This is a genomic window from Flavobacterium sp. 90 (genome assembly GCF_004339525.1).
Classification (GTDB): domain Bacteria; phylum Bacteroidota; class Bacteroidia; order Flavobacteriales; family Flavobacteriaceae; genus Flavobacterium.
Map to the genome: position 1 here is coordinate 2,076,177 of NZ_SMGE01000001.1, position 230,686 is coordinate 2,306,862.

Consider the following 230,686-nt stretch of genomic DNA (forward strand, 5'->3'; position numbering starts at 1 on the left):
ATGATGAACTGATATTCCGGTTTCATCAGATATATCGCGAATCACTAAATCCTTTTTCAAAAAGAGTTCTTTTGAAATAAAAATACTTTCTAATTTTTCCAGATAAAGTTCTTTTTTCTCTATTGTTATTTCTTTTGAAATTGGCAAAACATTACAAGTTTCAAGTGTTTTGTCTATTACCAAATCATCTGAAGCAAAACTATAATTATCTTCCGTCTCGTTTGTATCGTAAAAAATATGAGGTCTGAAATAGAGCCAGCCAACTGTAAAAACCAATACGGCCGAAATTAAAACATAACATGATAAATCAATAGTATCTACTTTGCTAATCAAAAAATAGTGCACAAAAAGTGCTGAAAACAAAAACAAGATCATCAAATTATATACTCTGATCCAACTTAAAACCTTTCTTCGGCTAAAGTGGTTTTCTTTGATACTTTTTAAATCGTAATTTAAAATCATCATTGTCTGGCAAAACGCATAGGACAGCCAGACTGTTAAGCTTAACATCGAAAAAGGACTGTTTATTTTATCCGAAATATAATGGACTGCTTTAATACCCAGAGAGTTTCCTGCCCATACAAAAACGGTCAGACTAAAGTACACCATGAAAGGTAAAAAATGCAGCCAGTCATACCTTCGAAACATTTTGTCTGAAAACAAGATGCTCCTAACATATAAAAAAGCAGAAGGCGCCACTAAAAAAACAAATGATTTTGTGATCATGAACAGATCCGGAAAACTCTTAAAAACTGTAGCAGACAGATAAAAATTATAAATACTCACAACCGCAAGGCTAAACAAAAACATCCCCAGAAAAAAACTTTTTGAATAATTTTTTTTCGAAAACAGAACCATAAACGATGTTGCAAAACCAACTATTGTTGCTGTAAAAAAGAAAATTGAAAGTAATATATCGATCATGTGTTTTAGCTTGATTTATTAAAAATATTCCTTTTCCTTTCTAAATTAGGTTTAAAAAGAAGTCATTATCAACTTATCAAGTACTATACTTATCTGGGGATTGATAAGTATAGTATCTTATTCTTTTAAGACATTATAGTCTATTTTTTTGCCAATCCCGGAGGAAAACCTGCAAGTATTTTTTTGATTGAATTAGCAATAAATTCTTCTGGATTATCTGGTTTGCTGTCTATTTCTGCATTCCCAATTCCTTGCCACACTAATTTTTGAGTTTTTGTAGATACAATATCAATTATCAGAGAGCCATCAACATAATCATAAGTATTATATGTTGTGTTTGCTCCTCCCATCATAGCACCGCCGCCCCAATATCCGTATGGACGATACATTCCTCCATAGCCATAGAAGTCAGTGTTTGATGATACTGATGTTTTATTTTTTAAAATAGATACTGCGTTTACTTTTAAATCCGGATTATTAGTCGCTTCGGTAAAACCTTTACTAATAAGTTCCGCGCGGATTGCTTTTGTAATTCGATCAACATTTAATTGATTTACCTGACCTTCTTGCGCTTTTAAATCATAAACTGCAAAAGTTTTGTATTCGCTAAAATTAGCACTGTGGTCGTAATCATTTGTAACTTTTACGGTTGGAGCACAACTGTAAAAAAGACCCAACAACAACATTGGGATAATGCGAAGATTCTTTCTTTTAATATTCATTTTCATTGTATTTTAAATTAATGATTAAACTAGTTTAATTGGAATTATAAAATCTTGAATAAATATTATCCGAATGGCAAGTAACATTAAACAATTGTTAATTTATTGCAATCCATTAGATTACAACACCTTACCTCACACTCAAAGATAAATTATTTTATTTAATTAACATAACAAAATAAATAAAATTCTTACTTATTTGTCAGAACGATTTGTTTATCAGTAAATTAACCGTTCTTATTTTTTTACTTCTATTTTCCCTGAACAACAACATAACTGTCTTGTCCATCTTTAGAAATTGGCTGATAATACACATTATTATAAATCATGTATTTTTGACCGTCAATAGTTTTTTCTTCGGCTCCTTCAGGAAGATGCGAAACAACTGCTCCAACTGGTGCATCTACTACTTTATATTTACTGGTATCTTTTGTATAATAAGCACCTCCATAATAATAGTATTCTGTTCCTGAAACATTAATCGTCACATAACCTTTTGGCAATTCGGAAATTGTTGCTCCAAGTGGCGCAGGTACAACTTTATAACCATTGGATTCTTTTGTATAGTAAACTCCATCATCGTAGTTATACTGATTATTTTCGACTGAAATTACGATTGCAGCTGTTGTTAATGTTGCGGCAAAAAATCCTATCGGAAACCATGTTGGTCCCCAATAATAAGGCACAAACGGATGATAGATATATGGATATGGCACCGGATAAGGATGAAATGGCACCGGATAAGGTCTTGGATATGGATGTGGCGGCGGAGGTAATGGCCTTGGCGGAATTGGTCTTGGTCCTGGCGGAATTGGACGCGGCGTTGGCGGAATCGGCCTTGGTGTTGGCATTGGACGCGGAGTTGGCATTGGTCTCGGCATAGGACGCATTGGTGTAAAATGACCAAAACGCTGTGCTGTGGCATCTTCCGGAATCATAAGCAGTACTGCAAAGAATGCAATAATTATGATTGAGATTTTATTTTTGGGTTGATATAATTTCATAACTATGGAGTTTATTGGATTATTTAGTGTTTTCTCTAGGCGCTAACTTCACTATTGTAGCTTTTGGCGGCGTCGTAAATTCAAACATTGAATCCGGATAATCATTATTTATGGTCCAATCTTTATAGAGGGCTTCATATTGTGGTTTGTCTTTATCAGAGGTATAAATGATTACCATTTTTACCGGCAGAAACAAATCATCGCTTCCAATCCAGAATTGAAAACTCTTTGTTTTATCATTTCCTGCAATATGAAAACACTCACGCCCATCGACTATCGTTTTTCCTAAAAAAATCAAATTGCCTTGTTCTGAAAGAAGATCCTGCAAAAATGTGGGATAGAAAAAATCGGCACCGGGAAATTCAATTCCAAATTTTTTACTCACCTCATCAATAGTTTCGATTACAGAACCCGGAGCTGCAGTAAAACCATAGGTATTATTATCAAATGAATAATAATTTAGTTTTTTTCCGTTGTACCAAAAACCTCGATTTCCTTTATCTCCTGTAGAAGCAACCTTCATTTTATCTGGAAATTTAATCGAAACCTTGTCTGTTATTGCATGTTTTATAAGCCCCAAATTTTCATTTGGAACATCATAAGTTGTAACCGCTGTAAAACTACACGCTTTAATATCCTGCAAAGTTTCACCAGCCCGATGTAATAGAAAAACAGCCGTAGAATCTATACGCTGTGTCTGGCCATTTGTTGTGATTGTAATAATCACAAAGCCCATCAAAAACAAAAACTTTTTACCCATATATTCTATTTTAAATAATTATTGAAAGGTCAAACTTCTGTAGAAATAGGCAATCTCCCTTCTTTTATTGCTTCTAACATTCTATTATAATCTGAATCATTTTGATTGGCATACGAAATAGAAAATCTCGAAATTGCATTGGCAAATTCATTACTTTTTCCAATGTAACCAGATAACACTGATGGATCTCCTGTGCGAGCATGTGCTCTGGCAAGTGCCCATCCGCAGGCTTTTGCATAATCTGCCATATTTTTTGCCTTCATAATTTCAAGAACCGGTTTTACTTTTGCGTCCCGAAGCTGACGGATATAAAAGAACTTACCATGATCATCGTTTGTCCAGCCTAAAAACATATCCGATGCAGATTGCATCAATTTTTGTCCCATTACGATTCTTTCGCCCTGATGACTATATTTTCCTTTTATTTTTACATTAGGTTCCAACACACTCTGCCTTGCTTCTTTAAACTGTAAGAAAATAGGTTCGCCTGTTGCCGACATTAACAAACTAATGCCACATAGTGTTCCTACGCTTCCCACACCTACAACTTTTATAGCCAAATCATGCAAAGTATATCGGCTTAAAAGCACTTTTTTTTCATCAGACAAAGTTTCGAGATAACGATTATGAATGCTTTCGGCTTCTTTCAAAATTCGTTTTCCTTCTTCTCCTGAAGGATGAAAAATCAAAGGAGGATCATCTTTTATTCTCGCTTGCGAACCTTCCTGATAAGTCATTTTAGCAAACTCTTTTTCGTGAGCCGTATATTCTGCTGCTTTTTTTATCCGTTTTTGCTGAAACGATTTTATCTCTTCGTCCTCGCCTTTTTCAATCAATTCAGCAAGATCAATATCAGCATACCAAATTTGAAGCGCCGATAATTTGCTGTAATCTAACATATGTCTCTTGTAACTGTCTGCAACATGCCAGGCGAATTCTTTACAAACTTTATTCGTAAATTTTCTCCATCTTCCGGCAATTACAAAACTGGCAGCAAGTCTTTTTACATCCCATTCCCATGGTCCCGGAAATGTTTCATCAAAATCATTAATATCAAAGACCAATTTGCGCTCTGGAGTTGCAAATCCTCCAAAATTCATTAAATGACAATCACCACAAAGCTGAAGATCGATTCCTGTACTAGGCGTTTGTGCTAAATCTGCGGCCATAATTGCAGCAGCTCCTCTATAAAATGCAAAAGGCGATTCCATCATTCGACTATATCTAATAGGCAATAAATTTTCGATTCTTCCGATGCTCGTTTTGATTAAAATTTCAACGGGATCTTCACGATTTTCTGCCGGATTCCATTCCTGATGAACAGAACGAGGCGTAACTTTTCTTATCGCAACGCCCTGATCAAAACGATTTGCTTTTGATACCGCGGGATCAAATCTGTTTTCGTTGCTTTCTTTAAACTCGTCAGTCATAACTTTTAATTTTCTTTTCTTTTAAAAAGTAAATCTGTTGTATAAACTACCCAGACTGGAACATTTTATGTCATTCTCTGAACATTTTTTTAGCATTGGCAGACAGAACTGATACAATTAAAACAAACCTTTTTTAGAAACCTTGGTATTCTTCAAATACAATTCTGTTAGTTCAATTGAAGATTGTTTTTCTATACGTTTGATAATCAAAAATTCATGCTCTTTATTTCACCTCACTAACATCTCCCATTTTCCAGGTTTTATCAAAAAATCCTTTTTCTGGTCCATAAAATCGTGCGAGTAACTCAAATTTACCTTTAGGATCTGTTGGCACCCAATTTGATTCTTTTCCTGATGGAGCTTTTGCCCCAAAATAAATATCTACAGAACCATCACTGTTTTTCTGAAGTCCCGGTGTTGTAGACGCACGACTGAAATATTTCATACCTTTAATCAAAGCATGGGTTTCTCTGTCATAAGCCGTTACTGACCAATATAATTTGACAGGTACATTTGCCGGTAGATGCAATTGGTATGTCTTGGATCCATCAAATGACTGGCCTTTATCATCTTTAATAGACATTAAATAAAATTGTCCTGTACCTAGGTGTTTTGCACTGAAATAAGCCATAGAATAACTTATTGCTCTCTCGCTTACCGGATAGATATTAGGAGCCTGATAATTTGACATTATTGCTTTTACCACATCCGGAGATGCTGGCAATGCCCAGTTTGTATTATCGTAATATGGCGGTTTAAAAATATTTTCATATTGTTTATCTACCCACGTGTGAGCATCTTTTATGGCCGCATTAAGTATTTCTTTTCGTCTGGCATCTGCTTCAAATGGTTTTCCTTTTTCAATGCCAATTGTTTTTAGAAAATCAATCATAACTAAGTCTCGCGTTAACCAAGGCTCACGTTGTACAAATTCATTAAGAGTTTCGAAAAAATGAAAATTATATGGAATTGTATTGCTGAAATCTACTTCAAGTAAATCCGTAAACTTTGTGGCCGGTGGATTTGAAGCTTGAGAATATGGATAAATTTTTATCTTTTTACCATAATCTGTTGCTCTTTTTAAATCAGCAGTGCTTCCATCTGTAAGATTTGAGCGAAGTATTGCAAAACCTGTATAAGTAGACGAAGGCATTGGAATATAACCTTGTGGCACTTTATCTTTATAATCAGGTGGCAGAATAATATATTTCCCTCCTTTTCCTTTATCTACTCCCGCAGGACCAATATCTTCTATAGCTGTCTGCCATCCGTCATCGAGACTTCCTGTTAACGAAGAGACTCCTTCAGCAGGTGGAATTTCTAATACAACCGGTCCTTTTCTGGTATCATATAATGGATTTATATAAATAACATCAGGATTTGGTGTTAGAGTTTGATTTTTAGAATTAATTAATCCGGACCAAAATACAATTTGATTAAAATCGCCTTTTGCCTTTTTCAAACTCTCATTAAGCAATTCAAAATTTACCGCAGGAATTCCCCAAATTACAGCTTCAACAGCACGATTATATATAATTTGTTCTTCTAAATTTGCAGGTTTAAAAGTAGATTCTTGTTCAGCGTCAGTAGTGGTCGTTGTTTCATTGTTTGTCGTAGACTTTGTACAACTAACTAAAAAGCTAATAAATACAATTAATGCAATTTTTAATTTCATGTTTTTGTCTTTTAATGATGAAATAAACTAAAAAATGACTTTTTATGACCCGGGAAATACAAAAGCAACCACGGCTCTTAAACCCCAATCAGGTTTTATTTCGTGTGGTCCAACAATTGGTATCAGAGGCTGAACACTAAATTGTACTACCTGACTTCCAAATTTGGTTATTCCTCCAATAGATGGATTTAAAGAAACTAGTGTCGTATTTCCTTCCCAGTTTTGAGTAATCTCAGCATTTACACCTAAACTGGCTCCGCTTTTATAACTATGCGAAAGAAATATTTGAGTATAAAAACTATTGACATCGGCGCGATTTTCATTTCCTGCAACAGACCAAATTTGATTGGCTAAGAAACCAACTGAAAGTCCTTTTCCCTGATGCATGACTAATACACTGGGTCCAACTCCAAATTTTTCTGTTCCTAAAAAATTTTCTGTCGCTGTTGGAATTAAAAAAGCAGGTCCAAAACCCAGAATAATTCCTTTTGTTTTGGGTGCAAAAAAAGCAGTTACTGTTGCATCACTTAACCCAAATTGATGGGTGTTTTCACCTGTAATATCTCTTTGATCTACCACTGGAAGAATATAACGTGTAATCAGATTTAAATTATCACTAAGCTTAAACGGAACTACGGGTTGTATATTTATAGTATATTTTGTGCCATTATACGGGCCAATACCATAACTAAGATTGTTTTGCAAAGGCACACTTATTAAACTTGCCACCGGATTTGCTAATTTATCTGCCAGTTCCTGAGCACTTGCTCCTGCTTTTGAATCGTCTTCTTGTGCAAATGCCGAAAAACCAATAAAAAAACATGCCGCTGTGAATAATTTAGTGATCGTATAAAAGCTTGTATATTTCATAATTACTTTTTTTTAATCTTTTTAATTCCGTTAAAAATCAGAACAAAACAACCTTCGTCCAGTGAAGGTTGTTTGTTTTTAATTTTTATTAGCTTTTAATTATTTATCCGGAAATACTTTTTTCCAGTCGTCTTTCATACTAACTACATGATACTTGTTTTTAGCAGCTGTATTTAGTGATAAATTATCCTTTTCCTGATAACTATATTCTCTGATGGAATCATTATGGTTCACAATCAATTGAAAAGATGGATATTTACTACCCTGAGAATATTTAAGCATGGCAAGATCTCCAGCTCCTCCTTCGTTTCCGCATGCAAATACAGGTCTTTGACCAATATGCAACTGTATACCAACAGGTTTACCTTCTTTATCATTAAAATGATCTAAAGCAGGCTCTCTTTGAATGGTATTTTTATCGGCATCGTATTTATATTTGAATGAAGTTCCTACCACTTGATCCTTTGGTATACCATAAAAATCAGATGATATTGCACGAACTAATTCAATTGTTCCGCCGGTTACAATATATGTTTTGAACCCATTTGCTCTCAAATAATTTAATAATTCAAGTTGCGGTTGATATCTTATTTGTTTTAAAGGAACATCTTTGCCCGGATATTTGGCACCTGCAAAAAACTCTTTAGTATTGGCTTCAAACTCGTCTTCGGTTAAACCGGTATGAGTTGCAGCTACTAATTCTATAAGAGCTTTGTCTCCGCCTTTTTCAAAAAAGGTTTTATCTTTTTCTACTACAGCTTTAAAAGGTTGTTTTTGAGCTAAAGCAGGATTTGCTTCAACCATTTTTTTTACTCTGTAAAAAGCAAATAATTCCTGAACATAAGGCTTCTCAGCCCAAAGTGTTCCATCATTATCAAATGTGGCAATTCTATCCTCAACCGGAATAAAATCAGGAGTTCCTTCTTTTGTTACTTTAGTAACATAATCAATAATGTCTTTTTTCAATGCTCCGTCGTTCCAGCTTGGTAACGGATCACCGCTGGTTGCAACTGTTGCTGCACTATCTTTAGGATCAGTAGTTGTAGTAACGTTTTCAGATTTTTTGCACGAGATCAGCAAAAATAAAAATAGGGGCAATATATATACTCTTTTATACATGATATTGATTTTTTTAAGGGAAATAGAACTTGAATTAGGGTAAACTCAAGTTCTATTTTGGTTACTATATTTTTTTATTTTTTCTTTTTGGCTGCTTCAACCTCTTCTTTCACTTTAGGTAAAACATTTTTCTCTACAAATTTATTTGCCTTAATTTGCGCAAGTGTTTCATCCATAATAGTATAAGGAGAGAAACTTGGCGGAATAGAACGAGGAGGATAATCTTTAAAGGTTTCTGCAAAGGTCACAACATCTCCAATTACACCATAAATCTGACCTATATGGTTCAATTGCCAATCCCAAAAAGTATTTGATGTTATATCTGCTCTTTCATAAGGATCCTGATAAAGATTGAATATTTTCTGCAATCTTAATTTTGTAAAAGGCTCTGCCCAAACTCCTAACGTACCTTCTAAACGCTGTTCTGCAAAAACATATTTATAATCGCCTTCACGCAAACCAACTAAAAGTCCGTCATCATCAGAATAAAAGAATTTATCTCTTTTACTTTCTGACTTACCACGCAACAAATCAGATTGATCAAAACCATCTAAATGAACTTTATAAGTATTACCATTTGCTTTATATCCAGTTAGTAATTTTTTAGTTAAATCCGGTTCTCCTGCAATTGAAGCCAAAGTTGGCATCCAATCGTTATGAGACATTAATTCGTTTGATACTTGCCCTGGTTTGATTACACCTGGCCAACGTACTAAACAAGGAACACGGAAAGCACCTTCCCAGTTTGTGTTTTTCTCAGATCTGAAAGGTGTCATAGCAGCATCAGGCCATGTGTTCATATGAGGTCCGTTATCTGTAGAATAAACTACAATAGTATTGTCTGCAATTCCCAGATCATCTAGCGCTTTTAACAAGGTTCCAACAGTAATGTCATGTTCGATCATACCATCATTGTATTCGCTATCACCATGTTTATATTTACCACGATTTTCTGCTCTTACGTGAGTACGCAAGTGCATACGAGTTCCGTTCCACCAGCAAAAAAATGGTTTACCTGCAGCAGTTTGTCTCTTAATAAAATCTATGGCTGCTGCTGATGTTTCATCATCAACTGTTTCCATTCTTTTTTTAGTAAGCGCTCCGGTATCTTCAATTTTTTGTTTTCCAATTTTTCCAAAACGAGGATCAACAGTTGCATCATCTGTACTGGTTGCAGTACATTTTAAAACACCTCTTGGTCCATATTTAGCTAAATAAGCAGGATCTTTAGGATAATCAGGCAATTCTGGCTCCTCTTCTGCGTTTAAGTGATATAGGTTTCCAAAAAATTCATCAAAACCATTTACTGTTGGCAGGTTTTCATTTCGGTCACCAAGATGGTTTTTTCCAAATTGACCCGTAGCATAACCCAGGCTTTTCATGATTCCTCCAATAGAAGGATCTAATTGGCTCATACCCATTGGAGCACCAGGATAGCCCACTTTAGTCAAACCAGTTCTGATTCCGTGCTGTCCTGTTACTAATGCGGCGCGACCAGCTGTACAACTTTGTTCTCCATAATATTGTAAAAAACGTTCCCCTTCAGCTCCAATTCGGTCAATATTAGGAGTTGTATACCCCATTAAACCACTACTATAAGCACTAATGTTACTTATACCAATATCATCTCCCCAAATTATCAGAACATTGGGTTTTTTAGTATTTTGTGCTTGTGTGATTGAAAAACAAGCTAATGCAAATAGCATCATCGAGTTTCGAATTCCAATTTTAAATTTACTTTGTTTCATGGTACTAAAAATTTGTTATTAATTCTTATTTGCTCAAATATAGGAAAAATACTACGCATAAATTTTTGTAAAGAGAAATAAATTTGGTTCGTTCCAGATTTTTTTATTTTTTTTGAGGCTAATTTGGAACAGGAATTTTCTTAACTTTTTATTAACTATCTCAAAAATAGCTAATAAAAAAACGAACAATAGCATTTATACGGCTTGACATTGTTTCATTTTATAAAATGAAACATGAAAAATGCCTTTTTCATTTGATGACGTTTCATTTTGCAAAATGAAACATGAAATAATAAGGAAGTTATGAAGCAAGAAATAAATTCTAAAAATGGAAAAGGAGAGGAAAAAATTCTCTATAAAAAGAATCTTTTATAATGATTTATAAATTCTATTTTAAAAATTACTTTTTTGAACAACTCAAAAGAAATCGCAAATCTTAGTCTAAAATAAATTTTTGAGCATAAAAAAAGCCATTCGGTATCGAATGGCTTTTGTATAATTTTAAAAGAAAATTACTCTATTTCAGAAACTCTCATGGTGTTAACCATTCCTTTATCTTTAATTGGCATTGCTGCAAGGTTAATCAAATAATCACCTTTTACAACATATCCTTTTTCTCTTGCAATTTCGTTAACATCAGTTACAGTATCATCTGTACTTTCGTCTTTATCATAGAAGTATGATTTTACTCCCCATAATAAATTCAATTGTGTTAAGATTCTTTTGTTTGAAGTAAACACTAAAATATGTGCAGATGGTCTCCAAGCTGAAATTTGAAAAGCCGTGTAACCACTATTTGTTAAAGTACAAATTGCTTTAGCTTTGATTTCATTTGCTAATAAAGCTGCCTGATGACAAACTGTTTTAGTAATAAAACGTTTTGTTTTAATTTGTGGTGTATTTTGTGGAACGTGAATTAACTCAGAATCCTCAACAGCCTCACAAATTTGAGTCATTTTTTGAATTACTTGTACCGGATAATTTCCTGTAGCAGTTTCTCCAGATAACATTACAGCATCAGCACCATCCATTACAGAGTTTGCAACGTCGTTTACTTCAGCTCTTGTTGGAGTTAAACTAGTAATCATTGTCTCCATCATTTGTGTTGCAACGATAACAGGAATTCTAGCTGTTTTTGCTCTGCGGATCAAATCTTTTTGAACCAATGGTACTTCATGCGCAGGAAGTTCAACTCCTAAATCTCCACGAGCAACCATTAAAGCGTCACAATATGCTACAATTTTGTCCATGTTCTCAAGAGCTTCCGGCATTTCAATTTTTGCAACAATTGGAATTTTATATTCTGAATGTTTAGCGATCAATTCTTGTAGATCTTGTAAATCACGTGGTGTTTTTACAAACGAAAGTGCGATCCAGTCTACTTTTTGCTCAATTGCAAAAATTGCATCAGCAATATCTTTTTCAGTTAAAGCCGGTAAAGAAATTTTAGTATTTGGTAAGTTAACTCCTTTTTTAGATTTTAACTCTCCACCTTGAATTACTTTAGCAACAACTTCTGTTTTTTTATCTGTAGAAAGAATTTCGAAAATCAATTTACCATCATCAAGTAAAATACGCTCTCCAGGGTTAACATCATTTGGGAAATTTTGATATTTCATGAACACTTTTTGAGCTGTTCCAATAATATCTTCAGCAGTTGTAAAAGTGATAGTATCACCATCATGTACTACTGTTCCTTCTTCCATTACACCAACTCTAAGTTTTGGTCCTTGCAAATCTCCAAGGATTGCTGTTGTATAACCAAACTCTTCGTTTAGACCTCTAATAATATTAATTTTGTCCTTTACACCTTCGTAATCAGCATGCGAAAAATTGACTCTAAACACATTAACACCTGCATCGATCATATCCTTGATAATCTCTCTCGTACTACATGCAGGCCCAAGTGTAGCAACAATTTTGGTTTTCTTGTTTGTTAACATTTTTTTTAAAAAATTAGATTGTTTTTTGATTTTATTTTGTTCGTATCCACAACATAAATTGCTGCAATACTCTCTATGGTATTTAGTTGTTGTTGAATTTCTGAAAAATCAATAGTCTCTTCACTATTTTCTATTTTCAGGAAAAAATCCACTTTTTTGAATTCAGGAAGTAAATGAATTGTTGTGGAGACCTCACTTGTCTCATTGGAAAACAAATCTTGGAAATCATTCGTACTCACAGAAATGATTTCATTTTTATTCTGAATTAAATTCCATGAAATTGCCTTTTCGGAATCATAATAATAGAATCTCGAAAAATTTGCCTCACCTTCTTTTGTTTGAGCGTGGATCTCGTTCTTGCTCTTACTTAGGTTTATCGGAAGGTTTTTATTGATAAAATAAGCCAATCTATAATCTTCTAATGAAGTATGAATTGCCATTAAATAATAATCAATTTCGTCAAATTCGTCTAAATCCAATCTATGAATAGCCATATCATGAAAAATCAAGGTGTAAATATACTATTTCTATCGGAGCATCAATAGTTATGATGTGTATGTTTTTGTTAATTTATAAACGAAAACGTTATAGCATTAAGAAAGTTACAGCAATTTTGCTGTTATTTCTTATCTATTTTTTCCTGAAATGCAAAATAAGCTCTTTGTGATGCTTTCTCTTCTGCTTTCTTTTTTGAAGTTGCACGCGCTCTTGCGATTACTTTATCGTCTATACTTAATTTAACACCAAATAAGCGTTGACCATCGATACCGTTATCTTCAAAAATGTCATAGTGAAAGACTCTCTTTTCTTTCTGACACCATTCGATAACTAAACTTTTATAACTAATAACTTTCCCCTCTAGTCGTGCAATATCGACGTATGGAGTAACAACTCTTTTTTGAATAAATCTTTCGCAAAATGAGTATCCTTTGTCTAAATAAATTGCACCTATAAGTGATTCAAAAATATTACCATGAATATTTTCTCCAAAATGCTGAATTGGCACTTTGCTTTCTACAAAACGAACCAGATTTAAATCTTTACCTAACTCATTTAGATGTTCGCGACTCACAATCTTTGACCTCATTTTAGTCAAATATCCTTCGTCACCATTTGGTGCTTTATTAAATAAATGTGCTGCTATTACAGCACTTAACATAGCGTCTCCCAAAAATTCTAATCGTTCGTAATTTATTGGGTGTCCGGATTCATCTAATTTATTCGAAGATCGATGCGTAAAAGCTTTCTTATAAAAATCGATTTTTCCAGGCTCAAACCCAAGTATTTTCTGAATAGTGTCAAAAAAAATCCCGTCTTCTAGAGAACGGGATTTAGAAAATATTTTTTTGATAAAATTCATATACAGAAATTAGTCAACTAATTTTTTAAACAATACACAAGCATTGTGTCCACCAAAACCAAAAGTGTTACTCATAGCAACATTTACTTCTCTTTTTTGAGGTTTGTTTAAGGTAAGATTCAATGATGGATCAATATTTTCATCAACAACCGTATGGTTAATCGTTGGCGGAACAAGACTGTGTTGCATTGCAAGGATAGAAGCAATAGCTTCAATAGCTCCTGCAGCACCAAGTAAGTGTCCAGTCATTGATTTTGTTGAGTTGATATTGATGTTTTTTGCATGTTCACCAAAAACAGCACTAATCGCTTTTAATTCGGCTACATCTCCTAACGGAGTAGAAGTTCCGTGTGTATTGATATGATCAACATCTTCAGGATTCATTCCGGCGTCTCTCAATGTGTTTTTCATAACTGCGATAACTCCAATTCCTTCCGGATGTGGTGCAGTTAAGTGGTAAGCATCTGATGACATTCCGCCTCCACCAATTTCGCAATAAATTTTTGCTCCTCTGGCTTTAGCATGTTCGTATTCTTCAAGAACTAAAGCTCCTGCTCCTTCTCCTAATACAAAACCATCTCTGGTAGCGTCAAAAGGTCTTGAAGCCGTTTCCGGACTATCGTTTCTTGTAGATAAAGCATGCATAGAATTAAAACCTCCCATACCTGCAATTGTAATAGCTGCTTCTGAACCACCTGATACGATAACATCACACATTCCTAAACGAATGTAGTTGAAAGCATCAATTAAAGCATTTGCAGAAGATGCACATGCAGAAACAGTAGTATAATTTGGTCCCATATAACCATTACGCATCGAAATGTGAGCTGGTGCAATATCGGCAATCATTTTAGGAATAAAAAACGGATTGAATTTAGGAGTTCCGTCACCTTTAGCATAATAAATTACTTCTTCCTGAAAAGTTTCTAAACCTCCAATTCCAGCTCCCCAAATAACACCAACTCTTGTTTTGTCGATATTATCATTAGTAAGTCCGGCATCTTTGATAGCTTCATCACTTGCAGCAACAGCATATTGAGCGAATTTATCTAATCTACGAGATTCCTTACGATCCATGTAATCTTCAATGTTGAAGTTTTTTACTTCGCAGGCAAATTTCGTTTTATGCTTTTCTGTATCATAATACGTGATAGGAGCGGCTCCGCTTACTCCATTCACAAGTGCGTCCCAGTAATCCTGGATATTATTCCCAATAGGAGTAAGAGCACCTAATCCTGTTACAACAACTCGCTTTAACGTCATAAAATATGTATTTTGTACTTTAAACAAATAAAACCCACGCTTTCTTAACTGTATAGTTACTTAAGAGCCATGGGCATTACAATATAAATATATCTTTGTGATTGAAAATCAATCGAAATTTTAATTTAAAAAAATAATAACACCCGACTTATACAATATAAAAATCGGGTGCGGTATTATTATTTTTTAGCTTCCTCGATATAAGAAATAGCTTGACCAACAGTAGCAATGTTTTCTGCTTGATCGTCTGGAATTTGAATATCAAATTCTTTTTCGAATTCCATAATAAGCTCAACAGTGTCTAATGAGTCAGCTCCCAAATCATTAGTGAAGCTTGCTTCTGTTACAACTTCGTTTTCGTCAACACCTAATTTGTCTACGATAATCGCTTTTACTCTTGATGCAATGTCTGACATAATCTTTAATTTTAGAATTTAATTTGTTGGCAAAAATAAAAAACTTTATTTTAAAACCACGATTTAGTTTATAAATGTAACACTAATTTATAAAATTAATTTCAAGAAAGACTTTTTAATACTATTTATTTTCGATTTTTATTCCGTTTTTTGCATTCTCAAACTAAATTCGATTATGAAAAAAATTATTGTTTTTGCCTCAGGATCAGGAACTAATGCTGAAAACATCATAAAACATTTTGAAAAAAGCAAAATTGCAAGAGTCGTTTCTGTTTTTACAAATAATGCTTCTGCAAAAGTTATCGAAAGAGCAAAAAATCATCAAATTCCAGTTGAAATCTTCTCAAAAAGCGAACTTTTAGAACGAAACGTCTTACAAAAAATACAAGAAATCGACCCGGATCTGATAGTTCTTGCTGGTTTTTTATTGAAATTCCCAGAGAATATAATCGAGAATTATCCTAATAAAATAATAAACATCCATCCGGCGCTTTTACCAAATTATGGCGGTAAAGGAATGTACGGAATGCACATACACAGAGCCGTAGTTGAGAATAAAGAAAAAGAAACCGGAATTTCTATTCATTTTGTAAATGAAAATTATGATGAAGGCGCTATTATTTTCCAGAAAAATACAGCCCTAACAGCTGAAGATACCGCAGAAACAGTGGCCGAAAAGATTCATGAACTGGAACAAAAGTATTTTCCGGAAATTATCTCGAGACTATTAGAGGATTAGACTTTAGATTTCTTAGACATAAGACTTCTTAAATTTTTATTATTTGAAATTAAAATCTAAGAAGTCCAGAATATAAAAATCTAGGAAGTCCAAAAACAAAAATCTAAGAAGTCTAACAATCTAAAATCTAAGAAGTCTAAAATGAATCACGAAGTACATATATATACTGATGGCGCTGCAAAAGGAAATCCCGGAAATGGCGGTTATGGTGTAGTAATGGAATTGGTAGGAACACCGCATAAAAAAGAATTCTACGAAGGTTTTCGATTAACTACCAATAATAGAATGGAGCTTTTGGCTGTTATTGTTGGTTTAGAGAAGCTGAAAAATCCAAACATGAAAGTCCTTGTAATTTCTGATTCTAAATACGTCGTAGATTCTGTTGAAAAAAAATGGGTTCTAGGCTGGGAAAAAAAGAAATTCGTTGGCAGAAAAAACCCAGATTTATGGAAACGCTTTTTAGTTGTTTACCGTAAACATCAGGTTGATTTTAAATGGATAAAAGGCCATAATAATCATCCGCAAAACGAACGCTGTGACCAGCTTGCCGTTATGGCATCAATGCAGCCCAAACTTTCTGTAGACGTTTATTACGAAACCATAGGTTCTAAAGAATAACAAAAAACGCGTTTAAAACAATTGCTTTAAACGCGTTTTTAAATTACTAAAATACTATTACTTTATTCCTTTAAATCTTTTGCTGTCTTAAATCCAGTCAAAAGCCCTATACCTGCCATGATGAATATAAGTGAAGGATAGACTGCTCCGTCATTAAGAGAAGTGTAAGTGGTAACCACTAATGCAAGAAAAATTCCCAAACCGCTTCCTATTAATAGGAATGCCAGATTTACAACAAAGATTTTCCAAGCTGGAGCGCCGTTTCCTTTTCCCTGCATAAAGATACTCGCATCAACACCTTTTTCTATAAGCGCTAAACGTTCTCTATTTCTAGTTGAATAAATTAAATAAACGATCCCGAAGATCATTAAGAAAAAACTAATTGGAATTAAAATTTTGTCGTCCATAACATTTACGTTTTTAAATTGATTGATACTCCATATGACGAGGCTTTTTAAATTCAGGTTACAAGTATTTGAAAATAAATTTCAATATCTCTAAACTCCAACCTTCAAAACCACTGAATATCAGTTAATTTTGAGTTGTAAATTATTTTAGAAATCGCTAAAACTTTATTAAGATTTAAAAAAAAGTTAGTGTCGAGATGACAATATTGTGGTTAATCGTTGTCAAAGTTTTAAACTTTGACAAAGATCTATACCTATTATAGATTGGAATTTGAAATTTAAAAAAAATAAAATTTATTTTCAAATACTTGTAACCTAACCAGAGTAACTGTCGTCCTATATAATATGAGTACAATAAGTGATCAACATTATATCGATAAAATTTTACAAGGAGAAACCAATGCGTTTGCCGTGCTGGTTGATCGTTATAAAAATATGATCTATACATTGGCACTCAAAATGATCAAGAACAAAGAAGAAGCCGAAGAAGTTGCACAAGATACTTTTATCAAAGTTTACAATTCTTTGGAAAAGTTTAAAGGTGATTCTAAATTTTCGACATGGATTTATAAAATAGCTTACAATACCTGTTTAGATAATCTGAAAAAAAACAAAAAAGAAGACCTTAATATATCAATAGATGATTTTTCGGCACATTTAATTAAAACAATGGACAATGCTTTGAGTGCTCTGGAAGATAAAGAACGAAAACAAACCATTCAGAAATGTTTGAATTTATTACCAAGTGAAGAAAATTTCCTGCTGACTTTATTTTATTTTGAAGATCAGAGTTTAGAAGAAATCGGAAAAATCATGAGTATTAATGCTAATAATGTCAAAGTTAAATTATTTAGGAGCCGACAAAAATTAGCCGTAATTTTGAAAAAGCAATTAGAACCAGAAATAGTAGCGTGTTATGAAAGAGAGCGATAAAAACATAGAAAATCTTATTGATAAAATGATGTCCGAAAACACTTTGGAATCACCATCTATTGACTTTACTTCAAAAATAATGTCTCAGGTTTTAGTGGCTGAGAAAAGCAAAATTAAAGCATACAAGCCTTTAATTTCTAAAACAACCTGGATATTTATCGGCATAAGTTTAATTGCTTTAACTACTTATTCAATTTATTCAAATAATGGCATTTCTAATTTCGGAATAGACAAAGCATATTCGGATAAAGCTTCTGCTCTATTTTCTGGAATTCATTTTTCTAAGAATATAATGTATGCGCTATTAATAGTTCCGTTTATGATTTTAATTCAGATTGGGGTGTTGAAGAATTATTTTGACAAGAAGTATCAGTTGTAGATTTATTTAAAAGAATCTTCTCTTTTTCTGATATAGTCTATTCCTAGATAACAATCAGAACTTATATCGTATCTGTTTTTAAATAAAATATATAATATAGTTAAATATTCGTCGTCTTTTATAGCCGCTCTATTAAGCGCCAATCTTTTTGATGCTGTTTCTTTTGAATATTTTTTGAAAAATTCATTAAATCCTGAATCTGAATATACCTTTTCGATTTTTGGATTTAATTTAAATCGCTTAGGATAATTATTGTCTTTAAATAATCTTTCATCTATAATAAATCCATCATTCAAAACTGCAGTTAAAAAACCTTTGAAGAATTTAAATTTTTTAGAATAATACCTCTTGTAAAAGAAAAACAATTCATTCTCATTTAGACGAACAAATTCATTGCTGTTTATCAGAAGATATACATCTGAAAAAAATATTGGCGGAGGCGGTAATGCTTCACTATCATTTTTTACTTCACCCCTATCTGCTAAAATCTCAATCATTTCCTTAGAGAAGTTTGGTTCTTTTCTTTCGCAGGAAATCAAAAAACAGAACAACAATAATAAGGTTAGGATTTTCTTCATGATCAGATTTTCAGATTTAAACAAATCTAATTAAAATCGTCAGTACTTTTTTCAAAAATAAATATTGTATTTTAAATCCAAAAAACATATTTTAAGCACTCTGAACAATCAAATACAAATCATTCATTTACAATAGTTTTAGCCCCGAAATCGATATTCTTTTTTTATGAAAATTTTGAGAACCTAAACCGTTGCAATATTGTAACTTATGAAGTATCTTTGCACCCTAATTCGAAATTCATAAAATGAATAAATTATTGATTGTTGGAACGGTTGCTTTCGACGCGATTGAAACTCCTTTCGGAAAAACAGATAAAATATTAGGTGGTGCTGCAACATACATTGGTTTATCAGCATCATTTTTTAACTTACAATCGGCCATCGTTTCTGTAGTTGGTGACGATTTTCCACAAGAACATTTAGATCTTTTAACTTCAAAAAATATTGATATCTCTGGTATCGAAATTGTAAAAGGCGGAAAAACCTTTTTCTGGAGCGGTTTATACCACAACGATCTAAATTCAAGAGACACTCTTGTAACTGAATTAAACGTTTTGGCAGATTTTCAACCAAAAGTCCCTCAAAACTATAAAGATGCTGATGTTGTGATGTTAGGAAACTTACATCCTTTAGTACAAAGCAGTGTTTTGGATCAAATGGAGAAAAAACCAAAATTAGTAGTTTTAGACACTATGAACTTTTGGATGGATTGCGCTCTTCCTGAATTATTGGACGTAATTAAACGTGTAGACGTTATCACAATCAATGACGAAGAAGCAAGACAACTTTCAGGAGAATATTCATTAGTAAAAGCAGCAAACAAAATCCAGGAATTGGGACCAAAATATGTGGTGATCAAAAAAGGAGAACATGGAGCGCTTTTATTCCACAACAGAGAAGTTTTCTTTGCTCCGGCTTTACCATTAGAAGATGTTTTTGATCCAACAGGAGCAGGAGACACTTTTGCAGGTGGTTTTTCAGGATTCATTGCGCAAAGCGAAAACATTTCGTTTGGCAACATGAAAAACGCAATTATTTACGGATCTAACTTGGCTTCATTTTGTGTGGAGAAATTTGGAACCGAAAGGATGGAATCTTTAAGCAAAGCAGAAGTAGCGATTCGATTACAACAATTTAAGTCGTTAACTCAGTTTGACATAGAAATATAATGCCCGAAAGCCTCGCTAATAACGGGGCTTTTTTATTACGTTAATACACACAACTTACAACAACACAAAATACAAAACACAATGAGCGACGCTTTAAAACACGAATGTGGTATAGCCTTAGTTAGACTTCTTAAACCGCTTGAATATTACAAAGAAAAATACGGAACTGCTTTTTACGGGATACAAAAAATGTATCTAATGATGGAGAAGCAGCACAACCGTGGTCAGGATGGTGCCGGTTTTGCAAGCATTAAACTTGATGTTGAACCAGGACAACGCTACATAAGCAGAGTTCGTTCAAATCACGCACAGCCTATACAAGACGTTTTTAAACAAATCAATGAGCGAATTAGTGAAGAATTAAAAGCTCAGCCTGAAATTGGTGATGATGTTCAAAAAATAAAATCAGAAATCCCGTATGTTGGTGAACTATTCTTAGGTCACGTTCGTTACGGAACTTTCGGAAAAAACAGCATCGAAAGTGTACACCCATTTTTACGTCAAAGTAACTGGATGCACCGTAACCTTATTTTGGCAGGAAACTTTAACATGACGAATGTTAAAGAACTTTTCGAAAATCTGGTTGAACTTGGACAACATCCAAAAGAAATGGCGGATACTGTTACAGTTATGGAAAAAATTGGTCACTTCTTAGACAAAGAAGTTATGCAATTGTACCAGGATTGTAAAGCCGAAGGTTATTCCAAAAGAGAAGCTTCTCCGGTAATCGCAGATAGATTAGATATTGCTAAAATATTAACCCGTTCTGCAAAAAACTTAGACGGAGGTTATGCAATGGCTGGTTTACTTGGTCATGGTGATGCTTTTGTTTTTAGAGATCCAGCAGGAATTCGTCCAGCTTATTTTTACCAAGATGACGAAGTAGTTGTTGTAGCTTCTGAAAGACCTGTTATTCAGACTGTATTTAATGTACCTTTTGAAAGTGTTCAGGAAATTGACCCAGGAAACGCTTTGATTATCAAGAAAAGCGGAAAGGTTACAATGGAGCAAATCCTTGAACCAACAGTTAAAAAAGCATGTTCTTTTGAAAGAATCTATTTCTCTAGAGGAAGTGATGCTGAAATTTATCAGGAACGTAAAGACTTAGGTAAATTAATTTTACCCGCAGTTCTTGAATCAATTGACAGCGATACAGATAACACCGTTTTCTCTTATATTCCAAATACGGCAGAAACTTCATTTTACGGTTTAGTTGAAGCTGCTCAGGATTTCTTAAATCAAAGAAAAAACAACTATATTTTAGCTAACAGAAACACTCTTACTGCCGAAACTTTACAGGAATTATTAGCTGTAAAAATACGTACAGAAAAAGTTGCAATTAAAGATGCTAAACTTAGAACCTTTATTACTGAGGATAGTAGCCGTGATGATCTTGTCGCACACGTTTATGATGTAACTTACGGAGTAATCAAACCAACTGACAACTTAGTTATTATCGATGACAGTATTGTTCGTGGTACAACGCTAAAAATGAGCATCATAAAAATGATGGATCGTTTAAATCCTAAACGTATCGTAATCGTTTCATCGGCACCACAAATTCGTTACCCTGATTGCTACGGAATTGATATGGCAAAACTTGAAGGCCTTGTAGCTTTTAGAGCAGCATTAGCTTTATTGAAAGAAAGAAACTTATACCATATTGTTGATGAAGTTTATGCAAAATGTAAAGCACAAGAAAACTATATCGATAGTGATGTTGTAAATTATGTTACTGCAATCTACGATCAATTTACTCCTGAAGAAGTTTCAGATAAAATTGCCGAAATGTTAAGCTCTCCGGAAATTAATGCTGAAGTAAAAATCATTTTCCAAAAAGTAGAAGATTTGCATATTGCATGTCCGAAAAATCTTGGAGATTGGTACTTTACAGGTGACTATCCAACTCCTGGAGGAAATCGTGTTGTAAACAGAGCTTTTATGAATTTTTATGAAGGAAAAGACGCTAGAGCGTATTAAAAATATATTAACAAAAGGTTAATTTGTGCATTTCATCGGTTTTTTTTGCCGTTCATCCTAATTGTTTGGTAAAATTGAAAAGCTACAATACTTTTGAAATACCATAACATTAGTAGGTTAAGTTTATGGTAGATTTGGGGCAAAAAGGGTGGAAGCAATTCCACCTTTTTTATTGGAATAAAGTCAAGTATTTCTACCACAAGAAATTAGACCCATTAATAAGAAAATACATTCCTTTCATCGGATATATTTACCATTCATCTAAAAAGTTTTTTTCATAAGAATAGCTGTCTTACATTTACTGAACCATAACATTAGTAGGTTAAGTTTATGGTAGATTTGGGGCAAAAAAGGTGGAAGAGATTCCGCCTTTTTTATTTTCTTTTTTCTAGAGAATAGAGTAACGATTATAGAAGAAAGATTGTTGAGAAAAGAGGATAGAACGGAGAATATAGAAAATAGAGGATAGAAAATAGATTCTAAAAAATATAGAAACAAAAAAAAGACGAATAACCGCAAGGCCATTCGTCTTTTTTGTATAATCTTTATTCTATAATCTTTATTCTATAATCTTTATTCTATAATCTTTACTCTATTTTCGACTACTTGTCTAAAGCAAATCTTCTAGCAACTTCTGTCCAGTTAATTACACTGAAGAAAGCTTCAATATAATCTGGTCTTCTGTTTTGGTAGTTTAAATAGTAAGCGTGTTCCCAAACATCCATCCCTAAGATTGGAGTTCCACCGTTACCAGCAACTTCCGGCATTAATGGGTTGTCTTGATTTGGAGTACCTACAACTTCTAATTTTCCTCCTTTTTGAACTGTTAACCAAGCCCATCCAGAACCAAATTGTGTTGCTCCAGCTTTAGCAAATTTTGCTTTAAACTCGTCAAAAGTTCCAAAAGAAGCTTCGATTGCAGTTAATAAATCACCAGTTGGTAATCCACCACCGTTTGGAGACATTACAGTCCAGAATAAATTGTGGTTGTAAAAACCTCCACCATTGTTACGAACTGCTGCGTTTGATTTATCTAAGTTGATTAAGATATTTTCGATTGTTTTTCCCTCTAAATCTGTTCCAGCGATAGCTGCGTTTAGATTTGTAGTGTATGCATTGTGGTGTTTTGTATAATGGATTTCCATTGTACGTGCATCGATATGTGGTTCTAATGCATCATATGCATAAGGTAATTGTGGTAATTCAAAAGCCATGATATAAGGATTTTTATGGTTTATAATAATTTATCCCAAATTTAGACATTTAACTTTGGAATAGAAAATACTATTTCGTTATAATTCGATTTAATTAACTGATAATTTGGCTTTTTAAAACTTAAATACTTGAAAATCTTTATTTTCCGTTAAAGCTTGTCATCGTATTCTCTAATCCCGCTGTTCCAAAAGATTTAATAATTTCTGAAGCAACTTCTAAACGTTCCGGTAATTTTGCTTTTTCTTCTTCATCCCAATCACCCAAAACGTAATCAATTTGTTGCCCTTTTTTGAACTGATCGCTAATACCAAATCTAAAACGGGTATATTGCTGTGTATTCAAAACCAAATTGATATTTTTAAGTCCGTTATGACCTCCGTCACTTCCTTTTGGCTTGATACGAATAGTTCCGAAGGACAGGTTTAAATCGTCTGTAATGACCAAAATGTTTTCTAACGGAATGTTTTCTTTGTCCATCCAATACTTTACAGCTTTACCGCTTAAATTCATATAAGTGTTTGGCTTAAGCAGAAAAAAGCTTCTTCCTTTAAACTTGTATTCTGCCAAAGCACCAAGCTTTACAGTTTCAAATGAAAGCCCTTCTTTTCTGGCTAAAAAATCCAGGACTTTAAATCCTATATTATGCCTTGTATTTACGTATTCGGCACCAATATTTCCTAAACCTACGATTAAATATTTCTTCATATTGTCTATGTTCTCTTCTTTTTGTGTTGATGAAAACAGTTTTGTTATCCATTTTATCATGGTTGCAAAAGTATGATTAATTAGATAATGTGGCAATTAGATAATTAGATAATTTGGTTTTCGTGCAGCTTTAACTATAAATAATGGCACGCGGATAACGCAGATTTGAATGGATTTACGCGGATTTTTTCTTTACGCTTTTTGCGGAAAAGCCTTTGCAACTTTGCCGCTCTGAACCTTTGCACCTTTTTTCTAAAAAAAACTAAACTTCTGACTAGCCCTGACAGAAGCGGCATCCTTTTTCTTGCTTCTTTAGCAAGGAAAAGATATAGTGGATGGCAGGAACGTCTGGTCTTGAGAAAACATAAAGTTTCTGCTCCCGAAAAATTTAACAATGAGAGAATGTATTCTAACCAAAAAAAAGGACTTCGACTTCGCTCAGTCTGACAGCTTATACAATTTCAATCTAGTTCAATCTAGAAAACTTAGAACGTTAGTACCTCAGCAACTCAGAACCTTTTAAGCAAAAAAAAAGCCCCAATCTTTCGATTGAGGCTTTTGTATTGATTTGAAAAAAATTATTTTTTCTTTCCTTTTGCAGGAGCTTTTGCAGCTTTTGCAGCTTCTTGAGCAGCTTTCATAGCAGCACGAGAAATTCTTACTTGAGCAACAACTGTGTTCTCTGGGTGCATAACTTTGTACTCTGGAGAACCAACTTTAGTAACATATAATTTGTTACCCATTTCAAGTGGAGTAATGTCAGCTTCAACAAAATCAGGAAGATCTTTAGGTAAAGCTTTAACTTTTAATTTACGTGTGTTTAAACGTAAAACACCTCCAGCAAGAACACCTTTAGATGTACCAACGATTTTTACTGGAACTTCCATAGTGATTTCTTTGTCATCAAATAATTGAAAGAAGTCAATGTGTAAAATTTTGTCAGATACCGGGTGAACCTGAATGTCTTGCAAAATTGCATTGAATGATTTTCCTTTTCCAAGTTCGATCACAACTGTGTGAGCGTTTGGAGTGTAAACCAAGTTTTTGAATGCCGCAGCGTCCGCTGAGAAATGTACTGCCTGATTTCCTCCGTATAACACGCAAGGAACCGCTCCAGCATTACGTAAGGCTTTAGTTGACACTTTGCCCACGCTTTCTCTTTCTGATCCTTTAATTGTAATCGATTTCATTGTAAAAAAAATATAGTTATTAATAAATATTCTATTTGCTTTAAGCTTTAGGCACTAGACCTTAGGCTTTTAAAATGAGTAACAATGCTTATAGCTTAAAACCTAAAGCTTACCGCTTCTACATTATAAATTTTCCACTAATGGAATTGTTGTGGTGCACCATGTGCATAACTTCAGCAAAAAGAGGTGCACAACTCACTACTCTAATTTTCTTTGATTCTCTTTTTAACGGAATAGAATCGGTAACTATTAACTCGCTTAATTTTGAGTTTTCAATTTTTTCGTAAGCTCCACCTGATAAAATAGCGTGTGTACAGATTGCTCTAACGCTTAATGCTCCTTTTTCGATCATTAAATCTGCCGCTTTCGCTAATGTACCACCAGTATCGATCATGTCGTCTACTAATATTACGTTACGACCTTTTACTTCACCAATTAGCTCCATAGTATCGATAACGTTGGCTGCTTTTCTTTGTTTGTAACAGATTACTACATCTGATTCCAAGAACTTAGAGTAAGCATATGCTCTTTTTGAACCTCCCATATCCGGAGATGCAATTGTTAGATTCTCTAATTTTAAACTTTCTACGTATGGTAAAAAGATTGTAGATGCAAATAAATGATCTACTGGTTTTTCGAAAAACCCCTGAATTTGATCTGCGTGCAAATCCATTGTCATTACTCTTGTCGCTCCGGCAGCATCTAATAAATTAGCTACTAATTTTGCTCCAATCGGAACTCTTGGTTTGTCTTTTCTATCCTGTCTTGCCCAACCAAAATAAGGCATAACAGCTGTAATATGTCTTGCCGATGCGCGTTTTGCTGCATCAATCATTAATAACAATTCCATCAAATTATCGGCAGTTGGAAAAGTTGAACACACGATAAAAACGCGTAATCCTCTTATTGATTCTTCGTAAGATGGTTGAAATTCTCCATCACTATACGTTGACATCGTTACTTTCCCTAACGGAATTCCGTATTGTTCTGCAATTTTTTCTGCAAGATAAACACTTTGTGAACAAGCAAAAATTTTAGCTTCTGGTTCTAGGTGCGACATTATAATTTGTTGTTTTGTAGTTAGTTGTGTGTGCTTCGTTTTAACGAGGTGCAAATTTAGAAAATTTATTGGACACTGAAAGGAAAAAATTAAGTATTTTTATTAGAATTTTTAATTTTATTTTTTACATTTGCACCGTGTTAAAGGAATAAGCACAGTTATGACATCATAATTAACTTATTCTATTGCGTTAAAACAATTGATTTATTTGATTGTTTTTTCGTCTGCTAAGCCCGGATGGCGGAATTGGTAGACGCGCTGGTCTCAAACACCTGTGGGAAACCGTGCCGGTTCGACTCCGGCTCCGGGTACAAAAACCTCTTCTTAACGGAAGAGGTTTTTTTGGTTTTATACCTCTTTAATTAAAACTAATTTTATTGCTTTTTCGTTTTTAACTCCTATCTTTCAACAACTTAAAACTTATCACCTCTATAGCTTCAAATTATAACTCAGGATAAAATGGAAAAAATCGAGCACATTAATTATATCAAATCCCCTATTTCCACTGTTTTTAAAGCACTAACAACAGAAGAAGGTCTTGGCGCTTTTTGGACAGAGAAATTGATTGTTAAGCCAGAATTGGGGTTCATCAATGAATTTAATTTTGGAGATAATGACCTCACAAAAATGAAAATAACAGAATTATCTCCTAATAAAAGAATAGTATGGGAATGTATAGAATCTGATCCGGAATGGGTTGGTACAAAAATTTCGTTTGATTTAACTGAAAAAGATGGCGTTACATCAGTTGTTCTCAAACATTTTGATTGGCGCGACCTAACCGAATTCTATCAATGGTGCAATTACAACTGGGCAATGTTTCTTTTAAGTCTCAAAAATTACTGCGAAGATGGTGATGGAACACCTTATCAGAAAAGGAAGTTTTAATAAATGGTGCAAAAATCAAACCTAATGGTGGTTTTGTGATTAAAATTTAAACGTATTATTGTACAAGCGACATCAGTTCTTTTAAGAATAGTAGACTTTAGTTTTATCAATACATTTAGTTATTGATTTTTTTTGAAATTTCCATAAAAGGTTTTTCAATACCTCTATAACACAGAAAACTAAAAATTACTATAATTGGTGTAATTAAAAAAACAACTTTACAATATTCTGATGCCAAAAGGTTTTTTGCTTTCTCAAGCCCAAATCCAAAATAAAAAACAAGAAAAAGAATAATACCGTGAATTAGATATGTACTATAAGAAATCTCACCCAACAATTTTAATGTTGAGCTATTCAAAATTCCAAATAGTGTATTTCCAGATGCTATTAAAATAAAAACAATTGTTATTAAAAGCTTACAATATATATTATTGGAGTTTTCAAATTGAGGTATTAAAGCCAAACAAACTAAAATTAAAATACTTAAAAGCGTACTGTTTTTATTTTCAAGAAGTTTCTTTTTTACGACAAGTGCTGCTATAGCTCCTCCTACAAAAGAAAGAAGAAAAGGAATACGGATAGCATTTACATAAAAATATCCAATGATAAAAAGAAGACTTATTATCAAATAAAAAACTGGCGGTTTCTTCTTTAAAATTATTAGTGAGATTAAAGGCAGACTAAAATAAAATAACCACTCAAAAGGAAGTGACCAAACTACTCCAGCATTAATCAAATAAGTTAATCCAAAATTATTAATACTTGTGTCACGGATAACTGTAAAAGTCCCCAACAAAAACATCTCATGTAAAAACTGAAACATTCCCGTTTTCAATTTCCAATCACTAATAATCATTACAGTTATCACAATTATAGTAAGAGAAAAATAATACATTGGGGCTAATCTAAAAAATCTTGAAACGAAGAATAACCTCCAATCAAATCCTTTTTCTTTTGAATTTAACAATTTTGAAATAAATAAAAAACTTGAAATCATGAAAAAAAAAGCAACGCTTGTAGAGCCCAATTGTGAATACAAATAAGATTTAGAAGCCCATTGATTTTCGTGAATATATTGATACCATAAACTTGCGTGAGAAATAAATACACTAATTGCCAGAAATCCTCTAAGACCATCAACCGTTTCATATCTTGAAGACAAATTATTTACTTTGTATTTTAAATTAATTATATAAGCTGTAGAAAACGCAATTATAAATACAATAAGAGCAAATAAAGGAGTTAAATTATTCATTTAGGATTTATTCATTTTTTAATTATTCTTTCTTATAATATTAAAAAGGCAAAAGATTTTTTCAATCTGCTTTTTCTGTCCAAATAAAGAAAGACTGGACAAAGAAACAATAATTATTTATTTTACAGTTTTACATTAATAATTTAAATTATAAAACATCAAAACTTGATTTAGAGGAAAATTTACTCCATAACAACCTCGCAACTCGCCTTATGCAAAACAGGAAAATTACACGAATTCGCAATAAAACATAATTGATTTGCTTTTGTATGCAATTCTAATGCTAAATCAATTTTATCTGGATTTGAAATCTTTACTTTCGGATTTAATCTGACTTCTGTAAAACGTCCACTTCCTTCAAACGAAACTTCCAATGTTGCTTCGGCGTTATCTGAATATTCCAGAACTTCTATTCCGTTTTGAGAACATACATATAAATATGACATCATATGGCAGGAAACTAAACTGCTCAACAACAAATCTTCGGGGTTGTATAATTCCGGATCGCCTTTGAAAGCTTTTGCTGCCGAAACATCTAAAACAGGTTTTCCTTCGATAGAAATCTTATGACTTTTGCTATAAAATCTCTTTGTTGTTTCTTCTTGCTTTTTATTTGAAGCCCAATTTAGTTCTGCTTTAAAGATGTGTTTTAGTATCATTTTTTATAAATTAAATAGGAAAATGCGTTCCAAGCCCTAACCCATAGAAAAATTGTAAGTAAATATAAATCAAAAATGAATTAATCTCAAATTCTATAATAAAACATGAAATTAAAAAAATCATATTTTTGTAAGAAATTACATTTATAATGTATTGATAGTTAATGTGTTAATTGTTTATGGATAGTTTGTTTTTATCTGTTGTACTACATAATAATATGAATAATAAGCACAAGAGTTTTAGGAAAATATTGGTTAATTTTATCATTCTTCTTTTCTAAATACCTATATACCAATACTTTGAAAACCGTTGCTTCTTTAGAAGAGAAATCTTCATTAAGTTTTAAATAAGTAAAGTTCTTTTTCACTACACGCCTCATAATTACTAGGGAGAATTTATTAATCACTAAAAATTATTATTATGAGACTAAAATTATCTTTATTACTCGTTTTTATTATTACGTATTCGTGGTCCCAGTCGGGATCAACGAAAACCTTTACTGGCAATGGAACGTTTTCTGTTCCTGCCGGGGTAACCAGTCTCAATGTTCAGGCTTGGGGTGGTGGCGGATCTGGTGGAGGTGCCAGTGGTGCTCCATTGCTTTTAGGGAGAGGTGCCGCTGGCGGCGGCGGAGGTGCTTATGCAAGTAATACTTTATTAGTAACTCCCGGAGCAACACTTAATGTTGTGGTTGCAAGCCAAACCAGTGGTACCAATGGTGCTGGTGTCGCAGGAGGTAATTCTACTATTACCGGTTTTGAATCTTCTATTTTAGCGGCAGGTGGATCTGGCGGAGATGCTAATAATGCAGGAGGCTCACCTACAGGAGGAATTGGAGGTACAATTGCAGCTTCTGCTGGCTCTATTAAATTTGCCGGTGCAAACGGAGGAAATGGTAATTCCTGGAATCTTTTAGGATTGTTGCTTTCGTCTGGTGCTGGTGGCGCCGGAGCAGGTTCAGGTGGTGCCGGAGGTACTGCCGTTTCAGGTTTAATTTTAAGTAATGCACCCGGAAATGCAGGTTCACCTCCCGGTGGTGCTGGTAGTGGAGCTATAAATTCTGCATTGGGTACTTCGCAAATTGGAGGTGCTGGTGCAGCTGGTCGAGTGGTTATTGCTTATAGCTGTTCTAATTTTAGTCTTACCAGTACAACTGCTACAAGTATTTGTGCTTCTGCTGGTATAACATCTTTAGTTACATTAACGGGCAGTGTAGCCTCGTTACCTGTAGGTTCTTATTTAGTAACATATAATCTAAGTAATCCTGTTGCTACGGGTTTAGGTGCTGCTTTAACGGTTAGTACAGCAGGTACGGGAACTTTTACAGCAGCAGGACTAGTTAATTTAGGTTCTAGTACCATAACCATTACTAATCTTACTTCAGAATCTTGTTCTTCTAATATCACAACTAATAATACTGCTACAATAACAGTATCTCCGGCATCAGTTGGCGGAACAGTAACTGGCGGAACTACCATTAATGCGGGAAGTACAAGCGGATTGTTAACATTATCAGGTCATACAGGGACAGTTGTTAAATGGCAATCTGCCGTAAGTCCTTTTACAACATGGTCAGATATTGCAAATATAAATACCACCTATACTTCAGGTCCATTAACAGAAACTACTCAATTTAGAGCAGTTGTGCAAAGTGGTACTTGTGCTACAGCAAATTCTACCTCAACAACGGTTACAGTAGCTCCAAGGCCAACTATTACCTTAGCGACTTCGGCGACTAGTGCTTGCTCAAGTGCAGCTGCACAAAGTACAAATTTAAGCTACAGCGCAACAACAGGTAGTCCAACCACATATAGTATTGTTTGGAATGGATCTCCTATAAATAGTTTTGCAGCAGTTACTGATGCCGTTTTACCTGCCAGTCCAATTTCGATTGCTATTCCAGCAGGTACAATAGATGGTACTTATACAGGAACATTGACAGTAAAAAATGCAAATGGTTCCGTTAGCAGTCCAGGCTCAACTTTTAGTGTTACAGTAAATCAAGTACCAACTATAACAGCATTATCTAGTTCACAAATATATTGTTCAGGAGCTAATGAAACGCCAACATCATTGTTTTATAGTGGGGCAACGGGATCTCCGGTAACTTATAGTATTGTCTGGAATTCATTTCCAACAAATAATTTTACGAATGTTACAGATGCAATTTTACCAGTGAGCCCAATTGGATTTACAATTCCCTCAGGGATACTTGCCGGAACTTATACAGGTACATTAACTGTAAAATCGGCAAATGGTTGTACAAGCCTTGGTTCTGCTTTTACTATAAATATAAAGGAGACTTCTAAAATTACTACCACAGGAACAATCAATTCAGTTTGTGCGAGTAGTAATTTACAAAATGCAACATTAGCATATTCCGGATCTACAGGGAACCCTACAGGATATTCTATAGTTTGGAGCAATGAGGCCGATAACGCTGGATTACTAGAACAATTCTATACTCCATTTAATTTTGCTTCTGGTGGCGGCCTTATAGATACAATTGAAATTCCCGGAAATGTTCCGGCAGGAACTTATTCAGGAACCCTTTCCGTTAAAGGGCTGTTTTGTGATTCAACTATACCAATATCTGTAGTAATAAAACCATTGCCTACTATAAAAAGAGCATTCGTTTCAGGAGGTGTTTGTTCAGGAGCGACTGATGCAACTTCAATATCATTATTTTATAGTGAGCTATCAGGATCTCCAACAACGTATAGTATTGTTTGGGATGCATCATCCCCCTCTAATAATCTTGCGAACGTTATTGATGCAGCTTTACTTCCCGACGAGCTTACAATTGTATTTCCTGCCGGAACAGCTGCCGGAGAATACAATGGTATCGTAACGGTAAAAAATGAAGATGGCTGTGTAAGTGTAGGCTCACCTTTTACTATAGAAGTAGGAGAGACTCCAACAATAGCCCTAACACAGTCTGAGTTTAATGTTTGTGCGGCTAATTTTAATTTGCGTTCAACTATAAATATACCTTATAGTGGTACAACTGGATCTCCAAATACATATAGTATAGCTTGGGATCCATCGCCATCAAATAATTTACCAGAGATCACTAATGAAGAATTCTCTGAAAGTCCTATTTCATTTTCAATTCCTGGCCTTGCTCCGGGAACCTATACGGGTATATTGACGGTAAGAAATGATAGTTGTATAAGTTCAGATTCAGTTATTACGATCAATGTAGCTCCAAAACCTACAATTACTACAACAGGCACAATAGATACAGTTTGTAGTAGTGATGCTACTCAAAATGCAACATTGACATATTCTGCCAGTACAAATAACCCTGTGAGCTATTCGATTGATTGGGATGATGATAATTTTGCAGACCAGGGCAATACTTCGTTTAGTTTTACTTCTGGCGGAGGTATTATAAACAATATTGTAGTCCCTGCTAATGTTTCTGCAGGAAACTATTCAGGTACAATTTATATTAGTGATGGAAATTGCGAGAATTTTTTTCCCGTTTCTATAACAATTAATGATTCCCCTTCTGTAACATTTAAAAACACTACAATCAATACTTGTTTTGGTTATAGTTCATTTGAAGATGTATTTTATTTTGCTGCAGTCAATGGTTCTCCTACAACATACAGTATTGCGTGGAATTCATCTCCAACAAATAATTTGGTATCAGTTACAGATGCAGCTTTAGCACCAGATGGTGTTTATTTAACAATTCCTGAAGGCTTAGCTGTAGGTAGTTATATAGGTTTTTTAACTGTAAAAAATGAAGCCGGATGCAAAAGTTCTCCTATTGCAATTACAATAAATGTAAATGAATCTCCAACAATTACTACAACAGGAGTTATTGCTTCGGTTGAGGCAACTACGAGCAGTCAAAATGCAAGTTTAACTTACACTGAAGTTTCGGAAAATCCTACATCTTATTATATTGATTGGGATGCTGAAGCAAATACTGCTTTATTAACAGATCAGGAAAGTACTCCGTTTACTTTTGTATCTAGTGGAGGTGTAATCAATACAATTGTAATACCAGCAAATGTTCCGGCAGGAACGTACACTGGTTTATTATTCATTTCTAATGAAACATGTAGTGCACCTCAATCTCAACCAATATCTATAACAATCACTGATCCTGCACCAACTATTGCATTAGATGCTTCTGCTGCAATTACTTGTTATGCTGATCCTGATGATGAACAAAGTACAACATTGGCTTATACAGGAACTACAGGAAACCCAACAACCTACAGTATTGTTTGGAATTCATCTCCCGCAAATAGTTTTGAACCTGTCACGGACGCATTATTACCAACTAGTCCCATAACAATTGGAATTCCTACCGAAACTGATCTAGGAACTTACACAGGTACATTAACAGTTAAAAATGCAAATGGTGTAGTAAGTTCAGATTATACTTTTACTTTATTTGTAGATACGCTTGGTTATGTTAATATAACTAATGAGGGAAAAATTACCTCGGCTGTCACAAGTATCGAACCTCAAATTACTTCATTAACATATCTTAATTTTGCTTCGGATTTAATCACGCTTCTTCCTACAAAATATTCAATTGATTGGAATGATACAGCAAATGCTGCTTTATTAGTAGATCAGCCAACTTCTATGTTGACTTTTAAGTCTGAAGGTGGACAAATTAATACAATTATAATACCTGCAAATGTTCCGTCTGGAACTTATTATGGTGTAATATATTTTTCTAATGAGTCGACTTGTATTCAATCTCAACCAATATCCATAACAATCAATGATCCTGCACCAACAATAGCATTAGCAACTTCTACAGAAGACATTTGTCCGGACATCAATGCTTTTTTAAATAGTACACCATTAAGTTATAGTGCTACATCAGGAAGTCCTGTAACCTATAGTATTGTTTGGGATGCATCTTCGGCAAATATTCTTTCCGGAGTTACTGATGCGCCATTGCAAGAATCTCCTATATTAGTATACATACAAGGAAATACACCTGCGGGAACTTATACAGGAACATTGACTGTGAAAAATGCAAATGGTGTAGTTAGTTCTGGTAACATTTTTACCCTAACGGTAAATCAGAAGCCTACGCTTACAACAACAGGAGTAATTGATCCAATTTGTTCAAGCAATAATCTTCAAAATGGATTTTTCAAATATACGGCCTCTAGCGGCAGTCCTATAAGCTATTCTATCGATTGGGATCAAACAGCAAATGATGCACTATTAGTAGATAAGCCTACTACTTCCTTTACTTTCGCATCAGGCGGCGGTTTAAACATATTTAGCATTGAAGCAAATGTTTTGCCAGGAACTTATTCAGGAACTATAACAGTTAACAATACTTCTTGTTCAGCATCCTACCCAATATCTATAACAGTAACCACAGGACTGGTTGGCGGAACTGTTACGGGTGGTACAACAATTACTTCTGGAAGTACAAGCGGTTTACTGACACTCTCAGGTACTACGTCATTTGTTACTAGATGGCAATCTTCCGTAAGTCCGTTTACTGTATGGTCGAATATCTTTACTACGAATACAACTTACACCTCGGGACCATTAACAGAAACTACTCAATTTAGAGCTGTTGTTCAAAGCGGAACTTGTTTTGCTGTAAATTCTGATCCAACGACTGTTACCGTTTTATCTGCATTTGCAAAATCTACAGATACAGATTCAGCTGAAAAAATAACTTCTGTAACTGCCTTTAATCAAGTGCTTACTGTCGAGACGACTAATCAGGCAATCAATCAGGTATCAGTTTTTGATGTATCAGGTAATTTACTTTACAAGAAAAAAGGAATATCTGATTCTAAATTAGTTATCAATAGTTTAAGATCCAGTAATCAGGTTTTAATAGTCAAAGTAGTTTTGAACGATAATCGGATCGCAACTAAAAAAGTGATTTATTAAATATTAAGTTTAATTAAACTGTAACCTATAAATAAAAAAAACCTCGAAAGTACTCCTTTCGAGGTTTTTTCTAAGAATTACTAAACTAATAAAACTTTGAGTCTGCTTTTATTTACCCCATTTAGTCCAATCTGAATCTGGTCTCTTAAACGGCTCTGATAAAAATTTATTTGATAATGCATTAAATACTTCCGGACTTGAAGCCGGTGCAAAATGCGTTTCTCCAGGCATAATACACAACTGAGCCTTAGGTATGTTTTCAAAAATTTCTACCGAATGTTCATTTTTAATAACGTCTTTATCTCCCGCTATTATAAGCACTTTTGCTTTAATTTTTGATAAATCTTTAGTTGCAATAGTTGGTTGATTTACTAAAAGTCCAGCAAGCTGTTTTTGTAAATTCCAATTTTCGCTAGTATCTTTCTCTTTAATTTTTGATGCAATCATTTTTTTCAGGTTCTGAACATCCTTTGTAGCCCACGAATTAACAGCTGTAGAATCGGGTCTTAAATTTGCTCCCATCGCCACAATTTTCTTTATTTTTGACTTACCGGAAATCCCCATTTGCAAACCAACAATTCCACCATCACTCCATCCAATAATACTTATCGAATCTAGTTTTAACCTATTAACTAATTCCTCTGTATCCTTTGTAATCTGAACATAAGTCAAAGAATCTGTTTTCAACTCTGATTTTCCTTGTCCTCTACTATCAGCAACAATAACTCTGTATTTACTTTTAAAATAATCGATCTGATTTCCCATTGATTCAATACTTCCTCCATTTCCGTGAATTAATAACAACGGTTCTCCTTTTCCATATTCTTCATAATAGATTTTAGCGCCATTGATTTCAGCAAATTTTCCCACAGCAGTATTTTTACCATAAGGCGTGTCAAATTTAAAATTCATCTGAACCTGAGCATTTGCGATTCCAAATACTGAAGATGTTAATAATAGAAGTAATGCTTTAACTGGGTTTTTCATTTGCAAATAGTTTTTATAATAGTTATCTCTCAAATATAGGAAAGAATTGAATAAATTAACAAAATCCTATAAATCGTAACGTACTTTAATAATTACAAATAAAAAAACCTCGAAAGGTACTCCTTTCGAGGTTTCTTAGAGAATTACTAATTACTAAACAAATTCTAAAACTATTTTTGTACTGAGAATTTAAAAACAGTTTTAGTCTTATATTTTTCTCCCGGGTTTAAAACCGTTGTTGGGAAGCTTTTTTGATTTGGAGAATCCGGATAATGTTCTGTTTCTAAACAAAGTCCTGTTCTGTGTCCGTATGTTTTACCGTCGCGTGTTGGTAAAGTTCCGTCAAGGAAATTCCCTGAGTAAAACTGAATTCCAGGTTCGTCAGTTGTCATTTCCATAACTCTTCCGCTGGCTGCGTGATATACTTTTGCAATAATTGTTTTTCCTTTTTCAGGATTGTTCAATACCCAACAATGATCGTAACCTTTTCCTCTTTCTAATTGTTCGTTTTTAACTTCGATATCTTTTCCAATTAATTTTGGAGTTCTGAAATCGAAAGGTGTATTCGCAACATCTTCTAATTTTCCTGTCGGAATTAAAGTTGCATCAACCGGAACTAATTTATCAGCATTCAAAGTCAATTCATGATCCAAGATTGTTTTAGAAAAATCTCCTGATAAATTGAAATAAGAATGTTGCGTTAGGTTTACAACTGTTTTCTTGTCTGTTGTTGCTTCATACAAAACTTCCAATTGATTATCATTTGTCAATGTATACGTTACAAAAACCTGAAGATTTCCAGGATATCCTTCTTCCATATCTTTACTTAGGTAAGATAATTTTAAAGTAGCTGTACTTCCAGATTTAACTTCATCAGCTTTCCAAACCACGTTAAAATATCCTTGAGGTCCTCCGTGCAAAGCATTTGGAGCATTATTAATTGCCAATTGATATTCTTTCCCGTCTAAAGTGAATTTCCCTTTAGCAATTCGGTTCCCATATCTTCCGATTAAGGCTCCAAAAAATGGATTTTCTTTCTCATATTGTGCCAAAGAATTAAATCCGATAACTACATTTTCAGAAACACCTTCTTTATTTGGCACTTTCAAATCTGTAATTCTTCCACCAAAAGTGATGATATCAACTTCCATCCCATTTTGGTTTTTCAATTTATAACTATCAACTTTTTCTCCTTTTGCAGTAGTTCCGTAAGAAGATTTTTCGATTGTAACCGTAGCTTTTTCATCTGAAGAAACTGTTGTAGCATCCATTTTTTTATCGTTTTTACATTGAACAGAAATTGCAGCCAAACTCAAAAGGCTAAATCCAAAAAGGCAACGTTTTAGTACATTCATAAATGGTTATTTTTTAGTTAGTAAAGTCTTAAAGTCAAAAGTCATAAAGTCTTTTCTTCAAAGTAACTAAAACTTTCGGACTTTATGACTTTCGACTTTTGACTAATTAAAGTCCGTGTTGAAACAAATGAAAATAAGCTTCGTTTGCATTGATTTTATCTTTAAACTCTCTTACAGTAGTTTTTTCGTCAATAACCAATAATTCGATTCCAGCGATATCAGCAAAATCTTCCATGTATTCTGTTGTGATTGCCTGGCTGTAAACCGTGTGATGCGCTCCTCCGGCAAGAATCCAAGCTGTTGCTGCGATATCAAGGTTTGGTTTACAATCCCATAAAACTCTTGCAACCGGTAATTTTGGTAAATCTGCCAATGGTTTAATAGCTTCAACTTCGTTTACAATTAAACGGAAACGATTCCCTAAATCTATTAATGACACATTGATTGCATCTCCGGCAGGTGAATTAAACACCAAACGTGCAGGATCTTCTTTTCCGCCAATTCCTAACGGATGCACTTCGCACGAAGGTTTTGCATCTGCAATAGATGGACAAATTTCTAACATATGCGATCCTAAAACATATGATTTTTGAGGTGTAAAATGATAAGTATAATCTTCCATGAAAGATGTTCCTCCTTCAAGACCAACATTCATTACTTTTAATGCACGAACCATTGCAGCGGTTTTCCAATCACCTTCTCCACCAAAACCGTAACCATCTGCCATCAATCTTTGTGTTGCAATTCCCGGCAATTGTTTCCAAGCTCCAAGATTTTCAAATGTATCTGTAAAAGCTCCAAAACCTCCTTCTTCAAGGAAAGCTCTTAAACCTAATTCTATTTTTGCTGCTTCAACTAGTGAACTTCTTTGTGCTCCGCCTTCTTTTAAAGCATCTGTTAAAGAATAAGAAGATTCGTAAACTGCCAATAAATCATTCAATTGTTGCTCCGTAACTTTCTCGATATGCTTCGTCACATCTGATGAATCAAATCCATTAACCGACATTCCGAAACGAATCTGAGCCTCAACTTTATCGCCTTCTGTAACGGCAACTTCACGCATATTGTCTCCAATACGAGCTACTTTTAAGTTCTGAAGTTCATCCCAACCTAAAGCTACTCTTGTCCAAACACCAAGTTTGTTCAAAACACGAGGATCTTCCCAATGTCCAACAACTACTTTACGTTTTTTACGCATTCTAGACATGATAAAACCAAACTCACGATCTCCGTGTGCCGATTGATTCAGGTTCATGAAATCCATGTCGATACTTCCCCACGGAATTTCAGCATTATATTGTGTGTGTAAATGGCATAATGGTTTCTTTAGAATACTTAATCCGCCAATCCACATTTTTGCTGGTGAAAAAGTATGCATCCAGGCAATAATCCCAATACAGTTTTTCTCTGAATTCGCAGCCAAACAAACATCTAATATTTGAGATGGAGATTTTACCACATCTTTATAAACCACTTTTACCGGAATACTAGATGATGCGTCTAATCCTTTTGCAATGATTTGTGAATGTTCAGCTACTTTTCTTAGTGTTTCTTCACCGTATAATTCCTGGCTTCCTACTACAAACCAAACTTCTTTTTGAGAAATGTCAATCATGTCTTTTATTTTGTTTCAAGTTTTCTTTGTTTCAAGTTTGAAATGCAGAAAATCTTTGTTATTTATCTTTTTGTTATTCTTAGTTTCAAGTTTCGAAAAGTCAAAAATCTTTCCTCTTTACTCTATTTTCTTTCATCTAAATTACTGCCCGTAATACGAATCTTTTCCGTGTTTACGATTGTAATGTTTCTTTATAAGGGAATCTTTTAATCTTGGTGCGTTTGGATTTATTTGTAAAGTCAGGTATGCCATTTCAGCAACTACTTCCAAAACTTTACTGTTATAAACGGCTTTTGCAGCATTTTTTCCCCAAGCAAATGGACCGTGATTTCCAATCAAAATCATTTCTACTTCTTCATAAGAAAGATTTTTTTCTTTGAAACAATCCAAAATCTGAATTCCGGTATTGTGTTCGTAGTTTCCTTCTATAAGTGCATCTGCCATCGGTGGCGCACACGGAATATCAGCCGTTAAATGATCTGCATGCGTGGTTCCGAAAATAGGAATATCACGTTGCGATTGCGCCCAAGCCACAGAGTACGTTGCATGTGTATGCGCAACGCCTCCAATATTTGGCCAGTTTTTATATAGGTATGCATGCGTTTTAGTGTCTGATGACGGACGCATTGTTCCTTCAATAATATTATTATCAAAATCTACAATTACAATATCTTCAAGTTTTAAATCTTCGTACGGAACACCACTTGGTTTAATGGCAAAAACACCATTTTCTCTATCAACAGCACTCACATTCCCGAATGTATATACAACCAAATTCAATGCATTTAACTGCATATTGGCTTCATAACATTCCTGTTTTAAATCTTTATAAAGAGAACTCATGTTGCGATGTTTTAATAGTTGGATCTTCGTAAGCACTTAATTGATCATATGCCAAAAGCAGTTTATGATAAGCCGCTACTTTGTCTAATTGAGGGAAATATTCTCCGTCAAAATCACTTCCAATTTTTTGACTTGCTTCGATTACATTTGGATAAATTCCTGCTGCAACTGCCGCATAAATCGCCGCTCCTAAAGCCGGCGTCTGATCTGAAGCTGCAATTTTAATTGGCTTGTTTAAAACATTTGCCAATGTTTGCATGATAAAAGGAGATTTTCTTGCAACGCCACCAATTCCGATAACGCTGTCAATTTTTACACCTTCTTCTTCAAAACGATCCACGATTTTCTTTGCTCCAAAACAAATAGCGTTTACTAGAGCTTTGAAAATATGCGGCGCTTTTGTTCCTAAAGAAAGATTCGAAATCGCACTTTTTAATTCCTGATTGGCATCTGGAGTTCTTCTTCCGTTGATCCAGTCTAAAGCAATTGGAAGACTGTCTGAAACCGGAATTTTCTCTGCTTCTTTTGTTAATTCTACAATTAATTTATCGCTGAATTCTTCTCTTAATTGTTCTTTTTGAGCGTCATTTAAAACAGTTGAAGCTGTTAATAAATGATCTGTTGGCCAAAGCAATAATTCTTTGTACCAAGCCAATAAATCTCCAAAAGCAGATTGTCCCGCTTCTAAACCAATAAATCCTGGAATTACAGAACCATCAACTTGTCCGCAGATTCCGCGAACGGTTTTTGTTCCAACTTCATCGTAAGAACCAACCAAAATATCGCAGGTTGAAGTTCCCATAACACGAACCAAAGTATTTTCTCCAATCTTAGCACCAACAGCTCCGGAATGTGCATCGAAAGTTCCTACAGCTACAATTGTTTCTGTCGAAAGTCCTAAACGATCTGCCCATTCTTTGCTTAAATTTCCGGCAACTAAATCTGATGTATATGTTTCATCATATAAATTACCACGAAGTTGAGCTAAATAAGGATGTAATTTTTCTAAGAATTCAACCGGAGGAAGTCCGTTCCAGTCTTCGTGCCACATTGCTTTATGACCTGCAGCGCAACGGCTTCTTTTGAAGGTTTTTAAATCTTTATCTTCGATTAATAAATACGTCATTAAATCGCAATGTTCCATCCACGTATATGCTGCATTTCTCACCGCTTCATCTTCTCTTGCAATGTGCAGAATTTTTGCCCAAAACCATTCTGATGAATAAATTCCACCTACATACTTGGTTACATTTTCTCCGCCCCAGCTTACCGCCAATTCGTTGATTTCGTTTGCTTCATTTATCGAAGTATGATCTTTCCAAAGCACCATCATCGCATTTGGGTTTTCCTCAAAACCTTTTGTCAATGCCAACGGAATTCCGTCTTTCGTAACAGGAACCGGAGAAGATCCGGTTGTATCAATACAGATTCCTTTTATTAACGAAGGATCAACTTTACTCTCTTTTATAACAGTCTGAATCGTAATCTCCAAACCTTCAATATGATCTAAAGGATGTTGGCGAAATTGATTTATCGACGCATCACAATATTGCTTGTTTTTCCATCTTTTATAATGAGAAACATTTGATGCCAACTCTTGCCCATTTTCAGTATCTATTAGCATCGCTCGAACTGAATCTGTTCCGTAGTCCAATCCTATAACGTAATTTTTCATTCGAAATTCATTTAATAATAATGACAAATATAATTATAAATAATTTATAAGTGTATAAAAAACACTTAATAAAAATAGACGCTTGAATTTTTACAAATAATGCATCAAAACAAGAGTTTAAGAGCAAAACAAAAAATAAACGTTGGTTTTACATTTATTCTGTTGCGATTATTTCATCTTAATTTTCAAAACGGTAACAGAGTATGCCGGAAAATCATATTGAACCTTGCTTCCATTTACCTTAAATTCACTTTCTTTTGGACTAATTTTCGTTGGAGCATCAAAAGAATTTTCATCATTTATTCCGTCACCTTTTAAAGTGACTGCCGTTCCTTTTGAATCTAATTTTGCTCCTTTTACATCAATTGAAGCATTTTGAGCTGTTGCAGAAGCATTCACAATTTTAAGGATTACTTCTTTAGAATTCACATCTTTTACTGCCGATGCAAACAAATCATTTTGTCCTGTAACTGCTTTTCCGTCTTTTGTAATATTGATTAAATCTGTCCCTTTATTATTAGAGAATAATTTCTGAACATAATAATTTGGCGTTCCGTAAGATTGTAAATTATTGAACCAAATCATATCCGGCGTCCATTGCCAACCTTCTACGTGAGCCAATAAAGGTGCGTAAGAAGTCAAGTGAACAACCTCAGCATTTCGCTCCATTCCGGTCATAAAAGCAGCTTCAGAAAAAGCACATTCCCAGTTGTTTTTATTATCTGGACTTGCAATCGCTACACTTTGCGCTGCATATTCTCCTGCAAAAATCTTTGGCCCTTTACGGTCATAATTGTCGTAACGAGTTACATTTTTACGGAACCAAGCCGGATCTTTATAATAATGTTCGTCAACTATTTCAGCATTCAATTTTTTAAGTTCTTTCATGCCGTAATCAAAATAATCTCCATCAGGAAAAGGTCCAGTTCCGGAAACAATCGTGATGTTTGGATATTTCTCTTTTATCGCTTTTTGAAACACTTTGAAACGCTCGATATAATCTGGTCCCCATTGTTCATTTCCAACTCCAATATGTTTTAAATTAAATGGTTTTGGATGTCCCATATCAGCACGAACTTTCCCCCAAGCAGTAGTTTGATCGCCGTTTGCAAATTCAATTAAGTCTAAAGCATCTTGCACATAAGGATCCAATTGATCCATCGGAACTAATTGTCCTGTGTTGAATTGACAAGCCATTCCACAACTTAAAATTGGCAATGGAGAAGCTCCAATATCTTCAGAAAGTTGGAAATATTCGAAGAATCCTAATCCAAAACTCTGGAAATAATCTGGTGCCGGACGATGCGCAAATTCCATATTCCAACGGTTTACTGCCGTTTCTCTTTCTTCTACTTTTCCAACTGATTTTTTCCACTGATAACGCTCTGCCAAAGTTCTTCCTTCAACAATACAGCCTCCCGGAAAACGTAAAAATCCCGGTTTTAAATCGTATAATAATTGTACTAAATCAGCTCTCATTCCGTTTTTTCTCCCTTTCCAGGTATCTTCTGGAAACAAAGAAATATTATCCAAATCAATTACTCCCGTTCCTTCAAAAGTGATTTTTAATTTTGCTTTTGCTTCGGTCGCATTCGATGTTAACTGTGCGGTATAATTGCCCCAGTCTTTTGAAGTTGGAACAATCGAAGTTTCTCCTAAAACCTTATTGTCTTTATCAATAAACTGAATCTTAATCTTCGAAATGTTTCCGGATAATTTTGAAGCTTTTAAAGTCAAATTATATTTCAGATCTTTCTTGATTCCCATTCCTCTGAAACCTTCATTTATCAGTTCATAACCACTGGCATTATTAACCGTAACTCTGCAATAATTATGATTGGTTCCTTGTTTCGAATACTGAATTACATTTGCAATTCCTGATTGTTCATTCAATTTATGTCTATCACTATTTGGTTCTTGCCAGCCCATCATTGGAAACAGAAACTCAAACGATCTGTTTTTAATCATTTCGGCATACAAACCTCCATCGGCAGCAAAATTGATGTCTTCAAAAAACACTCCGTACATCGTTGGCTGAATTTTGGTAACCGTTTTTGCAACGTCAACCTGAAGATTATTTTTTTGTGCCGATGCATAAAAGCCATTCAGCAATAAACCACAAAGGGTAATTTTGGTAATTAAATTGGACTTCATTTTTTTATGTTTATGTTTTTATGGCTCGCGGATGATACTTATTCACTAAAGTGAAAACGCGGATAAAAACGGATTTTTATTTTTTGTTTCACGCAGATTTTTGCAGATCTGAGCAGATTTATTTTCTGATTTTTGACGTTTTAAACACATAGATACATAGATTTCTTAAAAAAGGCATTTCATTTGTTTAAATTCACATAGCTATGTGTGCAAATCCAGATTTGTTTTATTCTCTTTTTTATTCATTTAGAAATCTATGTTTTCTATGTGTTTAAATATTTCTCTCGCAGATTGAGCAGATCGAGCAGATTTTTTAATCTTTTTAATTCTTTATTCCGATTGCGTCTGACGGATTGAAATCCGTCTCTACAATATGAATCGTTCCTCCGGAACTTTTTTAAATCTTTTTTATCCTATCATCTGCGCCATTATCTTGATTCTTGCCTCTTTATTCTATTTTCTATAATCTATTCTCTTACTTCTCATAATCCAACCAAACTTTCATCTTCCCAACTCCGCGGTTTGACCAGCTATAATACGGAATCGCTTTGAATTTTGAATTTTCGATTACGTTTACGCCTTGCAATAAATTAGGTTCTTTTTTTACTTTGAAAGTATCTCCGGACGCTACATTTATTTTATCGAAATTGTTTTTGTTATCAACTTCTTCGACAGCATAAACGATTGGTCCATATTCCAGAGAAACTTTATTTTTGTTGGTTTCAACTTTTGCATTGGTTTCAACTTCCTGAACTTCCATTGGAAAATTAAGGTTGATTTTATCTCCTTTTTTCCAATTTCTGGTAATGGTGAAATATCCGTTTTCTGGCTGAATTGCCAATGTTTCTCCGTTCAGATTAATAGTTGCTTTTTGAGTTGAAGCTTTTTTATAAGAATATAAATCTCCCGGCAAAACTTCATTTCTTGCCCAACCCGGAACTCTAAGTTTAATTGTGAATTGGCTTTCTTTTTTCGGGTTAACCGAAATATTTACTTTTCCGTTCCAAGGATATCCGGTTTGTTGAGAAATCTGTAAATCGGTTTTTCCTAAAGTAAAAGCTGCGTTGTTTGAAGCGTACAAATTCACATACAGCACCTCTTTTGATTTCGAATAAATAAGTCCCGGAATCGAAGGCACAAATCGGATTAAGTTTGTTGGACAACAAGAACAATCAAACCAAGCCTGACGTGTACAAGATCCTCTGTTTGATTTGAAAACACCATCGGCTTCTAAAGCATTTGGATAGAAAAATTCTTTTCCGTCAAGCGAAATTCCCGAGATTAATCCGTTGTACATTGTTCTTTCGATCACATCAAAATATTGTGATTTTCCAGTCAAATTATGCAATCTGTGATTCCAATATACATCGCCAATTGCAGCACAAGTTTCGTTGTAAGCCGTTAAATTTGGTAATTCATAATTGTCACCGAAAGCTTCTCCGTCGTGTCTCGAACCAATTCCGCCAGTGATATACATTTTTTTGTTGACCATATTGCTCCACAAATTATTTACAGCATCCGTGTAACCTTTATCTTTGGTAATAGCGGCAATATCAGTCATTCCTGCATACATATAAACAGCTCTAACGGCGTGACCAACAGCTTCATTTTGCTGAATTACCGGAATATGATCTTGTGCATATTCGCCATATAATTTATGATTATTAGGATTTCCGCGATTGTCCAGAAAGTATTTTGCTAACTTTAAATAATCTTCTTTTCCGGTAATTTGATACAATTTAATCAAACCCGTTTCAATAATCTGATGACCCGGAACTCCTTTTACCTGACCTGGACCATCACCAAAAGTTTTCACAAACAAATCGGCATTTTTGATCGCAATTTCAAGAAAATTTGTTTTTCCTGTTGCTTCATAATGTACTACAGCAGCTTCAATTAAATGTCCTGCATTGTAACATTCGTGACTAATTTGCAGGGATTCCCAACGTTTTCCTTCAATTACAGGAACCCAAGGTGCTGGTGGTTTTGCAGGATTTATAGTTCTCCACGTTGTTAAATAACCATCTTTTTCCTGACCAATTTTTACAATGGCAATTAAGGAATCTAATACTTTTTCAAGTTTTGGATTTGGTGCAGAAATTAAAGTATTTGATGCGCCTTCGATTATCTTATAAACGTCAGTATCATCAAAAGGCATTTGTCCGCGAACTTCTCCTGTTTTTTGTTTTCCGGCGATTAAGAAATTCTCAAAACGTCCTTCTTCATTACATTTCTGAATGGCATATGCAATCGTCACTTCCTGTACTCTTTTGATAATAGGCAACCAAAAAGAATCGGTCAGTTTTACATTTTGAATGTTAACCGGTTCTATTTCGTAACCCGCTTTTAGAACAGAAGTTTTAGTCGATTGTACAGTATTGTTCTTCGTTTCTTTGCAGGAAACAAAAATCAAAAGTGACATGAAAATCGTTATGATATGGAAAGTATATTTTTTCATTATTTTGGATATTCTATTTTAAAACGGGCCACAAATCTGCATCCCAAAGCATTTCTCTAACTACTAATCTTGGAGTTCCGTTGGTTTTCTTTTCGTAAGCGTGATAGAAAATGTAATCTTTCCCATCAAATGTATAAGCGCTATTATGGCCCACGCCAAAGTAATTTTCATCGCCTTGAACTACAATGCTTCCGCCGCCTTCTGTCAATAATTTTCCGTCTTTATCAACATAAGGTCCGGTTACATTTTTAGATCTTCCAACAACCACTTTATAAGTGCTTTTTTCTCCGCGACAGCATAAATCCCAAGAAAGAAATTGGTAATAATATCCATTCTTTTTAAAAATAAAAGGAGCTTCAAGCGCGCCATCTCCAGGGTCTGAATCTGCTAATTCGAAGGTTCTTTTTCGCTTCGAAATCGTATGCCATTCTTGTGGCTGAGCAATTGATTTTAAATCGGGATTTAGTTTTACTAATTTCAATCCTTCCCAAAATGAACCAAAAGATAACCAAGGAGTATTATTTTCATCAAAGATTAAATTCGGATCGATAGCATTCCACATATCGCGGTTTGGTTGGGATTGAATGACAATTCCCTGATCGACCCATTTGTACTTTTTGTCTTTTGGATCTAAAGTTGTATTGGTCGCAACGCCAATCGCCGAAGTATTTTTGGCGAAAGCCGAAACCGAATAGTACAGATAATATACATTGTTATGCAACGAAATATCCGGCGCCCAAATGTGGTTTTTGAAATCTGCCGCAACGCCATCTGCCCAAACGGGTTTGTCTTTGAAAACCTGTGGTTCCGGATTCCAGTTTTTTAAATCTTTCGAACTAAAAACGCTGATTCCATTTCCGGTGCAATATAAATAATAAGTGTCTTTTTGTTTGATGACAACCGGATCGTGAACGACTATTTCCTGCGCAAATGAAACTGAACCAATCAAGAAGATTAATATAGAAAATGCCTGTTTTATGTTTTTATAAATCATATAAGTGATTTGTTTGTGAAATGTAAATTGTAAAATGTGACCTCAAACTTTTCTAAACCATATAAGTTTTTCAAAACTTAGTTTTAAATGAACTTATATAACTTATATGGTGAAAATTTGTTCTATTATTTTGAAAACTGAGACTGAAAACTAAAAAACTACTGAATTCCCTCAGATGTCATAATCACTCGTTTCATTGTTCCGTCTTTGTTATAATATAATTTGTCTACACAAACAGATCTTCTAAAACTTCCTCCGTTTGGTTGTGATGCTCCGTTATGATAAATAAAATACGATTGTCCCTTAAAATCTATTATCGATTGATGGTTTGTATTGCTGTTTCCTGCTAATTCATTCAGGATTCCTTTAAACTCCCAAGGTCCTTTAATCGATTTACTCATCGCGTAGGCAATTTTCTCCGGAAACTCATACGCATAGGATAAATAATACCATTCTTTGTGTTTATGAATCCAAGGCGCTTCGGTAAAATGTGGTAAATCTATATGATGAATTGGTCCGTCAAGTTCGATCATATTTTCTTTTAATTTGGCATAATGGCAAGAAGTATTTCCCCAAAACAAATAAGCTTGTCCATCGTTATCGATATAAACCGTTGGATCGATATCGTCCCAGCTTATGTCGGTAAATTTGGTCATGTCGTTTGTAATCAAGGCCTTTCCTAAAGCATCTTTAAAAGGTCCGGTTGGACTGTCCGAAACCGCAATTCCAATTGATTTTCCTTCTATAGATCCGTGATGAACGGTTACGTACCAATAGAATTTTCCGTTTCTTTCGATTACCTGAGAAGCCCACGCATCGCCTCTTGCCCATTTAAAATCGGTTACTTTTAAAGGTACAGAATGTGATTCCCATTTTTTCATATCTGATGAAGAATACACCACCCATTCATTCATTTTATAAAAATTAAAATCGTTTGGCGCTTCGTCATGACCGGCATATAAATACACTTTGTCTTTGTAAACCAATGCCGCAGGATCTCCTGTATATTGATCTTTTATTATTGGATTATTTGTCTTTATCGATTGGGAAGTTCCCGCAATCGATAAAAGCAAAACAAATAAACTTGTAAATAACTTTTTCATTTTTATTTTTTTTGCCACAGATTTCACAGATTAAATTGATTTCTTTTTTATAATCTTTTTAATCCCTATAATCTGTAGCATTATCTTTAATTAATTTTCTTGCCCCAAACTGGTAATCCTGTTCCTGTCAATCCTGAGTAAGTTAATGTTACTTTTCTTGTTCCTAATTCCCAATCCCAGGCATCTGATACATTACATTTTACGCCGTTTATGGTTAGGATTTTTTTAGTGCTGTCGTACGACCAAGTTCCATTTGCGTCGCCGCTTACTTTTTTGTCAGCAGTTAGATAAAGCGTTACTGATTTCTGAATGGTTTTGTATTGATAATTCATGGTTATTTGTTCCCAAGTTCCAACAAAACTTCCTTCGACAATTGTTGTTGCCGGTACAGCTGCATAACGTTCCGGATCGATAACCGGCCAGCCATCTTCTGTCCATTGAATGCCGCGAACGTGTCCCATCATAACTGCATTTGAAACTGCAATTCCCGGAACTCCTTCGGGTAAACGTGCTTGCGATGCATAATACCATTGCTTCGTATCCGGATTTTGGAAAACGGCACAATGCGATATTCCAACCCAACCTGTGTGATTTTTAAAAGAGTACGGATGTGTTACCATCGGGAAACATTCTGCTCCATTTGTAATGCTCATTCCGCTGATGGTTTGATACGGTCCTAAAATACTTTTTGAACGAGCAACACGTGTATTGTAAGCAACCGATAATTCATCATAAGCCAAGAACAAATAATAATATTGTGTGTCCGGATTATAGATAATTTCCGGTCCTTCGAGTGCTTGCCAACGGTTTGTATTTACGTTTCCGCGCCCAGCGATACGAACTCCATAATCATCAATTGTTTTTAGTTGATCTGGTTTTCCGGTTGTTGGATTCAGTTTTAAAGCTGCAATTCCGGAATGCCATGAACCGTAAATTAAATACTGATCGCCTTCGGGAGTTTGAATAAAACTTGGATCGATCGCATTAAATTTGAAATAAGCATCCCAATCATTTCCTCCGTTTCTAACGTAACTTTTTACGCCGTCTGGCTCAGAACAAACAACCATTCCTTTGTCAACCCAATTGTTTGAAGCCAAATCATTTGTTTCGGCTAAGCCAATAAAAGCGCGCTCTGACCAAGAAGTATTCGTGTCTGTTCCAACAATTGGATTTGTAACCACAATACTGTAATACATTCTATAAATGTTACCTACTTTTCGAACGCAAGGTGCCCAATATCCATAATTAGGATTCGTAATTGGCGGCAATGCAGGAGACATTCTGGCTCTTTTATTATTTAAGGAATCTTTTACCCAAGCCGGAGCTTCGGTCATTGATGGCCCCATAAATTCCCAATTGACTAAATCTTTTGATCTTCTGTAGAAAAAATGTCCGTGTCCTTCAGTTGAATTTCCATAAGAAGCATCGGTTTGATACATATAATAATATTCACCACTTTTTTCTACTGATGGATCGTGCACATTCGCTAAATTCCATTGTGCTCTACTTCCCCAACCTGATATTGAAGTATAATTATCCGCATATGTTGGTCCCGGAAAAGTTGGCGTAACCACTGGCGGTACAACAACTACTGGCGGAGTTGTAGTTTCTGTTGCAGGATCGTCTTTGGAACAACTTCCTGCAACAAAAACAAGTAAAATCAATCCAATATAGGAGATGATTTTTATAATTGAATTTGATTTTTTCATCTTTTTTATCTTTTATTTTCCTTCCAAAACAACTACTGAAAATGGAGGAATTGTAATTTCAAGTTTTCCCTTTTTGTTTTCGAAACCTTTAAAAACTGTTGGTACAATTTTGTTTGGAGTATCGAATGAATTGTAATCTTGTAATTTTGCCGATGTTAAAACTATTCCTGTGAAGTTTTTAACACCCAGATCTTTTACATCAATTTCGATTGTATTTTTATTTTTTGCATCAACATTTACTAACGAAATATGAACCAATCCGCTTTTGTCTTTTGATGCCGAAGCTGAAACTGCAGGAAGTGTTTCTCCATTAAATGTATACAATGGCGATTGGAAACTTACCGGTAATAATTTTGCATCCTGATGAACGCTGTACATTTTCATGACTTGATACGTTGGCGTTGTAATCATTTTTGCTTTGTCTGTTAGAATTACGGCTTGCAAAACATTTACACATTGTGCAAGATTTGCCATACGAACTCTATCAGCATGATTATTGAAAATATTAAGTGTTGCTCCAGCCAAAACTGCATCTCTCATTGTGTTTTGTTGATATAAAAATCCAGGATTTGTTCCTTGCTCCACTTCATACCAAGCGCCCCATTCGTCTACAATCATGGCTACTTTTTTCTCCGGATCGTATTTGTCCATTATAGCAGAATGTTTCGTTACCAATTCTTCCATTTTTAGCGCCGATTGCATAGTATGAAAATATCCGTCTTCGGTAAAGTTTACTCCGTCACCTTTTTTGGCCCAATCAATTACAGCATAATGATGCACTCCAACTCCGCCTAACATATTGATCGGAATGTTTTTCATTAGAACTTCTGTCCAATTATAATCGGCGCTGTTTGATCCTGAAGCGATGCGAGTAATTCCGCCTGTATTTTCCCAATCTGACATGAAGGTTGCATATTTGCGGTATTCATTTGCATAATATTCTGCTGTCATATTTCCTCCGCAACCCCAAGCTTCATTTCCAATTCCCCAGAATTTAACTTTCCAAGGTTCTATTCTTCCGTTTTTTTTACGCAAATCACTCATCGGACTTTTACCGCTGAAATTTGTATACTGAACCCAATCAGCCAATTCCTGAACGGTTCCACTTCCAACATTTCCTGATAAATATGGTTCTGCTCCAAGAAGTTCGCACATATTCAAGAAATCATGAGTTCCAAAACTGTTATCTTCTGTTACTCCTCCCCACCATTTGTTTACAATTGTAGGTCTTTCTTGTTGTGGACCAATTCCGTCTTTCCAGTGATAAGTATCGGCAAAACATCCGCCAGGCCATCTTAGATTCGGAATTTTTAATTCTTTTAAAGCTTTAACAATATCATTTCTAACTCCTTTTGTATTCGGAATTTTCGATGTATCTCCCACAAAAAAACCTCCATAAATAGAACGTCCTAAATGTTCTGCAAAATGTCCATAAATGTTTTTATTAATCGTTGGTGCATCTGCATTGTTTTTTATAGTTACTACGGTAACTCCGCCTTGAGCGAAACTAACCTGATTACAAATGGTTATAAGAAATGTAATTAAAAGTGCTTTTTTCATAATGTGTTTTATAAGTAATAAAGAGGAAAGCTTTGTGTAACTTTCCTCTGAATAGTATTTTTAATAAGAAAGTGTAGGCCATCCTGACGCCCATGTAAAATATACAATTTCTAGTTTTGGATTTCCATTATCTGCGCCATCATAATAATGAACAGATCCTTTTTGAGTTCCTGTGATTCTGGATAAATGTCCAGGTCCAATATAATTTCCTTGTGCGGCTAAAACAGTTGTTCCGCCACCGTTTGTTAATGCTGTTCCGTTTTTGTCGACAAATGGTCCAAACGGACTTGTTGAACGGCCCACTACAATATAATAAGTGCTGTTTACACCATTGCAGCAAGTGCCTCTGTTGACGAACATATAATAATAACTTCCTTCTTTGATTAAACAAGGAGCTTCCCAACTTGCACTGTTTCCACCGGCAACGATTGTTCTGCTTCCTGTTGTTTTTCCTGTTGAAGGATTTATTTGGATTACTCCGATTCCTGCATGCCAGGAACCATAAGCCATATAAACATTACTACCATCTACCAAAATTGAAGGATCGATTGCATTTACATCCGAAGAGGAAGACGAAGAAACTACAACGCCTCTGTCTGTCCAGTTTGTTCCTGCACTTTGCGAAATTGAAGGTGCAGTTACTAAACCAATCGCAGATGTTGCAGAACCAAAAGTGGAACAAGAATAATACATATTCCAACGGTTATTGAACCACGCTACATCTGGCGCCCAAAATGTTTTTACAAATCCCGGAACATATCCTGTAATCCAACTTGGCGTTGAACTAAATACTGATGTTCCCCATGCCCAGGTCGTTAAATTTGTAGAATAGGTCATTGGAATATTATCGCCTGTTGTAAAAACGTAATAATTGACTCCGCTTTTTACAATCGTACTTGGATCGTGCGAAGGAACGGTTCCTGTAACTGTTTTTGCTGTTGAATTTTTTATTTGAGAATTTTGAGTTTCTGCAACCGCAGCCGCACTCTCTGATGAAGGATTTATGACATCTTCATTTTGACAACTTACTAATAATACTGCTAATAAAACCAAACTTATAATTGTTTTCATTTGTTCTAATTTTTAGTGATGTGTTAATATTATCTCATTGTAATCTCATGCTGTTTTTTAAGATAATATCATGTGAAGATTTTAAAGCCTCCACATGATATTAAATAACTAATTCAAATATATTTTTAGTTTTCAGTCTCGGTCTCAGTTTTCAGTTTACTGTCACAGTCTGCACTGAAACTGAAAACTGAGACTAAAACTTAATAACTGTCGTTCTGTTTTGTTCCAGGATTGTTATCCATTTCTAATTGCGGAATTGGGTAATATTCTCTTCCTGCTGTATAAGAATTAAACTCTGCATCTCTTGCTTTTAGCCAAGCTAATTTTGCAGTATTTTCTAACCATCCCCAACGACGAATATCATCAAAACGGTGTCCTTCTAGTGGAAATTCTAAGAATCTTTCGTGACCAATTTGCTCTCTCATTTGATCCTGAGTCATATTTGGTTTTGCTGTTGATAACTCTGGCAAACCAACTCTGTTTCTTACCATTTGAATATATCCGTAAGCTCCCGGAGTATCTCCTGTTTCATTTAACGTTTCTGCATACATTAAAAGAATATCTGCATATCTCAACAAACGCTCGTTGATTCCGGAACGCCAGTCGTATTCGTTTGCAAATTCACCATCTGAATTTTGATATTTTCTACAGAATATATCGTTTAAATCTCCCGGACTTTTAGCATAGAAAGTAGCAAAATCTTGTCCGTATAATTTCATTCCGCCTGGTTTATTATAAAATATTGTTGCGTCTAAACGAGGATCAAGTTCTCCTGTTTTCGTTTTCTCGTCATGAAATTCGTTAAACAATGCCCATGAAGGCTGAACGTCTGTCCATCCAAAAGCTCTTGGCGCATAAGTTATGGCTCTTGCCGAAGTTTTTCCCCAACCTGATGCCGGAGCTCCTCCCCAACCTAAATCAACTCCACCTGCATCTCTGCTAAATTGTACTTCAAAAAGAGATTCTGAATTGTTTTCATTGGCTGTTGTAAAGTTGTCACGATAGTTTGAAACTAAAGAGTAAACTCCCAAATCGATAACTTGTTTGAATGTTGTTTTTGCATTTGTAAAATCCTTTATAAACAAATACGTTTTTCCTAAATATCCTAATGCTGCACCTTTAGTAGCGCGTCCTTTTTGACCAGCATCAAGTCCTGAAACTCCACTGTATGAAGTTGGCAATAATTCAGCTGCAGCTTTAAAATCTGCAATTACTTGTGCCCAACCTTCTGCTTGTGTTTTTTGCGGATAATAAACGGCTAATTCTGTTGGTAACGGAACATTTTTGAACATGTTTACAGCATGAAAAAGATACAATCCTCTTAAAAAATAAGCTTGTCCTAATATTCTGTTTTTAAGCGCCTGGTCTGCAAATTGAATTCCCGGTACATTTGTTAAAACCTGATTAGCGCGGTAAATCCCTTGGTAATATGTTTCATAAGCCCAACCGTAAATTGAAGCATCGGCTACGTTTGAGTTAAAATGTCCTGCATTGTACATCGATCCCCAAGGGCTGTTTGTACGTGCATCATCAGATCTTGCGTCTAGTAATAATGGTGTACTTCTCATGTAGGTTCCATCTGTCAATAAACTTCCGTAAGCGGCATTTACTCCTTGGATTGCATCCTCATCTGTTTTCCAAAACGAATCGACTGCATTATTATTTGGGTCTAGTTGGGTCAAATCTTCATTATCAACGCAGCTTGTTGTTAAAACAGCCAGTGAAAAGAAAACTGCTATATAGTTATATATTTTATATTTCATTTTAATACATTTTTAATTGGTTAAACCGGTTTAGAAATTTACTTCTACTCCTAGAGAAATTGTTCTTGGATTAGGGAAAGATCCCGCATCGTATCCTCTTGAAATTAATCCGTCACTATTAAAATCAGGGTCATATCCGCTGTATTTTGTAATAGTCCACAAGTTTTGTCCATTAAGATATACTCTTGCTTTTTGGATAAATTTATCCTTCATCGGAATATTGAAACCCAATTCCATTGTTTGCAATCTCATGTAATCACCGCTTTCAATGAATCTGTTAGAATCTCTTCCGTTTCCGTTAGGATCACCAATTACCGGAGCCGGAACATTTGTATTTGTATTTGTTGGAGTCCAATAGTTCAACTCATCTGTACTGTGATTTCCGTATTGTCCTGCCATTAAATTACGGTACATTGCGTTGAAAACTTTATTTCCGCCGCTACCTTGCCAGAACATTGAGAAGTCAAAATTCTCATAAGAAGCACTGAAATTCAACCCAAAACCATATTTAGGAATAGATACTCCCTGAAAAGTTCTGTCTGCATCAGTAATGATTCCGTCACCGTTTACATCTCTAAATTTCACGTCTCCAGGCGCTGCACCAGTTTGTTTTGGCGAAGCTGCAACCTCAGCCGCGTTTTGAAAAATTCCAATCGCTTCCCAAGCAAAAAGTTCTCCTGCTGATCTGCCAACTTCTGTTTTTGAAACTGCTCCGTAAATAGGATTTCCGTTAACACCAATTTTGGTAATTTTATTTCTCAAAGTTCCTACGTTACCAGAAATATCATACTTGAATTTATTATGGTGATTGCTGTATGAAGCTGTAAACTCAAATCCATGATTTTCCATATCTCCTGCATTTGTCGTGATATTTGCCGGAAATGCTCCTGTAGAAAATGGCAATGGAACTCCCAATAATAAATCAGTTGATTTTTTTATAAAATATTCTCCTGTAAATTGTAAGTCATTGTTAAAAAATCCTAATTCAAGTGCAATGTTTTTACTGGTTGTTTTTTCCCATTTTACATTAGGATCAAGCGCAGCAACAACAGTTGTTCCAGGAGCAAGCGCATTATTAAAATCATAACCTGCAAAACTGTTTACTGTTGAAGCAAAGAAATATTGCGGAATTGTATTGTTACCCAATGTTCCGTAACCTCCTCTAAGTTTGATATTACTTACCCAACTTGGTAAATGCAAGAACTTTTCGTTGCTAATTTTCCAACCTCCTGAGAAAGAGTAGAAGTTTGCAGAATTATTTTTTTCGCTGAAAAGCGATGTTCTGTCTTGTCTGAAGTTTGCCTGTAACAAATATCTGTCATCAAAAGAATAATTTAATCTTGTAATGTATGATACTCCTGTAATAGTAAATTTATATTCACTTGCATTTCTGGCATCAGCATATTGAAGCATTGGAATTTCTCCCGGAGTATAACCTACACCTCTTTGAGTATAACTATGATTATCTCTTTTTTCCTGAATCCATCCTGCAAGAGCGTCGATTTTGTGTTTTCCAAGAGTGATTTCGTAAGTCAATAAATTATTCAGGAACGTTCTTAACTCATTTCCGGTAGTTACATCTAGAGATGCTTCGTCATTTGTAGTAATATAATACCAGCCTAAATCACTTGGCGGAATGAATTTTCTATTTTCCCAGTCTGTTCTGTCATAACTCACATCCAACTTATATTTAAGACCTTTTACAATCTCAAATTCTCCCCAAACGTCTCCAATAAAACGGTTTCTTTTTCCGTTGTTAGTAATCAAATTGTTGTACCCAATTGGGTTCATCGAGATCGCTCTTTGAGTCAAATTATCTGTACCTCCGTAACCTCCAAGTCTATTCGCATCATAAACTGGCATGGTTGGTACCGCGTTTAAAATGTCGCTAATTACAGTTTGTCCTGCATTATATTCGTTAAAAATCTCTTTATCAGATTGTGTATAAGCGATTTTTGCGCCGTATTTGAATTTTCCTTTTTTACCATTCAAATTCAAATTTGTTGATAATCTCTCATAATCCTGTGGTGTTTTTACATAACTCGTATTCTTGAAATAATCAATATTAAAGCTGTAAGCAATACTTTCTGCACCACCAGTAAATGTCAATGTCTGATTTTGTATAACACCTGTTTGAAGCGCTTCTTTTTGCCAGTCTGTGTTTACATTTGTAATATAAGAAGGACTTGTAGGATCATTTCCAGGAGCAATACTTACCGGAACTCCAGCTCTGATGTCTCTGTTTCTTTCTGCTTCGCTCGTAATTTGCTGATATCCTAAACGGTCTGTTACATCCCATTTTTTAGTTACATTCTGAAGTCCAACGATAGATTTGAATTTAACTTCAGATTTACCTGCTTTTCCTTTTTTAGTCGTAATAATTACAACTCCATTTGCTCCACGAACACCATAAATAGCTGCCGAAGATGCATCTTTTAAAACCTGCATAGATTCAATTTCTCCCGGTGCAAAATCATAAGGAGCATCAACCATAATACCGTCAATAACAAAAAGAGGATTGTTATTACTGAAAGAAGTTATACCTCTAATCTTGATATTTACAAATCCTCCCGGTTCTCCAGATGATTGAACCGTAACTCCCGGAACCTGCCCCTGAAGCATTTTTGCAGCATCGTAAGTAACCGTTTTTTTAGCCGATTCCAGATTTACAACACTTACAGATCCTGTTAAGTCTGATTTCTTTTGTGTTCCGTAACCAATAACTACTACTTCGTTCAGTTTATTAGTGTCTTCACTTAATACTGCATCTACTTTAGATTGATTGTTTACTGCTAATTCTTTATTTTGAAATCCTATAAATGAAAAGATTAAGACATCATTTGCAGATGCTTTAATCGAATACTCTCCATCAAAACCAGTTACTGCAACTGTTTTTGTTCCCTTGATCATAATATTAACTCCCGGCAAAGGCAATTTGTCTGACGCCGAGGTAACAACTCCGCTAATCACTTTGCCTTGAGCCGACATTTGATTAACGGAAAATAATAGCATTACTAATGCTAAAAGCCATTCTTTTTTTGGCAATAAAAAATTGCAATAAAAAAATAATCGTTGGTTTGTTATCATACTGGTTTGTTTAAGTTGGTTAGTGTATAATTATAAGTGTTAATTTTACATTTGTAAATTTAACTAAAAAAAAACCTCAAAAACAAATTAATATGGCAAAAAAAAGGAGGAAAAAAAACGCATACCATAAATTAAGTGTGAAAACAACATTTAAAAAATAATATAATTTTCAAAAAAATAGTCTTTTTTGAATGTAATTTGTGTAAAAATTACACTTTTAGCTAAAAAGCAACTTTTTAATCAAAATTTACAGCTTTAGAAAAAAAATCAAAAAACTTAAAAATGAAGCCTTTAATGACTTTTTTATTACCAAAAAAAGAATAGTCTTGTAAAAAAAATCCTGTTTACTTCGTTAATTTTTGGTACTGATTTAGCCTTTTATTATAAAAAACGTCTTAATTTCGTCGCGAAAACGTTTGAAAAGAGAAAATTTATGATTTTTTAACGCATCAATAAATGACTTTCTTTAACATTAAGTTATCTCTTTATTATTTTAAGTGTATAATATACATTAATAAAATTATGAAACGAATTAGGAAGTTTATATATTTACCAATAAAAACAAACATATGCTAAACAGTTATAGCTCTGCAGACAAGGCTTTATTAGCAGTAGATTGCATCATCTTCGGATTCGATAATGAAGGTTTAAAAATACTTTTAATCAAAAGAGATTTCGAACCCGAAAAAGGAAAATGGTCCTTAATTGGTGGTTTCTTAAAACGTGATGAAGTATTAGACAATGCTGCTATCAGGATTTTGAATACATATACAGGTTTGAACGATATTTATATGGAGCAGTTATATGCTTACAGTGAAATTGATCGTGATCCTGTCGAAAGAACCATTTCGGTTTCTTATTATGCATTAATTAATATCGAAAATCATAATACCGAATTAATAAAAAATTACCACGCACAATGGTTTAGTATTTCCGATGCGCCAAACTTAATTTTTGACCATAACGAAATGGTAGATCACGCCATTCGAAGATTGCGTTACAGAACTTCAATAAAACCTATTGGGTTTGAATTGTTGCCGGAGAAATTCACAATGCGTCAATTACTTGAATTGTATGAAGCAATTTTAAGCAAGGAATTAGACAAAAGAAACTTTATCAGCAAAATTAATTCTTTAGAAATCCTGAATAAACTAGACGAAAAAGACATGCAGTCCTCCCGAAAAGGATCTTATTTGTATACATTCAATAAAGAGAAATACGAAGAAAAATTATTGAATGATTTTGTATTGAATTTGTAAAGTTTAGCCCGCGGATTTGACGGATTAAATCGATTGTCACAGATTTTCTTTAATTGGAAAATGCTATAATTTCTCTCGCAGATTTAGCAGATTGTGCGGATTTTTTTTATTCTAAATATCTGCTCAAATCAGGAAATTCTACTGAAAAAACTTTTTTAATAAAAAAACAAAACCCTGAAAGCCACAAACTCTCAGGGTTTTTTCTTCAATAAAACTACAATTAAAAACTAATAAACTATTATTGTTTAAGATTATTTGCCCGCAGATTTTGCAGATTCAGCAGATCTTTTTTAAATTTTTAAATCGGCGTAATCTGCAAAATCTGCGAGAGAAAAAACATCCCAACGTAAACAATAAAAAATCCGCATTAACCCGCTTAACCCGCCAAATCCGTGGGCCAAAAAAACTAGCTATTTCCTTTTTGGTAATCTGCCAGAAAAGTTGCCAGACCAATATCCGTTAAAGGATGTTTTAATAAACCTTCGATTGCACTTAATGGACCAGTAATGACATCTGAACCCGTTTTTGCGCAATTAATAATATGCATTACATTACGAACTGAAGCTGCCAGAATTTGAGTTTCAAAACCATAATTGTCATAAATCAATCTGATGTCTTCGATTAAAACCATTCCGTCAGTCGAAACATCATCCAGACGACCAATAAATGGCGATACATAAGTTGCTCCGGCTTTTGCCGCCAATAAAGCCTGACCTGCAGAAAACACCAAAGTACAATTGGTTCTGATTCCTTTATTTGAAAAATATCTAATTGCTTTTACACCATCTTTTATCATCGGGATTTTCACCACAATCTGCGGATGTAAAGCTGCAAGTTTTTCACCTTCGGCAACCATTCCTTCAAAATCTGTTGAGATAACTTCGGCACTAACGTCGCCGTCTACCAATTCGCAAATTTTTATATAATGATCTAATATATTTTGTGCGCCTGTAATTCCTTCTTTTGCCATCAATGACGGGTTTGTGGTTACACCATCTAAAACGCCTAAATCATTGGCTTCTTTAATATCTTTTAAGTTTGCTGTATCTATAAAAAATTTCATGTCTTTCTATTATTTTGATATATTATAATTTTTTTCTTTTAAATATTTAAGGATTTCTTCTGAAGCATTTTTACTCGTAAATCCAAATTTTTGATCTAAAACCGAAGCTGGAGCCGAATATCCAAAATGATCCAATCCGAATACTTGTCCTTTACTTCCAACCAGATTTTCAAGATTAACAGGAAGTCCCGCTGTAAGTCCAAAAACTAAAGCATTATTAGGAATAACACTTTCCTGATATTCCCCAGATTGTGATCTAAAAAGTCCTTCTGAAATAATCGAAGCAACATTTATTTTAATTTTAATCGTTTCCTCGAGTTCTTTTGCAGCTTCGATAAGTGTTGCAACTTCAGATCCGTTTGCAATTAAAGTGATATCAGGATTTTGAGTTTCTTTTACCAAATAACCACCTTTTTTAGCCTGCGTTGCTTCTTCAAATCTTGATTTTCCATTCGTTGGAAGATCCTTAATATCTTGTCTCGAAAGAATTAATCCTGTTGGCGTTTTTTTGTTTTCTAATGCCATTTGCCATGCCACAGAAGTTTCAACAGCATCAGCAGGACGAAGCGCTAATAAACTTTGATCACCTGAATGATTTTTGATTTTTTCCAGTAATCTTATCTGTGCTTCTTGTTCGATTGGCTGGTGCGTTGGACCATCTTCGCCTACGCGAAAAGAATCGTGCGTCCAAACATATTTTACGGCTAATTCCTGAATTGCCGCCAAACGAATTGCTGGTTTCATATAATCTGAAAACACAAAAAATGTAGCAACAACCGGAATAACTCCGCCATGAAGCGCGATTCCGTTAGCGATTGCAGCCATTGTTAACTCGGCAACACCAGCTTGCAGAAATCCACCGCTGAAATTATTCTTTTGCAAAACCGATGATTTTTTCAGGAAACCGTCTGTTTTATCGCTATTCGATAAATCGGCAGAAGACACAATCATGTTCTCTACATTTTCTGCCAAATATCCTAAAACTGCCGCCGAAGCATCACGTGTTGCAGCATTTGCTTTTTGAACAACAGCACTAAAATCTAAAGCTGGCAAATCACCATTAAAGAACTGTTTTATTTTCTCAGCCGATTTTGGATTTTGATTTTCCCAAGCCAAAATTTGCGCTTTTCTCTCTGACGCTTCTTCTGTTTTTTGTGCTAAAATGGTTTTATAATGAGCCGCAACATCTTCATAAACTGCAAATGAATCTTTTGGATTCGCACCTAAATTCAATAACGTTTTTTCAAAATCTGCTTTTGTCGCTCCAATTGGTTTTCCGTGTAACTCGCATTGTCCTTCGTACATTGTTCCATCTGCGGTCACACAACCTTTTCCCATAATTGTTCTTCCAATAATTAGAGTTGGTCGCTCTAATTCGGCGTGTGCTGCGTTTAATGCTGAACGAATATGTGCGTGATTATGACCATCAATTGTGATCACTTTCCAGCCCCAGGATTCGTATTTCATCGCTGTATTTTCGGTCGTAACCTCATCTGTCATTGACGAAAGCTGAACATCATTAGAATCATAAAACATGATAAAATTGTTCAATCCTAAATGTCCTGCGATACGTCCCGCTCCTTGCGAAATCTCTTCCTGAACTCCTCCGTCAGTTATAAAACCGTAAATTTTATGATCGAATAAATTCTCAAATCTTGCCGATAAAAACTTTGCCGCAATTGCAGCTCCAACTCCCATTGCATGTCCTTGACCTAATGGTCCAGAAGTATTTTCGATACCTCTTTTGACATCAATTTCAGGATGTCCCGGCGTTACAGAACCCCATTGTCTGAAATTTTCTAAATCTGATTTTCCGTAATTTCCCAACAAATGATATTGAGCATACATTAAAGCCGAAAGATGTCCGGCATCCATAAAAAATCGATCTCTAAAGATCCAATGCATGTCTGTTGGATCGAATTTTAAATATTCAGAATATAAAATGTGCATGAAATCTGCGCCGCCCATTGATCCTCCCGGATGACCGGAATTTGCTTTTTCGACCATCGAAATGGCTAAAGCGCGTATATTATCTACGGCTGATTGGTCAATTTTGTAGTTCATTTCTAAGTAATCTTTTGGTTGGTTTAATAGCGTAATTTTATTTGTTTGTACCTGAATTTCATATAGAAACAATTATAAAAATTCAAAACAGAATCAAAACAAATAATAAGTGTAAAATTTACATTTACAAATGTATGTAAAATAATTCCACAAAAACAAAAAAAAGTTTTCGTTACCGTAATTTGAGAATAAAGCAAGCAGATGAAGTCCCTACGGGACATTTTTTCTGGGGCGTGGCAATCTAATTTCTACCAATATTTAACTCCTAACGGAGTATAATATATCGCGAAAATTAAATACTTGGTAAATTTCTACCAACATTTAACCCCTAGCGGAGTATAATAATATCGCAAAAATTAAAAACTTGGTAAATATCTACCAACATTTAACTCCTAACGGAGTATAATAATATCGCGAAAATTAAATACTGGGCAAATTTCTACCAACATTTAACTCCTAACGGAGTATTTCTTTTAGGGATTAAATAAGATCGAAATAATTATTTGATTAATTTTTCGAAAAGAAATATATCTCGGAGAGATTAAATGTCGGTAGAAATACAAATATTGAACAGATTACAAATGTCCTGTAGGGACTAAACATCTTATCTTTTACAAAGAATTTCGAACAATCAAAGAAAACTTATTCTCGATTTGGTCTTTATTCCCTTTAAGAACCATTTCGGCTAGAATTTTTCCCATTGTTTCAAAATGCGTAGAAATTGTTGTGATTCCGTTTGCAACGATCTTTTTTAAAGGCGTTTCATTATAAGATATAATTCCAAAATCAATTCCGAGTTTTAAATGTTGATCTCTGGCGCTTTCGATTACGCGAACCAAATCTCTGTCATTCGGGATAATATAAAGATCACCCAACGTAATTTCTCTGTCTGTAAATTCGGTTATAATTTCATATTCAAAATTATATTCCGTGCAAAAATGTTCAAATCCTAACTTCATTCCAAGAGGTTCTCTAAAACCAGGAAAGATCAAAATTAGCTTTTCGTATTTGTTCAATTTCACTTTTCCTTTGTACAAACCTTCAAAAATATCTTTCTGGTGATTTTGATAAATAGCGGGATATAATTTTAAATCCGGATTGGTCTGATCGAGAATAATTACCTCATTTACTGGTAGGGTTTTTAAAATCTCAGCCACACCAGTTAAATTAGTCGGCATTATAATGTATTTGGTATAATTCCCGTTACTATCATTTATCAGTTTTTGAAATACCTGAACATTAAAATGGTGGAAAAAAATATCTACTTGTACATTCTTTCCAATGTTTTTTAAAAATGAATTATAAATATCTTCCTTGAAAATATTTAACTCATCAAAAAGTAAAAAAATCTTCTGTTTTATGGTGATTTCAACGCTCTTAACGTAATATCCTTTGCCCGGAATGGCATAAATAATTCCGCGTTTTTTGAGTTCGTCATAGCCTAATAAAACGGTATCGCGCGACAATGAAAAAGCCAGACAGACTTTATTTACGGACGGAAGCCGATCGCCTTTGACTAATTTTTCTTCTTCGATTGCCTTTTCTATTGAGAGAATTATCTGCTTATATTTTGGCAATCCAATGTTATTCTGAATAGAAATTATATTCATAAAAAAATAGATTTTGGCGCAATATACAAAAAACTGGTAGGTACTGGTATGTAAACGAAAATAATGTTTCTATTTTTGGATTTCATTTTTGGCAAAAATAGCATGGAAATAAAACATATATCGCATTTTCAACAGAAAAGTATTTCTAATTCATTTGGTTTATCTTCTGATAACGAAGAAATTCTCGCTTTTGAATTATCGAACAAAAACGGAATGAAAGTTCAAATTACAAATTTTGGAGCGACGGTTACTTCTCTACAAATTCCTGTTGCTGACGGAAAACTGGTAGATGTTGTTGTTGGATTTGATTCGGCAGCTTCTTATTTAGCTTCTTATAATTTGCCAAGTGCGCCTTATTTAGGAACAACAGTTGGACGTTATGCAGGAAGAATTAATAAAGGTATTTTCTCTTTAAATGGTAAAACTTTTCAGTTAAATACCAATAATAATGGTAATGCGTTACATGGCGGAAATGCTGGTTTTGGACAAAAAATATGGAACGTTACTGATATTACTTCTAATGAAAATCCGTCGATAACATTCAGTCTTTTGAGTCCTCATTTAGACGAAAATTATCCGGGAGAATTACAGGTAGATTTAACGTATACATTAACCGAAAAGAATGAATTGCAACTGGATTATAAAGCAACTTCGACTGAAGATACAGTGATTAATTTAACGCATCATAGTTATTTTAATCTTGATGGACACGATGGTTCTGTATTGAATCAGGAAATGTTTATCAACTCAGAGAAGATCTTAGAAACGAATGAAGAGAATATTCCAACCGGAAATTTTACAGCGCTTTCTAATCATGATTTTGATTTTAGAACGGCAAAAAAATGCCCGGCTTCTATCGACAATTCTTTTGTAATTGAACCTACGAATGATGTTGTTGCAAAATTATTCAGCACAAAAAATAATTTACAAATGAGTGTTTACACAGATCAGCCAAGTGTACATATATATGTTGGCGGAAATTGTTTTGATACTCTTAAAGGAAAAGAAAATGTAACTTATCATCCGTCAAGCGGAATTTGTTTTGAAACACAGAATTTTCCGGATGCACCAAATCATGCTCATTTTCCGAATTCGGTTTTGAAAAAAGGAGCTGAATATCGCCAAAAAACAGTTTACAAATTTGAGAATATAAATTAGTACTTTTTAAAATCAGTTTGCAAGAACTGGTAGAAAACACTATTACAATTACACTATAATGAATGACATTTTAATACAAAGCACAACGGCATTTTTTGAGAAATCATTTGGATCTGCGCCTCAAAAAATTGTACTTTCTCCTGGAAGAATTAATATTATTGGAGAGCATATTGATTATAATGACGGTTACGTTTTACCGGCAGCAATTGACAAAGTAATTTGTTTTGCTTTCGAAAAAAACGGTACCAAAAAATCTAAAATAATCGCTATCGATTTAAATGAAGAATTCGAAATTGATTTAACTCAGGAAGTTCAATTAAGTGATGTCGTTTGGACCAATTATATTCGTGGTGTAATAAAACAATTGCAGGATAACGGTTTTTCTTTTGACGGTTTCAATTGTGTTTTCAGCAGTAATATTCCGGTTGGTTCAGGATTGTCATCTTCTGCAGCTTTAGAATGCGGAACCATTTTTGGAATCAAAGAACTTTTTGATCTTAAAATTGAAAAGGTTGATATTTCATTATTAGGACAAAAAGCAGAACATTGGGTTGGTATCAATTGTGGTATTATGGACCAATTTTCAAGCGTTCATGGTCTTGACAATAAAGTAATAAAACTGGATTGTAACACATTGGATTTTGAATATCACAATGCTGATTTCAAAGATTATTCTTTGGTTTTATTTGACAGCAATGTAAAACATTCACTTTTTACATCTGAATATAATACAAGAAGACTTGAATGCGAAGAAGGATTATCGATTATTAAAAATCATTTTCCGGAAATAAAAAGTTTTAGAGATTGCACAGAAGAACAACTTTTGAGCATTCAGGATAAAATAAGTGCAACAGTATTTAAAAGAGTACATTATGTTGTAAAAGAAATTGCCCGCGTAACAAAAGCTTGTGAGGCTTTGGACAACGGAAATATAGAAATTTTAGGACAATTACTTTTTGAGACGCATTATGGTCTGTCGCAAGAGTATGAAGTAAGTTGCGAGGAGCTGGATATGCTTGTAGATACCGCAAAAGCTGACGAGAGAATAATCGGTTCGCGTTTGATGGGCGGAGGTTTTGGCGGATGCACCATCAATTTAATTAAAAAAGGGCATGAAAATGAGGTAAAAAGTAAGTTTTCAAATCTTTATTTAGATACATTTGGGATTGAATTAAAATTTTATGATGTAAAAATCTCAAACGGAACAACATTACTTTAATACCACCAGAACAAAAATGAAAAACTTTGACATTAACGAGGATCCTCACAGACGTTTTAATCCATTAATAAACGAATGGGTTTTAGTATCACCTCATCGCGCCAAACGTCCGTGGCAAGGACAAAACGAAACCATTTCAACTGAATCTTTACCAAAATACGACGAAACGTGTTATTTGTGTCCGGGAAATGTTCGCGCCAATGGTGTAAACAATCCTAATTACGAAAGCAGCTTCGTATTTGAAAATGACTTTGCTGCGATGAAGCAGGACGAAATTATTTTTGAAGAAGATATCAAACACACTTTCTTTAAAGCAAAACCGGAACAGGGAATATCAAGAGTCGTTTGTTTTTCTCCAAGACACGATCTGACTTTACCGGAAATGGAAATTGACGGAATTGAAAATATTATCAAAACCTGGCAAAAAGAATATACTGATTTAGGAAGTATCAAATACATTAATCACGTTCAGATTTTCGAAAACAAAGGAAGTGTTATGGGTTGCAGTAATCCGCATCCGCATGGACAAATCTGGGCACAATCATCTTTGCCAACTCAGGTTGAGAAAACACAAAATAGCTTAAAATCTTACTTTGATAAAAACGGAAGAACACTTCTTGAAGATTATGTAAAAGCAGAATTAAAAGTTGGAGAAAGAGTTGTAATCGAAAATGATCATTTTGTCGCTTTGGTTCCATTTTGGGCAATCTGGCCTTATGAAACTATGATTGTAAGTAAAAAAGCAATTAGCAAAATCACTGATTTTACTGCAGAAGAAAGTACCGCTTTTGCTAAAATCCTAAAACAATTAACAACAAAATACGATAACTTATTTAGTACTTCGTTCCCGTATTCTTCAGGGATTCACCAATCTCCAACAGATGGTTTAGAACATCCTGAATGGCATTTTCACATGCATTTTTACCCACCATTATTACGTTCTGCAACAGTTAAGAAATTTATGGTTGGATACGAAATGTTAGGAGAATCGCAGAGAGATATTACTCCTGAAAAAAGTGCCGAAATTTTAAGACAACAGTCTGAAGTTCATTATAAAAAAGAAGGAAAAATTAAATAAGAAAAGTGCTTTACAAACGTCATTTAAAAATTTAACACAATAATTCTATTTATAAATGTAAAAAACACATTTAAAATAGCGTAGTTTTCAATTTTTATTTTACTTTTGGCTTTCGCTTACATTTTCATAAAAAAATAACAGAATAAAAACACATATCACATTAAAAACCACCAGTGAATAACAAAAACATGGTTTCAGAATTATCTTAATCAAATAATTTAAAAGCCACAAATAATAAAACTTTCATCTATACTAATTTTTAAAATACTACTAACAATGAACCAGAACCTCGCTTTCGCAGATTATGCGGTTTTTATTATCTATTTTATCGTAGTTTCTGCCTACGGTTACACGGTTTACCGTAAGCGTAAACAAGACGAACAAGATGCCAAAGCTTACTTTTTAGCTGAAGGAAATTTAACTTGGTGGGCTATTGGAGCTTCTCTGATTGCATCAAATATTTCAGCTGAACAATTTATCGGAATGAGTGGTGAAGGTTTCTTTTTAGGAATTGCCGTTGCTGCTTATGAGTGGATTGCTGCTATCGCATTGATAATCGTTGCGGTTTGGTTTATTCCGGTATATCTTAAAAATAAGATTTATACAATGCCTCAATTCTTAAAAACACGTTATAATGAATCGACTGCGTTGATTATGGCTGTTTTCTGGTTGTTTTTGTATGTTTTTGTAAATTTAACTTCTATCCTATATTTAGGAGCAGTTGCTATTAATGGTTTAGCTGGTGGAGAATATCTGCACGTAATCATGATTGGATTGGCTGTTTTTGCTTTGTTTATTTCTCTTGGAGGAATGAAAGTTGTTGCTTATACTGACGTTATTCAGGTTGCAGTTTTAATTATTGGAGGTTTGGTAACTTCATATATTGCTCTTACAACAGTTGGACAATATTTTGGAGTTGGCGAAAATGCAATCGAAGGTTTCAAAGTTTTAATGAGAGAAGCTCCGGAGCATTTCAAAATGATTATCCCAAAACCACACGATACTGTAGTTACGGCACAAACTTCTCAACTTGCGATTGACAAATACTTAACCTTCCCTGGATTATTATCTTACTTGGCTGGTATCTGGATTATCAACTTAAACTACTGGGGTTGTAACCAATACATTACTCAAAGAGCTTTGGGTGCTGATTTGCAAACAGCTCGTACAGGAATTTTATTTGCTGGTCTATTAAAATTATTAATGCCTTTAATCGTAATGTTACCTGGTATCGCTGCTTACGTTTTATACACTAACGGACATTTACCTCAATTAGTTGGAGGAAAAGACGGCGCATATTCTGCTGTATTGACTTTCTTGCCAACAGGATTAAAAGGACTTTCTGTAGCTGCATTAACTGCTGCAATTGTAGCTTCATTAGCTGGAAAAGTAAACAGTATTTCTACAATCTATACATTAGATATTCATAAAAAATACATCCAGAAAGAAGCTGGCGAAAAACAACAAGTAAACATTGGTAGAATTGCCGTTTTTGCTGCAATGCTTTTGGCTGTTTTATTTACATGGAATGACCTTTTAGGAATTGGCGGAGTTGGTGGATTCACTTACATCCAAAAATACACAGGTTTTATTAGCCCTGGAGTTTTCGCAATGTTTATTCTTGGTATGTTCTGGAAAAGAACAACTGGAGCTGCGGCAATTGTTGGAGTAATTTTAGGATTCTTATTGTCTGTTTTATTCAATGAATATGCTCCGGCATTATTTGGAAACGAGACCTTATTATATACTGCTTATTCTAATGGAAAAGGAGCATTCGAAATTCCGTTCCACATTTGTATGGGATTATCATTCTTCTTCACAACATTAACAATGGTTGCGATCAGTTTTGCAGGACCAAAAGTTAATCCAAAAGCTTTTGAGTTGGACTACGAAATGTTTAAAGTAAAACCACAAACAACGGTTTTAATCGTAATCACTATATTATCTATTATCGCATTGTACGTTAAATTCTGGTAGTATAATTTTTTACTATATATTTTTTGAAGAAAAAAAAGAGGATATCAAATTGGTATCCTCTTTTTGCATTTAATTGTGTCAATCTGGTTTTATAATTTAACAGAAAAGTGATCGGTAAAAATCATGCAATATTCCGTAGGAATATCTCATCGGTAGAAAAAAAATAATTGTTTCGTATTGTGTGTCCTGTAAGGACATCTGTTTTTACAAAAATAACAATTTACAAAAATCAAACGTTCCTACGGAACGATGCATAACCGCAATTCAAATTCAGTTCTACCAATGAGATATTCCTACGGAATATTTAAAAAAAGCCCTGATTATTCAGGGCTTTGTTCTTTCTGCATATTCAGTAAATACGCCATATTTGCGATCACATGATCGTGTTTCTTCACAAACGGATTTTCTTCGTTCCAGACATAACCTGCCAAAACCGAACAGATTTTCTCTTTTACTTCCGGATTTTCGGGTTGATGAAAAAACAAAGTCTGAAGATTTCCTGTGTACCATTCTTTCACGTAAGTGGTAAAAACAGCAATTCCACGTTTCATATATTCCGTAAATTCGATTTCCCAATCTACTTCGATTCCTTGTGATTCTTTAAGGTATAATTTCGCAGCAAGCATTCCTGATTCTGTTGCAAAAGCAACTCCAGATGAAAAAACCGGATCTAGAAATTCAGAACTATTTCCTGTCAAAGCAAAACCGTCTCCGTACATTCTTTTTACGGCTCTCGAATAATTTTCGAGTTTTACCGGTTCAAACAAAAACTCGGTTCCTTTAAATCTTTTGATATAATAATCAGATTTCTGAATCGCATTTCTTAAAGCTTCGGCATTGTCTTTATTTTCTGAAAGTGAATTGATGAAATCCGTTGGACCAACAACTCCTAAACTAGTATTTCCATTCGAAAACGGAATTACCCATAACCAAACTTCTGTTTCCAGAATATCAAATGAAATCTGAGTTCCTTCTTCTCCTTCTTCTCTATTAATATCTTTTACGTGTGTAAATATCGACGAATGCGGATCTAATTTTGATGGCGTATCAAGATCTAAAAGTCTTGGCAAAACGCGGCCATATCCGCTGGAATCAATTATAAATTTGGCGTGAATTTCTTTTAAATTTCCATCCTTATCTTTTACGATTGTTTTAGAATTTTTCCCTTCAAAAGAAACTTCCAAAACTTCGGTTTCAAACTCCAGATCAATTCCTTTTCTAAGCACTTCCTGCGCCATTGTGTTGTCAAAATCAGCACGTGGAACCTGCCATGTCCAATCCCAGCCTTCACCAAATTTCTGGCTAAAATCAAAAACACAAATCTCTTCTCCTCTAATGAATCGTGCTCCGAGTTTCTTTTCGAAATTCATCGCATCAAGACTTTCAAACAGCTCCGCTTCTGCAAAATGATCCATAACTCTGGGAATCAAGCTTTCGCCGACAACAAGTCTTGGAAATTTTGTTTTTTCTACTACTTTAATCTTAACATTATTGTTATGAAGATACGACGCAGAAACACATCCGGAAGGTCCTGCACCGATCACTAAAACATCTACAAACTCCTTTATCATAATAAGAATGTTATTAATTATTAACTTACATTTGCCTTCATCAAAATAACTACATTTATTTTGATAAATAAAATTAAATTAGCGCAACAAAAAACGATTTAATGAACACAATTAATGAATATTTAAGTTTAGCAGAATTCGAATCTATTATTTTTGGAAATAACAAAGTTGCAATCAGCGATGTAGTCCTGAATCGAGTAAATGAAAGCTTTAATTTTCTGAAAGAATTTTCGGGAAATAAAATTATATACGGTGTAAATACTGGTTTTGGACCAATGGCTCAATACCGAATTAAAGAATCTGACCAAATTCAATTACAATACAACTTAATCAGAAGTCACTCTTCGGGAACCGGAAAACCTTTAAGCCCGGTTTGTGCAAAAGCAGCAATTTTGGCTCGATTAAATACACTTTCTTTAGGTAATTCAGGAGTTCATCCTTCGGTAATTCACTTAATGGCAGAATTGATTAACAGAGATATTACTCCGCTTATTTTTGAACACGGAGGCGTTGGTGCCAGCGGAGATTTAGTACAATTATCACATTTAGCTTTAGTTTTAATTGGCGAAGGCGAAGTTTTTTATAAAGGCGACCGAAGACCGACTCAGGAAGTTTTTGAAATCGAAGGTTTAAAACCAATTCAGGTAGAAATCAGAGAAGGTTTGGCTTTAATAAACGGAACTTCTGTAATGACCGGAATTGGAGTTGTAAATGTGCATCACGCTAATAAATTATTAGATTGGTCGCTAAAATGTTCTTGTGCCATAAACGAATTGGTTCAGGCTTATGACGATCATTTTTCTGAAGAATTAAACCAAACCAAACGTCATAAAGGACAACAGGAAGTAGCTCAAAGAATGAGAAAAAATCTTTCTGACAGTACTTTAATCCGCAAAAGAGAAGACCATTTATATTCGGGAGAAAATACCGAAGAAATCTTCAAAGAAAAAGTTCAGGAATATTATTCGTTACGTTGTGTACCTCAAATTTTAGGCCCGGTTTTAGAAACCATAAACAATGTTGCTTCTATTTTAGAAGACGAATTTAACTCGGCAAACGACAATCCTATTATAGATGTGAAAAACAAACACGTTTATCATGGAGGAAATTTCCACGGAGATTATATTTCACTTGAAATGGATAAACTGAAAATTGTTATTACCAAATTAACAATGTTGGCAGAACGTCAATTGAATTATTTATTGAATTCAAAAATCAACGAAATTCTTCCTCCATTTGTCAATTTAGGAACATTAGGATTTAATTTCGGAATGCAGGGCGTTCAGTTTACTGCAACCTCAACAACTGCCGAAAGTCAAATGTTATCAAACCCAATGTATGTTCACAGTATCCCGAACAATAACGACAATCAGGATATTGTAAGTATGGGAACAAATGCAGCGGTAATTACCTCAAAAGTAATCGAAAATGCTTTTGAAGTTTTAGCGATCGAAATGATTACAATCGTTCAGGCAATTGATTATTTGGCTCAAAAAGATCAAATTTCATCTGTTACTAAAAAATGGTACAATGATATTAGAACTATAATTCCTGTATTTAAGGAAGATCAGGTTATGTATCCTTTTGTTCAAAAAGTAAAAGATTACCTGATCAATAGTTAAGACTTTATTTCACATTATTAATATTGAACCTTTAAGACCATGAAAAAAACACTTATTTTTTTATTCGTATGTTGCATTCAATTTGTTAATAGTCAAGAATTGGCTTTAGTTAAAAAAGACTCTAAAATTGGATATATTTCCAAAGACGGAAACTTTAAAATTGAGCCTCAATATAAATCTGCAAAGAATTTCTCTGAAGGTTTGGCTGCTGTAGAAAACGGCGGAAAATGGGGTTTTATTGACTCAAAAGGAAGCTGGGCAATTCCGGCAACTTTTAGTGACGCTAAAGAATTTAACAACGGAATTGCAATCGTAAAAAACGATAAAGACTGGGTGTATATTAATACAAAAGGTGAAATTCAGAAAGCACCAACTTCTGAAAAATTGTATGATTTTGATAATGGTGTTGCTTTTATAAAACAAGGCGATAAAATTGGTTTAATCAACCCAAAAATGGAAGTTGTTTTACAACCAAAATACGATGTAATCAAACCGTTTGAAAATGGTTTTGCAAGAGTTGGAATCAATAAAAAATGGGGAATTATTAATACTTCCGGAAAAGAATTGGTTGAACCTGCATACGACGAAATCGGAAATTATTTTAAAGGCACAACCTGGGCAAGAAAAGACAAAACTTTCGGAATTGTAAGCGCAGGAAATTTTATTGCTGTTGATGGTGCCGAAAAAATTTGGGATTTTGATTCTCAGGATTTGACTTTTGCTAAAAAGAACGGAAAAATTGGATTCATTGACTTAAAAGGAAACTGGGTAATTACTCCTATATATGATAAAGCAAAAGCATTCTCTAAAAATTTGGCTCCGGTTTGCGTCGGATCTAAATGGGGATATATTAATCCAAAAGCAGAATTCGTAATTGAACCAACTTATAGTGATGCAGAAGTTTTTAGTACAAATGGATTAGCGCCTGTAAAAGAAAAAAATTGGGGATTTATAAATGAATCAGGAAAACTGGTAATTCCAACTCAATACGGAATTACTGCAAATGGAATTATTGCCATGTTTATAAAACAAGATAAAGGTTTTATCGATGGCGTTGCAAGAGTAAAAAATGAAGGAAAATGGGGATTTCTTAAACCAGACGGAACGGTATTGAGCAATCAATGGTTTGAAAATGCTGAGTTATTTTCGAAAGGATCAGAAAAAATTCAAGCAACTGAAAGTGTTTCTGATAAACCAAAAGCAGAAACAAAACCTGCAGCGAAACCAGCAACTAAAAAGAAGAAATAATTTTACATAAATGAAATCGGCTTTTATAGACGATTTCATTGTGACCAATAAAAAATAAAACTTACATAAATGAAATGTGTATTAGTAACAGGCGGTTCAAGAGGAATTGGTAGTGCTATTTGTAAAAAACTGGCGGTTGAAGCCAACTATCATATTCTAATAAACTATCATTCGAATAAAACTGCTGCCGAAGAAACACTTCAGGAAATACAAAAATTAGGAGCAACAGGAGAAATCTTAGGTTTTGATGTTTCGAATTATGAGGAAGTGCAATCTGTTTTAACAAAATGGCAGGAAGCAAATCCGGAAGCACTTGTTGAAGCGATTGTAAACAATGCCGGAATTACAAAAGATGGTCTTTTTATGTGGATGACTCCCGAAGACTGGAATGGAGTTGTAAACACAAGTGTGAACGGTTTTTTTAATGTTACGCAGTTTTTTATTCAAAAAATGTTACGCAATAAATATGGCCGAATCGTAAATATGGTTTCTGTTTCCGGAGTAAAAGGAACGGCGGGACAAACTAATTATTCAGCAGCAAAAGGCGCGATTGTTGCTGCTACAAAAGCATTGGCACAAGAAGTTGCTAAACGAAATATTACTGTAAATGCGGTTGCTCCCGGATTTATCAGAACGGACATGACAAGCCAATTAGACGAAAAAGAATTATTAAAACTAATTCCGGTAAATCGTTTTGGTGAAGCCGAAGAAGTTGCAGATTTGGTAAGCTTTTTGATTTCTAAAAAATCAAGCTACATTACAGGCGAAATTATCAATATAAACGGAGGGATATATTCTTAATAGTTCCTAAGTTTGCGAGACTATTTTAAGTTTTTTTTAAACGTCGAAAATTGCTCGCAAAGACGCTAAGTCGCCAAGCTTTATTAAAAAATATAAAGAAAAAACTTTGCGACTTAGCGTCTTTGCGAGATTAAAAAAAATTACACGAAACGGATATATAAATACTTTGAAAGACGATGAATAAGAGAGTTGTAATTACTGGAATGGGAATTTATTCTTGTATCGGAACTTCTTTAGATGAAGTAAAAGAATCTTTGTACAACGGAAAATCCGGTATTAAGTTTGACGCCGAAAGAAAAGAATTTGGATTTCAATCTGCCTTAACGGGAATGGTTCCAAAAGCGGATCTAAAAAACTTATTGACCCGCAGACAGCGTATGAGCATTGGTGAAGAAACCGAATATGCTTATATGGCAACAATTGAAGCATTAAAAAACGCCAATATCGACGATGCCTTTTTCGACAATCGCGAAGTAGGAATCATGTACGGAAATGATAGTGTTTCAAAAGCTATTATTGACGCCACAGATATTGTTCGCGAGAAAAAAGATACCGCTTTAATAGGTTCCGGAGCGATTTTTAAATCCATGAATTCAACGGTAACAATGAATTTATCGACGATTTTTAAACTTCGAGGAATCAATCTTACTATAAGTGCCGCTTGCGCAAGTGGTTCACATTCTATTGGATTAGCTTATTTTTTAATAAAAAGCGGATTTCAGGATATCGTAATTACCGGCGGAGCTCAGGAAATCAACAAATATGCGATGAGCAGTTTTGACGGATTAGGTGTTTTTTCGAATAGAGAAAACGAACCTGAAAAAGCTTCACGCCCATTTGATGCTGATCGCGACGGATTAATTCCGAGTGGTGGCGGTGCAACGTTAATATTAGAAAGCTACGAATCGGCAATTGCCAGAGGCGCCAATATTATTGCAGAAGTTGTAGGTTACGGTTTCTCTTCAAACGGTGGACATATCTCAACTCCCAATGTCGAAGGTCCGTCTATAGCCATGCAACGAGCGCTTGACGATGCACAATTAAAAGCAACAGATATTGACTATATAAATGCACATGCAACTTCAACTCCGGTTGGAGACGGAAACGAAGCCAAAGCTATTTTTGAAGTCTTTGGTGAGAAAAATCCTTACGTAAGTTCTACAAAATCAATGACAGGACACGAATGTTGGATGGCTGGTGCAAGCGAGGTAATCTACTCTATCTTAATGATGCAGAACGATTTCATCGCTCCGAACATCAATTTGGAAAATCCTGATGAAGATGCTTCTAAATTAAATTTGGTCAAAACTACTTTAAACAAAAAATTTGACATATTTTTGTCCAATTCCTTCGGATTCGGAGGAACCAACTCTGCGTTGGTGGTTAAAAAGTTTAAATTGAACGATGAATAAAGAAGAGATTATAGCAAGAATTAATGGTTTTTTGGTTGATGAATTTGAAGTAGATAATGATGATATTGAACCAGATGCTAATCTAAAAGATACACTTGGGTTAGATAGTTTAGATTATGTTGATTTAGTAGTTTCTATTGAATCTAACTTTGGTGTAAAACTGGTTGAAGCTGATTTTGTTGGAATTGCTACTTTTCAAAATTTTTACGACCTGATCGATACCAAACTAAAAGCTAAAGCTGTTTAATGAGTCAATGGGATGGCAAATCAAAAGGAACAGTTTTAGGCTATAGAATATTCGTTTTTTTAATACAAAAAGCGGGTGTAAAGGCTGCTTATGTCCTACTCTATTTTGTTGCTTCTTACTACTTTTTGTTTCTAAAGAAAAGCAATCAGGCTATTTTTTATTATTTTAAAGAAAGACTGAACTATTCTTATTTCAAATCAAAAAAATTGGTTTTCAAAAGTTATTACACTTTTGGACAGACTATTATTGATAAGGTTTCCATTTCTGCGGGAATGCGAAATAAATTTTCCTATGAATTTGACGGAATCGAGACTCTGAAAAAACTTCTTGCCGAAAAAAAAGGCGGTGTTTTAATTAGCGCTCATATTGGAAATTTTGAAATTGCCGAACATTTTCTGGGCGACATTGATCTAAACTTTCAAATCAATTTAGTTACTACAGATTTAGAACATTCTGCAATAAAAAATTATCTGGAAAGCGTTACCCAAAAACCTACCGTAAAATTTATAATTATCAAAGACGATTTATCTCATATTTTTGAGATTAATGCAGCTTTAGCTAATAACGAATTAGTTTGTTTTACCGGCGATCGTTATTTTGAAGGCACCAAATCTCTTTCTGAAGAAATTCTGGGCAAAGAAGCTAACTTTCCTGCAGGTCCATTTTTGATCGCTTCACGACTAAAAGTTCCCGTTGTTTTTGTTTATGTAATGAAAGAACCCAACTTACATTATCATTTATACGCAAGAGAAGCAACGGTAAAACATCGTGATGAAAAAGCATTATTGAAAGAATACGTAAAAAGCGTTGAAAGTATCGTGCAGAAATATCCATTGCAATGGTTTAATTATTTCGACTTCTGGAATGATTTGAAAAACTAAAAAGGTTGCCACGAATTTCACAAATTTCCCCGAATTATTTTAAAAAATTCTGAAGATGATTACCTTAATTAATTTTAGGCATATACTAATTAGTGAAAATTTGTGAAATTCGTGGCAAAAAACCTCAACTCAATTCCTACTTTATAACAAATCTTAAACAAGAAAATTCGTTTAAATAAATTTACTTATTTTTGTTTGCAACCAAAGCGTACAAACAAAATGAAAAATGTTCTCGTTATTTTTTATTCCCAATCCGGACAACTAGAATCGATTGCGAAAAACATTGCAAAACCATTCTTAAATTCAGAAGAAATAAAAGTAACTTTTCACGAAATACAATTAGAAAAGCCATTCCCGTTTCCTTGGAATAAAACCTCTTTTTTTGATGCTTTTCCGGAATCTTTTTTACAGATTCCAACAAAGCTTAAACCCGTTTCTGATGAAGTTTTAAACACAAAATTTGATTTGGTTCTTTTTCATTATCAAGTTTGGTTTTTATCGCCTTCAATTCCTGTTAATTCCTTTTTAAAAAGTCCCGAAGCCAAAACAATATTAAACAATACTCCCGTTATAACTATTAATGGTTCTCGTAATATGTGGGTTATGGCTCAGGAAAAAATTAAAGTTTTATTGCGTGATGCAAATGCAAAATTGGTTGGAAACGTTGCATTAGTAGATCGCGTTGGAAATTTAATCAGCGTAATTACAATTGTAAATTGGATGTTTTCTGGTGTAAAGAAAAGATATTTGGGCTTTTTTCCGCTTCCGGGAGTTTCTGATAAAGACATTCAGGAGTCGGATAAATTTGGCGAAATCATGCTTTCCCAATTCAAACAGAACAAACTCGAAGATTTACAGCCAAAATTAGTCGAAATAGGTGCGGTAAAAATCAGTCCGTATTTAGTAACTGTAGATAAAACGGCCAATAAAATTTTTAATAAGTGGTCAAATTTGATTCATAAGAATCAAAAAAACAGGAAAACGCTTCTTAAAATATTTTATGTTTATTTATTCCTTGCAATATGGCTAATCTCACCAATAGTATATATATTGCACCTTATTACCTATCCATTCAAGTTCAAAACCATAAAAAAAGAAACTCAATATTATCAAGGAGTTTAGAATACGAAATTTAATTATGTTTGACGTATATATTACCAAAGCCGCAAAATATTTGCCAAATGAAGCTGTTTCAAATGACGAAATGGAAAATTATTTAGGTCTGATAAATGACACTGCCTCAAAGGCAAGACGTATTATTTTGCGCAATAATAAAATTACAAACCGATATTACGCCGTAGATAAAAACGGAAAAAGCACACATAGTAACGCTGAGTTAACACGAAATGCCGTTGCACAACTATTTGATGAAAATTTTACAGATCAGGATTTAGAAGTCCTTTCCTGCGGGACTTCATCACCCGATGTTTTGGCACCGTCGCATGCTGCAATGGTTCATGGTTTATTAAAAAACAGATCTGTCGAATTAAATTCTTCGATGGGAATTTGCTGTTCCGGAATGAATGCGCTGAAATATGGTTTTCTTTCGATAAGATCAGGAAACTCAAAAAATGCTATTTGTACAGGATCAGAAAAAGTTTCGACATGGCTTTCTTCTCCAAAATACAATCACGAAATTGTCAATTTAAAAAACCTTGAAGAACAACCTATAATTGCCTTCAAAAAAGATTTTTTGCGTTGGATGTTATCTGATGGAGCCGGAGCATTTTTATTAGAAAATAAACCAAGTGGAGAAATTTCGTTAAAAATCGAATGGATGGAAGCGTATTCTTATGCATTCGAATTGGAAACTTGCATGTATGCCGGTGGAGATAAATTAGAAAATGGCGAAATCCAAGCCTGGAGCGATTACAATCCGGAGCAATGGTTAACCGAATCTGTGTTTGCGGTAAAACAAGATGTAAAAATATTAGACGAATTTATCCTGCCTAAAGGTGTCGAAAGTATGAGCGATGCAATGGCAAAGCACAATATTACGGCAGATCAGGTAGATTATTTTTTACCACACGTTTCTTCTAACTTTTTTGTAGAAGGGTTAAAAAACGGATTAAACGAAAAAGGAATCGTGCTTACAGACGAAAAATGGTTTATGAACCTCTTAAGAGTTGGTAACGTAGGTTCGGCATCAATTTATATTGCTCTTGAAGAATTAATGTATTCAGGTAAACTAAAAAAAGGAGATCGCATTTTATTATCAGTTCCGGAAAGCGGAAGATTCTCTTTTGCATATGCCTATTTAACGGTTTGCTAATGGAAACAATATCTCTTTTAAATAAAGAAGCAGTCGAAAATTTATTGCCGCAAAAGTTCCCTTTTGTTATGGTAGATAAAATGTATTCTTATACCGAAACTTCATTGGTTTCCGGTTTAAAAATTCAGAACGACAATATCTTTGTTGATAATAATTCTTTTCTGGAAGCAGGAATAATCGAGCATATGGCACAATCTGTGGCGTTGCATACAGGATATGAGTATTTTTTGAAAAACGAAACAGCACCAACAGGTTATATTGGTTCTATAAAAGATATTGAAATAAAAAAGTTTCCTAAAGTCGGTGATACGATTCAATCAGCCGTAACGATTCTGCAGGAATTTGCAGGAATAACTTTGGTTGATATTGTGACTACTTTGAATAATGAAGAAATTGCCCGCGGACAAATGAAAACCGTTTTGGCAAAATAATATACTTATGAAAATTGGAGTTGACATACAAAATTATCTTCCGCACCGAGCGCCAATGCTTATGGTCGATTTAATTTTGGATATAAATTCAAATTTTGTAGAAACGACATTTCTGATAAAAGAAGACAATATTTTTGTCGATAATAAGATTTTTGTCGAAGCCGGTTTAATCGAAAATACAGCACAAACCTGTTCTGCAATTGTAGGCAAAAAGTATTTTTTTGAGGAAGACGGAACAGAAAATGAAAACGTAAATGTGATTGGTTTTATCAGCGCATTAAAAAATCTGAAAATACATTCGCTGCCAAAAGCTGGTGATACAATTATTACTAAAGCAAATCTGGTTTCGAAATTTATAGGCGACGATTATACTTTATGTACAATGAGTTGCGAAAGTTTATTGGAAGACAAACTGCTTTTAGAATGCGAAATTAATTTGTTTATTCAGAAGACAATTTCGGCTATAACATAACTCTGATCGAAAATAAAAACCGTCATGGAAAAAGAAAATGTACCTCAGCACGATGGAAATTTAAGCAAAAAGAACCTCAAAGAACTTGTTTACGCCACTGATGAAAATGGCGATTACACAACTGCGTTAAGTACGGGTTGGGAACCAAAAGCCATTGCACTTTCTAACGCAATTGACGATATAAAAGAACGTGCCGAAGAAGCAAAAATGAAAGTTCAGATTGGTGAATTAAGCCCGATTTGTTATTATATGGAACTCAACAAAATGGATCTTACCATTCTTGCCGGTTATGTTGAGATGTGGAAATGGCGCGTAAAAAGACATTTTAAACCAACTGTTTTTGCTAAATTAAGTGACAAAATTTTACAGAAGTATGCCGACGCTTTTGAGATTTCAATAGCCGAATTAAAAAATATTAAAACCGATTAATGCAAACTAGTTTTACACACCATCAATCTGCTCATTGTGAAAATGGAGTGGCTTCAAATCTGCTTAAAAACAACGGATTAAATATCAGCGAACCAATGGTTTTTGGTATTGGTTCCGGGCTTTTATTCGTGTATTTACCTTTTATAAAAGTAAATCATGCACCGGCAATCAGTTACAGAACTTTGCCTGGACAGATTTTTAATAAAGTTGCCAATCGTTTAAATTTAAAAATAAAAAGACAAAAATTTTCATCGACAATTAATGCCAATAAAGCATTAGATGAAAATCTAAAAAACAATATCCCAACCGGATTACAAGTTGGTGTTTATCATTTAAGTTATTTTCCTGATGAATATCGTTTTCATTTCAACGCACATAATTTAGTTGTTTACGGAAAAACGGAAACCGATTATTTAATCAGCGATCCAGTGATGGAAACCGTTACCACTTTAACGCACGAAGAATTAGATAAAGTACGTTTTGCCAAAGGCGCTTTTGCTCCAAGAGGACAAATGTATTATCCAATTCAGATTCCAAAAGACGTTGATTTTAAAAGTGCCATCATTAAAGGAATTAAAAATACATGTCGCGACATGCTTGCGCCAATGCCAATTGTTGGCGTTCGCGGAATCAAATTCGTATCAAGACAAATTAGAAAATGGCCTGCAAAACACGGCGTTAGAAAAGCCAATCATTACCTCGCACAAATGGTTCGTATGCAGGAAGAAATTGGAACTGGCGGCGGAGGTTTTCGTTTTATATATGCAGCATTTTTACAAGAAGCTTCGGTTGTTTTAAACAATGACGAATTGAAAGTACTTTCGAAAGAAATGACTCAAATTGGAGATTCCTGGAGAGATTTTGCTGTAGAAGCTTCTCGTATTTATAAAAACCGAAGTGCCAAAGAAGACGCTTACAATGCTATTGCAGATGAACTTCTGGACATTGCCAATAGAGAAGAAATCTTTTTCAAAAAACTAAAAAAAGCAATTAGCTAAATATATTTTGCAAACCGTTATAAAAATAAAATCCCTTTCGAAAAAGTACATAAATGCAGAAATGTATTCTTTGAACGATGTTTCGCTGGATATAAATCAAGGTCAGATTTTTGGTTTATTAGGTCCAAATGGCGCCGGAAAAACCACATTAATCTCGATGCTCTGCGGATTGATAAAACCAACTTCCGGACATTTTACCATTGATGGTTTGAACTATGCGAATGATTCTTCCAAAATCAAAAAAATAATTGGAGTTGTACCGCAGGAATATGCCTTATATCCAACGTTGACGGCGCGTGAAAATTTGCATTATTTTGGAAGCATGTACGGATTAAAAGGTTCTGATTTGAAAGATAAAGTAATCGAAACTTTAGATCTTTTAGGACTTTTAAAATTTGCCGACAAACGCATCGAAACTTTCTCAGGCGGAATGAAACGCAGAGTCAATTTGATTGCAGGAATTTTACACAATCCAAAAGTTTTATTTCTGGATGAACCAACCGTTGGCGTTGATGTACAATCTAAAAATGCGATTATAGAATATCTAAAACATTTAAATCAAAACGGGACTACGATTATTTATACGTCACATCATTTGGCTGAAGCCGAAGATTTTTGCACCACAATTGCCATTCTTGACCAAGGAAAAATCTATGCGCAAGGCACACCATCAGGTTTAATTGCTTCGACCGAAAAAGCGAGAAATCTGGAAGAAGTTTTTATTTCATTAACCGGTAAAGATCTGAGAGATGATATATAAAATTTGGATGTCAGTCGTAAAAGAATATCTCCTGCTCAAACGAGATTTAGGCGGATTAGTCATTTTATTTATAATGCCTTTGGTTTTGGTGATCACCGTAACGTTGATTCAGGACAGCACTTTTAAAACCGTTAGCGATAATAAAATTCAGATTTTATTGGTCGACAATGACAAAGGTTCGGTTTCTAAAACTGTTTTTGATAATTTAGAAAAAAGTCAGCTTTTTAGTGTTGTAACACAAATCGACAATAAACTACTTACCGAAGAAGTTGCCAGAGAAAATGTTTACAAAGGAAGATTTCAATTGGCAATTATAATCCCAAAAAATCTAAGTATTGATTTACAAGCCAAAGTTGATCAGAATGTAGAAAACATTGTAAGCAAAATGGGTTTTACAGATACAATTGCAAAACCGAAAACTTCAAAAATAATTCAGCAAAAAGAAGTTAAATTATATTTTGATCCGGCAGTTCAGCTTAGTTTCAAAAATTCGGTGATGAGTTCAATTGATAAAATGATTTCGCAAATAGAAACAAAATCAATTTATACGACTTTTCAAAATCAATTAGGCGAAGAAAATACTAAGTTCGAACAAAAGAGTTTTATTACTTTTAAAGAAATTGTTCCAAAAGTTGACAACAAAGAAGTGTTGCCAAATTCGGTACAGCATAACGTTCCGGCTTGGACGCTTTTTGCTATATTCTTTATCGTGATTCCTTTGTCTATTAATATTGTAAAAGAAAAATCGCAAGGAACATTTGTTCGATTATTGACCAATCCGGTTTCGAATCTAATTGTTATTATCGGTAAAACCATAACCTATTTAGCCATTTGTATGATTCAGTTTTATATGATGGTTGCCGTTGCAATATTTTTATTTCCGCATATTGGTTTGCCTTCATTAAACGTCGAAGGACATTTGTTTTTAATGAGTGTTGTGGCTTTATTTTCAGGTTTTGCAGCCATTGGTTTCGGAATTTTATTGGGAACTATTGCTAGTACACAAGAACAATCGGCACCTTTTGGCGCAACAAGCGTAATCATTCTTGCAGCAATTGGCGGAGTCTGGGTTCCGGTTTTTGTAATGCCAAAAATCATGCAGCTTATCGCAAAATCATCACCAATGAATTGGGGTCTTGAAGCGTTTTATGATGTTTTATTACGCAACGTTTCTTTCCTGGAAATTCTACCAAAAATAAGTTTGTTATTTTTGTTCTTTATAATCACAACTTCCATTGCATTATTCTATGACAAAAAGAAAAGAACAGTATAACGAAGCAACATCCTTAACGGTTTCACATGAAATCAGAATTCGTTTTAACGAAACTGATCCACTCGGAATTGTTTGGCACGGCTATTATATTACATATTTTGAAGATGGACGCGAAGCTTTTGGACGCGAACACGGGCTCACCTATTTAGATATTGCCAAAACCGGATTTACAACTCCAATCGTAAAATCAAAATGCGAACATAAATTGTCTTTGCGCTACGGCGATGTCGTAACAGTTGAAACAACGGTTGTTGATACTCCGGCTGCAAAAATGATTTATCGTTTTAGAATTTTAGATGCAAAAGGTGAAGTTGCGTGTGCAGGAGAAACCGTTCAGGTTTTCTTAGATAAAGAAGGAAATCTAATGTTGACGAATCCTCCTTTTTATGAAGAATGGAAACGAAAAGTTGGGTTGATTAAATAAAAATTCAAACACGAATTACACCAATTTTCACGAATTAAAAATTTAAAAAAATCAGTGTAAATCTGCTTAAATCCGCAAAATCTGCGTGCCATAAACACCATACAGAAATAAATAATAAAATGTTAAGAGAAGTATATATCACGCAAACCAATTGTATCACGCCTTTAGGTTTTGATGTTGAATCCAACATCGAAGCGATTCTTCGTGGAGAATCCGGTATTCAATTACATGAAGATATTTCCTTGATGCCGTTGCCGTTTTATGCTGCAATTATTAATTATGAAAAAATAAATAGTGCTTTTGAGAAAATAAGCGCTGACACAAAATATTCTCGTTTAGAGAAAATGATGATTTTGGCTTTAGAGCCGATTATCAAAAATTCCGAAATTGAATTAAATTCGAAAACTGCTTTTATACTTTCAACCACAAAAGGAAATGTTACGGCTTTAAAAACTGATTCAGAAGAAAGTTTCAATAATGCACATTTAGATGTTTTAGCAAAAAATGTTTCGGATTTCTTTGGGTTCAAAACACAGCCAATTGTAGTTTCGAATGCTTGTGTTTCTGGAATTTTAGCCGTTTCTGTTGCCAAAAGAATGATTCAATCTGAACTTTACGACAACATTTTTGTTATTGCTGGAGACGAAGTTTCAGAATTTGTTTTATCTGGTTTTAATGCTTTTCAGGCGATGAGCAATTTGCCTTGTAAACCTTATTCTAAAAACAGAACCGGCGTAAGTTTAGGCGAAGCAACCGCAGCAATTTTAGTTTCGGCGGAAGCCAAAAACGCAAAAATAAAAGTTATTGGAGACAGTTCGATAAACGATGCCAATCATATTTCCGGACCTTCAAGAACAGGCGAAGGTTTGTTTAGAAGTATTCAGAATGCTTTGAAAGAAGCTCAGATAAATCCAGATCAAATCGATTATATTTCAGCGCATGGAACCGCAACTCCATTCAATGACGAAATGGAAGCGATTGCTTTGAATCGTTTAGATTTACAAAATGTTCCCATAAATAGTCTGAAAGGATTTTACGGACATACATTAGGCGCTTCGGGATTATTAGAAACCGTAATTGCAATTGAATCAACAAATCAAAATATACTTTTTGAATCGAAAGGTTTTGACGAAATCGGCGTAAGCGAATCGATTAATATTATTGAGAAAAATGAAGAGAGAAATATTGATTTCTTTTTGAAAACAGCTTCTGGATTTGGAGGTTGTAATACGGCGGTGATATTTGAAAAGATAAAATAATATGGTATTAATCTTTTGTAAAAAAAGCTATTCCTTTTATTTCTTTTTCTTTTAAAACAGAATTGACAATTTTAATAATTTTTATTTTTGGAATCTCTTGATTTTCTAAAGACATTGTAGAAAATACTGTATCAACAAGAACTTTTGACAAAAAGCTTTTTTGTTTTAATTGCGGATATTTTTCATAGAATTTCATCAGGCATCAAATCTATAAAATTTAATTCCAACTTGTAAGTAAATCTTATAAGTTAAATAAAAAAGATAAATAATAATTTTCGAGTATTAGTAAATTTAAAAATGATAGATAAAAAAGAGCTAAGTAATAAAATAAGCAAATCTAAAACCTTACTATTTACAATAATTGCTATTTCTTGCTTTTTAGTTGTATCTGTTTTTGATTTCTTCGATCAGAGTTTTAGTCTTCACGATATTTTGGTCGAATTTCATGGGCTCGTTTTTGACTTAGTTATTTTTGGAATTTTAATAACAACTTACGAAACTATCTCTTCCAAAAAAGAAAAAATTGAAAGATATAATGAAGAACTAAATGATTATAAATTTTGGAAAAGTGAAGAATCAATGTATAGAACAAGAGGAATAATTAAAAGATTAGTTAGTTTGGGTGAAAAAAAATTAGATTTGTCTTTTTGTTATCTAGCAAATGATAATTCTTTGCTTCAATATACTGACATGAAAGAATGGAATTTTACTGGTGCAACATTAACAAATTGTGGATTTGGAGCAAGCAACATTACAAACTCAAATTTCACATTAGCAAAATTAAACAGAGGTACTTTTATAGATGTTAATTTAACTAATTCTAATTTTAGAAATGCAAACCTTTATCTAACAAAGTTTGAAAATTGTAATCTTACAAGTGTTGATTTCCTTAATGCTCGTGTAGATTCTATTTCTTGGTTTTCTGAATTGAAAAAATCAAAAAATATTGGAGTTGAAATTTTAAAAAACAGATATTATATTGAAGAAACTAAAAATGAATTCACTACTATTTATAAGTTACAACTACGTTCCTAGTAGGTAATTTAAATTAAACAATGACTCAAAATAAAACCTACATACAATCCTACATCTCCATCCAAAACAACGAAATTGTTTTGAACGGAACTTCTGTATTCAAAATTGAACCAACTGATTTTGCTGATTTTTCGAAACAAGCGTATCGCAATTTTGACATTCAATATCCGAAGTTTTTCAAAATGGATGCTTTAAGCAAATTGGCTTTTTTGGGATCTGAATTGCTTTTGAGTCCGATAACTTCGGCTGAAAAAGAGAATAATATTGCTTTGGTTTTGGCGAATAAATCTTCGAGTTTAGATACTGATGTTAAGTATCAGGAATCAATTTCGGACAAAGAAAACTATTATCCTAGTCCGGCAGTTTTTGTTTATACGTTGCCAAATATTTGTTTGGGCGAAATAAGTATTCGTCATCAGCTGAAAAGTGAAAATTCTTTCTTTATATTTGATGCTTTCAATACTGAATTTCTGTCTAACTATTCAGATATTCTGTTAAACACAAATAAAGCTGATACGGTTCTGTGTGGTTGGGTTGAATTTTTTAATGACAATTACAAAGCGTTTCTTTGTACGATTAGTAAAGAAGAAAACGAGAAATATACAAACGAAAATATCAATACATTATATAATAAATAATCATGGAAGCATTAAAAGAAGAATTAAAAAATAAAATCATCACCACTCTAAATCTTGAAGATATCGCAATCGAAGACATTGCAGATAACGATCCTTTGTTTGGAGACGGTTTAGGTTTGGACTCGATTGATGCACTTGAATTGATCGTGATTCTTGATAAAGATTACGGAATAAAACTGGTTGACCCAAAAGAAGGAAAATCTATTTTTCAATCTATTGAAACTATGGCTGCTTATATTAGTGCTAACAGAACAAAGTAAGACTGCTTAGACTTGCTTAGATTTTTAGACAACTTAGACAATACTTTCAAAAAAATCTAAGCAAGTCTAATGTCTAAAAATCTAAGCAAGTCTAGTAAAAAAAATCTAAGTAAGTCTAAAATCTAATAATCTAAGAAGTCTAAAATGAAAGGTGTTGCAATAACGGGAATGGGAATTATTTCTTCGATTGGAAACTCAGTCGAGGAAAATTTTATTTCGTTAATCGAAAATAAAGTTGCTATAACTGGCATCGAAAATATTTCGACTGTTCATGCGGATATTATTAAGGTTGGAGAAATTAAAAAAACCAATGCTGAATTGATTCATGAACTAGAACTTTCTGACGATAATAACTTTTCGAGAACTGCTATGATTGGGGCTTTTGCAGCCAAACAAGCTGTCAAAAATGCTGGAATTACATCGATAAACGAATTTAGAACCGGACTTATTTCGGCAACAAGTGTTGGCGGAATGGATATGACTGAAAAGCATTATTACGATTATTTTAAAAACCCTGAACTTGTTAAATATATTAGTTGTCATGACGGCGGCGATGTTGCCGAAAAGATAGCTGAAGAATTGGGTTTAAAAGGAATCGTTACAACTATTAGTACGGCTTGTTCTTCTGCAGCAAATGCAATTATGTTGGGCGCGCGCCTAATTAAAAATGGAAAACTGGATCGTGTTATCGTAGGCGGAACTGATGCTTTGGCGAAATTCACCATCAACGGATTTAAAACTTTAATGATTCTTTCTGACGATTATAACAAACCTTTTGACAATAATCGTAAAGGATTAAATTTGGGCGAAGCCGCTGCATATTTGGTTTTAGAATCTGATGAAGTTGTTGCTAAACAAAACAAAAAAGTTCTCGCTCGTGTTTCTGGTTACGGAAATGCAAATGACGCTTTTCATCAAACTGCTTCTTCAGAAAATGGTGATGGCGCTTATTTAGCGATGAAAAAAGCTTTTGAAATTTCGGGTTTACGACCAAGCGAAATTGATTATATCAACGTTCACGGAACCGCAACTCCTAACAATGATTTGTCTGAAGGAAGAGCTTTACTCCGAATTTATCGTGATGAAAAAGTTCCTGACTTTAGTTCAACAAAACCTTTTACGGGACATACTTTGGCGGCAGCCGCAGCAATTGAAGCCGTTTACAGTATTTTGGCAATTCAGAATAGTGTGGTTTACCCAAACTTGAATTTTGAAACTCCAATGGAAGAATTTGATCTGAAACCACAAACTTCTTTAAAAATGAAAAATATCGAACACGTTTTATCTAACTCTTTTGGTTTTGGAGGAAATTGTTCTACACTTATATTTTCTAAAAGCTAATGAAAACATATATAAATGGAGTAGGTTGTATTTCGGCTCAAAAAACATTTGATACTGTTTTTTTAGAGGAAGCGGTGCACAACCAAAATGACACAATATTATCGATAGTTGCTCCGGTTTACAAAGATTTTATTACGCCCGCCGCTAGTCGAAGAATGGCAAAAGGTGTAAAAAACGGAATCGTAGCTTCGGCATTAGCCTTAAAAGATGCACAACTCGAAAATGTAGATGCAATTATTACCGGAACAGGTTTGGGATGCATTGAAGATTCTGAAAAATTCCTGAAAAATATTCTCGATAATAACGAAGAGTTCTTAACGCCAACTTCGTTTATACAATCGACACATAATACCGTTGGTGCTCAAATTGCTTTGTCTTTGCAATGCAAAGGATATAATTTTACATATGTAAATGGAGCGGTTTCTTTCGAATCGGCACTTTTAGATGCTAAAATGCAAATCGAAGAAAACGAAGCCAATTCGATTTTAGTTGGCGGAATTGACGAAAATGGCGAGTACACAACTTCTCTTTTTAAATTGGCTGGCCGAATCAAACAAGATGGAGATCAGCCTTATGATGTTTTAAATCCAACTTCGGCAGGAGCTGTTTTTGGCGAAGGCGCCAGTTTTTTTGTTTTAGAAAATGAAAAAAAAGAAACTACTTATGCACAGGTTTTAGATGTTGAGATTAAAAACACTTTGGAAGAAAACGAAGTTGAAGCAGAAATAATCGCGTTTTTAAAAATCAACAATTTACAAATTTCAGACATTGATGCTGTTGTTTTTGGTTTAAACGGAAACATCACTTTTGATTCTTATTATAAAAATCTGGCTGAAAATGCTTTCGCAGAAACGCCTCAATTGTATTACAAACATTTGAGTGGAGAATATGATACGGCTTCGGCTTTCGCTTTATGGATCGCTTCAAAAGTAATCAGAACTCAGGAAATTCCGGAAATTATAAAAGTAAATTCGGTTGAAAAACCAGCTTATAATACCATTTTATTGTACAATCAATTAGATGGAAAAAATCATAGTTTTACGTTACTTTCAAAATGATAACGCATAAAAAAGTCACCATTTTTTTTATCTCCTTATTACTTTTTTTATTTTTATTAAAAGCTGATAAAGGAATTAACGGATTGTGGTTTTTAGTAGTTGCCTTACCTTTTCTTGCCATTAATATTTATGGAACAGCAAGAATTTCATCTAATTATATCGTAAAAGCTTTCTGTAACAATCCTTTAGAAACAGAAAAAAAAATCGCTTTAACTTTTGATGACGGTCCAAGTGAATTTACTTTGGAAGTTTTAGAACTTCTGAAAAAATACAATGCAAAAGCAACCTTTTTCTGCATTGGGAAAAACATTGAAAAACATCCTGAAATTCTAAAACAAATTATTGCCGAAGGTCATTTGGTTGGAAATCATTCTTACGGTCATTCTAAGTTTTTTGATTTTTATACTACTCCAACCATAATCGAAGAACTTCAAAAAACAGATAGACTTCTGGAAAAATTTACTTCCAAGAAAATCAACTTCTTTCGTCCGCCTTACGGAGTAACGACACCATCAATTGGAAGAGCTTTAAAAATCACTGGACATAAAGTTATTGGCTGGAATATTCGTTCGCTTGACGGCGGAACAACAAATGTGGAATTGATTTTGAATCGAATTAAAAAACGTCTTTCTCCTGGTGGAATTGTACTTTTGCACGATACAGGATCACATTCCGTTTTAGTATTGGAACAGTTTTTGCAATTTTTACAGCAAAACAATTATGAAGTGATTTCGATTGAAGAACTTTTGAATCTTAAAGCTTATGAAGATTGAACGCTGATAAAATAGCAACTCATCAAGTTAGACCTAACAGGTTTTAAAAACCTGTTAGGTCTTGCTAAACAATTTTTAACAAAATATGAAAACTAAAATAGCACTCTTAATTTTATTTATTTCAGGCAATTTGTTTGCTCAGGAACAAAAAATGTCTGACGCTGAAATCGCTACTTTTAAGCAAGATGTAAATGTAGTTTCGAAAAAAATCAAAACTTTAAGTACTGATTTTGTACAATACAAACATTTGGATTTTTTATCGAAAGACATTGAAACTTCAGGTAAAATGATTTTCAAAGAGCCAAGTTTACTGCAATGGCAATATAAAAAACCATACAATTACAGCATCGTTTTCAAAAACGGAAAAATTCTGATTAACGACGAAGGAAAGAAAAGTGCAGTTGATATTGGCAACAGCAAAATCTTTGGTCGTATCAATAAATTAATCGTTGGCAGCGTGAGCGGAAATATGTTTGATGACAAAGAATTTACGATTTCGTACTTTAAATTAAAAGGACAAAATTTGGCGAAATTTGTTCCAAAAGATGCTACTTTGAAAAAATACATCAAACAAATTGAACTGACTTTTGATAAAGAAGAAGCAACTGTTGTTCAGGTAAAACTATTGGAATCATCTGAAGATTATACTAGAATTGTACTTAAAAACAAAGTGATCAATGCAAAAATCGACGATTCAGTTTTTAATAATTAATTGCCTTTTGGCATTAGTTTTAGTTTCTTGTGGCTCAGTCACAAAAAATTATACGCCTAAAAAATTAGACAAAACGTCTTATCAGGTTCCCTATTTTACAGACACAAATACTGATTATGTTTACAAAACAAATATTACGGTTTATGGTCATGAAATATCCGGAATTTTTATTGCTAAAAAAATAAATGATACCACACATCGCGTTGTTTTTACAACCGAATTTGGTAACAAATTGTTAGATTTTGAAATTTCAAAAAAGACTTTTAAAGTCAACTCGATTGTATCTGAATTAGATCGAAAAATCCTGATTAACACTTTAACCGAAGATTTCCGTTTGCTTCTTAAAAATGAATATTTGATGCAGGAACAATTTGAAAATGAATCAGATGACATCTATAAATCAGCAGATGGAAACCGCGATAATTATCTTTTTATTTCTAAAAAAACATCGAAATTAGATAAAGTCGTAAATGCCTCTAAAACAAAAGAAAAAATAACACTGCTTTTTAGTTCAGAAAACAATATTTTTGCCGAGAAAATTCAGATTATTCATCAGAATATCAAGTTAAAAATCGAGTTAAATTATTTTAAATCAGAGTAAAAACTTAATCTAAAGCTAAACTTAAACCAAATTAAAAATGAAAAAAATAACCGTAATTGCCTTTGTTTTATTTATCGGAATCATAACCTCAAACGCACAAGTAAGAGTTAGTCCCGGAATTCGTGGAGGTTTAAATGTCTCAACATTAACCAATATTGATGATAATAAATCTAAAACAGATTTTTATGTTGGTGGATTAGTGAACATTAAATTTAATAAATATTTTTCGTTACAGCCAGAGATAACATATTCAAGACAAGGTGATCAAGGAAGAGAATATCTTGGAAACGGTTATAATTATCGTTATGTTAATTATGAATTAAACTACCTAACACTTGGTGCAGTTGCAAAATTTAATATTGGCGGTAAAGCTTTTCACATTTTAGGAGGTCCGTCTGTAGATTTTAAAGTTTCTGATAATTATATCAACAGCAGTCCTGAAGATTTTGACCTTGCCTTTGTTGGAGGTGTTGGTTATACATTGCCAAACGGATTAACGTTTGAAGCCAGAATTAAACAAGGATTAGTTGATATTTATGGTTATGAAGGAATTAACAATAATAGCGATTATTACTATAATGATGTTATTTTAAATCAGGTTTTTCAAATTGGTATCAGTTATACTTTTAAAGTAAAATAATGTATAAAAAGAAATTAACGATTGCCTTATTCTTTTTTTTTGCAATCGTAAACATACAAGCACAAGTTACTTTTAATCCTGGTCTCAGAGGAGGTTTTAGTTTTTCGACTATTTCAGAAATGCATGCCGATTACAGAACTGATTTTTATGTTGGCGGATTTGGAGAAATCAATATAACGAAACGTTATGCTCTTCAGCCTGAAATAACATACACCAGACAAGGATCGAACAATGTTGCCCGAAACTATTTTGACGATATTTCAGGTGTTGAAAAAGTAGAACATCGCGATTTACAAATCGATTATTTGTCATTGACTCTTATTAATAAATTTACATTTGGGCCTGGTATTCAAATACAATTTGGTCCGGCTTTAGATGTTCTTTTACATGATAATTTGATTAAGAGAAAACAAAGTAATGATATTGCATTTGTTACGGGTATCGCTTATAAAGTATCTCCAAATCTAACCATTGAAGGCCGATTAAAAAAAGGATTTTTGGATGTATTGGATAGTGGCTATTATCACAATGATCGCAATGATGATTATTTATTTGGGGATTACAACACCAATATTAATTTTCAATTAGGGCTTTCTTATTCTTTTGGAGAAAAAAATAAAAGATTATGGTTTTAAAAGATTTTTATAAAGTTCTATCGGAAGAAAAAACGGGAGATTCTAAATATAATATCACGATTTTGGTCAATGAAAAACATGAAGTTTTCAAAGGTCATTTTCCAGGAAATCCAATTATGCCGGGAGTTTGCATGATTCAGATTATTAAAGAACTTACAGAAGCAATTACCAAAAGTACTTTGATGATTCAAACGCTTGCCAATGTAAAATTTATGGCACTTATTAATCCTAAAGCTACTCCTGAATTGCGTTTAGAACTTGATATTACTACAACCGAAGATGATTTGGTTAAAGTAAAAAACACAACTTATTTTAATGACACAGTTGCTTTGAAATTGAGCAATGTGTACAAAAAGATATAATTATGAAACTATTATTGTCATTGCTTTTATGGATAAATTTTGCTGGAAATCCAGATTTGGCTTCCATCAGAAAAATGTATTCGAGCGTTACAAAATCAGAAAGTAATGCTAAAGAATTTTCAGAAAAACTGTCGACAGTTTCAAACGACGATGCAAAAATTTTAGTGGCTTACAAAGCAGCTTCGATTTTGTTAGATTCAAAGTTTGAGAAAAAATTAAAAGACAAAATGGATCGTTTTAAAGAAGGTGCAAATCTTCTTGAATCGACGATAAAAAGCGAACCTAATAATATTGAAATTAGAATGATCAGGTTAAGTATTCAGGAAAATGTTCCCGGAATAACTGGTTATAAAAAAAATATTAAAGAAGATAAAAATTATATTACAGCGCATTATGCAGAGCAAAATGCTGCTTTAAAAGATTATCTAAAAGACTTTGTTTTGCAATCGAAAAGTTTCTCTGAAAAAGAAAAACAAATCGTAAAGTAGGCTAAAGAAAAACTCGAAATGAAACCTATTTTATCACAGCAAGAATTACTTAATTCGACTCATTTTTGTGTCATTGTTCCCACGTACAACAATCACAAAACTTTAAAAAAAGTGCTGGATTCTATTTTAGATTTCACTACAAATATCATTATTGTCAATGACGGATCGACCGATGACACTTTTGAGATTCTACAACAATATTCGCAATTAACTCAAATTCATCATCCTAAAAATATAGGAAAAGGACGAGCGCTTAGAAATGGTTTTAGAAAAGCAATCGAACAGCAATTTGAATATGCAATTACGATTGATTCTGACGGACAACATTTTGCTTCAGATATTCCGAATTTTATTGCCGAAATTCAAAAAGAGCCAAATTCTTTATTGATTGGAAGCCGTAATATGACACAGGAAAATGTACCAAAGAAAAGCAGTTTCGGAAACAAGTTTTCAAATTTCTGGTTCAAATTCGAAACCGGAATTGTATTAGAAGACACACAATCAGGTTTCCGTTTATATCCTTTAAACCTAATTCCGAAACAATTTTACACCAATAAATTTGAGTTCGAAATTGAAGTTATCGTTCGTTCTGCCTGGAAAGGAGTTGTTGTAAAAAATATTCCAATTCAGATTTTGTACGATCCATTGGAACGTGTTTCGCATTTTCGTCCGTTTAAGGATTTTACCCGAATCAGTATTTTAAATACCGTTTTGGTTATTAATGCTTTACTATATATAAAACCTCGGGATTACTTTAGAAAAGCAAAAAAAAAAGGATTTAAAAAGTTCTTTCTTGAAGATATTTTAGAAAGCAGCGATTCAAATTTCAAAAAATCTGCTGCAATTGCTTTAGGAATTTTCATTGGGATTTCTCCGTTTTGGGGATTTCAAACCATACTGCTTTTTACTTTTGCTGCATTGTTCAAGCTCAACAAAGTCATTGCTTATCTGGCTTCAAATGTGAGCTTCCCTCCCTTTATTCCGTTTGTTATTTACGGTTCTTTAAAAATGGGAAGTTATTTTGTGTCCAACGAAGCACCTTTGATTTTGGATAGTTCGATTACGCTTAACGATATTCAAAAAAATGCAACGCAATATATCGTCGGAAGTCTTATTTTAGCATCCGTTTTAGCACTGTCAGTTGGTTTTATTAGTTATTTACTTTTAACCGCTTTTAGTTCTAAGAAAAAAACGAATATTACGTAAAATTTTGTCACAGATTATAGAATTAAAAATGATTTCTAATCTGTGCCAATTTAGCCACGAATTACACAAATTTTCACGAATTAATTAGTATAAATTCGCGTAATTCATGCTGAAAAAAATCCATGGAAATCATTTTAATCTGTGGCACAAAAACAATCTATACAGATAGATTTAAAATAAATAATTCGTGCCAATTCGTGAAATTCGTGGCAAAAAAACAATAAAAAATAAACATGCATCATTATTTCTACGCCATTCATTTGTTTGTAAACCGAAGAAAATCTTTGTCGGTTGTATTGGCGATTCTGATGCTTTTGGTGTTTGGATTTTTTGCTTCTCAAATTAAATTTGAAGAAGATATTACCAAACTTATTCCAACAAATGATAAAAGTGACGTTACCGCAAAAGTCCTGAAACAACTTAATTTTGCCGATAAAATTACCGTTATTTTCAAACTTGATAAAAACGGAACTGACGAAGATTTAAAAGAAATGGCAACTGCTTTTTCAGACAGTATTGCCAAATCTTGTAAACCTTATGTAACCGGAATTCAGGGAAAAGTTGACGAAGAAAATATTCAGGAAACTATTGATTTCGTTTATAACAATTTGCCTCTTTTTCTGGAAAATAAAGATTACGAATCAATTCAGAATAAGCTTCAAAAAGATAGTATTGCCGCGACTGTTCAGGGAAATTATAAATCGATAATTTCGCCATCAGGATTTATTACTAAAGATTTTATTCTTCAAGATCCGCTTGGGATTTCTTTTATTGCTCTTAAAAAATTACAGCAACTTAATATTGGTGACGATTTTACGCTCGACAATGGTTTTGTAATGACTAAGGACAAAAAGAAATTATTGCTTTTTATTACTTCAAATCTTCCGTCGAGCGAAACTGAAAAGAACACAATTTTTGCCGCTAAACTGAAATCAATTCAGGATAATCTGAATCAGAAATTTAAATCCAAAACTTCCATCAGCTATTTTGGTTCTGCATTAATTGCTGTTGCAAATGCCAATCAAATTAAAAGTGATATTGTTTTAACGACAACAATCGCGATGATTACGCTAATGTTGATTTTGATTTTATTCTATCGAAAGATATTAATTCCGCTAATTATTTTTCTTCCAACGGTTTTTGGAGCTTTGTTTGCCGTGGCATTTTTGTTTTTTGTAAAAGAACAAATCTCAGCCATTTCACTCGGAATTGGTTCAATTTTATTGGGAATTACCATCGATTATTCCATTCATATTCTAACGCATTACAAACATAATAGCGATGTAAAAACATTGTATAAAGACATTACAATGCCGGTAATTATGAGCAGTTCTACAACTGCTGTTGCTTTTTTATGTTTGCTTTTTGTAAAATCTGATGCTCTAAATGATCTCGGAATTTTTGCTGCCGTAATTGTTATGGCAACCGGAATCTTCTCTCTTTTGATTGTTCCGCATTTGTATAAACCAAAAGAAAACAATTTTGAACATAAGAAAAATGTAATTGATAAACTGGCGCATTTCTCTTTTCATAACAATAAATACCTCATTGGTTTTTGCGTTTTAATCACGATCATTTGTTGTTTTACGTATAATAATGTGGGTTTCAATAACGATTTATCGCAATTAAATTTTGTTCCAAAAGAAATTAAAGCTGCCGAAAAAGATCTGGAAGAAAGCACAAGTTTAACATCAAAAACCATTTATGTTGCTTCATACGGAAATAGTATGGAGGAAGTTTTGCAAAACAACAGCAAACTTTTCTCTGATTTATCAAAAGAAAAACAACAAGATAAAATTTTAAATTTCAGTTCCGTTGGCGGAATTATGCTTTCGCAGAAACAACAAAAACAGAAAATCGACAAATGGAATTCGTTTTGGGATGCCAATAAAAAACAGCTTTTAAAATCGGGATTAATTGCCGAAGGTTCTAAACTCGGTTTTAAACCAACAACATATTCACTATTTTTTGATCATTTAGATTTTGATTTCAAACCTATTTCTGCTCAGGAATATTTAAAAATTCAGGCTTTACAACTGAAAGAATTTGTAACCGAAAAAAAAGGATTTTTCACAATTTCTACTTTAGTAAAAGTAGCTCCGGAACAACGAGATGCTTTTGTGAAATTGGCTTCCGCCAAAGATAATCTGATCGCAATTGATCGTCAGCAAATGAATGAAACGTTTTTTAGCACTTTAAAAACTGATTTTAATTCGCTTGTTAATTACTCTTTTGTTGCCGTAATTCTGATTCTGTTTTTCTTTTTTAGAAGAGTCGAATTAGTAATTGTGAGTTGTATTCCGATTGCTTTAACCGGAATTGTTACGGCAGGAATTATGGGAATCTTTGGTATTCAAATGAATATTTTCAGCATGATTGTCTGTACTTTGATTTTTGGCCACGGTGTCGATTTCAGTATTTTCATGACAAGTGCGCTTCAAAAAGAATATACAACGGGAAAAAATGAAATTGCGATTTATAGAACTTCAATTATTCTGGCGGTTATTACAACCATATTAGGAATTGGCGCGATGATTTTTGCACAACATCCAGCGTTGCGATCGATTTCATCGGTTTCGTTAATTGGAGTTTTTGCGGCACTAATTATTACGTTTATTTTTTATCCGATTCTCTTTAAATTATTTTTATCAAATAGACCAAAAAACGGAAATGCTCCTTTTGAATTACGTTCCTTTTTGCATGGTGTTTTATCTTTTACTTATTACGGCCTTGGCGGTATTTTGATGTCAATTTTCAGTTTGATTCTTATGCCGATAATTCCGCTAAGCGAAAAAACAAAAATGAAAGGATTTAGATATTGCATTTCAAAATTCATGAAATCGGTATTGTATACAAATCCTTTTGTAGATAAAAAAGTAATTAATAAGTATAATGAAGATTTTGAAAAACCAGCCATTTTAATTGCCAATCATTCTTCCTTTTTAGACATTCTGGCAATTGGCGGATTGAGTCCTAAAATCATTTTTCTGGTAAATGACTGGGTTTATAATTCTCCTGTTTTTGGTGCGACGGTAAAAAAAGCAGGTTTTTATCCCGTTTCTGAAGGACTTGAAAATGGCGTTGAACATTTACGCCAAAAAGTAAAAGAAGGTTATTCAATAATGATTTTTCCGGAAGGAACCCGTTCAGAAAGTAATCAGATTAAGCGTTTTCATAAAGGTGCATTTTATCTTGCTGAAGAGTTTAATTTAGACATTCTTCCGGTTCTTATTCATGGTGCTTCAGAAACACTTCCGAAAGGAGATTTTATAATTCACGATGGCAGTATTACGGTTTCTATTTTAGAAAGAATTACGCCCGAGAATCTTTCTTTTGGAAAAAGTTATGCCGAAAGAACAAAGGAAATAAGTGCTTTCTTTAAATCTAAATTTCAGGAAATCCGTCAGGAAATAGAAGGTCCGAAATATTTCAAAAAGATGCTTCTTCATAGTTATGACTACAAAGAAATTGAGGTTACAAAAGGGGTAAAAAATGATTTAAGAAATAATCTTGAAAACTATTATCGCTTAAACCAATACATTTCGGCGAAAGCCAAAATAGCTCATTTGTCTAATGATTATGGTCAATTAGACGTATTATTGGCTTTGCAGGAGCCACAACGAAAAATATATTCTTATAATAGTGACGAAGAGAAACGCGAAATTTCTAAGACTAATTATATCGTCAAAAAAAGAAAAATTTTCTATCCCGAAAACCTCGAAACTATTTTAGAAAATCAATTTGATGTTGTTTTAATTTCTGACGAAAGTTATAACGATAATCCTGAAAAAATCGTTTCAAAATTTGACACTATAATTTTAATATATTGCTTACATTATAAAGTAAAATTGATTGCTTCTGGTTTCAAAATTATATCAGAAGAAAAAGAAATAACTGTATTAAAGAAAAACTAGCATGAAAGAGCATTACGATGTTGTAATTGTAGGCAGCGGTTTAGGCGGTTTAGTATCGTCTATTATTCTGGCCAAAGAAGGTTACAGCGTTTGTGTGCTCGAAAAAAACAATCAATACGGCGGAAATCTTCAAACTTTTGTGCGCGATAAAACCATTTTTGATACCGGAATTCACTACATCGGAGGTCTTGAAAAAGGTCAGAACTTGTATCAATATTTTAAATATCTGGGTATTATTGACCAATTAAATCTAAAAAAATTAGATGAAAATGGTTTTGATATTATCTCGTTTGAAGATGACAAAAACGAATATCCATACGCTCAGGGTTATGAAAATTTTGTCGATCAATTGTGTGTTTATTTCCCTGAAGAAAAAGCAAATATTACAGCATATTGCGAAAAATTAAAAACAATATGTGATTCTTTTCCACTTTATAATGTAAACTGGGAAGGGAAATATGATAATGAAATTTTGACGCTTAACGCTAAAGAAACTATAGAATCTTTTACTGAAAATGAAAAACTAAAAGCGGTTTTGGCAGGCTCAAATTTTCTCTATGCCGGAATTCCTGACAAATCGCCTTTTTACGTTCATGCTCTTTCAGTTAACTCTTATATTCAAAGTTCGTGGCGTTGCATTAACGGCGGAAGTCAGATTACAAAGCAGCTTTTAAAACAGCTTAAAAAACACGGCGGTGAATTTTATAAATACAAAGAAGTTACTCGTTTTAATGTCGAAAACAACAACGTAACTTCGGTAGAAATGAAAGACGGAACTCAGGTTTCCGGAACTCGTTTTATCTCTAATATAGATCCCAAAACTACGCTGAAACTTGCCGGAGAAGAAAATTTCAGGAAAGCTTTTTTTAGCCGAATTCAAAGTCTTGAAGGTGTTATTTCGGCCTTTAGTTTATATATCGTTTTTAAGCCCAAAACTTTCAAATATATCAATCATAATTACTATCATTTTAAAGAAAGCAGTCAAGTCTGGAATGCTCATAATTATCACGAAAATTCCTGGCCAAAAGCTTTTATGGCTTCTATGAACGCTTCAAAAAAACAGGAAGAATGGGCTGAAGGAATGACTTTTATTACCTACATGAAGTATGACGATGTTGCACCTTGGATCGATACTTTTAATACAACGGTTGAAAAAAATGATCGTGGAGAAAGTTACGAGCAATTCAAATCAAGAAAAACAGCTAAATTTCTTGCTGAAATCGAACTTAAATTTCCTGGAATAACAGCTTGTATTCAGTCGATTCATACTTCTACTCCGCTTTCGTATCGCGATTATATTGGCGGACATAATGGTAATATGTACGGTTATGTTAAGGATTCCGGAAATCCTATGAAAACCTTGATTCCGTCAAAAACCAAACTTGACAATTTATATCTTACAGGGCAAAGTATTAATATGCACGGGGTTTTGGGCGTGACAATTGGAGCAGTTGTAACGTGTTCAGAAATTGTTGGAAAAGAATATTTGATTACTAAAATTAATCAAGCGTGTGATATGTAATTCATCAGAACATGACTCCGAAATGGAAACATTAAACTCAGAATTTTAGGAATTAAATTGTAATTTTGGTTTCGACTTAAATTTGGTACAAAATCTCTATGAAAAATATTGACAAGAACAGTTTAGAAAATGCATATCGATTATTTGAATCGAATGATATAGACAAAATAGAAATCGGCACAACCAAAGGTCTTAAGGCAATTCACCATTATCTATTTCATGATTTATATGATTTTGCCGGAGAAATAAGAAAACTCAATATTTCAAAAGGAGGTTTTAGATTTGCAAATGCATTATATCTCAATGAAATTTTAGTAAAGATTGAGCAAATGCCAGAAAACAGTTTTGAAGAAATTATTGCTAAATATGTTGAGATGAATATTGCTCATCCTTTTATGGAAGGCAATGGCAGATCCATGAGAATATGGTTGGATATGATTCTAAAAAAACAACTCAATAAAGTTGTTAATTGGCAATTCGCTGACAAAACTCTTTATTTGCAGTCAATGGAAAGAAGTCCTATTAACGATTTGGAATTAAGAACTTTATTAAAGGAAAATCTAACTGACGAAGTTAACAATAGGGAAGTTATTTTTAAAGGAATCGAACAGTCTTATTACTATGAAGGCTATGAGAAAGATAACAATGAATGAGTCTATTATTCTTGGATAGATGTAGATATGAAAAACCGAATTAATTTATTTTTTTTTGTTGGTTTTTTATTGATGATCGTGTCTTGCGGTACTTCAAAATCAAAACATCATTTACCTGACGTTTCGAATTATGATACTATAAAACCTGTCGTGACAAAAAAGTCTGACAGTTTATTTATCTCCGGAAAAAATTCGCTTTTAAAAAATAAACAAGGTCTTTGGGAATTGTATGTTGAAGGCGATCCATTACAAATTGGATTAACGACGGGCGCTTTATCAGATTCTCTTTTGAAAAAACAAGAACAGATTTTCTTCTCCAAAATAAAGGATTTGATTCCGTCAAAATTCGAGCAAAAAATGCTTCGTTATTTTCTAAAATGGTACAATCGAAAATTATATTCGAATGTTACTTCAGAATATCAATCGGAAATTTATGGTGTTTCGCAATATACTTCTCATGATTTTGACAACATTGCACAACAATATCAGCGAAGTTTATACCTGCACGCAGCACACGATATTGGTCACGCTTTGCAGGATTTGGCTTTGGTTGGCTGTTCTTCTTTTGCTGCTTGGGGAGAAAAATCTGAGAATGGAGATTTAATCCTTGGACGAAATTTTGATTTTTATGTAAATGACGCTTTCGCGGAAAATAAAATCGTAGCGTTTATAAACCCAAAAGAAGGTCACAAATTTATGATGGTTACCTGGCCCGGAATGATTGGCGCTGTTTCCGGAATGAATCAGGAAGGTTTGACGGTTACGATTAATGCCTCAAAATCTAAAATTCCGATGATTGCAAAAACACCAATTTCGATTTTGACTCGCGAGATTTTGCAACATGCTCAAAATATTGATGAAGCAATTGCAATCGCAAAAAAAAGAAAAGTTTTTGTATCAGAATCTATTATGGTTGGAAGTGCACACGATAACAAAGCCGTTTTAATTGAGGTTTCACCAAAAAAAATGGACGTTTATGATGTTCCAAATAGCGATCAGTTAATTTGTTCTAACCATTTTCAAGGTGATGATTTAAAAAACGAAAAACGAAATCAGCTTCAAATTGCCAATAGTCATTCTGAATACAGGCTTGAAAGAATTGAAGAACTTTTTACAAAAAATCCAAAAATCAATCCCAAAATTGCTTCTGAAATTCTCCGAAATAAAGAAGGTTTACAAGATAAAAAACTTGGTTACGGCAACGAAAAAGCTTTAAATCAATTAATGGCACATCACGGAATTATCTTTAAACCGGAAGAAAAATTGGTTTGGGTTTCGGCAAATCCCTATCAATTAGGTGAATTTGTTTGTTATAATCTGGATTCGATTTTTAAGGACAGAAAAACAAATCAGGTTGTTTCATTTCAGCAAAAGAATTTGAATATTGCCAAAGATCCTTTTCTGGAAACTATTGCCTATGCAAACTATCAAAAGTTTAGAATTGAAGATGACAATATAGATTTGTATCTGAAAAAGAAAGAAACAATAAGTCCTGAATTTATTCAAAACTATCAATCCTTAAACCCTGATTATTGGGTTGTGTATTACAAAGCAGGGTTGTACTTTTATCAAAAAAAAGAATATCTCCTTGCTCATACTAATTTTGAAAAAGCATTGACTAAAGAAATTACTACAGCTCCTGATAAAGCAAAAATTGAAAAATATTTAAAAAAACTCAAAAGAAAATTACAATGATTCCAGCAATAGAAAAAAATTCTTTAGAAGAAATTAAAGTTTTTCAGGAACAAAAATTAGCAGAACTTTTAACTTATATAAGTCAAAATTCTCCTTTTTATAAAAGACTTTTTGCTGGACAAAATATCGATATTTCGAAAATTAAAACGCTCGAAGATTTACAGCATTTACCGGTAACTACAAAAGAAGATTTACAAGAATACAACGATGATTTTTTGTGTGTTCCGCAGCATAAAATTATTGATTATGCTTCGACTTCAGGTACTTTAGGCGATCCGGTAACTTTTGGTTTAACAGATTCTGACTTAGATAGATTGGCTTATAATGAAGCTATTTCTTTTGCTTGCGCCGGAATTGCAGAAGGTGATGTTGTTCAATTAATGACCACAATCGACAGGAAATTTATGGCAGGTTTAGCCTATTTTCTGGGATTACGAAAATTAAAAGTGGGTGTAATTCGTGTTGGTGCGGGAATCCCGGAATTACAATGGGATTCTATTTTAAAATATAAACCTTCTTATTTAATCACGGTTCCTTCTTTTCTTTTAAAGCTAATTGAATACGCTGAAATCCATGGAATCGACTATAATAATTCAAGTATAAAAGGTGCAATTTGTATTGGAGAATCTCTAAGAAATCAGGATTTTTCGATGAATACTTTGTCTCAAAAAATCACCGAAAAATGGAATATTAAGTTGTTTTCGACTTATGCTTCTACTGAAATGAGTACTGCTTTTACAGAATGTGAACACGGAATTGGCGGTCATCATCATCCTGAATTGATTATTGTTGAAGTTTTGGATGAGAATAATATTCCTGTAAAAAATGGCGAAGTTGGCGAATTGACTTTTACCACTTTAGGTATTGAAGCGATGCCTTTATTACGTTTTAAAACCGGAGATATTGTTCAGCTTCACAACGAACCTTGTTCTTGCGGGCGACATACTTTGCGTGTTGGTCCAGTAATCGGCCGCAAAAAACAAATGATAAAATACAAAGGAACAACTCTTTATCCGCCTGCGATGAATGATGTTTTGAGCGGTTTTGATAATATCGAAAATCATATTATTGAGATTTCAACCAATGATTTAGGAACAGACGAAATCGTGATAAAGATCGCGGTAAAAAATCAATCTCCTGAATTTTTACAAGAAATCAAAGACCATTTCAGAGCTAAATTAAGAGTAACGCCCAAAATTGAATTCGCTTCAAAAGAAATTTTGAATCCTTTAGTTTTTAATCCAATGAGTCGAAAACCTATTCGATTTTTTGATTACAGAGTTTCGTAAAAAAAAGGAACAAAGTTGCAAAGGTTCAGAGGAACAAAGGTTTAACACCTGAATGTAAAACCTTTGCAACTTTGTCACTTTGAACCTTTGAACCTCAATTTGGTACAAATTGAACTAAATGTTGTAATTTTGCAAAAAATATTGAAGATGGTCAAGATTGGCAACATAGAATTACCCGAATTTCCTTTATTACTTGCTCCGATGGAAGATGTGAGCGATCCACCGTTTCGCCGTTTGTGCAAAACGCATGGTGCTGACATGATGTATTCTGAATTTATTTCGTCAGAAGGATTGATTCGTGATGCTATCAAAAGTAGAATGAAGTTGGATATTTTTGATTACGAGCGTCCGGTTGGGATTCAGATTTTTGGTGGTGATGAAGAAGCAATGGCACTTTCGTCTAAAATTGTTTCTACCGTAAAACCAGATTTAGTTGATATTAACTTTGGATGTCCCGTTAAAAAAGTAGTTTGTAAAGGTGCCGGTGCTGGAGTTTTGAAAGATGTAGATTTGATGGTTCGTTTAACGAAAGCTGTTATCAGAAGTACTGATTTGCCTGTAACCGTAAAAACGCGTTTAGGCTGGGATGAAAGCTCTATTAATATTGATGAAGTTGCTGAAAGACTTCAGGATATTGGTGTTCAGGCTCTGACAATTCACGCCAGAACCCGTGCGCAAATGTATAAAGGTCACGCCGATTGGTCACATATTGCACGTGTAAAAAACAACCCAAGAATTACAATGCCTATTTTTGGAAATGGTGATATCGACAGTCCTGAAAAAGCTTTAAAATATAAAAATCAATACGGTATCGACGGAATCATGATTGGTCGCGCTGCGATTGGTTATCCTTGGATTTTTAACGAAATCAAGCATTATTTTAAAACAGGTGAACACTTACCTGCTCCAACTGTTGCTGATCGTGTAGAAGCTGCCAGAAATCACCTTATGTGGTCTATGGAATGGAAAGGTGAACGTTTGGGAATTGTTGAAATGCGTCGTCATTATACGAATTATTTCAAAGGAATTCACTCTTTTAAAGAATACAAACAAAAACTGGTTACAACTGACGAACCTGAAAATTTGTTTGCGATTATGAAAGAAATCGAGCAGGTTTATGCAGGATATGAGTTTGTTTAAAACAACATAATCTTTTTCAAAGTGAAATACTAAAACAAAAAAGACCTTCAAAATTAGACTGCACCCAAAAGTTTAGACAAATTTATAATTAAGTTTTATAATAATGAGCTCGATATTGTATCGGGCTCATTGCTTTTAGATTAAGTTTTATTCTGTCATTATTATAATAATTAATATACTCAATAATCTCCTGTTTTAATTGACCAATAGAACTGTATTTTTTAAGATAAAACAACTCTGATTTTAATGTTCCAAAGAAGTTTTCAATAATCGCATTGTCAAGACAATTTCCTTTTCTGGACATACTCTGTTTAATTCCTTTTTCTTTTAATAAGTATTGGTACTGTTTCATTTGATACTGCCATCCTTGATCAGAGTGCAGCGTTAAATTAGTATTGTCGGGTATTTTCTTAAATGCTTTTTCAAGCATCACAGCTACTTGATTAAATACGGGTCTTTCAGCCAGTTCATAACTAATTATTTCTCCATTAAACAAATCAATTATTGGTGATAAATATAATTTTTTCCCTGAGACGTTAAATTCAGTTATATCAGTTGCCCATTTTTGATTAGGCACTGATGCTTTAAAGTTTCTACTCAGAAGATTAGGGGCAATCCTGCCTTGTTCCCCTTTATAGGATTTATATTTTTTAACTCTGATAAGACTTTTTAAACCCAAAGATTTCATAAGTCTTAAAACTGTTTTATGATTGATGATTATCACTTGAAGGTTTAATTCACTAGTAATCCTCCTGTATCCGTAACGGCCCTTATGTTTAGAATAAATTAATTTTATAAGTTCTTTTACTTTTTTGTATTTATCAGCTGTTTTACTTTGTTTTTGATAATAATAAAAACTGCTGCGCGCCACATTACTACAATTTAAAAGTAATTTTAAATCATAGCGATGCCTTAATTCCATTATGGCTTGCGATTTTTGGCTTTTTCTTCGGCTTGAATTAAGGCTTGTAACTTTTTTAGAAAATCAATTTCACAGCGTAATGCTTCATTCTCTAACAGAAGTTCTTCTTCCCTGGTTAAAGGTTTTTCGGATTTACTTTTTTTATCTTTAGAATTACTCATAGATTTTCGCCTCCCTTTTGGTTTTAGTTTTAATCCTTCTAAACCAAAATTAGCAAAATCTTTTTTCCATTTAATGATAATTGAATCCGAAGGAATGTTAAATCGTAAACGAGTTTCTTTTAAAGATAATGAATCACTATTAATTGACTTTAAAACCTTTAATTTAAAATCAGTCAAATAAACCTGATTTTTTCGTGATAATAAACCTGCCCTTCCATATTCCCTGTAAAAACTGACCCATTTGCGGATATTAGATTTGCTGGTTCCTTTATCGTTAGATACTGATGCAAATGAATAATGTTTAACAACTACTAATTCTACACATTCAAGTTTGAATTCATAACTGTGCTTGACTTTTCTTTCCATAAAAATGCCCCCAAATAGCGTCTAACTTTTTGGGGGCAGTGCAAAATTGAAGGTCTTTTATTATTATCGTTTTTTACTTTATAGCTTCTAAAATTTTGCTGGCAATTTCATTTTGACCATTTTCACTTGTGATATATTCTCTATTTTTTTCGTTTGTTAAATATCCTAATTCAAGTAGTACAGATGGGCATTCTGAATTTTTCATGATATAAAAAGGAGCTTCTTTAACTTTCCCTTTTGTCAAACTTTCATTTGAAACATTACTTAATAATTTTTCCGCAGATTCTATTGACTCTTGTTTGAATTTTTCATTTTTGCTCGAAACATAAGCGTCCATTTGATCCTTTTTCCAATCGTTTATAGTAGAACTAACATGCAGAGAAATAACTAAATTCGGTTTTAGATTATTGATGATCGAAACTCTTTCGCTCAGTTCCATAAAATGGTCACCTTCACGAAGCAAAACAATTTCTATATTCTCATTTTTATTTGACTCTTTAATTTTTTTGCTAATTGCCTCTACAATTGTCTTTTCGTCAAAATCATATATTTTTGCTCCTAAATCATGGCCTCCATGTCCAGCATCAATTACTATAATCTTCTTCGCTTCTAATGGTTTAAATGCAAAAGATCCTGTTAAAAAAACTGTCGCTCCTAAAAGCATCAAAACTTTAAACTTGGTTTTCATATTAAATTTGTTTTTGGGTTATATATTTCAAAACGAATAAATATAAGAAATATTACACAAAACAAACGCTACACTTGAATACGTTTCCATTTCCCTCTTTTATAAAAGAAAATACCCGCAAGAGTTATAGCCGTTTCCGCAACCGGAATTGCGATGAAAACACCTGTTGGTCCCATATTAAAATGTTTTGCTAATACATATGCTAATGGAATTTGAAACAACCAAAATCCGAAGAAATTAATTCCCGTTGGTGTCCAAGTATCTCCTGCTCCATTGAATGTATTAATCAAAACCATTCCGATTCCGTAGAATATAAATCCAATGCTCATAATTTGTAAAGCTTCGACTGCGATGGTTTTCACCATATCGTCGTTTGTGAAAAATGAAATAATATATTGACCAAAACACAATGTAATTACCATGATAGTTGCCATAAAAATGACATTGTATTTAGCCGTTGTATAAACTGATTTTTCGGCACGATCAACTTGTTTCGCGCCTAAATTTTGTCCCACTAAAGTCGCTGCTGCATTACTTAATCCCCAAGCCGGAAGTATAAAAAACATCATAATTCTAAGCGCCGTCTGATAACCTGCCGAACCATGATCTCCGCCTGTTGTGGCAACTAATTGTGCCAGAAAAATCCAACTGCAAGAAGCAATTACAAATTGTAAAATTCCCGGAGCTGCAATTTTTACCAATGCTTTTATTTGTTTAAAATCCGGAATAAAATAAGAGATCTTAATTTTTAAAACTCTGTTTCCTGAAAACAAATTATACACTTGATACAATACTCCAAGACTTCTTCCTAAAGTAGTCGCCAAAGCCGCACCAATTAACCCGAAAGCCGGAATTGGACCAAAACCGTTAATCAATATTGGACATAAAATAATATTGCAAATATTAGCCAACCAAAGACTTTTCATCGCAATTGCAGCATTTCCTGCGCCACGAAAAATTCCGTTAATTAAAAATAAAAGCATAATACACAAACTTGAACCAATCATAATTTGTGTAAATCTGTATCCGTGTTCAGCAGCATCTGCAGACGCTCCCATAAATAGTAAAATATCTTTGGCGTATATAACGCCAAAAACGCTCATTATACTGTTTATTACAAAAGCAACAATAATAGCCTGCATTCCTGCTTTTGAAGCAGCGACAGGATCTTTTTCTCCAATTCGTCTGGCTACAACTGCAGTCGCTGCCATACTCATCCCGATTGCCAATGAATATATAATTGCAAGTACAGATTCGGTTAATCCAACAGTTTGTATTGCAAAACTACTATGCTCAAGATGCCCTACGAAATATAAATCGACTAAGGCAAAAACCGATTCCATCATCATTTCTAAAACCATTGGAATGGCTAATAGAATAACTGCTTTTTTGATGCTCCCGACTGTATAATCAAAAGATTCATCTCCTTTGATTGCTTGTTTTAATGTGGTGAAAATTTTAGAAAATAAACTTTTCTTTATGGTAGTTTCTGTCATGATATGTTAGGATAAATGATAATATTCGTCCAGATGTAGTAATCTGAACTCAAGAAAATAAACGTAAGTATCCTAATTATTTGAAAAAATAAGATAGGATTAGGCAGAAACAATCATATGCTGTAGATTTTTAAGACGATAAATATAGGTAATATTTTTTGAGTAGAAATGCTAATCTAACAGCTTTTTACTTACTCGGCTACTGGCAATTAATGATGCAACAAAACCAAGTGAAACAATAGTTCCCATAACAATGAGAACATTTTCGAGCGTAAAAACTACAGGATAAGCCAAAGTTGGCGTAAGCATAATCATCTCATATTTCTGTTGCAGCACTACTAGAATGATTCCCAGAAGAAGTCCTATTATTCCACCAAAAACACTTAGTAAAGTTCCTTGAAGTAAAAATATTTTTCTCAAATGATTGATTTCTGTGCCGAGATTAAAAAGGGTTTTTAGGTTTCCTTTCTTCTCTAAAATCATCATTATTAAAGCACCAATCAGGTTAAAAAGTGCCACGATAATTACCAAAGTAAAAATAAGATAAACGGCAATATTTTCGGTATTGAGCATTTTATACAAAGACTCATTAAGTTGCGCTCTGTTCTTAATGGTGATTTTATTTTGAAATATTGCTTTTAGTTTTGCATCAAGTGCTGCTTCATTTGCGTTATCTTTCAAATTAAATTCTATTCCGGAAATCTGATTGGGTTTGTACATCAATAATTCCTGTGCTAAACCTAAATCGGCAAAAACATATTTTGAATCTAAATCTTCGCTGATAGAATAAATTCCAACAGGTAAAACATCTGTTTTATTGAATGCTTCTTCGGGATTTTCAATATTTCCTTTTCCCGGTTTAGGAGCGAATATTTGCAGCGGATTTTCGAAATCTAGAATTCCTAAAGAAAAATCACGTGAAATTCCATATCCAATAACAACCTGATATGTATCCGGTTTTAACCATTGTCCGTTAAAAAGCTTTTTTCTGATATCGTTGACTACAGGATAATTGCGATCAACACCTTTTAAGTAGGTTACTTTTTGCTTGTCTTTGAATAAAAACAAAACTCGTTCTTCGATGATTTTAGTGTATGATACAACACCATCAATTTTTTTGATCTGACTTTCCTGATCTGGTGTAATCAAAAAAGATTTACCTAAAGTACTGGTAATTTTTAGATCCGGATCGATTTCATTGGTGAACGAAAGACTAAAAACCTTTAGTCCGCTAAAAACAGATAAAACCACAAACAAAGCCATTGTGCCAACAATAATTCCCATGCTGGCAATGCGATTAATAATATTTATAGCATTGTTTTTACTTCTGCTAAAAATGTAACGTTTGGCTATGTAAAGGGGGAAATTCAATTTATGATTTTCTTCTTTTTTCTAAAAGATCACGATTTTCGATTGGGTTTTCTCTGTTTGATAAAGCGTTGTCGATTTTTTCGATGTAATCTAAAGAGTCATCAATAAAAAATACCAAGTTTGGTACACGACGCAATTGCAAACGCACGCGTTGAGACAAATCGTGTTTAATTAAAGTTGAATTTGATTTTATACCTTCTAAAGTTTCTTTTGCTTTATCTTGAGGAAAAATGCTTAAATACACTGTTGCCACAGATAAATCTGTAGTTACGCTAACTTTGGATACTGAAATTACCAAATTACTAATTCCGTTTTTTCGCACTTCACCTTGCAAAATATCAACCAAATCTTTTTGGATGACACCGCCTATTTTTTTCTGTCTATTTGTTTCCATAATGCAAAAATACTATTTTTAAATTTCAATCAATACAATTTCAAATGAACAATAGGATCATTTTTGCATTCTAACCAACTTTTGTTCCTTTTTGAGTACTTTTTCTACTAAAATCACATCAAATGAGGTTTTTGGTTTAGTGTTTTTTCTCGATGAAGCCAATGATAAAGATCATGCTTTTCATCAGATTTATTCTACATATTTGATAGAAATATAACAACACATTATTATGAAAAAGAGAGAACCAATTAGTCACATTATGACCAAAACTGTCATTACTGCAAATGAAAATGATGATCTTAGAAAAGTGGTTGAAAAATTAAAACAAAATGCAATTCGCCACATTCCCATCGTTAAAGGCAAAGAAGTTGTTGGCATTATAAGCCGAACAGACATAAACAGATTGACTTTCGGAGCTTTATTTGAAGGACAAGAAGGGGCTGATGAAGCTATACTGGATATGTTAACGATTTCTCAGGTTATGACTTCAAAACCTAAAACAGTTTCATCGGATACTATTATAAGAGATTTAGCTGAAATTTTTGTAAAAGAAGAATTTCATGCTTTGCCTGTTGTAGATAATGGCGAATTAAAAGGAATCGTTACAACTACTGATGTTGTTAAATATTTTTTAGAACAATATGACTAAATAAATTTCAACAAAAAAGGGAGCTTAATAAGCTCCCTTTTTTTATCTGTTTTGAATCCATCCTCTAGGATCTGCATATGTTGAGTTTTGCGAAATACAAAACTTCATCGTTGTTTTTCCTGTTTCCGGACTTGTTCTAATTTTACCAATATTTTGTTTAATAGTAACTTTATCTCCTTTGTCTACACTTACAGAACTTAAATTCTGGTACACAGAAAAATAATCTCCATGCTGAATAATTACCATTTTATTAATTGGCGATAAAACAATTACACTGGTTACTTCACCTGCAAAAACTGCTCTCGCACTTGATCCTGATTCTGTTGTAATTTCAACTCCATTATTATGAATTGTCACTGTATTGTATAAGGGATGCGGCTGATCTCCAAATCCTTGAGAAATAAATCCTTTTTCAACCGGCCAAGGCAATCTTCCTCTATTGGCTTTAAAGTCGGCAGCAAGAATTTTATTCTCTGGTGTTAATTCAATTTTTGATGATGAAACCGGAGCTTTTGCCGCTACCGTCGTACTTGTATTATTTTCTTTTGCTCTTTCTAAAGCTGCTTTTCTGTTGGCTTCAGCAATTGCCTCACGAATTAAACGATCAATTTGTCTGTCAATTCTTTTTGATTCGCTTTGTTTCGCTCTAATGTCTGCAAGGATTTTACCTTTATCTTTCTTAATCGAATTAACTAACTTTTGTTGTTCTTTCTTTTCAACTTCTAAGCTTTGTTTCTCCTTTTCATTTTCTGCAATAATCTTCTTCTTAACCTGTCTTTGCCCATTTAATCTCGCATTATAATCAACTAATTGATTTGTTTTAGATTGAATTTCTAATCCTTGATTTTTTCTGAAATTAGTATATTGCTTTAGATATTGTGCTCTTTTATAGGCTTGTAAAAAACTTTCTGAAGATAAAATAAACATCGCTCTACTTTGCTCAGATCTACTTTTATATGATTTTAAAATCATCTTAGAGTAATCTTCTTTCAAAACCGTCAGTTCCTTTTTTAGTTTATTAACCTTAACTTGATTAATATACATATCATTGCTCAAAAGTTTTTCTTGTTTTGCTGTAGTATTGATCAGTTTTTCTTTCAGTTTAATTTTATTCGCCTGAATCATAAATACATTTACCGCTGACTTTTCTTGTTTCTTTACAGACTGCAACATCTTTTCATTATCTCTAATTTCCTGCTGGATCTGAGCTTTACGCTGCTCCAGTTTTTCTTGTTGCGAATCTTGCGCCCACATAAAACTTGTGGCACAAATAAAAATTAGGCTTAGGAGAAATTTTGGCATGTTTCTATTTTCTTTTTGCAAATTTACTTAATTATAACTTTCTTATAACCTCCAGGCACGCTATAAGGGAAAGAAAGTTCTTCATTAAACGAAATATTGTTATAATTTAAATTAATATTGGTTCTTCCTTTTGGCTGAATAGCATTAATTCCGATACTTGTTGGAAGTGTTCCCTGATTAAAAGTTTTACTGTCAGAATAATTAATTTGCAACATTCTGTTTTCTGAAGGTTGTGAAATTTCTTCTTTTTGCAACAAATATTTTTCGGAATCAATATAAAATGATTTTTTCAATTTGGCATCTTTTTCATCATCTAAACGAAAAAGGTTTTCTACAATTGTTTGTGTATATTTTCCTTTTTTTAAATCGTCTAAAGCTTCTCCAACCAATAAATTCTGAACTTTAGAATAATTCAATTCTGTCCCTAACCATTCGCTCAGACTTGTAAAATCACCTTCGTAATAAGTACTGTTTATTTTTTCATAATAACTTACGGTAGTTGGTGTAATCAATGCTTTTGCCATTGTAATTCCCAAAAAACGAACGCTTATTAAAATCTGTTTATCTTTCTCAATTTTGATTTCGGCCGAAACATTTTGACTTTGTTTTTCGTCAACATATTTTGCACTCGCTTTTATGTATAAAGTCGAAAAATCTAACTTATTGTTATAATGTTTTTCTACTACTTTTTTATCTTCCTTTACCGGTGCAACTTCGGTGTTACCAGTATTATTTTGAACTGCTGGCATTTTTGATTTACAAGAAATCACAAAAACCGACATTATTAATATTGCAATATATTTTTTCATTTAAAATCCTCCCTTTTTACTTTTTTTGTTTCAATAATTCATTTGCCTTCAAAAAGTATTCCTCTTTTTTCTTAGCGTCTCCTAAACCATTATAAGCTTCTCCAAGCTGAATATTAAAATTTGCTTCAAGCGTTTTGTCGTCTACAACATAATCAAGCCCCATTTCCAGAACGGTTTTTGCGTTCTTAAATTGTTGTAACTTATTGTTTCCTAAACCTGCGTAATAATAAAATTGCGATTGACTCGGATAAACTTCAATCATAGTCATGGCTCGCTTAGTCATTGGTTCAAATTGTTTTGCCTGAACATACGCTTCAAGCAAAAGCAAATTGGTTTCGCGATCTGTATCTGAATTTGCTTTTAAATCTTTTTCATAATATTTAATTGCATTTTCAAATTGGCCTTTACTATGATAAAACTTTCCAATTTCTTTTGCAACATCAACATTTGGATCATTATCAAAATAAGATATTGCTTTTTCTAAATCCGGAGTATACTGCGGATTTTTATTCACATAAATTAAAAATTCATTTAAGGTACGATGCTTTATTTTTGAATCAATTTTTGAACTTGACAAAATCGTATTCATCGACTTAATTGCTTTGTCTGCCTGATTTGAATCCAAATATCCTTTGAACAAACTTACTTGTCCCCATTCAGAATTTGGAATTTCTTTTGCCAATTGCTTCGCAACTTCTACAGCTTTATCGGTTTCTTCTGCTTTTGAATATAGAAAAATTAAATTCACATAATTCGATTCTTCTTTTGGATTCTTTTTTATCTGATCAATCAGATTCGTGATTTCAGCATTTTGATATTTACCCTGAGATAAAATTTGTTGCTTGTATCGATCGCGATCTTCTGATTTTCCAAATTTATCATTCATTTCATTGATCGCCAAAAGCGCTTTGTCAAATTGATTCGTGATCACGTACAACGAAATCAAATCGTCTTTATACTCTTCATCAAAAACCATTATTTTCTGAATCGTTTCAATTGCCAAAGGATAGTTTTTAGTTTCATAACTTACGTCATAAATCCCTAACCAATACCATTTATTCTTTGGGTCTAATTGAGTCGCTTTTTCAAAAGCGGTCTGAGCGCTTCCATATTGTTTCAAAGACAAATAATTTTTGCCTAATTCAAAATAAGCTACAGCATCATTAGGTTTCAATTTAATACATTTCTCTAATGATATGATGGCTTTATCATAATTTTCAATTCCTTTTTGTTTTAATGATTCATAAAAAGAGTCTTGATATTCATCTGTTGCCATAGCAATATCTTCCGGTTCGGTTTGAGCCATAACTGAAGTTGGATTGCTAAGCAAAACGAAAAATAAAACTGCTAAAACTCCTTTTTGTATCATTTCTAATATTTATTATTTAAACAAAAACGAATCTATTTAAAACTATAATTTATTCTAAAACCGAATAATCACCAATACTAATGCTAGTAAATTTACCATCATAAACAACGTGATTTCCTATCATTGCATTGTCCAGATTTGCATTTTTTATTTGAGAAAAAGTCTGAACTAAACTGTTTTTAATAACACTGTCTGTAACATGGCAACCTTTTCCAATAGAAACATTTGGACCAACGGTTGTGTTTTTCAACACTACATTTTCTCCAATATAACATGGCGGAATTATTGTTGAGTTTTCCAATTTTACATCATAATCTACTAAATGCTCTCCATCATTATGCAAGAATCCTAACATTCTTGAATTGGTTTCAACGGTAACATCTTTGTTTCCGCAATCCATCCATTCGTCAACGCTTCCAGTTTTAAAAACTTTACCGTTTGCCATCATCGCTTTGATTCCGTCGTTGATTTGATATTCTCCGCCATTTTGGATATTATTATCCAAAACACCTTGAAGTTCTTTTTTCAAATCTCCAACTTCTTTAAAATAATAGATTCCGATAACTGCTAAATCACTAACAAATTCTTTTGGTTTTTCAACCAATTCTATAATTTCGTTATTCGCATTTAATTTAACTACTCCAAAAGCTTCCGGCTGTTCTACTTGTTTTACCCAAATTACAGCATCAGCTTCAGGATCTAATTCAAAATCTGCTCTGATTAAAGTATCGGCATAAGCAATTACTGCCGGTCCTGATAAAGATTCTTTGGCACACATAATTGCGTGACCTGTTCCTAGTGGTAAATCCTGACGATAAATAGAAGCTTTTGCGCCTAAACTTCCTGCCAGTTCCTCTAAACTTTCTACAAGATCATCTCCAAAAAAAGCCGGATCTCCCAAAATAAAAGCAACTTCTTCGATAGGTTCTTTCAATATTTTGGCAATATCCTCAACCAAACGATGAACGATTGATTTTCCTGCAACAGGAATTAATGGTTTAGGAACTGTTAAAGTATGTGGCCTTAGTCTTGATCCTCGACCAGCCATTGGAACGATTATTTTCATTTTTGTATTTATTTTTTATGGGAAGATCTTCTAAAATCTTCTTAGTTTGGTTCTTGTTTTTAACCTCGAAGGTTATTTATTTTCTGTTGTGGTGAAATTTTAACCACAAAGTCCGCAATCCCGATAGTTATCGGGATTCGCAAAGATTGTTACGTTTTTCATTTCATTTTTTAAGATCGCAAAGTACAGAAACTGATTACTGTCACTGCGACTGAAAACTATTTGACCGCAAAGTTCGCGAAGTTTTTTCGCAAAGATTGCTACGTTTTATTCATTTCATTTTTTAAAATCGCAAAGTACAGAAACTGATTACTGTGAGTGCGACTGAAAACTATTTAATCGCAAAGTAAAGAGACTGATTACTGTGACTAAAAACTGCGACTGAAAACTATTTCACTCCCGTACTTCCAAATCCGCCTTCGCCTCTTGAAGTTTCTGTAAGTTCTTCAACTTCGATCCACTCTGCTCTTTCGTGTTTGGCAATAATTAATTGTGCAATTCTTTCTCCGTTTTCAATTACAAATTCTTCATTTGATAAATTTACCAAAATTACACCTATTTCTCCTCTATAATCTGCATCGACAGTTCCTGGTGAATTTAAAACGGTTACTCCTTTTTTTGCCGCTAATCCGCTTCTTGGTCGAACTTGTGCTTCATAACCAATTGGCAACTCAATAAAAAGTCCGGTTTTTACAATTGTTCTTTCTAATGGTTTTAACGTAATAACTTCTGTTAAATTGGCACGAAGATCCATTCCTGCCGAAGCAATTGTTTCGTAGTTTGGTAATGCGTGCTGTGATTTATTGATAATTTGTATTTTCATTTTTATTTTTAAAAGATTAAAAAGTATTATTACTTTTTATTCATAATTCCTTTAATTGTTTCTTTTTCATTATGATAAACAAAATAAATGAAGGCTAAAAATAACGGAATTCCAACAAAATAATTTTCTCTAAATCCATAAAAAGAAATAGCCGAAAACACGATTGAAATTCCTAAATAAGCTCCAATTTTATTCATATCATAAGGTATTGGATAATATTTGTTTCCTAAAATATAAGAAATCAACATCATACTTCCGTAAGCAGAAATAGTTGCAATTGCCGAACCGTAATAACTGTATTTTGGAATTAAATAATAATTTAAAACCAATGTTACAATAGCGCCCACAATCGAAATATATGCTCCAATTTTTGTTTTATCGGTTAGTTTATACCAAACGGATAAATTATTATAAATTCCTAAAAAGAAGTTTGCCAAAATAATTAAAGGAACCACTTTCATCGCTTCCCAATAGGATTTATTGTCAAGCAAAAGATATTTTAAAACGTCTGCAAAAACAATAACTCCCAATAAAATTAAGGATCCAAGAATAACAAAGTATTTTGTAATTACGGCATAAGTTTGTGGTGCATTTTCGTTTTTAGCATGACTGAAAAAGAAAGGTTCTATTCCTAATCTAAAAGCGGTTGCAAACAAAACCATAAACAATCCTAATTTGTAACAAGCAGAATAGGCTCCAACTTCAGATTTTGCTAAATTCTCCGGAAGTAAATATCCTAAAAGAATTTTGTCAAAATGTTCGTTAACGGCAAATGCAAGTCCGGCAACCAGAATTGGCAAACCATATTTCATCATTTTCTTCCAAAGAACTGGGTCAAATTTTCTTCCCAATGAAAGATAATTCGGCGAAAGCACAATAAATGTGGCTAAACTCGCCAAAAGATTTGCGATGAAAATATACGCGATTTGAAAATTCTCAACATATAAATTATCCCAAACTGAGTTAGGATTTGAAGCCGCAAGTTTAGGTAAATACATTAGGAAGAAAATATTCAATAGCAAATTGATTATTACATTCCCAATTTTAATCGCTGCATAAACCATTGGTCTTTGGTTCGCTCTTAATTTAGAAAATGGTATTAAAACCAAAGCATCCAATACTAAGATCCAAACCGTATAGGTAACATATTGTACATCGACTTCGGCAAGATTTGCTAGTGTATTTCTAAAAATTAAAGCTACAAATAAGAAAATTATCGACGACCAAAAGATGGATATTGTAGAAGTTGCGATTACATTTTTCTTATCTTCTTCGTTGCTGTAAAATCTAAAAAAAGCGGTTTCCATTCCATAAGAAAGTACCACATTAAAGAAAACCATCCAGGACAAAACGATCGAAACCTCTCCGTATTCTGCCGTTGGTAAAATACCTGTGTACAATCTAACTAATAGAAAACTTAGCATTCGTGGTAAAACCGTAGCTAATCCGTAAATAGCAGTTTGCTTGAATAGATTTTTATATAATCCCAAAATATATGTGTGTAAAAAAATTTATAAAACAAAAATAACCAATTCTTTGGTTTTATATTGATTTTATAGGTTCAATAAAAAAACTTGTCGTTAAAATTAGTGAGTCATTTTATTTTCATCTAATATTTTAACAAAATGAAAACCTTTTGGTGCGTATCCTTGGTTATAATAAAAACGATGTGCAGCAAAATTTCCGGTAAAAGCATCCAAAACAATACTACTGCAATCTGAATCTATAGCTTTTTGTTCAATATAATCTGTTAGTAATTTTCCTATTCCTTTTGATCGAACTTCAGGGTTTACAACAAAATTATCGATTTCAAGATATTTTCCCGTCCATAGTTTTGTTGCTGACCAACAACCGGTAATACCCAAACAAACTCCATTTTCAAAAACGCCAATCTGAATATAATTATGCGGAATCATATCTGAAAGGTAAGCTTTATATTTTTCGACGGATATATTTGGATAAAGAAATCGCATTGTATCAATTTGAGCCAACATTTCTTCGACTGTTGTAAGTTCTTGTATTTGCAGTTCCATTGTAATAAAAAAATAAGATTTCAAAAATACTCATTTTTTTTATTGTGCTGTTATATAAGTAGAAACATCTTGATGTGAAAAAGCTATAACAAACAGCTAAAATTATATAAATTTTCAGGAGTACTTCTATCCTAACTTTGTATCAAAGGGAATGAGCAAAGCTAAAATACAACCCTTCAAAAAAAGCAAAGCATTGGGACTAATAAAGCTTGTTTGTTCCCACAAAAGACAAAGCAAAGGGAGTGATTCTGCTGAAATGTAACCCTCAAAAAAACAGAGCATTGGGATTAATAAAGCTAGTTTGTTCCCATGAAAGACAAAGCACTGCAGAGTGATATATCTGTGTCTAATTTTATAAAATGGTACTGATTCTCGGTTTTTGAGTAAGGCGGGAATCACCATTTTATAAGTTCTTAAATTATCAAAGAAAATTCTACCACTCTATATATTAAAAAAGAGCCGACAATTTGGGGATGTCGGCTCTTTTTGTTTTAATTCTCTTTGCTTTTCATTTCAAGATTAACATTTTGTTCCGTTTTTTTTGGTTCTGGAATATCTTCTTCTGTAAATGTTTTTAAGACTTTATTGGTGAGTTTTTTAATTTTTACAATTCGATTCGCCTGATTCTGAACACATTTTTCAAATAAGTTTCTAACGACTCTGGCATTTCCAAAACTTTCATTTTTACTTTCGTAAAGCAAATCAAATGTATCTGTCAATTTTTCTTTGGCTTCATCAGAAATAATAAAATCTGATTTCGAGCAAAATGATTCAAAAATTTGAAATAATTCTGAAGGCGTAAAATGATCAAAATGAAAGTATCTGTTGAAACGTGATCGCAATCCCGGATTTGATTCTATAAAAATCTTCATCGGTTCTGTATATCCTGCAACCACAACTGCCAAATCTTCCCGATGATCTTCCATTCTTTTCAAAAGCGTATTTACAGCTTCTGCTCCATAATCGTTTCCAAATGCATTTTGAGTTAATGCATAGGCTTCATCAATAAATAATACTCCGCCAAGACTTGATTCTACAGCACTATTTACTTTTGTTGCTGTTTGACCAACATAACCTGCAACTAATCCTTCTCTGTCTGTTTCAAACATTTGACCTTTGGATAAAAAACCCAAATGTTTAAAAATTCTGCTTAAAAGTCTTGCTACAGAAGTTTTTCCTGTTCCCGGAGGCCCAAGAAAAACAGTATGTAAAGTAATTTCAACATTTTTTAATCCTTGCTTTGAACGCTTTTTTTGGATTTCTAAAAGATTGATTAATTCAGAAACGTCTCTTTTTACTTCTGCTAAACCAACTAATTCGTTTAACTCTTTCAGGACTTTTTCCAGCGTATCTTCTTCCAGAAGATTGTTTGTTTCTTTTTTATCTGATTTCGATGTTTTCGCATTTAAACCCAGATAATTACTGAAAGCTGCTGTATTTTCAAATTTCTTACCAAATGTAAAATAAAGGAAATTTTGATATTCAATTAGAATTTCTTCCAGACCTCTATGTTTCTTTTCTACTATTATTTCTGGCAATACATAATAGTTTTGCTGAAAATTTGAAGTTATTATCTTGTTCTCTTTTTTAATTTTTACCAGAAGACTTTTAAAATTCTCTGTAAAAACCAACTGATTTAATTCGTTTACAGAATTTTCGTTTGCAAAATGTTTGTTTCGCAAAGCATCGTAATAATAAGCCAGAACGAATTCTTGCTTTTCATTTTTCGTTCCAGGTTCTCTTTCATAAAGATCAATAATATCCGAAAGAAAAAAATGTTCTGCTTTAAACAATAATCCTTTAGAAAAAACAGGGTTTACGGTTTCATTTAGCTTCTGAATAAAATCTGCATCTTGATTTAGTACATTACATATTTCAAGAATCTGCTTTGTTTCTTTTTGCAGCTCTATAATAAATGAAGCCGTAAAAACGGCTTCATTAATAGATACATTTGTTTCTAAATATTTTTTTAGAGACAAAAATGATTCTTCAATAATCGATATTGGATTGTTCTTTTTTGACATATTCTAATTTAAGAAATCATCATTTGGTGAATAATTTCTTTTGATAATTTTAAGTGATCGTCACAATATTCTTTCCACGAAAGTCCCATGTCTCTTAGATCGTATTTTGCGACAATGGTTCCGTAGTTTTCTTTTTTTCCATTTATGGTTGGATGTCCAATAACATAAATAGTTTGTGCTAATTCAATTGCCAACTCAATATCATGCGTTGAAAAAATAACGGTATTAAACTCAGATGATTTACCTAATAACTCAAATGATTTTTTTACTTCTTCAATATTTCCAACATCTAATCCTGAAAATGGTTCATCTAAAACAATAAACTGATCAGATGAAAACAATTGTTCTATAATCGCTGTTCTTTGTCTTTGTCCTCCGGAAAGTTCGTTAGGATATTTGTCTTTACAATTTTCTAATCCCCATTCTTTTAGATATAACTTTATTTTTTCGTCTTTTTCAACCTCCGAAAGCTTTGTTTTTCTTAGCGAAAATTTCAAAGCCTGAGTAACTGTTTTATGTCTGAACAGAGTATATTTTTGATCTACAAAACCAATGTCTCCTTCACATACAGCTTTAGCCGCATTTGGTTCTTTGTTTTCGAAATCTCTAATTAAAATTTTTCCGGAATTCGTTGGAATCAGTCCTGTCAATGCTTTAAAGAATGTTGATTTTCCTCTTCCTGATCTTCCAACAAAAGCTATAACCTGACCTGTACAATCAATGCCTTCTCTGATTACATCTTTTTCAACAAGACTTATATCTTTTATAATAATAGTATCATCATAACCAACGCTAAGATTTTCTACATACAAAAGTGTCTCTTTATATTCGTGTGTCATAATTATATTTTTGAATATCTAAATACTGCTTTTCTTAAGAAATTTATTCCTGCATCTAAGCCAAGACCTATTAATAAAATGATTATTTGAAGTGCTATGATTCTTCCAGTATTCATAAATTTATCAGAGTTTTTGATTAAAAACCCTAATCCTCCAGAAGCCACAACAATCGATTCAACCGTAACAAGCATCATCCAGGTAATGGCAAGATTTTGTCTGATTACATCAATTACATAATCTATTCTTCCTAAAATAATAACTTGTACAAGAACTTCCCAACGGTTGCATTTTAGCATTTTTGCATGATCAAATTCTTCTTGCGGAATATCTTTAATAACGGCAATTAATGACGTTGTTAGAAAAGTAGTCAGGAAAATTACCAGAATCCAAACCTGCATCATTCGTGCTTCATGAATTACCATTGTAATATAAAATGAAAGTCCCGTAAAAGGCAAAAATCTAAATTTTGTGATAAATTCAGAAACTGATTTTAATAATGGAATTGGCCATGCATAAGCAAATAACAAGGAAATAATTGTCGCTAAAAAAATCGAAATAAAACACAATTTCAACGAATTGAAAATATGTACCACCAAACCTTCTCTATACAGATCTGAAAAACCTGTTAAAACCTGAGATGGCGAAGGAAATAAATGCTTTTCACCAGATGTTGCTGCAAACCAAATAATAATCAAAAGAACTAACCAACCTATTAAGATATAGGTTCTGTTTAATTTTGATATTTTTTCAAAGGGCGTTAAAATTTTTATCATGCTATTTGTAAAAAAGGCTATCTATTAAGATAGCCTTTAATTTTTTTTATTTTAATAAAGTAATAACCACACGTCTGTTTAGTGCTTTTCCGGAAGCAGTATTATTATCTGCTATCGGATTGCTTTGACCTTTTCCGTCTACTAATTGGAAACGATTTGCAGGAATACCTTTTTGTTTTAAGTAATCTACAACTGCTTGCGCTCTGCTTTTTGATAAAGCTAAATTAGAATCAGCATTTCCAACATTGTCAGTATGTCCAACAACCGTTAATTTTGTGTTTTCAGCTTGTACTAAAAGGTTGTAAATTTTCTCTACTTCTTTACTTGATGAACTTGAAATATCAGCACTTCCTGTATTAAAGTTAATTTTCCATTCTCCAGAAGCTACAACTTCTTTTGCCTCACTACTATAATCTGCCTTGTCTGCAGAAGTAGATTCGATGTCATTAATATTTTTCAAGAAGAATAAATTTACTGCCTGATCGTAAGGAACAACTGCTCCCACATTTTCGTTAAATCCAAATGGATTCAATTCTGTCAAATATCCTGCAACTTGATTGTAAACTGATTTGTATCTGTTCACACCATCAGATAAACCATAATATTGCATTGCATCAGCATAGTTAAATACTTTTGAACCTCCCATATTATAAGTTAATCCACCTTTTGTTCCTTGTTGTCCTTTGAACATTTTGTACCAATATTCAGGAGTTTCAAGTTTATAAGTTGCAGCAACTGCTTCTGAAGCTCTTACTTTCCAATCTTCGTAATTTTTCATTTGGTTTGAAGCCGTCAATGCCGATTTCAAAATATTAGAAACGATATCAGGATTTTTTACAGCCCATTCTTTCACACCAATAATAGTAGTTGGCATTTGATTGTTGAATTCTTTTGTCGAAACGATATCAACAAAACCTGTCAATTTATCAAATACAGTTTTATCACCAGGAGTCCAAGTAGCACAACCATCGATTTTTCTGTTTACAGATTTTCCAGTTAATTTTCCGTCAACTACTTCTTTCAAAGTAACAGTCCATCCTGTTGTTTGAGATTTGATCAATTCTTCTGCCGATTTAATATAATCATCATTTTCTGATGGATAAATATTTACTGCTTCTGCATCATATGTTGTTGGATCCGGGTTTACTTTTAATCCGTTTGCAAAACAATAGTTTACAGTAGTAACCCAGTCACCATCTCCAAGAACTGCAGATATAACAGAACCTTTCATAGATTTTGGATCTGATTTCCAGCTTGGTGGTCCAATCAATTTATCTTCACCATAACTCATACCAACTGCACCCATTACTTGTACATGGTATTTATCTTTTCCGTATTTTTCGTCTAATGATTTTTGAACAGAACTAATGTAAAATGGCGCACCATCACCCATTATGATAACGGCAAAAACACTTTTTTCTGAAGATGGAAAAGCTTCTCCTTTATCAAATTCCTCGATAAATTTCATTTGCATGTTACGCAATTCCGAAAGCCAGTCTTGACGAATAATCTCAAGATTAACTCCGTTTTTTTCCATCAATGATCCTTTTGTTGTTTTTGGACCACCATTAGAAACAATAATTCCAGACTGAGCGTTCCAAGCATAAGCACCTATTCTTACTAAAGGTTTGTCTGCAACTTCTGAAGACAACTCAGTAGATGGAAGCGCAATTTTTGCAGCATTCGTAACATTATTAACATCTGTCTGATTCAGTTCAATTCCATTTAATTGTTTTGAAACTGCAGTTTTAATCCCTGGAGAGAGATAATAAACTCCTCCTAGAATTGCACCAATTCCAGCAATAACGATAAGTAATTCAGAAAAGGTTGTTAATTTTTCTGTTCTTAAAATTTTTCCCATTTTTATCTAAAAATTAAATTTAATTGTATTAAAAAATATCCCCAAAACCACCGCTGGATAATTTATCTTCTTTGGTCATTTTATAATTTGGACTTGTATATTTCGTTGAATCCGGAATTGTATTATCACCTGTTTTAATTTCATCTGCCAATGAATCTAATCTTGAATAAAGCTCATCATTATCAACAGAATATTTAGAAGTTAAGGCATCAATGTCGATTAAGTTTTCTGAAGTTCTCGCAATATCCAGAGCAATAGTAGACGTTACCACTTCAAGAGCATATTCTAATTCCCAGTCTTTTGTAAACATCATCGCGCTTTTTGCACTTTCTGTTGCTTCTTTAGCATTTCTGGCAAATTCATATTCTTTTTGAAGCATCTTAACTGTAACATCAAAATCAGCAATTTTAATATCAATCGCTGTTCCTGCTAAAGTCAATTTACGATCCATTTTTCCTAAAACATTTGCACGAACGCCATATTTCTGGATAAAACTTTTGCTTTGTTCATATTGAGTAGAAACCCTTTGAGAATCACTTAACTTTCTGGCTAATTCACTTTGCAGAGCTACATATTCATCAGTATCTTTTGCGGCAACACCATTTTGTTTCACCATTTCGTCCATCGCAGATTTCAATTTTTCTGATTGACGTTGTAAACTTAAAACGTCTTCCTGAAATCCTTTTGCTTCTTTTTCAGATTTACTGGCTTCAATTTCCATTTCATTTTTAAGACCTTTTAGCTTTGCTTTCGTATTCTTAAAAACTTCACGGTTTTTAACCATTTTTTGTTTTTGCTCTTCCAATTCATTAAAAGGATTACTTTGAATTAATGCTTTATGAATGTTTTTTGTTGCAAAACGAAGCGCTTTCATTATTACAGGTGCCATCATAACTAAGAAAACCAAAAATACTCCTGTTGCAGATAAAGCAATTGCCTGACCAAGCATTGTAAATAATGGCGGGATAATATAAGTCCAGACCAAATATCCTCCAACTCCTAATAAACCTAATGCCAAAGCCAAAAACAATGACTTTTCTCCTTTTTTAAGTGCACCTGATTTCAAAGCGATTTCTCCCTTAGACTCGTCAAAATGTTTAAGTATTGGCAGCGTCAAAAGAGTGCTTCTTTCTTGTTCGAATTTATCCATTATTGTAAATATTGATTTATTCCTGTAATTACAGTATTGATTGAGGTTAATATTTTTTGTTTTGCCAAATCGTTAGCTTCCATTTTCAATTGAATTTCTGAAAGCTGTTCCATATTAACAGGATCAATTTTTTGAAGTTCTATTTTCTTAGATTCCAATTCTTTTTGAAGTTCAAGAATCTTGGCTTCTAATTCAGAAATGCTTTTAGATAAATTATATTTTTCTTTTGTAATTGTATTATCTAATTCGGCTTTTTTATTTTTACCAACAGTATCATATTTAGTATGTACTTTTTCAATTTCTGTAACATAAAAACTACCTTTTTGCAAAAGAAAATCTTTAGTCAAATCAGATTTAATTGATTTTCCCATTGCAAAAGCCATCTGATAACTTTGCGGATTTGTCACTCCAACAGCCATAACTGACTTATAAAGTTCAAAAAAATCAAACCCTGGTTCATTTAATGACTCAAAACCTTTATCGTAAACTTCAAAAATTTCGTTTAAAAAAGGGTTCGTCAATGAATTCGTTGGAAATGATTCTGTAGCTTGATTCGGAAATTTATTGTCTGTGGTTGGTAAAATAGGAGCTGACGGTTGAGCTGCAGCTTTGCCCTCTGAATTATCAGTCTCATCATTTATGAAAAGACTCTTCCAATTAAAACTTTCTTTTGTCATCGTTTGTAGGTGATCTATTTTTTAATAACTTTTTGGTTGTTAAATGTTATACGCAGAAAGTGTTAAAAAGTTACTAATTTAGAAAGTATAAATATATACTTTTTTCAAAATATAATGTAACTATTTTATTATCAGACCTATTTATATTAATTTATGCCTGAAAAAATTCCTACTTTTTTCTGTTCCTTTTTAGAAAAACAAATTTAAAATAGCGTCCAAAAATACTTAATAAAAAATCAATATTAGTATAAACAATAGTTAAAAGTAAGAATTAACCTAAACGCATTTTTCGAGAAAATCAAACAAAATCATCACTGTTTTTCATTCAAAAATTAACACAAAAAAAGAGCTAACAAATAAATGTTAGCTCTTTTAAATTTTAAAAAAAATTATCTTATCCGTTCAAAGCTTCTGCTCCACCAACGATCTCAAGGATTTCGTTTGTAATAGCTGCCTGACGTGCTTTATTGTAAGTCAATTTCAATTGGTTTCTTAATTCAGTTGCGTTGTCAGTTGCTTTATGCATTGCTGTCATACGCGCTCCGTGTTCTGAAGCAAATGAATCACGAATACCTTTGTATAATTGAGTTTTCAATGATTTTGGAATCAATGTCAACACAATTTCTTCTTTTGAAGGTTCGAAAATATAATCCCCACCAGAAACTGGTACATCAGATTTAATTGGTGCTAACGGTAAAAATTGCTCTGTTTGAACGATTTGTGTCGCAGCATTTTTAAACTGATTGTAGATTAATTCGATTCTGTCGTATTCTCCTGATAAAAATTTCTCAGTCAAATTATCAGCAATTCCAGCAACATTATCAAAAGTCAAATGATCGAAAATTGCATTATGGTGACCGTGTGCTTTAAAAGATTTGCTTAGTACATCATTTCCTTTTTTACCAATAGGAAAAACATCTACTTGTTTTCCAGCATAAAAAGCAGCACGATTTTTAACTTCTTTAATAATATTTGCATTAAATGCTCCACATAAACCTCTGTTTGAAGTTATAGCAACAAGCAATACTTTTTTTACTTCACGTTGTGTTGTATAATCACCTCCAACTTCACCATCAAGTGTAGCAGAAAGATTTTGCAACAATTCCGTTAATTTCTCGGCATAAGGGCGCATCGCAGTGATTGCATCTTGTGCTTTCTTAAGCTTTGCTGCAGAAACCATTTTCATTGCCGATGTAATTTGCATCGTCGATGAAACGGAAGTAATTCTATTACGGATTTCCTTTAAATTTGCCATTTGTCGATTAAAAAAATGTGACAATTTGAAAATTAGATAATTAGAAAGTCTCCTAAGATATTTTCTAATTATCTAATTTACGAATTATCTAATTAGATATATTTTGCTGAAATTTCTTTTGCTGCTTTTTCGATAACATCAGTAATGTTGTCATCTAACTTACCAGCTTTCAACGCGTTAAGCGTATCTTTATGTTTGCTGTTTAAGTAAGCTAAGAAATCAGCTTCAAATTCTTTTACTTTATTTACAGGAACACTTTTCAATAAGTTTTTAGAACCTGCATAAATAATAGCTACTTGATTTTCTACTGGATAAGGATCGTTCAAACCTTGTTTCAAGATTTCAACGTTTCTTTTTCCTTTTTCAATTACGTTTAAAGTAACTGAATCTAAGTCAGAACCAAATTTAGCGAAAGCTTCTAATTCACGGAATTGAGCTTGATCTAATTTTAAAGTTCCAGAAACTTTTTTCATAGATTTAATCTGAGCATTACCTCCAACACGAGATACTGAGATACCTACGTTAATCGCAGGACGAACTCCAGAGTTGAACAAATCTCCATCAAGGAAAATCTGACCGTCTGTAATCGAGATTACGTTTGTTGGGATATATGCAGAAACGTCACCAGCCTGAGTTTCGATAATTGGTAATGCAGTTAATGAACCGCCACCTTTTACGATAGACTTGATAGAATCTGGTAAATCGTTCATGTTTTTAGCAATTCCATTATCTGCAATTACTTTACAAGCACGCTCTAATAAACGAGAGTGTAAGTAGAAAACGTCGCCAGGATAAGCCTCACGTCCCGGTGGTCTTCTTAATAAAAGAGAAACCTCACGGTAAGCAACAGCTTGTTTAGATAAATCATCATACACGATAAGTGCTGGACGACCTGAATCTCTAAAATATTCTCCAATTGCAGCACCTGCGAAAGGAGCATAAACTTGCATTGGAGCTGGATCAGAAGCATTTGCTGCAACAATAACTGTATAAGCCATTGCACCTTTTTCTTCTAACATTTTAGCAATTCCTGCTACAGTTGAAGCTTTTTGCCCAATTGCAACATATATACAAAATACAGGTTTTCCTGCATCATAAAATTCTTTTTGATTTAAGATTGTATCGATACAAACAGTTGATTTACCTGTTTGACGGTCACCAATAACAAGCTCACGTTGTCCACGACCAACCGGGATCATAGCATCTACTGCTTTAATACCTGTTTGTAATGGCTCAGTAACTGGCTGACGGAAGATAACTCCAGGAGCTTTTCTCTCTAAAGGCATCTCGTATAAGTCTCCACCAATTGGTCCTTTTCCATCAATTGGAAAACCAAGAGTATTAACAACACGTCCTACCATTTGCTCACCTACTTTAAGAGAAGCAATACGTTGTGTTCTTTTTGCTGTTGATCCTTCTTTGATTCCTGTTGATGGTCCTAAAAGTACCACACCAACATTGTCTTCTTCAAGGTTCAATACAATAGCTTCAAGTCCGTTTTCAAATTCAACTAACTCACCGTATTGTACATTAGATAGCCCGTAAATACGAGCAATACCGTCTCCAACTTGAAGTACCGTTCCTACTTCCTCTAGCGTAGCACCAGATTCAAAACCTTCTACTTGCTTTCTTAATATTGCTGAAATTTCAGCAGGTTTGATTTCCGCCATCTTAAATTTATAATTTAGACACTTTTATGTGTAATAAAACTAATTACTTAACTCTCTTTTTAATACCTGCAATCTGTTTGCAACAGATGCATTGTATTGTTGATCACCTATTCTTAAAATAAATCCTCCAATAATTGACGGATCTACTATATTTTCTATTGTTATTTTTTTATCTGATAATGTTGCAATTTTAGCCAAAACTTTAGCTTCTAATGCAGCATCCATAGGAATAGCAGTTGTAACTTTCGCTACTTCAACACCATTACTTTCATCAAATAATTTATTGTATTCAAGAGCAATCGCCTCAAGAATTTCAAATCTTTTATTTTCGAATAATAAATGAAATAACCCTTTAGTTACACCATTTATATTTGCGAAAACTTCTAAAAGAGCACTTTCTTTAACTTCAACTTTAGTTGGGCTTTGGATAAAGGTACTCAATTCTAAATTGGAACCAATTGTTGAAGCAATTGATTTCATATCGTTACTAACAGCTTCGGCAACACCTTTAGAGTTTGCTAAGTCTAGAATTGCTTGTGCATAACGAATTGCTGCTCTTGTACTTGCCATAATCTTAGTTTAACTTTACGTCACCTAACATTTTCTCAACTAATTTAGTTTGAGATTCTTTGTTAGATAATTCATCCTTCAATAATTTTTCAGCAATACTTAATGATAAAGTTGAAACTTGAGATTTCAATTCAGCCATAGCTGCATTTTTTTCATTTTCTATTGCCAATTTAGCTTGCGCAATCAGTTTTTGACCTTGCTCTTGTGCTTCATTTTTAGAATCAGCTATCATTTGCTCTTTCATTTCACGAGCTTCTTTTAACATTGCATCACGTTCTGCACGAGCTTCTTTTAAGATACGCTCATTATCAGCAGTTAAATTTTGCATTTCTAAACGTGCAGCTTCTGCAGATGCTAAAGCATTGTTAATAGATTCCTCACGGCTTTTTACAGCTCCTAAAATAGGTTTCCAAGCAAATTTTGCCAAAAGAATGAAGAAAACAATAAAGATAATTGTTGTCCAAAAAATTAAACTTTCTGGTGAAGTTAATTGCATAACAGTATATATTTAAAAATTGTTTTGTAGTTTTTTAAAAAAACTTCCTGAAGCCAACCGCTACAGGAAGTTTTAAATGTAAATTATTTTGCGATTAACGCAACAACTACTGCGAAAAGTGCAACACCTTCAATAAGTGCAGCAGCAATAATCATAGCAGTCTGGATTTTTCCAGCAGCTTCTGGTTGACGAGCGATAGCGTCCATTGCAGAACCACCAATTTTTCCAATACCAAGACCTGCACCAATTACAGCTAATCCAGCTCCGATTCCAGCTAATACCATAATAATAAATTTATATAGTTAATAATTAATAAAACTCTAATTAATGATGATCGTGCTCTTCAACAGCCTGACCAATAAATAATGCTGAAAGCAAAGTAAATACATACGCTTGCAAAGCAGCAACCAACATTTCTAAAACACTCATGAACAATACAAATGCTCCGGCAACTGGACCTACAGCAATACTCTTGAAAATGAAGATTAAAGAAACTAAACTCAAAATGATAATGTGACCAGCCGTGATATTTGCAAATAAACGAATCATTAATGCAAATGGTTTAGTCAACATCCCGATGATTTCTACAGGAATCATAATTGGAGCCAACCACACAGGAACTCCCGGTGTATTGAAAATATGTCCCCAGTATGATTTGTTTCCGCTTAAAGTTGTAACGATGAAAGTAATAAAAGCCATTACAAATGTAAAGTAGATATTACCTGTTAAGTTAGAACTGAATGGGAAGAATGGAATTAAACCAATAAGGTTGTTAATCCAAATAAAGAAAAATATAGTTAAAAGGTATGGCATATATTTTCCAGCCTTTTTTGTACCAATATTAGGAACAGCAATTTCGTCTCTAACAAAAGTAACTAGTGGTTCTAAAAATCCAGCTAATCCTTTTGGCGCATTTGGGTTTTTCTTATATGATCTTGCTACAGCAAAAAACAAGAAAAACAAAATGATTGCAGACATCAACATTGAGAAAACATTTTTTGTAATAGAGAAATCCAAAGGTCTTGCATCAAAAGCAAAAGCTCCATTGTCTCTTTGGTCAGCTGTCATTTCTTCAAATTTATCAGCATAAAAAATTATTTCTTTATAACGAACTAATTTTTGACCATTAATATCAACTACATGTTCACCTGTATTATCGTGGTGAAATTTTGCTGATGAAAAAATTTCCAATCCGCTATTTGTCCATAAAATAACTGGAAGGCTAAAAGAGATAGGATGACCATCCCAATCAGCAATATGAAAATCGTGAGAATCTCCAATGTGAGAATTAATCAATTCACTTGCATTGAATTCTTTTTCTATTTCGTGACCAACAGATTCTCCATGACCACTTGTTGCATGACTTGCTTCTGTTGACTCAACAGTTTCATGTTTTACTGAAACAGTATCAACAGGGGTTGAGGCGAAATTAATCGACGAAGTAAGTGCTAATAAGCTAACTAATAAGTACTGGACTGGTTTATTTGAAATTATCATTATTAAATCTGTATCTAATTTTAGGTTCCAAAAATTTTTTGCAAAGGTACATTTAAAATTGAAAATTGAAAATTTATAGCTGTAATTTTTAATATTTAAGCTTTTTACAACCAATCTTACTGTCAATAAAGCAATTAACCTTTGTTTATTAAGCGAATTGTGAAATATGTTTCGAAAAGTAAAAATAAAAAGTAAGGGATAAAAAATGTACTTAAGTCTACTATTGGACTTTTAACATCTCCTTTTATCAAAGGAATTAAAAAAAGGATAGCCGCCATCATTCTAAAAAAACTGGCGCCAAGAAAAGCGAATCCAGTGTAATTTGCAAAATTTTTATTTACAAAAATCAAAAAAAGGTATACCAAAAAAGTAGCAACAATATTAAATAAATAAATACTCCATGCAGAATACAGGAATGTGAATTTATCAGATAAAAATTGCATAGTAAAATATTGTACAACAAATAGTACAATAGAAAAAGGGATAAAATACTTCAGGAAATCGGTTGTTTTGTTCATTATTTATTCAAATTTTTTACTTGTCTTAAAACATTATAAAGTGCTAAAAAAACCGAAAATAAAGAAAAAATAATTGTCCACAAAGAACCACCGTTTGAATACTTCTGATCTAACTTAACTCCTATATAGGAAAATATAAAAATAATAACACCCATTTGGATGGGAATATTAACAAATACTAACCATTTATTATTGTTTGAGTTCTTCTTGGGCTCCTTTTCCATCTTTTAATGTAACTTCTTTAGTGGTATTTGTTAACATTGTACAAGTTGCTGTAAAATCAGCTCCAGGTTCTATAGATAATTTTCCAACGGCAACCTCTCCGTGAATACGAGCTGTTGCTTTTATATTAAGGACTTCTAAAACTTTTATTTTTCCTTGAAATTCACCTTCAATATCAGCATTATTACAAACAATTTCTCCTTTGATACTGCCTGATACTCCAATAACCAGTTTGCCTTGTGAAGTAAAATTCCCAATCAATTCTCCGTCTAATCTAAAATCAGCTTTTGAGACGATATCACCAATTATTGAAGTTCCTTCTACGATTCTATTTGTTTTTCCCAGAAGTTCAGTTCCGTTTTTTTTGACTTTATCAAACATGATTATGGATTTTTAGGCGCTAAATAAGCTTCCAGATTTTTTTTAATTTGTATTACTTTATAATTATCGCTGGATATAATAATTGCCGGATGCGAAATTTTATATGGTTTTTCATCTCTTAAAAGTTCTGAAACGTCTCTTGCATAAGCCTCAGATTTTAAACCATGAATAACTACAAAACTTTCTGTTTTATTGTATTTATCGAAAGAAGTTGTAAGCCTCTCAAAATTTTCAACTGATAAAAATTTCTTGATTGCTTCTTCAATTTGTTTTACCGTTTTTGTATCTCCTTTTGAAACTGCATAAATAATTTTCCAGTTTTTACCATCAACAACTGTAAAATCCATTTTTTCTAAACCTGGAATTTGCTTTTCTAAAATTTCACGAGCATTTTTTCCTTCATCAGTATTTGGATAATTATCTGCAACTCCTTCTAATGCTTTTTTGTATGCTGCCAAACCATTTACTTTTCCTAAAGTATTTGCTTTTAGCAATTCATATTTAGAAACAATTTCATCTCCGGAATATTGATTAATCAAATTGTCTATATTGTCCAGAACGGTATCAAATTGTTCTTCCTGAAATAACTTGTACCATTTTTGGTATTCCTTATCAGCTGATGCTAAATTATCTGTATTACTATTGCTTAAAATCTGTGCATATCTCGAATTTGGATAATTCGAAGTAATGTCAGATTTTACTCTTTCTGCTCGTGCAGGATTTGTAATTTGATAGATTTTATACAAATTATACATCGATGGCAAAATCAATTTTTCCTCTGGATTATTTTTTAATAATTGTTCGAGTTTGTCGCTCGCCAAATTGTACTCTTTAAACTTTTCTTTATAAATAAGTCCCAATTGATAGTACGAAAAATTACGTTCCTTATTAATACTATCCATAGCAACTTGCGTTGTTGGAAGTTGTTTTTCGTAAAAATCAGTTGTATATTTTGGTATTACAATAGTGTCTTTTAGAGCATTTGCAGCATCTTTACTATTTATTGTATCGTTCATTGCTGCATTATTCGCAGATCTTAAACCTGCTAATCTCCAGTTGCTTCCTAAAGTTCTGTTTCCCCACATTTTTTTAAACTGTAGTTTTCCGTAAGCAACCGTTGTAGGATTATAAAAATAGAATGTACTTGCTGTTTCATTTCCTCCCGGAAGTGTTGGTGTACCAGGATCTGTAGGCATTCCTGTAGAATTTGGGTTAATTGCCGTTGGCGAATTACCACTACTTGTATTTCGATCAATGTTGGCTAATTTCTCTTTTTCTTTCTCCTCTAAAATACGTTTTGCATCATCTTTCTTTTTAAGATCAGCAATATAACTTTCGAAGTAAATTTTTCTATCAGGATCAGACAAGCCTTTAACTTTTATAATACTATCATCGCGTTTTGCAATTCCTTCGTATTTAATTACGTTGTCGAGATTTTTTCTGTTTTTTTCGATAAAAGCGTATTCTCTCGTTTTCTTATCTAATTTTGTCAATGTACTGTCATAATATTTGGCAGCCATAGTATAATCAGTATTTTTGAAATACATATTCCCGATATTTCTATAGGTCGAAGCTACTAAATAAGGATCTTTAGATTTTCTTCCCAATGATTTATTATAAAATATCAAAGCTGTATCCTGTACCTTATACTTATCGAAAAAGACACCCATTTCATAAAACAGAATATCATAATAAGGTCGGTTTTCTCGATCACTTACCAGTTTATTATACATCTCAATAAACAGATTCTGATTCCCGTTTTGATAATCGAACATTTCTGCTTTTTTTGCATATGCATGCATCATGTATTTTCGATCTGCTTTTCGATTCATATCAATTACGCCATCATAAAAATAAGTTGCACTATCCTTTTTGCCGGCTTCCTGATACAATTGCCCTAGAATAAAACGGTATCTTGCTCTATCTTCATTTATCTTTGTGAATTTTTCAGCAACTTTAAGTTTCGTTATAGCACTATCTTTTTCTTCCAGATTTAAAAATGCTTCAGACAATAAAGCATTAGCATCTGAAAATGTTTGTTTATCTAAATCTGTCTTTTTTAATAAAAGGTTTATATTTTTTATCACAATAGCATCATTTCCTAAACGCATATTGGTTTTTTCGCGCCAGATTTTTGCCGTATAAATATTACTGCTATTTGGGTATTTATATAAAATATAATTGAATGCTTCTAGTGCCGGAATAAAGCGCTGATCGTAGTATCTGGCTTTTCCAAGCATTAAATAAGCTTCGTCAATCTGATAATTTTTTTCTCTTCCGCCAATGTTCATTGAATGTTTCTGAATGGCTTTTGTTGCTTTTGTTTCAGCCTTTTCAAAATCAGCGTTTTTAGCTTTTTCGCCTTCAGAAAAATTCTCGTCAATTTGCATTTTTTCAATAGGTAATATCTTCCAGAAATTATCCTGATTATTACCCTGAACAGATTTCAAACCTTTCTGAAGACCAATGCCGCCGTTATACAAAATGTTGTATTTTGTACTTAAAGCATGTGAATTTCGAGATAAAAAAGTATTTTTTTTGGTAGAACAAGCTATCAAAAAAAGCAATATCACGAATACAAAACTATATTTAAGAGTATTCTTTTTCAATAGAAAAGAGTTTAAATCAAATTAACTTCTAAAAAGGATTTTTAGTATATTAACTTGTAAAAATACACTTCTTTTTTTAAACTTTAGAAACTTATACTGCAAAAAACAATTCTAGTTCTTGTAAGGTTTCTCTTGAAGTTTGAATATCTTTTACAATCTCTCCTTTATTTAATGCTACAATTCGATCGCAAACCTCTACTGTATGCTGCAAATCATGACTGGAAACCAGAACTGTAACATTTGGATTTTCCGCCAATTCTTTGATGATTTTTTTTAATCTGCTAACAGTTGTTGGATCTAAGTTTGCAAACGGTTCGTCTAAAATTACCACTTCAGGATTACCAATAAGTGTGGCAATTATCCCCACCTTCTTCTGATTTCCCTTAGATAGATCTCTCAGGTATTTTTTGTTGCTCAAAATTTCTCCATTAAAAAACTCCTCATATTTTGCCAGTAAAGCATCAATATCTGCTTTGTTTTGATGGTGTAAATCTCCAATAAAATAGAAATATTCTTCAGGCGTTAAATATCCGATAAGGAAACTTTCATCTAAAAAAGATCCTGTAAAAGATTTCCATTTTTCGTTTGTATTTACCTGAATATCATTGTTTTTAATAAATCCTGTTGAAGGCTGAATCAAATCTAATAACAAACTGAAAAAAGTTGTTTTTCCTGCTCCGTTATTTCCTACCAATCCAAAACTTTGTCCTTTTGGAATTTCAAGATTGCTAATGTTTAAAACTGTTGTACCGTTATATTTTTTTGAAAGTTGATTTACTTGTATCATCTTAATTTTAAATTTTAGATTGTTGATTTTAGATTTTGTCAATTGAATCGAATTATCTAATTGACACATTTTCAAATTGACTAATTAATTCTTTTGTTTATAAGCACTTATGGTACTATATTTTTCGATTTTATATCTTTTTTCAATCAAAGAAAAAACTTTGTCTTTGAATATAAAACCTAAAACCCCAGCTCCTGCAACTAACACTAATCCGATGGTTTTGTCTCCAAAATGAAGTCCAACCCAATACAATATTAATGGCAAAAATATCTTTGGTAACGATAGCAACATCGAGTTTACATTGAAAGCTTTTTTATCTCCAAAAGCGCCTCCTGCACTACTTAAATCGATTGGCGTTTTTGTAAATGCACCGCCCAAGAGCACTAAATGAGAATTTACTCCAATATTATAAATCGCACCAACAACTATAATCAAATAGGTTTCCCATCCGTAAAAAAGGTAAAATGAAGCAAGGATTGTCGAAACAAAAGTGGCGATAACAATTAACCACCATTTTGAGGTAATGTAGCCGCGATAAGGAATGTTTTGTGTCATCATTAATTGATAATAAGAGCTATCCCAACTTGGTACAAACTGCCCGAAGACAAATAAAAATCCTCCCGAAACAAAGATCCCTGCAAAAATTTGCATAACCGGAGGCTGATGCATATTCCCAAAAAAGATTAATCCGTAGAATAAAAAAACTACGCTCATTACAATAGTCGTTTTGGATCTTTTGTTTCTCTTAATCAACTTGATATCATTTTTAAGAAACGTTCCTAAAGTTCCAAATTGATTTAGCCATGAAAGGTCTTCGGTTGTTGCAATATCCTCTTTTTTAGAAAGCCCGGCATCTAAGAATAAGTTACTTTTGAAGTACTTAAATGTAAAAGCATACAAACCTCCTAATACCAAAATAGGAATTAAAAATATCCAACCTGTTTTATAAAATCCCATAAAAACAGGAGTTGTAAAAGTCGTAATATCAAACAGTTTATAATATTGTGCTGCTGCTAAAGAAACTACTACAGCAAGAAAAACAACAAATAATTTATCGATATTACTTAGAATAATATTTAAAAAATTATTGATATAAATTAAAGCTATGATTGCCAAGTTCCACAAAATGACTCCTGTCAAACTATAACCTTCCAGCACTAGCACAATCGAAAATGGAATAAAGAAAAGTGCATGTATCCAGTTAAAAAAAGACAAAGCGGTTTTTCCTAAAGAGAAATGTACAATTGTTGGCTTCTTAAACGGCAAAACCAATAAAGGTCTGATATTTAGAACCGGAATCGCCTGCAATAATAATCGAATTATCAAATCGAACATGAAATAATAAATCAGAAACTTATTAATGGTTTCAAAAGGTTCGAGTTTCATTTCTTTAAGTACATAAAATACTCCTACTCCTCCTGCAATAAAAAGCAGCGAAAAATAAATCATAAAGAACCCTATTACTATTTTCATCGCTACACTTTTCCCAAACGATGCTGATCTGGTAAAGGCTTTCCATTCGAGATAAATAAACTTTTTAATCATGGTTAATTGGTTTTAAGTTTTGTAGTAAGAGACCAAATGTAAGAAAACGTTACAAAAAAAGTTAAAAAAAATAATTTCGTGCCCGTCATTTAATAGTGGTTTGCTACTTTTGCATAAAATATACAATCATGCCTTCATTTTTAAAACTCATAATTAAAGAGGTAAAACGCGAAACAACCGACGCCGTTTCTGTACTTTTTAATGTTCCGGAAGAACTAAAACCAGACTATAAATTTATAGCCGGACAATACATAAACTTAAAACTAACTCTTGATAATCAAGAAATTAGACGTGCTTATTCTATTTGTTCTGCACCAGAAAGCGGCGAATTAAGAATTGCTGTAAAAGCAGTTAAAAATGGTTTGTTTTCTCAATTTGCAAACACAAGATTAAAGGCTGGAGATGTTCTTGAAGTAGGTCATCCGGAAGGAAAATTTACTTTTGAACCTGATGCCGAAAGACAAAAAAACTACGCAGCTTTTGTTGCCGGAAGTGGTATTACACCAGTTCTTTCTATTTTGAAATCAGTTTTAAAGAGTGAACCAAAAAGCTCATTCGTATTAGTTTACGGAAATAAAACTCCTGAAGAAACTATTTTTCATCAGGAATTACATGATTTACAATTGCAATATGTAGGTCGTTTATTTGTTCATTATGTTTTTAGTCAAGCTAAAGCTGAAAATGCAATGTTTGGAAGAATCGAGAAATCTGCCGTAAATTATGTGCTGAATAACAAGCATAAAGAACTTCAGTTTGATAAATTTTTCTTGTGCGGTCCTGAAGAAATGATTAATACTGTTTCTAATGTTTTGAAAGAGAAAAACGTAAAAGAATCTGCTATTAAATTTGAACTTTTTACATCTTCAACACAAGAAAATCAAATCCATAATTCACTAGAAGGACATACAAAAATCACGGTTTTAGTTGATGATGATGAAGTTACATTCGAAATGTCTCAAAAACAAACCATCTTAGATGCAGCCTTAAAACAAGGAATTGACGCTCCATATTCTTGCCAAGGCGGAATTTGCAGCAGCTGTCTTGCTCGTGTAACTTCTGGAAGTGCAGAAATGACTAAAAACTCCATTTTAACAGATAAAGAAATTGCTTCAGGCTTAGTATTAACTTGTCAGGCGCACCCAACATCAGAGTCTATTTATGTAGATTATGATGATGTATAAAAGTTAAAATTTCAATCCCGAAGCTTCGGGATAAAATCCAAATTCCAAACTTAAAATTGGGATTTGGATTTTTTTTTGTTTTATAATTATTCGCAATCTTTGTCAAAGTTTAAGAACTTATTTTTTATGCTTTTGAAAAGTTATGCTCAAAGTTTGTCATTTCGACGGAGGAGAAATCACACTAGAAACTCCACATAGAAAATCGCCAATCTTCGTCGAGTTACGGGTGTGATTTCTCCTCCGTCGAAATGACAAAAAAGCGTAAATTCCATTAAGTCATTAGACTCAATTTTCAAGTTCTGAAAATTGGAATTTGACATTAAAAAAATTGAAAATTAATTGAATATGAAATCTGTAAGAGAAATTTTAAAAAATAAAGAATATCTTTTAGATGAACCTGAAGTAGAGAAACTTGTAGAATATTGTGAAGAACTGCAAGATGAAATTGTTGAATTTAAATATCAGAAAACCAACAATAAAGAACTCGCAATGCTGGACATGCTCAGAGAAGTTATAAAAGGCTGTAATGATATCGAAAAAGAACAGATGGAACACGAAAGATTTGGTTATGAAGCACCTAATTACGAAGATACCATTTCGAATCTTAAAAGTTATATTTATAGGAGATGTCGGGACGAGAAAATTTGGTTATAGTCTAGATTATAATAAAAGCAAATTTTTATTAAAATATTGCCAAATTTTCATTATTTTAGTGGTGTAATTAAAGTAATCGCAATCTCGCTTTTCTGAGATTTGTAGAGCGAAATCAGATTTGTCAACACGTTTAAATATTAAATATCATGACAATGCATCACTTCCTTCGTTTATCATTTATTGCAATTTTTGTAGTAACAGCTTTATTTTGTGTTTACTTTATAATTAAAAAACAGCGAAATAAAAAAGGACCTAAACTACTTACAGAAGAAAAATATAGCTCAACAATGATTGGCAAAATGACAGAAATAACTGTTTCTGACAAAAATATTTTTAATATCTGGCCTTATATAAGTAAATTAAAAGCTGCTAAAATTCTATCGCACAAAATCAAAGAATCTCAGTTGGTGCATAAAGTCTATAGAAATTCAACTGAAGATTTTGAGCATATTTTGCTTTCTACAGAAAAAGAAAATCATTTTGTTGTAATTGTTGCCAATAAAAACAAAAAGAAAACAGTAGGATATTTTCTCTATGATTTAGATGGATTATATGCTTAACTGTATTTTTTCAACGATATCTTTTGGAGAAATCGATCTCATAGCATCTTCATAACCTTCAACGATTTTATTTCCATAAACCGATGTTGGCAATTTTGGATATTGATTTCTATCTGAAGTTAAAGCATTTTCAAGACTTTGATTGAATGGTAAAAATCCTGCGTATGGATGAGTTGCGCCCCAAAGCGTGATTACTTTTACGCCCAACATTGCTGCAATATGAGCATTTCCAGAATCCATAGAAAGCATCACGTCAAGATTACTTATCAATTGTAACTCTTGCTGAAATTTAATTTTTCCAGCTATGTTTATTACATTTTTAAATGGTTGAGAAAGAGAATCCAATATTTCGATTTCTTTCTTTCCGCCACCAAAAAGCAATATTTTGTAGTCTTTGTTTTCAGCCAATTTTGCGATAACTTCCTGCATTAAATCCTGCGGATAAACCTTAGAATCGTATTGTGCAAAAGGTGCAATCCCAATTAATTTTTGATTTTGATTACCAATAATTTCGAGAATTTCTGAGCTTAAATTTGCCTTTTCATGGAATTCGGGATTAGATAAATCTACGAAAAAACCAAGTTCTTGGAACACTTTTGCGTGTCTTTCGAACATTGTTGGCAATTGTTTGAATATTTTATTTTCGGCGCGAGTTAACTCTTTTTTACCGTCTCTTCCTTTGTCAACTGTAGCTCTTTTTTTTCCGCTTAAAGCGAAAAGTAAGCTTACAATCTTAGATCTCAAAACATTGTGAAGATCTGCAAAAGCATCAATTTTTAATTTTTTTACATCTCTAAATAATCTCAAAAGCCCTGGGAAACCTTTGTGACGTTCTTTTTCATCAAAAGCAAAAAACTCTAAATTCGGAATTCCGTCAAAAAATGGTTTAAAAAACGGACGTGAAATTACTGTCAGTTTAACCTCAGGATACTGTTTTACAAAAGCGCGTAAAACAGGAACCGTCATAGCGACATCTCCCATTGCGGAAAGTCTCATAACGGCTATATGCTTAATTTTATTGGACAATTTCTTTATGATTTTTAAATTCAAGTCTTTTTCTGGCTATTGTGGTTTTTTAGCCCAGATTGAAATGAAAATCCCGGAGCAAAAAAATAAAGTTTCTTGTTTAAAAAAAGCGACCAACGGAAGCTCTTTTTTGAACAATAGAAACTCTATTTTTTTGTGAGGAATTGAAATGGAAAGCTGGAAATAGCTCCAGAAATTATTTCTTATTTTGGTATAAAACAGGATTTAATTCATCGTCATTGTACATCTTCATTTGTTTGTACACTTTCATGAATTTATCTCCATTTTCGATATCAGTAAGCAAATCATCAATTGCAGTAGACAAGTCACTTCTTTGCTCTAAAAGGATGTTTAATTTTTCCTGACATTTATCTCTGTGTTCTTGTGAAGCCTCTGCACGAGTAGCTTCTTCATGCATATGATAAATTTTTAGCGCTAAAATAGACAATCTGTCAAATGCCCAAGCAGGACTTTCAGAATTGATTTTTGCGCCGTCTTTTACTTTTACATCGCTGTATTTTTGTAAAAAATAACTATCGATATATTCCACCATATCAGTACGTTCCTGATTAGAAGCATCGATTCTTCTTTTTAAAGTCAATGCTGCTACAGGATCAATTTGCGGATCACGAATGATATCCTCAAAATGCCATTGAACAGTGTCAATCCAATTTTTTAGATATAATAAATGTTCGAATTTATCCTTTGGATATGGATTGTTTATAGGTTGATCAACATTATCAAATTGATGATAATCCTTGATACTTTGTTCGAAAACTGAATATGCTAATTTTGAAAACATGTCTTTATTTGTTAGAGTTACAAAGATACTTTTTATACTTTTATGGTGCGAATAAAACGATGATTTTTTCGTTATCGTATTGTAACCATTGATAATTCTAAAATTTTACTATGAAAATCCATTATATATCTGAAAATAATAGCGTATTAAACCACTTTTTAAGTCAAATTAGAAATGTTAATGTTCAGAACGACAGTATGCGTTTTAGAAGAAATATAGAACGAATTGGCGAAATTATGGCGTATGAACTGAGCAAGGATCTGTCTTATAAAAGCGTCGATATTCAAACTCCGCTTGGTATTAAAAAGACTACAGAAATAGAAAGTGATTTAGTTTTATGTTCAATTCTAAGAGCTGGTTTGCCGCTGCACAATGGTTTTCTAAACTATTTTGATCATGCTGAAAATAGCTTTGTTTCGGCTTGCAGATATCATCCTAATAATGATGCTGAATTTGAAATTCGGGTTGAATATCAAGCGCTTTCAAATATAAATGATAAAACGGTTTTACTTCTTGATCCAATGTTAGCAACGGGACAATCGATAGTTGCAGTACATGAAAAACTGGTTCAAAATGCAACTCCAAAAGAGATTCATATTGTTGTTGTAATTGCTGCTCCGGAAGGAATTGCTTTACTGGAAAAAAGCCTTCCTGATAATTGCCATTTATGGGTTGCTTCTCTTGACGAGAAATTAAATGAGAAAAACTACATTATTCCAGGACTTGGTGACGCCGGTGATCTTGCTTATGGAAGTAAACTATAATTGAGAAAAATAAGTAAACAAACTGCAGCAAATCAACACATAAAAAACAATTTCGTTATTGAGTTTTTGCTGCATATATTCTACATGACTTGCCGCCATAATCGTTAAAGGTGCAATACTAAACAACAACAAATCATTACTTTTATCAGGCGATATAATATAAACCGCCACTGCAATAAAAAAACATGCAATCACTTTTTTATACGAAGTATGTACAATTTGTGGTCTGTTTGATAATGTCATTAATATTGAAACCACAAAAAACAAGGATATTGCTACATATATAGAAAGTGCTCCGTTCTCGTAATTATTCTTAAAATAATCAATGCTAAAATCAATTACTGCTCTTTTTTCGAAAAATTCAATAACATTAATATGAAAGATTAATGACACCATTAAAAAAACAATCGAAACAGCCAGAAGCGCTATAAATGGTAAAACCCAGTTTCTATAATCTCTTGAAACGTGAAAAACAATTGATATAAATACTAAAATAATAAAGAGAACAGACCAAAATTGAAATAAAGCAGCTACAAAAATCCAAAATGACGCATCAAATATTTTTTCTTTAGAAGCTTTTAATGATTGCAATGAAATCAATCGTCGCAACGCCAATAAAAGAAAAAAGTTGGCATAAATTACATTCGGATTATTAAATATTGTAGGGAAAAACAATATAAATAACAAATAGAAAAATATCGCGTAACCATTGTCTTTACTGAGCCCGTTCTTTTTTACAATGAAATTAATCATAAAAAAAGATGCCAATATAAAGCACAATAAACTCACTTTTTGAAATCCCAAAAAGTAATTATTAATCCAGGAAGGTTCTTGGATTTGAAACAGAAAAAAGAAAACCAGTATTAAAATTACGACCAATGAATAATTTAATGGCGTAGATTTTTTAAAAACACTTGTTATCATAAGGATATTTTATACTTTTGTGATTGTAAATATAATACTTGTTTAAAAGGAAAAACCAACAAGTTGAAAAAAGATTCTATTAATTGAATTTTAACTTCAATGCGTTACAAAACAATAAATAACATATAATTTTATAAATTATGACAGCTTTTTTTGAAGGAATACAATACTTATTCGTTAACATTTTATTTGCTCCTCTTGACTTTTTACGTCATTTAGAACTAATTACTTGGTTTGGTGCTAATACAATTAACTGGATTTTTATGACCATCTGCGCATGTGCAATCGTTTACTGGATTAAACAATTACGCATATTTGATGACGCCGGAACAGAAAACCAAGATACTACAGCTCACTCTTTTTTAAAATAAAAAGTATCTAACCCTCCGAAAAGGGTTAGAGAATTCATTTTATATTAGATCGAAACCGATATCTTTTCTAAAATACATCTTATCAAAATTTAGTTTATCTATATTTTGGTAAGATTTTTTTATGGCCTGTTGGAAATCGTTCCCATAAGATGTTACAGTCAATACACGTCCTCCATTACTAACGACATTATCACCATCTAATTTTGTTCCCGCGTGAAAAACTATAGAATCTGTAATATTTTCTAATCCGGTAATTACTTTTCCTTTTTCAAAATCTTCAGGATATCCACCAGAAACTACCATAATAGTAGTTGCACTTCTTGGATCAACTTCTAATTCGAAAGTATCTAACTTTTGATCAGCAACGGATTGAAACAATGCAACCAAATCAGATTTTAATCTTGGAACCACAACTTCTGTTTCCGGATCACCCATTCTCACGTTGTATTCAATAACGATTGGTTCATTTTTTACATTGATTAAACCAATAAATACAAAACCTTTATATTCGATTCCGTCTTTCTGGAAACCTTCGATTGTTGGTTTTACGATACGAGTTTCGATTTTTTCCATCAAAACAGCATCAACATAAGGAACTGGAGAAACTGCTCCCATTCCGCCAGTATTTAAACCTGTATCTCCTTCGCCAATACGTTTGTAATCTTTTGCAGTTGGAAGAATTTTATAGCTTTTCCCGTCAGTTAAAACGAAACAGCTTAATTCGATTCCGTCAAGAAATTCTTCGATCACTACTTTTGAACTTGCTGCTCCAAATTTTTCGTGAACCAACATATTTCTTAATTCTGTCTTAGCTTCTTCAAGATCCTGAATAATCAAAACACCTTTTCCCGCTGCTAAACCATCTGCTTTTAAAACATATGGAGGTTGCAAAGTTTCTAAGAAAGCACATCCGTTTTCAACAGTTTCTGCAGTAAAACTATCATAAGCTGCTGTTGGAATGTTGTGTTTCATCAAGAATTCTTTTGCAAATTCTTTACTTCCTTCTAATTGTGCACCTAATTTTGATGGTCCAATAACCGGAATATGTTGTAAACTTTCGTCATTTTTAAAATAATCGTAAATCCCTTTTACCAAAGGATCTTCTGGTCCTACAACAACCATTTTTACGTTTTCCTGCAATACAAATGCTTTAATAGCATCAAAATCAGTTGGAGACATTGCAACGTTTGTAGCAATTGCAGCCGTTCCCGCGTTTCCTGGTGCAACAAAAAGTTTTTCGCAAAGCGGACTCTGAATCATTTTCCACGCAAAAGCATGCTCTCTTCCGCCCGATCCTAATAGTAAAATTGTCATGTTATAGTTGTATTTAGTTGTGGTGCAAAAATAATTGCTTTTGTACGTAAAAAATAATTAAATCTTAAAAAGTTCGTTATTCTTCTCTGTTAGTAATAGGATAATATTATTTTTGACGAAAATTCAACCCATAAATGATTTCTCTTTTCGACATTTCGCTTCAATTAAATGGTTTTCCAATAAAGAAAGCTAAAGCCGAATTGAACCAAATCGTAAATTTAACAGAAGAAGAATACACTCTTTTTCTGCAGAATAAAAAAGAAGAAATTGTCGATTTTCATCTAAAAAATAACTCTTTCTACAAAGAATTAGTCGGGAATAAAACTGATCTGAAATGGGAAGATTTACCTATTCTGAACAAACAAAATCTACAAAAACCACTTAACGAAAGACTTTCAAAAGGTTATACTTTAAAAAACGTTTACCTCAACAAAACTTCTGGATCCAGCGGAACACCTTTTGTTTTTGCAAAAGATAAATATTCTCATGCCTTAACGTGGGCATCAAATATTATGCGTTTTGGTTGGTTTCGGATTGATTTTAATCATTCGTATCAAGCTCGTTTTTATGGTATTCCAATGGATTTTATTGGATATCATAAAGAGCGTTTTAAAGATTTTTTAGGTGGTCGTTTTCGGTTTCCTGTTTTCGATTTATCAGATGAAATTCTGGAAAGGTTTCTAAAAAAATTCAAAACGAAAAAATTCGATTATGTCAATGGTTATACAAGCTCAATTGTTTTATTTGCTAAATATTTAGAAAAGAAAAATATCGTATTAAAAGAAATCTGTCCAACCTTAAAAGCTTGTTTTGTTACATCGGAAATGCTTTTTGAATCGGATAAAAAATTACTTGAAAAGCAATTCGGTATTCCGATAATCAATGAATATGGAGCTTCAGAACTTGATTTAATTGCTTTTGAAAATCCTCAAGGCGAATGGCAAATTAATGCAGAAACTCTTTTTGTGGAAATTCTGGATGATGATAATAAAGTTCTCCCTTACGGGAAAGAAGGACGAATTGTGATCACTTCTCTCTTTAATAAAGCAAATCCCTTTATCAGATATGATATTGGCGATATTGGAATTCTCGACGAAAAAAGTACGCCACAAAAACCGATTCTAAAAAAATTAATTGGAAGAACAAATGATGTTGCGATCTTACCAAGCGGGAAAAAATCTCCTGGTTTGACCTTTTATTATGTAACCAAAAGCATTATTGAAGATGATGGAAATGTCAAAGAATTTATCATCAAACAAACCAAATTAGATTCTTTTGAAATCGAATATGTTTCTGAAAATGAATTAGATTCAACTCAAATTCAGAAAATAAAAGAAGCAATTACGTTGTATCTCGAATCCAATTTAAACTTCACTTTTACCCGAAAAATAGTTCTGGAAAGAACCAATCGCGGAAAATTAAAGCAATTTAAATCTTATTTATAATATAAATAAAATCTTACATTTGTTTTTACTAATAAAAAACTCATGGACGATCATTCTCTACTTTCTGAAGAAACTATTTCAAACAAAATATATTTTATACGCGGTCAAAAAGTAATGCTTGATCGTGATTTGGCCTTGCTTTATGGAATTGAAACTAAAGTTCTAAAACAATCCGTCAAAAGAAATATCTTAAGGTTTCCTGAAGATTTCATGTTTGAACTGGATAAATCAGAATTCGAAAATTGGAGGTCACAATTTGTGACCTCCAATTCTGATAAGATTGGTTTAAGATATGCTCCAATGGCATTCACAGAACATGGTGTTATGATGTTATCTAGTATCTTAAAAAGTGATAAAGCAATTCAAACCAATATTCAGATCATGCGTATTTTCACGAAAGTGAGACAAATGCTTTTAGACACAACTGAAATTAAAGTTGATATACTTCAGATTCAGAAGAAGTTAGAGAATCATGATAAAAATATTGAATTGGTTTTTTCTTATTTAGATGAACTAACTGAGAAAAAAGAAGATAGAAGTGAAAGAGTAAAAATTGGCTATAAAAAATAATACATTCTTCAAGGTTGCAATTTGCCACCTTAGAAACTTGAGGTCACAAATTGTGACCTCAAGTTTTTATAAGATTTTATTTTAAGCTTATCGAAATGAGATTTGAAGATTGGAGGTCGCAAATTGCGACATCAAGATCTAAAATGGAAATCGATTTCTCTAAGGTCGCAATTTGCGACCTTAGAGAATACTATCCTTTCTTTATATATTTTGGCTTAATAATCAATTGAGTAAATAAAAATCGGATCATTAATAAAACAGAAAACACAAAATTATAACCGTGAAAGTCTCGGTAAACACCAAAATTGTGTTTTATCAATTTGAATTTTGAAGATGAAATAGAATCTTTTCTTATTCTGTAAAATGCCAAAGGTTCCGGAACTGGTTTTGTTTCTTTGATTTGTTTTACAATAGTAAGCCACAATCTCCAATCCTGCCTTTTTTGTGTGGCTTCAATTACAATTTTTCCGAAGTAATCAGCATCATAGATTGCAGTTAAATTACCAACATAATTGCAAAAAAACAATTGATTGTAAGTCAGGTTTAACGGTGCTTCAACTCGTCTGTTTAGATTGTTACTTTCTTCGTCAATACAATCGTAGAAACTAAATGTAAATGGTAAATTATTCTCTTTTAAAAACTGAATCTGCTTTTCTAATTTAGAGGGAAACCATAAATCATCAGCATCTAAATAAGCAATATATTTTCCGGTTGCTTTTTCTAAGGCAATATTTCGCGCAACTCCGTTTCCGGAATTTTTAGCGAGTTGAAAGAGTTTTATTCGGTTATCTTTTTCAGCAAAATCTTTTATAATTTCTACTGTTTTATCTGTAGAAGCGTCATCAACTAAGATTGCTTCCCAGTTTTGATAACTTTGATTTTTAACTGATTGCAAAGTCAACCCAATGAACTTTTCAGTATTATATGTTGGGATTATAATAGATACTAATTCGCTCATTAGATTGTAATATCTTCGGGATTTATGCTTTTATTATTTTATGTAACTTGAAAAATCTTTGTGTTCTTCTTTTGAAAGTTCTTCTTTTGAAAGCGATTTAAAATAATCGTAAGTAATTTTCATTCCTTCTGCACGATTTACTTTTGCTTCCCAGCCTAATAATTCTTTTGCTTTTGTAGTATCTGGTTGACGTTGCAATGGATCATTTATTGGTAATGGATGATAAACCACTTTCTGATTCGTTCCTGTTAGTTTGATAATTTCTTCAGCAAAATCTTTAATTGTGATTTCGTCCGGATTTCCAATGTTTACAGGATATACGTAATCTGAATGTAATAATCTAAAGATACCTTCAACCTGATCGTCTACGTAACAAAATGAACGGGTTTGCATTCCGTCTCCAAAAATCGTTAAATCTTCGCCACGCAAAGCCTGACCAATAAAAGCAGGAATTACACGTCCGTCGTTTAAGCGCATTCTTGGTCCGTAAGTATTAAAAATACGAACGATTCTGGTTTCTACGCCATGAAAAGTATGATATGCCATTGTGATTGATTCCTGAAAACGTTTTGCTTCATCATAAACACCGCGTGGTCCAATCGTATTTACGTTTCCGTAATACTCTTCGGTCTGTGGGTGAACTAACGGATCTCCATAAACTTCAGAAGTTGACGCAATCAAAATTCTTGCTTTCTTAACTCTTGCTAATCCTAATAAATTATGAGTTCCAAGAGATCCAACCTTTAATGTCTGAATAGGAATTTTTAAATAATCAATAGGGCTCGCCGGTGAAGCAAAATGCAATATATAATCTAAATCACCAGGAATATGTACAAACTTGGTAATGTCGTGATGATAAAATTCGAAATGTTCTAACTTGAATAAATGTTCTATATTTTTAAGATCTCCCGTAATCAGATTATCCATCCCAATAACATAATAGCCTTCTTTAATGAATCGGTCGCACAAATGCGATCCTAAAAATCCTGCTGCTCCGGTAATAAGTATTCTTTTCATAGTAATTATTTATACATCGCAAATGTAACTGATTTGAAAATTATAAAAACTATTCTAAAAACAAAACTGCCTAAAATAATTTAGGCAGTTTTATACAAATTTATTTTATTGTTTGATTAATCTGATTCCTTCCTTAATTAATTAATTTATTCTTTTCAGCCCAATTTTTATCGATTCATGTTCAGACAAACCTTGACTCAAATACAGTGTATCATTATATCGGTTTACTTTAAAAAAAATTTTATGCTCATCATAATTAATGGTTAATCTTTCACAATCTTCTAATTCATAGTTCATTGCTTTTTTATTAACAATTACCGTATCATTTTCATTAAAAACCCATATTGTTGGTTCATCTGTTTTTATATCATGACCTCGTCTTATATTAAATGTATTTGTGTAACTAAATGTTTTCCATGTACCAAAAATTTCTTTACGACATTTAATATATCCGCTTTTACCGCCATATGCATTTTGAAATTCTGCACAACTGTAAAAGCTCATCAAAATTAGAAATAAGATCATTAGTTTAAAATCTTTCATAATTTGTAATTCTGTATTAATTCAATTTTTAAATATAGTATTTTCCACCTCATTAAATTTTTCTACCATATTGTTTCTTATGTTTTTTTAAACAAACAATATCAGAAATAGTTTATAAATATTCCACCTTATTTATCTATTTTTACCACCAATTAAATCCCTTGTTTTGAAAGTTGTACACATTATAGAAGCTCTTGGCGGAGGAGTTTATACCTATTTTAGAGATTTATCAACTTTCTTTGGAGATGATGAAATAAATAAAAACACTGAGACTACTATCATATACAGTAGTAATCGAAAAGAAATTGATCCTGAAAAAATAGAATCTGAATTTTCAAATGGAGTCAACCTGATCCATATTAATATGGTTCGGGAGTTTTCACCCATTCAGGATTTAAAATCGGTTTATAAATTAAGGAAAGAGCTTAAAAGAATAAATCCGGATGTTATCCACCTTCATTCTTCAAAAGCCGGGGTTTTAGGACGATTTGCTTATTTTTTCCTATTCCAAAAAAAGAAGCTTTTTTACTCACCACACGGTTATTCTTTTCTTAGAACTGATATTTCAAAATCAACAAGAAATATTTATTGGAAAATTGAAAGCGCTCTTCAATTCTTAGCTAACTCGACGATTGTGGCTTGCGGTGATAGTGAATATGAAATTTCGAAAAAAATTGGAACCTCAAGATTAGTTCGAAATGGAATTGATTTAACAGCTTTCAACAAACAATCTGATTTACACGAAAATAAGAAATTAACGATTGGTGTAATGGGAAGAATTACGTTTCAAAAGAATCCACAATTTCTGAATCAAATAGCCCTAAATTTTCCGGATTTTAATTTTGTCTGGATTGGTGATGGTGATCTAAGACATATAATTACTGCACCAAACATACAAATTACAGGTTGGATTTTAGATCGAAAAACTCTTTTAACAGAACTCAATAACATCGATATTTATATGCAAATATCTCTTTGGGAAGGTTTGCCAATTGCTGTTTTAGAAGCAATGGCGTTACAAAAACCTGTAATTGCAACCAACATTATTGGTAACAAAGATGCTGTTTTGCATAATAAAACTGGGTTCCTATTTGATGATATTAGTGAATTAGGTTCCTATTTTGAAATATTAAAAGATCCAATTACAAGAGTTACTTTCGGTCAGAATGCTTTTGAAAGATGTCATGATTTATTTGACAAAGACAAAAACTTCAGAGAATTATTGGCGATTTACAATCAATAGTTTTTGTTGTAACCAATAACTTCCAAAAACGGAAAACCAAAATCCACTAAAGGCAATTCCGTCGAAACGAAGTAGAAAATCATCGATTAAATTTGTTGTGAAAAAGATTATAAAAAATGAAAGTATTATCCCATTCTTCAAATCATAACCCAAATACCCGATCGTAAAAATATAAAGAATCACTACTAAAGGACCTAATATTCCAAACTTTAGTAAAAAATCCAGAAACTGATTGTGCGTAGGAAATTCATATTTTGCCAAAAATTTTTGATTCGTTTCCGCGTAATACTTATTAAGCTCCGGTTTTCCATCAGAAGCTCCCACTCCAAAAGGAAGATTTTTTACAGACAATTCCCAAGCTGATTTCCAGATTGAAACTCGTGTTACCAACGAATTAAATACCTTAATCTCTGGATGATCGATTTCGTCTAGTTTTCCCACTTTATCCATATAAGCAAAACTTACTGTAGAATATTTTTCTTTCATGTAAGGGTCTTTTTGGACAAATAAAAATAGAATTCCAGCTAATAAAACTACAATTGCAATTGCCGTTAAAACAATCTTTTTTAGATTGAGTTTTGATCTTATTTCAAAAAAGAAAACCAGGCAAAAACCAATCAAAGCATTGATCAACGCCATTCTGGTATTTACAAAAAGAACAAAGAAAAACGACAATAAAAATGTAATAAAATAAAAGATTTTCAATTTTACTTTTTCACGATTGTGGAAGCTTTCAAAAACAAAATACAAAGCACAAACCGAGACAAAAGCTAAATGCATATTCAACGCCGGAGCATGAATACCAATACTATTTGCAAATTGATATCCCATTTCCCATAAATGAATTCCGTTGAAATATTTGTTCATCAATTCTGGGTATATAACATTAAATCTGATGAAGAAAAACAACATAATTAATGTTGTTAAAATAACATAAGTCCTGGTTAATTTTATAAAATTAATCCGCTGATAATTGCCTATGATAAATAATGGAAAAATCAATAAAGAGGTGCTTTTCTCTATGGCTTTTAATCCTTTTAGAAAAGAATCGTTGTTCCAGAAAAGTAATAATTGCAATAAAGCCGGTGAAGCAATACAAGCCATTAACAATAATGATGTCTTAGTATATTTAAGTTTTTTGAAAAAAAATAAATTAAACACGGCAAACAAAATGATCAGCAATGAACAAGGTTTCCTGAAAATCATTGCGGTTGCAATCAAACATAAAAAAACGTGAAAGATTTTATTGAAGTTCTTTTCGGAAATATTCATAATACAATGCAAAATAAATTAATGGAAAAATACCTGTTTTATGCCTAATTGCAGATCCTAAATCTGGTTCAAAAACCCCCTGAATTATAAAAAAAGAAAAAATAATAAATAAAATGAAAAGTTCATATCTATACTTTTCTCTGTCTTTCAAACATTTTGAAAAACGAACCAATAGAATATAAAATAATAAAAGTTGCCAAATTATAAATACAATAATCTGAGGTGATAAAAGGTGTTTTAAACCATTTATAGGAACATTTACAGTAAAAAACCCATAGAATATCGCAATGATTTCTCCATACCAAGTATCTGGCTTTATTGGCGGAATAATTATCGAATTTGCGTCTGCTGATCCAATTCGAGTCTTATTAACAACTTCTCTGCTCATTTCAGAAAAATATTCGCCTTTTAAAATTCCATAACTTAACGATAGGAAAAAAGCGATCAGTAAACCATAAAAAATGGTCATTAATGTTTTGTTTTTAAAATCTATAAAACTTACCAAATACATTCCACCAACAATTATAGGAATTAATGCAAAATACGGGCGATATAACGCTCCAAAAACAACAAACATTATAGTAGAAAAGATAACCGTTTTTTTGAATGAAAACGACTTGTTTAAACACATAAAAACGATTGGTGCAACATACAAATAGGTAATAAATTCTTTTGAAGGCATTGCAATAAAAATAGCAATCATAAAAATTCCCATGTAAACAAGAATGTTTTTTACATTGAATTTTTCAAAATTTTCAGGAATTCCAATTTTATATAATATGTAAATTAAAATCGGAAATTGCAGAAGGGCAATTAAGGGAAAAGGCAAATAACGTAAACCTGTAATTTTATAAAACAAAATTGTAAAAGGATAACTTCCAAAATAGCCTATTTCATTGAATTTATCATAAACAATTATAGCTGAATCATAGAAAAATTTTGGAGGTAAAACATAAAATGACAGCATCGCAACAAATAGATTAGCTGTTGCAATGGCAAAAAATGCGGCTGTACTTTTTTTAACTAAAAATCGCATATTTGCTTAACTGTTTTTATATAATTCTATGTGTTTCTCTACCATTAATTCGATATCAAATTTTTTAGCTTTTAGTTTACAAGCATCAATAACATTTATACGTAAATCTTCATCTTCAATCAACTTTTCAACCTTATAAGCTAAATCCCGTTCATTACCTTTTTCAAACAAAATACCTGCTCCTTTTACCAAACCTGATAATCCTATAACATCTGAGCCTATAAAAGGTTTCCCTGAAGCCATACTTTCTATCGCCACTAAACCAAAACCTTCTCCATTTGAACTTAAAATCGAAATATCTGCCGTTTTTAAAAGACGAGCAACATCAATTCTTTCACCCAAAAATATAACTCGATTCTCTAACTCTAATTTTTGAACCTTTTTTTCACATTCCTCTTTCAGATTACCGTCGCCGACAAAAATTAATTTGAAATTATCCGGCAGCAATTTCATTGCTCTAATAACTGTTTCATGATCCTTATGCTTGCTAAATCTTGCTACCTGAATTAATAAAATGTCCTGTTCTGTTAATGATTCTGAAATTTCGTTTTTTAAATAAGGTTTAGCGTTCTCAATTGCTTTCAAATTTATTCCGTTCTCAATGACTTCAAATTTATTGTGAGGCAATTTTGTATGATTTTGTATGATTTCATAAACCTCATCTGTAATACAAATTATCTTGTAATAAAACCGGTATATAAATCGATCAATTTTACTAAAAAAATAATTTTTAATACGTGGATTTGAAGAACTATGCTCTGTAACAATAATTTTTATTTTTGAGAAAGAAATAATTTTTGACAATACAATCCAATATTGAGAAGGAAATAAATGAACATGCGCAATATCGTATTTTCTCAAAAATGGTATTATTTTAAGAACATGAATTGGATTATATACGGAATATGAACCTAAGGAATGAATTGTACAGCAATTTTGGGATTTTAAAGCTTTCAAAAAGGGTAACTCGCTTCCGTTTAGTAATAAAAGATCGACATGAATACCTTTTACATTATAAAGAGGAATTGTTTCCAGCAGCAATTTTTCAGCTCCTCCGGAATCGAATCTATTTATAATTTGTATTATCTTCATGTTAGTACTTTAGTGCAAAAAAATTTTTATTCTATCCTTTTTATAAATAAAAACAGTCGTTACAAAATTCCAGAAAAAAGAACTCGAAACAAATGCGATTGCAGCTCCGTTCATTCCGTAAACTGGAATTAAAAATCGGTTTAAAACAAAATTAATTGCAACAGCAATAATTAAAATAATCTGAAATACATGTTGTCTTCCTGTCATATTCAAATAAACCGGAGCTGGCCCAAATGCAGAACAAATTCCCTGACCTATAATTAGAATCAAAAACGGTTCCTGAGCTGCAATATATTGATGTCCAAAAAAGGACAAAATATATTCTGAAAAAATACACATTAAAAGAATAACCGGAAACGTTATTCCGAAGATTAACCGAACACTTTTTCTAATTACTTTCTTTAATTCTAAAACATTATTGCTTGTAAAATACTCTGAGATTTTTGCTGAAATTGTAATATTTACAGTCACTATTATAACCGAAACAATTGTCATTAGTTTAACACCAACCGAATAAAAAGCAACTGTTTCATCGTTTCTGTATTTCTTTAAAAACATGATATCAAAACACATTAATAAAAACAATGCCATTCCGCTAATAGCGATTGGATAAGATCTTAAAAACACCTCTTTATGTGTAATTTTTTCTATGATTTCAACCTCAGCCATTTGGCGAAAATAACCGAAGAGCAATATAGAACTTACAATAGCTAACAAAACAAACCCTATGAGAAAAACATCAACTAAATAGGTTTCTTTATTCCAATAAAATAAGACTATAGAACCTATAAGTAAAGGAATATATTTAAGAATGTTTCGGAACAATTCGGCAACATATAATTTATCCAAAGCTCTAAAAACTTCAGTATTTAAAGTAAATATTCCATAGAAAAACAAGGTTGCAGCACCTTTTAATAATATTGAATATACTTCCTGATCAGCAAAATAATTGTTTATGATTTTTTTGTCAATGACCAGAATAACTACTAAAACAAGTACTGAAGTCAACAAAAGCATTGTGACCATTTTGGTATAGATACTTTTTAGTTCTTCAAGTGCACTTTGACTTGCTAATCTTCCTTTAAAATACAAAATGGACTGCTCAAAACCAAGTAAACAAATACTTCCGATTGCTAATAGAAAAGAACGTGCAAAATCATATTGACCAACTAATTTTGGAGTATATGACTTGGTCAGGAATATGGTAAAACCAAACAATAAAAGCACTCCAAAAATCCTTAAAAACAAGGTACTTAGACTTTGTTTTAAAAATGGATTCTGTGTGATTTTTTTTAAAATGCTGGTGGTTTTCAATTTTGTGTTAAAGTTGATTTTTTGTTGACAATGCCAGTTGTTTTCTGTAAAACTTCAAGAACAAACTAATCAAAACAAAAACAAAAATGAAGAAAATGGGAAACAATATCTTGAAATTTCCGCTAACAATTTTATTATCATTTATGTTTAATGTGGCATTAATTTCTTTAATCGTCTTATCAAAACTGATTAATTTCAATCTGTTCTTTCCCTGATCAGTGACTAATTTTTGTTTGGTTTTAATGATATCATTCAACTGAATATTCTCATTATAATAAACCAATTTATCATTTTTTGCAGCATTTTTTACTGAACTTGTAAAACCATTTAAAACCTTATCTATTTGAGCAATTATAGTGTCATTTTGCGCAATTTCCTGTTCCATGTTTTTAAATCCTATTTTCTGAATTTTACTAAAATACTCTGAGCTGTTTAAATATTTTAACAACGGTTCAACAACTTCTTTTTCATCAATTGCTTTATTTGAAACAAATGAAATCGTATGAAAAGTATAGTTTTTACTGGTAACATTATCTTCTAAAACCTTTTTAACTTCGCCAACCTCAGCCATTAATTTTATAAGTTCGAAGTTTTGTTCTTTGTCTGCAATAAATTTGTAAACGTCAGCAACTGGTTTAATTTCAATTTTTTTGATTTTTTGTGGATGCAAAATTCCAACCACATTTTTTAAGAAAACAGTATCGCCAGAAATAATTTTGGCTTCTATTAGATCTATTTTCGCATATAAATAATCAACACTTTCAAAATTTGGCGTTACAATAACCTCATTTTGAAATGTTTTCTTACTAGAGTCCAGATACCACCCAAATCCAAATCCAATAATGACTAAAATTAAGACGACAATCCAGTTTCTAACAAAAAACTGAATTGATCTAAAAATAGCAGCATTAATGCGATCGAAAAAATTACCAATACTTCGCGAAAGTTGAAAAATATCAATTTCCTGATCATTGGCATTCTGTGGTACTTTTATACTCATTTATTGTTTTTATTTTACGTTGAAAATTTGTTCCAAAATTTTGATAGTAATCAAATACGTTGGTTTTACACCCGTTGTTCCTAATCCGCCTGAAGCTAATGTGCTTCCGGTTTCCAAAGGATTATCAGATGCATAATAAGCGTAACGAACTTTGATATCGTGTGGTACACTTTTTCTAATTTTTGATGCTGATTGTATCGCTTTTTGATAATAAGATCCTTCCATTTCAAGACCAATTACTCCCCAGGTTGATTCGTGAAAGAATTTCAATAAATCTCTGTTTTGTAATGATGTTCCAAGAACCGTGACCATTGCACCTTCAAAAACAGCAATGTCATTTCCTTCGAACATGGCGCCTGTTAATTCATTTTCGAAGAAATAATTATCCGCTGTTCCTTCATTTATATGCGCCGTTGGGATCATAATGTCGCCTTTTCCTCCTTCAAGAATTCCGGCTTTACCCATTATCGAAACTGATTTAACTTCCAATTTTGTATCCTTTTTATAAGGTTTCAAAAGCTCGTCGATAGTTTCATAAGCTTGCTCACCAAAAGCATAATCCATTACAATAATAACAGGCTGCTCTTCGCCAAGTTGTGCTTTTGGAAATGCAGTTTTTGCCCAGTCAATTTTAGCTGTATCAAAAATCTGAACGTCAATATTTGTTCCTGATGTATCCGGTAATGAAATCATTCCGTTTTTCAGGGCTAAATCTTCTACATGACTTCTAGTTTCTTTTGCGCCGGATTTACTTAATTCTTCATAAATAAAGAAATCAGATTTGTCTTTGAATTTTGTTTTCAGCAAAGGTGTCGCAAAAATAGAATTCATCACACTATGCATATTGGCACTAATAACGTGAATTGGTCTTTTTAAAAGATTATTAGCCTTTAAAACTTCCTTGATGTTTGTTGCCCAAATTTCACCGTGAATATGGTGTCCTAAGCGCTCTCTTAAAACCGGACTAAAGGTTATCGTTCTTTTATTATTGTCAATAACTTCTTCAATTGCTAATTTTCCTAACCAATAAATAACGTGTAGGAAACGGTCCGGAGCATTTTCTGAACCAAAAGCGTCATAAATATCTAAAACCTCTTCAAATGTTCTTCCTAAGATATTTGCAACGTGCGAGATTGCTTTTTCTTTTTCTATTAATGGCAATTTCTTAGTCTGCATTACCGCTTGTTCAAGTTTCATCCAATCACGAGAAACTTCGCCGCCATCATCTAATAAAACTCTATTTTTAATTTTATGAGATTCAATAAAAATGAAAGTCAAATGCGTCAGAATATCATAAATATCTGAACGGCCGCGCGTGATTTCAACATTCATTTGTTCCTCATCAATTCGGTAACAATTTCTTCTTCTTTTTGGAGGAACAATTGCCTGAAAATGTGATTTAGAATATCCTTCATCCGAAGTTAAATTAATAAATCTGCATTGCTCAATTCCTATCGGAAGACGCTCTATAACGTACAAAAGTCCGTTAAGTTCTACTTTTTCTTCACCTATATTTCCGTAAATTTCCGGACGTAATGCTAATAATGATTCACGTAAACTATCACCCGAAACTCCCATTGGTTTATAAAAACCACGGTTGAATAAGTGACGCATTGTAATGTACATTTTTTCAATAGCCGCAGATGATTCCTGCGCTCTTGATCTTGATATATGTTTGGTTTCTTTCATGCTATTTTATTTTAAAATCTTCTATCTAAGAAGATGTAATATGTATTTTATTAAACGAAATTAGGAATTAAAAACGTTAATTCAACTGAAATCTATTCATGTCATTGTTTAATAACATTTATTTTAAGCCAAGATTTACAATTTGAATCACTTCAAATTATCCGCAATCTTTCTATCATTCGATAATCTTGGCGTTTTATTTTGTCCGCCTAGTTTTCCCTGAGATTTCATATATTCCTGAAATCCGTTTTTAGAAACTTTGGTTACAACCACTTTTCTCAAAACACTTCCGGTAATCAAATCATCATAATAGATGTTTTGTTTTCTCATTGCATTGTCTATTGCTTCTGCAAAAGTGTCCATATTTTCCGGTTCAGTTTCAAATTCAACCAACCATTCATGATATGGTAATCCGCTTGACGGATTAATTTGTGGCGCAACTGTAAACTCATTGATTACGATTTTAGTTCCTTCTGTTGCTTCTTTCATCGCTTTTTCGACTTCATTAGCAATAACGTGTTCTCCAAAAGCAGAAATATAATGTTTGATTCGGCCCGAAACAATAACTTTATGCGGAAACAAAGAGGTAAATTGAACAGTATCACCAATATTATAACGCCAAAGTCCTGCATTTGTCGAAATAATCAAAGCATAATTTACACCAACTTCAACTTCACCAACTGTATAACTTTTTGGATTTTCAGTAAAAAATTCATCGGCTTTTATGAATTCGTAGAAAATTCCTGAATTCAACAATAACAACATTCCTTTTGCTGTTTGAGAATCTTGATAAGCAAAAAATCCTTCAGAAGCCGGAAATAATTCAATGCTGTCGACTTTGCGCCCAATCATGTTTTCGAACTTTGCACGATATGGTTCATAATTGACACCTCCGTAAATAAACAAATTGAAATTCTTGAATAAATCACCTATTTTCTTTCCTCCGCTTTTATCCTGCAAACGCTCAAAATACATTTGAACCCAAGACGGAATTCCGGAAATAATGGTCATATCCTGCTCGATTGTTTCCTCGACGATTGCATCAATTTTAGTTTCCCAATCTTCGATACAATTGGTTTCCCAAGACGGCATTCTATTTTTTTGAAGATATTTTGGAACAAAATGCGCTCCAATTCCGGATAATCTTCCAAATTTGATTCCGTATTTTTCAACCAAAATTGGACTTCCCTGCAAGAAAATCATTTTCCCGTCAACAAAATCAGCGTTTCCGGTTTCATATATATAGTGTAGAATCGCATTTCGCGAAGCTTCAATATGATACGGCATTGATTCTTTGGTCAACGGAATATATTTTGCTCCGGAAGTTGTTCCTGAAGTTTTAGCAAAATATAATGGTTTTCCTTTCCAAAGAATATTTTTTTCGCCCATTCGAACCTTATCGATGTAAGGTTTTAAATCTTCATAATCACGAATTGGAACTCGTTTCTTGAAATCATGAACGGTTTTTATTTTATCAAAATGATGATCCTGACCAAACTCGGTTTCTCTTGCACTATTAATTAAACCTTTAAATATTTCTTGCTGAGTTTCTACCGGTTTTTTGGACCAAGCCAAAGTATCGTAGTATATTTTGCTGGCAAATAATTTTGCCGCTACTGATTTAATAGACATTTCTTATGGTATTATTTCTTGTCACTTTTGTTTTTACTTTGCTTTTTGTCAACAGACTCCTTCTCCACTTTTGAAACTTCTTCTCTTAATTTAATTTCTTCTTCTGAAGCTTTCATATTTACTTCTGAATGTTCATCTGTCTCTGCTAAAATAGAATCTTTATTAAATTTAGCATATTCTAATTCACCTCTTAATACTTTTTGAATTCCATGTATATAAGCTTCATTCTTCTTTAAAGCCGTTTCTAATGAATCAGATTTTATAGCCAATTCTGTAGCGTTTCTTTTTAATTGAGAAGAAGAATATCCCGGAATAAATTCTCTCAAAGGCGTAAAAGCAATTATAAAAGTAGTTATTAAGATCAAAAATATTCCTCCTAACGAAAAAACAACAAAGACATTCATCAACGTTAATTTGAATGAAAAAATCTCTTCAAATGTATTCTCATTCAAAATGACCAATCGGTTTTTGATAAATAATTTTTTCCTAAAATCGAATTTCTTCTTAGCCATTGCGGTTCTTTATGTAAGCAAATATAATAATTAATAGTCTTGTTGATGCCAGCTTAAATTTGGTGAATATACTTAATTAAAGATTTTATAAAATATTTAACGTTGCTAAATAGGAATATTTTAATCCAAAAACACTTTTTGTTCGTATATTTCTATATACCTTTGCGGTACAATTAAGAAAACAATCTGCTTCGGCATTAAATATACAATCATGGGAAGATTAGGTCTTACAGAAATCCTCGTAATAGTAGGTATTGTGATTTTACTTTTTGGAGGTAAAAAAATTCCAGAATTAATGAAAGGTTTAGGAAGTGGAATCAAAGAATTCAAAAACGCTGCTAAAGACGATCAACCTGCTGCTACCAAAAAAGAAGAGGAAGAAACAAAATAAGTATTTACATATCTTATTAAAAACCCCAAAGTACAATGTATTTTGGGGTTTTGTTTTTATATAAAAAATCTTACTTTTAGAGTCCCTAAATTTAATAACAATAATTATGAAAAACCTACTTCTGATTACTGTTGCTTTTTTGTGTCTCAAAAGTTATTCACAAAAGCAACCTTTTCCCGCCAATGTTGTATTTACAAATGGCTTAATGGCAACAAATAAAAATAGCCAGGATGCTCAAAACAACTATGATACCTGGAAAACTAATTTTGTTGAAGCCTGTTCTAATGGTCGATACCGAATAAAATTTGATGATCCTTCTCAAACTGTCTCCGAAGGAATTGGTTACGGAATGCTACTTGCCGCTTATGCAACTGATAAAACCCTTTTTGACGGACTTTGGCTTTACTATAAAGACAATGTAAATTCTAACGGTGTAATGAACTGGAAAATCAACGGTTGCTCTGGAATTAATGGCGCAAATGGCGCAACAGATGCTGAACTTGATGCCGCATTCGCTCTTATCGTAGCCGATTATCAATGGGGAAGTACCGGAGTAATTAATTATAAAAATGATGCTAAAACTCTTATTACTGCCATTAAAGCTCATGAAGTTGAAGCAAATACTTTTGTACTAAAACCCGGAGATCAATTTGGCGGAAGCCAAATTACCAATCCATCTTATTTTTCTCCAGCCTATTACAGAGTTTTTGGAACTTTTACGAACGATGCTACTTTTTGGAATCAGGTTGCTGCAAAATCTTATACAATTATCAATAGTAACTTAACCGTAAACAATGCTGTTGGCGGGTTAGTATCAGACTGGTGTCAGGCATCTGGTGCGTATTCTTCGCAGGCTAGCGGTTATAACAGAGAAGGAAAAACATATACTTATGATGCAGCCAGAACTCCGTGGCGAATCGCTGTTGATTATCTATGGTACGGAAATGCCGATGCAAAAGCATACGCAAAAAAATCATCTGATTTTGTTCGTTTAAATCTGGGAGGATCTTCGAACATTAAAGACGGATACAACCAGAATGGAACTTTAATTGGACAATGGCATAATGCAACTTTTGTTGGTGCTTTTGCGTGTGCAGCAATGGCAGGTGAAAATCAAACACATTTAAATGCTTCTTACACAGATTTAAATCAGCTAAACGAGCCAAACAGTTATTTTAATCATACCTTAAAAACATTGTATTCTTTTTTATTAACAGGAAATTTTTATTTACCGGAAACCAAAAATTTATCAACTGGCGATTTTGATGTAGAAAAGTCCACTGTTACACTGTATCCAAACCCAAGCAATGATAAATTTACTGTTTCTGCTCCCGAAAATTCTATAGTTTCTGTGATTTCTGCTGAAGGAAAAATAATTTTAGAGCAAAAAACAACTACTGAAAATACGGAGATTAATTTAGCTAATTATTCTTCAGGTTTGTATTTGATCAAAATTACAAATGGAAATAAAAGCATTACCAAAAAGGTTCTTTTAAAATAATCCTGAAAACAAAAACTCCCAAATTTTAATTGAAATTTGGGAGTTTTTTTAAATTATTCCGTTGAGATTTGAAATTTAAAATATTGGAGTTTAATTTTTTACAACACCATCGTCAATTGAATTCTCTTTCTGTCTTCATCAACTTCAGTAACTTTTACATCAACATGTTGATGAAGTTTAACAACCTCATTTACATCGCTTACAAAACCGGCTTTTAGTTGCGAAATGTGAACCAATCCGCTTTCTTTGATTCCGATGTCAACAAAACAACCAAAATTGGTGATGTTATTAACAATTCCAGGCAGAATCATTCCTGTTCTCAAATCTTTTATAGATTTTACATTTGCATCAAATTCAAAAACCTTAGCCGATTTTCTTGGGTCTAATCCAGGTTTTTCAAGCTCTTTTATGATGTCTTTTAATGTAAGTAAACCAATTTCAGGTGTAATATAGTTTTCGGCCTTAATTAAGGCTGTTTTTTCTTTGTTTGCAATTAAGTCGTTTACCGAAAGTTTCAAATCTTTTGCCATCTTTTCAACAACCGTATAAGCCTCCGGATGTACTGCCGAATTATCCAGCGGATTTTTAGCATTCGAAATCCTGATAAAAGCCGCACCTTGCTGATACGCTTTCTCGCCTAAGCGAGGCACTTTTTTTAGCTGTTTTCTGTCTTCAAACGGGCCATTTTCAGATCGATATTGAACAATGTTTTCAGCCAGCTTCTCTCCTATTCCACTCACATAACTTAGTAAATGTTTACTCGCCGTATTAATATTGATTCCAACCGAGTTCACGCAACGAATTACCGTATTATCTAATTCTTCTTTCAGTTTAGTCTGATCAACATCGTGTTGATATTGACCAACTCCAATTGCTTTTGGATCAATTTTCACCAATTCAGCCAAAGGATCAGAAAGTCGACGCCCAATAGAAACAGATCCACGAACCGTTACATCATAATTAGGAAATTCTTCACGAGCAATTTTTGAAGCTGAATATACCGAAGCTCCAGCCTCAGAAACGATAAAAACTTGCAGCGGTTTATCAAACGCGATTTTTTTGATGAAAAATTCCGTTTCACGAGAAGCAGTTCCATTCCCGATAGAAATCGCATCAATTTGATACGCATTTACCATCGAACGGATTTTCTTGATCGCCATTGTTTCCTCATTTTGAGGCGCATGTGGATAAATGGTTTCATTGTATAATAAATCCCCTTTTTCATCCAGACAAACTACTTTACAACCACTTCTAAATCCTGGATCAATTGCCAAAATACGTTTTTCGCCCAAAGGCGGCGCTAATAATAACTGACCTAAATTGTTAGCGAAAACCTGAATAGAATTGGCATCGGCTTTCGCTTTTGCTTCTTGCAAAGTTTCGTTTCCAATCGCCGGATTCAACAATCGTTTGTAACTATCTTCTATCGCTAATTGCAAATGTGCTGTTGTACTATTTTGCTTTTTAATGATTATTTCGTCAATAACATCATAAGCTTCATCGATATCAACATCAACTTTCATCTTCACAAAACCTTCGTTTTCTGCACGAAGCATTGCTAATAATCTATGTGAAGGCGCTTTTGTTAAAGGTTCTTCCCAATCAAAATACTGACTGAACTTTTGCGCTCCTTCTTCTTCAGCTTTCTTTTTTACAACTTTAGTTCCAATCGTTGCTTTTCGTTGATATAAACGTCGTAATTGTTTACGAACATAAATGTTTTCGTTAATCCATTCGGCAACAATATCTCGTGCGCCTTGCATTGCAGCTTCTTCATTAATAACATTTTCATTAAGATATTGTGTCGAAATAAAATCTACATCAACATCATTTTCAGACATGATAATTTTTGCCAAAGGTTCTAAACCAAATTCGCGCGCAACATCTGCTTTTGTTTTTTTCTTCTTTTTATACGGAAGGTAAAAATCTTCTATTTCTTGTAAATCAAAACTTTGCTCGATTTTCTGTTTCAATTCTGGCGTAAGCGCTTTTTGCTCTTCAATTGATTTTAGAACCGCTTCTTTACGTTTTACAATCGCTTCATATTCTTTATGAAGTTTTGCAATGTTCTCAATCTGAACTTCATCAAGATTTCCGGTTGTATCCTTTCGGTAACGCGAAATAAACGGAATAGTACAATCTTCGTCTAATAATTTAACCGTGTTTTGAATATTAATCGCTGCTGTTTGAACAGTCTTGGCAATGAATTGAATATTAGTCATTCTTGTTTTATTTGAATCGCAAACATGCAAAGTATTTCGCAAATCGCGCAAAGTTTTTTTTCTTATTATTTGTTTATACTTTTCAAAAATAGAATAAATCTTTTGATTTTTTTTAATCTAATTCACTCTAACTTCTTTTGACTTGGAGTTAAACTCTTTCTCATATTACTATACACTTTCCTCTATTATTTTCTGAAGTCATATTTTCATTTTTAGAAACAATTTAAAACATCGACAGTTTGTCGACAGTTCAAACTGTCCGATAAAATCGGACACTTCACTTCCTTCTTTGATTTAAAGTTTATAATTTTAATTTATTCTAGCTTTTACTTTTCAATTGTACGATTTTATCGTACGTTTCAATCTTTCCATTTTTAGCGACATTTTTCACTTTTAATATAACATCAAAACAATATCTTTGCCTTTAAGCATATACCTATGAAAATTTTATTACTGTATTTTTTATTTGTAAATATCTTCGTTTTTATTCTCGCTGGTTATGATAAAAATCAAGCCAGAAAAAATAAACGTAGGATTCCTGAAAATACACTGTTTTTCTTTGAAGCAATTGGCGGAACAATAGGTTTATTAACAGCTATGCTTTTCTTTAGACATAAAACGAGTAAATCTTCTTTTATTATAAAATTCTCGGCAATTGTTTTTATCCAAATTTTGATTGCTGTTCTGCTGTTTATTAACAACTTAAATATTTTTACAATTGCTTTATTTTTAAGCAATTAGCCATACAAAACTATAGATATTAACAATGTTAATAAGTCTAAAATAGTCTTATAACAAACTGAAAATAAGATATTTAAATAAAAAACCGGATGAATTAAAAAAATCCGCCCGGTTTACTATTCTTATAGGTGCGAAGCACCCGATTTTTTTTTGATTTTCTACGAACAAGCGATTTTATCCACTCTGTTTTGGTGTCTTCCACCTTCAAAAGCAGTTGTTAAAAACGTTTCAACAATTTCTACAGCTTGATGGATAGATGTAAAACGCGCCGGAATACTCACAATATTTGCATCATTGTGTAAGCGTGTTAAATACGCAATTTCTTTAGTCCAACATAGACCAGCTCTCACTTTAGGGTGTTTATTAACAGTCATTGCAATTCCGTTTCCGCTTCCGCAGATAACGATTCCAAAATCTGCTTTACCTTCAGATACATCATTTGCAACAGGATGTCCAAAATCTGGATAATCTACAGAAGCATCTGTATCTGTACCATAATTAGTTACTTCATATCCTTTTGCTTTAAGCATTTCAACAATTGCTTTTTTATATTCTGGTCCTGCGTGGTCATTTCCTATCGAAATTTTCATTTTTTCTATACTATTAAGTTGTGTATTACAAATTTACTCATTTAATAAATGTTTGCCACGAATTTCACTAATTTTCACTAATTTCTTTTTCATCGTTAGTTTTAAATCCTGCGCAAAACACAATAATTAAAATTGGTGTACATGCGTGAAATTCGTGGCAGAAAAACATAATATTACAACTATCTTACTGTCAAAAACTTAACACTTATCAACATTATTAACAACTCTATAAGTATCTCATAATCAATAAATAATAATCAATATTTTTGTTAAAATTTTATAATGTTAATACCAAAAGCTAATTCGTTGATATTCAATTAACTTTAAGTTAACATTATTTGTTAATAAGTTGAGATAGAAAATTAGAAGTTTTTTTTGGTTGTGTCGAAAAAAAACCTAATCCAAAACCGGAATGAAATAACCTAATAAAGTTTGATGAATTTTTGGAAAAGTTATCAATATCAAAAATGCTATTTTCAACAAATATCAACATGTGAACTTATCTACAAAATGAATTACTTTTTGGTTGTTAACCGTTGTTAATTAAAATACAAAAAGTCTTAGAAATTAATCGTTTAACAAAATATAAGTATGTTGATAACTCAAGATAACTAAGAGAAACTTCATTTCAATACTTTTAAAAATAAATTTACTGCACATATTAACAAGCTATAATAACAAACAAAAATTAATTTAATTTAAATTTTTCTTTTTGTTGTATTTAATATATGTTGACAACTTTGAAAATTTAAAAAGAAAAAAAAATCTTGAAATTGAAAAATTAGATGAGTTTAAACAATTTTAAGTGGGTTATTAAGATTGTCAAGAATTTGCTGAACTTCTTCGAAATCGTTTGGATGAACTTTGAGTTTAATTCCGCCAAGTGCAGCGGAGTACATTGGAGCCACAGAAAGGGTGATTTCGTTTTCGAAAAAATACGGAATTTCTTCTTGTTCTAGTAAGTGTTTGAGAACTACGGTTTCGTGCTGATAATTGAATACTGCAATGGTTTTGAAGCTTTCCATAATGCGTCTTTTTGTAAAGATACGAAATGAGTATAACTAAAGATTTTTCGTTATCAGTAATTTTAAATAAGCGAATTACAAATGACCTTTGAAAATCAATAAGTCCCTCCTTTTGAAAGTTATATTTTTAATAATTTATTTGTTAAAATCTATAATCTGATATCTTATTTGTAATTTTAACTTTTTAAGAAAAGATATATGAGTAAGAAAATTAGAAAGCCGATAAAAAATGAGAAAGATTTCTCAAGCAAAATAATAAAAATTTTATCGCAAAGCCCAAATAAAGCATTCAATTACAAACAAATAGGAGCAAAGTTAGAATTAGATGATACAAAAAGCAGAAATCAGATCATAAAAGATTTAAAGATTCTGGCTGCTTCCAAAAAAATTATAGAAACTGAACCTGGTAAATATTTAGTAAAAGCCGAAAGTCAGGATTATTACGAAGGAACAATTGATATGACGAGCAGAAAAACGGCATATTTTATTTGTCCGGATTTTAGTGAAGATGTTTTTATTCCAACCAATAATTTGAATCGTGCGTTAGACAAAGACAAAGTAAAAGTTTATGTTTATAACCGTAGAAAAGGTAAAAGACCTGAAGGTGAAGTTGTTGAAGTTGTAGAAAGAAATAAAACAGAATTTGTGGGAGTTATAGATATTCAGGCAAATTTTGCTTTTGTATCTACTGCAAATCCTAAAATGTATACCGATATTTTTATTCCTAAAGATAAAATTGGTGAAGCAGAAAATGGTGACGTTGTTTTAGTTACCATTGAAGATTGGCCAAAAAGAGCTGATAGTCCGTTTGGATCTGTAATCAAAGTTTTAGGAAAACCAGGAGAACACAATACTGAAATTCATGCAATTCTGGCTGAATATGGTTTACCATCAGATTTTCCGGTAGAAGTAGAGGTTTATGCACAAAAAATAGATACTTCGATTCAGGAATCTGAGATTGCAAAACGTCGTGATATGCGTGATACACTTACGTTTACGATCGATCCAAAAGATGCAAAAGATTTTGATGATGCCTTGTCTTTCAAAAAGTTAGAAAACGGAAATTACGAAATTGGTATTCACATTGCCGATGTTTCCTATTATCTTGAAGAAGGAACAATCCTTGATGATGAAGCTTATCAACGTGCAACTTCGGTTTATTTAGTCGATAGAGTAGTGCCAATGCTTCCGGAAGTTTTATCAAATTTTGCATGTTCGCTTCGTCCAAATGAAGAGAAATATACATTCTCAGCCATTTTTGAAGTTTCAGAAAATGCACAAGTTATTAACCAATGGTTTGGTAGAACGGTAATTTATTCAGATCAGCGTTTTGCATACGAAGAAGCGCAATATATTATTGAAACAAAAGATAGTACGATTCCTGTTGATATTTCAATTACCGGAGAATCTTATACCGTTTCTGATGAAATTACAAATGCTACTTTAAAATTAGATGAATTAGCTAAGATTCTAAGAAAGAAAAGAATGGCAAATGGGGCTATTTCTTTTGATAAAGTAGAAGTTAAATTCAACTTGGATGCAGAAGGTGAACCAGAAGGTGTTTACTTTAAAGTTTCTAAAGATGCCAATCATCTGATTGAAGAATTCATGCTTTTGGCTAATAGAAAAGTGGCTGAATACATTGGAAAACAAAAGAAAACATTTGTTTACAGGATTCACGATGAACCAAATGAAGATAAATTAATTGCGATGCAAACCGTAATTGCTAAGTTTGGTTATAAAATAGATTTCCGTAACAAAGGCGATATTTCTAAGTCTTTGAATGCATTGATGGAAGAAGTAAACGGTAAAAAAGAGCAAAACTTAATTGATACTCTTGCAATTAGAAGTATGAGTAAAGCCAAATATTCGACAGAAAATATTGGTCATTACGGATTAGCTTTTGATTACTATAGCCATTTTACTTCGCCAATTCGTCGTTACCCAGACGTAATGGTACACCGTTTGCTGCAATATTATTTAGATAATGGCGCTTCTGTAGATGAAGAAGTTTACGAAACAAAGTGTTTACATTGTTCGAATATGGAAAGTTTAGCAACAAATGCTGAACGTGATAGTATTAAATACATGCAGGTTAAATACATGCAGGATCATCAGGACGAAGAATTCCTTGGTGTTATTTCCGGTGTTACTGAATGGGGAATTTATGTTGAAATTGTTTCTAACAAATGCGAAGGAATGGTAAGAATCAGAGAAATAAAAGATGATTATTACACCTTCGATGAAAAGCAATATGCTTTGGTTGGAGCAACTTCAAATAGTGTATTACAATTAGGAGATGAAATTTATGTAAAAGTAAAAAATGCTGATTTAGTGAAGAAACAACTGGATTTTCATTTTTTGCGAAGAGCAGAATAAAGGTTTAATTTTAAAAATAAAAGTATGAAAAAGTTATTGATAGGAGCTGCAATTTTATTTCTTCAGATGTCTTTTGGTCAGGTTACCAAAGATGTAGGTGATTTTGACACCGTTAAAGTATTCGATAAATTAAGTGTAAAATTAGTTCAGTCTTCAGAAAATAAAGTAGTTATAAAAGGAGCACGTGAATCAGAAGTTGAAGTTGTTAACAAAAAAGGTATATTGAAATTAAGAATGCCTTTTCCAAAATTATTATCTGGAAATGATTTAGATATAACGCTTTATTATAAACATTTAGAACTTATAGATGTTAACGAAGGCGCTAATGTAACAAGCACAGAAGCTATTAAAGCTACATCATTCAAAGTAAGTGCTCAGGAAGGTGCTACAATTGATGTTAATTTAGATGTTGATAAGTTAAAAGTAAGTTCAGTATCAGGAGGTTCTATAACTTTGTCTGGTAAAGCAGCAAATCAGGATGCAAGTCTTGGTGCAGGTGGATATTTACTAGCTAGTAAATTGAGTACTTCTCAAACTACTGTAAGCGTTTCTGCGGGAGGAAAAGCAGATGTGAATGCTTCTACCCTTGTCGATGCAAAAGTGAGCGCAGGAGGCTCTATTTACATTTATGGGAAACCGAAACAAATTAATCAGAAAACAGTTTTTGGAGGTAAAATCGAAGAAGTAAAATAACAAATTGTATTTGAATGATAAATGATATTTTGGCTGGACTGCCATGGGGACTTTTTTTAAGTTTTATGGTAGGTCCGGTATTTTTTATATTACTTGAAACCAGTATTACAAAAGGATTCAGAGCTGCAATAGTCTTTGATCTTGGAGTAGTATTAGGTGATATTTTTTTTATAGCAATCGCTTATTTAGGAAGTTACAGACTTATTCAGAGTTTAAAAGACAAACCGGCACTTTTTATTTTTGGTGGAATTATCATGTTGGCTTACGGTTTAATTTCTTTCATAAGATTAAAGAATGAAGAAAAAATAGACGACGAAGCAATTGATCGTGATATTATCAAAAGAAACTATGGAAGTTTGTTTGTAAAAGGTTTTTTATTGAACGTTATCAACATTGGTGTTCTTGGTTTCTGGTTGGCAGTTATCATTTCTGTAGGACCAAAATTAGAGATGCAAAACTCAAGAATGTTTACTTTTTTTACTTCTGTAATTATCACTTATTTATTAGTTGATTGTTTTAAAATTCTATTAGCCAAACAATTAAAATCTAAAATGACACCATCAAACATTCTTAAAATCAAAAAAGGAATTAGTATTGTTCTAATGGTTTTTGGATTTGTTTTAATGATTCAGGGCTGGTTTCCAAAAGAAAAAGAAATGGTTAAAAACGCTTTTGAGAAGATAGAGAAGTAGTTGTTGATAACTCAAATAAATAAAATTAAACCTCTGAATTTCAGAGGTTTTTTTATGTTTATAAGTCTCAGTAGTCTTTGCGAGGAACGAAGCAATCTCATTAAGTGTATCAAGAATTTATAAACTCATGCTAGTGTGATTGCTTCGTTCCTCGCAAGGACAAAAATTGGGAAAAATTAAGCACAAAAAAAAGAGATACAGAAATGTGTCTCTTTTAGAAGTATCATCTGGATTCGAACGTAATCTTTATCTAATTTTTTCTAAAAATTAAACATAAAAAAAACCTTCAAATTGCTTTGAAGGTTTTTGAGGCATCGTCCGGATTCGAACCGGAGTAGGAGCTTTTGCAGAGCCCAGCCTAGCCGCTCGGCCACGACGCCATTACTTGAACGGATGGCAAAAGTAACTAAAATCTTTAAATTTCAAAACTTTAAAATGAAGTATTTTAAAAATTTTGCTTTTTATTTTAAAGAATTACTTTCTAATTTCCGTCATTTTTATAGTAACTGTTTCAACATCACCACCAATAGGAGGATTTATTTTAGAAACCCATACTGTTGTTTTTTCTACAGTTTTTATTTCTGCAAGTACACGATTATTGATTCTTTTAGCAACATGTTCTAATAAATGGGAACGAATTGCCATTTCTTCAGTAACAATTTTATTCAAATGTACATAATCAACAGTGTCTAATAAGTGATCACTTTCTGCTGATTTCTCTAAACTAGCTTTAATTTTTAGATCAACAGTATAGTCAGATCCTATTTTTCCTTCTTCAATCATGCATCCGTGGTAGGAAAAAGTACGAATGTTTTTTAATTTTATAACTCCCATTTTTATAATTTTATTCTTGTAATGTTTGGATCTTGGTGATTGGATGTAACAGCTTGTACGGAAACTATTTTTTTATTTTCATCAACTGTAAAGTGGATTGTGTATGGAAATTTTTTTAAAGGTAAAGTGCGTATTATATTATATTTTTCTTCGAAAAAAGGAAATTTTTTTAGAGTTTCTACGTAATCTTGATATTCATTTACAAATTTTGTTCCTAATCCATTCGAAAGAGATTCATAATAATCAGCAGTTTCATCTACTTCTAAATCAGCACGTACCAAAATAATTATTTGATACATTATTTATTCCATTTAGCATTAAGTTTCTTTTTCGATTCTTCCCAGCTAATGTAATCCTCTGGTTTAGCATTTTTTATACGATCCAAAACCATTTCTTGTTGCCATAACGGAACTTCATTCGCTACGTTTTCGTCAATAGAAACATCAGGAATATGTTTGAAAAAGTTGATAAAAGTTTCGTAAAAATCGTCTGGAATTGTAACAGTTAATTGTCTCATAACCTTGAATATTTATGTAAAAATAGTGATTAATTTAATTTAAAGTCTCTTAACCCTAATCCTCGATCTATCATCTATTTTTTTATCTTTGCTAAAATTACTATAAAATAATGGCATCAGAAGAGAAATCACTCAATTTTATTGAACAAATCATAGAAGAAGATCTTAAATCAGGTCTATCACAAAATAAGCTTCACTTTCGTTTTCCACCAGAACCTAATGGTTATTTACACATTGGTCATGCGAGTTCTATTGCATTAAATTTTGGTTTAGGAATTGATTATCAATCTCCTGTGAATTTACGTTTTGATGATACAAACCCTGAAAAAGAAGAACAGGAATTTGTTGACGCCATTAAAAAAGATGTTGAATGGTTGGGTTATACCTGGGCAGAAGAACGTTATGCTTCAGATTATTTTCAGCAATTGTATGATTGGGCAGTTTTATTGATTAAGAAAGATAAAGCTTATGTTGATAGTCAATCTTCTGAAGATATGGCGATTCAAAAAGGAACTCCATCTACAACAGGAACTGATTCTCCATATAGAAATCGTTCTGTTGAAGAGAATTTAGATTTATTCGAAAGAATGAAAAACGGTGAATTTGAGGCTGGAACTCACATTCTTCGTGCAAAAATAGATATGAAATCAACTAATATGTTGATGCGTGATCCTATCATGTATAGAATTTTACACAGACATCATCATAGGACCGGAGATGATTGGAAAATTTATCCAATGTACGATTGGGCACATGGACAAAGTGATTATTTAGAAGAGATTTCACACTCATTTTGTACACTTGAATTTTTGCCTCACCGTGAATTATACGATTGGTTTTTAGATCAGATTTTAGACGAAAATAAACTACGTCCAAAGCAAAGAGAATTTGCAAGACGTAACTTATCACATACCGTTGTTAGTAAAAGAAAGTTACAGCAACTAGTTAAAGAAAAGCATGTTAACGGTTGGGATGATCCAAGAATGTCTACCATTTCTGGATTAAGAAGACGTGGTTATACAGCTGCATCTTTACGTAATTTTGCCAATACAATTGGTATTGCAAAACGTGATAATTTGATCAATGTATCGGTTTTAGAATTTTGTATTCGTGAAGATTTGAACAAAATTGCACCTCGTGTAATGGCAGTTTTAGATCCTGTAAAATTGGTAATTACAAATTATCCTGAAGGAAAAGAAGAGTGGCTTGAAGCCGAAAATAACCAGGAAGATGAGAATGCAGGTTTCAGAAAAGTACCTTTTTCTCGTGAATTATATATCGAAAGAGAAGATTTTCTTGAAGAAGCTCCAGCGAAGTTTTTCCGTTTGACTTTAGGAAAAGAAGTACGTCTTAAAAATGCGTATATCATTAAAGGAGAAAGTGTTATAAAAGATGCTGAAGGAAATATTACTGAGATTCATGTAACTTATGATACTGATTCTTTGAGCGGAAGTGGGACAGAAGCAAGTCAAAGAAAAGTGTCTGGAACATTGCATTGGGTTTCTATTCCGCATGCAATTGAAGCAGAAGTTCGTATGTACGATCGTTTGTTTACAGATGAAGCTCCGGACAGTTATAAAGACAAAAATTTCTTGGATTTTGTGAATCCAAATTCATTAGAAATCATAAAAGGATTTGTTGAACCAAGTTTATCAACAGCTCAAAATGAAGATAAATTTCAGTTTCAACGTTTAGGTTATTTTACTGTTGATAAAGATTCAACTGCTTCAAAATTAGTGTTTAACAAAACAGTTGGACTTAAAGATGCCTGGGAAGAAAAAGGTAAAAAAGAAGAAAACAGTATCAATAATTCTTTAAAAGATATCAATAAATATTTTAAAGTTGAGACTAAACCGGAACGTATTGCAATTGAAAGTGCAATAGGGGAGAGCATCAAAAATGTTTCAAGTTTCTCTTTATTACAAAATTCATTAAAGAAGAATATCAACAACAATAAAGGTTCATTGTTGTTTGCTCAATTTATTTTGAAATATTCAATTTTGAAATCTAAGGATTTTGAAGAAGATGATATTAAAAAATTATATACAATGTCTCTTAGAAGTGAATCAACTTATGTTCGATCAAAAGCTCTTTTGAATTTAAGAGATTTAGAAAATGAAAGTTTCAGAAATCAATTTGAGGAAGAAATTTTGAAATTAAATACAAATCCACCAAAAAATGCTTCGGAAAGAGAAATTGAAATTCTTGCCGAGTTACTAAAAAAATAAGATAATTATAATCTATTAAAAAGCGCTTATAAAAAGCGCTTTTTTTATTATTTATATTAACTATTGAAAATATAAAATTTATAGATATTTTAGATTAAAAACGACCTTCATAAATTAATTTTAAGCTAAAATTTTACTTCTTCCATCTCTTAACTCATCTTTTGAATTATCGTTAAAAAATAAGCTTTATTTTAATTTTAGGCTTTATTTTTGGGTACTTTACAGCTTATTAACAACGAATTGTTTATAAAGTTGAGAATATGGCCATTTTTCAATTTTAGATTAAAATTTTCGGTTTAAAAAGTAAAACTTGTGTAGTATCAATTTTAATTATAATATTTTTAAATTTTTAATATTTTGTTTATTATATTTAAAAACTATTGAAAAAATAAATTTTATAATTATTTTAGATTAAAAGTGACCTTCATAAATTTAATTTAAGCTAAAATTTTACTTCTTCCATCTCTTAACTCATATTTTATATTATCGTTAAAAAATGAGCTTTATTTTAATTTTAAGGCTTGTTTTACGTTATTTTCAAATTTATTAACAACGAATTGTTTATAAAGTTAAGAATATGACCAGTTTTATATTTTCGAATGAAAGTTTGGATGATAATTGATTTTTTAATCAAAAAAGACAAAATTTCTATATTATTAATTTTAGTTATGATGTTTTATAATTTCTAGTATTTTAATTATTATTATTTAAATCTATTAAAAATGTATAAATTATAAATATTTTAGATTAAAATTGACCTTCATAAATTAATTTTAAGACAATTTTTAGTTTCTTCCATCTCTTAACTCATCTTTTGAATAATCGTTGATTTTAGATCTTTATTTTAACTTTTGATCTAATTTTTCTCAGTTTAACTGGTTATTAACATACAATTGTTTATAAAGTTAGTATTTTTATCCAACTGTCAAATGTGAAAAATTTTTTCAATAATTTGAAATGAAAGTAGAGAATCAAAATTGAGTTTTGCTAAAGTTTGAAAATGAATAGTTTTTGATTTTAGTTTTTAATTCTAAATGTGAATTCTCGTCAATTATTTTATGTTCTAATTTTTATTGTGATTTGATTTTGATAATACTTCAGCGTAAAAGTATTTTTTCAGGATGATTTCATAATTGTAAAATATCATAGAATTATTTTTTTGCTAATAGTTTCAAATTTTGATTTTCATCTTTTGACTATAAACAATTTAAAAATTTAAAATTTATTTACTTATGAAAAGTATCATTTTTACGCTATCGATCTTATTTGCAAATATTGCATTTTCTCAAACACATCAAATTACAAAACATAATGGTGAACAACTTGATGTTAATTTTATTAAACTAGAAAATGATTTGGTTTATTATTCTTTTAATGGAAGTGCTGAAGAACATAAAATTAGCAAATTTGCTGTTTCACAATTAACAAATAAACAAACAAATAAAATTCAAAAAATATCTGATAAAGTAATAGTAGATTCAAAATCAGATTATAAATTCGTTACAGTTTTGCCCCAGGAAAAAACAATAGGTTTAAAACAAGTTGCTAATTTTTCGGGAGTCTCGACAAAGACAAAAGGGGAGCCGCCAATTGCAAATCAGCAGAATACTGCTTTGAGAATCAAAACTCAATCGGCTTCAAGTGGATATCCGTTTGTAAGCATTGTTGAAAAAGCAGATGGAAAATATGAAGCTGTAGCTTATGTGTATTAAATTTAGTGTTAAATCTTATTAAAAAATATTTAGTCAGTATTTTATAATTTAAAAAAAGAGTACCTTTATTAATCATTTAAATTTTAATATTATGTCAAAGAACTTAAATACAGTAGCAGCAATATTAGGTGCTGCGGCTGCTGGTGCAGCGATTGGAATTTTATTTGCTCCTGACAAAGGATCTAAAACTCGTGCTAAACTTAAGGAAGGTTTAGATGACGCAACACATAATTTGAAGGATACACTTTCTGCAAGTTCTGAAGTGTTACGTGAAAAATTTACACATGCTAAAGAAAATTTAGATGGAACTTATGGAGAATTACTTTCAAATATGAGTTATAAAACAGAAGAGGTTATCAGTTTTTTGGAATCTAAACTGGCTGATTTGAAAGCACAAAACGCTAAACTTCAAAAATAATAATACAAAAAGCACAAAGCTCAATTTGATTTTTGACAATAGTTTTGATTATTTTAATTATTAGATATTCAAAATGTAGTTGTTTATTAATCATGAGTTTTGTGCTTCTTTTTTAAACTAAAATTACAATTATGGCTTTTGAAGAATTTAAAGAAAATACTGAAAACATTCAGGATCAGGCTAAAGTTTACCTGGAAAGTCATTTAGCTTATTATAAGCTTTGGGGTTTTAAGGTTGCGATGAAATCAACAACTTTAATTTTTAAGTTTATTTTGATTTTGTTAGGTTTAAGTATGGTTTTACTATTTGGATCGGTTGCTGCGGGATTTGCTTTTAGTACTTTATTTGGTAGTTATACTTTAGGATTTTTGACAGTAGGAGGGATCTATCTTGTAGTGACAATTCTAATTTTCTTCATAAAAGATAAGTTTGTTGAAGGTCCAATTTTGGAAAAATTTTCAGAAATCTTTTTTAATGACTAATTATGGAAACTAAAAAATACTCATCATACGCAGAAATCGAAAGAGATTTGGAAATTCTGAAATTAGAAAAAGAAATTAATTATCAGAAATTGGTTTTAAGTTTTCAAAAAACTAAAGAATCAATTACACCTCATAATATTCTTAGTGGCGTTCTTTCTTCTTATAAAGAATATTTCACCAGGTCATATCCGCAAATTTTACAATCAATTTTACCCTATATTATAGGTTGGTTTATCAATAAAAAAAGAGGCAAATAAGCCTCTTTTTTGTTTTCTATAATTATTTTACTTCCGGTTGAATGTCATCTTCATAACCAGATTGAGGTTCAATTGGTTTTGGTTTCACTATTTTTTTATTGTTTTTCTTCATCATTTCACCAACTTGATTTGAAGCTGTGAAAGATGCAACCATATTATTCAACATATCACTTCCGGCTTGAGGAGAATTTGGCAGCAAAATTAAGTTTGAATTTGCATCAGCACCAATTGCTTGAAGTGTATCATAATGCTGAGTTACTACAATTAGGGCAGAAGCTTCTTGAGAATTTATACCAACATTGTTTAAAACTTCAACACTTTCTACAAGACCTCTGGCAATTTCACGACGTTGATCTGCAATACCTTGACCTTGCAAGCGTTTACTTTCGGCTTCAGCTTTTGCTTTTGCAACGATTCTGATTCTTGAACTTTCAGCTTCAAATTCGGCAGCAGTTTTTTCTCTGTCGGCAGCGTTGATTCTGTTCATTGCATTTTTTACCTGAATGTCCGGATCAATATCAGTAACCAAAGTATTGATAATATCATATCCGTAAGTAGTCATTGCTTCATTCAATTCTCTTTTTACAGCAATTGCAATATCATCTTTTCTTTCAAAAACGTCATCCAATTTTAGTTTAGGAACTTCGGCACGAACGACATCAAATACGTAAGCAGTAATTTGATCGTGAGGATATTCTAATTTATAAAATGCGTCATATACTTTATCCTGAATCACTTTGAACTGAACCGAAACTTTCATTTTGATAAAAACGTTGTCCTTGGTTTTAGTTTCGATGATAACATCTAATTGTTGAATTTTAAGATTTACACGTCCGGCCAATCTGTCTACTAGCGGAATTTTTAGTTGTAATCCTGAATTTCTAACACTGTGGAATTTTCCAAATCGTTCTATAATTACTGATGATTGTTGTTTTACAGTAAAAAATGAAGACATAAAAATAAATAGTGCGAAGACTATTAGGATAATAAATGCTGTACCCATGATGATATTGATTAAGTTTTTATTAATCTTTAAAAATACAAATAATATAATTAGTTTGATTATCTATATATTTTCTTTAGAGGATTTTTTCTGTTAAAATTTATTCTATTTTTGGTTTAAAATTTAACCAAAACAAAACTTATGAAAAAAATTCTATTTTGCTTTTTATTGTTAACGTCTTTCGCTTCTAAAGCTCAGATTAATGTTAGTTTTTATGCAGATCCTGATGAATTAAAACAATTGAAAACTCGCCCGCTACTTGTTGAAGTTATTGAAGAAGATGAGGATATTTTAAAGAAATTGGATAAACCAAAGAAAGCTGACGAACTAGCTGATTACAAAAAATTTATAGTTGATTTTAATAGAGACTTTAAAATTTACGCTCAAAAATATTGGACATTCACTGATAAAATGGAGTTTAAAACAAGTACAGAAATCAAAGCTTTGCAAAAAGCAAAAGATAAATCATACGCTGTTTTAAGATTAGTTCAACTAAATGATAAAGGGTATTGGGGAGTAAAAACAAATCAAAATGTTCCTGCGATTGCATTTACAAGAATTGAAAGTAATATTATTAAAACTGATTCAAAGATTTATCTGCCATCAAGAAATTTAAATAATGATAAATCTTTATCTGAAGCAGATTATAAATATGCTTTAACAATTTTGCAAGCTAATGTAGATTGGATTATTGCTAATAATAAAGTTTTAAACTTTGACAAGTATGCTGAAAAAATGGCTAAAGAAAATGTTTCTAAATTAAAAGGGAAGACATTATTAGTTGAAGATAATATGTTGGCAAAGGGGAGAACAAAGGAAGCAGCAATAAAAAATTATGGTGGAGATTTGAAGTTTGTTCCTGAAGCTGAATTAAACGATGCACTTGTTAACAAAGCAAAAAATACTGCTGTTGTATATACTGCACCTTATGGAATTGTGAAGTCAAATGCACCTTTCGTTTCAATGTCTACAATTGTATATTTTAAAATTATTGTTGATTGTGAGACAAACGAAATCCTATGGTTGTATATGCCGGGAGCTATGAATTGGGGAGCAAATATGTCAAACCAATTAACCGAAGGCGAATTTAAAGTCATGGCAGATTTAAAAATCATATAAAAAAAAGCTCCCAATTTGGGAGCTTTTTTGTTTTTATAAAGTAGCAATTGCTTTCTGAATTCTTGAAATAGTTTCTTCTTTTCCAATGATTTCTACAATGTCAAATAGGTGAGGACCTTTAAGAGCTCCAACCAAACTCAAGCGGAAAGGCTGCATAACTTTTCCCATTCCGATTTCGTTTTTGGTTAACCAATCTTTTACGATTGCTTCAATATTTGCTGAATCAAAACCATCAATATATTCAAGAGTAGAAATCAATTCCTGCATTAAAGCCGGCGTTTCTTCCTTCCAGTTTTTACTTGCTTTTTCATCATATGATGTTGGTGCCTGGAAAAAGAAATCAGTTAAATCCCAAAATTCAGAAACAAAATGTGCTCTTTCTTTAATCAAAGAAACAATTCTTGTAACATCAAATTTAGAAATATCAACACCTTTTTCTACCAAAATAGGAGAGAAGCTCTTCGCTAAATCTTCATTATTTTGTTTGATTAGATATTGGTGATTGAACCATTTGTTTTTCTCAGGATCAAATTTTGCTCCAGATTTATGAACTCTGTTCAAGTCAAAAGATTCTACAAGTTCTTCCAACGAAAATAATTCTTTATCAGTTCCATCATTCCAACCTAACAAAGCAAGGAAGTTTATAACAGCTTCCGGGAAAAATCCTTTCTCTCTGTAACCAGATGAAATTCCTTCTTCAGTTTTCCATTCTAGTGGAAACACAGGAAAACCTAATTTATCACCATCTCTTTTAGATAATTTTCCGTTACCAATTGGTTTTAAAATCAAAGGTAAATGTGCAAATTCCGGAGCATCCCAACCAAAAGCTCTGTATAATAAAACGTGAAGAGGCATAGATGGCAACCATTCTTCACCACGAATTACATGTGAAGTTTCCATCAAATGATCATCAACAATATTGGCTAAATGGTATGTTGGCATTCCGTCACTTTTAAACAATACTTTGTCATCAAGTAAACTAGTTTCGAATTTTACATCTCCACGAATTATATCTTTTAAGTATAAAGTTTCGTCAACTGGAGTTTTAAAACGAATTACATAATGTTCTCCATTTGCAATTCTTTTAGCAACTTCTTCAGCAGAAATTACCAGAGAAGTATCTAACTTTTCGCGAATTGTGTGATTGTAGATAAATGTTTTTCCTTCAGATTCTTGTTCTTTTCTTAAAGTATCAAGAGCTTCCGGAGTATCAAAAGCATAATATGCCCAACCAGAATTGATCAATTGATCAGCATAAGTTTGGTATAATTCCTTACGATCACTTTGTCTGTATGGTCCAAATTTTTCATTTTTACCAACAGTTTCTTCAGGGGAAATTCCCAACCATTCAAGCGCTTCCATAATATAAGCTTCGGCACCAGGAACAAAACGAGTCTGATCTGTGTCTTCAATTCTTAGATAAAAAACGCCATTATTTTTTTTGGCAAATAAATAATTAAATAGGGCAGTACGAACTCCGCCAATATGTAAAGGTCCTGTTGGACTTGGTGCAAAACGCACACGAACTTGCTTTGACATTTGTTTAAATTTTGATGCAAAGATACAACATTCGTCAAAAGTCAAAAGTCGAAAGTCTGAAAGCTTTTACATTGAGATAGTAACTTTTGACTTTCGACTTTTGACTTTCAAACTTATACTTATAATTACTACTTTTATGGGTTATAAATAAAACAGTTTCACATTGAAAACAACATCTGCTATATACCAAAAGTTAGAAGGATTTATAAAGAAATATTATATGAATGAATTGATAAAAGGATCACTTCTTTTTATTGGTTTCGGATTATTATACTTTCTGTTTACGCTTTTTATTGAATATTTTCTTTGGTTAAAACCATTAGGAAGAACATTATTATTCTGGATATTTATAGGAGTAGAAGTTTTCCTGTTGTTTCGTTTTATTTTGTTTCCGATTTTTAAGTTGTTCAAACTTCAAAAAGGAATCGATTATAATCAAGCTTCAACAATTATTGGAAACCATTTTACAGAAGTAAGTGATAAACTAACGAACTTTTTACAATTGTCAGCGTCTGAGAATTCGATAGAAAGCTCCGAGTTGATGTTGGCTTCGATAGAACAAAAAGCAAATTCATTGCAACCAATTCCGTTTGGAAATGCTATCAATTTTAAAACCAATAAAAAGTATTTGCCATTAGCAATTGTTCCAATTTTGCTTTTTGCTGTGTTTTATATTTCAGGTAATAGCAATGTAATTTCTCAAAGTTTAAATAGAGTAGTACATTTTAATGCGACGTTTTTACCTCCGGCACCTTTCAAATTTGTAGTTCTAAATGCTAATTTGCAAACAGAACAAAACAAAGATTTTGTTGTGAAAATGGAATCTGTTGGGAATGTTGTTCCGGAGAATGTCATGATTCATATTGGTAACGAAAGTTATTTTATGGAATCTTCTCAACAGGGAAAGTTTGAATTCAAGATTGAAAAACCAGTTTCAAATGTGGAGTTTTCTTTTGAAGGAAATTCAGTTTCATCTGAAGAATATGAATTGAAAGTAATCACAGTTCCATCAATTGCTAACTTTGAAATGGTTCTGAATTTTCCATCTTATCTAAAAAAGAAATCAGAAACTATCCAGGGAACAGGAAATGCAATTGTACCAGAAGGAACTTTGGTGACTTGGAGAATGAATACGCAATCGACTCAGGAGATTGTTTGGAAGGATGAAAACTCAGTTTTTAAGTTTAATAAAGCCGAAAATGAGTTTAAATTGGCTAAAAACATCAGTCAAAATACAGAATATCAAATCCTTACTTCAAATAATAAGGTCAAAAACTACGAAAAACTGGATTATCAGTTGTCAGTTATCAAAGATCAGCATCCAACTATTACAGTTTCGCCTGCTCCGGATAGTTTGAAGTTAGATAAAAATTATGTTTTAGGAAGGTTAGGAGATGACTATGGTTTGTCTAAATTACAAGTTGTTTATTACGAACGCAACAAACCAAACACTGCAAAGCGTGGAACTATTCCGGTGAAGTCTGGAGTATTTGATCAGTTTGTTTTTAACTTTCCAAGTAATCTTGCTGTACAAGAAGGAGTATCTTATGAATACTATTTTGAGGTTTTTGATAACGATGCACCTCATGGTTTTAAGAGTACAAAGTCTTCTGTTTTTTCTGACCGTGTTTCAACTACTGATGAAATTCATGATATGGAATTACAGCAGCAAAATGATAATATCAATAGTTTAGAAAAATCTTTAAAGAATCAAACCAAGCAGTTTTCTGAAATGGATAAGATTCAGAAAGCAGGAAAAGAGAAAGATAATTTAGAGTTTAAAGATCAGCAAAAGGTTAACGATTTTATCAAACGTCAGAAACAACAAGACGAATTGATGAAGCAGTTTGCTGAGAAAATGAACAAGAACTTAGACAAATTTCAATCTGAAAAGAAAGACAAAACTGCTGATGATTTGCAAAAACGTTTGGAGAATGCTGAGAAAGATTTAGAAAAGAATCAGAAGTTGATGGATGAATTGAAGAACTTAAATGATAAATTAAACAGCGAAGAGTTGTTTGATAAAATGGAAAAGTTCAAACAAATCAGCAAGAATCAATCTCGCAATTTAGAGCAATTGGTGGAGTTAACTAAACGCTTTTATGTTTCTAAAAAAGCAGAACAAGTTGCTGATAAATTAAAGAAACTTGCAGACAAGCAAGAGGAACTTTCTAATAAAGAAAAAGAAAATACTCAGGATAAACAAGAGGATATTAATAAAGCTTTTGATAAAATTCAAGAAGATTTAAAAGATCTAAAAGAAGAAAACAAGACATTAAAAGCTCCTTTGGATATTCCGAATGATGCTTCTAAAGAGAAAGATTTGAAGAATGATTTGCAAAAAGCTTCTGAAGAATTGAGTAAAAAGAATTCATCTTCGGCTAAGCCAAAACAAAAAAGTGCAGCTAAGAAAATGAAAAGTATGGCTGAACAAATGGATGCTGGAATGGAAGGCGGAGAGCAAGAACAATTAGAAGAAGATGTTGCAATGCTTCGTCAGATTCTGGATAATCTTTTAGCTTTTTCTTTATCGCAGGAAGATGTAATGAAACAGTTTAAATCTATGAAATTGGGTTCTTCAGCTTTCACGAAGAACATAAAAGTTCAGCAAAATTTGAAACAACAGTTTAGATATGTTGATGATAGTTTGTTTGCAATGTCACTTCGTAATCCTAAAATTGCCGAAGATGTAACTAAAGAAATTGGTAACGTACAATATAATGTAGATAAAGCAATTGAATCTTTAAGCGATGTTCAAGTTCCTAAAGGAGTTTCGCACCAACAATATGCAGTTTCGTCAGCGAATAAGTTGGCTGATTTTTTAAGTGATTTATTAAACAATATGCAAATGTCGATGTCTAAACCGGGATCTGGAAAACCAAAACCTGGAGACGGACAAGGAATGCAATTGCCAGATATTATCCAAAAACAAAAAGGTCTTGCTGACAAAATGAAAGAAGGAATGAAACCCGGAAATAAACCAGGCGAAGGAAAAAGTGGAGAAGGAAAAGAAAGCCAAGGAAAAGAGGGACAAGGAAAAGACGGTAAAGAAAAAGGTGGAGAAGGAAAAAATGGACAAGGAAATAAAAGTGGAGGTAAAGGTGACGATAATAAAGATGGTAATGATGGAGAAGGAGATGCAGAGGCTATCATGGAAATTTACAAAGAGCAAGTAAAACTTCGTGAAGCTTTACAGAAAGAATTAGCTAAACAAGGATTAGATTCTCAAGGTAAATCTGTAATCGATCAAATGAAGGCTTCAGAAAAACAACTTTTAAATAAAGGTTTTAAGAATGAAAACTTGCAAAGAATACTTAATATTCAACAAGAATTATTAAAATTAAACAATGCAGTACAGCAACAGGGGCAAGATACAAAGCGTCAATCTGAAACAAACAAGGCTGAATTTTTTAATAGAACGAATGCTTTACCTAGTTCACTTTTGGATTATTTAAACAGTGTGGAGATTTTAAATAGACAATCACTACCTTTGCGCTCGAATTTTAATCAAAAAGTTCAAGAATATTTTAATACAAAATGATCAATTTTATTTACGAAACCGAATTTACTTTAGATAACGAACAAGCCTTTGCAGATTGGTTAAGTGCTGTAATCGTTTCTGAAAACAAAAACGAAGGTGAGATAAATTACATTTTTTGTGATGATGAATATCTTCATAAGATAAATGTAGAATATCTAAATCACGATACACTAACAGATATTATCAGTTTTGATTACACAGTTGGTAATGAATTAAACGGAGATATATTTGTTTCTGTTGAAAGAGTAGAGGATAATGCTAAGGATTTTAATGTTTCTTTTATTGAAGAATTGAAACGAGTTCTTGCTCACGGTATACTACATTATTGTGGATACAAAGATAAGAGTGATTCTGAAGCTGAACTTATGCGTTCAAAAGAAGATGAAAAGATTGCAATGTTTCACGTGGAACAGTAATTAAACCACTTTTAAGTTTTTAAAACTTTATGTTCCACGTGAAACATGTTTATCTAAATACATAGATTTTTACAAACGTTCCACGTGAAATATTTTTTAAAATTGTAAATTTTATACGTTCCACGTGGAACGTATAAAGTATGATTTTGAAAGATTCAGAGATGTTGAATCTGGAAATTTATAAGATTTAGTATAAAGTGTTCCACGTGGAACAGAGAATAATCGGTTTAGATTTTGATTTTTCGTGATCGAAAATTTGAATTTTAAATCGTTCCACGTGGAACAAGATATGTTTGTACGAGTGAAATTTTAGATTTTGAATGTTCGGAACTGAAAGAATAGTGTTTCACGTGGAACAGTTTTTTAAATTTTGAGGCTTGAATTTAAAGTTTTGAAATCACCAGTGTTTTGATTTTTATATTGAGTTTTGAATTTTTAAGTTGGGTTTTCTTTCAAAAGAATTAAGAATGTTTCACGTGGAACAGGAGTTTTGTTTAGAAAATTCTACTCAAATGAGTGAAGAATGTGTTTGTTTAATCTGTTCCACGTGGAACAGATTTTAGCTTTTTAAGACGAAATCTGGGTTTTCTTGATTGTGTTCTTGAATTTGAATATTTGAATTTTGCGCGTTAGCGCCGTTCCACGTGGAACAAAAAGAGTTGAAAAAGTAATTCTGAGAATCGCCTTAAACGGTTTGAAGAGAATAATAAAACAAAATGTTTTTAGAAGAATACGATGTTATTGTAGTTGGTGCAGGTCATGCTGGATCTGAAGCCGCGGCAGCGGCCGCAAATTTAGGATCAAAAACTTTATTGGTTACCATGAGTCTGCAGAACATTGCGCAGATGTCTTGCAACCCAGCGATGGGAGGAATTGCAAAAGGACAGATTGTGCGTGAGATTGATGCGCTTGGAGGATATTCGGGAATTGTTTCCGATCGCACGGCAATTCAATTCAAGATGTTGAACAAGTCGAAAGGACCAGCAATGTGGTCGCCAAGAGTTCAAAGTGATCGAATGCGTTTTGCCGAAGAATGGAGAATGATGTTGGAGGGAACTCCAAATCTTGATTTCTACCAAGAGATGGTGAAAGGTTTGATTATTGAGAACGGAAAGATTAAAGGAATCAAAACTTCATTGGGAGTAGAGATTCGATCTAAATCTGTTGTGTTGACAAATGGAACTTTTTTGAATGGTTTGATTCATATCGGAGAAAAACAATTCGGAGGAGGAAGAGCAGGCGAAAGTGCTGCAACTGGAATTACCGAAGATTTGGTGAAAGCCGGATTTGAATCAGGAAGAATGAAAACAGGAACGCCACCAAGAGTTGATGGACGTTCTTTGGATTATTCGAAAATGAACGAAGAAAAAGGAGATGCAAAACCGGATAAGTTTTCTTATTCTGATTTAACCGTTCCGTTAACAAATCAAAGATCTTGTTATATGACGTACACGTCATTGGATGTTCATGATATTTTAAGAGAAGGTTTTGATCGTTCGCCAATGTTCAACGGAAGAATCAAAAGTCTCGGTCCAAGATATTGCCCTTCGATAGAGGATAAGATTAATCGTTTTGCTGATAAAGAGCGTCACCAATTATTTGTTGAGCCGGAAGGTTGGAATACTTGTGAGGTTTATGTGAATGGATTTTCAACTTCGCTTCCGGAGGATATTCAATTTAAAGCTTTGCGTTCAGTTGTAGGTTTTGAAAATGTGAAATTCTTCCGTCCAGGTTATGCGATCGAATATGACTATTTCCCTCCAACACAATTGAAACATACTTTGGAAACGAAGTTAGTTGAAGGTTTATATTTTGCCGGACAAATAAATGGAACGACAGGATATGAAGAAGCAGCTTCGCAAGGTTTAATGGCAGGAATAAATGCGCATTTAAAAGTGCATGAAAAAGCGCCATTGATTTTGAAACGTGATGAAGCTTATATTGGAGTTTTGATTGACGACTTGATTACGAAAGGAACGGAAGAACCATATCGTATGTTTACGTCAAGAGCAGAATACAGAACATTGTTGCGTCAAGATAATGCAGACTTTAGATTAACGCCAATGTCGCATGAAATTGGTTTGGCTTCTGAAGCTCGTTTACGAAGAATGGAAAAGAAATTAAACGAATCTGAAAAGATGGTTGCTTTCTTCAGAGAGACGAGTGTTTCGGTTGCAGAAACAAATCCAATTTTGGAAGCGAAAGAAACAGCTCCAATTACGCAAGGTGATAAAATGTTTAAAGTTTTCTCACGTCCTCAAATTGAATTGGAGGATATGTTGAAATTTGAAAAAGTAAAAGAGTATATCGAATCGAATGATGTAGATCAAGAGATTTTAGAACAAGCCGAAATTCAGGTTAAATATTCTGGATATATCGAAAAGGAAAGAAATAACGCTGATAAACTTACTCGTTTAGAAGAAGTGAAAATTCCGGAGAATTTCGATTATAACAAAATCAAATCAATGTCAATTGAAGCAAAACAAAAATTGAGCAAGATTCGTCCTGTGACAATTTCTCAAGCTTCAAGAATAAGCGGAGTGTCACCAAGTGATATTTCCGTATTGTTGATTTATATGGGAAGGTAAAAAGTGATCAGTCTCAGTTTTTAGTTTTCAGTGAATGCTGGGTACTGAAAGCTGAGACTGATTTTAAATTGTTCCACGTGAAACTATTTTTTAAGATAATTTGAATTACTGAATGTTGCAGATTTTTTTTGTTTGCGGACATGTTATATTGTAGAGATGCACAGCAGTGCATCTAACGCAAAGTATGCGGTTTGATTAAAAAAGAACTATCAGAATTTAGACGCACTGCTGTGCGCCTCTACGGTGAAAATGGCAATGTTATAGATAATGATTGAATTGTTCCACGTGAAACGAATTTAAAGTAAATTGCTTTTTTAATCTGTTTAATTCTGAATTATCATTTTGGTACAGTTTGTCATTCCGAGGAACGGGGAATCTCCATGAGTAACTCCATAATCTATAAAAATAATTTTTCTCGATATTGAAATGAAATTTTCTAATTAATAAAATCTTGGAAAGAATCTAAAATCTAAACTCAGAAATCGAAAATTGTTTTCTATGAATATTATTGAAAAAGATGTTTTGTCTTTGGAAGAAAAAGATTCCTTAATGCAACTTTGGAATAATGAATATCCAGTAAAATTGCATTTGAAAACTATTGAAGATTTTGAATTGTATTTAAATGGACTTTCAAATACAAAACATTATTTGTTGCTTGATAATTCAAATAAAATAAATGGATGGACTTTTACTTTTTTAAGAGAAGATGAAAATTGGTTTGCAATAATTTTGGATAGTCAAATTCAAGGAAAAGGAAATGGTTCACTTTTGATGAATGAAATAAAGATTAAAAATAATAGTTTGAATGGTTGGGTAATTGATCATGAAAACGAAGTAAAACAAAATGGAAATTTTTATAAATCTCCAATGCCGTTTTATATTAAAAATGGTTTCGCAATAATTACAGAGACAAGAATTGAAAATGAAAAAATGTCGGCTGTAAAAATAAATTGGAAAGAATAGAAGTAAAAAATAAATATAAAAATTAATAAGCCCTAAAAGTGAAATTTTGCTTTTAGGGTTTGCTATGAAATTAAACCAAAATACCTATAATTTAAAAATGGACGTTTTAAACAAAAAACATTTTCTTACCGTAAAAGACCATTCTGTGTCTAAAGAAATTTTCGAATTGTATCATGACGAAACTTTAGACATGTTGATTACATCTCCGCAACCTGAATTACAAAATTTAGGAAGATATTACGAAAGCGAAGATTATATTTCTCACACAGACAACAAACGTTCGTTATTTGAAAAAGCATATCACTTTGTGAAAAACATTGCTTTAAAAAATAAACTGAATTTGATCAATGCTGAACAATCTCAAAAAGGAAAAATTTTGGACATTGGTGCCGGAACCGGAGATTTTTTATTGACGGCAAAAAATGACGGTTGGAAAACTGTTGGAGTGGAACCAAGCGAGCGAGCAAAAAATATTGCAAAGCAAAAAGGAATTTCTTTCGTGGAAGAAATCAGCGAACTCGAAAATAATTCTTTTGACGTGATTACGATGTGGCACGTTTTAGAACACGTTCCAAATTTAGAATTTCAAATTCAGGAATTGAAGCGTTTATTGAAACCAACTGGAACATTAATTATTGCGGTTCCAAATTTCAAATCTTACGACGCAAAATATTATAACGAATTTTGGGCAGCTTATGATGTGCCAATTCACTTTTGGCATTTTTCAAAAAAAGCTATCAAATCGCTTTTTGAAAAAGTCGATATGAAATTGGAAAAAGTGCTTCCAATGAAATTTGATTCTTTTTATGTGAGTTTATTATCTGAAAAATACAAAACCGGAAAAATGAATTATGTGAGTGCATTTTTTGTGGGTTTAAAATCAAATTTAAAAGCGAGCAGCACAAAAGAGTATTCATCGCACATTTATGTCTTAAAAAACAGCTAAAACGCAAAATAAGCGCGTTTCTGGCGTTTTTTCTGCTTAAGTGAGGGGAAATATCCTCTTTTTCGAGAAAACGTCTCTAATTAAAGCTATAAAAGCCACTTTTGATAGTGGTTTTTTATGCTTTAAACAGGTTCCATAAATAAAAACAATACTATAAAAAACGGGTATTTTTTGAAATTTTGCGACTAAATTTTTCTGATTTTAAATTTTGAAATCATGGCGGTTAAAAATTGTCAGGAATTTTGATTTTATAGAAAATGAGATTTTATATTTTCAGAAAATTGGAATTTAAAAAAATATTGCTAATCGAATTTCGGTTTTAAAAATTTCAAAACATTAAATGATTTTTTCGACTTTTTTGTCGTCGTGATAAATTTCAAAAACATAAAAATGAAAAAAAGCATTCAACATTCACTTTATACTTTAAAAAACGGCTAAAACGCAAAATAAGCCTGTTTCTGGCAACTTTTTAGCTTAATCGAGGACGAAATATGTCTTTTTTGAGAAAGTGTTTCTAATAAAAGCTATGAAAGCCACTTTTAATAGTGTTAAATTATTGACATTTTTCTTTCGATAAATAAAAACAATATGATAAAATTCTAGCATTTTTTAAACTTTATGTTGATGCTATTTATTTTTTTATATTTTTGTCTTCAATACATTAAAAAAAATAGAAATTCAAAAAATGAAAAAAGCATTAGTAATTATCGCACTTTCAATTTTCGCCGTTTCATGTAATAAAACTGCAGAAGTTAAGGAAGTAAAAACAGCTTACGTAGATACTTCGGTTTTAATGAAAGAGTACACTGAAGCAAAAGACCTTGAAGCAAAATACAAAGCACAAGCGGAGGAAAAGGGAAGACAACTACAGGCTGAGATTACGCGTTTTAAACAAGACGCTGCTAGTTTTCAAAGTCAGGCACAGGCAAACGGTCAGGCTTGGGCTCAACAAAGAGGTGCTGAATTGCAAAAAAGAGAACAACAATTGGGTTATGCTCAACAAGCTTTGTCTCAACAATTGCAACAAGAAAGTGGTGTTGAAATGGATTCTCTAGTAAGTGGAGTTAAAAAATTCATCAAAGAGTACGGTAAGAAAAACGGTTATTCTTATATCTACGGAACAGGTGATGCAGCATCTATTTTATACGCTGAAGAGAAATATGATATTACAAAAGATATCATTAAAGCGTTGAACGATAAATACAAAGCAGAACCTAAAGCAGACGAAAAACCAGCTGCTAAAGCAGGTGAAGAAGCTAAAAAATAATACCAAACTAACTAACTAAATTAAAAACCTAAATCTGTATAGATTTAGGTTTTTTCTTTTATAAAAATGCGATACTTTTAGCTTTCAATACACGCCCAATGCAAAACGTTTCAGAAGCAGCTGCTTACACCTTACAATTCATCAATCAAACACAAAAATCGATCTTTCTGACTGGTAAAGCAGGAACAGGAAAAACTACGCTTTTACGCGAAATTATTGCCACAACGCACAAAAACACTGTAGTTGTTGCTCCAACAGGAATTGCGGCTTTAAATGCCGGCGGAGTCACTATTCATTCGATGTTTCAATTGCCATTTTCGGCATTTATTCCGTCTTATGAAGAAGCTTCGCAGTTTACGGAAACTGTAAAATTCGAGAATAAAGAAACACTTCGCAGGCATTTCAAAATGAATAATGTCAAGCGTAATGTGATCAAAAACATGGAGTTATTGATTATTGATGAAGTCAGTATGTTACGTGCAGATTTGCTGGATGCGATCGATTTTATGATGCAGACTGTTCGTAAAAACACGAAAGCTTTTGGTGGCGTTCAGGTGCTTTTTATAGGAGATTTATTGCAGCTTCCGCCCGTAATCAGGGATGAAGAATGGCGAACTTTACGCAATTATTACAAAGGGAAATTCTTTTTTCATTCACATGTAATTCAGCAAAATCCGCCTTTGTATATTGAACTTTCAAAGATTTATCGTCAGTCAGATGATACATTTATTTCGGTTTTGAATAACTTGAGAAACAATCAGATTACGCCTCAGGATGTTCAGGTTTTAAACGAATATGTAAAGCCCGATTTTGACTTAAAAAATAATCCGGGATATATAACTCTTACAACGCATAATGCTAAAGCTGATTCGATTAACGAATTGGCAATTGGTGATTTAGCTGGAAATGAGTTTGCTTATCAGCCTTTTATTGTTGGGGATTTTCCGGAAAAAATATTTCCTGTAGAGGAAAATTTAAAACTGAAAGTTGGCGCACAAGTCATGTTTGTTAAAAACGATGCTTCTTTTGAAAAGCGCTATTTCAACGGAAAAATGGGAGTTGTAAAATCGCTTTCGGCGGAAGAAATTTTTATTCATTTTCCTGAAGAAGACAAAACAATTGAAGTTGAAAAATACGAGTGGAAAAACATTCGATACAAAGTAAACGATCTCACAAAGGAAGTTGAAGAAGAGGTTTTAGGTACATTTGCGCATTATCCGTTAAAGTTGGCTTGGGCAATAACCGTTCATAAAAGTCAGGGTTTAACTTTTGAGAAAGCTGCGCTCGATGTATCGCAAGTTTTTTTACCCGGACAAGCATATGTTGCATTATCGCGTTTGACGTCCTTAAATGGGCTTATTTTGCTTTCTCCGCTGCAGATGAATGGTATTTCGAACGATCAAGATGTGATGGATTATGCTTTAAACAAAGCGACAGAAGACGTCTTGAAAAATTCGTTGCATTTTGAAACCAAGAATTTTATTCACAACTATTTGATTAACAGTTTTAATTGGGCCGATTTATCTCAGGAATGGCGCAATCACCGTTTCAGCTATAATGAAAATGCAGTTGCATCAGAAAAATCTAAACATTCCGTTTGGGCGCATAAACGCTTAGAAACGATTGATGCTTTGATTGATCCTTCGCAGAAATTCGTTCATCAGCTCAATAAAATTTTCAATAAAGAAACAGTTGATTTGATCTTTGTTCAGGAAAGGGTAGTGGCAGCTTACGATTATTTCTTTAAACCAATGGATAAACTGGTAACGGATCTTTTGCAGAAAATGGCCGAAATTCAGAAATTCAAAAAGGTTAAAGAGTTCTATGAAGAATTGGCTTTTTTAGACGATTTGCAAACGAAAGCAGTTTTACGCTTAATGAAGGCCAAATTGCTAATAGAAATTGTTGTTGCAGGAGAAACCATATGTAAAGAAAAATTGTCGTCTACAGCGATTAAAAACTACAAATTAGACAAGATTGCCAAGATCCGAGAGGAATTCAATATGGCGAACACGGATATTTTTAAATCTGAAGAGCCTGTAGTTCGTTATACGGCAAGAAAATTGGATAAAACGGTACCAAAGGCGGAAAAGAAAACAACCGTAGAAGAAACCCATGATTTGTGGCTTGCAAAAAATTCGATTGAAGATATTGCGCGAATGAGAAAACTAACTGTTCAAACGGTAGAATCGCATTTGGTTAAACTAATTCAGGCAAAAAAAGTGGAGATTTCAGATGTCTTGTCTTATGATAAAATACTGGCATTGCGTGAAGCTTTTCAATTCTATCAGGAAGAATCTTTAAGTCCGCTGAAAGAAAAACACGGAGACGAATTTACTTGGGATGAACTTAAAATGTTCAAGGCCAGCATAAATTGATTTTAGATTTTAGATTTTAGATTTTAGATTTTAGATTTTAGATTTTAGATTTTAGATTTGTAAATTAACATTATGTAAAATAGAATTAATTATTTTTTGAGAACTTTTGAGAATTGATAATTGTTCCACGTTAAACATAAAATACTGATTTTTAAAGGATAGTTTTTTTGTTTTAAATTTTACCTAATCTGGAAAAGGAAATATTAAAATGAATTTGTTTGTATTAAACTAAATTATTTATCGAAAGCGTTAATTAACTAATTTTATAATTAATACTAATCAAGAGTTGAAAGTATTGAAATGTGCCTTTAGGTACTAAATATTGGTAGTCAATATTGTTTCAAAATTTATTAGCGTGCCGTAGGTACGCAATAGTTGTCATTTTGTTGCGTACCTACGGCACGCTAAATTTGTTTCTAGTTGTGTTTTTTACCGATATTTAGTACCTAAAGGCACATTTTCAACTCTTAATAGGCAGAATTCTATAAACACCAGATTAATAATTAATTAAAAGATTTCACATGAAAAAAAGCCTAGTATATGTTATCATTTTTATCTTTTGTTCTCACTTTACTTTTAGCCAGGATTTAAAACCAGAATATCAAAAATTTGTCAAGAGTTTTATTTCCAATGTAAAAAGCGATAACAAAGAGGGAGTTGCATCGTGTATTTCTTTTCCATTAAGACGGGATTATCCAATTCCGACGGTCGAAAACAAAGCCGATTTCATGGAGCGATACGACCAAATTTTTGATACAATTTTTAAAAATGAAATTATTAAATCTAATCCTGCAAAAGACTGGTCAGAAATGGGTTGGCGTGGTATTATGCTTGGAAGCGGAGATATTTGGATAGATACAGATGGAAAGATAATTGCAATTAATTATCGGTCAAAAGCTGAGCAAGATCTTAAAAGTAAACTCATTGCTGCAGAAAAACTAACGTTACATCCGTCTATTGCCTATTTTCAAGTTCCGGTTTATATTTTGGAAACATCTAAATTCAGAATAAGAATTGATGATATAGGAAAAGAAAATTATAGATATGCTTCATGGTCTATTAATAAATCGATGAGTGATAAGCCTGATTTAGTGATCACTAAAGGACTATGGATCTTTGACGGAAGCGGTGGAAATAGTCATTTAAATTTCAAAAAAGATTCTTATTTGTATCAATGTTCCATTATAGTTTTGGGTACATCTGAATCTCCTCCTGCCAATTTAACGATTTACCAGAACGGAAAAGAAATACTTTCTCAAGATGCAAAAATAATCACCAAATAATAAAAAACCTGTTCCACATGGAACGGGTTTTTTTATTGAAATTAATGCAATATTTTAGTTAAAATTTCAGTTTATGTTACTGTATAAGAGGAACTAAAAATATTTACATCAAATATAAATTAAGTACTTTTATAGGGAGTTGTGAGGAATAGATTAATAATCGATTAAAAATATTTTAAGATGAAAACAAGAAATTTATTTTTAGCATTATTGATTTTTTGCAGTGGTTTGATTGATGCGCAGGATGTAAAAGCAGATTATCAAAAATTGGTTAAAAGCTTTATTGACAACGTAAAAAGTGATAATAAAGAAGTGATTGCAGACATGATTTTATATCCTTTGGAGCGAGAATATCCAATACCTGATATTACCGATAAAGCAGATTTTGTAAAACGTTATGATGAACTATTTGATTCGACTTTAAAAAATGAAATATCATCTTCTAATCCTGAAAAAGACTGGTCTGATATGGGTTTGCGCGGTATAATGTTAAATCACGGAAGCATTTGGATGGATGTTGATGGACGACTAACTGCGGTAAATTATCAGTCTAAATTTGAAATAGATCTCAAAAACAAACTTATAGCTTCACAAAAAAAGGATCTCGATTCAAGTATTGCTTTTTTTTGGAAACCTATTTGCATTTTAGAAACGGCTAAATTTAAAATCAGAATTGATAATCTCGGGAACAATAATTATCGTTATGTTTCGTGGTCTATTGATAAAAAAATGACTGAAAAGCCTGATTTGATTATCTATAGAGGCGAACTTGTGGTTGAAGGAATAGGAGGAAATCACCAATATGAATTTACAAAAGATAATTACAGGTATGAATGTGCATTCATCGTTTTGGGCGAAAAAAATTCGCCTCAGGCAAAACTAACAATATATCAAGGCAAGAAGGTGATTCTCAGTCAAAATGCTAAAATAATTGCTAAATAAAAAAAATCCTATTCGTTAAGGCGAGTAGGATTTTTTCTTTTAAAGTGTTGCTCTGACTTTATCTAAATCTTTTTGTTGATCGATTTGTTTCAACTTAAGTTTTTGAATTTCAAGCTCGTTTTGTTTTACTTTAATTGCTTGTTTTTGTGATTCTTCGTCGGTAAGCGAATTTGCGCTGATTTTTTTAGAAACCTTTTGATTATCAGCTTCTAGTTTCGAAATCTTCTGCTTTGTTTTGTCAAGAGTTTTCTCTGAGTTTTTTAGTTTTTTCTGCTGATTTTCGACAGCTTTTTGCTCTTTTTTCAATCTGGCTTGTTCATCATTCAGTTTTTTGTGAATTTCATCAGATGATCTTTTGCTCTCTTGGTCAGCTTTTTTAGCTAGAGCATCTTGAGCTTTTTGAGTTGTTACAATATCCTGCGCATAGAATTGTTGGGCAGAAAGGATAAGAAAGAATGCGAAAAATAGTTTTAATTTATGCTTCATGATTTTATTTAAGTTCTTGTTAATGAAGAACAAAAATAACAGCTGAATAAAATAGGAAGCGTCGGATAAAGTTTTTTTAAGGATAGAATAAGCCAAAAAAAATCCTGTTCGTTAGAACAGGATTTTTAAGTTTTATAGTGATTCAACTAAGATCCAGGCATCTGGATTTTCACCTTTTTGAATTTCTTTTTGTGCTTTTTCAGCTTCTGCCATTGTAGGATAGCTTCCGTACAAAACAGGGAAAAGGCCATGTTTGTTTTCGCCAAGCATTCTTGCTTTATAACCGTCTTTTATTAATTGGTTATATGCTTTTCTTGCATTTTGTTCGCTTCTGTAAGCTCCAGCCATAATGTGATACGGCATTACTTTTTCATCGACAGTTTCAACCTTTGCAGAGTCTACTGAAAGTGTCACTGCAGGAAGTGGATTCTGAATAAGAAAGGTTGCTTCTTGAATCTTGTTTTGTACTTTTTTCTGAACTGCAGTTTCTACAATTAATGTTTTAGTAGCAATTTGATTTTGGTATAATGGATATCCAATACTACCAGTAATTCCAAGACCTAAGACAATAATTGCAGCATATTTTAAAAACGGATTCGTTGATCTGCTTTCTTCATTTTCATACAATGACACAGTTTCTCTTTCTGAAAGTTTCTCGATTTTTTTCTCGAAAATTTCTTTTTTAACTAACGGTGAAACAAATGGACTTAATCCAAAAGAACTTGTTAGATAATTGGTCTGATCGTTTGGTGTGAAAATTATATTTTTTTCGGAATTATAGCGAATTTCGCCAACTCCTTTCAGGTAAATAGTACCGTTTTCTTCTAATGTTTTTTTCCAGCTTACAACCTCAAAAGCAATAGCACTTACAGCAAAACCATAAGATGTTTTTTCTGCATTTGCGACATGATTTGCCAGCAGTCCATCGTTATTTTTCAGATGGCTGTTAAAAGAGATCATTTTTTTGGGAGGAAAAAACGAATTTGTGCTTTCATTAAGCTGAGCCGACTGAATTTCGGTTAAAAAAGCGCCGAACCCGGGAACCGTTACACACTGATAACGATACAATAACTGTCCTATGTAAGTTTCGATTTTCATAGTAGCAAAGTTAGGTAATGAATATAGTTATCAAAATTTTATTCACAATTTTTATTAACAATTCTGAATTTTTTATAGATAATTAGTTTTCAGTATTTTAACAATTATGTTATTAGTTTTTAAAAATAGACCACAATGTAAATTATTGTTTTTATTAAGAAATTACTTTATTTTAACCATATTTGCAGTATTAATTTATTGGAATTTCAAATTCTATTTTACATAATATTTTAGCAGATGTCAGATCAGGAATTGTTTTATTTATTAGCCTTATTAAAAGTGGATGGAGTGGGAGATATTATGGCGAAAAAATTGATGTCTCACTGCGGAAATGCAGAAGCTGTTTTTAAAACTAAGAGGAATCAATTATCTGCTATTGATGGAGTTGGAGGAGTTTTATTAAATAATTTAAATGACAAAGTTGTTTTCGAAAAAGCCAATCAGGAACTTGAATTTATAAAATCTAATGGGATAAATGTTTCGTTTTTTCAGGATGAAAATTATCCGGATCGGTTGAAACATTGCATTGATTCGCCGGTTTTGATATTTTCCACGGGAAACATTAATTTGAAAAATAAAAAATTAATTAGTATAGTCGGAACTCGTCAGATTACTTCTTACGGAATGGAATTCTGTAAAAAACTTATTGAAGATCTGGTTCCGCTTGATCCTGTGATTGTAAGCGGATTTGCCTATGGAGTTGATATTACAGCGCATCAATTGGCTGTCGAAAATAACTTACAGACAATTGGAGTTTTAGCGCATGGTTTAAACCAAATTTATCCAAAAATGCATAAAAAGTACGTTGCAAAAATGGAGGAAAATGGCGGATTCATTACTGAATTTTGGAGTTCTTCAAATCCTGATAAAGAGAATTTCGTACGCAGAAACCGCATTGTTGCAGGAATGACCGAGGCTACAATCGTTATTGAATCTGCAGATAAAGGCGGTTCGCTAATTACAGCAAATATAGCAAATGATTATAACCGTGACGTTTTTGCCGTTCCCGGAAGAGTAACGGATAAATACAGTCAAGGCTGTAATAACTTAATTAAGACACAAAAAGCAAACGTACTAACCACAGCTGCCGATTTGGTTTATATTTTAAACTGGGACGTCGAAAACAAGTCAAAACCAGTACAGAAACAATTGTTTGTCGAATTGGAACCTGACGAGCAAAAAGTTTATGATTTTCTCTTAAAAAACGGAAAAGAGATATTGGATTTTATCGCGCTTCAATGCGATTTTCCGATTTATAAAATATCAGGAATTCTTTTGAATATGGAACTTAAAGGTGTTATTAGGCCTTTGCCTGGGAAACTGTTTGAGGCGATTTGATAGAAAATCAAGCAGTTTTTATTTCTGAGATTTGAAAATATTTATCAAAAATAAGATGATAGAAAGTGAACCAATAATCAGAGAGATTGTGAAATTTTGAAAAGAGATTGAATAGTAAGCGAATATAATTATCTCAAAATGAGCTAAGGAAATATAATAATTTGTATTTCGCTTAAGAAGGAATAGTATTAAATAACCAAAGATAAAAAGAATCTGTGAAATTGCTAAACAAGCATTTAGTAAGGCTTCATTCGAAATAGAATAAGCCGAACCCACGGTTTTATTTATGCTATAAGATTGTTCATCGCTAAATAAATAAGCTAGTAAAAACCCTAATGCAAAAAGAGATATTAGGAGAAGAAACATGTATTTAGTAAATAGTTTTCTCAATATTTTGACTGATTTATATAAAAAAGTTGCCACGAATTACACAAATTAACACCAATTAATTAGTGCTAATTTGTGTAATTCGTGGCAAAAACATATTATTTACCAAATCCAAGTATTTCTCGAACTTTGGCGAGAACGCCATCAGCAATTACAGAAGCTTTTCCAGCACCTTTTTTCAAAAGTGCATCAACTTCTTCAAGGTTGTTGATGTAGTAATTGTATTTTTCTCTTTCGGTTTTAAATTTTTCGGTAATCAATTCAAACAAAGCTTGTTTGGCGTGACCGTAACCATAATTTCCACCAAGATAATTCGCTCTCATTTCTGCAATTTGAGTTTCATTTGCTAAAAGAGCATAGATTGCAAAAGCATTACAAGTATCCGGATTTTTAGGATCTTCAAGTGGAGTACTATCTGTTTCAATACTCATGACTTGTTTGCGTAAAGCTTTATCATCCTCGAAAATGTTGATAATGTTATTAGCAGATTTACTCATTTTTCCGCCATTTGTTCCCGGAATCAACATACTATCTTCCTGAATTTTAGCTTCTGGAATTACAAACGTTTCTCCCATTTGGTGATTGAAACGAGAAGCGACATCACGAGTAATTTCTAAATGTTGTGATTGGTCTTTTCCAACCGGAACAAATTCAGCATTGTAAAGCAAAATATCAGCTGCCATTAACATCGGATACGTAAAAAGTCCCGCGTTAACGTCCTCTAAACGATCTGCTTTATCTTTAAAAGAAGTTGCCAAACTTAAACGTTGAAACGGAAAAAAGCAACTTAAATACCAAGTCAGTTCAGTAGTTTGACTCACATCAGATTGTCTGTAGAATGTAACTTTATCGGGATTTAGACCGCAAGCAAGCCAAGCCGCTGCAGTGCTGTATGTATTTTGTCTTAATGTTTTACCGTCTTTTATTTGCGTAACTGAGTGTAAATCAGCAATAAACAAAAAAGATTCGTTTGCAGGATCATTCGATAATTCAATTGCAGGAATAATTGCGCCTAATAAATTTCCCAAATGTGGCGTTCCAGTACTCTGAACACCAGTTAGTATTTTTGCCATTTTAGTTTTTTATTCTTTAAACGCAAAGGTCGTAATGTTTTTTTATAACCACAAAGTTTATTTTTTATGTTGGAAGGCGCATTTTTTACCGCAAAGTGCGCATGTCTTTTTACCACAAAGTTTACAAGGTTTTCGCAAAGTTTTGAAAGATTTTGATTAGAAAAAGGGTAAAATATTTGCTGAGATCGCAAAGGGATTGTGTGTTTCTATTTGTCATTGATTACTCTTCTTATGCCATTTTTTAGGAGAAGTTCGTTGAAGTTTATTAGAAGTCCAAGTTTGTATTTTCCTAATTTTAGATAGGTTAGGATTTGCGCTAAATGAACTGTTGTAAGCGATTCGACACTTTTAATTTCAATTGTAAATTTGTTTTCTACCAGTAAATCGACACGATATCCACAATCTAATTTTATCTCTTCAAAGGTGATTGGCATTGTTTTCTCCTTTTCGACAAGAAGTCCGCGTTGTTTAATTTTATAGAACAAACATTCTTGATAAGCATTCTCCAATAAACCGGGTCCCAATGCTTTATGAACATCAATTGCTAATCCAATTATAATATTTGAAATCTCGTTTTCTGTCATAGCTTTTTATTAATTTTAACGCAGATTTTCGTATAATAGTATTGAAGTTTTATCGCAAAGCGCGCAAAGTTTTTTCGCAAAGTTTGCAAAGTTTTGTAAAGTGATATCTTAGATCACAAAGCTTTGCGATCTTATTGTTTGTAATTATAGATACGCTAAATAACTTCTTTTCCTTTGTGAAAAACCTTTGCGAGCTTTGCGGTAAAATCACACAAGGTTTTTCCGAAAAGTTTGCAAAGTATTGTAAAACAATATCTTAAGAATAAAGCTTTGCGATCTCATTGTTTGCAATTCATAGATACGCTAAATAACTTCTTTTCCTTATGCGAAAAACCTTTGCGAGCTTTGCGGTAAAATCACACAAGGATTTTCCGCAAAGTTTGCAAAGGTTTGTAAAATGATATCTTAGATCACAAAGCTTTGCGATCTTATTGTTTGCAATTATAGATACGCTAAATAACTTCTTTTCCTATGCGAAAAACCTTTGCGAGCTTTGTGGTAAAATCACACAAGGTTTTTCCGAAAAGTTTGCAAAGTATTGTAAAGCAATATCTTAAGCATACAGTTTTGCGATCTCATTGTTTGCAATTATAGATACGCTAAATAACTTTTTTTCCTTTGCGCACTTTGCGGTAAAAAACGCTCGTAAATCAATTTTCAACATACAAAGTCTAACTATTCAAAAAATCTAATGATCTAAAAATCTAAAATCATTTCTGATTTCTTACATTTGAAACCATGAAAGGAATTAAAATTGTTTTTTGGGTTTTATGGCGTATTTGGTTTTACATCTTAATGGCCATTCCGATATTGATTATGCTACCGTTTTTGCTGATTTCTATTATATCAGAGAGTGGATATCCCTATTTCTTTAAAATGGCCCGCATTTGGGCTAAATTCATCCTTTTCGGCATGGGTTTCTATTATAAAGTCGAACGAGAACAGAAGCTGATTAAAAAGAAAAGCTACATGATCGTAGCAAATCATACTTCAATGACCGATATCATGTTGATGTTGGCTGTAGTTAGAAATCCGTTTGTTTTTGTTGGAAAAAAAGAACTTTCGAAGATTCCGTTGTTTGGATTTTTCTATAAAAGAACTTGTATTTTGGTGGATCGAAATTCTTCGAAAAGTAAAAATGAAGTTTTCAAGAGAGCACAAAGTCGACTTAATCAAGGACTTAGTATTTGTATTTTCCCAGAAGGCGGAGTTCCGGATGATGAAACTATTTTGCTGGATGAATTCAAAGATGGCGCTTTTAGATTAGCAATCGAACATCAGATACCAATTGTTCCTATTGTTTTTGCGGATAATAAAGAACGTTTCTCGTATACTTTTTTAAGTGGAAGTCCAGGAAAAATGCGCGTAAAAGTTTTACCTTTTGTTGAAACAGAAGGACTTGGAAGTGAAAATAGAAAAGAGCTTCGTGATAAAGTAAGACAGCTGATTTATAAAGGTTTACTGGAATTTAAAAAAGAAAAGTAAACCTTAATTTTATAAAATAGAAACCCGACAAACCTTAAAATTTGTCGGGTTTTCTTTTGAATTAAAAACCCCCGTCTTTTATTCAAAGCTTATCGATGAATTATTTTTTCGGAAATAAACCGTAATACTTTTTTAAATTTTAATTTGGTTTTTCGGCGGTTTTTATTGTACAGCGCTTCTTTTTTTTTCTCTTTCATACTAAAAAAGATTAAACGGTTGATAATAAAGAGTTTGATTAAAACTCAAGTTAGTTTCGTAACAGCTTAGATAGTTAAAACCGAAAAAGGTTCAATGTAAATTGAAAATAAATAAATTAAAATGGATAAAAACCCGTTAGCACCAAATAAACTAACGGATTTTTAGGGAACAAACCAACCAAATTTATTCTAAAAAAGAACGTTTGAAATGGTACTTATGGCCAAATACCAAATCTTATGTCTAGTGTATAGATGGAAGTTTTTTAAAATGGTTGCGTCATTTTTTGATTTATTTTTAAAATAAAAAAAACCGACAAGATATTATCTTGTCGGTTTTGTAAAAATGATCAACAATTAGTTGATTTATTGTGTCTTAAGCGTTTGCCAATTCTTTGATATACGCTTTAATTTTTTCTTCTAATTCATCAGCTAATTCCGGATTATCTTTGATTAGGGCTTTTACGGCATCACGACCTTGACCTAATTTTGTATCTCCGTAGCTAAACCAAGATCCTGCTTTTTTAACGATTTCAAATTCAACCGCTAAGTCAAGAATTTCTCCTGTTTTAGAAACTCCTTCTCCGTACATAATGTCGAATTCGGCAGTTTTAAAAGGCGGAGCAACTTTATTTTTTACGATTTTAACTTTAGTTCTGTTACCAATAACGTTCTCACCGTCTTTAATTTGAGATGAACGACGAATATCAATACGCACAGAAGCATAGAACTTTAGGGCGTTACCACCGGTTGTAGTTTCTGGGTTACCAAACATAACTCCAATTTTCTCTCTCAACTGGTTGATGAAGAAAACAGTACAGTTTGTTTTGCTAATAGTTCCTGTTAATTTTCTCAAAGCCTGAGACATCAAACGTGCATGAAGACCCATTTTAGAATCTCCCATTTCACCTTCGATTTCACTTTTTGGTGTTAACGCAGCAACAGAGTCAATTACCACAATATCAATTGCTCCTGAACGAATTAAGTTTTCGGCAATTTCTAAAGCTTGCTCTCCATTATCTGGTTGAGAGATGATTAGGTTTTCAATATCTACGCCTAATTTTTCAGCATAATTTCTATCAAAAGCGTGCTCAGCATCTATAAAAGCTGCAATTCCACCCGCTTTTTGAGCTTCAGCAATTGCGTGTAACGTTAAAGTCGTTTTTCCAGAAGATTCCGGACCGTAAATTTCAATGATTCTACCTCTTGGATAACCATTTACTCCAAGGGCTAAATCAACACCAAGAGAACCTGAAGAAATAGTTTCTACTTCTACAATGGCTTTATCCCCCATTTTCATTACAGTTCCTTTACCGTAAGTTTTATCTAGTTTGTCAAGCGTAAGTTGTAGCGCTTTTAATTTGGCATCTTTTTCTGAACTCATCTCTTTTTTTTCTTTTTCTTTCATCTAAAATTTTTCTATTTTTTTCTCTTTCAAACATAAATCAGAAAATGAAACGACTTCCTGAATTAGATTTCTCTAGGCTTATAATTTTTGTAAAATTAGTTCTTTTTTTGAAGTTTGATTGTTCCAATTTGTACCAAAATTAGTACTATAAAAATAAAGCCTTTAATTCTGTAGCATCAGAAGGTTTTATTTTTCCTGCCAATAATAAACTCAATTGTTTACGACGTAAAGCAGCTTCAAAGCGCTGAATTTCAAGTTCCGTTTCCGGTATAATTGCAGGAACTTCGACGGGTCTTCCGGTGTCGTCTACCGCAACAAATGTATAGATGGCTTCGTTAGCTTTTGTTCTGTTTCCTGATTCGCGATCTTCTACCCAAACATCAATAAAAACTTCCATCGAACTTTTGAAAGATCTTGAAACTTTTGCTTCAACAGTTACAACGCTTCCTAAAGAAATTGCTCTGTTGAAAGCTACGTGATTTACAGATGCCGTAACTACGATTCGGCGTGAATGTCTGCGCGCTGCAATACTTGCTGCACGATCCATTCTGGCCAATAATTCGCCACCAAAAAGGTTGTTTAAAGGATTTGTTTCGCTCGGTAAAACTAAATCAGTTAAGATTGTTAGGGATTCGGAAGGATGTTTTGGATTCATTTTTTTTAAATGTAAAATTTTATTTTTTTGTCCGCTTTGCGAACACTTTTTTGCCACAGATTAAAATGATTTTAATGATTTCAATGATTTTTAAATCTTACTTTAATCTGTGAAATTAGTGGCATATTTTTAATTCAACCAATAAACGGCCATTACTGCCGGAATAAAATAAATAACAATGGTTCTCGCACCATCATAATCTTTGGCTAGTCGTTGTCCGAAAAGCATCATTAACAAACAGATGCAAGAAAATATAGCACCGTAAAAACCAAATTCGCGTCCGCTTTCTGTTAGTAATTGTATAGCACCAACTACACATAAAATTCCGGAAATTAATTCCAAAATCAAAAGATGAAGTAAGGCTAGGGGAACTTGATTTTTTAATATTGTCTGGGCAAAATGACCTTTAAGCCATTCGACATTGTCTTTCCAGTAGAATATTTTTTCATACCCTGATTGTAAGAACGTTAAGGCTAGAAAAGCCAATAGTAAAATAGAGGCAACATTATTCATTTGAAAATTATTTTTTATGAATTAAACGAGTCAATTTTATGGATAAATCGGTTAGGATAATTTTTGCATTTCCGTTTCTTTCAATGTGATACATAGCATCTGAAAGTTCTTTGAAAATTTCGTGAATGTTATTTCCGTTTACGAATGGAGCAAAATTTTCGAGTTTAAATTTATCGACTTTTGGTTCAATGTAAACTAAAGTTGGTGCCTGATAATTAAGCAAAAGCGCCTGACGAAACATTTCGATACAAAACTGAATGAATTTTTTCTGACTTTCACGACCTAATCCTGCTATTTCTTCGCTCCAGGAAATTAAATCCTGAATAGCGGCAGCATTTCCTTTTGCCCTAAAAGCAGCACGAACCCAATTGACAAACCATTGTTCGAAAGGATATTCTGAATCGTCTTCTTTTAATAGATGTAAGGCTTTACTGAAATTCCCTTGCGCTTGATGTGCAATTTTGAAGGCCGATTTTTCGTCGATGTTTTCTTTTGAAATTAAAGCTTCGGCGATTACTTTTTCCGGAAGTCCATTAAAGTGAATTACCTGACAACGAGAACGTATGGTTTGTATAATATCTTCTTCATTTTCAGAAATCAGAATAAAAATGGTTTTATCTGAAGGTTCTTCCAATAATTTCAAAAGCTTATTTGAGGCGGCGATATTCATTTTATCGGCCATCCAGATGATCATGATTTTATAGCCGCCTTCGTAAGATTTCAGCGAAAGCGATTTTAAAACTTCGGTTGCATCTTCGACACGAATTTCACCTTGTTTGTTTTGAACACCCAGAACTTTATACCAGTCAAATAATCCGCCGTAAGGCATTTCCTGAATAAATGTTCGCCAATCCTGAATGAAGTCTAAACTTTTGGGTTTTGTTTTTACATCCTCGGTCGTAACTGTTGGATATATAAAATGCAAATCGGGATGTGAGAGGTTTTGAAACTTCAAATTGCAGGAATCATTTCCGTTTGAGTTTTCGTTTCCTGTATTATTACACAAAATGTATTGCGCATAAGCAATTGCTGTTGATAATGTGCCACTTCCTTCTGGCCCAATGAATAATTGAGCATGTGGAATTCTTCCGGAAGATGCACTTTTTATCAAGTGACTTTTGATGTAATCTTGACCTAAAATTTGAGAAAATTGCATGAAGCAAAGATAGAAGAAAATGATAGAGGCAAAAATTTTAGATCAAAAGTTTACTCATTGGATTTCATTTCTGTTGTTATTGAAGTTTTGAATGTGGTTTTTTGCAGTTTGTTAACCAACTTTTGTTAATAAAGAGACGATTTGAAGGAGATATTAAGACTTTTTTGTTAATAGTTTTTTAAATAAAACGACTAACGTAATAGTTTTTTGGCTATTAATTAGGAATAAAATTAACTTTTAGTACTTAATATCTTACGGCTCGGATTTTAACAAATTTAACAAAAACCCCGTTAAAACGCACATTTTCTCGACATAAGACCCGATTTTAAGGTTTCTTTAAGCTTTTTTTTTGAAAAAAGAAATCAATAAAGTTGCAATTTAAGTTAAATTATATATTTTTGTTTGCATCAACAACCAATTATATCTAAGAATTTATGAAAGGGAAAATTATTTTATTAAGTACACTTTTTTTCTTGACGACTGGTGCTATTTCGGCACAAGCAAAAAACGCTCCAAGAAGTATTATTAGTACAACTGCACTTATCCGAAAATACCATGATCAGAAAGAATTAAGTGGTATGCAAAAAGGAGAATTGTTAGAATTGTACATCGAGCGTATTAAAGTTTTAGTTAAAACTCTTCCTTACATTGCGTTGGTTACTAAACCAGGTGTTACAATGGCAGACTTAGGTATTCCGGACGATTCTGAACACAAAAAAGTTTTAGATGCTCAGGCAGTGGGTACAACAAGTTTCTTAGATACGACAGTAGAATTTCAAAGAAAAATGATGCCGTATTCTGATAAAGGGAACTTGATCGCAGCAATTTTATTTTACGAAAGTACATTGAAATCATTACACGAGTTCAACGAATTGAATGAAATGTAATAATTAAAAATATTTTTTAAAACCTTTTTGAATTTGTTTACGTAGATGGTTGAGAACTTTCTGCGGCATTTTGAAAAAGAGATAAAAAACAACTCGTTCTCGAAGCGTTCTGGATTTTTTCAGGAAACTCGAGATGAGTTTTTTCATTTACGCATACCCAAATTTATTATTAACCCTAATACCCCCCTTATCATGAAAAAAATTACTCAAATGATTTGCGTTCTTTTGACGGTTACAAGTATGAGTGCTCAACAAGAGAAAGGAATTATGGGCTACAACAATTGGTTGAATAACTGGACCGAATTTAAGCCTAACAAAGTAGAGTATGGAGAAGCAAACCAAATTTTAGCAGGAAACATTTCTGTTAATACTAAATTGCTGAAAAGGAATATATACGTTTTACAAGGCAATGTTTATGTTACTAATAACGCTGTTTTAACAATTGAGCCTGGAACATTAATTATTGGTGATTTCGAAACAAAAGGAACATTGGTAGTTACAAAAGGTGCACAACTTATTGCAGACGGATTAGAAACTGACCCTGTCGTATTTACATCTAACCGCAGCCAGAAAAAAGCTGGAGACTGGGGTGGAATTGTAATTCTTGGAGATGCTCCAATCAATAAATTTGGAAATGTTGGTTCTTATAACCTGGATCTTGATCCTACACTTACTACTTACGGTGGTGATAACGCTGCAGGAAATTCAGGAGTTTTAAGATTTGTGAGAATCGAATTTGCTGGAAAAAAAGTTAAAGGTGTGGATACTTTCAATGGTTTGACTATTGCTGGTGTTGGATCTAAAACAATCTTAGAAAACGTTATGGTAAGCTACTCTGGTGGTGACTCATTTGCCTTTTTTGGAGGTGATGTAAATGCTACTAAATTAGTTTCTTATAAATCTATCAACGACGATTTTAAATTTACTCAAGGAGTACAATGTCGTTTATACAACTCATTAGCCGTTAGATCTTCTTACTTATCAAGTAACAAAGACGGTTCTCGTTGTTTGGAAGTAAAATCATTTGAAAAGAAAAATGAAACTGATTTTACTAAAAAACAAACTCTTGTAGTTGCAACAAATATCACTATGCTTAATGACAGTGATAATATCAAAGCTGATATTCAGTCAGGTTTAGTAAAAGAGGCTGTGTATGTAGCTGAAACTGCTTCTCTTGAGATGAAAAGAAGCGTAATTTCCGGATTTAATCCAGCTGTTTTATTAGATAGTAAAACAGAGATTAATGATGCCAACCTTAAGAAAATCAAATTTGAGGAAATGTACTTTAACCTATGTAACGGAAATATCTTTACTGAGTACAATTCTAACAACGAAGATTTAGAAAACTGGTACGGAAACAGTGTGTTCTTTAACGTTTATTCACAAAGTGATAACAAAGAGACATTCATTGATATTTTTAACCCTAAAAAACCAGATTTCAGACTGCAATTAGGAAAAATTACAGCCTCTAGCGGAAACAGATAAATAGATTTCGATTTTTATTTCAAAACGTAAATTTTATTAATAAAGTCCCCAGACACAATTTATGTATTCGTCTCATACGGACCCAAATAAAGATCAAGACATAATGGTACTATCTACAAAAAAATATTTCTTATATATAATATTTTTGGTTTCTCCTATGACGTTAAGTCTATATGCACAAAGTACAGCTGAAAGACCTGCAATTTCTACTGATTCTAACTGCAAATTAGACGCGTTTAATGCATTAAACCAAAAGAATGACATAGCTGATAATAACATCAGTAAATTAGAGAATTCTAATCATTGTATAGTAGGGCTATCCATCCCCAAGGATAGCTCTGCTGTTGCAAATGAAGTGAATACTCAGTCATCAAACTGTGACGAAAACTCATCGATTACTTATACATACTCAGCTCTTGCAAAAGATATTATTGAGAACTATAAGTATGATTTTTCAGAAACATTCATCGATATCTTGTTTTTTGAGCGTATAGATTTAGCAAGAACTCGCACTATATGATTCAAAAAATTACGCTATCTGCATTTCGTATTATCCTTTTTTTTAGTATTTTATTATGTACTGAAACGAATTCCTATGCTCAGACCAAAAGTATAAACCCACAGGTTTTAGCGTTTGACAGGATTTGTGCAGATAATACTACGCAGTATAATGCCACTTTTACTTATGCTGGTTTTCCGGCAGGAACTGTATTTATCGTAGAGCTTTCAACGAATAATTTTACAACTATTGTGACTGCAAATACAATAGATGTTTCAGATCCTGCAGTCAATCAAAAAACTATAAAATTTAATGTTCCGTCAGATCTTCCGGGATCTGACACTTATAGTCTTAGAGTTTCAACTACAGGTTTTTCAAGTGCAAAGTTTGTTTCTTTTGGCTTAAAAACCTCTTTTCCAATTTATTACAAAGCGCACGATAGACAGTATACGATAAACAACTTTAACGGTACTGCAACTTTTTGTGCCGGTGGAAGTATTTTGTTAACAATCGATCAGGATTCTACAACTCCACCAAATGACTCTCCTCTTAAGTATAGTTTTTTGACCTATAACTGGTTTAGAGATAATGGTGTTTCTACACCACCAACACTTGTTGCAGGAGCGACAGGACCAAGTTATAATGTTACAACTCCGGGAGTATATTACGTAGAAACTAATTACGGAACTTGTACTTCTGAATCTTATTCCAACCGTGTTACTGTTTCTTCATCTTCATCTGGATCTTCTGTTATTATAGATTCAAGTTTAGGAAATCCTTTTTGTGCAAATGGTGACGATACAATTTTAACGGCAACGGCGGGTAACAAATACCAATGGAAAAAAGACGGCGCTGTTATTACTGGAGCTACAAATCGTACTTATGCGACAAAAGAAGCTGGTAAATATAGCGTTGATGTTGATTTTGGAGGATGTGTTGCAACGGGATCAATTGATCTTAAAAGCAATGGTTTTAATGCAAGTATTGACGTTCCGGATGAGTACAAATTAAAAGAAGGTGAAATACTTGATGTTAACATTACTACAGATGCAACTAATCCAACTATTCAGTGGTTTTTAAACGGTAATGTTATACCGGGAGCAACAGGAATTAGTTATAAAGTAGCTACAATTGGAAATTATAAAGCAGTAATTTCTCAAACTGCAGGATGCGTTGTTACTAAAGAGTTTGCTTTTAAAATTAAATCTGATACAGCATTAGTTACTGATGTTATTCCTAACATACTTAAATTAAGCGGAGCGAATCCTTATTGGAATATTCCGGATGTATATAAAAATGATACTACAAAAATTATTATCATAAGTTCAAATGGTGACAAGGTTCTGGATGTCGTGAATTACCAAGGTGATTGGCCCCAGACAGCAATAGATTTTAAAAATGTAAATCCAGTATATTACTATGTCATTCAATCCGACACAGGTGAAAAAAAAGGATCAATAACTGTGATAAAATAATATGAAGAAAATTTTACTATTCATAACTTTATTTTACGGTTTTTCAAATGCACTCTATTCTCAGGACAAAAATGAGAATGGAGTTGTTTCGTTTTCGTTACCTATAAGAAATTCTTTAAAGTTTAATAGATATTTAATCAACCCTGCATTCAGTTTTGTTCGTGAGACAAATGCCTATGCAAGTTTTTATAATAAAAGACAATGGGTGCAATTTGATAATGCCCCACAAACTTATTTAGCCAATTATTCAGGTCGTTTTAGAGAGAATGAAGCATTTGCTTTTGGTCTTTTTCAGCAAAATTATGGTTTAATGACCGTGTTTGGAGGAATAGGAAACTTTGCTCATAATATCGTTTTGCAGGAAGACAGCAATCTAACTTTTGGTTTGAATGTAGGTTTTTACAAAAGCGGATTGGATCAGGGGAAAATAATCTCAGATGACCCAACTATTTTAAATGGTGATTATCCATCAAATATGTTGCTTACTGTAAATCCAGGAATTAACTACGGAACAGCATTTCTTGATTTTGGATTATCGATTAACAATTTAATCCTTTACAATTTTGGATCAGGAATCGTAAAAGACGATCCGGAAAGAGCAATAGAATTGCATGCAATGTACACTGGATACATTGACAGCTATGGCTTTTTTGAAAGAAGTAAATTTTCGGGAATTGTAAAAACAGAAGTAAAAAAAGATAAAACAGTTCTTTCAGGTCTTGCCATGCTTACACTTCAGCAAGGAGTTTGGGCGCAAGCAGGTTATAATACATTATATGGAGTTTCAGCAGGATTAGGAGTTAATATTTCGCCAAGTATTGCGATCGAATACAACTACGAAAGAGGAATGGGTAATTTCTCAAATCTTGGCGGTTCTCATGAATTTGCTATTGCATATAAATTCAAAAACAGAAATTACTATTACGGAGACGATGAAGAAGGTTCTCTTATAGATCCTGCAAAAGCAAAACCTGTTAAAGCGAAACCTAAACCGAGTACTCCGGTTACTCGTGTTGATGGAGCCGAAAAAGCAAGACTAGCTGCTGAAGCTAAGGCTGTTGCCGATGCAGAAGCGAAACAAGCAAGACTAGCAGCTGCCGAAAAAGTGAAGGCTGATGCCGAAGCTGCAGCAAAAGCAAAATTAGAAGCAGACAATAAAGCTAAAGCAGATGCTGAAGCTATCAAAATAAAATTAGCCGCAGATGCAAAAGCAAAAGCCGATGCAGCAGCAGCAGCGCGAGCACAAACTGCAACTACAAACAGAGCAGTTGGTGCAGCACAAAAAACACAAGCACAATTAACAGCTGATAAAGCAAGAGCCGATGCAGAAGCGCGCAGAATTAAATTAGCTGCAGATAATAAAGCAAGAGTAGATGCCGCTGCAGCAGCAAGGGCACAAGCAATTGCAAACAAACCTGCAGGACCAGGTTCAACAGCACAAAAAACACAAGCGCAACTTGCAGCTGATAAGGCAAAAGCAGATGCAGAAGCTATGAAAGCGAAGTTGGCTGCAGATAAATCTAAAGCAGACGCTGAAGCCGCAGCAAAAGCAAAAGCTGCTTCGCCACAAAAAACACAAGCGCAACTTGCAGCTGATAAGGCAAAAGCAGATGCAGAAGCTATGAAAGCGAAGTTGGCAGCAGATAAATCTAAAGCAGACGCTGAAGCTGCAGCAAAAGCAAAAGTTGCTGCGCCACAAAAAACGCAAGCACAATTAAATGCTGAAAAAGCTCAGGCAGATGCAGAAGCAGCAGCTAAGAAATTAGAAGCAGATAATAAAGCAAAAGCAGATGCAGAAGCATTAAAAGTTAAACTAGCTGCAGATGCAAAAGCAAAAGCTGATGCCGCAGAAGCGAAACGTAAAGCAGATGCAAAAGCAAAAGCTGAAGCCGCAGATTTACAATCGATTTTGGCTGCAGATGCAAAAGCAAAAGCAGACTCAGACGCATACCAGGCTAGATTGGCTGCAGAAGCGAAAATAAAGGCTGCTGAGGCAGTAAAAACAAAAGCGAGTATTGATGCAGCAAACAAAGCAAAACTTGCCGCTGCTGCGAAAGCAAAAGCTGCAGAAGATGCTGCATTAAAAGAAAAATTAGCTGCTGATGCAAAAGCAAAAGTTGATGCAGAAGCAAGACAAGCAAGACTTGCTGCAGAAGCAAAAGCAAAAGCCGACGCTGAAGCCTTAAAAATTAAACAAGCTGAAGATGCTAAAGCAAAAGCAGAAGAAGACATATTACAAGCTAAACTAGCCGCAGATGCAAAAGCAAAAGCTGACGCAGAAGCAATACAAGCAAAATTAGCTGCAGACGCAAAAGCGAAAGCTGATGCAGAAGCATTACAAGCTAAGTTAGTAGCCGACGCTAAAGCAAAAGCTGACGCTGACGCTCTAAAAGTAAAACAAGCTGCTGATGCAAAAGTAAAAGCTGATGAAGAAGCATTACAAGCAAAATTAGCTGCAGACGCAAAAGCGAAAGCTGATGCAGAAGCTCTACAAGCTAAATTAGTAGCCGACGCTAAAGCAAAAGCAGATGCTGAAGCTCTTAAAGTTAAACAAGCTGCAGACGCAAAAGTAAAAGCTGATGAAGAAGCACGTCAGGCAAAATTAGCTGTAGACGCAAAAGCGAAAGCCGATGCAGAAGCACTACAAGCTAAGTTAGCTGCAGACGCAAAAGCAAAAGCTGATGCAGAAGCATTACAAGCTAAACTTGCTGCAGATGCAAAAGCAAAAGCTGACGCAGAAGCATTACAAGCGAAGTTAGCTGCAGACGCAAAAGCAAAAGCTGATGCAGAAGCATTACAAGCTAAACTAGCTGCCGATGCAAAAGCAAAAGCCGACATGGAAGCTTTGCAAGCAAAATTAATAGCAGATGCGAGAGTAAAAGCTGATGCTGAAGCAACAGCAAAAGCGAAAGCTGATGCTGAAGCTAAAAAATTACAAGAGGCTGAAGATGCGCGTCAGGCAAAATTAGCAGCCGATGCAAAAGCCAAAGCTGACGCAGAAGCATTACAAGCAAAATTAGCAGCCGATGCAAAAGCAAAAGCTGATGCAGAAGCATTACAAGCAAAATTAGCTGCAGACGCAAAAGCAAAAGCAGATGCAGAAGCATTACAAGCAAAATTAGCTGCGGACGCAAAAGCGAAAGCTGATGCAGAAGCATTACAAGCTAAACTAGCAGCCGATGCAAAAGCAAAAGCTGACGCAGAAGCATTACAAGCAAAATTAGCTGCCGATGCAAAAGCAAAAGCTGATGCAGAAGCATTACAAGCTAAACTAGCAGCCGATGCAAAAGCAAAAGCTGACGCAGAAGCATTACAAGCAAAATTAGCTGCAGACGCAAAAGCAAAAGCAGATGCAGAAGCACTACAAGCAAAATTAGCTGCAGACGCAAAAGCAAAAGCTGACGCAGAAGCATTACAAGCAAAATTAGCTGCGGACGCAAAAGCGAAAGCTGACGCAGAAGCATTACAAGCTAAACTAGCTGCAGACGCAAAAGCCAAAGCTGATGCAGAAGCATTACAAGCAAGACAAGCTGCTGAAGAAAAAGCAAAAGTTGAAGAAGAAGCTCGTCAGGCGAAATTAGCTGCAGACGCAAAAGCAAAAGCCGATGCAGAAGCACAACAAGCTAAACTGGCTGCTGATGCTAAAGCGAAAGCTGATATGATTGCACTTCAGGCAAAATTATTAGCTGATGCAAAAGTAAAAGCAGATGCTGAGGCTACTGCACAATTACAAGCAGAAGAAGAAGCTAGACAATTGCAATTAGCAGAAGAAGCACGTCAGGCGAAATTAGCTGCAGATGCAAAAGCAAAAGCTGATGCAGAAGCATTAAAAGCAAAATTAGCTGCAGATGCAAAAGCAAAAGCTGACGCAGATGCATTAAAAGCAAAACAAGCTACGGATGCAAAAGCAAAAGCTGAAGAAGACGCGATCAGAGCCAGACAAGCGGCTGAAGAAAAAGCCAAAGCTGATGCAGAAGCATTACAATTAAAATTAGCTGCAGATGCAAAAGCGAAAGCTGATGCGGAAGCTTTACAAGCAAAATTAGCTGAAGAAGCTGAATTAAAAGCTAAGCTTGCTGCAGATGCAGCAGCTGCAAAAGCTGCTTCAGCTCCTAAAGATGATACAGCAAAAGCAATTGATAATTTGGCTTTATCTATAGAAAATTCAGGAAAAGCACAAAGCGATATATTGGCACAGTTTAATGCGACAGTGGCTAACAAACAAAAAGACCTGAACGACTTAAAAGAAGAAAATGACTTAAGTGATAAAGGAATTTATAAAGAGCCTAAACCATTCAAAAGTGTTGCTGCAGAAAATAGTCAGTTAGAAGCATTAAAAAACCAACTTGCTGACGCAAACAGAATGCAAAAAGCAGAAATTGACAAGTTGACTAATTTATATAATGAAAGACTTAAAAAAGTACCGAATAAAAATGATGCTTTAAATAGAGCGTATCTGGAAAAAATAAACCAATTAAAAGCAGCACAAATAAAAGCAGAACAAGATAGTGCAGCATTACTGGCAGATTTAGAACGTATTAAAGCAGAAACTGAAATCGAGAAAAAACGTAGAATTAAACGTGCCGCTTACGAAAATGATCAGGGAAGATATGCACAGGACCTAGCAGCTCTAAAACGTATTAAGGAAACAACAAAACCAAGTAGTACGCCATTAACTGCAAACGATTTTGATTTTGGAGAAGATCAGTCAAACATGCAGATTATTAAGAATATTAAAAATTCTGATAGTGGTTATTATTTGATTATCGCGGTTCACAGCAGTGCCGAAAAAAGAGATGAATTCCTTGCCAAAGCGGTTGCCGCAGGACGTACAGATGTTAATTTCTTTTATAATATAACAACAAGTAAATACTATATCTATTACGAGAAATTTGAAGGTTTATCTGAAGCAACTAAGGCATTAGAAGCAAAAGGAAGCAAACCATATAATGGAAAAATGGCTATCGTAAAAGTTGAGAATTAATAAGAATTAGATTTGAAGTTAGCCTTCTTTGTGAGTTAAGAAGGTTCATAATTATAAATGTTTAAGAGTGCTGTAATTTATTTTTTGATGCCCCTTGAAGAATAAAGTAAAAGCCAAAACAAAAGAAGACCATGAAAAAACCTACTACTATTTTTAAAACGTTAATTGCAGTTGTATTTTTATTGCTAAGTTTTTCTTCTCATGCCCAGTTGAGAAAAGGCTTTACGACTAGATATACAACCAGTTTGAATGGAGATATTCTAGTTATTGGAAACAATAGCTTAAATAGAGATAATGGCAAAGGACAACGGCCTCTTGACAATTATGATGATCAGGGTAGTGGAAGTAAGGTAAACGACAATTTCGATATGAAATATATTGATGTTGACAATGAGACTTCTTTTAACTCAAGTTATGCAACGTTAACAATTCCTCAGGCAAGTAAAAGTTGTTTCGAGATTGTATATGCTGCTTTATACTGGTCCGGAACCTATCAGGGTACTGATAGAAGTAAGATCAATCAGGTACGACTAAAAACTCCTACAGCTACAGCTTATAAGGCTCTTACCGGAAGTGTACTTTGGGATGAAGGAGGTACGGGTGTTACGACACCTTACGGTTCATTGCCGTATGCTTGTTTTGTAGATATTACAGATGATGTTAAAGCGGCAATAGAAGGTATCTATACCGTAGCCGATGTAATGTGTTCTGAAGGTAAATTTTCTCCGGGAGGTAACTCAGCAGGTTGGTCAATTTTTGTGATTTATAAAGATCCGTTATTGCCTAGTAAATACATTACCAGTTTTGATGGTTTTAGTATTATTAGAAGTAGTGATCCACCATTAGATATTCCTATTTCCGGGTTTAGAACAAATCCTTTTGGAAACGTAAATGTAAAATTAGCATTTAGCGCATTAGAAGGTGATAATCAATTAGAAGGAGATGGTCTTCAAATTATAGGTGGAAAACCATCAAGTGTATGGGGTGCTATTTCTTCTTTAGCAAGACCAATTACACCAGCAGTACCTGCGGGAGGACCTATTTGGAATCCTACGCCGGCTGTTCCGGCTAAACCCAACTTTTTTAATAGTACCATAACAGATGGTGATGTTATTATGGGAGGTCGTAAACCAAGTAGTAAAAACACATTAGGGTTTGATGCGGGTGTTGTAACTCTTGATAATAATGTAGGTGGGGTGCAAAATAGTGTCATGCAAAATGATGAAACGAGTGCTACACTTAGAATCAATACGTCTCAGGATTCCTATTTCATGTTTTTTAATGCAATGTCGGTCGAAATTATTGCGCCAAAAATTGTACTTAGAAAGAATGTACTGGACAAAGACGATAACAATATTAATACTCAAACAGTAAGCCTGGATCAGGAACTTAGATATGAAATTAAGTTCAAAAATGAGGGTAACGATGATGCCAAAAATTTCACGATTACAGATGTTCTTCCTAATAACGTAATTTTTAACGGAACAAGTGACATTTTGGTCATGGATTCAAGAATTACTGCAGTTTATAATGCGGCAACAAGAACAATTGTATTTACAGTGCCGGATGCTTTGGTTACTGCAAAAGGAGCAGAGTACACACTTAAATTTAAAGTTAGAGTTGTAAAAGATTGTAACGAATTAGTGGATGCTTGTTCTAATGAAATTAAAAATACTGCCATTTCTAAATACTATGGTGTAAAAAATACTACACCTGAAGGTTTTGGAGAAGGTAGTTATTCTAGTATATCTTCATGTAATGTAGGAGAGCCAACATCAACCAATTTCTTAGTAGGTATAGACAAATGTTTATTCAGCAGAGATGTTTCTTTATGTGGTACAGCTGTTTTAAAAGCAGCTAATGGTTATACTACCTATGTATGGAAAGATAAAAACGGAGTTGTTTTTGGAGGGAACAATCAATCAGTTACTGTAGATAAGCCAGGTATTTATACTGTGGAAAACAGCGGAGCCGTAAATTGTAAACCTATTAAACAAACGTTTAATGTTATAGATTATTTGGCTAGCACAAATAAAAATCCAATTAAAGGAGACAATATTGATCCTGCAACAGGATTGGCGTATGGTTGCGTTAGAGATAACAAACCGTTTCCTAAAATATTCTTGTGTGGTCTAAATGACAAGAGAATCATTGATACTCAGATCACAGGTGCCACAAGCATCACATGGCAAGAAACAAAAGATGTAACCCCAAGCACTAATCCGGATAGCTGTCCTTATGAAGGAGCGACAAACTGGACTACAATTGCAAACGGACCAACATTTACTGCAGACAGAGCTGGTGTATTCAGACTTGTTGTAAATTATGGTAATAATACATGTGTTGTTACATATTATTTTAATGTTTATCAAAACTTACTTGATGCTACTGCTAAGAAACAAGACATTGTTTGTAACACAAAAGGATCAATTACAGTAACAAATCCACTTCCAAATACAGGATATGTTTATAGTCTTGACGGAACAAATTATCAAGCATCAAATATTTTTAATAATGTTCCAAAAGGTTCTTATACAGTAAATATAAAACAAACAGTATTAGAAGTTGGACAAATTTCTGCTTGTATATTTAAAGTAGATGTAAATGTTGAGCAACTTGATTTTACGACAAAGCTTGATGCAACACACCCGCTTTGTACTGGGGAGAAAGGAACTATAACGGCAACTATTAATAATGTGCCGGGGCAATACAAATTTATTCTTAGAAAGAAAGGTAGTACTGTCGAAATTCAAAACACAGGTCTTATAGATAATAACAGAACTATCTTTACAGGTGTTGATCCGGGAGTTTATCAGGTTTTAATGTCTACTGCCAATAATGGATGTAATGTTATTCAGGAGATCGAAGTTTTTGATTATCGATTAACAGCTACTGCACAAGTTACTAAGACACTTACAGCATGTAGTGATGGAGAGATTACAGTTAGTGTTACAGGAGGAACTCCAAGACCAGGTCCACCAACATATTATTTATATTATGTAAATGGAAATGCAAATTTTGTTACAAATCCAGTAATTCCTGTAACTGCAGCCGGTGATTATAATATCGTGGTTGTAGATGCAAATGGTTGTACAGTAAAAATACCAACGATAAAAGTTACTAATTTACCAAAACCAGTAGTAACATTTAAAGCAAGTGATGTTAATTGTTACGGAGTTAATAGTGGTAGTATTGATATGACTGTTACTCCTGCAGACTCTGGTTATGCGGTTACTTATAGTATAGATGGTTTAGCATTTAGCAGTGTTTCTCCAATTACGAATTTAGCACCAGGTGATCATTCAATTATTGTTAAATACACTTATGATAAAATTGAGTGCGTTGATCCGGCTGTAATTGTTAAAATTAAAGGACCAGATTCAGCTTTAAGTGCCTCTGCAGGTGTTTCTGAATTGGCCGGTTGTGGACAAACAGGAGTAGAATACCAAGGAAAAGTTAGAATTACAAATCCACAAGGAGGAACTCCGGGATATACTTATAGTTTTGATGGTCAAAAAACATGGATAGCATCAAACGAAGCTTATGTTGATCCGGGAACTTATACGTTGTATATTAAAGATAGTAAAGGTTGTATTTATGCAATGCCTGGTATTGTTTTAGATCCTAAACCAACAGATCCTACAATTGCACTTGATCCTACAGTTTATAATTGTGATGGAACAGGAAAAACTACTGCAACAGTTACAAATAGTGGTGGTAAAAATTATAGCTATGAATACTATATTGATGGTAAACCAAATACACCACTTACAAATAATATATTTAATAATGTTCTATCAGGTCCACATACAATCTCTGTAAAATATAAGTTATTAGATGCTGCAACTTATAGCAACTTATTACATGAAGATTTTGGAAAAGATACTTTTACCTACACAGATACTGCATCTCCAGATGGATCTTCTCCAGGGATTAATGCCGCTTTTTGTTGGGAAAGACAAATAGAGGCTACGAAGTGTAATGGTAATAGATTGTTTGCTAATGGTGAATATACTGTTACGAGTAGTTTACGAAATGATCCTTATAGCGGATGGCAGAATCCAATCGACCATACTAGTGGTAGTAGAACGGGTGGTAGATATTTAGCAGTTGATGCAGGTAGTGTAATTCCAAATAATGCAGTACTTTATAGAAAAACTATTAAAGATATTATTCCGGGTCAACCAATTCAGGTTAGATTCTTTGCTACCAATTTATTGAAAATTGGTAATACACAACCAGATGCTTCTTTGACGGTTGAATTGCAAAATGCTGCTGGAACTGCATTATCATCACAATCTACTGGAAAAATACCTAAGACTAATGGCTGGGTAGAATACAACAGATCAATTGATCCGGGAAGTAACACAACTTTAGATTTTGTATTACGATTAGAAATTTCTCAAGTCAACGGAATTGATTTTGCAGTTGATGATATAGAGGTATATCAATTGCCTAAGTCATGTATTACAGAGAAAAAATTCGATTTTAATATCGATACTAATAAAGCTTTTACTGTTCTTGAACCTGTAATCGAAAACGTTGATTGTAGTGGAGGAAGTACAGGTAAAATAACAATTACAGCTCAAAACTTTAATGGTAGCTTCCTTTATTCTATAGATGGTGGGCTTAATTGGAGTACTTCAACAACTTCACCTGTTATTATAGATAAGTTAGTTGCTAAAAGTTATTCAGTTATTGTAAAAAGTGATGCAGCAGGAACTTGTTCTAAATCGTTTACAAAAACAATTACAGAAAACCAACCTGTTACAGTAACAGCAACGGTTAGTACATTGCCAACTTGTACTACTGGAGCAACAATAACAGCTGATGCTAAAGGAGGCGTAGGACCTTATACATACGCATTAAAATTAGCAGATGGTGTAACTGATGTACCAGGGATGGGATTCAATCATTCAGCAACATTTGCTGGAGTAGCTACTGGAAGTTATACAGTTTTAGCTCGTGATTCAAAAGGTTGTACATCGGCAATTTCAGCAGTAGTGGTTGTTGACAAACCAACTCCACCGGTTGCAAGTTTAGATGCTACATCTGATTTATGTTATGATAGTGGCGATAAAGCAACTTTAGTTGTTAAAGCTACAGGTACAGGCATATTAAACTATAGTTTAGATGGTGGTGCTTTTGATGTCAATAATACTTTTACAAACGTTGGTGTTGGAACTCACACTATTATTGTTAGAGACGGAAACAATTGTACAACTACATTAAGTGGTATTATAATAAATGATGAGTTAACAGCAAAAGCAAACGTTACTAAAACATTAGATTGTAATACGACAGGTGCAACTATTAAAGTTGATATTACAGGTGGTAAAGCACCTTTTACATATAAATACAAACTTGGAACAGGAGGAACCTATTCTACAAGTGCAAGCGTTACAGGAAATACATTTAATTTTCCAGCTCCTGGTACAGGAACGTATTATTTTGAAATCACAGATTCAAATACGCCAAAAGGATGTGTAACTACAACATCGGCAACAGTTGATGCTATTACAAAACCAGTTGCAAGTGCAACACCTTTAAATGTTGTTTGTTTTGGTGGGTCAACCGGAGAAGTTACATTAGGAGCTTCAGGTGGTTCAGGAAGCGGTTATTCATACAGTTTTAATGGTAGTGGTTTTACAAGTACTATAAAATATACTGGTTTAAAAGCTGGAATTGCTTATAAATACCAAGTAAAAGATAATAAGGGATGTATCTCTGATGAAGGATCAATTACTTTAACAGAGCCAACAGCTATTACAGGAACTATCAAAACTACAGATATTCAATGTGGTGCAACAGGAACTGTTCCTGCAGTAGTCACAATAACTGCCGGAGGAGGAACAGCGCCTTATAAATATAGTTTTACAGGACCTTCAAATTATGGAGACGATAACTTTTATTCTACAACTGTTGCAGGAGTAGTAAAAGGATATATTATAGATAAAAATGGTTGTCAATTTGGACCATTAAGTGTTACCGTTGGTGCTTTTGAACCAATTACAAGTATTGATCTTGTTGATCTTGGATACGATTGTTCTACAACTCCTCAAGGAGGACATGTAACAATTACAGCTGTAAAAGCTGGAGCGCTTACTAATGTTTCTTATAGAATTACTGCAGGTCCGGCAGGATATAATACAGCAAGTAATACAACAGGAGACTTTAAACCATTGGCTCCAGGAAGTTATACTTTTGAGGCATCAGACAGTAAAACAAAATGTACAGCAACAATTAGTTATGTAGTAAAAGGTACATCAGATATAACAGCTGGTGGATCAGTTTTAACTACAATTAAATGTTTTGGAGGTACAGGAACAATTCAGTTTACAGTTGCTGGTGTTAAAACCAGTGGATATGATTATGTAATTAAAAATGTTGCAGGTACTACTATTCAACAAGCAAATGGTGTATCAGCAGCGACTACAACAATTACAGTTACTTCTGCGGTAGCAGCTGATGATTATACTATTACAGTAACGGATAGATTAACAAAATGTCAGGCAGCTTATGTTGTAAAATTGACACAGCCAGCTATTGCAGTTTCAGTTACAGCAACCGCTACAAATATTACATGTAGTAAATTTACATCGACAATTACTCCAGTTGGAGCAGGTGGAACACCAGCTTATAAATATGCAGTTGTTCAAAAGAATGCTGCAGATCCTGTAACAGCAGATTATGCTGCAGGAGCAACATTATCAGTAAATACCGTAAATGGTACTATCGTGGATTGGGTTGTATTTGTAATGGATGCTAACGGATGTACCGCTAAATATCCGGTACAAATTGCTAAAGATGCTACACCAACAGTTACAGCAAAAGTAGACAACCAATGTGCAGGATCTGGAAACAGCTTCACGATTACTGCTACTGGTTTAGGTGGAACGGGAACATTAACTTACGGAATCAACGGAGTAAATGGAGCATTCTCTACAAACAATGTTTTCAATGTAGTTCCTGGAACTTATACGGTTTGGGTAAAAGACGGAAATCAATGTCCGGCTTCAGCAGCACCAGTTACGGTTTATGATCAATTAAAAGCTACTACAGTTATAAAAGAACTTGATTGTTCTACAACAACACCTACTAGTAAAAATGCTACAATTACAGTTACTCCTACAGGAGGATTAGCACCATACAAATACGAAGTTTCGACAAACGGAGGAACTAGCTATTCAGCAATGGCATCAAATGTTTATTCAACAGCAGTTGCAGGAACATTTATGATAAGAGTAACAGATGCTAATTTATGTACGTTTGTAATCACAGAGATTATACAATCTATTTCAAACCCAACAGCATCAATTGTTGCACAAAGTAATGTAAGTTGTAACGGAAAACTTGACGGATCAGTTACTATCAAAGGTACTGGAGGTTCAGGTGGATTCTCATACAGCAACAGTGCTACAACAGGATTCGGACCAAGCGCTACCTTCTCAGGATTAGGCTTAGGAGATTATACTTTCTATGTAAAAGACAGTAAAGGTTGTGTTGGAAGTGTTCCGGTTAAGATTACAGAGCCAAATCCTTTGGTAATTTCTTCAACTGTTACACCATTTTCTTGTAGCACGACTAATACAAATGTTCAAGGAAAAGTTGTAATCAACGCTCCGACAGGTGGAACTTCACCATTCCAATACAGTTTTAACGGAGGTGGATATACAGGAACAAATACCTTATTGGTAGACGATAACGGAACAAATCAAAAAATTGATTATGCTGTAAAAGATGCTAATGGATGTATTACTACAGGAACAGTTACATTATCAAAACTGAACCCACCTGTAATTGATAAAGTTACGCCATCAACAATCACTTGTTTGCCAGGAGCAACAACAAGTAATGTTACGGTAACTCTTTTGGCAGGTACAGGAGTAGTTGCATTGAAATATGAAACTATTGCACCATCTCAGGCAATTATCGCACAACAGTCGTCTAATGTATTTAATGGATTAGCTTCAGGAAGTTATACTTTCAAGGTAACGGATGCTAACGGATGTTTTGATACAAAAGTTATTACAATAAGCGATGCCGTTAAAATTGCGATTTCAGGAAACAAAAACAATGATGTTAAATGTAAAGGAGAATCAACAGGAAATGGAACGTTTACAATTTCAAACGTTGCTACTGCTGGAGATTATACTTTTGTTTTAACATCAGGAACATTAGGTACAGGTACGCTTGCAAAATCAGCTACTGATGCTAATATTTTATTATTAAAAGGTGTTGCAAAAGGTTCTTACACAGTAGAAGTTACTTCAAATTCAACTGGATGTAAAAACACAGCAACAATTATCATAGATGAGCCAGTTCTGGGATTAAGTCTTACAGCAACGGCTTCAAATATTACATGTAGTAAGTTTACATCAACAATTACGGCAAGTCCGGTTGGTGGAACACCAGTTTATAAATATGCAGTTGTTCAAAAGAATGCTGCAGATCCTGTAACAGCAGATTATGCTGCAGGAGCAACATTATCAGTAAATACCGTAAATGGTACTATCGTGGATTGGGTTGTATTTGTAATGGATGCTAACGGATGTACCGCTAAATATCCGATACAAATTGCTAAAGATGCTACACCAACAGTTACAGCAAAAGTAGACAACCAATGTGCAGGATCTGGAAACAGCTTCACGATTACTGCTACTGGTTTAGGTGGAACGGGAACATTAACTTACGGAATCAACGGAGTAAATGGAGCATTCTCTACAAACAATGTTTTCAATGTAGTTCCTGGAACTTATACGGTTTGGGTAAAAGACGGAAATCAATGTCCGGCTTCAGCTGCGCCAGTTACGGTTTATGATCAATTAAAAGCTACTACAGTTGTAAAAGAACTTGATTGTTCTACAACAACACCAACTAGTAAAAATGCTACAATTACAGTTACTCCTACAGGAGGATTAGCACCATATAAATACGAAGTTTCGACAAACGGAGGAACAAGCTATTCACCAATGGCATCAAATGTTTATTCAACAGCAGTTGCAGGAACATTTATGATAAGAGTAACAGATGCTAATTTATGTACGTTTGTAATCACAGAGATTATTCAATCTATTTCAAACCCAACAGCATCAATTGTTGCACAAAGTAATGTAAGTTGTAACGGAAAACTTGACGGATCAGTTACTATCAAAGGTACTGGTGGTTCAGGTGGATTCTCATACAGCAACAGTGCTACAACAGGATTCGGACCAAGCGCTACCTTCTCAGGATTAGGCTTAGGAGATTATACTTTTTATGTAAAAGACAGTAAAGGTTGTGTTGGAAGTGTTCCGGTTAAGATTACAGAGCCAAATCCTTTGGTAATTTCTTCAACTGTTACACCATTTTCTTGTAGCACGACTAATACAAATGTTCAAGGAAAAGTTGTAATCAACGCTCCGGTAGGTGGAACATTCCCATTCCAATACAGTTTTAACGGAGGCGGATATACAGGAACAAATACCTTATTGGTAGACGATAACGGAACAAATCAAAAAATTGATTATGCTGTAAAAGATGCTAATGGATGTATTACTACAGGAACAGTTACATTATCAAAACTGAACCCACCTGTAATTGATAAAGTTACGCCATCAACAATTACTTGTTTGGCAGGAGCAACATCAAGTAATGTTACGGTAACTCTTTTGACAGGTACAGGAGTAGTTGCATTGAAATATGAAACTATTGCACCATCACAGGCAATTATCGCGCAACAGTCGTCTAATGTATTTAATGGATTAGCTTCAGGAAGTTATACTTTCAAGGTAACGGATGCTAACGGATGTTTTGATACAAAAGTTATTACAATAAGCGATGCCGTTAAAATTGCGATTTCAGGAAACAAAAACAATGATGTTAAATGTAAAGGAGAATCAACAGGAAATGGAACGTTTACAATTTCAAACGTTGCTACTGCTGGAGATTATACTTTTGTTTTAACATCAGGAACATTAGGTACAGGTACGCTTGCAAAATCAGCTACTGATGCTAATATTTTATTATTAAAAGGTGTTGCAAAAGGTTCTTACACAGTAGAAGTTACTTCAAATTCAACTGGATGTAAAAACACAGCAACAATTATCATAGATGAGCCAGTTCTTGGATTAAGTCTTACAGCAACAGCTACAAATATTACATGTAGTAAGTTTACATCAACAATTACGGCAAGTCCGGTTGGTGGAACACCAGTTTATAAATATGCAGTAGTTCAAAAGAATGCTGCCGATCCTGTATCAGCAGATTATGTTGCAGGAGCAACATTGTCAGTAAATACTGTAAATGGTACTATCGTGGATTGGGTTGTATTTGTAATGGATGCTAACGGATGTACCGCTAAATATCCGATACAAATTGCTAAAGATGCTACACCAACAGTTACAGCAAAAGTAGACAACCAATGTGCAGGATCTGGAAACAGCTTCACTATTACGGCTACAGCTACTGCACCAGGAACAGGAACTTTGACTTACGGAATCAACGGAGTAAATGGAGCGTTCTCTACAAACAATGTTTTCAATGTAGGTCCGGGAACTTATACTGTTTGGATAAAAGACGGAAATCAATGTCCGGCTTCTGCACCAGCAGTTACGGTTTATGATCAATTAAAAGCTACTACAGTTGTAAAAGAACTTGATTGTTCTACAACAACACCAACTAGTAAAAATGCTACAATTACAGTTACTCCTACAGGAGGATTAGCACCATATAAATACGAAGTTTCGACAAACGGAGGAACTAGCTATTCAGCAATGGCATCAAATGTTTATTCAACAGCAGTTGCAGGAACATTTATGATAAGAGTAACAGATGCTAATTTATGTACGTTTGTAATCACAGAGATTATCCAATCTATTTCAAACCCAACAGCATCAATTGTTGCACAAAGTAATGTAAGTTGTAACGGAAAACTTGACGGATCAGTTACTATCAAAGGTACTGGAGGTTCAGGTGGATTCTCATACAGCAATGATGCTGTAATAGGATTTGGACCAAGCGCTACCTTCTCAGGATTAGGCTTAGGAGATTATACTTTTTATGTAAAAGACAGTAAAGGTTGTGTTGGAAGTGTTCCGGTTAAGATTACAGAGCCAGATGCTTTAGTAATTTCTTCGACAGTTACACCATTTTCTTGTAGCACGACTAATACAAATGTTCAAGGAAAAGTTGTAATCAACGCTCCGGTAGGTGGTACATTACCATTCCAATACAGTTTTAACGGAGGTGGATATACAGGAACAAATACCTTATTGGTAGACGATAACGGAACAAATCAAAAAATTGATTATGCTGTAAAAGATAAAAACGGATGTATTACTACAGGAACAGTTACATTATTAAAACTGAATCCACCTGTAATTGATAAAGTTACACCATCAACAATCACTTGTTTGCCAGGAGCAACAACAAGTAATGTTACGGTAACTCTTTTGGCAGGTACAGGAGTAGTTGCATTGAAATATGAAACTATTGCACCATCACAGGCAATTATCGCACAACAATCGTCTAATGTATTTAATGGATTAGCTGCAGGAAGTTATACTTTCAAGGTAACGGATGCTAACGGATGTTTTGATACAAAAGTTATTACAATAAGCGATGCCGTTAAAATTGCGATTTCAGGAAGTAAAAACAATGATGTTAAATGTAAAGGAGGATCAACCGGAAATGGTACATTCACAATCTCGAATGTTGCTATTGTAGGAGATTATACTTTTGTTTTAACAGCAGGAACACTAGGTACAGGTACGCTTACAAAATCGGCTACTGATGCTAATGTTTTATTATTGAAAGATGTTGCAGTGGGAACTTACACAGTAGAAGTTACTTCAACTGCGACAGGATGTAAAAACACAGCTGCAATTGTTATTGATGAGCCATTAAATCCTTTAACAGCAACTCTTGCACAAGTAAATGCCAATTGTAAAGTTGGTACTTCAAAAGTTACGATAACTGCAGCTGGAGGAACACTTGCTTACAAATATGCATTTGTACAGGATGGTGCGCCAAAAGGAACATTAACGTCATCAAATGAAGCTAACTTAGACCCGGCAATTCAAGATTGGGATGCTTATGTTGTTGATGCTAACGGATGTGAAGTAAAATTCGATGTTAAGCTTGCTACAGATGCTGTACCAACAGTTACAGCTACAGCTACTAACCAATGTTTAGGAGTTGGTAATTATACTATTACAGCGTCGGCACTTGGAAAAGCACCTTTCACTTATAGTATAAACGGTACTTCATTTGATATTCCAAATACTTTTATAGTAACTACAGCAGGAATTTATAATGTTTGGGTTAAAGATGCAAATGGATGTATTGCTAAAACTACAACACCAGTTACTGTTTATGATAAATTAACAATAACTCCAATAATAAATAAAGATATTACTTGTACAGTAGGTTCTGAAGATGCAAAAGTTACCTTGACAATTGGTGGCGGAAGCGGTTCTTTTACTTACAGCTATACAAGTACACCAGCTGGTGCAGTTGGAACTTTTGCAGGAAATGTTTTCACGACAAGTGATGCAGCAGATTATATATTTACTGTTAAAGACAATACAACTAACTGTACAGCGACTATCGCAGTACCGGTTCAAATTACAACACCTACACCTCCTCACTTTACAGCACCACTTCCAGCAGTGCTTAGTTGTTTTGGAGATAGTTCAGGATCTATAACGGTTAATATTGATGCTACTCAAGGAGTTGCGCCGTTTGTAATTAATGTAACAAACAAAGCGACACTTCAAGATTATGGAACACAAACATCTGGTTTACCTGCAGCTATTTATGTAGTTAAAGTGACAGATGCAAAAGGTTGTAGCTATTCAGAAGATATTGAAATTAAGCAACCAACTAAAATTGTGGTTGTATCTCACGCAGATCCAATTACTTGTGATCAGGTTAGTGGTGGAATTTCTAAAGGAAATGTTGTCGTTGATAGTGTAACAGGTGGAACAGCACCTTATACATACTACGTAACAGGTCTTAACGGTTATAATAAAAATGAGCCTAATAATACTGGAGCTACTTCAGTTACTTTTAATGTAGTTGATTTTGGTTACTATACAATTAGAGTTGTAGATGCAAATGGTTGTTCAGTAATCGAAAAAGACGTTTTAGTTGCTTCACCTGTAGATAACCTTGATATTAATATTGATTTGACAACGGTTAATTGTGAAGCTGTTGTTGGACCTCCTGCAGTTCCTGCCGGTGGTAAAGCAGTTGTAACAATTGGAAGTTTATTAACAGGTAAAGGACCATACCATTTCAATATTTATACAGGACCAGGACAAGTATTTACCGCAGATGGTGTTGGTGGATGGATAGGAGAATTTCCTGCGGTAGGAAGTGAATCAGCAACTTTTTATGGACTTACTCCTGGAGTAACTTATACTTTCATAGTTTATGATGAATTAACAAAATGTTATTATTATCAACAAGCAGATAAGGCAGTTCCATCAAATTCTACATTATCTATTGTTAATAATGTAGCACATAATATTACATGTACTGGACAGAATGATGGAAATGTAACTTTTGAAATTAAAAATAATTATTCATCTTCAGTAGATGTAAGTTATCAGGTTTATGAATCTTTTACTAATGTACCAATTGCAGGAGCAACTGGATCAACTTCTATTGCAGCAGGTGTAACATCGCCTAGTATTAGTTTAGGTCCTTTAGCTGTGGGTACATATTATGTATTAGTTAAAGAAGATGCGGGACCAAACAAAGGTTGTTCTGTAGTTTCTAAAGACTTTAACATCAAACAATCACCTAGATTATTAGGTCTTACGGCTTCTGCTACTTCAATAGCAGACTGTACGAACTTAGGAACAATTTCTGCTCAGGCAAATGATGGAACAACACCATACCTTTATCAGGTAGTTGCTTCTGGAGCTGCTTATGTAGATGCAGATTGGAAAACTCCAAATACGTTTACAAGACCAGGAAGTGTTGCGGGAATTGTGTACGATGTGTATACAAAAGATGCTTTTGGATGTATTAAAAAGGTACCGGTTACAGTTTATAAATACAAAGATCCAACTATTGCTCCTTTAGCACCAATTTGTTATGATGGAAGTACTCCATTTAAAATTACAATAGTTGGTACTGTTGATACTGCAATTGTTGGTGGTGCAACATATAGTGTTGATGGAAGTGCTTTCCAAGTATCACCAGATTTCACATTGAATGCTGCGAAAATCTACAATTTGGTTATCAAAGACGGTAAAGGATGTACGGCTTCTATAAATTATGAGGTTAAACCAAAATTAGAACTTGATGTTAAGTTGACTAAAGATATTGATTGTTCGGGAACTCCGAATGCTGAGATTACCTTGACAGCTTCAGGAGGTTATGGACCAACTTATAAGTATGAGTATTCTGTTAATGGAGGAAGTTGGAATACAATGCCAACTAACGTACTTGATACAAGTGTTACAGGAAATTATATTTTTAGAGCTACAGACCTTGGTAATACAACAACTTGTAGTATTGATACGAAGTTTACTTTAGACGCAATTCCAGCGATTGTATTTACAGTAGACCCAATAGATGTAACTTGTTTTGGAAGTTCTAATGGAAAAATTACAGTTAATGTAACTTCTGGAGTTGGACCATATAAATATCAATTAGTTAATGGTGCGACAACTTGGGCTTTCCAGGATTCAAACGTATTCGATAATTTACCGGCTGCAACTACTTATGTTGTAACTGTTAGAGATGCTAAATTATGTACGAAGAATCTACCAGCTACAGTTGGAACACCTACAGCATTATCAGCAACTTCATCAATAACAGCTAAATTGTTATGTACTACTAACAATGCGCCAACAAAAGCTGTGGTAACAGTAGTTGGATCAGGTGGAACTATACCATACCAATACAGCTATGATGGAGGATTAAATTACTCTACTGATGATACTTTTGAAACATACGCAGGAATTAAATTCGATGTTTATGTAATGGATGCCAATGGATGTAAATTCACATTGACAGATGGAGTTAATGTTCCGGCATTAAACGCTCCAACAGCGATGAACATTACAGGAACATTAGTATTCTGTCAACCAGTAGGAAGACAAACGAGTACAGTTACAATTAATTCAGTAACAAACGGAGTTGGTACACTTCAATATGAGATTTTATCTCCAATTGTAAAAGTAAAACAAGGATCAAATGTATTTGCAGGATTGGCACCAAGTGCAGATCCTTATGTATTCCAGGTTACAGATGCAAACGGATGTACTTATCAGGATTCTTATATTGTAAAACCAGCTGTAAACATTACAGTTTCGGGAACAGTAGTTAGCGATGTAACTTGTAACCCAGGTGCTAACGGAGAGGTATTATTTACAGTAGGTAACTTTACAGGAACTTACAGTTATGTACTTAACGGAGGAGCTCCGGTAACAGGACAAACAAGTAAAACAATATCAATTACAGGATTAAGTGCTGCAAGTACACAAAGTATTGTAGTTACTGATGAAGTTACAGGTTGTACAGCTCCTGCTTCAGTAAATGTTATTCAAAACCCGGCATTATCATTGTCAGTTATTGCCAATGTACCGGAGAATTGTGATAATAAAGCTAAAGTTCAAGTATTAGCTTCTGGAGGAGTTGCACCTTATGAATATTCATTTGTACTTGCAACAGCAACAGGACCTGGTACATATACAACGTCAGATACAGCATTTTTAAGTACTGCGGGTTCTTCATTCAACTGGAAAGTTTATGTAAAAGATGCCAATGGTTGTGTAATTACAACACCATTTGCAGTATCAATTACTAAAGATGCCGCGCCAACAATTGCGATGCCAGCATCAATATGTTATGTTGGATCAGATGTTGTAATAGATTTGGCAGCATTATCTACAGTACCTGTAGGTCCGGCTAAATATACACTAGGAGGAGTTACCTTACCAGGTTCTACTTATACAGTTAAAGGTGCGGGAACTTATGTTTTTGGTATCATTGACGGTAACGGATGTATATCAAACCAAGTAAGTTTTGTAGTTAAACCACAAGTATTATTACAAGCAGACTTAGATCAGGATTTAACATGTGCTAAAGATGCTTCTATTAAGTTAACTCCAACAGGAGGAACAGGAATATATAATCTTTATGAGGTAAAAATCAATGCAGGTGGATATACTGCATTTACAACATTGCCTTACGTTGCAACAGTTGATGGAACATATACTTTTAGAGTAACAGATTCTCAGGGATGTCCTGCAGTATCTAATGCTGTAATCGTAACTCCTAAAACAGTTCCAACGGCTGGT

General features: G+C 33.1%; 189 protein-coding genes, 2 tRNA genes and 1 pseudogene (2 of these 192 only partly in view). 88 read left to right on the forward strand and 104 right to left on the reverse strand.

From position 1 onward, the window contains the following. The 14 genes from C8C83_RS08375 to C8C83_RS08440 form a co-directional block, all read right to left on the reverse strand. Nucleotides 1-924, reverse strand: partial view of a helix-turn-helix domain-containing protein gene (locus C8C83_RS08375; RefSeq protein ID WP_121327750.1) — the 5' portion only. 273 nt of this gene lie to the left of the window's left edge; 924 of the gene's 1,197 nt are visible here — the first part of the coding sequence; the start codon lies at nt 922-924; its stop codon lies off the left edge, out of view. A 140-nt stretch (nt 925-1,064) separates the two neighbouring features. After that, entirely contained in the window at nt 1,065-1,646 is a 582-nt protein-coding gene (locus C8C83_RS08380) for a DUF4136 domain-containing protein (protein WP_132011722.1), read from the reverse strand. Nucleotides 1,647-1,897: 251 nt separating this feature from the next. Continuing rightward, nucleotides 1,898-2,650 carry a DUF6515 family protein gene (locus tag C8C83_RS08385; RefSeq protein WP_132011723.1) on the reverse strand — a complete coding sequence of 251 codons (753 nt, stop codon included), beginning with the start codon at nt 2,648-2,650 and terminating at the stop codon, nt 1,898-1,900. A 19-nt stretch (nt 2,651-2,669) separates the two neighbouring features. Then, nucleotides 2,670-3,410: a DUF2092 domain-containing protein gene (locus tag C8C83_RS08390; RefSeq protein ID WP_121327754.1), complete on the reverse strand. Its 741-nt coding sequence runs from the start codon at nt 3,408-3,410 to the stop codon at nt 2,670-2,672. A gap of 29 nt (nt 3,411-3,439) precedes the next feature. After that, on the reverse strand, nt 3,440-4,840 hold the full coding sequence (locus C8C83_RS08395; RefSeq protein ID WP_121327756.1) for a DUF2252 domain-containing protein: 1,401 nt from the start codon (nt 4,838-4,840) through the stop codon (nt 3,440-3,442). A 223-nt stretch (nt 4,841-5,063) separates the two neighbouring features. Then, on the reverse strand, nt 5,064-6,515 hold the full coding sequence (locus C8C83_RS08400) for a DUF1254 domain-containing protein (RefSeq protein ID WP_121327758.1): 1,452 nt from the start codon (nt 6,513-6,515) through the stop codon (nt 5,064-5,066). Between the two features lie 42 nt (nt 6,516-6,557). Next, nucleotides 6,558-7,385, reverse strand: coding sequence for a hypothetical protein (locus C8C83_RS08405; RefSeq protein WP_121327759.1), 828 nt, complete (start codon nt 7,383-7,385; stop codon nt 6,558-6,560). A 99-nt stretch (nt 7,386-7,484) separates the two neighbouring features. Then, on the reverse strand, nt 7,485-8,504 hold the full coding sequence (locus C8C83_RS08410) for an HAD family hydrolase (RefSeq protein ID WP_121327761.1): 1,020 nt from the start codon (nt 8,502-8,504) through the stop codon (nt 7,485-7,487). A 74-nt stretch (nt 8,505-8,578) separates the two neighbouring features. Then, complete coding sequence (locus tag C8C83_RS08415) at nt 8,579-10,252, reverse strand: arylsulfatase (RefSeq protein ID WP_121327763.1); 1,674 nt, start codon at nt 10,250-10,252, stop codon at nt 8,579-8,581. 512 nt (nt 10,253-10,764) lie between these two features. Continuing rightward, nucleotides 10,765-12,195, reverse strand: coding sequence for a pyruvate kinase (gene pyk / locus C8C83_RS08420; RefSeq protein WP_121327765.1), 1,431 nt, complete (start codon nt 12,193-12,195; stop codon nt 10,765-10,767). Nucleotides 12,196-12,200: 5 nt separating this feature from the next. Next, entirely contained in the window at nt 12,201-12,689 is a 489-nt protein-coding gene (locus tag C8C83_RS08425; RefSeq protein WP_121327767.1) for an IPExxxVDY family protein, read from the reverse strand. Nucleotides 12,690-12,814: 125 nt separating this feature from the next. Further along, nucleotides 12,815-13,555, reverse strand: coding sequence for a ribonuclease III (gene rnc / locus C8C83_RS08430; RefSeq protein ID WP_121327769.1), 741 nt, complete (start codon nt 13,553-13,555; stop codon nt 12,815-12,817). A gap of 9 nt (nt 13,556-13,564) precedes the next feature. Continuing rightward, nucleotides 13,565-14,818: a beta-ketoacyl-ACP synthase II gene (gene fabF / locus C8C83_RS08435; RefSeq protein WP_121327771.1), complete on the reverse strand. Its 1,254-nt coding sequence runs from the start codon at nt 14,816-14,818 to the stop codon at nt 13,565-13,567. 179 nt (nt 14,819-14,997) lie between these two features. Then, a complete protein-coding gene (locus tag C8C83_RS08440) occupies nt 14,998-15,234 on the reverse strand; it encodes an acyl carrier protein (protein ID WP_007137004.1) in 237 nt (78 codons plus the stop codon). A 175-nt stretch (nt 15,235-15,409) separates the two neighbouring features. Between C8C83_RS08440 and purN the strand changes: the two genes are divergently transcribed. After that, nucleotides 15,410-15,973: a phosphoribosylglycinamide formyltransferase gene (gene purN, locus C8C83_RS08445; protein ID WP_121327773.1), complete on the forward strand. Its 564-nt coding sequence runs from the start codon at nt 15,410-15,412 to the stop codon at nt 15,971-15,973. A 141-nt stretch (nt 15,974-16,114) separates the two neighbouring features. Further along, nucleotides 16,115-16,591 carry a ribonuclease HI gene (rnhA, locus tag C8C83_RS08450; RefSeq protein WP_121327775.1) on the forward strand — a complete coding sequence of 159 codons (477 nt, stop codon included), beginning with the start codon at nt 16,115-16,117 and terminating at the stop codon, nt 16,589-16,591. Between the two features lie 62 nt (nt 16,592-16,653). Here rnhA and C8C83_RS08455 read toward each other — a convergent pair whose 3' ends face one another. Further along, nucleotides 16,654-16,998 carry a DUF6249 domain-containing protein gene (locus tag C8C83_RS08455; RefSeq protein ID WP_121327777.1) on the reverse strand — a complete coding sequence of 115 codons (345 nt, stop codon included), beginning with the start codon at nt 16,996-16,998 and terminating at the stop codon, nt 16,654-16,656. 345 nt (nt 16,999-17,343) lie between these two features. Between C8C83_RS08455 and C8C83_RS08460 the strand changes: the two genes are divergently transcribed. Further along, complete coding sequence (locus C8C83_RS08460; protein ID WP_121327779.1) at nt 17,344-17,931, forward strand: sigma-70 family RNA polymerase sigma factor; 588 nt, start codon at nt 17,344-17,346, stop codon at nt 17,929-17,931. Then, entirely contained in the window at nt 17,915-18,310 is a 396-nt protein-coding gene (locus tag C8C83_RS08465) for a hypothetical protein (RefSeq protein ID WP_121327781.1), read from the forward strand. Before C8C83_RS08460 ends, C8C83_RS08465 begins: the two co-directional genes overlap by 17 nt. A 2-nt stretch (nt 18,311-18,312) precedes the next feature. Here C8C83_RS08465 and C8C83_RS08470 read toward each other — a convergent pair whose 3' ends face one another. Further along, nucleotides 18,313-18,807: a hypothetical protein gene (locus C8C83_RS08470; RefSeq protein ID WP_132011724.1), complete on the reverse strand. Its 495-nt coding sequence runs from the start codon at nt 18,805-18,807 to the stop codon at nt 18,313-18,315. A 326-nt stretch (nt 18,808-19,133) separates the two neighbouring features. Between C8C83_RS08470 and C8C83_RS08475 the strand changes: the two genes are divergently transcribed. Both C8C83_RS08475 and C8C83_RS08480 read left to right on the forward strand, forming a co-directional pair. Continuing rightward, complete coding sequence (locus tag C8C83_RS08475) at nt 19,134-20,057, forward strand: PfkB family carbohydrate kinase (RefSeq protein WP_121327785.1); 924 nt, start codon at nt 19,134-19,136, stop codon at nt 20,055-20,057. A gap of 81 nt (nt 20,058-20,138) precedes the next feature. Then, nucleotides 20,139-22,037: an amidophosphoribosyltransferase gene (locus tag C8C83_RS08480; RefSeq protein WP_121327787.1), complete on the forward strand. Its 1,899-nt coding sequence runs from the start codon at nt 20,139-20,141 to the stop codon at nt 22,035-22,037. 602 nt (nt 22,038-22,639) lie between these two features. Here the strand turns inward: C8C83_RS08480 and C8C83_RS08485 are convergent. The 4 genes from C8C83_RS08485 to C8C83_RS08500 all read right to left on the reverse strand — a co-directional run bounded on the left by C8C83_RS08485 (nt 22,640) and on the right by C8C83_RS08500 (nt 26,207). Next, the gene (locus tag C8C83_RS08485; protein ID WP_121327789.1) at nt 22,640-23,251 is read right to left on the reverse strand and encodes a superoxide dismutase; all 612 of its coding nucleotides are present in this window, start codon (nt 23,249-23,251) and stop codon (nt 22,640-22,642) included. Nucleotides 23,252-23,390: 139 nt separating this feature from the next. After that, nucleotides 23,391-24,017, reverse strand: coding sequence for an aminoacyl-tRNA hydrolase (gene pth / locus C8C83_RS08490; RefSeq protein WP_121327791.1), 627 nt, complete (start codon nt 24,015-24,017; stop codon nt 23,391-23,393). A 518-nt stretch (nt 24,018-24,535) separates the two neighbouring features. After that, the gene (locus tag C8C83_RS08495; RefSeq protein ID WP_121327793.1) at nt 24,536-25,147 is read right to left on the reverse strand and encodes a 50S ribosomal protein L25/general stress protein Ctc; all 612 of its coding nucleotides are present in this window, start codon (nt 25,145-25,147) and stop codon (nt 24,536-24,538) included. 118 nt (nt 25,148-25,265) lie between these two features. Further along, nucleotides 25,266-26,207 carry a ribose-phosphate pyrophosphokinase gene (locus C8C83_RS08500; RefSeq protein ID WP_121327795.1) on the reverse strand — a complete coding sequence of 314 codons (942 nt, stop codon included), beginning with the start codon at nt 26,205-26,207 and terminating at the stop codon, nt 25,266-25,268. Between the two features lie 231 nt (nt 26,208-26,438). Between C8C83_RS08500 and C8C83_RS08505 the strand changes: the two genes are divergently transcribed. Together C8C83_RS08505 and C8C83_RS08510 are read left to right on the forward strand one after the other, a co-directional pair. After that, nucleotides 26,439-26,518 (forward strand) — tRNA-Leu (locus C8C83_RS08505). Nucleotides 26,519-26,666: 148 nt separating this feature from the next. After that, a complete protein-coding gene (locus tag C8C83_RS08510) occupies nt 26,667-27,095 on the forward strand; it encodes an SRPBCC domain-containing protein (protein WP_121327797.1) in 429 nt (142 codons plus the stop codon). 115 nt (nt 27,096-27,210) lie between these two features. Here C8C83_RS08510 and C8C83_RS08515 read toward each other — a convergent pair whose 3' ends face one another. Then, entirely contained in the window at nt 27,211-28,350 is a 1,140-nt protein-coding gene (locus C8C83_RS08515; protein WP_132011725.1) for an acyltransferase, read from the reverse strand. Between the two features lie 182 nt (nt 28,351-28,532). Further along, nucleotides 28,533-29,009 (reverse strand): OsmC family protein, encoded by a 477-nt coding sequence (locus C8C83_RS08520; RefSeq protein ID WP_199735287.1) that lies wholly within the window; start codon nt 29,007-29,009, stop codon nt 28,533-28,535. Nucleotides 29,010-29,430: 421 nt separating this feature from the next. Between C8C83_RS08520 and C8C83_RS08525 the strand changes: the two genes are divergently transcribed. After that, nucleotides 29,431-34,908, forward strand: coding sequence for a T9SS sorting signal type C domain-containing protein (locus C8C83_RS08525; protein ID WP_121327801.1), 5,478 nt, complete (start codon nt 29,431-29,433; stop codon nt 34,906-34,908). Between the two features lie 108 nt (nt 34,909-35,016). Here C8C83_RS08525 and C8C83_RS08530 read toward each other — a convergent pair whose 3' ends face one another. The 14 genes from C8C83_RS08530 to C8C83_RS08595 all read right to left on the reverse strand — a co-directional run bounded on the left by C8C83_RS08530 (nt 35,017) and on the right by C8C83_RS08595 (nt 57,282). Next, a complete protein-coding gene (locus tag C8C83_RS08530; protein WP_121327803.1) occupies nt 35,017-35,895 on the reverse strand; it encodes an alpha/beta hydrolase in 879 nt (292 codons plus the stop codon). A gap of 170 nt (nt 35,896-36,065) precedes the next feature. Then, complete coding sequence (locus tag C8C83_RS08535; protein ID WP_121327805.1) at nt 36,066-37,250, reverse strand: aldose epimerase family protein; 1,185 nt, start codon at nt 37,248-37,250, stop codon at nt 36,066-36,068. 106 nt (nt 37,251-37,356) lie between these two features. After that, nucleotides 37,357-38,865: an L-arabinose isomerase gene (araA, locus tag C8C83_RS08540; RefSeq protein WP_121327807.1), complete on the reverse strand. Its 1,509-nt coding sequence runs from the start codon at nt 38,863-38,865 to the stop codon at nt 37,357-37,359. 141 nt (nt 38,866-39,006) lie between these two features. Further along, nucleotides 39,007-39,708, reverse strand: coding sequence for an L-ribulose-5-phosphate 4-epimerase (locus C8C83_RS08545; RefSeq protein ID WP_121327809.1), 702 nt, complete (start codon nt 39,706-39,708; stop codon nt 39,007-39,009). Next, nucleotides 39,692-41,383 (reverse strand): ribulokinase, encoded by a 1,692-nt coding sequence (locus C8C83_RS08550; RefSeq protein WP_121327811.1) that lies wholly within the window; start codon nt 41,381-41,383, stop codon nt 39,692-39,694. Before C8C83_RS08550 ends, C8C83_RS08545 begins: the two co-directional genes overlap by 17 nt. Before the next feature lie 168 nt (nt 41,384-41,551). Next, on the reverse strand, nt 41,552-43,537 hold the full coding sequence (locus C8C83_RS08555; protein ID WP_121327813.1) for an alpha-L-arabinofuranosidase C-terminal domain-containing protein: 1,986 nt from the start codon (nt 43,535-43,537) through the stop codon (nt 41,552-41,554). A 475-nt stretch (nt 43,538-44,012) separates the two neighbouring features. Beyond that, nucleotides 44,013-45,995, reverse strand: coding sequence for a glycoside hydrolase family 127 protein (locus C8C83_RS08560; protein ID WP_233566035.1), 1,983 nt, complete (start codon nt 45,993-45,995; stop codon nt 44,013-44,015). 13 nt (nt 45,996-46,008) lie between these two features. Then, complete coding sequence (locus C8C83_RS08565) at nt 46,009-46,989, reverse strand: arabinan endo-1,5-alpha-L-arabinosidase (protein ID WP_121327815.1); 981 nt, start codon at nt 46,987-46,989, stop codon at nt 46,009-46,011. 158 nt (nt 46,990-47,147) lie between these two features. Beyond that, nucleotides 47,148-48,092, reverse strand: a complete 945-nt coding sequence (locus C8C83_RS08570) for a glycoside hydrolase family 43 protein (RefSeq protein WP_121327817.1) — start codon at nt 48,090-48,092, stop codon at nt 47,148-47,150. A gap of 86 nt (nt 48,093-48,178) precedes the next feature. Next, entirely contained in the window at nt 48,179-49,801 is a 1,623-nt protein-coding gene (locus tag C8C83_RS08575) for an arabinan endo-1,5-alpha-L-arabinosidase (RefSeq protein ID WP_121327819.1), read from the reverse strand. A 12-nt stretch (nt 49,802-49,813) separates the two neighbouring features. Next, a complete protein-coding gene (locus C8C83_RS08580; RefSeq protein WP_121327821.1) occupies nt 49,814-51,361 on the reverse strand; it encodes an alpha-L-arabinofuranosidase C-terminal domain-containing protein in 1,548 nt (515 codons plus the stop codon). 60 nt (nt 51,362-51,421) lie between these two features. Continuing rightward, complete coding sequence (locus tag C8C83_RS08585; protein WP_121327823.1) at nt 51,422-52,432, reverse strand: arabinan endo-1,5-alpha-L-arabinosidase; 1,011 nt, start codon at nt 52,430-52,432, stop codon at nt 51,422-51,424. Nucleotides 52,433-52,632: 200 nt separating this feature from the next. After that, nucleotides 52,633-54,195 (reverse strand): RagB/SusD family nutrient uptake outer membrane protein, encoded by a 1,563-nt coding sequence (locus C8C83_RS08590; RefSeq protein ID WP_121327825.1) that lies wholly within the window; start codon nt 54,193-54,195, stop codon nt 52,633-52,635. Nucleotides 54,196-54,225: 30 nt separating this feature from the next. Continuing rightward, nucleotides 54,226-57,282, reverse strand: coding sequence for a TonB-dependent receptor (locus C8C83_RS08595; RefSeq protein ID WP_121327827.1), 3,057 nt, complete (start codon nt 57,280-57,282; stop codon nt 54,226-54,228). 569 nt (nt 57,283-57,851) lie between these two features. On the opposite strand from C8C83_RS08595, the gene C8C83_RS08600 reads away from it, so the two are divergent. Beyond that, nucleotides 57,852-58,541: an NUDIX domain-containing protein gene (locus C8C83_RS08600; protein WP_121327828.1), complete on the forward strand. Its 690-nt coding sequence runs from the start codon at nt 57,852-57,854 to the stop codon at nt 58,539-58,541. A gap of 406 nt (nt 58,542-58,947) precedes the next feature. On the opposite strand, the gene fsa is transcribed toward C8C83_RS08600, so the two are convergent. The 3 genes from fsa to C8C83_RS08615 form a co-directional block, all read right to left on the reverse strand. Continuing rightward, nucleotides 58,948-59,604 (reverse strand): fructose-6-phosphate aldolase, encoded by a 657-nt coding sequence (gene fsa / locus C8C83_RS08605; RefSeq protein WP_089350209.1) that lies wholly within the window; start codon nt 59,602-59,604, stop codon nt 58,948-58,950. Between the two features lie 9 nt (nt 59,605-59,613). After that, nucleotides 59,614-61,668, reverse strand: coding sequence for a transketolase (locus C8C83_RS08610; RefSeq protein WP_121329996.1), 2,055 nt, complete (start codon nt 61,666-61,668; stop codon nt 59,614-59,616). A 611-nt stretch (nt 61,669-62,279) separates the two neighbouring features. After that, nucleotides 62,280-63,278 carry a GntR family transcriptional regulator gene (locus C8C83_RS08615; protein WP_121327831.1) on the reverse strand — a complete coding sequence of 333 codons (999 nt, stop codon included), beginning with the start codon at nt 63,276-63,278 and terminating at the stop codon, nt 62,280-62,282. A gap of 102 nt (nt 63,279-63,380) precedes the next feature. On the opposite strand from C8C83_RS08615, the gene C8C83_RS08620 reads away from it, so the two are divergent. The 4 genes from C8C83_RS08620 to C8C83_RS08635 all read left to right on the forward strand — a co-directional run bounded on the left by C8C83_RS08620 (nt 63,381) and on the right by C8C83_RS08635 (nt 68,710). Beyond that, nucleotides 63,381-64,436: an aldose epimerase family protein gene (locus C8C83_RS08620; protein WP_121327832.1), complete on the forward strand. Its 1,056-nt coding sequence runs from the start codon at nt 63,381-63,383 to the stop codon at nt 64,434-64,436. A gap of 58 nt (nt 64,437-64,494) precedes the next feature. Further along, the gene (galK, locus tag C8C83_RS08625; protein WP_121327834.1) at nt 64,495-65,655 is read left to right on the forward strand and encodes a galactokinase; all 1,161 of its coding nucleotides are present in this window, start codon (nt 64,495-64,497) and stop codon (nt 65,653-65,655) included. Nucleotides 65,656-65,671: 16 nt separating this feature from the next. Next, the gene (locus tag C8C83_RS08630) at nt 65,672-66,733 is read left to right on the forward strand and encodes a UDP-glucose--hexose-1-phosphate uridylyltransferase (RefSeq protein WP_121327836.1); all 1,062 of its coding nucleotides are present in this window, start codon (nt 65,672-65,674) and stop codon (nt 66,731-66,733) included. Nucleotides 66,734-67,009: 276 nt separating this feature from the next. Next, the gene (locus C8C83_RS08635; RefSeq protein WP_121327838.1) at nt 67,010-68,710 is read left to right on the forward strand and encodes a sodium/sugar symporter; all 1,701 of its coding nucleotides are present in this window, start codon (nt 67,010-67,012) and stop codon (nt 68,708-68,710) included. Nucleotides 68,711-69,030: 320 nt separating this feature from the next. Here C8C83_RS08635 and C8C83_RS08640 read toward each other — a convergent pair whose 3' ends face one another. Continuing rightward, the gene (locus C8C83_RS08640; RefSeq protein ID WP_121327840.1) at nt 69,031-70,281 is read right to left on the reverse strand and encodes an NAD(P)/FAD-dependent oxidoreductase; all 1,251 of its coding nucleotides are present in this window, start codon (nt 70,279-70,281) and stop codon (nt 69,031-69,033) included. A 101-nt stretch (nt 70,282-70,382) separates the two neighbouring features. Here C8C83_RS08640 and C8C83_RS08645 point away from each other — a divergent pair, with 101 nt between their 5' ends. From C8C83_RS08645 to C8C83_RS08720, 16 genes are all read left to right on the forward strand, one after another. After that, nucleotides 70,383-71,903 carry an aromatic amino acid ammonia-lyase gene (locus C8C83_RS08645; RefSeq protein ID WP_121327842.1) on the forward strand — a complete coding sequence of 507 codons (1,521 nt, stop codon included), beginning with the start codon at nt 70,383-70,385 and terminating at the stop codon, nt 71,901-71,903. A 39-nt stretch (nt 71,904-71,942) separates the two neighbouring features. After that, nucleotides 71,943-73,151, forward strand: a complete 1,209-nt coding sequence (locus C8C83_RS08650; RefSeq protein ID WP_121327844.1) for a WG repeat-containing protein — start codon at nt 71,943-71,945, stop codon at nt 73,149-73,151. Between the two features lie 69 nt (nt 73,152-73,220). Beyond that, the gene (fabG, locus tag C8C83_RS08655; RefSeq protein ID WP_121327846.1) at nt 73,221-73,952 is read left to right on the forward strand and encodes a 3-oxoacyl-ACP reductase FabG; all 732 of its coding nucleotides are present in this window, start codon (nt 73,221-73,223) and stop codon (nt 73,950-73,952) included. A 176-nt stretch (nt 73,953-74,128) separates the two neighbouring features. Then, complete coding sequence (locus C8C83_RS08660) at nt 74,129-75,364, forward strand: beta-ketoacyl-[acyl-carrier-protein] synthase family protein (protein ID WP_121327848.1); 1,236 nt, start codon at nt 74,129-74,131, stop codon at nt 75,362-75,364. Beyond that, nucleotides 75,357-75,611 (forward strand): phosphopantetheine-binding protein, encoded by a 255-nt coding sequence (locus C8C83_RS08665; protein ID WP_099710205.1) that lies wholly within the window; start codon nt 75,357-75,359, stop codon nt 75,609-75,611. Before C8C83_RS08660 ends, C8C83_RS08665 begins: the two co-directional genes overlap by 8 nt. After that, on the forward strand, nt 75,611-76,492 hold the full coding sequence (locus C8C83_RS08670) for a lipid A biosynthesis acyltransferase (RefSeq protein ID WP_121327850.1): 882 nt from the start codon (nt 75,611-75,613) through the stop codon (nt 76,490-76,492). Before C8C83_RS08665 ends, C8C83_RS08670 begins: the two co-directional genes overlap by 1 nt. 219 nt (nt 76,493-76,711) lie before the next feature. After that, nucleotides 76,712-77,614, forward strand: coding sequence for a dialkylrecorsinol condensing enzyme DarA (locus C8C83_RS08675; RefSeq protein ID WP_121327852.1), 903 nt, complete (start codon nt 76,712-76,714; stop codon nt 77,612-77,614). A gap of 16 nt (nt 77,615-77,630) precedes the next feature. After that, entirely contained in the window at nt 77,631-78,764 is a 1,134-nt protein-coding gene (locus C8C83_RS08680; RefSeq protein WP_121327854.1) for a beta-ketoacyl-ACP synthase III, read from the forward strand. Continuing rightward, nucleotides 78,764-79,195: a hypothetical protein gene (locus C8C83_RS08685; RefSeq protein ID WP_121327856.1), complete on the forward strand. Its 432-nt coding sequence runs from the start codon at nt 78,764-78,766 to the stop codon at nt 79,193-79,195. The genes C8C83_RS08680 and C8C83_RS08685 overlap by 1 nt, the downstream gene beginning before the upstream one ends. A 7-nt stretch (nt 79,196-79,202) precedes the next feature. After that, a complete protein-coding gene (locus tag C8C83_RS08690; RefSeq protein ID WP_121327858.1) occupies nt 79,203-79,667 on the forward strand; it encodes an ABC transporter permease in 465 nt (154 codons plus the stop codon). A gap of 24 nt (nt 79,668-79,691) precedes the next feature. Continuing rightward, a complete protein-coding gene (locus C8C83_RS08695) occupies nt 79,692-80,096 on the forward strand; it encodes a hypothetical protein (RefSeq protein ID WP_121327860.1) in 405 nt (134 codons plus the stop codon). Then, entirely contained in the window at nt 80,096-81,094 is a 999-nt protein-coding gene (locus C8C83_RS08700) for a BtrH N-terminal domain-containing protein (protein ID WP_121327862.1), read from the forward strand. Before C8C83_RS08695 ends, C8C83_RS08700 begins: the two co-directional genes overlap by 1 nt. A gap of 61 nt (nt 81,095-81,155) precedes the next feature. After that, a complete protein-coding gene (locus C8C83_RS08705) occupies nt 81,156-81,854 on the forward strand; it encodes an ABC transporter ATP-binding protein (protein WP_165877228.1) in 699 nt (232 codons plus the stop codon). Then, nucleotides 81,844-83,127 carry an ABC transporter permease gene (locus C8C83_RS08710; RefSeq protein ID WP_165877229.1) on the forward strand — a complete coding sequence of 428 codons (1,284 nt, stop codon included), beginning with the start codon at nt 81,844-81,846 and terminating at the stop codon, nt 83,125-83,127. The genes C8C83_RS08705 and C8C83_RS08710 overlap by 11 nt, the downstream gene beginning before the upstream one ends. Beyond that, nucleotides 83,102-83,551 (forward strand): acyl-CoA thioesterase, encoded by a 450-nt coding sequence (locus C8C83_RS08715; protein ID WP_121327866.1) that lies wholly within the window; start codon nt 83,102-83,104, stop codon nt 83,549-83,551. Before C8C83_RS08710 ends, C8C83_RS08715 begins: the two co-directional genes overlap by 26 nt. 119 nt (nt 83,552-83,670) lie before the next feature. Next, on the forward strand, nt 83,671-84,810 hold the full coding sequence (locus C8C83_RS08720; RefSeq protein WP_121327868.1) for a beta-ketoacyl synthase N-terminal-like domain-containing protein: 1,140 nt from the start codon (nt 83,671-83,673) through the stop codon (nt 84,808-84,810). Between the two features lie 7 nt (nt 84,811-84,817). On the opposite strand, the gene C8C83_RS27200 is transcribed toward C8C83_RS08720, so the two are convergent. Next, nucleotides 84,818-84,961: a hypothetical protein gene (locus C8C83_RS27200; RefSeq protein ID WP_158598143.1), complete on the reverse strand. Its 144-nt coding sequence runs from the start codon at nt 84,959-84,961 to the stop codon at nt 84,818-84,820. Nucleotides 84,962-85,107: 146 nt separating this feature from the next. Here C8C83_RS27200 and C8C83_RS08725 point away from each other — a divergent pair, with 146 nt between their 5' ends. The 19 genes from C8C83_RS08725 (at nt 85,108) to dusB (ending at nt 104,772) form a co-directional block, all read left to right on the forward strand. Beyond that, complete coding sequence (locus tag C8C83_RS08725) at nt 85,108-85,845, forward strand: pentapeptide repeat-containing protein (protein ID WP_132011726.1); 738 nt, start codon at nt 85,108-85,110, stop codon at nt 85,843-85,845. A gap of 20 nt (nt 85,846-85,865) precedes the next feature. Beyond that, the gene (locus C8C83_RS08730; RefSeq protein WP_121327874.1) at nt 85,866-86,483 is read left to right on the forward strand and encodes a 3-oxoacyl-ACP synthase; all 618 of its coding nucleotides are present in this window, start codon (nt 85,866-85,868) and stop codon (nt 86,481-86,483) included. A 2-nt stretch (nt 86,484-86,485) separates the two neighbouring features. Continuing rightward, complete coding sequence (locus C8C83_RS08735) at nt 86,486-86,743, forward strand: phosphopantetheine-binding protein (RefSeq protein ID WP_026727250.1); 258 nt, start codon at nt 86,486-86,488, stop codon at nt 86,741-86,743. A gap of 144 nt (nt 86,744-86,887) precedes the next feature. Next, complete coding sequence (locus C8C83_RS08740; RefSeq protein WP_121327876.1) at nt 86,888-88,084, forward strand: beta-ketoacyl-[acyl-carrier-protein] synthase family protein; 1,197 nt, start codon at nt 86,888-86,890, stop codon at nt 88,082-88,084. Continuing rightward, a complete protein-coding gene (locus tag C8C83_RS08745; RefSeq protein ID WP_121327877.1) occupies nt 88,084-89,142 on the forward strand; it encodes a beta-ketoacyl synthase N-terminal-like domain-containing protein in 1,059 nt (352 codons plus the stop codon). The genes C8C83_RS08740 and C8C83_RS08745 overlap by 1 nt, the downstream gene beginning before the upstream one ends. Then, a complete protein-coding gene (locus C8C83_RS08750) occupies nt 89,139-89,915 on the forward strand; it encodes a polysaccharide deacetylase family protein (protein ID WP_132011727.1) in 777 nt (258 codons plus the stop codon). The genes C8C83_RS08745 and C8C83_RS08750 overlap by 4 nt, the downstream gene beginning before the upstream one ends. A gap of 85 nt (nt 89,916-90,000) precedes the next feature. Continuing rightward, on the forward strand, nt 90,001-90,627 hold the full coding sequence (locus C8C83_RS08755; protein ID WP_121327879.1) for an outer membrane lipoprotein carrier protein LolA: 627 nt from the start codon (nt 90,001-90,003) through the stop codon (nt 90,625-90,627). Continuing rightward, on the forward strand, nt 90,593-91,228 hold the full coding sequence (locus C8C83_RS08760; RefSeq protein ID WP_121327881.1) for a hypothetical protein: 636 nt from the start codon (nt 90,593-90,595) through the stop codon (nt 91,226-91,228). The genes C8C83_RS08755 and C8C83_RS08760 overlap by 35 nt, the downstream gene beginning before the upstream one ends. A 37-nt stretch (nt 91,229-91,265) precedes the next feature. Further along, entirely contained in the window at nt 91,266-91,868 is a 603-nt protein-coding gene (locus C8C83_RS08765; RefSeq protein ID WP_121327883.1) for a porin family protein, read from the forward strand. Next, nucleotides 91,868-92,503: an outer membrane beta-barrel protein gene (locus C8C83_RS08770; RefSeq protein WP_121327885.1), complete on the forward strand. Its 636-nt coding sequence runs from the start codon at nt 91,868-91,870 to the stop codon at nt 92,501-92,503. The genes C8C83_RS08765 and C8C83_RS08770 overlap by 1 nt, the downstream gene beginning before the upstream one ends. Further along, entirely contained in the window at nt 92,494-92,865 is a 372-nt protein-coding gene (locus C8C83_RS08775) for a 3-hydroxyacyl-ACP dehydratase (RefSeq protein ID WP_121327887.1), read from the forward strand. The genes C8C83_RS08770 and C8C83_RS08775 overlap by 10 nt, the downstream gene beginning before the upstream one ends. 2 nt (nt 92,866-92,867) lie before the next feature. Then, nucleotides 92,868-93,353, forward strand: coding sequence for a hypothetical protein (locus tag C8C83_RS08780; RefSeq protein ID WP_121327889.1), 486 nt, complete (start codon nt 92,868-92,870; stop codon nt 93,351-93,353). 18 nt (nt 93,354-93,371) lie between these two features. Then, nucleotides 93,372-94,559 carry a DUF2062 domain-containing protein gene (locus C8C83_RS08785; protein ID WP_132011728.1) on the forward strand — a complete coding sequence of 396 codons (1,188 nt, stop codon included), beginning with the start codon at nt 93,372-93,374 and terminating at the stop codon, nt 94,557-94,559. A 233-nt stretch (nt 94,560-94,792) separates the two neighbouring features. Further along, nucleotides 94,793-98,473: a 1-acyl-sn-glycerol-3-phosphate acyltransferase gene (locus C8C83_RS08790; protein WP_121327890.1), complete on the forward strand. Its 3,681-nt coding sequence runs from the start codon at nt 94,793-94,795 to the stop codon at nt 98,471-98,473. Between the two features lies 1 nt (nt 98,474). Beyond that, a complete protein-coding gene (locus C8C83_RS08795; RefSeq protein WP_121327892.1) occupies nt 98,475-99,995 on the forward strand; it encodes an NAD(P)/FAD-dependent oxidoreductase in 1,521 nt (506 codons plus the stop codon). A gap of 98 nt (nt 99,996-100,093) precedes the next feature. Then, on the forward strand, nt 100,094-100,648 hold the full coding sequence (locus C8C83_RS08800) for a Fic family protein (protein ID WP_132011729.1): 555 nt from the start codon (nt 100,094-100,096) through the stop codon (nt 100,646-100,648). Between the two features lie 27 nt (nt 100,649-100,675). Continuing rightward, nucleotides 100,676-102,343 (forward strand): C45 family peptidase, encoded by a 1,668-nt coding sequence (locus C8C83_RS08805; RefSeq protein ID WP_121327894.1) that lies wholly within the window; start codon nt 100,676-100,678, stop codon nt 102,341-102,343. Further along, nucleotides 102,340-103,632 (forward strand): phenylacetate--CoA ligase, encoded by a 1,293-nt coding sequence (locus C8C83_RS08810; RefSeq protein ID WP_121327896.1) that lies wholly within the window; start codon nt 102,340-102,342, stop codon nt 103,630-103,632. Before C8C83_RS08805 ends, C8C83_RS08810 begins: the two co-directional genes overlap by 4 nt. Before the next feature lie 147 nt (nt 103,633-103,779). Further along, nucleotides 103,780-104,772 (forward strand): tRNA dihydrouridine synthase DusB, encoded by a 993-nt coding sequence (gene dusB / locus C8C83_RS08815; protein ID WP_121329998.1) that lies wholly within the window; start codon nt 103,780-103,782, stop codon nt 104,770-104,772. An 88-nt stretch (nt 104,773-104,860) separates the two neighbouring features. On the opposite strand, the gene C8C83_RS08820 is transcribed toward dusB, so the two are convergent. The 7 genes and pseudogenes from C8C83_RS08820 to rbfA form a co-directional block, all read right to left on the reverse strand. Next, nucleotides 104,861-105,694, reverse strand: coding sequence for an IS3 family transposase (locus tag C8C83_RS08820; protein ID WP_121327898.1), 834 nt, complete (start codon nt 105,692-105,694; stop codon nt 104,861-104,863). Further along, nucleotides 105,694-106,032, reverse strand: coding sequence for a helix-turn-helix domain-containing protein (locus C8C83_RS27330; RefSeq protein ID WP_199735288.1), 339 nt, complete (start codon nt 106,030-106,032; stop codon nt 105,694-105,696). The genes C8C83_RS08820 and C8C83_RS27330 overlap by 1 nt, the downstream gene beginning before the upstream one ends. Before the next feature lie 66 nt (nt 106,033-106,098). Beyond that, nucleotides 106,099-106,221: pseudogene (locus C8C83_RS27465) on the reverse strand (hypothetical protein); the annotation flags it as partial. Nucleotides 106,222-106,294: 73 nt separating this feature from the next. After that, nucleotides 106,295-106,909: an N-acetylmuramoyl-L-alanine amidase gene (locus C8C83_RS08830; protein WP_121327902.1), complete on the reverse strand. Its 615-nt coding sequence runs from the start codon at nt 106,907-106,909 to the stop codon at nt 106,295-106,297. Between the two features lie 68 nt (nt 106,910-106,977). Further along, nucleotides 106,978-108,405, reverse strand: a complete 1,428-nt coding sequence (locus C8C83_RS08835; RefSeq protein ID WP_121327904.1) for an MATE family efflux transporter — start codon at nt 108,403-108,405, stop codon at nt 106,978-106,980. A gap of 171 nt (nt 108,406-108,576) precedes the next feature. Next, a complete protein-coding gene (locus tag C8C83_RS08840) occupies nt 108,577-109,776 on the reverse strand; it encodes an FtsX-like permease family protein (protein WP_121327906.1) in 1,200 nt (399 codons plus the stop codon). A gap of 1 nt (nt 109,777) precedes the next feature. Then, the gene (rbfA, locus tag C8C83_RS08845; RefSeq protein WP_121327908.1) at nt 109,778-110,170 is read right to left on the reverse strand and encodes a 30S ribosome-binding factor RbfA; all 393 of its coding nucleotides are present in this window, start codon (nt 110,168-110,170) and stop codon (nt 109,778-109,780) included. Between the two features lie 229 nt (nt 110,171-110,399). On the opposite strand from rbfA, the gene C8C83_RS08850 reads away from it, so the two are divergent. Further along, nucleotides 110,400-110,819, forward strand: coding sequence for a CBS domain-containing protein (locus C8C83_RS08850; RefSeq protein WP_121327910.1), 420 nt, complete (start codon nt 110,400-110,402; stop codon nt 110,817-110,819). A 42-nt stretch (nt 110,820-110,861) separates the two neighbouring features. Here the strand turns inward: C8C83_RS08850 and C8C83_RS08855 are convergent, their stop codons facing one another. From C8C83_RS08855 to C8C83_RS08975, 24 genes are all read right to left on the reverse strand, one after another. Beyond that, entirely contained in the window at nt 110,862-112,121 is a 1,260-nt protein-coding gene (locus C8C83_RS08855) for a peptidoglycan DD-metalloendopeptidase family protein (RefSeq protein ID WP_121327912.1), read from the reverse strand. Nucleotides 112,122-112,144: 23 nt separating this feature from the next. Then, entirely contained in the window at nt 112,145-112,930 is a 786-nt protein-coding gene (locus C8C83_RS08860) for a DUF4292 domain-containing protein (RefSeq protein WP_121327914.1), read from the reverse strand. Between the two features lie 16 nt (nt 112,931-112,946). Next, a complete protein-coding gene (locus tag C8C83_RS08865; protein WP_121327916.1) occupies nt 112,947-114,299 on the reverse strand; it encodes a tetratricopeptide repeat protein in 1,353 nt (450 codons plus the stop codon). 49 nt (nt 114,300-114,348) lie between these two features. Further along, nucleotides 114,349-115,365 carry a sugar phosphate nucleotidyltransferase gene (locus C8C83_RS08870; RefSeq protein ID WP_121327922.1) on the reverse strand — a complete coding sequence of 339 codons (1,017 nt, stop codon included), beginning with the start codon at nt 115,363-115,365 and terminating at the stop codon, nt 114,349-114,351. Between the two features lie 388 nt (nt 115,366-115,753). Next, on the reverse strand, nt 115,754-116,188 hold the full coding sequence (gene dut, locus C8C83_RS08875) for a dUTP diphosphatase (RefSeq protein ID WP_121327924.1): 435 nt from the start codon (nt 116,186-116,188) through the stop codon (nt 115,754-115,756). A gap of 29 nt (nt 116,189-116,217) precedes the next feature. Continuing rightward, the gene (locus C8C83_RS08880; RefSeq protein ID WP_121327926.1) at nt 116,218-117,678 is read right to left on the reverse strand and encodes an oligosaccharide flippase family protein; all 1,461 of its coding nucleotides are present in this window, start codon (nt 117,676-117,678) and stop codon (nt 116,218-116,220) included. 96 nt (nt 117,679-117,774) lie between these two features. Beyond that, entirely contained in the window at nt 117,775-118,221 is a 447-nt protein-coding gene (locus C8C83_RS08885) for a GNAT family N-acetyltransferase (RefSeq protein WP_121327928.1), read from the reverse strand. A gap of 491 nt (nt 118,222-118,712) precedes the next feature. Then, nucleotides 118,713-120,245 (reverse strand): AAA family ATPase, encoded by a 1,533-nt coding sequence (locus C8C83_RS08890; protein ID WP_121327930.1) that lies wholly within the window; start codon nt 120,243-120,245, stop codon nt 118,713-118,715. Nucleotides 120,246-120,253: 8 nt separating this feature from the next. After that, nucleotides 120,254-121,084: an ATP-binding cassette domain-containing protein gene (locus C8C83_RS08895; protein WP_121327932.1), complete on the reverse strand. Its 831-nt coding sequence runs from the start codon at nt 121,082-121,084 to the stop codon at nt 120,254-120,256. 2 nt (nt 121,085-121,086) lie between these two features. Next, nucleotides 121,087-121,857 (reverse strand): hypothetical protein, encoded by a 771-nt coding sequence (locus tag C8C83_RS08900; protein WP_121327934.1) that lies wholly within the window; start codon nt 121,855-121,857, stop codon nt 121,087-121,089. 46 nt (nt 121,858-121,903) lie between these two features. Continuing rightward, the gene (locus C8C83_RS08905) at nt 121,904-123,718 is read right to left on the reverse strand and encodes an OmpA family protein (protein ID WP_121327936.1); all 1,815 of its coding nucleotides are present in this window, start codon (nt 123,716-123,718) and stop codon (nt 121,904-121,906) included. A gap of 28 nt (nt 123,719-123,746) precedes the next feature. Next, nucleotides 123,747-124,868, reverse strand: coding sequence for a hypothetical protein (locus C8C83_RS08910; protein ID WP_099710161.1), 1,122 nt, complete (start codon nt 124,866-124,868; stop codon nt 123,747-123,749). Next, nucleotides 124,868-125,545 (reverse strand): hypothetical protein, encoded by a 678-nt coding sequence (locus C8C83_RS08915; protein WP_121327938.1) that lies wholly within the window; start codon nt 125,543-125,545, stop codon nt 124,868-124,870. Before C8C83_RS08915 ends, C8C83_RS08910 begins: the two co-directional genes overlap by 1 nt. Nucleotides 125,546-125,939: 394 nt before the next feature. Then, nucleotides 125,940-126,800, reverse strand: coding sequence for an ATP synthase F1 subunit gamma (gene atpG, locus C8C83_RS08920; protein WP_099717835.1), 861 nt, complete (start codon nt 126,798-126,800; stop codon nt 125,940-125,942). A gap of 92 nt (nt 126,801-126,892) precedes the next feature. Continuing rightward, nucleotides 126,893-128,470 (reverse strand): F0F1 ATP synthase subunit alpha, encoded by a 1,578-nt coding sequence (gene atpA / locus C8C83_RS08925; RefSeq protein ID WP_099710159.1) that lies wholly within the window; start codon nt 128,468-128,470, stop codon nt 126,893-126,895. A gap of 39 nt (nt 128,471-128,509) precedes the next feature. Continuing rightward, nucleotides 128,510-129,040 (reverse strand): ATP synthase F1 subunit delta, encoded by a 531-nt coding sequence (atpH, locus tag C8C83_RS08930; protein ID WP_121327940.1) that lies wholly within the window; start codon nt 129,038-129,040, stop codon nt 128,510-128,512. Nucleotides 129,041-129,044: 4 nt separating this feature from the next. Further along, a complete protein-coding gene (locus C8C83_RS08935; RefSeq protein ID WP_099710157.1) occupies nt 129,045-129,536 on the reverse strand; it encodes a F0F1 ATP synthase subunit B in 492 nt (163 codons plus the stop codon). A gap of 83 nt (nt 129,537-129,619) precedes the next feature. Then, entirely contained in the window at nt 129,620-129,820 is a 201-nt protein-coding gene (gene atpE, locus C8C83_RS08940; RefSeq protein ID WP_031453874.1) for an ATP synthase F0 subunit C, read from the reverse strand. Nucleotides 129,821-129,860: 40 nt separating this feature from the next. After that, complete coding sequence (gene atpB, locus C8C83_RS08945) at nt 129,861-131,033, reverse strand: F0F1 ATP synthase subunit A (RefSeq protein WP_099712750.1); 1,173 nt, start codon at nt 131,031-131,033, stop codon at nt 129,861-129,863. Between the two features lie 517 nt (nt 131,034-131,550). Next, nucleotides 131,551-131,775: an AtpZ/AtpI family protein gene (locus tag C8C83_RS08955; protein WP_121327944.1), complete on the reverse strand. Its 225-nt coding sequence runs from the start codon at nt 131,773-131,775 to the stop codon at nt 131,551-131,553. Further along, nucleotides 131,741-132,154, reverse strand: a complete 414-nt coding sequence (locus tag C8C83_RS08960; protein ID WP_121327946.1) for a polymer-forming cytoskeletal protein — start codon at nt 132,152-132,154, stop codon at nt 131,741-131,743. Before C8C83_RS08960 ends, C8C83_RS08955 begins: the two co-directional genes overlap by 35 nt. Nucleotides 132,155-132,156: 2 nt before the next feature. After that, entirely contained in the window at nt 132,157-134,763 is a 2,607-nt protein-coding gene (locus tag C8C83_RS08965; RefSeq protein ID WP_121327948.1) for a tetratricopeptide repeat protein, read from the reverse strand. Nucleotides 134,764-134,854: 91 nt separating this feature from the next. Further along, nucleotides 134,855-135,550 (reverse strand): ABC transporter ATP-binding protein, encoded by a 696-nt coding sequence (locus C8C83_RS08970; RefSeq protein ID WP_132011730.1) that lies wholly within the window; start codon nt 135,548-135,550, stop codon nt 134,855-134,857. An 84-nt stretch (nt 135,551-135,634) separates the two neighbouring features. Then, nucleotides 135,635-137,095 carry a DUF5687 family protein gene (locus C8C83_RS08975; RefSeq protein ID WP_121327950.1) on the reverse strand — a complete coding sequence of 487 codons (1,461 nt, stop codon included), beginning with the start codon at nt 137,093-137,095 and terminating at the stop codon, nt 135,635-135,637. 128 nt (nt 137,096-137,223) lie between these two features. Between C8C83_RS08975 and C8C83_RS27455 the strand changes: the two genes are divergently transcribed. The 3 genes from C8C83_RS27455 (at nt 137,224) to C8C83_RS08990 (ending at nt 139,490) form a co-directional block, all read left to right on the forward strand. Further along, nucleotides 137,224-138,276: a ferredoxin--NADP reductase gene (locus C8C83_RS27455; RefSeq protein WP_121327952.1), complete on the forward strand. Its 1,053-nt coding sequence runs from the start codon at nt 137,224-137,226 to the stop codon at nt 138,274-138,276. A 345-nt stretch (nt 138,277-138,621) separates the two neighbouring features. Continuing rightward, nucleotides 138,622-138,930: a hypothetical protein gene (locus tag C8C83_RS08985; RefSeq protein ID WP_121327954.1), complete on the forward strand. Its 309-nt coding sequence runs from the start codon at nt 138,622-138,624 to the stop codon at nt 138,928-138,930. 146 nt (nt 138,931-139,076) lie between these two features. Further along, nucleotides 139,077-139,490, forward strand: a complete 414-nt coding sequence (locus C8C83_RS08990; RefSeq protein WP_121327956.1) for a hypothetical protein — start codon at nt 139,077-139,079, stop codon at nt 139,488-139,490. On the opposite strand, the gene C8C83_RS08995 is transcribed toward C8C83_RS08990, so the two are convergent. Then, nucleotides 139,479-140,486, reverse strand: coding sequence for a glycosyltransferase family 9 protein (locus C8C83_RS08995; protein WP_132011731.1), 1,008 nt, complete (start codon nt 140,484-140,486; stop codon nt 139,479-139,481). The genes C8C83_RS08990 and C8C83_RS08995 overlap by 12 nt on opposite strands. 226 nt (nt 140,487-140,712) lie before the next feature. After that, nucleotides 140,713-141,318, reverse strand: a complete 606-nt coding sequence (locus C8C83_RS09000) for a DUF4254 domain-containing protein (protein ID WP_121327958.1) — start codon at nt 141,316-141,318, stop codon at nt 140,713-140,715. Between the two features lie 110 nt (nt 141,319-141,428). Between C8C83_RS09000 and upp the strand changes: the two genes are divergently transcribed. Beyond that, entirely contained in the window at nt 141,429-142,082 is a 654-nt protein-coding gene (gene upp, locus C8C83_RS09005; RefSeq protein WP_121327960.1) for a uracil phosphoribosyltransferase, read from the forward strand. Here upp and C8C83_RS09010 read toward each other — a convergent pair. Next, the gene (locus C8C83_RS09010; RefSeq protein ID WP_121327962.1) at nt 142,077-143,006 is read right to left on the reverse strand and encodes a DUF6427 family protein; all 930 of its coding nucleotides are present in this window, start codon (nt 143,004-143,006) and stop codon (nt 142,077-142,079) included. The two genes, upp and C8C83_RS09010, sit on opposite strands and share 6 nt — an antisense overlap. Nucleotides 143,007-143,146: 140 nt before the next feature. Between C8C83_RS09010 and C8C83_RS09015 the strand changes: the two genes are divergently transcribed. After that, nucleotides 143,147-143,377, forward strand: coding sequence for a uracil phosphoribosyltransferase (locus C8C83_RS09015; RefSeq protein ID WP_089354137.1), 231 nt, complete (start codon nt 143,147-143,149; stop codon nt 143,375-143,377). A gap of 39 nt (nt 143,378-143,416) precedes the next feature. Here C8C83_RS09015 and purD read toward each other — a convergent pair whose 3' ends face one another. Then, nucleotides 143,417-144,691 (reverse strand): phosphoribosylamine--glycine ligase, encoded by a 1,275-nt coding sequence (gene purD, locus C8C83_RS09020; protein WP_121327964.1) that lies wholly within the window; start codon nt 144,689-144,691, stop codon nt 143,417-143,419. A gap of 134 nt (nt 144,692-144,825) precedes the next feature. Here purD and C8C83_RS09025 point away from each other — a divergent pair, with 134 nt between their 5' ends. Together C8C83_RS09025 and C8C83_RS09030 are read left to right on the forward strand one after the other, a co-directional pair. Further along, nucleotides 144,826-146,136 carry a phenylacetate--CoA ligase family protein gene (locus C8C83_RS09025; RefSeq protein ID WP_121327965.1) on the forward strand — a complete coding sequence of 437 codons (1,311 nt, stop codon included), beginning with the start codon at nt 144,826-144,828 and terminating at the stop codon, nt 146,134-146,136. Between the two features lie 42 nt (nt 146,137-146,178). After that, the gene (locus tag C8C83_RS09030; protein ID WP_121327967.1) at nt 146,179-146,706 is read left to right on the forward strand and encodes an ORF6N domain-containing protein; all 528 of its coding nucleotides are present in this window, start codon (nt 146,179-146,181) and stop codon (nt 146,704-146,706) included. Between the two features lie 190 nt (nt 146,707-146,896). Here C8C83_RS09030 and C8C83_RS09035 read toward each other — a convergent pair whose 3' ends face one another. The 3 genes from C8C83_RS09035 to C8C83_RS09045 form a co-directional block, all read right to left on the reverse strand. Next, the gene (locus C8C83_RS09035) at nt 146,897-147,664 is read right to left on the reverse strand and encodes a glycosyltransferase family 2 protein (RefSeq protein WP_121327969.1); all 768 of its coding nucleotides are present in this window, start codon (nt 147,662-147,664) and stop codon (nt 146,897-146,899) included. Between the two features lie 33 nt (nt 147,665-147,697). After that, a complete protein-coding gene (locus C8C83_RS09040) occupies nt 147,698-148,681 on the reverse strand; it encodes a UDP-glucuronic acid decarboxylase family protein (protein ID WP_099710138.1) in 984 nt (327 codons plus the stop codon). Between the two features lie 141 nt (nt 148,682-148,822). After that, entirely contained in the window at nt 148,823-149,224 is a 402-nt protein-coding gene (locus tag C8C83_RS09045; RefSeq protein WP_121327971.1) for a hypothetical protein, read from the reverse strand. A gap of 166 nt (nt 149,225-149,390) precedes the next feature. Between C8C83_RS09045 and C8C83_RS09050 the strand changes: the two genes are divergently transcribed. Next, nucleotides 149,391-150,467, forward strand: a complete 1,077-nt coding sequence (locus tag C8C83_RS09050) for a glycosyltransferase (protein ID WP_121327972.1) — start codon at nt 149,391-149,393, stop codon at nt 150,465-150,467. Here C8C83_RS09050 and C8C83_RS09055 read toward each other — a convergent pair. Further along, nucleotides 150,444-151,334: an O-antigen ligase family protein gene (locus C8C83_RS09055; protein ID WP_243653113.1), complete on the reverse strand. Its 891-nt coding sequence runs from the start codon at nt 151,332-151,334 to the stop codon at nt 150,444-150,446. The genes C8C83_RS09050 and C8C83_RS09055 overlap by 24 nt on opposite strands. Nucleotides 151,335-151,446: 112 nt before the next feature. On the opposite strand from C8C83_RS09055, the gene C8C83_RS27395 reads away from it, so the two are divergent. Beyond that, nucleotides 151,447-151,704 carry a hypothetical protein gene (locus tag C8C83_RS27395; RefSeq protein WP_158598145.1) on the forward strand — a complete coding sequence of 86 codons (258 nt, stop codon included), beginning with the start codon at nt 151,447-151,449 and terminating at the stop codon, nt 151,702-151,704. Nucleotides 151,705-151,710: 6 nt separating this feature from the next. Here the strand turns inward: C8C83_RS27395 and C8C83_RS09060 are convergent, their stop codons facing one another. From C8C83_RS09060 to C8C83_RS09090, 7 genes are all read right to left on the reverse strand, one after another. Continuing rightward, nucleotides 151,711-152,775: a hypothetical protein gene (locus C8C83_RS09060; RefSeq protein ID WP_121327976.1), complete on the reverse strand. Its 1,065-nt coding sequence runs from the start codon at nt 152,773-152,775 to the stop codon at nt 151,711-151,713. 6 nt (nt 152,776-152,781) lie between these two features. Continuing rightward, the gene (locus tag C8C83_RS09065) at nt 152,782-153,867 is read right to left on the reverse strand and encodes a glycosyltransferase (RefSeq protein ID WP_121327978.1); all 1,086 of its coding nucleotides are present in this window, start codon (nt 153,865-153,867) and stop codon (nt 152,782-152,784) included. A gap of 9 nt (nt 153,868-153,876) precedes the next feature. Continuing rightward, a complete protein-coding gene (locus tag C8C83_RS09070) occupies nt 153,877-155,181 on the reverse strand; it encodes an MATE family efflux transporter (protein WP_121327980.1) in 1,305 nt (434 codons plus the stop codon). A gap of 7 nt (nt 155,182-155,188) precedes the next feature. After that, entirely contained in the window at nt 155,189-156,181 is a 993-nt protein-coding gene (locus C8C83_RS09075) for a hypothetical protein (RefSeq protein ID WP_121327982.1), read from the reverse strand. A 9-nt stretch (nt 156,182-156,190) separates the two neighbouring features. After that, nucleotides 156,191-157,870, reverse strand: coding sequence for a hypothetical protein (locus C8C83_RS09080; protein ID WP_121327983.1), 1,680 nt, complete (start codon nt 157,868-157,870; stop codon nt 156,191-156,193). Nucleotides 157,871-158,017: 147 nt separating this feature from the next. Beyond that, entirely contained in the window at nt 158,018-159,502 is a 1,485-nt protein-coding gene (locus tag C8C83_RS09085) for a GH3 auxin-responsive promoter family protein (RefSeq protein ID WP_121327985.1), read from the reverse strand. A gap of 11 nt (nt 159,503-159,513) precedes the next feature. Then, nucleotides 159,514-160,014: a peptidase gene (locus C8C83_RS09090; RefSeq protein ID WP_121327987.1), complete on the reverse strand. Its 501-nt coding sequence runs from the start codon at nt 160,012-160,014 to the stop codon at nt 159,514-159,516. Nucleotides 160,015-160,225: 211 nt separating this feature from the next. On the opposite strand from C8C83_RS09090, the gene C8C83_RS09095 reads away from it, so the two are divergent. Together C8C83_RS09095 and C8C83_RS09100 are read left to right on the forward strand one after the other, a co-directional pair. Then, nucleotides 160,226-160,405 carry a twin-arginine translocase TatA/TatE family subunit gene (locus tag C8C83_RS09095; RefSeq protein WP_089354160.1) on the forward strand — a complete coding sequence of 60 codons (180 nt, stop codon included), beginning with the start codon at nt 160,226-160,228 and terminating at the stop codon, nt 160,403-160,405. A 106-nt stretch (nt 160,406-160,511) separates the two neighbouring features. Then, a complete protein-coding gene (locus tag C8C83_RS09100; protein ID WP_121327989.1) occupies nt 160,512-161,906 on the forward strand; it encodes a glycosyl hydrolase family 8 in 1,395 nt (464 codons plus the stop codon). 98 nt (nt 161,907-162,004) lie between these two features. On the opposite strand, the gene C8C83_RS09105 is transcribed toward C8C83_RS09100, so the two are convergent. Next, the gene (locus C8C83_RS09105; RefSeq protein WP_121329999.1) at nt 162,005-164,128 is read right to left on the reverse strand and encodes a Tex family protein; all 2,124 of its coding nucleotides are present in this window, start codon (nt 164,126-164,128) and stop codon (nt 162,005-162,007) included. A 438-nt stretch (nt 164,129-164,566) separates the two neighbouring features. On the opposite strand from C8C83_RS09105, the gene C8C83_RS09110 reads away from it, so the two are divergent. Then, nucleotides 164,567-164,869, forward strand: coding sequence for a DUF1294 domain-containing protein (locus tag C8C83_RS09110; RefSeq protein ID WP_121327991.1), 303 nt, complete (start codon nt 164,567-164,569; stop codon nt 164,867-164,869). 158 nt (nt 164,870-165,027) lie between these two features. On the opposite strand, the gene rpiB is transcribed toward C8C83_RS09110, so the two are convergent. After that, nucleotides 165,028-165,459 carry a ribose 5-phosphate isomerase B gene (gene rpiB, locus C8C83_RS09115; protein ID WP_121327993.1) on the reverse strand — a complete coding sequence of 144 codons (432 nt, stop codon included), beginning with the start codon at nt 165,457-165,459 and terminating at the stop codon, nt 165,028-165,030. Between the two features lie 791 nt (nt 165,460-166,250). Continuing rightward, on the reverse strand, nt 166,251-166,484 hold the full coding sequence (locus tag C8C83_RS09120; RefSeq protein WP_099710123.1) for a DUF2007 domain-containing protein: 234 nt from the start codon (nt 166,482-166,484) through the stop codon (nt 166,251-166,253). A 198-nt stretch (nt 166,485-166,682) separates the two neighbouring features. On the opposite strand from C8C83_RS09120, the gene rnr reads away from it, so the two are divergent. The 3 genes from rnr to C8C83_RS09135 are packed head-to-tail and all read left to right on the forward strand — an operon-like array spanning nt 166,683 to nt 170,248. Further along, on the forward strand, nt 166,683-168,863 hold the full coding sequence (gene rnr / locus C8C83_RS09125) for a ribonuclease R (protein ID WP_121327995.1): 2,181 nt from the start codon (nt 166,683-166,685) through the stop codon (nt 168,861-168,863). Between the two features lie 24 nt (nt 168,864-168,887). Continuing rightward, entirely contained in the window at nt 168,888-169,556 is a 669-nt protein-coding gene (locus tag C8C83_RS09130; RefSeq protein ID WP_121327997.1) for a head GIN domain-containing protein, read from the forward strand. A gap of 14 nt (nt 169,557-169,570) precedes the next feature. Next, nucleotides 169,571-170,248 (forward strand): LysE family transporter, encoded by a 678-nt coding sequence (locus C8C83_RS09135; protein WP_121327999.1) that lies wholly within the window; start codon nt 169,571-169,573, stop codon nt 170,246-170,248. A 309-nt stretch (nt 170,249-170,557) separates the two neighbouring features. Here C8C83_RS09135 and C8C83_RS27205 read toward each other — a convergent pair. The 4 genes from C8C83_RS27205 to C8C83_RS09150 all read right to left on the reverse strand — a co-directional run bounded on the left by C8C83_RS27205 (nt 170,558) and on the right by C8C83_RS09150 (nt 171,599). Next, nucleotides 170,558-170,628: transfer RNA gene (locus tag C8C83_RS27205), tRNA-Cys, on the reverse strand. A 94-nt stretch (nt 170,629-170,722) separates the two neighbouring features. Beyond that, a complete protein-coding gene (gene folB, locus C8C83_RS09140) occupies nt 170,723-171,082 on the reverse strand; it encodes a dihydroneopterin aldolase (RefSeq protein WP_121328001.1) in 360 nt (119 codons plus the stop codon). A 2-nt stretch (nt 171,083-171,084) separates the two neighbouring features. Next, nucleotides 171,085-171,381 carry a hypothetical protein gene (locus C8C83_RS09145; RefSeq protein ID WP_121328003.1) on the reverse strand — a complete coding sequence of 99 codons (297 nt, stop codon included), beginning with the start codon at nt 171,379-171,381 and terminating at the stop codon, nt 171,085-171,087. Further along, on the reverse strand, nt 171,381-171,599 hold the full coding sequence (locus C8C83_RS09150) for a hypothetical protein (protein ID WP_121328005.1): 219 nt from the start codon (nt 171,597-171,599) through the stop codon (nt 171,381-171,383). Before C8C83_RS09150 ends, C8C83_RS09145 begins: the two co-directional genes overlap by 1 nt. Nucleotides 171,600-171,709: 110 nt before the next feature. Here C8C83_RS09150 and C8C83_RS09155 point away from each other — a divergent pair, with 110 nt between their 5' ends. The 5 genes from C8C83_RS09155 (at nt 171,710) to C8C83_RS09175 (ending at nt 176,696) form a co-directional block, all read left to right on the forward strand. Further along, nucleotides 171,710-173,827, forward strand: coding sequence for a glutamine--tRNA ligase/YqeY domain fusion protein (locus C8C83_RS09155; RefSeq protein WP_121328007.1), 2,118 nt, complete (start codon nt 171,710-171,712; stop codon nt 173,825-173,827). A gap of 1,232 nt (nt 173,828-175,059) precedes the next feature. Next, complete coding sequence (locus C8C83_RS09160) at nt 175,060-175,539, forward strand: hypothetical protein (RefSeq protein WP_121328009.1); 480 nt, start codon at nt 175,060-175,062, stop codon at nt 175,537-175,539. A 91-nt stretch (nt 175,540-175,630) separates the two neighbouring features. Next, nucleotides 175,631-175,957, forward strand: coding sequence for a YtxH domain-containing protein (locus tag C8C83_RS09165; protein WP_121328011.1), 327 nt, complete (start codon nt 175,631-175,633; stop codon nt 175,955-175,957). Between the two features lie 131 nt (nt 175,958-176,088). Continuing rightward, on the forward strand, nt 176,089-176,439 hold the full coding sequence (locus C8C83_RS09170) for a competence protein (RefSeq protein ID WP_121328013.1): 351 nt from the start codon (nt 176,089-176,091) through the stop codon (nt 176,437-176,439). Between the two features lie 2 nt (nt 176,440-176,441). Further along, complete coding sequence (locus C8C83_RS09175; RefSeq protein ID WP_121328015.1) at nt 176,442-176,696, forward strand: DUF6327 family protein; 255 nt, start codon at nt 176,442-176,444, stop codon at nt 176,694-176,696. A 22-nt stretch (nt 176,697-176,718) separates the two neighbouring features. On the opposite strand, the gene C8C83_RS09180 is transcribed toward C8C83_RS09175, so the two are convergent. After that, on the reverse strand, nt 176,719-177,699 hold the full coding sequence (locus C8C83_RS09180) for an SPFH domain-containing protein (RefSeq protein WP_121328017.1): 981 nt from the start codon (nt 177,697-177,699) through the stop codon (nt 176,719-176,721). A 141-nt stretch (nt 177,700-177,840) separates the two neighbouring features. On the opposite strand from C8C83_RS09180, the gene C8C83_RS09185 reads away from it, so the two are divergent. Further along, entirely contained in the window at nt 177,841-178,818 is a 978-nt protein-coding gene (locus C8C83_RS09185) for a hypothetical protein (protein ID WP_121328019.1), read from the forward strand. A gap of 33 nt (nt 178,819-178,851) precedes the next feature. Here the strand turns inward: C8C83_RS09185 and gltX are convergent, their stop codons facing one another. Continuing rightward, nucleotides 178,852-180,357: a glutamate--tRNA ligase gene (gene gltX / locus C8C83_RS09190; protein ID WP_121328021.1), complete on the reverse strand. Its 1,506-nt coding sequence runs from the start codon at nt 180,355-180,357 to the stop codon at nt 178,852-178,854. 163 nt (nt 180,358-180,520) lie between these two features. On the opposite strand from gltX, the gene C8C83_RS09195 reads away from it, so the two are divergent. From C8C83_RS09195 to C8C83_RS09235, 9 genes are all read left to right on the forward strand, one after another. Beyond that, a complete protein-coding gene (locus tag C8C83_RS09195; RefSeq protein WP_132011733.1) occupies nt 180,521-183,898 on the forward strand; it encodes an O-antigen polymerase in 3,378 nt (1,125 codons plus the stop codon). Next, nucleotides 183,895-184,314 (forward strand): rRNA maturation RNase YbeY, encoded by a 420-nt coding sequence (gene ybeY, locus C8C83_RS09200; RefSeq protein ID WP_121328023.1) that lies wholly within the window; start codon nt 183,895-183,897, stop codon nt 184,312-184,314. Before C8C83_RS09195 ends, ybeY begins: the two co-directional genes overlap by 4 nt. A gap of 716 nt (nt 184,315-185,030) precedes the next feature. Continuing rightward, the gene (gene mnmG / locus C8C83_RS09205) at nt 185,031-186,902 is read left to right on the forward strand and encodes a tRNA uridine-5-carboxymethylaminomethyl(34) synthesis enzyme MnmG (protein WP_121328025.1); all 1,872 of its coding nucleotides are present in this window, start codon (nt 185,031-185,033) and stop codon (nt 186,900-186,902) included. A gap of 498 nt (nt 186,903-187,400) precedes the next feature. Continuing rightward, nucleotides 187,401-187,865 carry a hypothetical protein gene (locus C8C83_RS09210; protein ID WP_121328027.1) on the forward strand — a complete coding sequence of 155 codons (465 nt, stop codon included), beginning with the start codon at nt 187,401-187,403 and terminating at the stop codon, nt 187,863-187,865. A 97-nt stretch (nt 187,866-187,962) separates the two neighbouring features. Next, entirely contained in the window at nt 187,963-188,811 is an 849-nt protein-coding gene (locus C8C83_RS09215) for a class I SAM-dependent methyltransferase (protein WP_121330000.1), read from the forward strand. A gap of 685 nt (nt 188,812-189,496) precedes the next feature. Continuing rightward, on the forward strand, nt 189,497-190,078 hold the full coding sequence (locus tag C8C83_RS09220) for an OmpH family outer membrane protein (RefSeq protein ID WP_121328029.1): 582 nt from the start codon (nt 189,497-189,499) through the stop codon (nt 190,076-190,078). Between the two features lie 98 nt (nt 190,079-190,176). Then, on the forward strand, nt 190,177-192,456 hold the full coding sequence (locus C8C83_RS09225) for a helix-turn-helix domain-containing protein (RefSeq protein ID WP_121328031.1): 2,280 nt from the start codon (nt 190,177-190,179) through the stop codon (nt 192,454-192,456). Nucleotides 192,457-192,977: 521 nt separating this feature from the next. Beyond that, nucleotides 192,978-193,739: a hypothetical protein gene (locus C8C83_RS09230; RefSeq protein ID WP_121328033.1), complete on the forward strand. Its 762-nt coding sequence runs from the start codon at nt 192,978-192,980 to the stop codon at nt 193,737-193,739. A 180-nt stretch (nt 193,740-193,919) separates the two neighbouring features. Beyond that, nucleotides 193,920-194,681: a hypothetical protein gene (locus C8C83_RS09235; protein ID WP_132011734.1), complete on the forward strand. Its 762-nt coding sequence runs from the start codon at nt 193,920-193,922 to the stop codon at nt 194,679-194,681. A 39-nt stretch (nt 194,682-194,720) separates the two neighbouring features. Here C8C83_RS09235 and C8C83_RS09240 read toward each other — a convergent pair whose 3' ends face one another. Both C8C83_RS09240 and C8C83_RS09245 read right to left on the reverse strand, forming a co-directional pair. Continuing rightward, nucleotides 194,721-195,167 (reverse strand): hypothetical protein, encoded by a 447-nt coding sequence (locus tag C8C83_RS09240; RefSeq protein ID WP_121328035.1) that lies wholly within the window; start codon nt 195,165-195,167, stop codon nt 194,721-194,723. Between the two features lie 132 nt (nt 195,168-195,299). Beyond that, nucleotides 195,300-196,265: an SPOR domain-containing protein gene (locus C8C83_RS09245; RefSeq protein WP_121328037.1), complete on the reverse strand. Its 966-nt coding sequence runs from the start codon at nt 196,263-196,265 to the stop codon at nt 195,300-195,302. Nucleotides 196,266-196,502: 237 nt separating this feature from the next. Here C8C83_RS09245 and dprA point away from each other — a divergent pair, with 237 nt between their 5' ends. Further along, nucleotides 196,503-197,603: a DNA-processing protein DprA gene (dprA, locus tag C8C83_RS09250; protein ID WP_121328039.1), complete on the forward strand. Its 1,101-nt coding sequence runs from the start codon at nt 196,503-196,505 to the stop codon at nt 197,601-197,603. A gap of 485 nt (nt 197,604-198,088) precedes the next feature. Here dprA and trpS read toward each other — a convergent pair whose 3' ends face one another. Further along, the gene (trpS, locus tag C8C83_RS09255; RefSeq protein ID WP_132011735.1) at nt 198,089-199,063 is read right to left on the reverse strand and encodes a tryptophan--tRNA ligase; all 975 of its coding nucleotides are present in this window, start codon (nt 199,061-199,063) and stop codon (nt 198,089-198,091) included. A gap of 206 nt (nt 199,064-199,269) precedes the next feature. Continuing rightward, nucleotides 199,270-199,647, reverse strand: coding sequence for a GxxExxY protein (locus tag C8C83_RS09260; RefSeq protein ID WP_121328041.1), 378 nt, complete (start codon nt 199,645-199,647; stop codon nt 199,270-199,272). Nucleotides 199,648-200,385: 738 nt separating this feature from the next. On the opposite strand from C8C83_RS09260, the gene C8C83_RS09265 reads away from it, so the two are divergent. Continuing rightward, on the forward strand, nt 200,386-201,132 hold the full coding sequence (locus tag C8C83_RS09265; RefSeq protein WP_121328043.1) for a lysophospholipid acyltransferase family protein: 747 nt from the start codon (nt 200,386-200,388) through the stop codon (nt 201,130-201,132). Nucleotides 201,133-201,702: 570 nt separating this feature from the next. On the opposite strand, the gene recA is transcribed toward C8C83_RS09265, so the two are convergent. The 4 genes from recA to C8C83_RS09285 form a co-directional block, all read right to left on the reverse strand. Next, the gene (recA, locus tag C8C83_RS09270) at nt 201,703-202,710 is read right to left on the reverse strand and encodes a recombinase RecA (RefSeq protein WP_099712749.1); all 1,008 of its coding nucleotides are present in this window, start codon (nt 202,708-202,710) and stop codon (nt 201,703-201,705) included. A gap of 169 nt (nt 202,711-202,879) precedes the next feature. Beyond that, entirely contained in the window at nt 202,880-203,389 is a 510-nt protein-coding gene (locus C8C83_RS09275; RefSeq protein WP_099710090.1) for an acyl-CoA thioesterase, read from the reverse strand. A gap of 129 nt (nt 203,390-203,518) precedes the next feature. Further along, on the reverse strand, nt 203,519-203,902 hold the full coding sequence (locus tag C8C83_RS09280; protein ID WP_121328045.1) for a DoxX family protein: 384 nt from the start codon (nt 203,900-203,902) through the stop codon (nt 203,519-203,521). 7 nt (nt 203,903-203,909) lie between these two features. After that, nucleotides 203,910-205,058, reverse strand: a complete 1,149-nt coding sequence (locus tag C8C83_RS09285) for a DNA polymerase III subunit delta' (RefSeq protein ID WP_121328047.1) — start codon at nt 205,056-205,058, stop codon at nt 203,910-203,912. Between the two features lie 434 nt (nt 205,059-205,492). Here C8C83_RS09285 and C8C83_RS09290 point away from each other — a divergent pair, with 434 nt between their 5' ends. The 6 genes from C8C83_RS09290 to C8C83_RS09315 form a co-directional block, all read left to right on the forward strand. Continuing rightward, nucleotides 205,493-205,945, forward strand: a complete 453-nt coding sequence (locus tag C8C83_RS09290) for a hypothetical protein (RefSeq protein WP_121328049.1) — start codon at nt 205,493-205,495, stop codon at nt 205,943-205,945. A gap of 192 nt (nt 205,946-206,137) precedes the next feature. Then, entirely contained in the window at nt 206,138-207,430 is a 1,293-nt protein-coding gene (locus C8C83_RS09295; RefSeq protein ID WP_121328051.1) for a hypothetical protein, read from the forward strand. A gap of 103 nt (nt 207,431-207,533) precedes the next feature. Next, nucleotides 207,534-207,950, forward strand: a complete 417-nt coding sequence (locus C8C83_RS09300; protein WP_121330001.1) for a hypothetical protein — start codon at nt 207,534-207,536, stop codon at nt 207,948-207,950. Continuing rightward, the gene (sprC, locus tag C8C83_RS09305; RefSeq protein WP_121328053.1) at nt 207,947-209,404 is read left to right on the forward strand and encodes a gliding motility protein SprC; all 1,458 of its coding nucleotides are present in this window, start codon (nt 207,947-207,949) and stop codon (nt 209,402-209,404) included. The genes C8C83_RS09300 and sprC overlap by 4 nt, the downstream gene beginning before the upstream one ends. 1 nt (nt 209,405) lies before the next feature. Beyond that, complete coding sequence (locus C8C83_RS09310; RefSeq protein WP_121328055.1) at nt 209,406-214,388, forward strand: type IX secretion system membrane protein PorP/SprF; 4,983 nt, start codon at nt 209,406-209,408, stop codon at nt 214,386-214,388. Nucleotides 214,389-214,519: 131 nt separating this feature from the next. Next, nucleotides 214,520-230,686, forward strand: partial view of a T9SS type B sorting domain-containing protein gene (locus C8C83_RS09315; RefSeq protein ID WP_121328057.1) — the 5' portion only. It continues 8,538 nt past the right edge of the window; 16,167 of the gene's 24,705 nt are visible here — the first part of the coding sequence; the start codon lies at nt 214,520-214,522; the stop codon falls past the right edge of the window.

Bases quoted from the DNA above. Each gene is read 5' to 3' on its own strand.
- C8C83_RS08570 (WP_121327817.1), bottom strand. From the start codon at position 48,092: ATGAAAAAGTTATTTACAAGTTTATTTGTTTTGCTTTTATCGATTGCG.
- C8C83_RS08455 (WP_121327777.1), bottom strand. From the start codon at position 16,998: ATGGACGACAAAATTTTAATTCCAATTAGTTTTTTCTTAATGATCTTC.
- C8C83_RS09225 (WP_121328031.1), top strand. From the start codon at position 190,177: ATGCAAAACGTTTCAGAAGCAGCTGCTTACACCTTACAATTCATCAAT.
- C8C83_RS08670 (WP_121327850.1), top strand. From the start codon at position 75,611: ATGAGTCAATGGGATGGCAAATCAAAAGGAACAGTTTTAGGCTATAGA.
- C8C83_RS09015 (WP_089354137.1), top strand. From the start codon at position 143,147: ATGACAGCTTTTTTTGAAGGAATACAATACTTATTCGTTAACATTTTA.
- dprA (WP_121328039.1), top strand. From the start codon at position 196,503: ATGTCAGATCAGGAATTGTTTTATTTATTAGCCTTATTAAAAGTGGAT.
- upp (WP_121327960.1), top strand. From the start codon at position 141,429: ATGAAAATCCATTATATATCTGAAAATAATAGCGTATTAAACCACTTT.
- C8C83_RS08610 (WP_121329996.1), bottom strand. From the start codon at position 61,668: ATGAACTACAAAATTGACCAATCAGCCGTAGATAATATACGCGCTTTA.
- C8C83_RS09290 (WP_121328049.1), top strand. From the start codon at position 205,493: ATGAAAGGGAAAATTATTTTATTAAGTACACTTTTTTTCTTGACGACT.
- C8C83_RS08425 (WP_121327767.1), bottom strand. From the start codon at position 12,689: ATGGCTATTCATAGATTGGATTTAGACGAATTTGACGAAATTGATTAT.
- C8C83_RS08740 (WP_121327876.1), top strand. From the start codon at position 86,888: ATGAAAGGTGTTGCAATAACGGGAATGGGAATTATTTCTTCGATTGGA.
- C8C83_RS08590 (WP_121327825.1), bottom strand. From the start codon at position 54,195: ATGAAATATAAAATATATAACTATATAGCAGTTTTCTTTTCACTGGCT.
- C8C83_RS27395 (WP_158598145.1), top strand. From the start codon at position 151,447: ATGATAAATAATGGAAAAATCAATAAAGAGGTGCTTTTCTCTATGGCT.
- C8C83_RS09240 (WP_121328035.1), bottom strand. From the start codon at position 195,167: ATGAAGCATAAATTAAAACTATTTTTCGCATTCTTTCTTATCCTTTCT.
- C8C83_RS08515 (WP_132011725.1), bottom strand. From the start codon at position 28,350: ATGAATAATTTAACTCCTTTATTTGCTCTTATTGTATTTATAATTGCG.
- C8C83_RS08510 (WP_121327797.1), top strand. From the start codon at position 26,667: ATGGAAAAAATCGAGCACATTAATTATATCAAATCCCCTATTTCCACT.
- C8C83_RS08960 (WP_121327946.1), bottom strand. From the start codon at position 132,154: ATGTTTGATAAAGTCAAAAAAAACGGAACTGAACTTCTGGGAAAAACA.
- rnhA (WP_121327775.1), top strand. From the start codon at position 16,115: ATGAATCACGAAGTACATATATATACTGATGGCGCTGCAAAAGGAAAT.
- C8C83_RS09170 (WP_121328013.1), top strand. From the start codon at position 176,089: ATGGCTTTTGAAGAATTTAAAGAAAATACTGAAAACATTCAGGATCAG.
- C8C83_RS09175 (WP_121328015.1), top strand. From the start codon at position 176,442: ATGGAAACTAAAAAATACTCATCATACGCAGAAATCGAAAGAGATTTG.
- C8C83_RS08900 (WP_121327934.1), bottom strand. From the start codon at position 121,857: ATGATAAAAATTTTAACGCCCTTTGAAAAAATATCAAAATTAAACAGA.
- C8C83_RS08680 (WP_121327854.1), top strand. From the start codon at position 77,631: ATGTTTGACGTATATATTACCAAAGCCGCAAAATATTTGCCAAATGAA.
- C8C83_RS08935 (WP_099710157.1), bottom strand. From the start codon at position 129,536: ATGCAATTAACTTCACCAGAAAGTTTAATTTTTTGGACAACAATTATC.
- C8C83_RS09135 (WP_121327999.1), top strand. From the start codon at position 169,571: ATGATAAATGATATTTTGGCTGGACTGCCATGGGGACTTTTTTTAAGT.
- C8C83_RS08995 (WP_132011731.1), bottom strand. From the start codon at position 140,486: ATGAGACTTTCCGCAATGGGAGATGTCGCTATGACGGTTCCTGTTTTA.
- C8C83_RS09295 (WP_121328051.1), top strand. From the start codon at position 206,138: ATGAAAAAAATTACTCAAATGATTTGCGTTCTTTTGACGGTTACAAGT.
- C8C83_RS08465 (WP_121327781.1), top strand. From the start codon at position 17,915: ATGAAAGAGAGCGATAAAAACATAGAAAATCTTATTGATAAAATGATG.
- C8C83_RS08975 (WP_121327950.1), bottom strand. From the start codon at position 137,095: ATGATTAAAAAGTTTATTTATCTCGAATGGAAAGCCTTTACCAGATCA.
- C8C83_RS09210 (WP_121328027.1), top strand. From the start codon at position 187,401: ATGAATATTATTGAAAAAGATGTTTTGTCTTTGGAAGAAAAAGATTCC.
- C8C83_RS08565 (WP_121327815.1), bottom strand. From the start codon at position 46,989: ATGATTTATAAAAACATAAAACAGGCATTTTCTATATTAATCTTCTTG.
- recA (WP_099712749.1), bottom strand. From the start codon at position 202,710: ATGAGTTCAGAAAAAGATGCCAAATTAAAAGCGCTACAACTTACGCTT.
- C8C83_RS08640 (WP_121327840.1), bottom strand. From the start codon at position 70,281: ATGATAAAGGAGTTTGTAGATGTTTTAGTGATCGGTGCAGGACCTTCC.
- folB (WP_121328001.1), bottom strand. From the start codon at position 171,082: ATGGGAGTTATAAAATTAAAAAACATTCGTACTTTTTCCTACCACGGA.
- C8C83_RS09105 (WP_121329999.1), bottom strand. From the start codon at position 164,128: ATGACTAATATTCAATTCATTGCCAAGACTGTTCAAACAGCAGCGATT.
- C8C83_RS08525 (WP_121327801.1), top strand. From the start codon at position 29,431: ATGAGACTAAAATTATCTTTATTACTCGTTTTTATTATTACGTATTCG.
- C8C83_RS09145 (WP_121328003.1), bottom strand. From the start codon at position 171,381: ATGTATCAAATAATTATTTTGGTACGTGCTGATTTAGAAGTAGATGAA.
- C8C83_RS08695 (WP_121327860.1), top strand. From the start codon at position 79,692: ATGGAAAAAGAAAATGTACCTCAGCACGATGGAAATTTAAGCAAAAAG.
- C8C83_RS08685 (WP_121327856.1), top strand. From the start codon at position 78,764: ATGGAAACAATATCTCTTTTAAATAAAGAAGCAGTCGAAAATTTATTG.
- C8C83_RS08835 (WP_121327904.1), bottom strand. From the start codon at position 108,405: ATGACAGAAACTACCATAAAGAAAAGTTTATTTTCTAAAATTTTCACC.
- C8C83_RS09165 (WP_121328011.1), top strand. From the start codon at position 175,631: ATGTCAAAGAACTTAAATACAGTAGCAGCAATATTAGGTGCTGCGGCT.
- C8C83_RS08665 (WP_099710205.1), top strand. From the start codon at position 75,357: ATGAATAAAGAAGAGATTATAGCAAGAATTAATGGTTTTTTGGTTGAT.
- C8C83_RS08765 (WP_121327883.1), top strand. From the start codon at position 91,266: ATGAAAAAAATAACCGTAATTGCCTTTGTTTTATTTATCGGAATCATA.
- atpG (WP_099717835.1), bottom strand. From the start codon at position 126,800: ATGGCAAATTTAAAGGAAATCCGTAATAGAATTACTTCCGTTTCATCG.
- C8C83_RS08745 (WP_121327877.1), top strand. From the start codon at position 88,084: ATGAAAACATATATAAATGGAGTAGGTTGTATTTCGGCTCAAAAAACA.
- C8C83_RS08405 (WP_121327759.1), bottom strand. From the start codon at position 7,385: ATGAAATATACAAGCTTTTATACGATCACTAAATTATTCACAGCGGCA.
- C8C83_RS09215 (WP_121330000.1), top strand. From the start codon at position 187,963: ATGGACGTTTTAAACAAAAAACATTTTCTTACCGTAAAAGACCATTCT.
- C8C83_RS08885 (WP_121327928.1), bottom strand. From the start codon at position 118,221: ATGGAACTGCAAATACAAGAACTTACAACAGTCGAAGAAATGTTGGCT.
- C8C83_RS09230 (WP_121328033.1), top strand. From the start codon at position 192,978: ATGAAAAAAAGCCTAGTATATGTTATCATTTTTATCTTTTGTTCTCAC.
- C8C83_RS08700 (WP_121327862.1), top strand. From the start codon at position 80,096: ATGCAAACTAGTTTTACACACCATCAATCTGCTCATTGTGAAAATGGA.
- C8C83_RS09185 (WP_121328019.1), top strand. From the start codon at position 177,841: ATGAAAAAAATTCTATTTTGCTTTTTATTGTTAACGTCTTTCGCTTCT.
- C8C83_RS08795 (WP_121327892.1), top strand. From the start codon at position 98,475: ATGAAAGAGCATTACGATGTTGTAATTGTAGGCAGCGGTTTAGGCGGT.
- C8C83_RS09060 (WP_121327976.1), bottom strand. From the start codon at position 152,775: ATGCGATTTTTAGTTAAAAAAAGTACAGCCGCATTTTTTGCCATTGCA.
- C8C83_RS08660 (WP_121327848.1), top strand. From the start codon at position 74,129: ATGAATAAGAGAGTTGTAATTACTGGAATGGGAATTTATTCTTGTATC.
- C8C83_RS08530 (WP_121327803.1), bottom strand. From the start codon at position 35,895: ATGAAAAACCCAGTTAAAGCATTACTTCTATTATTAACATCTTCAGTA.
- C8C83_RS08955 (WP_121327944.1), bottom strand. From the start codon at position 131,775: ATGGAAAAGGAGCCCAAGAAGAACTCAAACAATAATAAATGGTTAGTA.
- C8C83_RS08500 (WP_121327795.1), bottom strand. From the start codon at position 26,207: ATGTCGCACCTAGAACCAGAAGCTAAAATTTTTGCTTGTTCACAAAGT.
- C8C83_RS08735 (WP_026727250.1), top strand. From the start codon at position 86,486: ATGGAAGCATTAAAAGAAGAATTAAAAAATAAAATCATCACCACTCTA.
- C8C83_RS08480 (WP_121327787.1), top strand. From the start codon at position 20,139: ATGAGCGACGCTTTAAAACACGAATGTGGTATAGCCTTAGTTAGACTT.
- C8C83_RS08475 (WP_121327785.1), top strand. From the start codon at position 19,134: ATGAATAAATTATTGATTGTTGGAACGGTTGCTTTCGACGCGATTGAA.
- C8C83_RS09075 (WP_121327982.1), bottom strand. From the start codon at position 156,181: ATGAGTATAAAAGTACCACAGAATGCCAATGATCAGGAAATTGATATT.
- fsa (WP_089350209.1), bottom strand. From the start codon at position 59,604: ATGAAATTTTTTATAGATACAGCAAACTTAAAAGATATTAAAGAAGCC.
- gltX (WP_121328021.1), bottom strand. From the start codon at position 180,357: ATGTCAAAGCAAGTTCGTGTGCGTTTTGCACCAAGTCCAACAGGACCT.
- C8C83_RS08380 (WP_132011722.1), bottom strand. From the start codon at position 1,646: ATGAATATTAAAAGAAAGAATCTTCGCATTATCCCAATGTTGTTGTTG.
- C8C83_RS08600 (WP_121327828.1), top strand. From the start codon at position 57,852: ATGCTAAACAGTTATAGCTCTGCAGACAAGGCTTTATTAGCAGTAGAT.
- C8C83_RS09000 (WP_121327958.1), bottom strand. From the start codon at position 141,318: ATGTTTTCAAAATTAGCATATTCAGTTTTCGAACAAAGTATCAAGGAT.
- C8C83_RS09245 (WP_121328037.1), bottom strand. From the start codon at position 196,265: ATGAAAATCGAAACTTACATAGGACAGTTATTGTATCGTTATCAGTGT.
- C8C83_RS27455 (WP_121327952.1), top strand. From the start codon at position 137,224: ATGCCTTCATTTTTAAAACTCATAATTAAAGAGGTAAAACGCGAAACA.
- araA (WP_121327807.1), bottom strand. From the start codon at position 38,865: ATGATTGACATTTCTCAAAAAGAAGTTTGGTTTGTAGTAGGAAGCCAG.
- C8C83_RS09235 (WP_132011734.1), top strand. From the start codon at position 193,920: ATGAAAACAAGAAATTTATTTTTAGCATTATTGATTTTTTGCAGTGGT.
- C8C83_RS08830 (WP_121327902.1), bottom strand. From the start codon at position 106,909: ATGAAAACCAAGTTTAAAGTTTTGATGCTTTTAGGAGCGACAGTTTTT.
- C8C83_RS08850 (WP_121327910.1), top strand. From the start codon at position 110,400: ATGAAAAAGAGAGAACCAATTAGTCACATTATGACCAAAACTGTCATT.
- C8C83_RS08890 (WP_121327930.1), bottom strand. From the start codon at position 120,245: ATGTCAAAAAAGAACAATCCAATATCGATTATTGAAGAATCATTTTTG.
- fabG (WP_121327846.1), top strand. From the start codon at position 73,221: ATGAAATGTGTATTAGTAACAGGCGGTTCAAGAGGAATTGGTAGTGCT.
- C8C83_RS09095 (WP_089354160.1), top strand. From the start codon at position 160,226: ATGGGAAGATTAGGTCTTACAGAAATCCTCGTAATAGTAGGTATTGTG.
- C8C83_RS09275 (WP_099710090.1), bottom strand. From the start codon at position 203,389: ATGAATCCAAAACATCCTTCCGAATCCCTAACAATCTTAACTGATTTA.
- C8C83_RS08860 (WP_121327914.1), bottom strand. From the start codon at position 112,930: ATGAAAAAATATATTGCAATATTAATAATGTCGGTTTTTGTGATTTCT.
- pyk (WP_121327765.1), bottom strand. From the start codon at position 12,195: ATGTTAACAAACAAGAAAACCAAAATTGTTGCTACACTTGGGCCTGCA.
- C8C83_RS08385 (WP_132011723.1), bottom strand. From the start codon at position 2,650: ATGAAATTATATCAACCCAAAAATAAAATCTCAATCATAATTATTGCA.
- C8C83_RS08630 (WP_121327836.1), top strand. From the start codon at position 65,672: ATGAAAAACTTTGACATTAACGAGGATCCTCACAGACGTTTTAATCCA.
- C8C83_RS08905 (WP_121327936.1), bottom strand. From the start codon at position 123,718: ATGGGAAAAATTTTAAGAACAGAAAAATTAACAACCTTTTCTGAATTA.
- C8C83_RS08855 (WP_121327912.1), bottom strand. From the start codon at position 112,121: ATGCCAAAATTTCTCCTAAGCCTAATTTTTATTTGTGCCACAAGTTTT.
- C8C83_RS08870 (WP_121327922.1), bottom strand. From the start codon at position 115,365: ATGAAAATAATCGTTCCAATGGCTGGTCGAGGATCAAGACTAAGGCCA.
- C8C83_RS08585 (WP_121327823.1), bottom strand. From the start codon at position 52,432: ATGAAAACAATTATAAGTTTGGTTTTATTAGCAGTATTATTAGTAAGT.
- C8C83_RS08635 (WP_121327838.1), top strand. From the start codon at position 67,010: ATGAACCAGAACCTCGCTTTCGCAGATTATGCGGTTTTTATTATCTAT.
- C8C83_RS08535 (WP_121327805.1), bottom strand. From the start codon at position 37,250: ATGAATGTACTAAAACGTTGCCTTTTTGGATTTAGCCTTTTGAGTTTG.
- C8C83_RS08985 (WP_121327954.1), top strand. From the start codon at position 138,622: ATGAAATCTGTAAGAGAAATTTTAAAAAATAAAGAATATCTTTTAGAT.
- purD (WP_121327964.1), bottom strand. From the start codon at position 144,691: ATGACAATTTTACTATTAGGATCGGGCGGAAGAGAGCATGCTTTTGCG.
- rnc (WP_121327769.1), bottom strand. From the start codon at position 13,555: ATGAATTTTATCAAAAAAATATTTTCTAAATCCCGTTCTCTAGAAGAC.
- atpA (WP_099710159.1), bottom strand. From the start codon at position 128,470: ATGGCGGAAATCAAACCTGCTGAAATTTCAGCAATATTAAGAAAGCAA.
- C8C83_RS08715 (WP_121327866.1), top strand. From the start codon at position 83,102: ATGACAAAAAGAAAAGAACAGTATAACGAAGCAACATCCTTAACGGTT.
- C8C83_RS08580 (WP_121327821.1), bottom strand. From the start codon at position 51,361: ATGAAAAAAGCACTTTTAATTACATTTCTTATAACCATTTGTAATCAG.
- C8C83_RS08575 (WP_121327819.1), bottom strand. From the start codon at position 49,801: ATGAAAAAATCAAATTCAATTATAAAAATCATCTCCTATATTGGATTG.
- purN (WP_121327773.1), top strand. From the start codon at position 15,410: ATGAAAAAAATTATTGTTTTTGCCTCAGGATCAGGAACTAATGCTGAA.
- C8C83_RS08520 (WP_199735287.1), bottom strand. From the start codon at position 29,009: ATGATACTAAAACACATCTTTAAAGCAGAACTAAATTGGGCTTCAAAT.
- C8C83_RS08755 (WP_121327879.1), top strand. From the start codon at position 90,001: ATGAAAACTAAAATAGCACTCTTAATTTTATTTATTTCAGGCAATTTG.
- C8C83_RS09160 (WP_121328009.1), top strand. From the start codon at position 175,060: ATGAAAAGTATCATTTTTACGCTATCGATCTTATTTGCAAATATTGCA.
- C8C83_RS09010 (WP_121327962.1), bottom strand. From the start codon at position 143,006: ATGATAACAAGTGTTTTTAAAAAATCTACGCCATTAAATTATTCATTG.
- C8C83_RS08775 (WP_121327887.1), top strand. From the start codon at position 92,494: ATGGTTTTAAAAGATTTTTATAAAGTTCTATCGGAAGAAAAAACGGGA.
- trpS (WP_132011735.1), bottom strand. From the start codon at position 199,063: ATGGCAAAAATACTAACTGGTGTTCAGAGTACTGGAACGCCACATTTG.
- C8C83_RS08595 (WP_121327827.1), bottom strand. From the start codon at position 57,282: ATGATAACAAACCAACGATTATTTTTTTATTGCAATTTTTTATTGCCA.
- ybeY (WP_121328023.1), top strand. From the start codon at position 183,895: ATGATCAATTTTATTTACGAAACCGAATTTACTTTAGATAACGAACAA.
- C8C83_RS09065 (WP_121327978.1), bottom strand. From the start codon at position 153,867: ATGAAGATAATACAAATTATAAATAGATTCGATTCCGGAGGAGCTGAA.
- mnmG (WP_121328025.1), top strand. From the start codon at position 185,031: ATGTTTTTAGAAGAATACGATGTTATTGTAGTTGGTGCAGGTCATGCT.
- C8C83_RS09180 (WP_121328017.1), bottom strand. From the start codon at position 177,699: ATGGGTACAGCATTTATTATCCTAATAGTCTTCGCACTATTTATTTTT.
- C8C83_RS08400 (WP_121327758.1), bottom strand. From the start codon at position 6,515: ATGAAATTAAAAATTGCATTAATTGTATTTATTAGCTTTTTAGTTAGT.
- C8C83_RS09040 (WP_099710138.1), bottom strand. From the start codon at position 148,681: ATGAAAAGAATACTTATTACCGGAGCAGCAGGATTTTTAGGATCGCAT.
- dut (WP_121327924.1), bottom strand. From the start codon at position 116,188: ATGAAAATACAAATTATCAATAAATCACAGCACGCATTACCAAACTAC.
- C8C83_RS08620 (WP_121327832.1), top strand. From the start codon at position 63,381: ATGGAAATAAAACATATATCGCATTTTCAACAGAAAAGTATTTCTAAT.
- C8C83_RS08750 (WP_132011727.1), top strand. From the start codon at position 89,139: ATGATAACGCATAAAAAAGTCACCATTTTTTTTATCTCCTTATTACTT.
- C8C83_RS08675 (WP_121327852.1), top strand. From the start codon at position 76,712: ATGAAAAATGTTCTCGTTATTTTTTATTCCCAATCCGGACAACTAGAA.
- sprC (WP_121328053.1), top strand. From the start codon at position 207,947: ATGATTCAAAAAATTACGCTATCTGCATTTCGTATTATCCTTTTTTTT.
- C8C83_RS08650 (WP_121327844.1), top strand. From the start codon at position 71,943: ATGAAAAAAACACTTATTTTTTTATTCGTATGTTGCATTCAATTTGTT.
- C8C83_RS08615 (WP_121327831.1), bottom strand. From the start codon at position 63,278: ATGAATATAATTTCTATTCAGAATAACATTGGATTGCCAAAATATAAG.
- C8C83_RS08720 (WP_121327868.1), top strand. From the start codon at position 83,671: ATGTTAAGAGAAGTATATATCACGCAAACCAATTGTATCACGCCTTTA.
- C8C83_RS08410 (WP_121327761.1), bottom strand. From the start codon at position 8,504: ATGTATAAAAGAGTATATATATTGCCCCTATTTTTATTTTTGCTGATC.
- C8C83_RS09030 (WP_121327967.1), top strand. From the start codon at position 146,179: ATGGACGATCATTCTCTACTTTCTGAAGAAACTATTTCAAACAAAATA.
- pth (WP_121327791.1), bottom strand. From the start codon at position 24,017: ATGATAAAATGGATAACAAAACTGTTTTCATCAACACAAAAAGAAGAG.
- C8C83_RS08560 (WP_233566035.1), bottom strand. From the start codon at position 45,995: ATGAAAAAATATACTTTCCATATCATAACGATTTTCATGTCACTTTTG.
- rbfA (WP_121327908.1), bottom strand. From the start codon at position 110,170: ATGGAAACAAATAGACAGAAAAAAATAGGCGGTGTCATCCAAAAAGAT.
- C8C83_RS08460 (WP_121327779.1), top strand. From the start codon at position 17,344: ATGAGTACAATAAGTGATCAACATTATATCGATAAAATTTTACAAGGA.
- C8C83_RS09120 (WP_099710123.1), bottom strand. From the start codon at position 166,484: ATGGAAAGCTTCAAAACCATTGCAGTATTCAATTATCAGCACGAAACC.
- C8C83_RS08470 (WP_132011724.1), bottom strand. From the start codon at position 18,807: ATGATTGAGATTTTAGCAGATAGGGGTGAAGTAAAAAATGATAGTGAA.
- rnr (WP_121327995.1), top strand. From the start codon at position 166,683: ATGAGTAAGAAAATTAGAAAGCCGATAAAAAATGAGAAAGATTTCTCA.
- C8C83_RS08440 (WP_007137004.1), bottom strand. From the start codon at position 15,234: ATGTCAGACATTGCATCAAGAGTAAAAGCGATTATCGTAGACAAATTA.
- C8C83_RS09150 (WP_121328005.1), bottom strand. From the start codon at position 171,599: ATGAGACAATTAACTGTTACAATTCCAGACGATTTTTACGAAACTTTT.
- C8C83_RS09130 (WP_121327997.1), top strand. From the start codon at position 168,888: ATGAAAAAGTTATTGATAGGAGCTGCAATTTTATTTCTTCAGATGTCT.
- C8C83_RS09280 (WP_121328045.1), bottom strand. From the start codon at position 203,902: ATGAATAATGTTGCCTCTATTTTACTATTGGCTTTTCTAGCCTTAACG.
- C8C83_RS08865 (WP_121327916.1), bottom strand. From the start codon at position 114,299: ATGATACAAAAAGGAGTTTTAGCAGTTTTATTTTTCGTTTTGCTTAGC.
- C8C83_RS09310 (WP_121328055.1), top strand. From the start codon at position 209,406: ATGAAGAAAATTTTACTATTCATAACTTTATTTTACGGTTTTTCAAAT.
- C8C83_RS09045 (WP_121327971.1), bottom strand. From the start codon at position 149,224: ATGAAAGATTTTAAACTAATGATCTTATTTCTAATTTTGATGAGCTTT.
- C8C83_RS08710 (WP_165877229.1), top strand. From the start codon at position 81,844: ATGATATATAAAATTTGGATGTCAGTCGTAAAAGAATATCTCCTGCTC.
- C8C83_RS09110 (WP_121327991.1), top strand. From the start codon at position 164,567: ATGAAAATTTTATTACTGTATTTTTTATTTGTAAATATCTTCGTTTTT.
- C8C83_RS08690 (WP_121327858.1), top strand. From the start codon at position 79,203: ATGAAAATTGGAGTTGACATACAAAATTATCTTCCGCACCGAGCGCCA.
- C8C83_RS08780 (WP_121327889.1), top strand. From the start codon at position 92,868: ATGAAACTATTATTGTCATTGCTTTTATGGATAAATTTTGCTGGAAAT.
- C8C83_RS08790 (WP_121327890.1), top strand. From the start codon at position 94,793: ATGCATCATTATTTCTACGCCATTCATTTGTTTGTAAACCGAAGAAAA.
- C8C83_RS08390 (WP_121327754.1), bottom strand. From the start codon at position 3,410: ATGGGTAAAAAGTTTTTGTTTTTGATGGGCTTTGTGATTATTACAATC.
- C8C83_RS08485 (WP_121327789.1), bottom strand. From the start codon at position 23,251: ATGGCTTTTGAATTACCACAATTACCTTATGCATATGATGCATTAGAA.
- C8C83_RS08730 (WP_121327874.1), top strand. From the start codon at position 85,866: ATGACTCAAAATAAAACCTACATACAATCCTACATCTCCATCCAAAAC.
- C8C83_RS08915 (WP_121327938.1), bottom strand. From the start codon at position 125,545: ATGACAAAAGAAAGTTTTAATTGGAAGAGTCTTTTCATAAATGATGAG.
- C8C83_RS09055 (WP_243653113.1), bottom strand. From the start codon at position 151,334: ATGAACAAATATTTCAACGGAATTCATTTATGGGAAATGGGATATCAA.
- atpB (WP_099712750.1), bottom strand. From the start codon at position 131,033: ATGATAATTTCAAATAAACCAGTCCAGTACTTATTAGTTAGCTTATTA.
- C8C83_RS09155 (WP_121328007.1), top strand. From the start codon at position 171,710: ATGGCATCAGAAGAGAAATCACTCAATTTTATTGAACAAATCATAGAA.
- C8C83_RS09100 (WP_121327989.1), top strand. From the start codon at position 160,512: ATGAAAAACCTACTTCTGATTACTGTTGCTTTTTTGTGTCTCAAAAGT.
- atpE (WP_031453874.1), bottom strand. From the start codon at position 129,820: ATGGTATTAGCTGGAATCGGAGCTGGATTAGCTGTAATTGGTGCAGGT.
- C8C83_RS08970 (WP_132011730.1), bottom strand. From the start codon at position 135,550: ATGATACAAGTAAATCAACTTTCAAAAAAATATAACGGTACAACAGTT.
- C8C83_RS09090 (WP_121327987.1), bottom strand. From the start codon at position 160,014: ATGGCTAAGAAGAAATTCGATTTTAGGAAAAAATTATTTATCAAAAAC.
- C8C83_RS09085 (WP_121327985.1), bottom strand. From the start codon at position 159,502: ATGTCTATTAAATCAGTAGCGGCAAAATTATTTGCCAGCAAAATATAC.
- C8C83_RS08760 (WP_121327881.1), top strand. From the start codon at position 90,593: ATGCAAAAATCGACGATTCAGTTTTTAATAATTAATTGCCTTTTGGCA.
- C8C83_RS08895 (WP_121327932.1), bottom strand. From the start codon at position 121,084: ATGACACACGAATATAAAGAGACACTTTTGTATGTAGAAAATCTTAGC.
- C8C83_RS08810 (WP_121327896.1), top strand. From the start codon at position 102,340: ATGATTCCAGCAATAGAAAAAAATTCTTTAGAAGAAATTAAAGTTTTT.
- C8C83_RS08785 (WP_132011728.1), top strand. From the start codon at position 93,372: ATGAAACCTATTTTATCACAGCAAGAATTACTTAATTCGACTCATTTT.
- dusB (WP_121329998.1), top strand. From the start codon at position 103,780: ATGGTCAAGATTGGCAACATAGAATTACCCGAATTTCCTTTATTACTT.
- C8C83_RS08705 (WP_165877228.1), top strand. From the start codon at position 81,156: ATGTATTCTTTGAACGATGTTTCGCTGGATATAAATCAAGGTCAGATT.
- C8C83_RS09285 (WP_121328047.1), bottom strand. From the start codon at position 205,058: ATGCAATTTTCTCAAATTTTAGGTCAAGATTACATCAAAAGTCACTTG.
- C8C83_RS08555 (WP_121327813.1), bottom strand. From the start codon at position 43,537: ATGAAGTCCAATTTAATTACCAAAATTACCCTTTGTGGTTTATTGCTG.
- rpiB (WP_121327993.1), bottom strand. From the start codon at position 165,459: ATGAAAATTTCGATAGGAAATGACCACGCAGGACCAGAATATAAAAAA.
- C8C83_RS09265 (WP_121328043.1), top strand. From the start codon at position 200,386: ATGAAAGGAATTAAAATTGTTTTTTGGGTTTTATGGCGTATTTGGTTT.
- C8C83_RS09035 (WP_121327969.1), bottom strand. From the start codon at position 147,664: ATGAGCGAATTAGTATCTATTATAATCCCAACATATAATACTGAAAAG.
- C8C83_RS08415 (WP_121327763.1), bottom strand. From the start codon at position 10,252: ATGAAACAAAGTAAATTTAAAATTGGAATTCGAAACTCGATGATGCTA.
- C8C83_RS08990 (WP_121327956.1), top strand. From the start codon at position 139,077: ATGACAATGCATCACTTCCTTCGTTTATCATTTATTGCAATTTTTGTA.
- atpH (WP_121327940.1), bottom strand. From the start codon at position 129,040: ATGGCAAGTACAAGAGCAGCAATTCGTTATGCACAAGCAATTCTAGAC.
- C8C83_RS09025 (WP_121327965.1), top strand. From the start codon at position 144,826: ATGATTTCTCTTTTCGACATTTCGCTTCAATTAAATGGTTTTCCAATA.
- C8C83_RS08395 (WP_121327756.1), bottom strand. From the start codon at position 4,840: ATGACTGACGAGTTTAAAGAAAGCAACGAAAACAGATTTGATCCCGCG.
- galK (WP_121327834.1), top strand. From the start codon at position 64,495: ATGAATGACATTTTAATACAAAGCACAACGGCATTTTTTGAGAAATCA.
- C8C83_RS08770 (WP_121327885.1), top strand. From the start codon at position 91,868: ATGTATAAAAAGAAATTAACGATTGCCTTATTCTTTTTTTTTGCAATC.
- C8C83_RS08645 (WP_121327842.1), top strand. From the start codon at position 70,383: ATGAACACAATTAATGAATATTTAAGTTTAGCAGAATTCGAATCTATT.
- C8C83_RS08820 (WP_121327898.1), bottom strand. From the start codon at position 105,694: ATGGAATTAAGGCATCGCTATGATTTAAAATTACTTTTAAATTGTAGT.
- C8C83_RS08805 (WP_121327894.1), top strand. From the start codon at position 100,676: ATGAAAAACCGAATTAATTTATTTTTTTTTGTTGGTTTTTTATTGATG.
- C8C83_RS08910 (WP_099710161.1), bottom strand. From the start codon at position 124,868: ATGGATAAATTCGAACAAGAAAGAAGCACTCTTTTGACGCTGCCAATA.
- C8C83_RS08550 (WP_121327811.1), bottom strand. From the start codon at position 41,383: ATGAAAAATTACGTTATAGGATTGGACTACGGAACAGATTCAGTTCGA.
- C8C83_RS08545 (WP_121327809.1), bottom strand. From the start codon at position 39,708: ATGAGTTCTCTTTATAAAGATTTAAAACAGGAATGTTATGAAGCCAAT.
- C8C83_RS09080 (WP_121327983.1), bottom strand. From the start codon at position 157,870: ATGAAAGAAACCAAACATATATCAAGATCAAGAGCGCAGGAATCATCT.
- C8C83_RS09260 (WP_121328041.1), bottom strand. From the start codon at position 199,647: ATGACAGAAAACGAGATTTCAAATATTATAATTGGATTAGCAATTGAT.
- fabF (WP_121327771.1), bottom strand. From the start codon at position 14,818: ATGACGTTAAAGCGAGTTGTTGTAACAGGATTAGGTGCTCTTACTCCT.
- C8C83_RS08725 (WP_132011726.1), top strand. From the start codon at position 85,108: ATGATAGATAAAAAAGAGCTAAGTAATAAAATAAGCAAATCTAAAACC.
- C8C83_RS09220 (WP_121328029.1), top strand. From the start codon at position 189,497: ATGAAAAAAGCATTAGTAATTATCGCACTTTCAATTTTCGCCGTTTCA.
- C8C83_RS09300 (WP_121330001.1), top strand. From the start codon at position 207,534: ATGGTACTATCTACAAAAAAATATTTCTTATATATAATATTTTTGGTT.
- C8C83_RS08800 (WP_132011729.1), top strand. From the start codon at position 100,094: ATGAAAAATATTGACAAGAACAGTTTAGAAAATGCATATCGATTATTT.
- C8C83_RS08495 (WP_121327793.1), bottom strand. From the start codon at position 25,147: ATGAAATCGATTACAATTAAAGGATCAGAAAGAGAAAGCGTGGGCAAA.